Genomic DNA, 230686 nt, shown 5'->3' with positions numbered 1-230686 from the left:
GCACGGACTTCCGTACGACGACGGAGACCTCCTGGTGGGCGCCGCGGGAGTACGACGTGGTGAAGGCGGCCGGGGTGAAGTCGGCGGCGCTGAGGCCGACCGACGAGGTGGGCCGGTCGGGGTGGACGGCGGTCTCGGCGACGGAGAGCGCGAAGGGGATGTTCTTCTGGAACTCGTCCTGGATCAGCTTCTCGTCGTCCGGGAAGTTGAAGACGGACTGGCAGTCGGCGGCGTTCCAGGCGTCGTTCGGGTCGATGTTCGACGCGGTCTGGCAGGTCGACATCTCGGGGGTGAACATCGACATGCTGTTGACGTTCGACGCGTGGCCGTCCGCCTCGCCGTTGGTCGTGTACAGCTCCGAGGAGACCTGTGAGTGGTAGCCGGGGATCGCCGGGTTGTCCGGGGTGCCGGCGAGCGCCTTGTAGAGGACGTCGTCCGGGGTGGGGGTCGCGACCTGCCAGCCGACCCCGTAGAGGAGGAGTTCGGCGGCGGAGTGGTAGTTGATGCCGTAGGTGAAGCCGATCCGCTTCTCGAAGGCGTCGAGCGCGGCGGTCTCGGGCTCCGAGTTCGGGCTCGCGCCCCGGTAGGTCTCACTGGTGGGGTTGGGGGACGAACCCTCGTCGTCGTAGCCCCACTTGTAGGCGAAGTTGCGGTTGAGGTCGACGCCGTCGCCGGTGGAGATGGTGCCGTCGCCGTTGACGTCCCGCAGGTTCTTGCGCCACAGGCGCGTGTCGCTGTTCTGGAACGTGTAGTCGTAGCCGTCCGGGTTGGCCGACAGCACGAACCACAGCTCGGTGGAGTCGACGATCTTCTTGATGCGCTTGTCGGTCTTGTAGTTGTCCAGGTAGTAGTGCATCAGCCGGCGGGTCATCTCCGGCGTGATCCACTCGCGCGCGTGCTGGTTGGACACGTACAGCACGGAGGGCTTGGAGCCGTCCTTGGTCGTCTTCGCGCCCTTGGTCAGTTTGAGCGCGAGGATGTCCTGGCCGTCGACCGTCTTGCCGATGGACTCGACCTTGGTGAGACCGGGGTTCGCCTGCCCCGTCCTGACGATCTCCTCCTTGAGCCCGCCGCTTCCGCTGTACGGGCGGAACACGCCCTGCGCCGCGTCCTCGACGCGCGTCTCGGCCTTGGCCGTCAGGGTGTGCTCGGTGAGGCCGACGCCCTGCTTCTCCAGCTTCTGGGCCTGGCGGTCGGTGAGGTAGACCTCCACGGCGGTCCTGCCGGAGGCCGAGAACTGGTTGTCGCCGAGTTCGTGGGCGTCCTGTCCGGCCTTCAGGAGCAGGGGTATCTGCTGCTGGGTGACGTCGGCGTGGAAGACCTTGACCTCGTCCGGGTCGGACTTCGTGGAACTCCCGCCCTGCGCCTGGGCGATGGGTGCGATGCTCGCGCCTGCGATCAGGAGCGCGCCGACAGCGAGGATCGATCTCGCTCTGTGTCTCATGAAACCCCCTGGCAACTGTTCGCCACAGCAGCGAACAGTTGCCAGGCTCATGACACTTCATGATCGAGTCAAGGGCGCCTCAAGGGGAGATAAACGGGGCTCTCCTGTGTACGACCCCTTGGCCGTCGCCGACTTGATCGGCCGTCAGGGCCGAACGGGCGCCGACGTCGACATGGTGACGGCTCGTCAGTGGTCGGCCGGAGAGCCGTAGACGACGAAACGCCGGTGCGGACGCCCCGAATCGAGCGTCCGCACCGGCGTGTTGAGGGTCCGTCAGCACCCGGAGGGATCAGCCGACCATGTTGTCGGCCATCTCCTCGGTGATGCTCGACTCGGTGCCCGGGATGCCGAGGTCCTGGGCGCGCTTGTCGGCCATCGCCAGCAGTCGGCGGATACGGCCGGCCACCGCGTCCTTGGTGAGCGGCGGGTCGGCGAGGGCGCCCAGCTCCTCCAGGGAGGCCTGCTTGTGGTCCATGCGGAGCCGTCCGGCCGCCGCGAGGTGCTCGGGGACCTCGTCGGCGAGGATCTCCAGCGCGCGCTGGACCCGGGCGCCAGCGGCGACGGCCGCGCGGGCCGAGCGGCGGAGGTTGGCGTCGTCGAAGTTGGCGAGACGGTTCGCCGTGGCGCGCACCTCGCGGCGCATCCGGCGCTCCTCCCAGGCCAGCACCGACTCGTGCGCGCCGAGCCGGGTGAGCAGGGCGCCGATCGCGTCGCCGTCACGGACGACCACGCGGTCCACACCGCGCACCTCACGGGCCTTCGCCGCGATCGACAGCCGGCGGGCGGCACCGACCAGCGCGAGCGCCGCCTCGGGGCCCGGGCAGGTCACCTCCAGGGAGGAGGACCGGCCGGGCTCGGTCAGCGAGCCGTGCGCCAGGAACGCGCCTCTCCAGGCCGCCTCCGCGTCACAGGTGGCCCCGGAGACGACCTGCGGGGGCAGGCCCCGGATGGGGCGTCCGCGGCCGTCCACGAGCCCGGTCTGCCGGGCCAGCTGATCGCCGCCCGCCACCACCCGGACGACGTAACGCGAGCCGCGGCGCAGTCCGCCGGGCGCCATCACGATCAGCTCGGAACTGTGGCCGAAGATCTCCAGGATGTCCCGCTTGAGCCGGCGCGCCGCCATCGCGGTGTCCAGCTCCGCCTCGATCACGATGCGCCCGCTCACCAGGTGGAGGCCGCCGGCGAACCGCAGAATGGCGGAGACCTCCGCCTTCCTGCAGCAGGTCCGGGTGACGGGGAGCCGGGAGATCTCATCCTTCACCGCTGCCGTCATCGCCATGGGCCGATCCTTCCATGCATCCGAAAAATACGGTCGTACGCGGCGGCCAACAGCTCCGGGTCGTGCCTTGGAGTTCCGTCGGTCCGGGCCACCGGAGCCAGCTCGACCGCGGCGTCCAGCCGCTTGGCGGCTTCGGTGAGCGACGCGCGATCGGGCACGGCTGCCTCGTCGGCCAGCACCACGTCCAGGGCGAGTTTAGGGGCGTGTCGTCCCAAAACCTCCAAATGACGCTGCGGGGAGAAGCCATCGGTTTCTCCGGGCTGCGGCGCGAGGTTCAGGGAGAGTACCCGGCGCGCCTTCGTCTCGGTGAGCGCGTCGAGCAGTTCCGGCACCAGCAGATGCGGGATGACGGACGAGAACCAGGAGCCCGGGCCGAGCACCACCCAGTCCGCGTCGAGCACGGCGGCGACGGCCTCGGGCACGGCCGGCGGGTCGTGCGGCACGAGGTGCACGGACTGCACCTCGCCGGGCGTGAGCGCCACGGTCGCCTGTCCCCGGACGGTGTCCACGTCCTCGGGCCGCGCCGGATCGTGCCCCTTGACCAGGGCCTGCAGCTCCAGCGGTACGGCGGACATGGGCAGCACGCGCCCGTGCGCGCCGAGCAGCTTGCCGACCAGGTCGAGGGCCTGCACATGGTCGCCGAGCTGCTCCCACAGGGCGACGATCAGCAGATTGCCGACCGCGTGTTCGTGCAGGTCGCCCTTGGACTGGAAGCGGTGCTGGATGACGCGGGCCCAGGTCTGGCCCCAGTCGTCGTCGCCGCACAGCGCGGCCAGCGCCTTGCGGAGGTCCCCGGGGGGCAGTACGCCCAGTTCGTCGCGCAGGCGGCCGCTGGAGCCGCCGTCGTCGGCCACGGTGACGACGGCGGTGAGGTCGCCGGTGATCCGGCGCAGTGCGGTGAGCGAGGCGGACAGGCCCATGCCGCCGCCGAGGGCGACCACCTTGGGCTGGGTGCCGCGCCGGCGCGGTTTGCCGCCGCGGGCCTCCACGGGCCTGGTCGTCCGCCCTTCGGGCACCACGCGGCGCAGCCTGCCCAGCCGTGGGCTACGACCTGTCATTCCCGTCCCATGTCCCGGTGTACGACCACCGTCTCCACGCCCTCTGCCGCGAGCCGTGCGGCGAGCTTCTCCGCCGTGGCGACCGAGCGGTGCTTGCCGCCGGTGCAGCCGATCGCGATCGTCACGTACCGCTTGCCCTCGCGCCGGTAGCCGGCCGCGATGAGGCGGAGCAGCTCGGCGTAGCGGTCGAGGAACTCCTTGGCGCCCGGCTGGTTGAAGACGTACGCCGAGACCTCTTCGTTGAGGCCGTTGAAGGGGCGCAGCTCCGGGATCCAGTGCGGGTTGGGCAGGAAGCGCATGTCGGCGACGAGGTCCGCGTCGACCGGGAGGCCGTACTTGAAGCCGAAGGACATGACGGTGGCCCGCAGTTCGGGCTCCTCCTCGCCGGCGAACTGGGCGTCCATCTTGGCGCGCAGTTCGTGGACGTTGAGGCTGGAGGTGTCGATGACGAGGTCGGCGTCGCCGCGCAGCTCGCGCAGCAGCTCGCGCTCGGCGTCGATGCCGTCGACGATGCGGCCGTCGCCCTGGAGGGGGTGGGGACGGCGCACCGACTCGAAGCGGCGCACCAGGGCCTCGTCCGAGGACTCCAGGAAGACGATCCGCCGGGTGACGTGCTTGGACTCCAGGTCGGCGAGGGACTCGCGGAGGTTGTCGAAGAAGCGCCGTCCGCGCACGTCGACCACGACCGCGATGCGTGCCACGTTGCCCTGGGAGCGGGCGCCGAGCTCGACCATGGTGGGGATCAGGGCGGGCGGGAGGTTGTCGACGACGAACCAGCCGAGGTCCTCCAGGCACTTGGCGGCGGTGGAGCGCCCGGCCCCGGACATGCCGGAGATGATCACCAGCTCGGGGATGGCCGCCTCGGGCACCCCGGCCGTCGTGCTGTCCGTACTCACCTGTGCTCCGTCGTCCTGGACCGTCTCCTGGGAAGGCTGATCCTCGCCCGCTTCCTTGTGCGTCCGATCTCGGTCCGCTGTGGGCTGCTTCTCTTGTTCGGTCATGTCTCCTGCCCCCGTCGCTCGTCCGGGGCTCCCGCGGTCACGGGCTCCCCTGGGGCACCCGTCGTCGTCTCGGGTGTCCCGTCTTCCATGTCGTCCATGATCTCTCCGGTCGCCGTGTTCACGGCGGGTGCGGCCGGGGCCGCCTGGGCGAGGGCCGCGGCGATGGCCTCCGCGGTCTTGCGGCCTATGCCCGGAACCTCGCAGATCTGGTCGATTGTCGCGGATCGCAGCCTCTTCACCGAACCGAAGTGTTTGATCAGCGCCTGTTTGCGGGTCTCGCCGAGGCCGGGCACATCGTCCAGGGGACTCGCCCGGAACCGCTTGGCCCGCTTGGCGCGCTGGTAGGTGATCGCGAAGCGGTGGGCCTCGTCACGGACGCGCTGGAGGAGGTAGAGGCCCTCGCTGGTGCGGGGCAGCACCACGGGGTCGTCCTCGTCGGGCAGCCAGACCTCCTCCAGGCGCTTGGCGAGACCGCACACGGCGATGTCGTCGATGCCCAGCTCGTCCAGGGCCCGCTTGGCGGCGGCGACCTGCGGCTGGCCGCCGTCGACCACGACGAGCTGCGGCGGATAGGCGAACCGCTTGGGGCGGCCGTCGTCGTCCTTGAGGTCCGTCAGCTCCTCGCCGTCGGCCCACTCCCCCGTCTTCTCCTTCTCGGCGAGATAGCGCCGGAAGCGGCGGGTGATGACCTCGTGCATGGAGCGGACGTCGTCCTGGCCCTCGAAGCCCTTGATCTGGAAGCGGCGGTACTCGCTCTTGCGGGACAGCCCGTCCTCGAAGACGACCATCGACGCCACGACGTCGTCTCCCTGGAGGTGCGAGATGTCGTAACACTCGATCCGTAGGGGGGCGCTGTCCAGGTCGAGGGCCTCGGAGATCTCCTCCAGGGCGCGGGAGCGGGTGGTGAGGTCGGAGGCGCGCTTGGTCTTGTGGAGGATCAGCGACTGCTGGGCGTTGCGCGCGACGGTCTCCATGAGGGACTTCTTGTCGCCGCGCTGCGGGATGCGCAGCGACACGTTCGCCCCGCGCCGGTCCGTCAGCCACTGCTGGACCGGCTCCACCGGGTCGGGCAGGGCCGGGACGAGGACCTCCTTGGGGACGGAGTCCCCGGTCTCCTCGCCGTAGAGCTGCTGGAGGGCGTGTTCCACGAGGGCCGGGGTGGTGACGTCCTCGACCTTGTCGGTGACCCAGCCGCGCTGGCCGCGGACGCGTCCGCCGCGGACGTGGAAGATCTGGACGGCGGCCTCCAGCTCGTCCTCGGCGACCGCGATCAGGTCGGCGTCGGTCGCGTCGGCGAGGACGACCGCGCTCTTCTCCATGGCCTTCTTCAGGGCCTCGATGTCGTCACGCAGGCGGGCGGCCCGCTCGTACTCCATCTCCTCGGCCGCGTCCGTCATCTGCTTCTCCAGACGGCGGATGTACGTGCCGGTGCGGCCGGCCATGAAGTCACTGAACTCCTCGGCCAGTTCGCGGTGCTCCTCCTCGGAGACGCGGCCGACGCAGGGGGCGGAGCACTTGCCGATGTAGCCGAGCAGACAGGGGCGGCCGGTGCGCGCCGCGTTCTTGAAGACGCCCGCCGAGCAGGTGCGGACGGGGAACACGCGCAGCAGGAGGTCCACGGTGTCGCGGATCGCCCAGGCGTGTCCGTACGGCCCGAAGTAGCGGACGCCCTTCTTCTTGTGACCGCGCATCACCTGCACGCGCGGGTACTCCTCGTTCATCGTCACCGCGAGGTACGGGTAGCTCTTGTCGTCGCGGTACTTGACGTTGAACCGGGGGTCGTACTCCTTGATCCAGGAGTACTCCAGCTGGAGCGCCTCGACCTCTGTGGACACCACCGTCCACTCCACCGACGCGGCCGTGGTGACCATCGTGCGCGTGCGCGGGTGGAGTCCGGCCAGGTCCTGGAAGTAGTTCGCCAGGCGCTGGCGCAGGCTCTTCGCCTTTCCGACGTAGATCACCCGGCGGTGCTCGTCGCGGAATCTGTAGACCCCGGGCGAGTCCGGGATCTCTCCCGGCCTGGGGCGGTAGCTGGAGGGGTCGGCCATGTTTCACACCCTACTGGCGCGGGGTGACAGCGCGGCGGGGCTGTGGACAACGCCGGGCGCGCCGGGCGGATCTCCTCCGGAACTCCTACCGGGACTCGAGAAACGTGAGAACCGCCAGCACACGGCGGTGGTCGTCGGAGGCTTCCGGAAGGCGGAGCTTGCCCAGGATGCTGCGGACGTGCTTCTCGACGGTGCCCTCGGTGACCCACAGCCTGCGGCCGATACCGGCGTTCGAGCGGCCCTCCGCCATCAGCGCCAGGACCTCCCGCTCGCGGGTGCTGAGAAAGGACAGCGGGTCGTCGCGGCGCTGCGCCGAGAACAGCTCGTGCACCAGGGAGGGGTCGACGACCGAGCCGCCTTTGCGGATGCGGTCGAGGGCCTCGACGAACTCGTCGACGACCGTGATCCGGCTCTTGAGGAGATACCCGACCCTGTGCCCGCCGGCCAGCAGCTCCAGGGCCTCCTCGACCTCGACGAACGCCGACAGCACGAGGATGCCGGTGCCGGGGTGGCGCTCGCGGATCGTGCGGGCCGCCTTCAGGCCCTCGGTGGAGTGGTCGGGCGGCATCCTGATGTCGACGATCGCGAGGTCGGGCCGCTCGTTGTCGACCAGTTCCAGGAGGCCTACGGCGTCACCGGCCTGGCCCGCGACCTCGTAGCCCAGGCGTTCGCACAGGCTCGCGAGGCCCTCCCTGAGCAGGACGTCGTCGTCCGCGAGGACGACCCGTCCCTTCGCGGTCCGCCGCGCTGCGTCCATCGTCCCGGCTCCCCTTGCCCGACCAGTGCCGTGCGCCACGCACAGCCTGCCGGACCCGGTCGGGTACGGCTAGCCGGTAAGGGAGTTGGGGGCGGCGGCCCGTGTCCGCCCGTGGGAGTAAGGCGTCGGACGGTCACCCCTCCGTCCGGGGAAGTGGCAGTCGTACGACGAGAGTGGTGCCCTCCCCTGGTGGGCTGGTGACGCGCAGCCTGCCGCCGATCGCCTCGACGCGGTCGACGAGTCCGATGAGCCCGGAGCCGTGCCCTAGGTCGGCGCCGCCCACCCCGTCGTCGGCGATCGTCACCTCCAGAACGTCGCCGTCGACCCGCGCGGACACCTCCACGAAGCTCGCGCGCGCGTGCTTGGCGGCGTTGGTGAGGCACTCGGAGGTCACGTAGTAGACGGCGACCTCGATCCGCTCCGGGAGGCGTCCCGCGGGCAGCCGCAGGTCGAGTTCCACGGGCACGGCGGAGCGGCGGGCCAGGGCGCGCAGGGCCGGGCCGAGGCCGCCCTTGGAGAGGATCGCGGGATGGATGCCGCGCGCGATGTGCAGCAGGTCGGCGAAGGCGTCGTCGAGGCCCTTGGCGATGTGGTCCAGCTGCTCGGCGAGCTCCTCCGGCTGCTCGTCCAGCATCGACTGAGCCGTTCTGAGGTCGAGTTGGAGCGATACGAGCCGCTGCTGGACGCCGTCGTGGAGGTCGCGTTCGATACGGCGCCTGGAGGCGTCCCCCGCGGCGACCACGCGCGCGCGTGACGCGGTGAGCTGGTCGCGGCTGTCGGCGTTGGCGAGGGCGGTGGCGACGAGCTCGGTGAAGTCGGCGAGCCGGGACTCGGTGCCCGGGGGCAGCGGTTCGGGCCCGGCGGCGGCCGCTACGACGGCACCCCACAGCCGGTCGTCGACGACGATGGGGGCGCCCACCGAGCAGCCCACGCGCGCGAGACGACCAGTTCGCGCGACCTCCGCCGCGGCGACCGTGTCGGCCTCGGCGACGGGACTGCGGGCGGCGCCGAGGACGGTGGCGGCTCCGTCGGCGCCGTAGCGCAGGACGGCGGCGGAGCCGCTGCTCAGGACCTTGCCCACCTGGTCGGCGACCTCGGAGAACACCTCGTGGGGTGGCACCCCGCGCGCCACGAGGGTGGCGACGCGGCGCAGCGCGGTCTGTTCGCGGGCGGCGCGGCGGCTCTCGGTGACGTCGCGTGCGGCGGCGTAGATGAGGCCGTCCCCGGTGACCGGGCGGGCACTCCACTGGAGCCGGCGTTCGGTGCCGTCGGCCCGCAGGAAGCGGTTCTCGAACTCGGCCAGGGCGACGCCGCTCGCCAGCCGGTCGAGGACGGCACGCGTGCGTGCGCGGTCCTCCGGGTGCACGAACTCCAGCCAGGGGCGACCGAGCAGCGCCTCGGCGGAGTGGCCGAGGGTCCGCTCTAAGGCAGGGTTCACGCGCTTGAAGCGGCCGTCGAGGCCCGCGATGCACAGCAGGTCCAGGGAGAGGTGGAAGATGCTCGCCAGCTCCTGCTCGGCCTTGTCGCGCCGCCCCTGGGCCGCGGCGAAGGAGGCCATGGTGCCGTTCATGCCGCCGAGCAGCTGCGCCCAGGTCCCCTCGAACGCGGCGACGTCCGCGCGGTGGCCGAGCCGGTTGTCGTCGATCGACGTGTTCATGGTGTTGATCTCGCCCGCGAGCCGCTCGGTGGTGACCCGCAGTTCCCTGAACGTGTCGGCGACGGCGCCGAGTTCGTCCCGGCCCGCGTACCGGATGTCGTACGACAGGTCGCCCTCGGAGAGCGCGCGGGCGCCCGCGGAGACCTCGCTGAGCGGGCGGGTGATCGACAGGCGCAGGGTCAGGGCGAGGACGGTGACGGCGGCGAGGACGGCCAGCGACACGCTGAGGTCGCGTGCCTCACGCGCGCGTGCCGTGTCCAGGTCGCTCGCGGCGTCGCGGCCCAGCTCGGCGGCGGCCCGGTGCTGGATGCCGCGCAGGGCGTCGATGCGCCCGGTCGAGGCGGTCAGCCAACCGGCGTACGTGGGCCATGAGTTCTTCTCGGCATGCGGGTCGGCGAGGGTCTCGCGGGTGGTGCGGACGACGAGCCCGGGGTGCTGGAGCAGGGCTACGTAGAGCCTGCCCTTGAGACCGGCGGACGCGGTCCGGCCGAAGTCGTCCAGGAGGGCCTTCTCCAGGGCCGACCAGCGGTCCGTGGCGGTGGCGTGCGGGGCGTCGGGGGTGTCGAACAGCACGGCCAGTTCGGCGCGTTCGCGTTCGGCGGCCTCGATGGCGTTCAGGAGCGCGATGTGGGCGTCGGCGGCCTGCCCGGAGGTACGGGTGGGCCGGCCGGACTCCAGGGTGGCGGCCAGCTCCAGGAGGTCGCCCTCGATCGTGTCGTACTGGGCGTCGAGTTGGGACGCGGTGAGCGAGCCTGTCCCCAACTGGAGCCTCAGGGCGTGCAGTTGGCGGTCCCGCGCGTCGAGCCTGCCCGGTACGTCGGGTGGTCCGGTCCAGCCGGCGGCGGCCAGGAGGGCTGCGTCGAGCGCGCGGTCTGTGGCGTGCTCCGCGCCGAAGCGTTCCTTCAGGGTGGCCGGTACGGGCCGCAGCCCGGCCTTCACGGCGGCGATGCGTTCCTTGGCGATGGCGTCGGTCAACGCCGTTGTCCGGAACGACAGTTGGGTCGCCGTACGGAAGTCCCGCATCGTCTGCGCCTCGCGCCACTGGGTGACCGCGCCGAACACGGTGAACGCCAGCAGGCCGGTCACCGGAAGCAGCACCAGGAGCATCAGTTTGTGCCCGACGCGCAGCCGGGCGAGGAACGGCACGCGGAGGGCGGTGCCGGGCCGCACGGGCCGTTCGCACGGGTCCTGCGGGGCGGGGCGGCCGGAGCGCGGGCCGCGCGGCTCAGGGGGCGCGGTGGACGCGATGGGCGTGATGGGCGGGGCGGGGCCGGGCTCGGGGCGGAGCCCTGGAAGAACCCTACGGAGCGGGCCCGGGGACAGGGGGCGACGCACGGCGGGCTCTCAACGGCCTGGGGGCGGGGAATCTCGATGATGGTCGGTCACGTGCCCAGCCTGCCCTCAATCAGCCCTGATCGTCAGGGCGTTGGGGAGGACGGCCCTCGCGTCATCGGGCACACGCGCGTGGCACCCGATGCGCGGTGTGCCGGGCATCCGTTCCGGGGACGCGTGTGGCGCCTGTTTTCGCCATGTCCGTGGCAGGCGTTTTCGCCGTCCGCGCGGCACGCGCTTCGACGGCCGCACGGGACACGATTTGCCGGGCTCGCGGGATGCGTTTCGGCAGGGGCGCGGGACACGTCTCGCCAGGCTCGCGGGATGCGATCTGCCGGGCTCACGGCAACTTCTCACCAGGCGCACGGCACACGGCTCGCCCGCCTCCCGGTGTGCACCCTCACGGCGTGTCCGGCGGATACCCGTCATGCGCCGCGATGTCCTGGTCAATCTTCTTCGCGGCCTCGCCGAGGGTCGTCCTGACCGGTGCCCGGTTGAAGATGATCTTCGCGAAGGCCCGGGAGAAGGCGTCGGTGATCGCGGGGTAGGCAGGCGTCTGGGGCCTGGGGCGGGCCACTCCGTCGCGGAGCTGCTCGATGAAGAGATGCTCGGAGCCACCGGGCGCATACTGCGGCGAGAGCCTGATCGCGCTCTCCGTGGCCGGGATCGCGCCGTTGGCGACGGTCATGCGGTGCACCTGGGCGGGCTGGAGCAGGAAGGACAGGAAGCGCCACACGGCGTCACCGTCCGCGTTGCCGGCCGGGACGCCCCACTGGAAGGAGCCCATCCCGGTGACGGTCCCCTGGCCGAAGTCGGGCAGCGGGACGATGGCGACGTCCCCGGGGAAGGCCTTGTTGAATTCCGGATAGGTCCAGTGCCCGCACCAGGAGATCGCGCTGCGGCCGCTGACGAACGCCTTGTCGTCCTTGACCATGTCGATGAGCCCGACCTTGGCCCAGTTCTGCATGGCGGTGAGCGCCTTGACCGAACCGGGGCCGTTCACATAGCCGTCGGCGGTGCGGAAGTTCCTGGGCTCCACCAGGTCGCCGCCGGCCGACCACACGGCGGGCGCGAAGCCATAAGTGTTCCACTCCTGGCCCGGCTGCGAGTAGACGAGCCGCAGGTCGAGGGGCGCCTTGTAGCCCTGCTTGCGGAGTTTCCGCAGGATGCCGGTCATCTCGGCGGCCGTCCAGGCGTCCTTGGGGCCGGTCGGGACGCGGATCCCGGCCTTCCTCATGACGGACGTGCGGACGTACAGGCCCATGCCCGAGTCGAAGGTGCCGATGCCCCACAACCTGCCCGCATAGGTGCCCTGTTGACGGATCGTCGGCAACAGGTCGGCGCGGACGCTGGCGGGCACACAGGAGTCGATCGGCCGGAGCTTGCCCGACCAGGCGTAGCTGTAGAGGTTCGGGCCGTCGAAGTCGAGCAGGTCGGGCAGGTCGCGGCTGGCCGCCGCCGACAGGACCAGGGCGGTGTAGGCACGGTCCTCCGGGAGGGTGACCAGCTCGACCCGCACCTGCCTCTGCCGCCTGTTGAACTCCTTCACCTGGCTCCGCAGCGTGGTGAACTCGCCACTGGGGCCCGCGTGGTACCAGACCGTGATGTGCGCGACGCCGTGGATCTTCCCGTCGCACGTCGTGTCCTCCGGGGTCGCGCTCGCCCCCTTGGCGGCGCTCCCGGCGCCGTCGCACCCGGCCAGCAGCAGGGCCGCGCACACCGCCCACGGGAGCAGGGTCCTCCGTAGCCCGCGGACGCCGCCGGGCCACGCGCGCGTGGCGCTCGTCCCGCTCATGGCACACCCCCACTCGACCGGACCTCGTGGTCTCCCCAGGGCGCCGTCATGCTACCGCCCGTCGCGACCCCATCGCCGTGCGTGCATCTGAACCCGCTTCCACGGCAGGGGACTTCAGCACTTTCCGGCTAGCTGGAAGGCGCGAGCGGCCATCGGTCGGCAAGCTGAGGACATGTCGCTGCGCTGTCTCCTCGTCGATGACAGCGCCCGGTTCCTGGAGGCGGCTCGCGCCCTGCTGGAACGCGGCGGCGTGGAAGTCGTCGGTGTCGCCTCGACGGGCGCGGACGCCGTCTCCCAGGCCCGGGAGACGGCCCCCGACGTCGTCCTGGTCGATCTCGACCTCGACCTGGAGAACGGCTTCGACGTCGCGCACCGGCTCGTGGGCCACGTACCCGCAGTGATCCTCATCTCGACCCACTCCCGGGAGGACTTCCAGGAACTCATCGCCGACAGCCCCGCACACGGCTTCCTTCACAAGTCGGCCCTGTCCGCGCGGGCGATCAGAGACCTGCTGGGCGACACCGGGCCGACCGCGCGGAGTTGAGGGAGCCGACCGCGACCGGGCCAGATCACATATGCCTGATGGGCGACAGGTGTTGTCGGGACTTGGTCAACACGCTTCAATGCGGGGGAACTCGGGGCGTGAATGACGGCGTACGGATGTGAAGACCTTTCTCCGGTGCCGACGGGGGCCCCGAAGCAACCCGCGTGAACGGCCTGACCAGCCGTTGTGAACATTCACAGAAAGGGCCCCTGCATGCCGCACGCCACACAGCAGGCGGACGTCGCCACCGCGGAACTGGACTCGGCCCTGCGCGGCGGCCCCTTCCACGTCGCGCTGCGCGCCGCCATCGCCGCCCGGGGACTGCCCCTGCAGCGCGTCCAGCACCATCTGACGCGCTACGGGGTCAAGGTCGGCGTCACCAGCCTGAGTTACTGGCAGCAGGGCGCCCGCCGCCCGCAGCGCCCCGAGTCGCTGCGCGCCGTACGGGCGCTGGAGGAGATACTCCAGCTCCCCGAGGAGTCCCTGATCCGGCTGCTCGCCGAGGCCGAGGAACGCTCCGTCGCGCAGCGCCCCGCCGCCCGCTCGTACCGTTCCTTCGTCGAGGCCTCCGGCGTCCTGGAACAGCTGCTGGCCGACCTGGAGTCCTCGCTCGACAGCGGCCTGCACTCCCTCGGGCTGCACGAGCGCGTGCGCGTCGGACCGCACCGTGAGCTGGCGGGCCGCGAGTCCCACCACATCGTCCGCGCCCACCGGGACGGCATCGACCGGTACATGGCCGTCCACTACGGAGACCCCGGCTGCGCCCCCGACCGCATGACCGTGCACGCCCTGGAGAACTGCCGCACCGGCCGCGTCCGCCGCCACCACGAGACCGGCATGCTGGTCGCCGAAATCCTCTTCGGCACCCGCCTCCGCTCCGGAGATACGTTCCTCTTCCGCTACGGAGTCGAGGACGGCACCGCCGGCGTCTCCCGCGAGTATGTCCGTGACTTCGGGGTCGCGGGCGGCCAGTACGCCCTCCAGGTGCGCTTCGACGAGAACGCGCTCCCGGTGCGCTGCCACCGCTTCACCCAGCACTCGGCGGCGGCCCCGCGCAGTGGCCGCCAGGAGCTGCGCCTGACCGGAGGGCACCAGTCGGTGCATCTCGTCGAGCCGCGCATGCGGTCGGGGATCGTGGGGATCGGCTGGGACTGGGAGTGAGCGGGCGGGGCCGGTCGCCCCGGTGATCAGGCGGCCGGGCCCGCGACGATCTTCCCGTTCGCGGCCGTCACCTTCAGCTCCTGCAGGGGCTCGGTGGCCGGGGACTGCACCACCTTGCCGGTCAGCGCGTCGAACTGGCTGCCGTGGCACGGACAGATGAGGGTCGTGCCGTCGAGCTTGTTGATGGGGCACTGCGCGTGCGTGCAGGTCGTGCTGTACGCCTTGAGGGTGCCGTTCGCGGCCCGGCTGACCACCACGTTCTGATCCCGGTACAGCTTCGCGCTCCCCTTGGCCACCTCGCTCTCCGCACCCAGCTCCACGGGCGCGGTCGGCGTCGCGGCGGCCCCTGAGCCACCGCCCGAGCACGCGACGAGTCCGAGCCCGGCGACGGGCGTGAGGGCCGCGCCGCGCAGGACGGCACGACGGCTCGGGGCGGGGAGGGCGGGCATGGGGGTCTCCAGCTGTGGTTCGGGGCGCGTGGGCGGTGCGGGCCGCGCGGGCTGTCCCAGTCGGTCGGTCCACCCGGGCCGCTCGGTCCGTTCGGGCCGCTCGGGCTGTTCAAGAGGCGGTGCGCGACGGTGTGGGCGTCGGTGCACGGCGACGATACCCGTGGGGTTCCGTCCGCTTTGAGGGGGGGCTCATCGGACGGGTCTTCACGGCACGTAAACGTTTGCGCAAGCGTTTACGTCAGGCGCCGGATGAGATACCTTCCCGCCCAGAAGGCCCGCAGCGACTCAGGGAGGGGACCCGCGATGGCCACCATGGTCGACGTCGCACGGAGCGCCGGTGTATCCGTCGCGACCGTCTCGCACGTCCTGAACGACACCCGTCCGGTGCTGCCCGGCACCCGGGAGGCCGTGCTGACGGCGATCGAGGAACTGGGCTACACGCCCAACACCCTCGCCCGCTCCCTGGTGACGTCCCGCACCCGCTCGATCGGCCTGGCGGTGTCGGCGATCAGCAACCCGTACTTCACGGAGATCCTCCAGGGCGTCGAGGCCGGTGCCCTGGAGCACGGCTACAGCCTGCTCATCGCCGACCCGCACGACGACCCCGAGCACGAGCGCACCGTCGTCCAACTCCTGCACGAGCGCCGGGTGGACGGCATGATCGTCGCCCCGTCGGCGGCCCCGGACGCGCTGGTCGCCTACCTCGGCCGGCACTCCGTACCGACGGTGTTTCTCGACCGGCTGGTCGAGGTGCCGTCGGGCGACGCGGTCCCCTTCGACCAGGTGAGCGCGGAGAACATCGAGCCGACGGCCCGGCTCGTCACGCACCTCGCGGAGCTCGGCCACCGCCGCATCGGCCTGGTCGCGGGTCTGCCCGGGCTCAGCACGACCGGCGAGCGGATCGCCGGGTACCGGCACGGGCTGGCCGCCGCCGGACTCCCGTACGAGGAACGGCTGTTGGCGCACGGCGACTCCGAGTCGGCCGCCGCCGAGCGGGCCACCGGGGCGCTGCTGTCCCTGGCCGCCCCGCCCACGGCTCTGATCACCGCCAACAACGCGATGACCATCGGTGCCCTGCGTGCCCTGCGTGAGCGCGGCCTGTCGGTCCCCGGCGACCTCGCGCTGTGCTGTTTCGACGACTTCGCCTGGGCCGACCTCTTCGAGCCCCGGCTGACCGCGATCGCCCAGCCCAGCAAGGAGATCGGCGCCGAGGCCGTACGGCTCCTGCTGGACCGGCTCGCCTCGCCGGACCGGGCCGCCCGTGTCGTACGCCTGCCGTGCGCCTTCGTCCACCGCTCGTCCTGCGGCTGCCCGGACCGGCCGTCGTCCGATCGACCTGGCCAGACCGACACCTCCGACTAGCCGAGCCCCTTCCAAGCCGTCCGACCAGCCCGCGAAAGGAACCGCCCCGTGATCGTCGTAGCCGGTGAGGCCCTGATCGACCTGGTGCCGCAGGGCACGGGAGCCCTCGCCGCCCTGAAGCCGGCGCTCGGCGGCGGCCCGTACAACACCGCCGTCGCCCTGGGCCGCCTCGGCTCTCCCACGGCCTTCTGCTCGCGGGTCTCCCAGGACGCGTTCGGCGAGGCCCTTCTCGCCGGGCTGCGGCAGGCCGACGTGGACGTCCTGGACGTGCAGCGCGGAGCGGAGCCGACGACCCTCGCGGTCGCCACGCTCGACGCGCACGGCTCGGCCACGTACTCGTTCTACGTCGACGGCACCGCCGACCGGCTCTTCGCGGTGCCCGCGGCGCTGCCCGCCGGGACGGAGGCCGTGTCCTTCGGCACCTGCTCGCTCGTCCTGGAACCGGGGGCGACCGCCTACGAGGAGTTGATGCGGACCGCGTCCGGGCAGGGCGTGTTCACCCTGCTCGACCCCAACATCCGGACGGGCCTGATCCCCGACGCGGACGCCTACCGGGCGCGGTTCAGGAGCTGGCTGCCGTATGTGAACCTCCTCAAGCTGTCCGAGGAGGACGCGCTGTGGCTGGGCGGCACCCCGCGCGAGTGGCTGGACGCGGGTCCCTCGGCCGTCGTGATCACCCAGGGCGGCGACGGCCTCTCCGCGTTCACGAAGGACGGCACGGTCTATCCGGTGCCGGGCGAGAAGGTCGAGGTCGTGGACACGATCGGCGCCGGTGACACCGTCAACGCGGCGCTGCTGCACGGCCTGTCGACCCGGGACGCCCTGTCGCCGGAGGGGCTGGCCGGGCTGGGCCGCGACGGCTGGACCCGGCTGCTGAAGTTCGCGGCGCGGGCGGCGGCGATCACCTGCTCACGGGCGGGGGCGGAGCCGCCGTACGCCTCCGAACTGGGCGGTCTGTAGCGGCTGTTGAGCGACGGCAGGCTGTGCGTGCCACCAAGTGCGGCGCCCCGCGGGGAAGTTCCCGCGGGGCGCCGCATTCGTGTTGCTGCCGTATGCCGGTCAGACCGTGTTCCTGCTCAGTGAACGGTCAGGCCTTGCGGGCCCGAGTCGTCTTCTTCGCGGGCGCCGACTTCTTCGCCGGAGCGGCCTTCTTGGCGGGCGCTGCCTTCTTCGCCGCGACCGCCGCGGTCTTCTTGGCCGCCGTCTTGCGCGGGGCCTTCACCGGGGCGCCGTCGCTGATCCGGTCGGCGTCGAGGATCTCGCGGAGGAACTTGCCGGTGTGGCTGGTCGAGACCGCGGCCACCTCCTCCGGTGTGCCCTCGGCGATGACGAGACCGCCGCCCGCGCCACCCTCCGGACCCATGTCGACGACCCAGTCGGCAACCTTGATCACGTCGAGGTTGTGCTCGATGACGATGACCGTGTTGCCCTTGTCGACCAGGCCGCCGAGCACCGTGAGGAGCTTGCTGATGTCCTCGAAGTGCAGGCCGGTGGTCGGCTCGTCCAGGACGTAGACCGTACGGCCGGTGGAGCGGCGCTGGAGCTCGCTGGCGAGCTTGACGCGCTGGGCCTCACCGCCGGACAGGGTGGTCGCGGACTGGCCGAGCCGGACGTAGCCGAGGCCGACGTCCTTGAGGGTGTTGAGGTGGCGGGCGATCCCGGGTACCGCCTCGAAGAACTCCGTGGCCTCCTCGATCGGCATGTTCAGCACGTCGGCGATGGACTTGCCCTTGTAGTGGACGTCCAGCGTCTCCCGGTTGTACCGGGCGCCGTGGCAGACCTCGCACGGGACGTAGACGTCCGGCAGGAAGTTCATCTCGATCTTGATGGTGCCGTCGCCCGCGCAGTTCTCGCAGCGGCCGCCCTTGACGTTGAAGGAGAAGCGGCCGGGCAGATAGCCCCGCACCTTCGCCTCGGTCGTCTCGGCGAACAGCTTGCGGACGTGGTCGAAGACTCCGGTGTACGTCGCCGGGTTCGACCGCGGGGTGCGGCCGATGGGCGACTGGTCGACGTGCACGACCTTGTCGACCAGGTCGTCGCCGTCCACGCGCGTGTGGCGTCCCGGCACGTTCCTCGCGCCGTTCAGCTCGCGGGCCAGGTGCGTGTACAGGATGTCGTTGACCAGGGTCGACTTGCCGGAGCCGGAGACGCCGGTGACCGCGGTGAACACGCCCAGGGGGAACGAGACGTCGATGTCCTGGAGGTTGTTCTCCCGGGCGCCGTGCACCGTGAGCTGGCGCGAGAGGTCGCGCGGGCGCCGGATGTCGGGCAGCGGGATGGCCTTCTTGCCGGACAGGTACTGCCCGGTCATCGACTCGTCGTTGGCGAGCAGCTCCTTCAGGGAGCCGCTGTGCACGACCTTGCCGCCGTGCTCGCCCGCGCCGGGGCCGATGTCGACGATCCAGTCGGCGACCTTGATGGTGTCCTCGTCGTGCTCGACGACGATGAGCGTGTTGCCCATGTCACGGAGCCGGACCAGGGTCTCGATCAGCCGGTGGTTGTCGCGCTGGTGCAGGCCGATGGACGGCTCGTCCAGGACGTACAGGACGCCCACGAGGCCGGAGCCGATCTGCGTGGCCAGGCGGATGCGCTGGGCCTCGCCGCCGGAGAGGGTGCCGGCCGCGCGGTTCAGCGAGAGGTAGTCGAGGCCTACGTCGACCAGGAAGCGCAGCCTTTCGTTGCACTCCTTCAGGACGCGCTCGGCGATCTTCTTGTCGCGGGCGTCGAGCTTCATCCCGCCCAGGAACTCCGCGCAGTCGCTGATCGACATGCTGGAGATCTCTGCGATCGACTTGTCCATGATCGTGACCGCGAGGACGACGGGCTTCAGGCGCGTGCCGTGACACGTGGGGCAGGGCACCTCGCGCATGTAGCCCTCGAAGCGCTCGCGGCTGGCGTCGCTCTCCGCCTCGCCGTGCCGGCGCTTCACGAAGGGGACGGCGCCTTCGAAGGGCGTCGTGTAGACCCGCTCGCGGCCGTACCTGTTGCGGTACCGGACCTCGATCTGGGTCTTGTGGCCGTACAGCAGGGCCTTCTTGGCGCGCTGCGGGAGGCCCGCGAAGGGGATGTCGGTGCGGAAGCCCAGCGCGTCCGCGAGGGCGCCGATGAGACGGCCGAAGTAGTCCTTGGTGTGGCCGTGCGACCAGGGGTGGATGGCACCCTCGTCCAGGGACTTGTCCTCGTCCGGGACGATCAGCTCGGCGTCGACCTCCATGCGCGTGCCGATGCCGGAGCACTCGGGGCAGGCGCCGAACGGCGAGTTGAAGGAGAAGGAGCGGGGCTCCAGCTCCTCGAAGGACAGGTCGTCGTACGGGCAGTACAGGTGCTCCGAGTACATGCGCTCGCGCTCGGGGTCGTCCTCGGGGAGGTCGACGAAGTCGAGCACGACCATGCCGCCGGACAGCCCGAGGGCGGTCTCCACGGAGTCCGTGAGACGGCGCTTGGCGGAGTCCTTCACCGTGAGGCGGTCGATGACCACCTCGATGGTGTGCTTCTCCTGCTTCTTCAGGGTGGGCGGCTCGGAGAGCTGGATGATCTCGCCGTCCACGCGCGCGCGGCTGTAGCCCTTGGTCTGGAGGTCGGCGAACAGGTCGACGAACTCACCCTTGCGCTCGCGCACCAGCGGCGACAGGACCTGGAAGCGGCTGCCCTCGGGCAGCGCCAGGACCTTGTCGACGACGGCCTGCGGCGACTGGCGCGAGATGGGCCGGCCGCACTCGGGGCAGTGCGGCTTGCCGATGCGCGCGAAGAGCAGGCGCAGGTAGTCGTAGACCTCGGTGATGGTGCCGACCGTCGAGCGCGGGTTGCGCGAGGTCGACTTCTGGTCGATGGAGACGGCCGGGGACAGACCTTCGATGAAGTCGACGTCCGGCTTGTCCATCTGACCGAGGAACTGGCGGGCGTACGAGGAGAGCGATTCCACGTAGCGCCGCTGGCCCTCGGCGAAGATCGTGTCGAAGGCCAGGGAGGACTTGCCCGACCCGGACAGGCCCGTGAAAACGATGAGCGAGTCGCGTGGCAGGTCGAGCGAGACATTCTTCAGATTGTGCTCGCGCGCGCCACGGACGATGAGACGGTCGGCCACGCCGGTCCGCACCTTTCTTGAGAGAAGTGACAGGGGCGAGGCCCCCGTCGTTCTCAGACTAGGGGGAGCCACTGACAACGCCGGTCGGAATCCCGGCGGAGGCATAACAACCTCCGGCCTTCCAGCATGCCCGACGCCGGACCCGACGATATAGCACGTGCATTCGATTTACGGCACTGCTTCACCACCTTCACCCAAAGGTGTGGCGGGACTAGGGTCAGCAGCATGATTGATCACGCTCATGACCTGGCCTCTGTACGTGACGCGACCGACCGGGTGCTCAGCGCTGCCGCCGGACTGGACAACGTTTCTGTGGCCGAGCCGTCACGGCTTCCCGGCTGGAGCCGCGGCCACGTCCTCGCCCACCTCTCCCGGAACGCCGATGCTCTGGTGAACGTCCTGGAGGGGCGTCCCATGTACGCGGCGGCGAGCATCCGTGACGCCGACATCGACCGCGACGCCCCGCGGCCCCTCGACCTCCAGGTCGCCGACCTACGGGAGAGCGCGGCCCGTTTCCAGGCCGCGGGTGCGGCCCCGGCGGACTGGTCGCGCAGCGTGGAACTGCGCAACGGGGTCGTCGACTCGGCGTCCCGGATTCCGTTCCGCCGGTGGGCCGAGGTCGAGCTGCACCACGTGGACCTGGGGATCGGCTACGAGCTGGAGGACATCCCGGAGGAGTTCACCCGGCGGGAGATCGACTTCCTGACCGAGCGCTTCGACGGGCACCCCGACGTCCCCTCGGCCCACCTCACCGACGGCACGCACGCGTGGACGACGGGCCGCCCGTCCGACAAGCCCGATGTCACCGTCACCGGCCCCCTGGTCGACCTCCTCGGCTGGCTCTGCGGCCGCCGCGACGGCTCCGGCCTGACGGTCGACGGCGGCTCCTTGCCGGCCCTGCCCCCGCTATAGGGTGACGGCCATGACGTACAGCGGCGAGGTCACGGTCGGTGGACCGGCGGACGTGCACGAGCTCCCGGACCTGATGATCACGAAGATCGCGGTCGGGCCCATGAACAACAACGCCTACCTGCTGCGCTGCCGGGCCACCGACGAGCAGCTGCTGATCGACGCGGCCAACGACGCGGAGACCCTGCTCGGCACGATCGGCGAGGACGGCGTCGCGTCCGTCGTCACCACCCACCAGCACGGCGACCACTGGCAGGCGCTCGCCGAGGTCGTGACGGCCACGCGCGCGCGTACCTACGCGGGCCGCGCGGACGCCGAGGGCATCCCGGTGCCGACCGACGTCCTGGTCGACGACGGCGACACCATCCGGGTGGGCCAGGTCGAGCTGACCGCGCGTCACCTCGTGGGCCACACACCGGGTTCGATCGCCCTCGTCTACGACGACCCGCACGGCCACCCTCATGTGTTCACCGGGGACTGCCTGTTCCCGGGCGGCGTGGGCAACACCCGCAAGGACCCCGAGGCGTTCGCGAGCCTGATCCACGACGTCGAGACGAAGATCTTCGACGCGCTCCCGGACGAGACCTGGGTCTACCCAGGCCACGGCAACGACACGACCCTGGGCGCCGAGCGCCCGCACCTGCCGGAGTGGCACGCGCGCGGGTGGTGAGAATGCGGCACGCGCGCGCGTGGAGGGCTGGGTGAACGTCCGCCGCGCGTGCGGGTGTTGACCGTCCGGTGACGGGTGTGCGCCCCGCGTTGAACCCGCAGGCCGTGCTCCCGGAGTGAACCGTCCCACGCGCGCCCCGCACACCCTCCGCGCACGCGCCCCGTGTGAATCCTTCGCACGCGCCGGTGTCCCGCGTGCGCTCCCCTCGTACCTGGTTGCGCGGTCAACTGGAGAAAGCCCCGCTCAGGATGACGGCTCCTGCGCGGATGGGCCGCCGGTCCATCGATCCCCGCCCTGACCGGCGGCCCCGGCTCGCGCCCCGGCCGACGGCGTCGGATCCGCGCCGCACAGGTGCCGTTCACAAGAGTGCAACACGTGTTCCCACTATGCGGACAATCGGGGCTGTGACCTGGACAATCAGGACGTCCGACTGTCACTCTCCCGCCATGCACCTTGCCCCTCGCGTACTGCGCCGCGCGATATCCGCCGCGACCATAGCCCTGCTCGCCACCGCCGTCGGCTGTGCTCCGCAGCCGGAGGAGAAGGCCTCCGACCAGGCCTCGGGTTCGACCGGGACCACCTGCGCCAAGGGCAAGTTGGCCACCCAGACCTCCGGCAAGCTGACGATCGCGACGGACGAGCCGGCGTACGAGCCGTGGTTCGAGGACGACAAGCCCGCCAACGGCAAGGGCTTCGAGTCGGCGGTCGCCTACGCCGTGGCGAAGCAGCTCGGCTACGACAAGAGCGCCGTCGTCTGGCAGAGCGTCCCCTTCAACAAGGCCTTCGCGCCCGGCGTGAAGACCTTCGACTTCGACATCAACCAGGTGTCGATCAGCACCGAGCGCAAGAAAGCCGTCGACTTCTCGTCCGGCTACTACGACGTGCGCCAGGCCGTCATCGCGCTCAAGGGCAGCAAGGCCGCCAAGGCGACGGGCATCGCGGGCCTGAAGGGCCTCAAGCTGGGCGCCCAGGTCGGCACCACGAGCCTGAACTACATCAGCGACGTGGTGAAGCCGACGCAGCAGGAGGCCGCGTTCTCCAAGAACGACCAGGCCGTCTCCGCGCTCAAGAACGGCCAGGTGGACGCGATCGTCGTCGACCTGCCGACCGCCTTCTACATCACCTCGGCCGAGGTGACCAACGCCAAGATCGTCGGCCAGTTCGAGAACCAGGGCGGCACGCCCGAGCAGTTCGGGCTGGTCCTCGACAAGGGCAGCGACCTCACGTCGTGCGTGTCGTCGGCCGTGGACGCGCTCCGCAAGGACGGCACGCTGGCCGCGCTGGAGAAGCAGTGGCTCTCCGACGCCGTCGACGCCCCGGTCCTCAAGTGACCGTGGTGAAGGACGACTCCGGCCAGGAGGCCGTGGACGACAAGGGCGACATGCCCGGCGGGGGCGACCCGTACGTCCCCTCGCAGCGGCGTCTGGACCGCGAGCGGCACAAACGCGCGCGTGCCCGTCGCGCGACCGCGATCGCCGCGGTGTCGACCCTGGTCACGGCCGTCGTCCTCTATGTGGTCGTGGTCAGCGCGCCGGGCTGGGAGCGCACCAAGGAGACCTTCTTCGACGGGCACTACGCGCGCGAGGCGTTCCCCAAGGTCCTCGAAGGGCTCTGGCTGAACATCCGGCTGCTGCTGATCTGCGGCGCGCTGGTGCTCGTCCTGGGCATGCTGATCGCCATCGCGCGCACCCTGCGCGGCCCGGTGTTCTTCCCCCTGCGGGTGCTGGCCGCCGCGTACACGGACTTCTTCCGCGGGCTGCCGCTGATCATCAACCTGATGATCGTGGTCTTCGGAGTGCCCGCTCTGCGCCTCCAGGGCGTGACCGTCGACCCCGTGTGGCTGGGCGGTGCGGCGCTGACGCTGACGTACTCGGCATACGTGGCCGAGGTGTTCCGCGCCGGCATCGAGTCCGTGCACCCCTCGCAGCGCGCCGCGGCCCGCTCGCTGGGCCTGAGCAACCGGCAGGCGCTGCGGCACGTGGTGCTCCCCCAGGCCGTACGCCGGCAGGTGCCGCCCTTGTTGAACGATCTCGTGTCCCTCCAGAAGGACACCGGGCTCGTGTCGATCGGCGGCGCGATCGACGCCGTGCGGGCATCGGACATCATCGCGCAGCGCGCCCTGAACTACACGCCGTACATCGTCGCGGGGCTCGTCTTCGTGGCGCTGACCATCCCGATGACCCGCTTCACGGACTGGGTGACCGCGCGGATGGACAAGCAGCGCGCCCAGGGAGGCACGACATGAGCACCGACGAGACGTCGCCCGTGCTGCGCATGGAGTCCGTGCGCAAGACCTTCGGTACGTCGGTCGTCCTGCGGGACGTCGACCTGGAGGTCCCGCAGCACACGGTGACCGCGCTGATCGGCGCCTCCGGTTCCGGCAAGTCGACGCTGCTGCGGTGCGCGAACCTCTTGGAGGACATCGACGACGGCGCGATCTGGCTGGACGGCGAGGAGATCACCGACCCGCGCGTCGACCAGGACGCGATACGGCGCCGTATCGGCGTGGTGTTCCAGGCGTACAACCTGTTCCCGCACATGACCGTTCTGGAGAACATCACCCTCGCCCCGCGCCGGGTGCACGGCGTGTCCCGCGCGGAGGCCGAGGCACACGCGCGTGAGCTGCTGGAGCGGCTCGGGCTCGGGGACAAGGCGGGCGCCTACCCGGACCGGCTGAGCGGCGGCCAGCAGCAGCGGGTGGCGATCGTGCGTGCCCTGGCCGTCCGTCCCCGGCTGCTGCTCTTCGACGAGATCACCGCCGCGCTCGACCCCGAGCTGGTCGGTGAAGTGCTCGCCGTGGTGCGGGACTTGAAGGACGAGGGCATGACCATGGTGCTGGCCACGCACGAGATGGGCTTCGCCCGGGACGTCGCCGACCAGGTGTGCTTCCTGGACGGAGGCGTCGTCCTGGAGCGCGGCACGGCGCAGCAGATCTTCGGCGACCCGCAGCAGGAGCGCACGCAGCGCTTCCTGCGACGGATCGTGGAGGCGGGCCGCCTGTGACGGGCCCCTGGGTCCGGCCGCCGTCTGTAACAGGTGGTCTGTAAGAGGCGTGCGCCAGGAGGCCGGTGCTTACGCGTCGGCCTTCCCCGCGCCCACCAGCGCGGCGACCCGCTCCACACCGAACGCGTACCCCTGCACACCGCACCCCGCGATGACCCCGTCGGCCCGCAGCGAGACGTACGAGTGGTGCCGGAAGGCCTCGCGCTGGTGGATGTTGGAGATGTGGACCTCCACCACAGGCAGCCCGTCACAGGTGTTGAGGGCATCCAGGATCGCGACCGAGGTGTGCGAGTAGGCGGCCGGGTTGATCACGATGCCGCAGTGGTTGAGCCGTGCCTCGTGGATCCAGTCGACCAGTTCGCCCTCGTGGTTGGACTGCCGGAAGTCCACCGTCCCGCCGTACCCGGCCGCCGCCTTGACACACAGGGCCTCGACGTCGGCGAGCGTGTCGGAGCCGTAGATCTCCGGCTGGCGCTGGCCCAGGAGGTTCAGGTTGGGGCCGTTGAGGATCATGATCGGGGCGTTGGCCAGGGTGCGGGGCACGGTTCCTCCGGTCCGTTCGGACATGTCGTTCGAGGCGGGGCCGCCGGTCGACGGCCGCTGCTCGGACCCGGTCTATCACGCCGCCTCCGCACCACCGCGCGCCCCCGTAACCGTTGCTCACTGTGGGTAGTTGACGCGGCATGCACGATGTACGCACAGTAAGACCCCCGTCCATGCTGCGCCTCGCGGCCGCCTCACTGGCCGGCACGGCGATCGAGTTCTACGACTTCTTCGTCTACGGCACGGCGGCGGCCCTGGTCCTCGGTCCCCTGTTCTTCCCGACGTTCTCACCGGTCGCGGGGACGCTGGCCGCCTTCGGGACGTTCGGGGTGGGCTTCGTGGCGCGGCCGCTGGGCTCGATCCTGTTCGGGCACTTCGGGGACCGACGCGGACGGCGGCCGGTCCTCGTCGCGTCCCTCCTGCTGACCGGCGCCTCGACGGTCGCGGTCGGCTGCGTACCGTCGTACGGCTCGATCGGGGTGGCCGCTCCCGTACTGCTCCTGGTGCTGCGTTTTCTGCAGGGCCTCGGACTCGGCGGCGAGTGGGGCGGGGCGGTGCTGCTGACCGCCGAGCACGCGCCGGCCGGGCGGCGCGGACTGTGGTCGAGCTTTCCGCAGATCGGGCCCGCGGTGGGGTTCCTGCTGGCGAACGGCGTGATGCTCGCGCTGTCGGCGACCCTGACCGACGCGCAGTTCGCGCAGTGGGGCTGGCGGGTGCCGTTCTGGGTGGCCGGGGTGCTGGCCCTGGGCGGGCTGTGGCTGCGTTCGTCGCTCGTGGAGAGTCCCCGGTTCCTCGAACTCGACGACCACGCGCGTGTGCCGCTCGCCGAAGTGGTGCACGAACACTGGCGGCTGGTCCTGCTGACCGCCGGCGCGCTGTCGGTGGGGTACGCCGTGTTCTACACGGTGACGACCTGGTCCCTCGCCTACGGCACGGAGCGGCTCGGGGTGAGCCGTACCGTCATGCTGATCTGCATCATGGCCGCCGTGGTGGTGAAGGGTTCGCTGACCCCGCTGGTGGCACTGCTCAGCGACCGCTACGGGCGCCGTCCGCTGTGTCTGCTGGGGTGCACGGCCGCCGCGCTGTGGATGTTCCCGATGGTCGCGCTGCTCGCCACGGGTGCGCCGCTGCTGATGTTCGTCGGGTTCCTGGGGGCGCTGCTGGCGTTCGTGACGATGTTCGCCGTGGTCGGCGCGTACCTGCCGGAGCTGTACGAGCCGCGGGTGCGCTGCACGGGCGCCGCCGTGGGCTACAACCTCGGCGGAGTCCTCGGCGGCGCGCTCACCCCGATCGTGGCGACGGCCCTCGCCGAGCACGGCGGGCGCGTCCCCTGGGGCGTGGGCGCCTACCTGACCGGGATCGCGCTGTTCAGCCTGGGCTGCTTCGCACTCCTGCCGGAGACCCGGCTGGTGGGGGTGGTGGCGGAGCCGGTCGCCGGGTGAGGGTGGGTGCGACGGATGGGGGCCCGAGGACGGGGGCGTAAACGCTTGCGCGAGCGTTTACGTCGGCGGGCGGGACGCCGCGCACACGTACGCGATCGTTCGCGCATCCGTCCGGATCCCGCGCGCTACGGATTGATCGCCAGCTCCAAGTAGGCCGCGAACAGCACCAGATGGACGCCGCCCTGGAGCGGTGTCGCCCGTCCCGGCACCACTGTCAGCGAGCTGACCACGACCGTCAGGGCGAGCAGCACCATGTGCGTGGAGCCGAGGCCGAGGACGAGTGGCCCGGAGAGCCAGATGGAGGCCAGGGCGACGGCGGGGATGGTGAGGCCGATGCTGGCCATCGCCGAGCCGAGCGCGAGGTTGAGGCTGGTCTGCACCCGGTCGCGGCGCGCGGAGCGCAGGGCGGCGATGGTCTCGGGGAGCAGCACGAGCAGCGCGATGATCACGCCGACGACGGCGTGGTGCAGGCCGGCCGCCTCGACGCCGGACTCGATGGTCGGCGAGACACCCTTGGCCAGTCCGACCACGCCGATCAGGGCGAGGCCCAGCAGGCCCAGGCTGATCAGGGCGGTGCGGGCGGACGGGGCGTCCGCGTGGAGGTCCTTGGTGATCGTCTCGCCCTCGTGGGAGACGGGCAGGAAGTAGTCGCGGTGCCGCACGGTCTGGGTGGCCACGAAGAGGCCGTACAGGGCGAGTGAGGAGAGTGCGGCGAAGGTCAGCTGGGCGCCGGAGAACTCCGGCCCGGGCTTGCTGGTGGTGAAGGTCGGCAGGACCAGGCTGAGCGTGGCCAGGGTCGCCACGGTGGCAAGGGCGGCGCCGGTGCCCTCGGGGTTGAAGACCGCCGTGCCGTGGCGCAGCGAGGCGACGATGAGGACCAGGCCGACGATGCCGTTGCACGTGATCATGACGGCGGCGAAGACGGTGTCTCTGGCGAGGGTCGAGCTCTTGTCGCCGCCGTCGGCCATCAGGGTGACGATCAGGGCGACCTCGATGATCGTCACGGCGACGGCGAGGACCAGGGAGCCGAAGGGTTCGCCGACCCGGTGGGCGATCACCTCGGCGTGGTGCACCGCGGCGAGCACGGCACCGGCGAGGACCACGGTCACCAGGGCGACCACCACACCGGGCAGATCCTTCCGCCCCCAGGTGAAGACCAGGAGGACGGTTGCGAGCACCGGTACGACGGTCGTCCACTGGGTGGTGAGCGACCTGAGCCGAGTGATCATGAAGCGATCCTCGCAGAGGCGTTCAGCGCCCGCATTCCGGCGCTGCCGGGCTCGTCCCGCGTCACCTGGACGCGGGTCGCTGGTATCCGACGAAGCACCGGGAGCGGTGATCGGCGATTCATGGTGCGTGCTCCCGGTGCTCGTGTTCCGGCGACTTCTTACGTCGTCGTCCTGCGTCGGACGTGATCAGGATCAGGCGTCGATGCTGTCCTTCGGGGTGCCTTCGGCCTCGGTCCTGGCCGCCTCGGCCGCGGCCGTCTTCTTGTTGGCCATCAGGCTGGTGATCGTGGTGACGATCAGGACCCCGCAGATCACGCCCAGCGAGACCGGGATGCTGATCTCCGGGACATGGACGCCCGATTCGTGCAGGGCGTGCAGCACCAGCTTGACGCCGATGAAGCCGAGGATGACGGACAGGCCGTAGCTGAGGTGGACCAGCTTCTTGAGCAGGCCGCCGATGAGGAAGTACAGCTGGCGCAGACCCATCAGCGCGAAGGCGTTGGCCGTGAACACGATGTACGGGTCCTGGGTCAGGCCGAAGATCGCGGGGATGGAGTCGAGGGCGAACAGGACGTCCGTCGTACCGATGGCGAGCATCACGACCAGCATCGGGGTCATGACCCGCTTGCCGTTCTCCCGGATCCACAGCTTGGTGCCGTGGTAGCGGTCGGCCACGCCGAAGCGGCGCTCGGCCGCCTTGAGGAGCTTGTTCTCCTCGAACTCCTCGTCCTCCTCGTCGGCGCGGGCCTCCTGGATGAGCTTCCAGGCGGTCCAGATGAGGAAGGCGCCGAAGATGTAGAAGACCCAGGCGAAGCTGGCGAGGATGGCCGCGCCGGCCGCGATGAAGATGGCCCGCAGGACCAGGGCTATGAGGACACCGACGAGCAGCACGCGCTGCTGGTACTGCGAGGGCACGGCGAACTTCGCCATGATCAGGACGAAGACGAAGAGGTTGTCGACGCTCAGCGACTTCTCGGTGATGAAGCCCGCGAAGAACTCGCCGCCGGCCTGACCGCCCCCGAAGAGGAGCAGGCCGAGCCCGAAGAGTCCGGCGAGGGCGATCCAGACGATCGTCCAGATCCCGGCTTCCTTGATCGACACGTCGTGCGGCTTGCGCCCGATGAAGAAGTCGACCGCGATGAGGGCCGCCAGCCCCACGATGGTCAGGACCCACAGGGTCACGGAAACATCCACTACTGCTCCTCCGGCGGTATTAACGGCAAATGGTCAGCGTCGTCGCTACCGGAGGTCTCTTCCACCTTGGACGGGCGCCCAGGGCCGACGCCCCGGGATCTGGCCTGATCCGTATTGACGGGTACGCCGCAGCAGATAGGGAGTACTCCCCTCCGTACGAAGGACAGTACCCCAATCACCAAGAGATAGTAAAGCGATTGGCAAAAGAAAGATAAAAACAGCTGGTCAGGGGACTTTACCTATGCTTGGTACGAGCGGTCGCGACCGCTGTCAGCACCTGCCACAGCACCTGGCTGCCGGGCGGCACGACCGACGGCTCGTACGTCCAGGCGTGCCCGACCCAGGGGTCGGCGAGGTGGTCGTCGGGCAGCGGGGTGAGTCGCATCAGCGAACGCCAGAGGGGGTCGAGCAACGGGCCGTAGCCCGCCGCGTCCTCGCGGTCCGCGACCATCATCAGATGGACGCCGACGGCCGGGCCCTCGTCCGCGAGATAGCGGAGCTGGGTGACGGCGCGGTCGTCGAAGCCGTGCGGGAAGTCGTTGACGATCAGCAGCTGCTCGGCCGTGTCCAGACCGGGCGGCAGCGAGTCGGCGGCGCCGGCGCGCACCGCCATCTGCACCAGGTCCACCCGCTCGGTGAGCCGGGTCAGGACGTCCGTCACACCGGCGGCGCCCGCGGCGGGCGGCGCCGCGAGCACGCCCGTCTGCACCAGCGGGGCCAGCGCCTGCGCAGCCGAACCTGCCGGGTCGATGACGTGCACGGCGAACTCGCCCGTCGGGTAGACCGCGAGCAGCCGGGCCGCGTGCGCCACGGCCGTGTCCAGCGCGAGGCGCCGCAGCTCGTGGGAGTCGGCGAAGGAGCCGTCGAGCGACTCCCCGCTCCCGCTGTCGATCCACAGGCCGCGCTCCAGCGGCAGCCGGACCAGCATCGGGATGCGCAGCTCGGGGCTCTCCGGGAGGTGGAGATCGCCCAGGCGCAGGGCCATGGGTATCTCCATCGGGACGCGGTAGCCGTGCCAGACCGGGTTGTCCCAGCCGGCGAACGCGGGTGGGAGCGCGGGTTCGACCACGTCGGCCTCGGCGACCAGCTGGTCGAGGTCCCGGTCGAGGGCGGCTTGCGCCTGGTCGACGAGCTGGGCGTGCTTGGCCTGCGCCGCCTCGCGGGCCGCGTCGCCCTGGCCGCCCATCCGGCTGCGCGGGTCGGACAGGGCCTGGTCGAGCTCCTTCTCCATGCGCGAGTCCGCGAAGTCGACCGCGCTGCGGTACGCGGACATGGTGCGCGCCAGGTCCTCGAACATGCCCCACACCTGGTTGTAGAGCCGCTCCTCCATCGACCACCCCGTCGCGTCCCCGGCAACGGGCCGCGCCGGCTGCCCCGGCGCTCCCGGCGGCACGGCCGGTGCGGGCTGCGGCGGCGCCCCGGCCTGCCGCCGCGGATGGCTGTAGTCGATCGGCCCCCCGGCCGCGGAAGCCCCGGACTGGCCGGCAGCGGCATCCGCACCACCACCGGAATACCCGGCCTGCGGGGTGCCCTGAGCCCCATAAGGAGAACCCGACTGCGGTCCTACGGCGCCGGGGGCACCCTGTGTCGTGGCACCGCTCTCCTCGGGGCCGAGGGCCGGTGTGGCCGTCTGGCGGGTGCGGTCGGTGTCCGGGGTGCGGGGTGGAGGTGCTGCCACGGAGCGTGCGAGGCCCTGGGCCACCGCTTCGTTGATGCCGCCGGCCAGCTGGAGTGCCTGGGGCAGGCCCTGGTCGGTGAGGAGTTCGGCGAGGCCGCCCGCGTAGCCCTGGCCGACGGCGCGCACTTTCCAGGCGCCCTGTCTGCGGTACAGCTCCAGGGCCACGACCGCCGACTCGGCGTCCAGGCCGGTGATCGTGTAGCTGGCGACCTCGGTGCCGTCGAGGCCGGTGACCGCCACAAAAGGCGCGGCGACGGCGCCGAAGCGGGTGGGGCCTTCGCCGCCGAGGGGCAGGGCGAGGAGCACGCTGACACGGTGCACGGCCTCCGGCATGGCGCCGAGGTCCACCGCGAGGCGGTGGTCGGCGGCCGCCTGCTTGGAGACCTCGAGGCCGGGCAGGGTGGGTGTGCCCGGGTGGGCCACCCACTCGACGCCGTGGATCCTGCCGTGCTCGTCGCCGAGCGTGGCGGCGGCCACGACCGGCTTGCCGGCCGCGACCCGGATCTCCAGACGCACATGGGACAGCGGGTGGTTCTGCCCCCGCACCAGCTCGGCTGCCATCGCTCTCGTCCCCCTGCTCAGCCGTGTCGTGTCGTGTGCGCCGGGCCGTCCTACAGGTGCGGCAGGATCGCCGGCATCAGGTCCTGGAAGGTACGGCCGTTGGTCGGTGTGCCGAGGGCCGTCAGCGTCCAGCCCGAGCCGGTGCGGTGGACCTTGGCCATGATCTGGGCCGTGTACTGGCCGCCGCCCGCCAGGGTGTAGCGGGCCAGCTCCTGGCCGTTGGTCTCGTCGACCAGGCGGCAGAACGCGTTCTGCACCTCCTGGAAGGTCTGGCCCGTGAAGGAGTTCACGGTGAAGACGATCTGGTCGATGTGGACCGGCACGCGCGCGAGGTCGACGAGGATCGCCTCGTCGTCGCCGCCCTGGCCGACACCGCCGACGAGGTTGTCACCGGTGTGGCGCACGGAGCCGTCGTCGCTGACCAGGTGGCGGAAGAACACGACGTCGACGGGCTGCTTGTCCGCGAAGAGCACGGCGGACGCGTCGAGGTCGATCTCCCGGGTGCGCGAGCCGAACAGGCCGCGCCGGGGAGCCGCCTGCCAGCCGAGACCCATGCGCACCGCGGTCAGGCCGGACCCGTCGTTCTTCTGCAGACTGATGGCCTGACCCTTGGTCATGTTGACCGTCACGGCTGTTCCCCTCTCGAACTGTCCCCTGTTGCCGCGGAATCCGCGGATGCCCAGAACCCTACGCAGCGCCACTGACAGTGCCGAACCCCGCATCGGACTTTGTGTCGGTCTTGCAACACAGCGCGCATACCCCGAGGTCCGGCGGTCCAGCCGGGCCGGTCAGGCCAGGCCCGCCTCCTTCATCTGACGCAGTTCCTTCTTCATCTCGTGCACCTCGTCGCGCAGGCGGGCAGCGACCTCGAACTGCAGGTCGGCGGCGGCGGCGCGCATGCGGTCGGTCATCTCCTCGATCTGCTCGGCGAGTTCGGCCGCGGGTCGGTCGGTCGGGGCGCCGTCCTTGGCCTTGCCCTTGGCGGACTTGGCGTTCTTCGCGGCCTTGCCGAGGGCGGGCACGGGGGCCTTCGCGCCCTTGCCGTCCTTGGACTTGCGGTAGCCCGAGCCGAGCAGCTCCTCCGTGTCGACGTCCTCGCGGGCGATCTGCGCGACGATGTCATTGATCTTCTTACGGAGCGGCTGGGGGTCGATGCCGCGCTCCGTGTTGTACGCGACCTGCTTCTCGCGGCGGCGGTTGGTCTCCTCGATGGCCTTCTCCATGGCCGGGGTGATCCGGTCGGCGTACATGTGGACCTGTCCGGAGACGTTGCGCGCCGCGCGGCCGATGGTCTGGATCAGGGAGGTGCCGGAGCGCAGGAAGCCCTCCTTGTCGGCGTCCAGGATGGCGACCAGGGACACCTCGGGGAGGTCGAGGCCCTCGCGGAGGAGGTTGATGCCGACGAGGACGTCGAACTCGCCGGAGCGCAGCTCGCGCAGCAGCTCGATGCGGCGCAGGGTGTCGACGTCGCTGTGCAGATAGCGGACCTGGATGCCGAGCTCCAGGAAGTAATCCGTGAGGTCCTCGGCCATCTTCTTGGTGAGGGTGGTGACCAGGACCCGCTCGTCCTTCTCGGTGCGCTTGCGGATCTCGTGCACCAGGTCGTCGATCTGGCCCTCGGTGGGCTTGACGACGACCTCGGGGTCGATGAGGCCGGTGGGGCGGATGATCTGCTCCACGGCGCCGTCCGCGCGCGACAGCTCGTACTTCCCGGGGGTCGCCGACAGGTAGACGGTCTGACCGATGCGCTTCTGGAACTCCTCCCACTTCAGGGGGCGGTTGTCCAGGGCTGAGGGCAGCCGGAAGCCGTGGTCGACGAGGGTCCGCTTGCGGGAGGCGTCGCCCTCGTACATGGCGCCGATCTGCGGGACCGTGTTGTGCGACTCGTCGATGACGAGCAGGAAGTCTTCCGGGAAGTAGTCGATCAGGGTGTTCGGCGCGGAGCCGGGCTGGCGGCCGTCGAAGTGCATCGAGTAGTTCTCGACGCCGGAGCAGGAGCCGATCTGGCGGAGCATCTCCAGGTCGTAGGTGGTCCGCATGCGCAGGCGCTGGGCCTCCAGGAGCTTGCCCTGCTTCTCCATCTCGGCGAGCCGCTCGGCGAGTTCCTTCTCGATGTCGTTGACCGCCCGCTCCATGCGCTCGGGGCCGGCGATGTAGTGGGAGGCAGGGAAGACGTAGAGGTGCTCGTCCTCGCTGATGATCTCGCCGGTGAGCGGGTGGAGGGTGGAGAGGGCCTCGATCTCGTCGCCGAACATCTCGATGCGGACGGCGAGCTCCTCGTAGACCGGGAAGATCTCGATGGTGTCGCCGCGGACGCGGAAGGTGCCGCGGGTGAAGGCCAGGTCGTTGCGCGTGTACTGGATGTCGACGAAGCGGCGCAGCAGCTGGTCGCGGTCGATCTCGTCGCCGACCTTGAGGGGGACCATGCGGTCCACGTACTCCTGCGGAGTACCGAGGCCGTAGATGCAGGAGACCGAGGCGACCACGATGACGTCGCGGCGGGTGAGCAGCGAGTTGGTCGCGGAGTGGCGCAGGCGCTCCACCTCCTCGTTGATCGAGGAGTCCTTCTCGATGTAGGTGTCCGACTGCGGGACGTAGGCCTCGGGCTGGTAGTAGTCGTAGTACGAGACGAAGTACTCGACGGCGTTGTTCGGCAGGAGCTCGCGGAACTCGTTGGCCAGCTGGGCGGCCAGGGTCTTGTTCGGCGCCATCACCAGGGTGGGGCGCTGGAGCTTCTCGATCATCCACGCGGTGGTGGCGGACTTGCCGGTGCCGGTCGCGCCCAGGAGGACGACGTCCTTCTCACCTGCCTCGACGCGTCGGGCCAGCTCGGCGATGGCTGCCGGCTGGTCGCCGCTGGGCTGGTAGGGGCTGACGACCTCGAAGGGCGCCACCGTACGTTCGATGTGAGAAACGGGCCGCATGGAACCAACCGTACGACCCGCCACTGACAACCGGGTCGGATCAGCGGTTCTGCGGGGTCCGAGAGCGGCGGTGCGCGAGGTCGCGGCCGGCGCGGACGGGGGCGCGGCGGGGGTGCGGGACGAGGGCGCCGGCCGGGACGCCGGGCTTGTGCTCGACGGGGGTCCGGGCGGGCTTCCCCATGACCATCAGCGGGTCGAACATCACGACGACGCCGGCCAGCAGGAGGAAGGCGAGGGGGCCGATCATCATGGGCGCCAGCAGGGACGCGGCCGACACGCCGTCGGTGGTCGCGTCCGTGCCGTGGACGTGGACGGTGAGGGCGGCCATGCCCGTGTAGTGCATGCCGGTGACGGCGAGTCCCATGACGAGGCTCGCGCCCACGCTCCAGAGGAAGCCGCGGACCTGACCGGCCGCCCAGAGGGCGCTGATCGCCGCGACGACCGCAATGACGACGGAGACGGCGACCGTGAAGGTGTTGTATTCGAGCTTTCCGTTGAGGCGCATGCTCGCCATGCCCAGGTAGTGCATCGAGGCGATGCCCAGGCCGGTGAGGGTGCCGCCGGTGAACAGCGCGGTTCCCCTGGCTCCCTTGTAGCCGACGATGAAGATCCCGACGCCCACCATGAAGATGGCGACGGCGAGGCTCGCGAAGGTCATCGGTCGGTCGTAGTGGACCGGTGTCTGGCGGACGGAGAACCCGATCATCGCGACGAAGTGCATCGTCCATATGCCGGAACCGATGGCCACCGATCCGAGGGCGAGCCAGCCGGGGCGCCAGGACTGGGCGACGCGCATAGATCTGGTGGTGCAGCGCAGGCCGAGGGCGCCGCCGAGGCACGCCATGAGGTAGGCCACCAGCGGTGTGACGAGTCCGTAGCTGAATCCGTCGACCGTGCCCTGCATGCGCAGTTACCCTTCCGCCCTGTTCCGTCCCGGAATTCCTGAAACGCGCCCAGCCCCGGGACCGCGGGAACGGTCAGGGTCGACGCAGAGAGTATGACCCCCACCGGAATGGTCGAACGATTTTCCGGCAAACAAACACGGCCCTGCCCCAGTTGTGCGGCACCGGTGAGCGGACTTGGGCAACTCCATCCATTCTGTGTCCATCCTGTACCCCACGGGTAGTGACGTTCCGCTGTCATTCTTGAGCTGTATGTGATCGCTCGATGCGAGGAGTACGCATGCACCTGCGCGCAGTTGCCGCCTCGACCACCGCGCTCCTGGGGGCCGCCGCCCTTCTGCTCCCCTCCCCCGTCGCCCGGGCCGGTGACACGGCCCAGGGGCCCACCGTGGTCGCCCACCGGGGAGCGTCCTCCTATGCGCCCGAGAACACCCTGGCCTCCATCGACAAGGCGGCCGGGCTCGGCTTCCGGTGGGTGGAGAACGACGTCCAGCGCACCAAGGACGGCGAACTCGTCGTCATCCACGACGACAGCCTGAAGCGCACCACCGACGTCCAGAAGGTGTTCCCTCATCGGGCCCCCTGGAAGGTGAAGGACTTCACCGCCGCCGAGATCGCGCGCCTCGACGCGGGAAGCTGGTTCGGTCCCGCGTTCACAGGCACGCGCGTGCCCACCCTCACGCAGTACATGCGCGAGGTGGAGCACAACGACCAGAGCCTGCTCCTGGAGATCAAGAACCCTGAGCTGTACCCGGGCATCGAGCAGCAGACCCTCAAGCTCCTGGGCAACGAGGGGTGGCTGGACGAGAACCACCTGGACGACCGGCTGATCGTGCAGAGCTTCAGCGCGGACAGCATCCGCATCGTGCACGACCTGAAGCCCGCCATCAGGACCGCCTTCCTGGGCACCCCCGCCGTGTCGGCCCTGAACACGTACGCCGCCTACACCGACCTGATCAACCCGTCGTACGGATCGATCTCCCTGGGCTACGTCTCCGCCGTGCACGGGCACAATGGTCCGCATGGCCGTCCGATGGAGGTGTACGCCTGGACCGTCGACGACGCGCCCACGGCCTGGAAGGTCACCGGGTACGGCGTGGACGGGCTCATCACGAACAAGCCGGACGTGGTGCGGTCCGCGCTGTACGGGTTCTGAGGCCGCTCGCGGGGCGTTGTCAGTGCCGGGTCGTACGGTGAACGCATGGACAGCCATGGGCAGAACGAGCAGCGGGTCGTGTGGACCGTCGTCGGCACCGACATCGGTCCGCTGCTGCTCGCCGCGACACAGGACGGCCTGGTCAACGTCGTGTTCCACGCCACGGACGCGGTGCGCGACAAGACCCTCGACCGACTGGCGTCCCGGCTGGGCACCGAGCCGGTCGAGGCCCCCGACTCCCCGCTGTTGGCCGAGCCGATACGTCAGGTCGAGGCCTACTTCGCCGGCGACCGGCACGATTTCGACCTGCCGCTCGACTGGTCCCTGATCTCCGGCTTCAACCGGCAGGTGCTGCGCGAGCTGGCGTCCGGCGTGCGGTACGGCGCGGTCGTCGGGTACGGCGATCTGGCCGGGCGGGTCGGACAGCCGGGCGCGGCCCAGGCGGTCGGGGTGGCGATGGGGTCCAACCCGCTGCCGATCGTCGTGCCGTGCCACCGGGTCGTCGAGAGCGACGGCGGCATCGGCGGGTTCGGAGGCGGCCTGGAGACGAAGCGGAAACTGCTGGCGCTGGAGGGGGTGCTGCCCGAGCCGCTGTTCTGAGCGCTCGGGCGGGCAAGGGACCAGGGGGAGGTCACATTGGTGAGGACTGACTTCACGCGCGCGTGCGGGCTCGGCGGCCCCGGACGGACACCGTGACCGCGGTCGAGGGGCGGGGTGCGATGCCCGTCACCGCGGAGCGGCTGCCCGCGTTGCGGCGCCGGGTGTCCGGGGTGCTGATCACGACGCAGATCCTGGGCGGCCTCGGGGTCGCGACCGGGGTCGCGCTGTCCGCCGTACTGGCCAAGCAGGTCAGCGGGACCGAGTCGCTGTCCGGGCTGGCGCCCACGGCGACCGTGACGGGCACGGCGGTGCTGTCGATGCCGTTCGCGGCGCTGATGACGGCGCGTGGCCGGCGTCCAGGGCTGGTCCTCGGGTATCTCGTCGGGGCGCTGGGAGCCGGGATCGTGGTGCTCGCGGCGAGCATCGGGAGCTTTCCGCTGCTGCTGTGCGGCATGGCCGCCTTCGGGGCCGCCTCCTCGGCGAATCTGCAGTCCCGGTTCGCCGCCGCCGACCTGGCCGAGCCGGAGCAGCGGGCCCGGGCCATCTCCCATGTCGTGTGGGCGACGACCATAGGGGCGGTCCTCGGACCCAACATCGCCGCGCCCGCGGGCCGTAGCGTCGTCGAGCTCGGGATACCCGCGGCGGCCGGGCCCTTTCTGTGGGCGGGTGCGATCTTCCTGGTCGCCGCGGTCGTGGTCGCCGTGCTGCTGCGGCCCGATCCGTTGCTGACGGCGCGGGCGCTCGCGCCGGACGAGGACCGGTCGCCGGCCGCGCGGTCGTTGCGGGCCGGGTTCGCGGCGGTGATGACCTCGCCGCGGGCGCGGCTGGCGCTGGTGACGGTAGCCGTGTCGCACACGGCGATGGTGTCGGTGATGGCGATGACCCCGGTCGAGCTGGGGCACCACGGGGCAGGCATCGATCTGATCGGGCTGGTGATCAGCGGGCACATCGCGGGGATGTACGCGTTCTCGCCGCTGATGGGGAGACTCTCCGACCGGGTCGGGCGGCTGTCCGGGATAGGGCTCGCGGTGGGGCTGCTGGCCTGCGCCGCGTTCCTCGCCGGTACGGCGGGCGGGAGTCACGGGCGGATCGCCCTGGGCCTGTTCGTGCTGGGCCTGGGCTGGTCGGCGGGGCTCGTCTCCGGCTCCGCGCTGCTCACGGACTCGGTGCCGCAGCCCGCGCGTGCCGCCGCGCAGGGGCTGTCGGACCTCACGATGAACACCTCGGCGGGCATCGGCGGCGCGGTGGCCGGGCTGGTGGTCGCGGAGGCGAGCTACGGCTGGCTGAACCTCACGGCCGCCGGCCTGCTGATACCCCTGGCCGCGCTGGCCCTGTTCACCCGCTCCCGGAAGATCCCGGTTTCCGATGTCCCGCGAAGGGTGGCCGGGAGGCCGAGCCGGTAGCAGACTCCGCCGTGCGCGCGCACAGCCACTGGCATCCGGGGGATCGGAGCCGAAGGGACGGCGAACACGCATGAGTGGAAGCGGAAACAGGGCAGTCGCGTATCTCAAGCCGGGAGCGGTCGAGGTCAGGACCATCGACTACCCGACGCTTGAACTGCAGGACGGGCCGGGAGTCGCACCCGCCAACGTCGGCCGCAAGGCCCGGCATGGTGTGATCCTGAAGGTGCTCGCCAGCAACATCTGCGGCAGCGACCAGCACATGGTGCGCGGCCGGACGACCGCGCCCGAGGGACTGGTCCTCGGACACGAGATCACCGGAGAGGTCGTCGAACGGGGTCCGGACGTCGAGTTCGTCGACGTGGGCGACATCGTCTCCGTACCGTTCAACATCGCCTGCGGGCGGTGCCGCAACTGCAAGGAACGCAAGACGGGCATCTGCCTGAACGTCAACCCGGCCCGCCCCGGGGCGGCTTACGGCTATGTCGACATGGGCGGCTGGGTCGGCGGTCAGGCCGAGTACGCCATGGTCCCGTACGCGGACTTCAACCTGCTGAGGTTCCCGGACCGGGACGAGGCACGCGAGAAGCTCCTCGATCTGACGATGCTGTCGGACATCTTCCCGACCGGTTTCCACGGCGCGGTCACCGCGGGCGCCGGGGTCGGGTCCACGGTGTACGTCGCCGGGGCCGGTCCGGTCGGGCTGGCGGCGGCCGCGTCGGCGCAGCTCCTGGGCGCAGCGGTCGTCATCGTCGGCGACCTGAACGCCGAACGCCTCGGCCAGGCAAGGAGTTTCGGCTGCGAGACCGTCGACGTCTCACGCGGCGACATCGGGGAGCAGATCGCCGAGATCCTCGGCGAGCCCGAGGTGGACGCCGCGGTCGACGCGGTCGGCTTCGAGGCACGGGCGCACGGCCCGGACGCCCAGGAGGCGCCGGCGACGGTCCTCAACTCGCTGATGGGCATCACGCGCGCGGGCGGTGCCCTGGGCATCCCCGGGCTGTACGTCACCGCCGACCCCGGCGGGGTCGACGAGGACGCGAAGAGCGGCACCCTGAAGGTGCGGCTCGGCCTCGGGTGGGCCAAGAGTCACGCGTTCACGACTGGTCAGTGCCCGGTGATGACGTACCACCGGAGTCTGATGATGGCGATCCTGCACGAGCGCGTGCACATCGCCAAGGCCGTCAACGCGACACCGATCAGCCTGGAGGACGCGCCGCGCGGCTACGCCGAGTTCGACCAGGGCGCCAGCCGCAAGTACGTGCTCGATCCGCACGGCACGCTGTCGGGCGTGAGCCCGGTCTGACGCACGGAGAGCGGGGGCCACGCACGCGTGGCCCCCTTTTTCCACGTCGGGTGCCGGTGGTGTCTCCCACAGCCCACGGGGGTTTGACCGGGCGCCGCGCCCGCCAGGGATGAGGGAAGACCGAACGACAGGAGGCGCGTGGTGCTGGTGGTGTCCGAGGAAGTACGCGAGGCGATCGACGCGCGTCGACCCGTGGTGGCCCTGGAGTCGACGATCATCGCGCACGGGCTGCCGCGCCCGCGCAATCTGCGGGTGGCGCTCGAACTGGAGGACGCGGTACGGCAGGAGGGCGCCGTCCCCGCGACGATCGCCGTGCTGGACGGGCGGCCCCATGTCGGCCTGGACAAGGAGCAGTTGGAGCGGGTGGCCAACGAGGACGGCATCCGCAAGCTGGGCCACCGCGACCTGCCGCTCGCCGTGGCGGCCGGGGCCAGCGGGGCGACCACGGTGTCGGCCACGGCGCTGCTGGCGGCGCGGGCGGGCATCCGGGTGTTCGCGACCGGCGGCCTCGGCGGGGTGCACCGGGAGTGGACGGTGACGCAGGACGAGTCCGCCGACCTGGGCCTGCTGGCGTCCACCCGGATCACGGTCGTGTGCGCGGGCGTGAAGTCGATCCTCGACGTGCCGGCGACCCTGCAGCGCCTGGAGACGCTGGGCGTGGCGGTCGCCGGGTACGGCACGGACCGCTTCCCCGGTTTCTACCTCTCCGACTCCGGTTACCCGGTGGACTGGACCCTGGAGACCCCCGAGCAGGTCGCGGACGTGATGCGGGCCCAGGACGCGCTGGACGCCCCGGAGTCGACGCTGATCGTCGCCAACCCGGTGCCCGAGGACGAGCAGTTGGACCCCGCGCTGCACGCGCGTGTGCTCGCCGACGCGCTGCACGCGTGCGAGGCGGAGGGCATCACCGGCCAGGCGGTCACTCCGTTCCTGCTCGGCTACCTGGTGGAGCACACCGACGGTGCCTCCCTGTCCGCCAACCTGGCGGCCGTACGCGGCAACGTACGGCTGGCGGGGCGGATCGCGGCGGCCTGGGCCGAGGCGTGACGACGGGGCCGAACGGCGCCCTCCTGGTCGTGGGCGACGTCGTCACGGACGTCGTCGCCCGGCACCGGGGCCCGCTCGCCCCGGGCACCGACACCGCCGCCACGATCCGTACCGTGCCGGGCGGCGCGGGCGCCAACGTGGCCTGCTGGGCGGCTCATTGGGGCTGCGCGGACGTACGGCTGCTCGGCCGCGTGGGCGAGGACGCGGCGGCGTGGCACGAGCGGGAGCTGATCGCGTCCGGGGTACGGCCCCGTCTCGTCGTCGACCCGGAGGCGGCCACGGGGACGGTGATCTGCCTGGTCGACACGGGGGCGTCGGCCGAGCGGACGTTCCTCACCGACAGCGGCGCGTCCCTGCGGCTCGATCCCGGCGACTGGTCGGACACGCTGCTCGACGGCGTCGTACGGCTGCATCTGTCGGGGTATCTGCTGTTCTCGGAGCCGAGCCGGGCGCTGGTGGCGGCGGCGATGGAATCGGCACGCGCGCGTGGGGTGCCGGTGAGTCTGGATCCGGCGTCGGCGGGGTTCCTGACGGAGCTGGGTGTGGACCGTTTCCTCGCACTCGTCGAGGGGCTGGACGTCCTGCTCCCGAGCCGGGACGAGGCGTGTCTGCTGACGGGCCTGCCCGATCCGGTGGACGCGACGGCCAAGTTGAGCCGTCATGTCCCCCTGGTGGTCACCAAGCAGGGCGCGGAAGGAGCCCTCGTGGCCCACTCCGGCACGGTCCACGCACGCGTACCCGCCGAACCGGCCACACCCCGGGACACCACCGGCGCCGGGGACGCCTTCACGGGGGCGTTCCTCGCCATGCTGCTGACGGGCGCCGAACCGGAGGAGGCCGCACGGGAGGGGTGCCGGGCGGGAGCCCAGGCGGTGGAACGGGTGGGAGGCCGGCCGGGGGCGTAGGAGGGACAGGCTGCTGGTGCTTCGGGAGTGGACGGTGGCGCGGGACACCGGATCCGCAGCCCGCGCTCACCCTCACGGCAGCCGTCTCCCCACCCGGCGTCAACTCCCGCTCCCCGCCTACGCCTTCCGCCCCCACGCCGAGATCATCGGGGCCGTCGCGAGGTCCATCGAACCGGAGGCGACGTTGGCGAGGTGGCGGTCGATGTCCTCGTCCGTGGCCAGGCCCGCGGTGACGAGTTGGTCGCGGATCTGGCGGACCGTCGCGGACTCGAGCGCGGCGCAGGCCGGTGAGGTGACCGGGAAGTACGCGTCGGCCTCCACACGGCGCAGGCCGGCCTCGCGGAGCAGGCGTGGGAGCCGGCGGCCGTAGGAGAGGTCGGCGCCGCGGGCGGCGAGGAGTTCGCGGAAGCCGTGCCGGAGACGGTTCGCGAGTTGCTGCTCGGGGCCGTGTTCGTCGGGGCAGAGCAGGGGCTGGAGGGCGGGGTCTGCGTCCTCGATCAGGAGACGGCCGCCGGAGCGCAGGGACGCGATCATCGAGTGCAACGCCCGTTCCCGGTCCGGGACATGGACGAGTACAAGACGGGCGTGCACGAGGTCGAAGCCCTCCCCCGGCGGTTCCTCGACGCCGACGTCGTGGACGCGCACCTCGATCGGCGGGCGGGCGGCCGAGGCGACCTGGGAGGTGTCGATGTCGGTCGCGAGGACCTTCCCGGTCGGGCCGACCTTCTTGGCCAGCCAGGACACCACCGAGGTGCCGCCGACGCCGACCTCCCAGACGCGCCAGCCGGGTCCGACGCCGAACCCCTCCAGGTGCCGGAACGTGGTGGGGTCGAAGAGCGTGGCGAAGGCGTCGAAGCGCTGTCCCGCCTCGGACTGCCGGTTGTCGAGGAGATACCCGTCGGATCGCGTCATGCCGCGATCATCCCAGTTGCCCCGCTTGTCGGAAGGGGGCGACGCTCCGGTTGTCGGGAGGGGCGAACTCCGGTCGCGGCGGGGGCACGGCTCCGGTCCGCGGCCCCTTGCCACGACCGTGCACCGGTTCGTCCACGGCTCATCCACAGGCGGGAACAAAGCGGAGGATTCCGTTCCCACAGGCTTGCCCGCGGCTCACGCGGGCCTGGCAAACTGGCACGCCAAGGCGCAGAAATGCGATGCGAGGGGATCCACGCAAGGAGATCCGGATGTCCATGGCAGGGAATCTTCGGAAGGTCACGGGCCTGGGCAGGGTCGGGGGCCTCCGCAAGGTGGCACGGCTGGCCCGGCGGCACCCGCGGGTCGACCTGAGCCACCACGCCCGGTCACCGCTGGGCTCCTCGGTGGTGAAGTGCGTCACGTATCAGGAGGGCGTCCGCGTCCCCGTCGCCGGCGATCTGGTCGACACCGTCGAGCGGGTGCGCAAGAAGGAGGACGGCTTCGTCTGGCTCGGCCTGCACGAGCCGACGAACGAGGAGTTCGCGGGCATCGCCGAGCTCTTCGACCTGCACCCGCTGGCGGTCGAGGACGCGGTCGAGGCACATCAGCGCCCGAAGGTGGAGCGCTACGGCGAGACGCTGTTCGCGGTGTTCAAGACGGTCTGCTACGTCGAGCACGAGAAGCTGACGGCGACGAGCGAGGTGGTCGACACCGGCGAGATCATGGTGTTCATCGGCACCGACTTCGTCATCACCGTGCGGCACGGACGGCACGGCTCACTGGGGCCGCTGCGTGAGGAGTTGGAGTCGAACCCGGGGCAGCTCGCCAAGGGCCCGGCCGCGGTGCTGCACGCGATCGCGGACCATGTGGTCGACGACTATCTGAGCGTCACGGACTCGGTGCAGGCGGACATCGACCAGGTGGAGACCGACGTGTTCGCGGAGAACGGCGCGCGGACCGACCCGGGCCGTATCTACCAGCTCAAGCGTGAACTCCTGGAGCTGAAGCGGGCGGTCGTCCCGCTCGGCCGACCGCTGGAGGAGCTGGCGACCCGGCCGATGCGGGTCATCGGACCGGAGATACAGGCCTACTTCCGGGACGTCTCCGACCATCTGCTGCGCGCGAAGGAGCAGATCGCGTCCTTCGACGAACTGCTCAACTCGATCCTGCAGGCGCACCTCGCGCAGGTGACGGTCGCGCAGAACGAGGACATGCGGAAGATCACGGCCTGGGCCGCGGTGATCGCCGTGCCGACGATGGTGTGCGGTGTGTACGGCATGAACTTCGACCACATGCCGGAGCTGCACTGGCGGTTCGGCTACCCCCTGGTGATCGGCGTGATAACCGTGGCGTGTCTGGCGCTGTACCGGGGCTTCCGGCGCAACGGCTGGCTCTGAGCGGCAGCCGTTGGACCGGAGCCGTCCGATGGTTCAGCGCATGCCGCTGCGGGCGTAGACGCTCTCGACCCAGCCTGCGAGTTGTTCCTCCGTCAGATGCTGGGCGAGGTCGGCCTCGCTGATCATGCCGACGAGGCGTTTGTTGTCGATGACGGGGAGCCGGCGGATCTGGTGTCCCTGCATCTCCTGGAGCACCTCGCCGACATCGGCGCCGGCATCGATCCAGCGGGGGGTGCCCTGGGCCATCTCGCCGGCGGTGATCCTGGCCGGGTCATGGCCCATGGCCACACAGCCGACGACGATGTCCCGGTCGGTGAGGATGCCGCAGAGGCGTTCGTTCTCGTCGCTGATGGGCAGGGCTCCGACGCCCAGTTCGCGCATCAGCTGGGCGGCGCGGTCCAGGGTTTCATGGGCGGGGATCCACTGGGCGCCCCGGTGCATGATGTCTCCGGCGGTGGTCATGAAGTACCTCCCGGTGCCGGACGGCCGGCGCGGCACAGAACGTTCCGCTAGTCCCGGCGCCCTACATTCTCGCCGCGCGACGGGACGGACGCACCTGGACGGTCCCGACTTTCGGTGCGCGGGCGCACTCCGGACCACCACGGATCACCCTGTTCACCCTGTTCACCCGCGATGGACCCGCTGCGCGCCGGTTCACCCGCCCCACGCCGGATGACGGGGGTCGTCGGCGCGGACCAGGACGTCCGCCGTGCCGGCCGGGTCGGTCTCGTCCTCGTAGCGCTCGAAGGCGGGGAGGGTCCAGTGCTCGGGTTCGGGGGTGCGGCGGCGCAGGGCGCCGGGTGAGAGGAGGACGTGGACGCTCAGGTCGAAGGGGAACCAGTGTCGAAGGAGGAGGGGGCCGTGGAGCAACAGGACGGCACCGGGCGGGAGTTGGACGTAGGGGCTGCGGGTGGCGCGGTCGGCGACCGGGTCCCACAGGTCGGGCAGGACGCGGCCGTCGCCGTCCGGTTCGAGCGGGCCGAAGACCTCGCGCCACAGGGCGCCGGTGTCGAACCAGCCGTCGTAGTACGCCTCGACGTCCTGACGTCCGTACTCCAGGCGCAGCGAGGCCGGGCGCAGGAAGCCCTCGGTGCCGACGACGAGCGAGGGGCGGCCGCGGACGCGCAGCGCTTCCGCGACGCGTTCGGCGAGGTCGCCGGGGCGGGCCGCCGGGGCGCCGTCGAGGGCGACGCGCGGCCAGGGGCTGCAGTCGGCCGGCTTCAGGTCGAGCAGGCGCTCGGCGAGGAGGTCGCCGAGCCGGTCCCAGGTGATCGCTTCCAGTCGCACAGGGCCCATGATGCGTCAGGCCGCGATCAGGGTGCGTCGGGCCGGTGGTCGCGACGGGCCGCGAGGAGGTGTGGGAGGTGGGTCTCGCTCCAGGCGCGGGCCGCGTCGAGGAGCGGGACGAGGCTGCGGCCGAGCGGGGTGAGGGCGTACTCGACGCGCGGCGGGTTCTCGTCGTACGCGGTCCTGGTCAGCAGGCCGTCGCGCTGCATGGCGCGCAGGGTCTCGCTGAGGACCTTGGGGGTGACCGCCTTGAGGGGTGTGCGGAGTTCGGTGAAGCGGCGCGGGCCGCCTTCGAGGCAGCGGACGACCATGCCGGTCCACTTGTCGCCGACGCGGAAGGGCATCGCGGAGGAGGGGCAGACGGGGTCGAACATGTCGGGGTCGAGCGGGTCCCGGAGAGCGGGGTCAGGTGGTTCCTGCCGTGCGGCGTCCGTCGCGTCGGTCATGTGCCGAGGCTAGCGCCGGTTCCGTTGAAGTAACCGGGAGTCTGCTGCCTAACGTGCAGGTCGGGCGGCGAACAGCGCTGCCGGACAAGGGAGTTGAGCATGAGTCGGATCGTGGTCCTCGGGGCCGGCGGCCGAGCGGGGCGGGCCGTGACGGCGGAGGCGCTCGGGCGCGGGCACGGGGTGACCGCCGTGGTGCGGGACCCGGCGCGGTACCCGGACCTCGCGGCGCCGGGTGTCTCGGTCGTGCGGGGCGATGTGACCGATGCCGGTTCGGTGCGGGAGGCCGCGGGCGGGGCGGTCGCCGGCGTGCACGCGGTGTCGCCGTTCAGCGGGCCAGAGCAGGGGTTCGACGCGCTCGATCCCGAGTTCTTCGTCAAGGCGGCGGACGCGTTGCTGGCGGGGCTGGCCGGGGCGGGGGTGCGGCGGCTCGTCGCGGTCGGGCTGTTCGCGGACCTCCTCGGGGCGGACGGGCGGCCGGTGATGGACGATCCGTCGGCGTTCCCGCCGGAGATACGGCCGTTCGCGCTGGCCCACACGGCAGGGCTGCGGCGCCTGCGGGAGGCGGGCGGGAGTGAGGTGGACTGGGTGATGCTCACCCCTGGTGGCGGGCTGGACCAGGACGCCCCGCGCACCGGGCGCCACCGCCTCGGCGACGAGCGGGTGCCGGAGGGTGCGCCCGGGTTGTCGTACGCGGACTTGGCGGTGGCGGTGCTCGACGAGATCGAGACGCCGACCCGCCATCGGACGCGGGTGTCGGTGTTCGTGCCGCGTGACATACGGAGCGCGGAGGAAAGGGGGATGGAGGAGGGAGGGGCGGACGAAAGAGGGGCGGAGGAGGGATAGGAGAGAGGCGCACAGCGGAAGGGAATGCTTCTCGTATGGCTGGCACGGCACGCAGGGCTCGTTCGACACCGCTCGCGACTCCACCTCTGCCTCCACCTCTGCCTCCGCCTCCATCCCCGCCTCCGCCAACTCCCCATGGGCTTCTGGTGGTTCAGCCGCTGCGGAAGCGGCACTGTGCCGGGTGCCGACGGGGACCGTTGCCGTTGCTGGTCGTCGAGGGCGGTGTACCGCGGTGTCTCGACTGCGTGGATCTCGGGCATCTGGTGTTCCTGCCGCGCGGCGACACGGCGTTGACGCGCAGGGCGCGGGAGGAGAGCGCGCTGTCGGCGGTGGTGGTGCGGTTCGACCGGCGCCGGGGCCGGTACGAGCGGCAGGGCGTCCTCGTCGAGGAGTCCGGACTCGCCCGGGCCGAGGAGCGGTGCCTCGCGGATGCGGAGGCACGCCGGCGGCGCCGGGTGCGGGACGCGGGGCGGCGGGCGGCGGAGGACGTGCGGTTCGCGGAGGCGTTCGCGGCGCGGATACGGCAGCTTTTCCCCGGTTGCCCCGAGGACCGGGCCCGGGCAATCGCCGCGCATGCCTCGGTGCGGGGCAGCGGGCGGGTGGGGCGGAGTGCGGCGGGGCGAACCTTGTCCGAGGGTGCGGTGGTCTCGGCTGTGGTGGCATCCGTACGGCATGTGGACACGCCCTACGACCAGTTGCTGATGGATGGGGTGCCACGACATGAGGCGAGGCGGCGGATCACGGTGGGGGTGGAGGCCGTGTTGCGGAAGTGGCGGACGGACGGGGTCCAGGCCGACCCGGCGGCGGGAAGGGAAGTGGATGCCGGGTGAGAAGGAGACCGGTGAAGGCCCCGGCGTCCCGACACACCGCCCAACCTTCGTCCCGCCCGACCATCACGCCACCCAACATCCACACCACCCGACCACCACACCACCCTCCCCCCACCCCCAGGCCACCCCCTGGACGCTCGCGCATGCCCCGGCGATTCTCGGCCATGGTGGGTCGGCCGGGGGCGGTCTTGACTTGTCTCTGTGATGGGTGATGGGCAGGATCTCGGCTCTACGGGCGGGAGTTGATGTCGGCATGATCGGTGAGCCGTATGTGACGTTGACGGTTCTGGGGGTGCTCGCGACCGGGGTGATGGCCGGGGTGTTCTGTGCCTTCTCCGTGCTGGTCATGCGGGGGCTGGCCGGGCTGCCGCCCGCGCAGGGGGTCGCGGCGATGAACGCGATCAACACGGCGGCGATGACGCCCGCCTTCATGCTGCTGTTCGCGGGTTCCGCGGTGGTGTGCGCGGTGATCGCGGTGGTGACGTTCGTGCTGTGGCCGGATCAGGGGACCGTCGAACTGCTGCTGGGCAGCGCGCTGTATCTGTTCGGCGCGTTCGGGCTGACCCTCGTCGCGAACGTGCCCCGCAACGAGGCGCTGCTGAAGCTGGACCCGGGAACGCCGGAGGCCGCCGCGTACTGGCCGTCGTACATGCGCGAGTGGACGATGTGGAATCACGTCCGCGCGGTCGCCTCGGCCGCCGCCGCGCTGGTGTACATGCTGGCTCTCACCTGAGAGAAACCGCATGATCACCTGAGCGCGCGCTGGTGAGACCCCGCGGAAGCCCGGGAGAAAGCCGTCTCGCCCACTCTGCGCGCCCGGCCGATGGGCCTTATCGTGGCTGAAAGAGTGCCGCCCGATGACGCACGGCCTGTCGTACGCGGACGCGAGGAAGACGGCCATGGCCGATCCCAAGGGATTTATGACCACTCCGCGCGAGGAGTGGCCCCGCAGGCCCGTCGAGCAGCGGGTGCGGGACTGGGACGAGGTGTACGTCCCCGGCGCGCTGCTGCCGATCGTGACGAGGCAGGCGGACCGGTGCATGGACTGCGGTGTGCCGTTCTGCCACGACGCCTGCCCGCTCGGCAATCTGATCCCCGAGTGGAACGACCTCGTCTCGCGCGAGGACTGGCGCGCGGCGAGCGACCGGCTGCACGCGACGAACAACTTCCCCGAGTTCACCGGGCGGTTGTGTCCGGCACCGTGCGAGGCGGGGTGCGTGCTCGCCATCAACCAGCCCGCCGTCACCATCAAGAACGTCGAGGTGGCCATCGCGGATCGCGCGTGGACCGACGGTTTCGCGCCACCTCGGCCACCGGACCGGTTGTCCGGGCGGACGGTCGCGGTGATCGGTTCCGGGCCCACCGGGCTCGCCGCGGCACAGCAGTTGACGCGCGCCGGGCACACGGTCGCGGTGTACGAGCGGGACGACCGGCTCGGCGGCCTGATGCGGTACGGCATCCCCGCGTTCAAGATGGAGAAGCGGCATCTGGAGCGGCGGCTCGACCAGATGCGGGCCGAGGGCACCAAGTTCCGTACGTCGACGAGGGTCGGGCGGGACATCGGGGCGGCGGCACTGCGGGCGCGCTACGACGCGGTGGTGATCGCCACGGGTGCGACGGCGTGGCGTGAACTGGACGTGCCGGGGCGGGAGTTGACCGGTATCCACCAGGCGATGGAGTACCTGCCGCTGGCCAACCGGGTGTGCGAGGGCGACCTGGCGGCCTCTCCCCTGTCCGCCGCCGGGAAGCATGTCGTGATCGTGGGCGGCGGTGACACGGGGGCCGACTGCCTCGGCACGGCGGTGCGTGAAGGGGCCGCGTCCGTCACGCAGTTGGACATCTACGCCCAGCCGGACGCCGACCGCGACGAGGACGTGGAGCCCTGGCCGACGTACCCGAAGATCTACCGGCTGTCGGCCGCGCACGAGGAGGCGCGGGACCTGGAGACGGCGCCGTCGGCACACGCGGACGCACGGCTGTTCGCCGCGTCGACGCTGCGCTTCGAAGGGGACGAGGACGGGCACGTACGGTCCCTGCATCTGGTCGAAGTCGACGCACAGCGGCGCCCGTTGGACGGTTCCGGGCGCAGCCTCCCCGCCGATCTCGTGCTGCTCGCGCTCGGCTTCTCCGGGCCCGACCGGGAGGACGGGCTGATCGACCAGCTGGGGCTGGCGATGGCCCCGCGCGGCACGGTCACCCGGGACGCGGACTTCGCGACGAGTGCGCGCGGGGTGTTCGTCGCGGGGGACGCGGCGCGCGGGCAGTCGTTGATCGTGTGGGCGATCGCGGAGGGGCGGGCGGTGGCGGCGGCCGTCGACCGCTATCTGACCGGGAGTTCCCAACTCCCCGCGCCCATCGGGCCGTACGACCGCCCGATGACCGTGTGAGGAAGGCGCGGCGAGGTGTCGCTGCTGCCGGATGAGCAGGTGTACGTCCGTCCTCGCCCCTGCGGAGGAGGCGGGGCGTACTGCGCCGGTACGAGGCGCCGGGTGCGGTCTCCTTCCGGCTCACGAAATCCGTCGGCGACGGACCGGAAAGTGGCGTCCGACCGACCTGTGGGCCAACGGCGGTGGGACCATCGGGGTAGGAGGCGAGCCGTCGTCGGCCCGGAGTGGGGCCGGATGCGGCGCGCCCCCGTCCTTCGTTCCGCCGTCAGGCGCAGGGCCACCCCCGCGCGTCCCCCCTGTTGGCGGTCGGTCCTGGAGGGTGTCGATGACGACGCTCGACGAACGTCATGACGGGGACGCGCGGGAGACGGAGAGGGCGTACCGTCCGGCCGCCACCGTCCCCCTCGGTCAACTCACGCCGGAACAGGGCAGGTTCGCCGGTTCCAAGGCGGCGAACCTCGCCCGCGCGGCCCGCGCCGGACTGCCCGTGCTGCCCGGTTTCGTGATTCCCGAGGGCGCGAGCGAGGACACGGCCGGTCTACGACATGCCTGGCAGGACCTCTCCGACTCGGGCGCGCTGCCCCTCGTCGTACGGTCCTCCTCGCCGCAGGAGGACACCCAACAGTCGTCCCTAGCAGGGCAGTTCGCCTCCGTGCTCGATGTGCTCGGGTGGCCGGACTTCCGTACGGCGGTACGGACCGTGCGTGACTCGGCGCACCGGCCCGACGGGTCCGTCGCGCCGATGGCGGTGCTGGTGCAGCCGATGCTGAGGGCCCGGGTCGGCGGGGTGCTGTTCGGTGCCGACCCCGTCGAGGGGCGTGCCGACCGGATGCTGGTGAGTGCGGTGCGCGGCGGCCCGGACCGGCTGGTCAGCGGTGAACAGGCCGGTACCAACTACTGGTTGAACCGCCGGGGACGCCTGCTGCGCACCGAGCCGCCGACCGCCGAGGCACTGCTCACCCCCTCCGAACTACGACAGCTGGCCCGGCTCGCGCGCCGGGCACGGCAGGTGTTCGGAGGGCCGCAGGACATCGAGTTCGGGTTCACCGGGGGTGAAGTCGGGGGCGGGCGGCTGTGGTTGTTCCAGAGCCGTCCGATCACCGCGATGGCCGTGCGTCCGGCGCGGGGGGCGCGGCTGCTCGGTCCGGGTCCGGTCGCGGAGACCCTGCCGGACCAACTCCAGCCCCTGGAGGAGGACTTGTGGATCACGCCGATGGCCCGCGGGCTGACCGCCGCACTCGACATCGCGGGCAGTGCACCGCGCCGCCTGCTGCGGACAGTACCGGTGGTCACGACGGTCGGCGGCTGGGCCGCGGCCGACCTACGGCTGCTCGGGGCGGCCCCGCCGAGACACCGGTGGCCGGCCCTCCTCAACCCGGCACCAGGAGCGCGACGACTCGGCGCGGCCTGGCGGGTCGGCCGACTCACCGCTGCGCTACCGGGGTTGGCCGCGGACCTCGTGGCCGACGTCGACCGCGGCCTCGCCCAAGTCCCGGCCCCCGCCGAACTCCCCGGCCCCGACCTGGCCGCCCAAATCCGCTGGACCCGCGCCACCTTGGCCTCCCTGCATGCCCAAGAGGCCCTCGCGGGAGCCCTGTTGCACGTACCGCCCACCTCCCGCACGGCGGCGGGCGCGGCCCTCACCGCCCTCACGGAGACACGGGCCCTCGGCATCCCGGACGAGCAGGCGGCCGCCGTCGCGCCGACCGTGCTGGCTCTCACGGCGCCGAGTCTGCGGGGGCGGGGGCACCTGCCTCAGAAGCCGACACCGGGGTCCGCACTCACGCAGGAGAAGGTCCGCAACGGCCCCTTCCCGTCGCCGAACAACCCCTCGCCGAGCCCCACTTCGCTGAAGAACCCCTCGCCAACCCTCACCTCCCCGAGCCACCCCTCCCCCGCATTCACTCCCCGCACCCCCTCCCTCCCACCCCGGGAATCCCTCCGCCTCCGCATCCGCTGGGTCCAGGAGCTGCAGGTACGCCTCGTACGAGAGGCCGCGCGCCGACTCGGTCCGGACGGTGACCGCGTAGAGCTGCTGCGCTGGCCGGAGTTGGCCGCCGTGCTCGACGGCGGGCCGCTGCCGGCCGACCTCCCCGCCCGCGTGCCGCAGCCCGAGTCGCCACCCCTGCCGGACGCCTTCCGGCTCGCGGACGGCGCGGTGGTCGCGGAGCGCACCGACACCAGCACCGGCACCGGCACCAGCACCAGCACCGACAGCAAAGGACGCGGCAACGGCGTGTCCGGTGGTCGGGCCGTCGGGACCGTCTGGGACGGGACCGGGCCGCGCCCCTCCGACGCCGTGCTCGTCGTCCGTACCCTCGACCCCGCCCTCGCCCCGCACCTGCCCGGACTCGCCGCGCTGGTCGCCCAGACCGGCAGCCCGCTGTCCCATCTCGCCGTGCTGGCACGGGAGTTCGGGGTGCCTGCCGTGGTCGGCGCGGCGGACGCCGTACGGCGCTATCCGCCCGGGTCGCGGATCGCCGTCGACGGCGCCACCGGTGACGTACGGACGGGGGACGCGCGATGAGGCGGATCGCGTACGTCTTCGGGAGCCTGGCCGCCGCCGGCGCGGGGACCTACCTCCTCATCTACCTGTACCGCTGGCAGTGGCAGCGCGCCATCCTGTGCGGAATCCTGCTGCTGGTCGTCGAAGTCATGCTGCTCGGCATCGTGTTGCTCGCCCGGCTCACCCGGATCGAGGAGCGGGTGAAGGAAAGCGACGCCAGACAGCGGGAGTTGGCCTCACGTCAGGACGACGTGCTGGCCCGGCTGCGGCAGACGTCCGGTGAGCACGAGCGCGCGCGTTTCCGGTGGCTGGAGGACACCACCGACCGTACCTACGTCTTCGTGCCCGTCCTCATGGTCACCGGGGTGCTGCTGTCCGGGCTCGCCTGGGTGGTGCAGCGGGTCGCCGCCGCGACCGGGCGTCCGGCCGAACGGCGGCTCGCGGGACGCCTGGCCGTCCTCGGAGCACCCGAACCGGGCGCGGTGCTGGGCGAGTTGGAGGACCGGCCCGCATTGGCCCGGCACACCAGGGGCCGCGTCGCCCGCACGGCCGTCGTGAGTGTCGTCGGGGCCGCGCTGCTGGCCGCGCTCGTCGTCGGGCTCGCCGATCTCACACAGACCCGGGAGCAGAGCGCGAGCGGCTCGGAGGCGACCTCGGTGCTCGTCCAGGTCGATGTGCGGGGCGGGGACATGACCGCCGAACGGCAGGCCCTCGCCGCCCAGCAGGTCTGGGAACGCTGCCGGGACTCCACCTCCGTACCGCTGAACCAATCCGCGCTCGGCAGCCTCGGCGACGGCATGTTCGCCGGGGTCGTACGGCCCGCGCTCGCCGAGCACGACCGGATGCGGCTGCGCGGCTGTCTGGAGGACGCGGCCCTCGACCGCGCCCACCTCACGGTGATGGGCATGGGTGACACGGACGCGGACGACGACTGACCCGGACGCGCAATCCGGACGTACGATGCCAAGGCGCCCCCGTCCCCGAGCACCCCGGGCCGCCCATGGCAACCGTTCTCACGCCCTCGCCCCGACTCCCCCTGCCCAGACGCGCGATGAGGCTGCTCCTCGTCGTCGCCCTCGGCTATGTCGCCCTGTGGGCCACCGGCGCGCTCGGCGTCCTCGCGCTCTCGTACTGGGCGCGCGAGGAGACCCCGGCGCCGCCGGGGACCCGTACCGTGCAGGGCATCCATCACTTCCAACCCGTGGACACCGAGGGGCGGTTGTGGCGCGGGGCCGCTCCCTCCCCCGGTGGCTACCGGGAGTTGGCCCGCCTCGGCTTCACCACGGTCGTGGATCTGCGGGCGGAGGACCTGACACCGGCGCAGCTCGCCGGACCGCGCAGGGCCGGGCTGGACGTCGTACGACTGCCCATTCGGGACGGGCAGACGCCGACTGCCGTGCAGGTACAGCGGTTTCTGGAGGTCGTCGCGTCGGCCGCCGGGCCGGTGTTCGTGCACTGCGGTGCGGGGGTGGGCCGTACGGGGACGATGGCGGCGGCGTATCTCGTGCGGACCGGGGAGGCGTCGTCGGCTCGGGCGGTCCGGCGGAATCTCGCCGTCGGACCGCCGTCGATCGAGCAGATCTACTACGCGTTGAGCCTCGGCCCGGGCCCGGGCCGGCCGGAGCAGCCGCCGTTGCCGGTGGTCGCCGTCAGCCGGCTGGTGGACGCGCCACGACGCATGCTGTCGTGGTTCTGAGGCCCGGCACCTGAGGGGGTCAGGGCTTGCGGCCCACCGCCCCGTAGCCGGGAATCGTGCCGTCGTCCTGCCCCGGCACCACATCGCCCAGCTCGGGATGCCACCGGTCGACCACCGCCACGCCGGGCTCGACCAGGTCGAGGCCGTCGAAGAAGCGGGCGAAGCCGGTGCGGGAGCGGAGGGTCAGGGTGATGCCCGCCGCCGTGAGTTTCTCGACCGCCGCCGTCGACTCCTCCGGGGTGAAGTCGGCGGTGGCGTGGGTCATCATCAGGTAGCTGCCGCTGGGGAGTTGGGACAGCAGACCGTCGACCAGCTCGTGCGCGCCGTCCTCGTCGGGGACGAAGTGCAGCAGCGCGACGAGGGACAGGGCGACGGGCCGGGTGAGGTCGAGGACCGCCCGCGCGCCCTCGATGACGGCGTCGGGCTCGCGCACGTCGGCCCGCAGATACGTGGTCGCACCCTCGGGTGTGCCGCGCAGCAGGGCCGCGGAGTGGGCGAGCACGACCGGGTCGTTGTCGCAGTAGACGACCCGCGCTTCGGGCGCGATGCCCTGGGCGACCTGGTGCAGGTTCGGCTCGGTCGGGATGCCCGTGCCGATGTCCAGGAACTGCCGTATGCCGTTTTCGGTGAGCCAGCGGGTGGCCCGGTGCATGAACGCGCGGTTGACACGTGCCATGACCGGGACCCTCGGGTCGAGGGCGAGCATCTGGCGGCCCATCTCCGCGTCGACGGGGTAGTTGGCCCCGCCGCCGAGATACCAGTCGTACATCCGGGCGGGGTGGGGCCTGGTGGTGTCGATCTCGTCGGACTTGCCGGTGGGCCGCACGGTCATGGCGTGCTCCGTAAGCTCTTACTGCAACATGTGATCAAGTCAGTACCAAATTAAGGAGGTTCGGTAAGGAAAAAGCATTCAGCACAGGCCGGTCAGGAGAGCAGGAAATCCGCCTCGCCCGCTTTCGCCCCCTCGATGAAGGCCGTCATCTCGTCGGTCGTGTAGATCAGGGCCGGCCCGTCCGGGTCGGTGGACTGACGGACGGCGATCCGGCCGTCGGCGAGCTTCATCGCCTCCAGGCAGTTGCCGCCGTTGCCGCCGCTCCACGGCTTGTGCCAGCCTTCGCTTCCCAAGTCCCGCGCGGGCATTCCGTTGTAGACGCTCATACGCGGCTTGATGCGATCCATTCACAGCTCCTTGCGGAGATCCCTGAGGATCTCCTTCGTGCGATGTGCCGTAGCGGCCTGCGCCGCCATGCGGTCCATGACCTCGAGATGGGTCGCCACCTCTTCGCGCGCGTCCAGATAGACGGCGCCGGTCAGGTACTCGCTGTAGACCATGTCCGGCAGTTCTGACATGGCAAATCGGAACAGCACGAAGGGCCCGTACGTGCCTGGGTGCGGCCCCGAGGAGAACGGGGCGACCTGCAGGGTCACGTTGGGCAGCTTCGTGGCGTCGAGCAGTTTGTCGATCTGGGCTCGCATCACCTCCGGACCGCCGACCGGGCGGCGCAGGGCGGTCTCGTCCATGACGACCCAGAAGCGGGGCGCGTCGGGGCGGGTCAGCAGGTCCTGGCGCTGCATGCGCAGCGCGACATGGCGCTCGATGTCGTCGGGATCGGTCTGGCCGATGGCACCGGACTTCAGCACTCCGCGCGCGTACTCCTCGGTCTGCATCAGCCCGGGCACGAAGTGCGGTTCGTACGACCGGATGAGCGCGGCCGCGCCCTCCAGGCTGACGTGCATCGAGAACCAGCCGGGCAGGATGTCGTGGAAGCGCTGCCACCAGCCGGGCCGGTTGGCCTCCTCGGCGAGCTGGACGAAGGCCTCGGCCTCCTCGTCGGAGACGCCGTAGGACTTCAGGAGGAGCTGGAGGTAGGGGATCTTGAGAGAGACCTCCGCCATCTCCATGCGGCGGACCGTGGCGGGGGCGACACGGAGGACGCGGGCGGCCTCCTCGCGCTTGAGCCCCGCGCGTTCCCGCAGGTCCAGCAGGCGCCGGCCGAGGACGACCTGGCCGACCGTCGGTGCGGACCGCGGCTCGCTCACGCTCCACCTCCACGAATGAGTGACGAGTTACCGAGTGAGTGACGAGCCGAGTGCCGCGTCACGAGTGCCGAGTACTGCGCGATGAGTGCCAAGTGCTGCGTGATGGGTTGAGTACGGACAGCCATGCGTCCGTACAGCCCGGTGAAAGGGTTCTCCCGACCCGACGAACCGATCCCGGCCCGACGCGACGATTCTGGCGAACCGATCCCGGCGAACCGAATCCTGACAGCCCTGCGGCGCCATTCGAAGACTCATTCGAAGATCGGGACAGACCTTCGGAGATCCCAACTGGCGCCGCGCGACTTTCTGTTGCGAGCAGTGTGCCACGACCGTCCAGACCGTCATACGGCACTCTGCATTTTTCATAGTGACACTTGCCAAGTGTTCACGGCGGGGCGATAGTGGCAAGCGTGATTCCGTCCGCGCCCTTAGGAACAGACGCCGCCGCAGGCCGCCTCGGTCTCGGTGCCGCCGCGGGAGCCGTCCCTGGTGGGGCCGCTGCCGAGCGCCGGTTCCGGTTCGAGCTGGCCGCACATCCGGGTTCCCCGGCCCAGGCGAGACGCCTGACGCGGGCCCGGCTGTCCGGCTGGTCCGTGTGCGAGGACACCTGCGACACGGCGGTACTCGTCGTCTCCGAGCTGGTCACCAACGCGATCGTGCACACCGCGAGCAGCCACATAGTCTGCGAGCTGCACGATGGCGACGACCTGGTGCGGATAGCCGTCCGTGACGAGGGCTGTGCTCCCGGCGAGCCTCATCCGTCCCCGCAGCGGCCTGATGAGGAGCACGGGAGGGGACTGCTTCTCATAGACGGGCTGTGCCGGGCCTGGGGTGCCCAGGAACACGGACCCGGCCTGCTGGTCTGGGCCGACCTGCCGCGGCAGGCGGACCCGGCGGCGCACGGCCACCACCCGGCCTCCGGCCTCGACAGTTCCGTACCGCGCAACGACCTGGGTTGGGGCGCACGACCCAAGCCGGGTCCGTCAGGCGGTTCGGGCGACGAGGACGAGGAGACGGCACACTTCGGTGCCTTCGAGGATCTGGGCGTATTTCCGGGGCGGGGGCATGGGGGTGCCTCCGGCAGCGGGCATGGGGGTGCCGGCGAACTCGGAGACCTGGATCTCGACGGCTTCGGAGGCCGGGAACACGAAACCGGGGGCGGTCTCGGGAACGGGACCGCCCCTGGGGTTCGGGGCGGGTTCGAGGACGAGGACGTCCACGGGACGCGGGGCGACTTCGGAAGCCAGGATGTTCACGGAACCCGGGGCGGCCTCGGCAACGGGGACGTCACCGGGACGCGGGGCCAGGAGCCCTCAGGACGTTTCGGGGCGCTCGGCCTCGGCGCGGGCGCGGGCCTTGACATCGCTGTCGGCCACGAGGCCGTCGCGGGTCACTTCAGGGGCCTGGGTCACCAGGACGCCGGCGACCTGCCGGACTCGGCGGAGACCGGGGAGTCGGTTCCCTTCGGAGAGTCGGTTCCTCTCGGGGAGTCGGTTCCTCTCGGGGAGTCCGCGCCCTTCAAGAGTTCCCCGGCATTCAAGGACTCCCCGGTGTTCAGGGAAACCAGTGGATTCGGGGATTTCGGGACGGGAGTCGAATGGGTGTGAGCGGCGTGTCCGGTCCCGGCCAGGTGCTCAGTCTCGACACGCTGGTCCGTCTGGGGCGTGCACTGCACGGTCCGGAGGGCACACCCCGGAGACTCGCCGTCCCCGAGGGCATGACGGCCCCGCTGGGCTGCGACGCGGTGGCGGTACCGGCCCGTTTCGGCCCGCTGGTCCTGCCCCGCCTGCCGCGCGTCGGCTGTGTCTACGCCGACGAGACGCACTGGTGGTGGATCGTCCCGTCCGACTCGGACTACGCCCTGGACTGGCCCGCCCCGGCGCGCTACACCACCGGCGCGCTGGTCCCGGACTCCCCCCGCACCCCGGGCCTCATCCACCGACCTGACGGCAAACTGCCGTACACCCCACCCATCCCGCTGTACCTCGCGGTGTGCCGGGTCACGGGGGCCACACCGTCCTGGTCCCGTCCCATCAGCGCGTAGCCCTGCGGGGCTTGAGCGGGGGCGGGGTTCCTCCCAGGACACCGATTCCGGGCACCGGGCCGGGACCGTCACCAGCGGGTCAGCCGTGGGGGCACCCGCTCACACCAGTCCCGGCCCGGGTTGCCCATGGAACCCCGGCCAGGCGCCCGTCTTTCAGGGGCGCGGGGAACTGCGCGACCAGCCCCCACCGGGCCGCGGACGCACCACGGCCCGAACCCACACCCCGCACACCCGCAACGCCCCCACCGGGCCGCGGACACACCACGGCCCGAACCCACCCCGCACACCCGCGACGCCCCCGCGGCGTACGCCCGCGCACCCCCGCCCCCTCCCTCCCGCGCTCTCCCCCAGAACCACCCCGCCCCGCGATAGTGGCCGTTCGTCCACGATCGGGGGAGGTCGGCGGTGAGCAAGGGGGACTCGGAGTCGGGGGTGCCGTCCGCGTCGGAGCAGCTGCTCTTTGGTGGGCCCCTGCGGTACGACATGGGGTGGAACCAGCACAACGGCGCATTCCTGGAGCTGAGCTTCCGGTCGATGGTGACCCGGTTGCCGGCGATGCTGGGGTCGAGTTTCCGTCTGGCGTGGCAGGCCGATCCGAAGGCCGCACGGACCGTACTGGCCGCCGAGGTCGGCCGGGGCGCCACCCAGGCGGTGAGCCTGCTCGCGGTCAACAGCGTGCTGGCCCGCCTGATCACCGGCGGCGCCATCGACGAACGGCTCCGCGGAGCCGTACCCGCACTGGTCACGATGGCCGCCGTGATGCTCGTAGGCGCACTCCTGCGGGCCGCGTCGACCTACGCGACCGGCCGCCTGGAGCCGAAAGTCGAGCGTGTCGCCACCGAGCTGTATCTGGAGCGCGCGGCCTCCGTGGAGCTGTCCGCGATCGAGGACCACGCGTTTCACAAGCTGCTGGACACCGCGAGTTACGGCGCCTCCTCGGCCCGCCGCATGATCTCGCAGGCCACCAGCGTGATGAACGCGCTGATCTCCCTGATCACCGCGGCGGGCGTCCTGACCGTGCTGCACCCGGCCCTGCTCCCGCTGCTGGCGACGATGACCCTGCCCAGCGCGTGGGGCGCGCTGACGAACGCGCGCCGGCAGTACGAGTCGTTCCACACCTGGGTGCAGCACGCCCGCGCCGGTCATCTCCTCAGCGATCTGCTGACGGAACCGGAGGCGGCCCCGGAGATCCGCGTGCACGGCGTGGGCCCGTTCCTGCTGCACCACTTCCACGAGATGTCGGAGAGCGCGGAGGCGGAACAGGCCCGGCTGGCCCGCCTCGCGGCCCGCACCGGCCTGATCGCCGCGACCTGGACCGGCCTCGCGACGACGGCGACGTACGCGACCCTCGGCGGGCTGCTGCTGTCCGGCGCGATGGCGCTCTCCGTGGCGGGTACGGCGGTGATCGCGATCCGTACCGGTTCCGCGAGCCTCGACAACCTCGTCCTGGCGGTCAATCAGCTGCACCAGGAGGCCCTGTTCGTGGGCGACCTGCAGAAGCTGTACGGGGAGGCGGCCGAGCGGGCGATCCCGGTCGGCGGGGCCACGCTGCCGGAGGAGCCGCGGGAGATCCGCTTCGAGAACGTCACGTTCAGCTACCCGGGCGAGGCCACCCATCCCGCGCTCGACGACGTCACCCTCGCCCTCCCGCTGGGCCGGATCATCGCCCTGGTCGGCGAGAACGGCTCCGGCAAGACGACCCTGGTCAAGCTGCTGGCGGGGCTGTACCGCCCGGACCGGGGCCGCATCCTGTGGGACGGCGTCGACGCGGTGACCGCCGACCGGCGCCAACTCGCGGACCGGATCGCGATGGTGGCCCAGAACTTCAAGCGCTGGCCGTTCACCGCCCGCGTCAACGTGGCCGTCGGACGGTCCGCCGCGCCGCTCACCGACGAGCGGGTGACCGACGCGGTCGCCGAGGCCGGCGCGCAGGACGTGGTCGCGGATCTGCCGCGCGGTCTGGACACCCTGCTGGCCCGCAACTTCAGCGGCGGCCACGAGCTGTCCGGCGGCCAGTGGCAGCGGCTGGGCATCGCGCGGGCCGCCTACCGGAAGGGCCGCATCCTGATCGTGGACGAACCGACGGCGGCCCTCGACGCCCGGGCCGAGCTGGAGGTCTTCGAGAAGATCCGCGCGCTGGCCGGGACCGGCCAGACGGTCGTGCTGATCACGCACCGGCTGGCGTCCGTACGCCACGCGGATGTGGTGCATGTGCTCGATCAGGGGCGGCTGGTGGAGTCCGGGACGCCCGACGAACTGCTCGCGAGCGGCGGGCTGTACGCGGAGCTGTACGCGCTCCAGGCGGACCAGTTCACGGCGAAGCTGCCCGCCCCGAAGGCGGGCTGACCTCTCAGGCGGCGGCGTCCACGACGTCGCCGCTGCGCACGATCACCAGGAACGCGTCGGTCGCGATGTCCATGACGACCTCAGCCTGCAGGCCCTCCAGACGGCGCGCCTGCGCGAACTCCTCCGCCGGCCACGAGCCACGCGGCCCGCCGGCGGGAAAGCGCTCAAGCACCATTCGCCCGTTCACCTTGTACCTCCCTGTCGTGCTGAACTCGGAGCGCCTCATGACGTCTCGTGGAGGAGACCGTCGTGAAGCCTCACTGAGTTAAACGCCGACAGTACGGTGAACGGCTCGCGAAGTGACGGTACTGAGACATAGTCGACACCCGGTCGCGTACTTTCTCCGCACTTTCCGTATCAGTCCTGGTACTCGTCGTGATAAAGCACGCGTGCGCTGCCGGCGGGCGCCCCCAGCGCCGACGCGCGCCCCTTGGGCTCCTCCCACTCCTCCTGCCGCCCCAGCGCGGTCAGGTCGAGGAAGGTGGTGGTCGAGCCGAGGCCGTCGAGCCCGCGCTCAAAGGTCGAGTAGGTGTGGAACACCCGGTCGCGGTCGCGCAGGAAGCAGCTGACACCGGGCCGCTCGACGGGGTCCCCGTCCCCGACGAACGTGACCTCGAAGTCCCAGTTGAAGTCCCCGCCGTAGGACGAGTACCAGGGCAGCGTCCATCCCATCCGCGCCTTGAACGGCAGGATCTTCGTGTACGGCGCCCTCGACACGGCGGCGAACGTGGTGCCGCGTGCCTTCAGATGGGCCAGGTGTCCGATCTGGTCCAGGAACGCCGAGCAGCTGCGGCAGCCCGCGTCCCACTCGGGCGCGAACATGAAGTGGTAGACGACGAGTTGACCGCGTCCGTCGAAGAGGTCGAGCAGGGAGGCCTTCCCGTCGCCGCCCTCGAAGAGGTACTCCTTGTCGATCTCGACCATGGGCAGCCGGCGCCGCTCGGCGTTGAGGGCGTCACGCGCGCGTGTGGCCGCCTTCTCCTTGACCAGCAGTTCCTCGCGCGCCGCGCGCCACCGCGCACGCGAGACGATCTCCGGAAGCGACATGGGCCCTCCTGTGACAACGGTCCGTTGAGGGGTGGACCGGGGGGAGGACGGGAACTCATCGCTGCCACCGAAAAAACTTCGGAAGGACTTCTCCCCGCACGCCACGGACGTCCTCCCTGCTTCCTTCCGTTACTTCTTCCCGTACGACACCGGGAGCGCGGCGAGTCCCCGCGCGCGCAGCGAGGGCCGCCACCGCACCGCGTCCTCCGCGACGCCCAACTCCAGCCGCGGGTACCGCTCCAGCAGCGCGGCCAGCGCGATCTCCGTCTCGGCGCGGGCGAGCGGCGCGCCCAGGCAGTAGTGGATGCCGTGGCCGAGCGCGAGATGCCCGGAGGTGTCGCGGGCGAGGTCGAGCCGGTCGGGGTCGGGGAAGCGCTCCGGGTCGCGGTTGGCGGCGGACGCGGACACCCACACGGTCTCACCGGCCGGGATCGTGATCCCGCCGATGCTGACGTCCTCGACGGGGAAACGCCGGATGGCGAGCAGCGCGGGCCCTTCGTACCGCAGGAACTCCTCTACGGCGGCGGGGAGTTGGGCTGGGTCGGCGCGCAACGCGGCCAGCTGCTCCGGGTGTTGGAGCAGCGCGAGCACGGCGTTGCCGATGAGCTGGACGGTGTTCTCGTACCCGGCGAAGAGGATGAGGAAGGCGAGGGACATCAGTTCGTCCTCGCTGAGCCGGTCGCCCTCGTCGCGGACGGCGATCAGGTCGGAGAGGAGGTCGTCGCCGGGCTCTTCCCTTTTGTCGGCGAGGAGTCGGGTGAAGAAGCCGAGCATCGCGACGACGGCGTGCTTGCCGGCCTCGGGCGGTGTCCCGGGGGCGGGGGCGACGAGGGTGTCGGTCCACACCCGGAAGTCCCGCCGGTGCCGGTCGGGCACGCCGAGGAGGTCGCAGATGACGGTGATGGGGAGGGGCGCGGCGTAGGCGGCGATGAGGTCGGTGTCGCCCGAGTCGCCCATTGCGTCGAGGAGTTGGTCGGCGGTGCGCCGGATCGGCGTACGGAGCCGCTCCGTTCGGCGCGGGGTGAACGCGCGGCCGACCAGTCGGCGGATGCGGGTGTGGTCCGGCGGGTCCATGTTGAGGAGGTTCGCGTCGAGCGCGGGCGGCAGCGAGAACCCCTTGTACGTACCGGCCGTTGCATGCCGCTTGTCCAGCGAGAGACGGGGGTCGGCCAGCGCCGCCCGTACGTCGTCGTACCGGGTGACGAGCCAGGCGGGGGTGCCGTCGGGGCCGGCGATGCGGTGCACGGGGGCGCTGTCGCGCAGGCGCCGGTACACGTCGTACGGGTGGTCGAGAAGGCCGTCCGCGAGATCCATGGGCCAAGCCTAGAGGTGCGGCTCAGGTGTCGTATTCCTGGATCCGCCGGCCATGACTCCGGTCCACGAGGGCGGGCAGCCGGTCCTCCAACTCCCGTACGACGGCGGGTACATCGAGCGTGAGCAGCTCGCGGTCGCGCATGAGGACACGGCCGTCGACGATCGTGGTGCGGACGTCGGCGGAGCGGGCGCTGTGCACGAGGGTCGCGGCGAGGTCGTGCACGGGCCGGGTGTGCGGCCCGGTGAGGTCGACGAGGATGATGTCCGCCCGGCGGCCCGGTGCGATGGACCCGATCGAGTCGCCGAGTCCGACCGCCCGCGCGCTCTGGAGCGTTGCGTGGTGCAGGGCTTGACGGGACGTCAGCCAGCGTGGGTCGCCCTCGGTGGACTTCTGGATCAGCGAGGTGAGGGCCATCGACTCCCACACATCGAGGGAGTTGTTGGAGGCCGCGCCGTCCGTGGCGAGTCCGACCGGGATGCCGAGGGCGCGCAGGGCGCGGATCGGAGTGGTGTCGGGCCAGGCGAACTTGAGGTACCCCCGGGGCGCGGTGGCGACCGCCGTACGGCCGCTCGCGCGCTCCAGGACGGGGAGGTCGCGGTCGATGATGCCGGTGCCGTGGGCGATGAGCAGGTCGGTGGCCAACAGGCCCGCGCGGTCGAGGACTTCGATGGGGGTGAGGCCGTGGCGGGCGAGGCTGGTGTCGGTCTGGTCGCGATTCTCGGCGGCGTGGAGGTGGACGGGGAGGCCGTGTTCCAGGGCGAGTCGAGCGGTGGCGGCGAGGTCAACGTCGGTGACCGTGTAGGGGGCGTGCGGGGCGAGGGCGGTGGTGATGCGGCCGTCGGCGGTGCCCCGGTGCCGTAGCGCGAACTCCAGGGATTTCTGCCGGCCTTGAGGACCCTGGGAGGAGAAGTAGGCCTCGCCGAGGTGGGCGCGGATCCCGCACTCGGCGACGACCTCGGCGACCGTGTCCATGGAGAAGTAGTGGTCGGCGAAGCAGGTGACCCCGGCGCGGATCATCTCGGCGCAGGCGAGCCGTGCCCCCAACTCCACGTCCTTCTCGGTGAGGTTGGACTCGACGGGCCATACGACGTCGTTGAACCACTCCTCCGTGGGCAGGTCCTCGGCGAGCCCGCGCAGCGCGACCATCGGGGCGTGGGTGTGGCAGTTGACCAGCCCCGGCAGGGCGACCTGGCCGCGTGCGTCGATGTGTTCGAGGGCGGCGGGTCCGGTGGCCGCCACCTCCGCCGCACCGCCGACGGACTCGATCCGCCCGTCCCGTACGACGATCGCCGCGTCCGGTGCGAAGGCGATGCGCTCCTGGTCGTCGTGGACGAGGACGGTGCAGCCGGTGATGAGGAGATCGGCGGGAGAGTGGCTCACATTCCCAACGTACGACGCCGTCCTCGCCTCGTGTGAGCCGAACCGCGCATCCTGGCGTGGCGCTGTCGCGAACTGCCCCGGACCAGCACGCTTGCCTCACGACCACGGCTTCTGGCGCACGAACAGAGCGTCACGACCACGGCTTCTGGAAGGGGCCCCGCATGCTCCTCGGCACCTGGAATCTGGAGAACCTGTACCGCCCCGGCGGCCCGTCGGGCCCCAAGGACAAGGCCACCTACGAGACGAAGCTCGCCTCCCTCGCCGCCGTGATCACGGAACTCGACCCGGTGCTGCTCGGCGTCCAGGAGGTCGGCGACCCGGCGGCGCTCGACGACCTGGCCGGGCTGTTGGACGGCGAGTGGCACACCGCCCTGTCCACGCGTCCGGACGTCCGGGGCATCCGGGTCGGCTTCCTCAGCCGTACGGAACCGCGGGTCGTCGCCGACACGAACGCGTTCCCGGCGCAGCTGCGCCCGGTGCAGTCCGACGACGCGGGCGCCGAGGAACCGGGCACGGGCCGCGGCCTGTTGGCGGTGGAGGTGGAGACACCGGCCGGCCCGCTGACGGTGGCGGTGGCCCACCTGAAGTCGAAGCTGCTGACGTACCCGGGCGAGCGTTTCTTCCCGCACGACGAGGGCGAACGGGCCCGCTACGGCGCCTACGCCCTCTACCGCCGCGCCGCCGAGGCGGCGACCCTGCGCGCGCTGGCCGACGAACTGCTCGCCGGTGAGGGCCGTACCCGTGACGTGGCCGTCCTCGGCGACATGAACGACGAGGTGCAGGCCGCGACCACGCAGATCCTGCTCGGCCCGCCCGGTTCGGAGATCGGCACGTCCGGCTACGACCGCCCCGACCAGGGCGACGCGGTCCGCCTGTGGGACGTGGCCCCGCTGATCCCCGCCGACCAGCGCTACTCCCGGATCAACTCCGGGCGCCGCGAACTGATCGACCACATCCTGGCCAGCCATCACCTGGTCCACCGGGTGACGGCGGCGGGGACGGGCCTGCCGGGCGAGGGAGCGCCTCAACTGCCGTCCGTGGGACCGGATCCGGCGACGCGGCGGGAGGCGCCGGGGTCGGATCACGCGCCGGTGTGGGTGCGGGTGGAGTAGCCCGGTCGCAGGTCCAGGCACTGGCCGGGGCAGCCAGGTTGCCGACCCGGCCGCCCCGGGTTCCCAATTCCTATACGGCGACGGGAAGTTCGATCGCCCGGAGTCCGACCCGTCCCCTCCCCCGCTCGAACTCATCCAGCAGTTCGGTGAGTTGCTCGATGTGCCGGGACGTGAGCCGGCCCGTGTCGTCGAGGTGGACGGCGCAGGCGGTGGTCGTGTCGACGAGGCGTTCGAGGACGGCGGCGACCTCGTCCGTGCCCTCCGTGTGCCGGGCGAGGGCGGGGAGTTCGGCGGCGGAGACGGCGATGGCGCCGCGGGCCTCGGCGAGGGTGCGGTAGGCCTCGCGGCGCAGGGTCCAGCGCTCGGCGCGGTCGCCGGACTCGCTGAGGACGTGCACGAGGTAGGCGTGCGCGGCGACGCCCGCTGCTCCGAGCCGGGCGCGTACGCCTCCGCCGCGCTCCCCCGGCATCGGCAGATGCCCGACGATCAGCACGATCGCGCAGGCGAGCAGCGTCTCCCCGATCCGGCTGGCGGAGGCCTGCGGCTCCCCGCCCACCATCACCAGCGACAGCACGAGAACGGTGACGACGGCGGTCTGCGCGGCGAAGTGCCGGGTGGCGACGGGAATGAGCGCACCGCTGAGCGCCACCAGCGCGACGAGCCCCTCGGGCCGGGGCAGCACGGCGGCGAACCCGGCGAAGAGCAGCGCCCCCAGCACGGTCCCCGCCGCCCGGCACAGCACCCGCGAGGCGAGCGGCCCGAGGTCGGGCTTGACGAGGAAGACGGCGGTGGCGGGCAGCCAGTACCAGTGCTCGTGCTGGCCGTACCAGCGCGCCTGGTGCAGCGCCTGGGCGACGGCGACGCCGGCCCCGTAGCAGAGCGCGACCCGCAGCCCGTACTCCCGCCCGCCGGCCCCGAATGTCGTACGGAACAAGGAGGTCACGCTCCTTCGGCGTGCGTGCAGATCGCTCCCCTCCGCCTGGTCGAAGGCGTCGGCGGCGTGCAGCAGGGCGTCGTCGAGGGCGCGCAGCGCGGGGGCGGAACGGTTGGGCGCGGGCAGCGGCCCGGTGTGCGCGTTGTCGCGTACGGCGGCGGCGAGCCGGCGCGGCCCCTCACCGGCCCGCGCGGACACCGCCTCCTCGGCCCAGGCGAGCGCGGTCGCGGCCTCGGCCAGCGGCAGCGCTGCGGCGTACTGCCCGTGCAGCCGCCGCTCGGCCGCCGAACTGGCGTACCGCCGCAGCCGCGGCCCGGCGAGCGCGTCCTGCGCGTGATCGAGCGCGGCGGTGAGCGCGGCGCGCCGCCCGGTCGCCTCCGGCCCACCGGTGGCGTCGAGCAGCGCGGCGATCGCGTCGTAGACGGCGGCTACGGCGTGCCGCTCGCCGTCGAAGCGGTAGTCGCCGGCGATGGCGCCGGGCGTGGGCAGCGCGAGCCGCAGCAGGACGAGCCACGCGGCTCCGGCGAGGAAGGCGAGGGCCCGCTGCCACCCCGCTTCGGGCAGCGGCATCCCGGCGCCGATGGCGGAGGCGACGAGCAGTTGCGTACCGGCACCGGAGGCGACGGGCCCGATGGCACTGAACCCGCCGGCGACCAGCCCGATGCCGGTGAGGAGGAGGGTGAGCACGACGGCCCCCACATGTTCCCCGGCGTACGTCCCGACCAGCAGCCCCGCGGCTCCCGCGAGCGCGGGCCCACCGAGCCGCTTGACCGAGGCCCGCCGGCTGCCGGGCCGGTCGTTGATCCCGGCGAGCATCGCCCCGAGCGCGGCCAGCACTCCGAGGGACGTCCGCCCGGCCAGCACGGCGGCGAGAAGCAACGGCCCCGCGGCCAGCGCCCCCCGCGTGACCGCGCTCCACGGAACCGGGCCGCGCTGGGCACGCAGCGTGTGGGCGAGCCAGGGCGGAAGGGAGAACGCGACGGTACGACGGGACACAGGGCTCCTGTCTTGACGAGGGCGGGGTGTGCCTTCGGGCGACGGTGGCCGGGGCGGAGCGGAAGCCGGCGGCCGGGGTGGTGGCCGCGATCTCCACGGTAGTTCGCGACCTTGTGCGGAACGGGCCGGTCGTATTTCGAGGGTGTGAAGGTTGGCCGTAGAGGCGCTTTCTTTATGAACGCAACGCCGGGAAGGGCGTCGGTCCGACGAGACCGGCAGCTCCCCGGTCCCGAGGAGTGCCGGGAAATTCGGGTGCGGGCGCCGTCGTGCGTGTGGTCGGCTGACGCGCGCGCCATGCCGTCGAACACCGGCGGTCTACGCCGACCTTCGACCTCCGATGTCCGATCGACCCGATCCCTGGGAGAGCCCGTGCCCGAACGCGTCACCGTCCCCACCCTCTTCCCGCCGCCCACCTACTCCCACGCCACGGTCGTCGAGGCCGGTACGAAGCTCGCCTTTCTCGCCGGGGCGGTGCCGCTCGACGCCGAGGGGAAGGTGGTCGGGGCGGGGGACGCGGTGCGGCAGGCCGAGCAGGTGCTGGCGAATCTCGGGGAGCAACTGCGGGCGGTCGGAAGCGACTTGGGGCATGTCGTCGCGTCGGACGTGTACGTCGTCAGCAGTGAGCCCTCGGTGCTGGCCGCCGTGTGGGAGGTGGTCGAGGCGTCCGGGCTCAGCACCGGCCCGCATTCGTCCACGCTCATCGGCGTCGCCTGCCTCGGGTACACCGGGCAGCTCGTGGAGATCACGGTGACGGCCGTCGTACCGGACGAGGCCGTGTCCGGGGAGTCGGGCGAGGTGGTGCGGCCGTGAGCACCGACGCCGAGGCGGACGTCACGATCCGCCGGGCGACCGGGCCGGACGCACGGCCCGCCGCCGATGTGTGGCTGCGGTCGTTCGCCGCCGCGCTGCCGACCGTCGTCAGTCCGCGGTCCGACGACGACATCCGGGACTACTTCCGGGACGTCGTCGTGCCGTTGCGGGACATCTGGGTGGCCGACGCGGGGGACGGCGGCGGGATCGTGGGGCTGATGGTGGTCAACGGGGACGAGGTGTCGCAGCTGTACCTCGACCCGGACTGGCGGGGGCGCGGGCTCGGGGACCGGTTCGTCGAACTGGCCAAGGAGCGGAGTCCGGAGGGCCTGGAGCTGTGGACGTTCCAGGTGAACAAGCCCGCCCACCGGTTCTACGAGCGGCACGGCTTCGTCGCCGTCGAATTCACGGACGGCAGCACCAACGAGGAGCGGGAGCCGGACGTGCGGTACGTGTGGGAGCCCAAGTCGTAGGTCAGGGGCGGGCGTTGCGGGCCAGTTCGAGGGCGTACGACGGCCACCACTGGCCTGCGGCCGGGCCGCCGCGGCAGGTGCCGTCGGACTCGCCGGGGCGTTTGATCCACAGGTAGGCGTCGAGGAGCGGGTTGTCCGTGCGGGTCGTCGGCGGGGTGCCGAGGGCGCGGCCGGGTGGGTTGCACCAGCTGTCGGTGCCGGTGAGGGGGCCGTTGCCGTTGCGGCTGGTGTCGATGACGTAGTGCTTGCCGGCGAGGTCCTTGGAGAGGTGGTCGCCGTACGTCGAACTCGCCTGGTTCGTCTGGAAGTTGGAGACGTTCAGGGCGACGCCGTCGGCGCGGGCGACGCCGGACGCCTTGAGCGCGGCGACCAGTCGCCAGGCCTCGGGGATCCAGCTGGAGTTGCCCGCGTCGACGTAGACCCGGGTGTGCGGTTGGCGCTTGAGGCGGTCCACGGCGTGGGCGAGCAGGGCGTAGCGGTCGCTCGCCGTGACCCGGGTGCAGCCGGCGACCACCTGCGCCACGGCGTCCGGTTCGACGATCACGTACGCGCCCCGGTCGCCGAGCGCGGCCGCGAACTCGTCGATCCAGGCGCGGTAGGCGGCGTCGGTGGGGGCGCCGCCGAGCGAGTACTGGCCGCAGTCCCGGTTCGGGATGTAGTACGCCACGAGTACGGCGGTGCGGCCTGCGCGGGCGGCGGCGGTGGTGCGGGCGCGGACGGCCGGGCCGGGGTGGGGGCCGTTGAGCCACTCCGCCTGGGGGCGCGCGGCGATCCGGTCCATCAGCGTGGCGTCGGCGTTCCGCCCGGCCTCCCGCCACGCAGCGGCCTGCTGCGCGGCGCGGGAGTCCGGGGCGGTCCAGAAGGGGTCGTCCTGTGCGTCACGCGTCGCCCCGGCGCAGCAGAGTCCTGCGAGGAGCGCGACCAGAACAGCTCGGCGAACCGATGTCGACAAGGTGACTCCGTGACTTGGGGGCGTGTTCCTTCTCGGAGTGTGCGCGGCGGCCGGGGTTGGCTCGGTACGTGACTTGGCTGGGCGGGGGAAGATCACCCCGACGGGGGGTTGGGGGGCGGGGGGTGAGGAGTGACGGGCGCGCAATACGGCGGAGTTGCGGCGTCCCGGGGTGGTGTGTGACGCGGGCGAGATGGGGTTGCGACTGGGGTGCGGCGGGATGAGGTGAGGTGTGACGGGCGGTCGGGGGTGCCGGGTTCTGTCGTCTCGCGGGTGCCGCGCCGTCGTGGCTGGTCGCGCAGTTCCCCGCGCCCCTTAAGGCCGGACCAGCGAGGTAGCTTTTTAGGGGCGCGGGGAACTGCGCGACCAGCCCCCACGCACCCGCACTCCGAACTCAACCGAACACCCCCGAAAACCCACACCCACCCGCACCCCGAACCCACCCCCGACAACTCCGACCACCCTTCACACACCCGCACCCTGAAACCACCGCAGCAACCTCGCCCACCCCACACACGCGCACCCCGAACCCACCCCAGCAACCCGACCACCCCACACGCACCCGCACCCGAACCCACCCCGACAACTCCGACCACCCCCCACCCCCTCAACGCCCCCACCCCCTCCTCTTGACCACCGGCCTCGCGAAACTCCCCACCCGGCTGGTCGTCAGGCCGAGCCCCACCAGTGACTCCGCCAGCTTCACCCCCGCCCCCACCCCGTCCACGACGGGCAGCCCCAGCTTCTCCCCCACCACCCGCTGCAACCCCGTCATACCGGCGCACCCGAGGACCAACACCTCCGCCCCCGCCGCACACACCCGCTCCGCCGCCGCGAGAAACGCCGCCTCCGTGCGGACCTCGTCGCCGCTCAGATCGAGGACGCTGAGGCCCGTACCCACGACACCCGCGCAGTTGCGACCGACCCCGGCCAGCTCAAGGCTGTCCTCGATCTGGCCGCAGGACCGTTCGAGCGTGGTGACGACCCCGTACCGCCGCCCCAGCAGACACGCCAGGTGGGCCGCCGCCTCGGTGATGTCGACGACCGGTACGTCCACCAGCTCCCGGACGCCCTCCCGCCCGTGCTCCCCGAAGCCGGCCATGACGACGGCGTCGTAGGCCGGGCCGTCGTACGTGCGCAGCAGATCCATGACCGCCGCCGCGGAGAGGTAGCTGTCGAGCCACCCCTCCGCCGACTCGGGCCCCCACGCGGGGGTCAGCCCGGTCACGGTGGTGCCCGGGCCTGCTGCGGCCCGGGCACCTCGTACGATCTCCTCGGTCATCTCCTGCGTGGTGTTGCAGTTGGTGACGACGATGCGCACTCCGCTCAGACCTCCACCGGCTCGGGGACGGGCTGGGCCGACGCTCGCTCGGAGCGGCAGATCAGGACGTACAGGCCCGCGCCCAGCGCCGTACCGATGAACCACGAGTACGGGGCCACGTCACTGAACGTCTTCACCAGCGCCAGCACCGCCGCGACCCCCGCCGACGGCAGGAACGCCCACAGGGCCTTGGGGTTGACGCCCTTGCGGTAGTAGTAGCGGGAGCCGGGGGTCGCGTCGAACAGCTCCCGGACGTCGACCCGGCCGCGCTTGACCCAGTAGTAGTCGACCATGATCACGCCGAACAACGGGCCCAGGAAGGCACCGAGCCCGCCGAGGAAGTAGTTGACGACGGTGGGGTTGGAGAAGAGGTTCCACGGGGTGACCACCAGCGCGGCGACCGTGCTGATCACGCCGCCGATCCTGAACGTGATCTTCTGCGGCCAGACGTTGGCCAAGTCGTACGCCGGGGACACGAAGTTGGCGACGATGTTGACGCCCATGGTGGCGACGGCGAACGTGAAGGCGCCCAGCACCATCACCCAGGTGTTGCCGACCTTGGCCACCAACTCGGCCGGGTCGGTGATGGCTTGGCCCCAGACCTCCAGCGAACCGGCCGTCACGATCACCGAAACGACCACGAACGCCGTGGAGTTGATGGGCAGACCCCAGAAGTTGCCGCGGCGGACCGTCTTGTAGTCCGGCGCGAAGCGGGAGAAGTCGCAGAAGTTGAGCATCAGCGTGCCGTAGGTGGCGAGGATCAGCCCGATCGCGCCGAACCACTGCCGCCACTGCTCGCCGAACGAGACCGGGTGCGGGGTGGACGTGAGGGAGATCGACCAACCGGCCTTCGCCAGCACCCAGATGGCCAGCGCGATCATCACCAGCCAGATCGCGGGACCGCAGAAGTCCTGGAACTTCCTTACGGATTCCATGCCCTGACTGATGATCACCGCCTGGATCAGCCAGAGGGACACGAAGGAGACCCAGCCGAGGGCGTGAAGTCCCAGGAACGAGTGGTGAGTCCAGGACTCCAGGCCCGGCCACGCGGCCAGCAGCATCACGTTGACGGCGACGGACGCGAGGTAGGTCTGGATGCCGTACCACATGATGGCGATCACGGCCCGGATGAGGGCGGGGATGTTGGCACCCCAGACGCCGAAGCTGATGCGGCTGACGACCGGGAACGGCACGCCGTGCGCCTGCCCGATCCTCCCCATCCAGTTCATGCCGACGTAGATGAGCACGAAGCCGACGAGCAGGGAGGTGAAGACCTGCCAGACGTTCATGCCGAGGACCAACAGGCCCGCGGCGAACGTGTAGTTGCCGAGGTTGTGGACGTCGGACATCCACATGGCGAAGAGGTCGAAGACCTTCCAGTTCCGCTTGTCGGCGGGGGCGAGGTCTTCGTTGGTGAGCCGGGGATCGGGGACGAACGCTGGTGTGCCGGTGGCTTCGGCACGGTCGGCGAGGGACACGGGGCCTCCAGGGCGAGGGGACGGAAGGCAGCGACCGTTTGGTATACCAAACTGCGGTCATGGTCCCGCCGTCAAGCATTCCGACCGATGTCACGATTGTTAACGCTCGGTAAAAGACCCCCGGAGTCGGCGAAGATTGCTCCATGAGCTCCATGACGAAGATCGAACCCCTGGGCGCGGTGCGCGAGCGCGTCCTGGCGAACCTGCGCCAGGAGATCATCGCGGGCCGCCTCGGCCCCGGCGACCGGCTGGTCGAGCGCGAGCTCGCCGAGCGGTTCGGCGTCTCCCGGGTGCCGGTCCGCGAGGCGATCCGCGCACTGGTCGCCGAGGGCTTCGTCCACTTCGAGACCCCGCGCCGCGCGGTCGTACGCCCTCTCACCCCGAACGACGTGCAGGAACTCTTCGAACTGCGCGAGGCCCTCGAGGTCTACGCCGCCGGGCTCGCCGCGTCCCGCGCGACCCCGGAGGAACTGGCCGGGGTGGCGGAACTCCTCGACCGCGCCGCCGCCGCGACCGAGGCGGGCGACGCCGAGGTGATCACGGACATCAACAGCCGCCTGCACGACAGCATCGTCACGATGGCGGGCAACACGCTGCTGACCGCCGCCCTGGAACCCGTCGCGGGCCGACTGCGCTGGATGACCCGGCGGAACGAGGAGTGGCCCCAACTCCTCGTGGAACACCGCGAGTTGTACGAGGCGATCGCGTCCGGCGACCCGGACCGCGCCCGTGCGCACGCGCTGGCCCACGTACGGACCAACTACCGTTCCACGGTCCGGCATCTGTTCGGGGACGCGCAGCCGTAGGCAGCCAAGGGGAGTGAAATGGTCAGCAGACGTGGCCTGTTGGGCGGGGCCGCCGCCCTGGTGGGGGTCGGGACGGTGGCCGGCGCGGGGGCGGCCAGGGCGGACGAAGCGCTGGACACCCCGTTCACACCGGTCGGCACCCCGCATCTGGCCCAGGCCGAGCAACTGGTCGGCTATCAAAGGCTGTTGGCGGCCGGGTATCTGACGGACGGGCTGGTCGGGCACTGGGCGCTGGACGGCTCGGGCGCGGACCGCTCCGGCCGCGAGCACCCCGTCGTGCTCGGCTCCGGCGCGAGCTGGACGACGCTGCGCGCGGGCGGCGAGCTGAGCCTCGACGGGACGGCCGGGGCGTACGCGGCCACGGACTCCGTCCTCGACACCACCGCCCCCTTCACCGTCTCCGCGTGGGTGCGCCTGGCGTCCGACGCCGACCCGGGCACCATGTACACGGCGGTGAGCCAGGACGGCGCCACCACCAGCCGCTTCCTCCTCCAGTACGACAACACCGTCTCCACCTGGGCCTTCAAGGTCCGCAGCGAGGACCAGACGGCCAAGGTGTCCGCCGTCGCCACCTCACCGGCCGGTCTCGGCACCTGGACCCATCTGACCGGAGTCTGGGACGGCACCCAGATCCGGCTGTACGTCGACGGGCAGCTGCGGGGCAGCGCCGCGACCGCCCTGTCCTGGGCCGCGACCGGCGGCCTCTCCCTCGGCCGGGCCCGCTTCGACGGCGCACCCGTCAACCGCTTCAAAGGCGCGATCGATGACGTGCGGACCTACGCCCGCGCCCTGACCGCCGACGAGATCGCCCTGGTCAGCGGCCGTACGGCACGGCAGAACAACGTGTATCTGACCGGCTCGGCCGCCACCCTCACCTGGGGCACGCCCGACGACCCGGCGAGCTGGGTGGCCCGCGCCCGCTGCGCGTCCTTCGTCACCGGCGTCCTCAGGCACACCTACGGCTGGGCGGGCGACGACTACTTCCTCCAGCACTTCCAGGAGAAGGTCCCCGAGGCCGCCGACTACTGCGCCGCCTTCCTGAACGGCACCGCCGGCCCCCGCTTCCGGCGCGTCCGCAAGGTCGCCGACCTCCGGCCCGGCGACCTCGTCGCCGTCGACTACAGCGGCAGCGACCCCGACAACACCGGCCACATCGTCATGGTCCGCGAGGTCAAGGGCGTCTTCAGCGGCACCGCCGACTTCCCCGGCGAGACGCAGTACGCCGTCGAGATCGTCGACTGCACCTCCGACCCGCACGGCGTCTACGCCCTGACCAACTACCCCGCGTACCCCGACACCCGCATGATCAGCAATGTCCCCGGCGAGAGCCTCCAGGGCGTCGGCATCGGCCACATGATGTTCTACGCCTCCGACGCGACCGGCGAGTTCTCGCGGTACCGGTGGAGCGTCAACTCCGCGAAGAGCACCGGGACTTACGACGTGACGGCGCGGCCGGTGGCGGCGGCCCGGGTCTCCTGAGACGCCGGGCCGTGGTGGTCAGCGGCGGGCGTACCTGTCCGTCGCCGCCGCTACCGCCTCCGCGACACCGGGGGCGCTCGCGTTGTGCCCGGCCTCGTCCACGAGCACCAACTCGCTGCCGGGCCAGGCGTGATGGAGCCGCCAGACGACACCGGTCAGGTTGCCGAGGTCGAGGCTGCCCTGGACGAGGGTGCCGGGGATGCCCTTGAGGCGGTGCGCGTCCCGCAGGACGACACCCTCCTCATTGCCCTCCCCCAGGAGGTGGTCGTTGCCGAAGTAGTGCGTGACGGTCCGGGCGAAGCACATCCTGAACTCCGGTTCCTCGTACCGGGGTTCGGAGCGCGGCGGGGCCGGGACGATCGCCGTCTCCCAGTCGGTCCAGGCCCGCGCGGCCCGCTCCCGCACCGCCCGGTCGGGTGACTCGATGAGCCGGTTGTAGGCGGCGGCGAGGTTCCCTTCCCGTTCCGTGGGCGGGAGTTCGGCGACGAACGCCTCGAAAGCCTCCGGGAAGAGCTTCCCAAGTCCCCTGGTCAGCAAGGACACTTCGGGGTTCGACCCGGTGGCGACGCACGTCAGCACCAGCTCCGACACCGCGCCGCGATGCGTCTGCGCGTACCGCAGCCCGAGCACCGAGCCCCACGACGCGCCCCACACCAGCCACCGTTCGATCCCCAACTCCCGCCGCACCAGCTCGAGATCGGCGATGAGATGAGCCGTGGTGTTCACGCTCATGTCGGTGTCGTGGGCGCTCGCGTGCGGGGTGGACCGTCCGCACCCGCGCTGGTCGAGCAGCACGATCCGGTAGGCGGCGGGGTCGAAGTACCGCCGGGGGTACGGCGAACAGCCCGACCCCGGCCCGCCGTGCAGCACGACGGCGGCCTTGCCGTGCGGGTTCCCGCAGGTCTCCCAGTAGACGCGGTTCCCGTCCCCGACATCGAGCATGCCGTGGTCGTACGGTTCGATCTCCGGATACAGGCCCATCCGTCGACCCTAACCTCGCCACGGCCCCGGCGTCCCTGACCCGCTACGGCTCCGGCCTCGCTACGGCGTGGTCTCCAGCCCCGCCGCCCCGGCCGCCGTGCGCAGCACGTCCCGCAGCATCGCCGGGGTGAGTTTCCCGGTGAAGGTGTTGCGCTGGCTGACGTGGAAGCAGCCGAAGAGGTCGAGGCCGCCGAGGGAGACCCGGGCGCCGTGCCCGAACGCGGGCCGTGGGCGCGGGACCTGCCAGCCCGCCGCCGCGAACGCGGGCAGCGCGGCCTGCCAGCCGAAGGCGCCGAGCACGATCACGGACTTCAATGTCGGCCGCAGCAGGGTGAGTTCCTCGACGAGCCAGGACCGACAGGTGTCGCGCTCCTCCGGGGTGGGCTTGTTGGCGGGCGGGGCACAGCGCACCGGTGAGGTGATGCGGACGCCGTACAGCTCCAGGCCGTCGTCGGCGCTCACGGCGGTCGGCTGCGAGGCGAGCCCGACGTCGTAGAGGGCCTCGTACAGGACGTCACCGGAGCGGTCGCCGGTGAACATGCGGCCGGTGCGGTTGGCGCCGTGCGCGGCCGGGGCGAGGCCGATGATCAGGAGCGGCGCGTCGGCGGGGCCGAAGCCGGGGACCGGGCGGCCCCAGTAGGTCCAGTCGGCGAAGGCGGCCCGCTTGGTGCGGGCGACCTCCTCGCGCCAGGCGACCAGGCGGGGGCAGGCCCGGCAGCCGGTGATCCGCCGGTCGAGGTCGGACAGGTTCATGCCGCCACCGTATGCGTCCCCGCTCCGTCCCGGCTCAGGTGAAGACCGCGCCGAACGCCACGAACCCGCAGATCATCAGGAACAGCAGCGCCAGCAACGGCCAGACGAACCGCAGGTACTTGTCGTAGCCGACCTTCGCCAGCGCCACCCCGCCGATGGTGACGGCGGTCGTCGGCACCCACAGGTTCATCCAGCCGCTCGCGGCCTGCCAGGCGGTGACGACGACCGCGCGGGAGACCCCGGCGAAGTCGGCGAGCGGGGCGAGGATCGGCATGGCGAGGGTCGCGTGGCCGGAGGTGGAGGGGATCAGGAAGGCCAGCGGCAGGTTCACGACGAAGACGATGATCGCGAAGACACCGGACGAGGTGCCCTTCACGATGCCCTCGATGGAGTGCAGCACGGTGTCCGTGATCTTCGAGTTGTTCATGATGACGGTGACCCCGCGCGCCAGCACGATCACCAGCGCCGGCGAGATGAAGTCGGCGGCCCCCTGGATGATCATCGAGCTGAGCTTCTGCTCCCCCAGCCGCGCCACCAGCCCGATCAGCACGGCCGCGCACAGGAACAGCGCCGCCAGCTGCGGGAAGGACCAGCCGAGTTCGAAGCCGTACGGCTTGGCGTCCGCGTCGCCGGTGAGCGCGCTCGCCCAGGGCACCACCGAGAAGATCATGAAGGCGAAGACGAGGCCCATGGTGACCAGGACCGCCTTGTGCAGCCCGGTCAGTTCGGGTTCCTCGGCCTTCGAGGCGGCCTCCTGGTCCCGGTCGCCGGGCAGGAACCCGGTGAGCGACCGCTCGGGGTTGCGCTGCACCCGGCGCGCGTACCGGATGACGTACGCCACCGTCACCGCCGTCAGCACCACCCACATCACGAAGCGCAGCACGATGCCGTCGCCGAGCGAGATGTCCGCGGCGGAGGAGGCGACGCCGGTCGCGAAGGGGTTCACCGTCGAGCAGAGCACGCCGATCCCGGCGCCGAGGATGATGGTGCCGACGGCGACCATCCGGTCGTAGCCGAGTGCCAGCATCAGCGGCACGATCAGGCCGTAGAAACCGAGGGTCTCCTCGGCGAAGCCCTCGACCGTGCCGAGGACCGAGAAGACCACCATGATCCCGGCGATGAGCAGCGCGCCGCGCTCGCGCAGCCGGTGGGCGAGCCGGCCGATGCCCCGGTCGAGGGCGCCGGTCGCGAACACCACGGTGATGAACGCCCCGATGGCGAGCACGAACAGGAACACGCCCGCGCTGCCGTACAGTTCACCGGCCAGATCGGGGCCGACCTGGCCGGTCTTCTGGTCCTGGATGCCGTAGAGACCGTTGACGGGGGCGAGGAAGAGGTCGTTCAGCCGGTCGACGAAACTCTGGCCGGAGTCGACGCGGTGGTACGTCCCCTGGATCGGGGCGCCCGAGTCGTTCCGGTCGTAGAGCCCCGACGGGACCAGGAAGGCCAGCAGCCACACGGCGATCGTGACGATCGCGAGGACCGTCAGTGCGCTGGGGAAGGTGAACTTCGGCTTGTGCGGCGGCTGTTCGGTGGTCTGCGGGGTGTCGGTCGTGCTCATTGGGCCGTCGCCGTCCCGCCCCGGCTCCGGAAGTCGGCCGCGTACTCCTCGACGAACGCGCAGATCGCCACGGCCGTGTTCCGCAGCTCCGAGAACAGCACCCGCTCGTTCGGCGCGTGCAGATGGCACCCGCTGTCCCGCGCGCCGAACAACGCACCGACCTTCGCCGCCCTGTCCTCCACGTCCGACCCCTCGCTCCTACGACCGCCACGGCCCCGATGACTCCTGCGACCTCTACGACCTCGGAAGACAGCCTCTGCGGTAGGGCGAGGGGGTGCATCCGGGGTGACCCAGCGGGGTGCCGACCGCGAACCGCAGCGGGCCTTCACGGCCAGGTCGGGGGCCGAAATCCGCCGGAGCCCGCCGAAGGGAGGCACTAAAGTCGGGGCCATGGCTTCCGAGGGAATGGACGACACCGGCAAGGACGACGGAACCGGCACGTCCGCTGCCGCGCCCGGCACCCGGCCCGCCGCAGAGCCCGACAGCGACGCCGTGGCCGCCGCCAAGGCCGCCGGGCCCTCGAACGGCGGGAGCGTCCGCGTCGACAGCTGGATCTGGTCCGTCCGCCTGGTCAAGACCCGCTCCATGGGCGCCGCCGCCTGCAAGGGCGGCCACGTCCGTGTCAACGGCGAGCGCGTGAAGCCCGCCCACTCCGTCCACGTCGGCGACGAGGTACGCCTGCGCCACGAGGGCCACGAACGCGTCGTCATCGTCAAGCAGGTCATCCGCAAACGCGTCGGCGCCCCCGTCGCCGTCCAGTGCTATGTGGACAACTCCCCGCCGCCCCCGCCCCGCGAGGCCGTCGCCCCGGCCGGCATCCGCGACCGCGGCACCGGCCGCCCCACCAAACGCGACCGCCGCGACATGGAACGCCTGCGCGGCTTCCCCGGCGCCGAACCCGACACCGCTCCCGACCCTCACAAGGACCGCGACCGCGACCGGAACCGGGACACCCGCCGCGACTCACGCCGCAGCACCCACCGGGACACGCAACGGTGACATCCGGCCCGGACCCCTCGGCCCACCGGATGCCACCGCCGCCCTGCGCTCAGCTGTAGCTGTACGACACGGGGTCACGCCCGTCGTCGTACCACCCGCAGCAACTCCGCGTTCTGCCCCCGCCGGGCCCAGGCGATCAGGGCCAGCGGGATGATCAGGATCAGCGGTGTCGCCGCGTTCTCCCCGTGGAACGCGGTCATCTGGACGACGAACGCGCCGACCATCAGCGCGCTGAGCGCCGTCGCCGCCACCGACTGCAGCAGCGGGACCAACAGGGCGATCCCACCGGCCAGTTCGAGCGCGCCGATGGTGTACATCGCCCCGCTGCCCCAGCCGATCTTGTCGAAGGACTCCACGGCCGACGGGTGCGCGATGAGCTTGGGCAGCGCACTCGCGAAGGCGTAGAACAGCGCGAGCAGCACCTGAAGGGCACGCAGCGCGATCCGGGCACGGCGGCCACGCGTGGTCGCGGACTCGGCGACGACGGGGCGGGAGGTGGAAGCGGCGGAGGCTACGGAAGCGGCGGTCTCGGACATGGGGTTCTCCTGTGGGAAGCGGTGAGGACGCTGGCAAGCGGTCCGTGTTGCTGTCACAGGGATAGACCGACCCTCGCCCTCGAACTCATCGCTGCCGCACGGGATTTCCTCAACTACTCCGCCGCAGTCGCCGCCACCGGCACCGCCCGCACCCATATCCGGTCCGGTGTCAGATAGCTGTCCACTCTCAGCCCTGCCTCCGCCAGCGCCTCCTCGAACTGGTCCTGGGTCAACGGCCGGGCCAGGAACGTCTGGGTCCAGACCGCGTCCGGGAACACATACTCCGCGCGCACCGAATTGACCCCGTCCCCGACGGGCTCCGCCGACACCATCCGTACGGTGAAGCCGCTGGGGTCGACCCGCTCGCGCGGCAGGGCGGTGTGGTAGTTCTCGCCCTCCCGCTGGATCAACACGGTGCCGCCCGGGGCGACATGGCGTACACAGGTCCGCAGCAGCCCCCGCCGCACCTCGACGTCCCCGGCGTGCACCAGGAACGACGCGAGCATCACCACGTCGAACGTCTCGCCCAGGTCGAGGTCTTCGATCGGGCTGCATATCGTCCGCGCCCCCTGGACGCGCTCCAGCATCTCGGCGGACTCGTCGACCGCCGTGACCGTGAACCCGCGCTCCAGGAGGGGGTGGGTCATCCGGCCCACCCCGCTGCCCAGTTCGAGGATGTGCGCGCCCGCAGGCACGGCCGCGGCGATGATGTCCGGCTCCTGGCCGATCGGCAGCCGTGAGTACAGCTCGACCGCGCAGCCGTCCGGAGTGATCGCCCCGGGTCCTGTCCCCTCGTACCCCTCACGCATTTCGATTCGCATGCCCGTCCAACGGACCGCGTCCGCACGCCCGTTCCCGACTCGCACTGGTTCACTCGTACGAGTCAATTCCCGTTGGAGAGGCAACGGTTGGGGAGGTCGCCGTCAGACCGGAGGCTGCTGGAGCGGGAACCACCCGTGTCCGAGGTACCAGTGCCCGCCCGCCCGCAGATGGTCCCCGACGGCCCGCTCCACGGACGTGCGCCGGGGCAGGCTCTCCGCCGGCTGATCGGGGTGCCCGAACACGAACTGGACGGGCTCGGTGTCGGCAGGCTCCGCGTCCTCGCGGAGCAGCCGGAACCGGTCCTGGAAGCGGACGATGTTGGAGTCGGCGGACAGGTACTTCTTCAACTGCGGGTCGAGCAGCCAGGAGTGGCAGGTCGCGACCTCGTGGTGTTCCTCGGGGAAGTGCCGGGCGAAGAACGCGCGGGCCAGGTCCAGCGAGCGGTCGCACGCGGCCGGGGTGAGCGGCCCGGAGTAGTCGGGGATGTGCAGGTTCAGGGACGGCGTCTCCGGACCGGCGTCCAGCCCGGCCGCCGTGAGCGCCTGCGCGGTGCGCTCGCCGAGCCGCGCCCGCTCGAACTGCAGCCGCCCCAGCTGGTACAGCTCGCCGCGGAAGTGCGGGACGAGCCACTGCGGGAACGGCAGCCCTGGTTCGCCGTACCGTCTGCGGTGCACCGCGACGTTGCGTCCCAGGTCGGCGAGGGTGCGCCGGGAGACGTCTGTGGGGATGCCGCGTTCGCGGTGGTACGCGCGCGTGTAGGGCAGCGCGGCGGCGAACACGTACACGGGGAAGTAGCCGCCGATCTCGGGCGGCGCCTCGGGGAGGCGGGCCAGGAGCAGCTCGGTGAGCCGGTCCCAGTGACCGTGCTCCCCGATGTCCTTCACCAGCTCTCCGACGCACTCCTCCAGGAGTCGCGCCGCGTCGGTGTTCCGTGTCAACTCCCGGCGCAGTCGCACCAGTTCGTTGATGTCCTCATGGGGTACGGCGAGGTCGAGCAGGACCTCGGGCAGTTCGTCGGCGTCCGGCAGCACGGTGCGCTTTCCCCTCCCTGTGGAGAACGTCCGCCCCGAAGAGTACGTTGCAAGGAGGAGCAGTGATCCTGATGCGTACGGGCAGTGAGCCGACGACAGCGCGCAGTCCCCTGCGGGCGCGCTTCTGGCTGAGCGTGTGGGGGCTGGTCTGGACGGTCTTCGGCACGGCGGCGTTCGCGCTCGCCGGGCGCCCCGGGTGGGCGGCGGCCTGCGGGGTGCTGTGGCTGGTCGTCACGATCGACATGGCCATGATCCTCAGACACCTGCACCAGGGCCCGCACTACCAGCCGGGTCGCGACATCCCGCCGTACCGTCCCCCGGAGCACCGCCACCCCTGACCGTGCGTAAACGTTTGAACGCGCTCTACGGGTGAACGCGCGCTCTACGGGGACGCGCCTACGCGTCGAAGCGGGCCGCCTTCAGGTACTGCGGGTTGGGGTCGAGCGCTGCGGCCAGCCGGAAGTGGCGTTTGGCCTGGTCGGCTCGGCCCTGCCGCTCGTAGGTGCGGGCGAGTGCGAAGTGCGCGAAGGCGTTGTCCGGCTCGCGCTCCAGGACGATGGTGAACTCCAGCTCGGCGGGGCGCAGTTGCGCGGCCGCGAAGAAGGCACGCGCGCGCAGCAGCCGGGCCGCCGTGTTCTCCGGGTACGCGTCGATGACGCCGTCGAGCAGCTTCACCGCGCCCCGCGGGTCCCGCGCGGCGAGCAGTTGCTCGGCGGCGCGGAAGTCGATGACATGCGTCTCCGGAGTACGTCCGGTCGTTCCGCTGTTCTCGGGCACGGCAAAGTCCTTCCCTCACTCGGACGTTTCAACGCCCGCGGAAAGGGCCGCTATTCCTGGGGTGGCTGCTGGGGCGCGTGTGCCCTGCGCGCGAGTTCGGCCCATACGTCCTGGACGCGCCGCTCCAGCGCCTCCAGGGGTACGTCGTTGTCGATGACGATGTCCGCGATGGCGAGCCGCTTCTCGCGCGTCGCCTGGGCGGCCATCCGCGCGCGTGCGTCGTCCTCGGTCATCCCGCGCAGCCGGACCAGCCGGTCGAGCTGGGTCTCGGGGCTCGCGTCCACGACGATCACCAGGTCGTACAGCGCGGCCAGGGCGTTCTCGGCCAGGAGGGGAACGTCGTGGATCACCACGGAGTCGTCGGCCGCGGCCGTCTCGAGCTCCCGGGACCGCCGGCCGACCAGGGGGTGGACGATCTCGTTGAGGACGGCCAGCTTCTCGGGGTCGGCGAAGACGATGGAGCCCAGCTTGGGGCGGTCCAGGGAGCCGTCCGGGGCGAGCACGTCCTCCCCGAAGGCCTCGACGACGGCCGCCAGCCCCGGAGTTCCGGGCGCGACGACCTCGCGCGCGATGCGGTCGGCGTCGACGAGCACGCCCCCGTGGCTCACGAGCAGCCGTGACACTTCACTCTTACCGGCACCGATGCCCCCGGTGAGGCCGACCTTCAGCATGGACCGAAGCCTACGGCCTGTCACCGACAGGGCACCGGGTGACCGGTGGCCGCCGCCTAGCTGTCGCCCTCGCGCTCCGCCAGGAAGCGCTCGAATTCCTGCCCGATCTCGTCGGCCGAGGGGATCTCGACCGGCTCGGCGAGCATGTTGCCGCGGCTCTCGGCGCCCGCGGCGGCGTCGTACTGGTGCTCCAGGCCCTGGACGAGCGCCACGAGTTCCTCGTCGCCCTCCTGGATCTGGCGGTCGATCTCGGTCTGGGTGCGGTGGGCCTCCGTGCGCAGCGAGTGCGCGATGCCCGGGAGGACCAGTCCGGTGCCCGCCGTGATGGCCTCCAGGACGGTCAGGGCCGCGTCCGGGTAGGGCGAGCGGGCGATGTAGTGCGGGACGTGCGCGGCGACGCCCAGGACGTCGTGACCGGCCTCCATGAGGCGGTACTCGACGAGCGCCTCGGCGCTGCCGGGGACCTGCGCCTCGTCGAAGGGGCTGCGGTGCCCCGGGACGAGGTCGTTCCGGTTGCCGTGCGGTGTGACGCCGACGGGCCGGGTGTGCGGGACGCCCATGGGGATGCCGTGGAAGTTCACGGACAGGCGGACGCCGAGCCGCTCCACGATCTGCTGGACGGCCGCGGCGAAGCGCTCCCACTCCACGTCCGGCTCGGGGCCGGAGAGGAGCAGGAAGGGGGCGCCGGTGGCGTCCTGGACCAGTCGTACGTCGAGTGTGGGCTCCTCGTACTCGGTCCACCGGTCCCGCTTGAAGGTCAGCAGCGGGCGGCGGGCGCGGTAGTCGACGAGCCGGTCGTGGTCGAAACTGGCCACGAGCTGGTGGGGCAACGTGTCGAGCAGACGTTCGACGATCTGGTCGCCCGTCTCGCCCGCGTCGATGTATCCGTCGAAGTGGTAGAGCATGACAAGACCGGCCGACTCCTGTGCGAGCGCCATGTCGACGACTGCCAGGCCCTTCGGCTCCCATGCGTACAAACCCTGCGGATCAAGCACAGTGACCGCTCCTCCTCGTGTTCGTACTGCACAACGCCCTCCAGGGCATGGGCATTCCCGCCCATGCCTCTGATCAGGCACCTCTTACGGGCTTTTCATGCACCGCTCCCCCGAGTCACCGGGTGGGTGTCCACGTCACGAGGACAGCACGCGCGCGTGGAGTGCGGTCACAGCCTTGCGGGCGGAGGAGAACGCGCCGTGCTGCCAGGCGTCGGTGTAACTCAGCCAGTCGCCGGCGAAGTAGACACGTCCGGTGGGGTCGTTGAGCGGCTTGTAGCGGGCGTCGTCGGGGCCACCGGGGGTGTCGTGCCACGCGGCCTCCAGGTGGGGCGTCTGACGCCAGTGGTGGGAGAAGGACGAGGCCAGCTCGCTGCGGTACTTCTCGCCGTAGATCTTCACGCCCACGGCCACCGCCCGCTCCTCCCGCCCCTTGGGGGTGAGCTTCGCGTACGAGTCCGCGTCGTCGTCGTAGTTGTAGTACCCGATCAGGACGCCCCGCTCACCGTGGAAACCGTAAGAAGGGTGCCAGATGTGGGTGACGTCCTGGTCGGTCTCGGTGATGCCGCCGTAGATCCGGTGATCCAGTTCCCACCAGCGGGACGTGTACTCCAGGCCGATCTTCGCGGCGGACGAAGGGGGGATCGCCTCCAGTGCGGTCTGGACGCCGGTGCCGAGGTTGTGCGGGATCCTGGCGAGGATGTTGGGCGGCAGCGCGCCGACGCAGTAGTCGGCCTCGATCATCTTCGTGCGGCCGCCCTGGGAGTACGTGACCGAAACACCGCTCCCCTTGTCGGTGATGTTCGAGACGGCCGCCCCCGTCCGGATGCGGTGCGCGCCGATCGCCCGGGTGAGGGCCTTCGGTATCTGGTCCATGCCGCCGACCGGCTGGAACATCAACATGGCCTGGTCGAAGCCGAATTCGAAGGAGAAGTAGCGGCCGACCCCGCTGGCGAAGACCTCGGAGGCGCTGGGTACGTCCCCGAGCAGCACACCAGGAGTGCCCGCGGCGGCCGGAACGGTCGAGTACCCGCGGAAGTCGCCCCCTTGGTAGGTCATCTTGTCCCCGAGGTCTCCCCACCCCTTGAGGAACTCGACGAGCTTCTCCTGGTCGGTGGCCGTCAACTCCTTGTCCAGGGCGCCCTTGTCGGTGGCCTTGGCGAGCAACTCCGAGACGTAGCCGTAGACATCGGCCTTGGCGGTGCGGTAGCGCTCCGGCTTGGTCATGCCGGTGGACTCGTTGTAGATGTACGCGTCCGCGTTGACGTTGGTGAACACCTCGATGGGGACGCCCAGTTCACGGCAGTAGTCAAGCGTGACCATCCACTGCGGGATCCGCGCGGGGCCGCAGTTCATGTAGTGCCCGTCGGCGAAACGCGCGGTCTGCCGGTTGCCGTGGAGGTCGGTCGTCGTGTCACCGCCCCGGACGGTGAAGTTACGCCCACCGGTACGGTCCCTGGCCTCCAGGACCGTACAGTCGTAGCCGGCCTTGCCGAGTTCGTACGCCGTGGTCAGCCCGGCGATACCACCCCCGAGGACGACCACCTTGGCCGCGCCGCGCCCGGTGAGCGTGAAGTCGCTGCCACTCAGCGCCCGGAAGGGCTGCTCCCGCTGGGCCGCCTGCGCGGTGGGGGCGAGCCCGAGAGCCCCCATGGTCGCGAACATGGTCCCCGCGCCGCCGGTGAGACCCACGTTCCGCAGAAAAGCACGACGGCTCTGGTTGCTGCCCATGGTCCAGCTCCCCTTCCCGATCACGAATGACCGGGGAAGCGTCGCAACGACCAGTTACAGCACAGCAGTTACTGCCGTGTCCCGCACGTTTCTGCAAGCCCGAGGAAAAGCGCCCTTCAAGGGGCGCGGGGCTGTATCGATACACGGCTGAGGGGCCGCACCCCGGAAGGTACGGCCCCTCAGTCAAGAGCTACTGCTCAGTGATCAGCTCTGGCCGCCGGCCAGCTTCTCACGCAGGGCGGCAAGCGCCTCGTCGGACGCCAGCGCACCGGAGGTGTCCGCACCCTCGGAGGAGTACGAACCGCCGCCGCCACCAGCCGCGGCCGGAGCCGCACCCGGGGTGTCGACACCCTCGGCCGCAGCCTGGGCGTCGGCCTCGCGGGACTTGATGACCTGCGCCTGGTGCTGCTCGAACCGCTGCTGCGCCTCGGCGTACTGGTGCTCCCACGCCTCCCGCTGGGTCTCGTAGCCCTCGAGCCAGTCGTTGGTCTCGGGGTCGAAGCCCTCGGGGTAGATGTAGTTGCCCTGGTCGTCGTACGACGCGGCCATGCCGTAGAGCGTCGGGTCGAACTCGACCGAGGCCGGGTCGGCACCGAAGGACTCGTTGGCCTGCTTCAGGGACAGCGAGATCCGGCGACGCTCGAGGTCGATGTCGATGACCTTGACGAAGATCTCGTCGTTGACCTGGACGACCTGCTCCGGGATCTCCACGTGGCGCTCGGCCAGCTCGGAGATGTGCACCAGACCCTCGATGCCCTCGTCCACGCGGACGAACGCACCGAACGGAACCAGCTTCGTGACCTTTCCGGGCACGACCTGGCCGATCTGGTGGGTGCGGGCGAACTGCTGCCACGGGTCTTCCTGGGTCGCCTTCAGCGACAGGGAGACGCGCTCGCGGTCCATGTCCACGTCGAGGACCTCGACGGTGACTTCCTGGCCGACCTCGACAACCTCGGAGGGGTGGTCGATGTGCTTCCAGGACAGCTCGGAGACGTGGACCAGACCGTCGACGCCACCAAGGTCCACGAAGGCACCGAAGTTGACGATCGAGGAGACCACGCCGGAGCGGACCTGACCCTTCTGGAGGGTCGTGAGGAAGGTCTGGCGGACCTCGGACTGGGTCTGCTCCAGCCAGGCACGGCGGGACAGGACCACGTTGTTGCGGTTCTTGTCCAGCTCGATGATCTTGGCCTCGAGCTCCTTGCCCACGTAGGGCTGGAGGTCGCGGACACGACGCATCTCGACGAGAGAGGCCGGCAGGAAGCCACGGAGGCCGATGTCGAGGATGAGTCCACCCTTGACGACCTCGATGACGGTACCGGTGACGATCCCGTCCTCTTCCTTGATCTTCTCGATCGTGCCCCAGGCACGCTCGTACTGAGCGCGCTTCTTGGACAGGATGAGGCGGCCTTCCTTGTCCTCCTTCTGGAGGACCAGGGCCTCGATCTCATCGCCCACGGCGACGACCTCGTTCGGGTCGACGTCGTGCTTGATGGAGAGTTCGCGGCTCGGGATAACGCCTTCGGTCTTGTAACCGATGTCGAGCAGGACCTCGTCCCGGTCGACCTTCACGATGACGCCGTCGACGATGTCGCCGTCGTTGAAGTACTTGATCGTCTCGTCGATCGCGGCGAGGAAGGCTTCCTCGTTACCGATGTCGTTGACCGCTACCTGCGGGGTGGTGGCGGTGGTCTCGGTGCTGCTCGTCATGTGGGAAAGGGCTCCGGTACGGACATTGAAGTCGTAGGTACTGCTTACGCCGGGAGCCCGTTTCGCTTCGCTCTGTAGAAGGCCGGACAGCCAAAGAAGCACCGATCCGGAACACCAGGTGTCCGGTGGCGCCTCGAAAACCGAGGGGTCATACATACAGATGCGAGCGCAACCTGCTACGTCTGAGGTGCGCAGGCCCGCAGCGCAACTTGTAGCATACGGGGGCAGCCAGGCAGGGTCAATGCGCGAAGGCGCACACCCGGGGCGGATCGCCGCATACCCGGCACAAAACGTGTCCCGCGAGGCCACGCAGGCCTGAACCACCCCTTCAGTGACGCCGCCGGGGACAGCCGCACCGTAGAGGTGACGGAAGAGTACGACGAGGGAGCCGATCATCCAAGAGCCCGATGCGTTCGAACCGGAAGCCACCCGGCGTGACGCCGACGTCACCGAGAGTTCCCGGGCCAACCGGGGCTGGTGGGACCGGAACGCGGACGACTACCAGGTCGAACACGGCACGTTCCTGGGCGACGACCGCTTCGTGTGGGGCCCCGAGGGCCTCGACGAGGTGGAGGCCGAACTGCTCGGCCCGCCCGAGGAGCTGAAGGGGAAGGACGTCCTGGAGATCGGCGCCGGCGCGGCCCAGTGCTCGCGCTGGCTGACCGCCCAGGGTGCCCGCCCGGTGGCCCTCGACCTCTCCCACCGCCAGCTCCAGCACGCGCTGCGGATCGGCGGATCGTTCCCTCTGGTGTGCGCCGACGCGGGCGCGCTGCCTTTCGCGGACGAGTCCTTCGACCTTGCCTGCTCGGCCTACGGGGCGCTGCCGTTCGTCGCCGACCCGGTGCTGGTGCTGAGCGAGGTGCGCCGGGTGCTGCGCCCGGGCGGCCGGTTCGTCTTCTCGACCACTCACCCGCTCCGCTGGGCGTTCCCGGACGAGCCGGGCCCCGAGGGACTGACGGTCTCCGCCTCCTACTTCGACCGCACGCCGTACGTCGAGCAGGACGACGAGGGCCGCGCGGTCTACGTGGAGCACCACCGGACGATCGGCGACCGCGTCCGGGACATCGTCGCGGCGGACCTGCGTCTGGTGGACCTGGTCGAGCCGGAGTGGCCCTCCTGGAACACCGCCGAGTGGGGCGGCTGGTCTCCCCTGCGCGGCAACCTCATCCCGGGGACGGCGATCTTCGTCTGCGAACGCGCCCGCTAGCGCGGCCTGAGGAACTGACGGAACGCGGGCACGCGCGCGTAGAGGCCGATTCGCCGGGCGTACGACACTGGGGGCGTGATCCGCTACGACGCCCTCGACGCGCTGCCCGTCCGCAGTGCCCTGCCCGGACTCGACGCCGCCCTGGAAGCGGGCGGCGCAGCGGTGCTCGTCGCGCCGCCCGGCACCGGCAAGACGACGCTGGTGCCGCTCGCGCTGGCCGGGCTGCTCGGCGCGGGGAACGAGGGTCCCGCGCGGCGGGTGGTCGTCGCCGAGCCGCGGCGGATCGCGGCGCGGGCGGCGGCCCGGCGCATGGCGTGGCTGCTGGGCGAGAAGGTCGGCGAGAGCGTCGGCTACACCGTGCGCGGCGAGCGGGTCGTCGGGCGGCACGCACGCGTGGAGGTCGTCACGACCGGCGTGCTGCTCCAACGCCTCCAGCGGGACCAGGAGTTGGCCGGCGTCGACACCGTGATCCTGGACGAGTGCCACGAGCGGCACCTGGACGCGGACACGGTGGCCGCCTTCCTGGTCGACGTACGGGAGGCGCTGCGGCCCGAGTTGCGGCTGGTCGCGGCGTCCGCGACGACCGACGTGCAGGGCTGGGCCCGACTGTTGGGCGATGCTCCGGTGGTCGAGGCGGAGGGGGTCGCGTACCCGGTGGAGGTCGTCTGGACGCCTCCGGTACGTCCCGTACGGCCGCCCCACGGCATGCGCGTGGACCCGGCGCTGCTCACGCACGTGGCGTCGACGGTACGGCGGGCGCTGGGCGAGCGGGACGGGGACGTGCTGTGTTTCCTGCCCGGGGTCGGGGAGATCGCGCGCGTGGCGGGGCAGTTGGGCGACCTGGGCGGGACCGAGGTGCTCCAGGTGCACGGGCGGGCGCCTGCGGCCGTGCAGGACGCGGTGCTGTCCCCAGGAGCGCGGCGCCGGGTGGTGCTGGCGACGTCCGTCGCGGAGTCCTCGCTGACGGTTCCCGGCGTACGAGTGGTCGTCGACTCGGGGCTGGCGCGCGAGCCGCGGGTCGATCACGCGCGTGGGCTGAGCGCGCTCGCGACGGTACGGGCGTCGCAGGCTGCCGGGCGGCAGCGGGCGGGGCGGTCCGGGCGTGAGGCGCCGGGGGCGGTGTACCGGTGCTGGGCCGAGGCCGAGGATTCCCGTCTGCCGCGTTTTCCTGCGCCGGAGATCAAGGTGGCCGATCTGACGGCGTTCGCGCTTCAGGTGGCGTGCTGGGGGGATCCTGGGGCGTCCGGGTTGGCGTTGCTGGATGCGCCGTCCGCCGGGGCGATGGCGGCGGCTCGGGGTGTGTTGGCGGCGGTCGGTGCGGTCGACCCGGGTGGGCGTGCTACCGCTCGGGGTGTGCAGTTGGCTCGGCTGGGGCTGCATCCCAGGCTGGGGCGGGCCCTGCTGGACTCGGGTCCGGCCGGCGCCGAGGTTGTCGCGCTGCTCAGCGAGGAGGCTCCGCGGGACTACGGCGATGACCTCGCGTCCGTTTTGCGGCGTGCCCGGCGTGGGGGTGACGCCTATGCCGGGCGGTGGCGTGCGGAAGTTCGGCGGCTGCGGGCCGTGGGAGGGGAGATTTCCCACCCGCCCACCCGTGACCCCGTTCCGAAAAAGGTGAACGTCGAAAACAACGACGACTCCCTCGTCGGACTCGTCGCCGCCCTCGCCTACCCCGAACGTGTCGCCAAGGCCGACGCCGGTTCCTATCTCCTCGTCTCCGGCACCCGTGCCGAGGTCGGCGAGGGCAGTGCTCTCAGGGGTGCTCCCTGGATCGCGGTCGCCGTGGCCGACCGGCCGATCGGCAAGGGGCACGCGCGTGTGCAGCTCGGGGCCGTGGTCGACGAGGACGTCGCCCGGTTCGCGGCCGGGGCGCTGCTGAGCGAGGCGGACGAGGTGCACTGGGCCGGTGGGGACGTGGTGGCCCGGCGGGTCGAACGGCTAGGGGCCGTCGAGTTGGCGGTGCGGCCGCTGAAGGAAGCCGATCCCGTCGCCGTACGGGATGCGCTGGTCGAGGGGTTGCGGCAGGAGGGGTTCGGACTGTTGCGGTGGTCGGCGGATGCCCACGTGCTGCGGCAGCGGCTGGCGTTCCTGCGGCTGAGTGTCGGGGAGCCTTGGCCCGATGTGTCCGACGAGGCGTTGCACGCGCGGGTGGAGGAGTGGTTGGAGCCGGAGCTGGGGCGGGCGCGGCGGCGGAGTGATCTGGGACGGATCGACGCGGGGCAGGGGCTGCGGCGGCTGTTGCCGTGGGCCTCGGGGGACGCGGGGCGGTTGGACGAGCTGGCTCCTGAGCGGTTCGCCGTGCCGAGCGGGTCCAGGATCCGGATCGACTACGGGAACCCCGAACAGCCCGTGCTGGCCGTCAAGTTGCAGGAGATGTTCGGGCTTCACGAGTCGCCGAGCGTCGCCGGGGTGCCGGTGCTCGTGCATCTGCTGTCCCCCGCCGGGCGGCCCGCCGCCGTCACCGCCGATCTCGCGTCCTTCTGGAAGGACGGCTACAAGGGCGTGCGGGCCGAGTTGCGGGGGCGGTATCCGAAGCATCCGTGGCCCGAGGACCCGGCCGCGGCCGAGGCGACGCGGTTCACCAACGCACGGCTCAGGCGGTGACCGGTTCCGGTTCGTGGACGTCGGTGGGGGCGGGGTCCCCGGGGCGCCTGCTGCGGGCCTCCAGGTAGAGGGAGAGGGCCAGCAGGAGCAGGCCGAGGGTCAGGAAGCCCCAGGGGAGGTAGGAGACCATCAGCAGGACGAGGGTGCGGTTGGACTTCACCAGGGCGACAGTGTGCTTGATGTAGTCCTCGCGCATCTTCACGTCGCCGGCGAACGCCGTCACCTTCTCGCGCCCCCCTAGGAGGGTGCCGCCGCGCAGTTCCTCCTTGTGGAGCTCCTCGCCGTAGACCGGTGCCCCGGTGACGGGCTCGACCCAGAACTTGCGGACCGTGGTGTACCAGCGGGTGGTGCCCGTCTTGGCGACCGACTGCGGAGTGATGCCCTTCACGGGCATCGTCTTGGGGAAGGGGACCTTGGTCCAGGGGATGGTCTGCTCGAAGTAGTAGACCTTGACGCCGCGGAAGTTCTCGGTGCCCTTGTAGTGGATGGGGTTGGTGGTGCGGGTCTGCGCGTCGAAGTACTCGTAGTCCCGTTTCTGCGTCAGGAACGGCCACTTGAACTCGATGCCGTCCCGCTTCACCGGGTCGCCGTCGACCATCTCGCCGGTGGCGTGGACGGGGTCCTGGGAGTGCGCGTCGAAGATGTAGCGCTCGGGGATCGAGGAGACCATCTTGCCGTCGGGGCCCTGAACGTAGGACAGGCCGTCCCAGACGACGACGTCCCGGCCGGCCGTCCTGTCGATCTTCTTGGCGGCCTCCACGTCGCCCTTGAGGGTCTGCACGATGGTGACCTTGGGGACCGTCTTGGCCTGCATGGTGCCGTAGTCGAGGAGGGTGGCGTTCTTCGCCTCCAGGACCATGTCCTGGTACTGGTTCGCCGGGATCTTGGCCAGCCGCGGGAAGGCGTACCAGCGCAGCAGCGGGGACAGCGCGGTGAAGAACACGGCGAGGGCGAGCAGGATCAGGCTGGCCTTGCGGCGCATCTCGGCCTCCTTCCCTAGGAGTTGAACGCTGTGCCGAGGTGGACGTAAACGCTTGCGCAATCGTTTACGGGTGCGCGGGCACCGTCGTCAGCAGTGGTTTCGGGGAGGTCCTGCCCATCGGTGAGCCCATCGCGGTGATGGTCAGGACCAGCGCGAACGCGAGCACGAGTCCGGTCGCGGCGGCGATCAGGGCACGCATGCCGGCCTCCCGACAGACAGAAACTGATAGGTCGTCAGGTCGGGCACCGTAGCAACGCGGGCGCGAGATGAGAACACGTTGCACACACCCGAGGCACGGACACGACGAGGGCGCCCCGTCCGCCGTGGCGGAGGGGCGCCCCTGTGTCCTGCGTTCGTGTCCTGCGTTCGTGTCCTGCGGTCGTACGGCCGGGCTACGCGCTCGGTGAGGCGGACGTGCTGGCGTCGGCGCTCGGGCTGGGGCTCGGGCTGGCCGGGGCGGTGTCGGCAGCCGTCACGGTCAGTTCGACCGTGAGGGTCGCGCCGCCCGTGGTGGTGACGCGGAGCAGGAAGGTGCCGGTGGTGTCGTCCGCGTACAGCTTCGGCAGCTTCAGGAGGCCGTCGGCGTCCGTGGCCAGGCCCGTGAGGGTGCGCACGGTCTTGCCGTCCGCGTCCTTGAAGTAGGGGCCCTTGTCGTTCTCGGTGGCGTCGTCGGCGGCCTTGATGAGGGTTGCGGTGGCGGCGACCTTGTCGGCGACCGCGCCGTTCTCCGTGGCCTTCACCTCGACCTGGTCGGCGAACTCGCCGCCCGCCGTGCAGGTCAGCGCGGTGGTGCTGGTGCGGACGAGGGTGTCGGCGACGCGGGGCGTGACGCTGGCCGCGTAGTCGAGACCGGCGATCGTACGGCCGACGACGGTCGCGCGGACGGTGAAGTCACCGGTCGTCTCGCCGGCTTGGAGAGCCGGGGCCACGGCCACGCCGGAGGCATTGGTGGTGACCGAGGCGACCTTCTCGCCGCCGGTGAACGTGGCGTCCGTGGTCCCGACGATCGTGAACCGGATCCTGACCTTGGCGACGGTCTTGCCCGCCGAGGTCACGGCCTTGGTGCTGATCTTCTTGCCGAACTGCTCGCCCGCGACCGCCGTGAGCTTCGCCGTACCCGCGTCCGCGAGCTTGGCCACCGTGTCGGTGGGGGTCGGAGTCTGCGTCGGGGTGCCCGGCGTGGAAGGAGGCGTCGGGGTGCCCGGCTTGGACGGGGTCGTCGGGGTGCCCGGCTTGGACGGGGTCGACGGGGTGCCCGGCGTGGAGGGGGTCGACGACGAGGGCGGAGTCGTGGGAATGGACGGGGTGTTGTCGTCGCTGCGGCCCGAAGGCAGGCTGCCCGTGCCGTCCGGGACCGAGTGGGTGCCCTTGCGGTAGTACTCCAGCCACGACAGGACCGTGTTCAGGTAGTCCGTCGAGTTGTTGTAGCTGAGGATCGCGCTGCGCATGCCCGCGTCGGTCGACAGGTTCCAGTCGTTGCGGCACAGGTAGTGGCCGGCGGCGAGGGCGGCGTCGTAGATGTTGTTCGGGTCCTTGACCCCGTCGCCGTTGCCGTCGCGTCCCGCCCATGCCCAGGTGGACGGGATGAACTGCATGGGCCCGACGGCCTGGTCGTACGTGCTGTTGCCGTCGTACAGACCGTGGTCGGTGTCCTTGATGAGCGCGAAGCCGTTGCCGTCGAGGGCGGGGCCGAGGATCTTGGAGGTCGTGGTGCCGTTCGCGTCGACCTGACCGCCGCGGGCCTGGCCGGACTCCACCTTGCCGATGGCGGCGAGGAGTTGCCAGGGCAGGTTGCAGCCGGGCTTGGAGGAGGCGAGTTCGGTCTCGGCCTTCTTGTAGGCCTCGAGGATGGTCGCCGGGATGCCGGCCTCGGCCTCGCCCACCGAGACCGGGGTCCCTATGGACGGCGGCTGGCTGGCGCTCGGGCTCGGGAGGGGGCTGCTCAGGGGCGGGAGGTCCGTGTAGTACGGGGAGTCTCCGGTGGCGCTGTGGTCGGTGGTCCCGTCGGGCGTCGCCTGGTCGGTGGCGAGCGTTCTGTGGCCGCCGGTCACCGCCGGAGCCTGGGACGCGGACAGTGCCGCGACCGCCGCCGCGGCCACCGCTGTCGTCGCCGCACCCTTACGCAGCCGCCTGCCGAAATGCGCCGTCATGGAGTGAACCCCTCCCAGGGACGCCCGAGCGCCCGTCCTTGTCTGTTGCCTCTGCGCCTGTTGTGACGGTCGACCCGCCTCGCGGGTTGCCCTCGTGGTGCTTTTCGGATGGTGTGTACTTCTGTTCCGGTCCTTCCGTCCGCCCGCACCACCCCGCGCGGCGGCCCAGGCGACCCTACGACAACTTGCTTTGCACGGGCACCCGTTGGTGACCGTTATTCACCGCTTGGCCATATGCCGATGTCTCCTACGGGGAGCCCTGTTGCCGTTCACATTGAGTCATGCCGCCGCCGTACTGCCCGCCGTGCGCGGTGACGGAAGGGGGCGCGGCCGTCTCGTACCGGCGGTGCTGGTGGCGGGTTCCTTCGCCCCGGACATGACGTACTACGCGGCGAGCGCGGTACCGGGGGCGATGGAGTTCGGGGAGGTGACGCACTCCTTCCCCGGCGTCTTCACGGTCGACGTCGCCATCACCTGGACGACGGTCGCCCTCTGGCTCCTCCTGCGCGAACCCCTGGTGGCCCTGCTCCCCCGCACCCGCCAGCCCCGGCCGGCCACCCTGGTGCGCTGCGGCACGCCACGCGCGCGTGCGACCCCGTCGCTGGCGGTGCGGTGGTACGTCTCCGCGGTCCTCGGCGCCCTGACCCACGTCGTCTGGGACGCGTTCACCCACCACGACCGCTGGGGCGTACGGCTGTTCCCCACCCTGGACCGGGAATGGGCGGGCAGACCTCTCTACTCGTTCCTGCAGTACGGCACTTCGGCGATCGGCGCGCTGCTGATCACGGCGTTCGTGGTCCGTGCGCTACGACGGGTACCGGCCGCGGAACCCGTGGGCGTGCCCCTGCTGTCGGCACGCGACCGCTGGACAGCCGGCCTCTTCCTCACCGCCTGCGCCCTGACCGCAGCGACGGAACGCGCGTCGACCTGGTGGGCGTACTGGGGGTCCACGGCGACGCCCTGGGACCTGATCCCGACGGTGTGTTTTGGGGCGGGGGCGGGGTTGGTGCTGGGGGTGTTGCTGTATGCGGTCGGGGTTCGGGTGTGGCGGCCGGTGGGGGCGGGGGTGGCTGGCGGGTCGGAGGAGGTGGGCGCGGCGTCGGGGCGGGGGCGGGGGGCGCGGTGAAGGTGCGGGGGCGGGGGTCGGGGGCGCGGTGAAGGCTCGGGGGCGTCGAAGGCGGTGAGCGCGGGCGGTGAGGGGGCTGGTCGGCTTGCGTTGGGCGTGGGCGTGCGGAGGGGGCGGGGCGGTTCATGATGAGGGCGGGTGTGCGGTGCGGGTGAGCCGACTCGCGCTGGGCGTGGTCATGCCGTGGGGGCGGGGCGGGGTGGAGCGGGCTGGCTTGCGCGGTCGTTCGGTGCCGCCGGGCTGACTGCCGCTGGGCGTGGGCAGGCGGGCTAGCTGGCTCGCGGGGGGCGCGGTCATGCCGTGGGGGCGGGCTGGCCTCCGGTGAGCGTGGTCATGCCGTGGGGGCGGGCTGGCTTCCGGTGAACGCGGTTACGCGGAGCTGTCCGGTGGGGTCGCGATGAACACCGTCATGGTGTGCGCGGAGCGTGACCTTGGGAGCCGGGTGAGGACGAGGTCCAGGTAGCTGCGGCCCAGGTCGGCCCAGAGTCGCCAGACCGGGGTGCCGGTGGGGGTGATGGCGGGTCCCTGCGGATGTCTGGCTTGTTCTCGGGGGTCTACGGCCGTGTCGTCCCGGAACGTGAGCCGGCGCCGGAGGCCTGCGGCCGTGTGCTGGACGGCCATGGCCAGGTCGGCGGGGATGCGGGCGGTGCTTGCGCCGACCGAGAGGGCCGGGACCGGCGGGCGGGGCGCGCCCTGCGCCGCAGCGGCGTCCGCTGCCTGCGCCTGGGCCGTCCGGCGGTGGAGCGTGCGTATACCCATGCCCGCATCCTTACGGTCGCCGGGGGCGGGGGGCGCCTTCGCGGGGGCCACGCGGGTGACGGGCCCTCCGGGGGGTGGGGGCTGGGCGGGGTGAGGGCTGGGGGGCCTGCGGGCGGCGGGTGCGGGTGGACCGGGGGTTCGGGATCGCCGGGGACGGGGCGGGCTGCCGTTCCCTGCGGGCGGCTTGGACGTGAGGGGAGGGGTGATCGCGATATCCCGGGTGTGGGACACGAGCGCCGATCCCTGCGGGCGGCGCGGACAGCGAAGGCGGCATCCCGGGTGCGGGGCACGAGGGCGGCCCCCTGCAGACCACTCGGACCAGCGAGAGCGAACGCGGCATCCCGAGTGTGCGACGGGGGTGCCGATCCGCGCGGACGGCCCGGACCAGCGAGCGCGGGCACGACACTCTAGGCAGATGAACACGCAGGCAGGCCGCTCCTGGCCTGCCCTGCCCTGCCCGAGCCGAGACCAAGACCGGGTCCAGGTCCGGGGCTCAGCTCGGTGTGATTCGGGCGAGCGTTCCGATCTCCAGGGCCGTCCAGATCGCCCCGTCCGGTCCCAGGGTGATGCCGTGGGGCTCGGAGGACGGGGTGGGGAGGTCGTGTTCGTCGATCCGGCCGTCGGAGGTGATGCGGCCGACGCGGTTGGCTCCCCACTCGGTGAACCAGCAGTTTCCGTCGTCGTCGGCGGTGATGGCGTGGGGGCGTGACGCGCGGTCGGGCAGGGCGAACTCGTCGATCTTTCCGTCCGGCGTGATCCGGCCGATCCGGCCACCGCCGATCTCGACGAACCACAGGGCTCCGTCGGCGCCGGCGGTGATACCGACCGGGGCGCTGTCGGGTGAGGGAAGCGGATGGACGGTGACGTGGCCGTCCCGCGCGATGGCCCCGATCGCGTTCGCCTGGTTCATCGTGAACCACAGCCGGTCGTCAGGGCCGGCGGCGATGGCTGACGGGAAGGCGCCCGAGAGCGGGAGCGGGAACTCCGTGACGTCCCCCTCGGTGGTGATACGCCCGATGCTGTCGGAGTTCGCCTCGGTGAACCACAGCGCTCCGTCGGGACCGGCGGCGATGCCGAACGGCCCGGCGTCCGGCGTCGGCAGCGGGAACGAGGTGATGTTTCCGGTCGTGGTGATGCGGCCGATCCGGTGGCTGCGGAATTCCGTGAACCAGAGGGCGTCGTCGGGCCCTGTTGTGATGATCGACGGTCCGCTGGAGGCGGGGTCGACCTGGTAGGAGGTGACGTCGCCGTCCGGGGTGAGCCGACCGATCCGTCCGTCGTGGACCATGGTGAACCACAGCGCGCCGTCGGGGCCGCAGGTGATTCCGTAGGGGCCGGCGTCGCTGCCGGACACGCGGAATTCCGCAATCGGCGGGGTCGGACGGGGCGGCATGGGACGGCTCCTTCGTCAGTGGGCGGGGGGAGTTCAGCGCTTGCGGATGCTATCCAGAGCGCTCCGTGACCGCCTCCGGTTAATCCGCGTACGACAACTCCGCGGATGGCTGCGCAGGATCCACCCCGACCGGTAAGGCTGCCCACGGCGTTCGTGGAGCACAGCGGCCAAGGACGTACCCCGGACAGGCACGCAAGCCCGACCAGGGAGACCCCCCGAGACCTCGCCGACGGCCGAAGGCAGGCCCAGTCACCCGAGCCCACCTGCCGTACACCTCAGCCACCCCACCCCAGCCGAATCGCCCCGGCCCGTCCCGACAACGCCCCCCCCGCCAACTCCCCTCCGCCCAACCGCCGGAGGCTAGTGCGCGGCCGACTCCCAGTCCGCGCCCACGCCCACCGAGACGTCCAGCGGCGCCCGGAGCTGGACCGCGCCGGCCATCGCCTGGCGGACCAGCTTCTCCGTGGTCTCGCGCTCTCCGGGGGCGATCTCCAGGACGATTTCGTCGTGGACCTGGAGGAGCATGCGGGACTTGAGGTCGGCCTCGCGGAGGGCGGTGTCGACCTTGAGCATGGCCATCTTGACGATGTCCGCGGCGGTGCCCTGGATCGGCGCGTTCAACGCCATGCGCTCGGCGGCCTCGCGGCGCTGGCGGTTGTCGCTGTTGAGGTCGGGGAGGTAGCGGCGGCGGCCGAAGAGGGTCGCCGTGTAGCCCGTCGCCCTGGCCTCGTCGACCGCGCGGCGCAGATAGTCCCGTACGCCGCCGAAGCGCTCGAAGTACGTGTCCATCAGGACCCGCGCCTCGCCCGCGTCGATGTTCAGCTGCTGGGAGAGACCGAAGGCGGAGAGGCCGTAGGCGAGGCCGTACGACATCGCCTTGATCTTGCGGCGCATCTCCGCGTCGACCGCGGAACCGTCGACCGAGAACACCTGGGAGGCGACCGTGGTGTGCAGGTCCTCGCCGGAGGTGAATGCCTCCAACAGGCCCTCGTCCTCGGAGAGATGGGCCATCACGCGGAGTTCGATCTGGCTGTAGTCCGCGGTCATCAGGGACTCGTAGCCCTCGCCCACCACGAAGCCCCGGCGGATCGCCCGGCCCTCGTCCGTGCGGACCGGGATGTTCTGCAGGTTCGGGTCCGTCGACGACAGGCGGCCCGTCGCCGCGACCGTCTGGTTGAAGGTCGTGTGGATGCGGCCGTCCGTCGCGATCGTCTTGATCAGGCCCTCTACGGTGACGCGCAGCTTCGCCTGTTCGCGGTGGCGGAGCATGATGACCGGCAGTTCGTTCTCGGTCTGGTTGGCCAGCCAGGCCAGGGCGTCGGCGTCCGTGGTGTAGCCGGTCTTCGTCTTCTTGGTCTTCGGCAGGCCCAGTTCACCGAAGAGGACTTCCTGGAGCTGCTTGGGCGAGCCGAGGTTGAACTCGTGCCCCGCCGCCGCGTGCGCCTCCTTCACCGCCTGCTGCACGGCTCCGGCGAACATCTGCTCCATGGCCTCCAGGTGCGCCTTGTCGGCGGCGATGCCGGAGCGCTCCAGACGGGCCAGCAGGATCGAGGTGGGCAGCTCCATGTCGCGGAGCAGATCCGCCGCGCCGACTTCCTGGAGGCGCTCCCCGAAGGCCACCCCCAGGTCGAGGATCGCGCGGGCCTGGACCATCAGGGCGTCCGCCTCGGCGCCGTCGTCCGTGCCGAAGGCGAGCTGGCCGTCGGCCGCGGCGGCGGGGGCCAGTTCGCGGCCGAGGTACTCCAGGGACAGCGCGTCCAGGTCGAAGGAGCGGCGGCCGGGCTTGACCAGGTAGGCGGCGAGCGCGGTGTCCATGGTGATGCCGGCGATGGTCCAGCCGTGGTCGGCGAAGACCCGCATCGCGCCCTTGGCGTTGTGGAACACCTTGGGGCGGTCGGCGTCGGACAGCCAGGCCGCGAACGCGTTCTCGTCGCTCTCGTCCAGCTCCGACGGGTCGAACCAGGCGGCCGCTCCCCCGGCGGTGGCGAGCGCCACCTCGGTCACCGAGCCGGTGCCGAGCGCCCAGGTGTCGACGGTGGCGACGCCGAGCGTCTCGGTGCCGTAGTCGGCGAGCCAGCCGGTCAGTTCGCCGGTGCCCAGGACCGAGCCGTCGACGGCCACACCGCTCTCGGCGGGCGGGGTCGGCTCGGCCTCCTCGGCGCCCGGGTCGACGGCGAGCAGGCGCTCGCGCAGCGACGGGTTGCGGATCTCCAGGGTGTCGAGCACCATCGCGACGCCCGTGCGGTCGTACGGAGCGCGCTCCAGGTCGACGACCGTCTTGGGCAGCTCGACGTCCTTGACCATCTCGGTGAGCCGGCGGTTGAGCTTGACGGCGTCCAGGTGGTCGCGGAGGTTCTGCCCGGCCTTGCCCTTGACCTCGTCGGCGCGGTCGACCAGCTCGGCGAACGAACCGAACTGGTTGATCCACTTCGCGGCGGTCTTCTCGCCGACTCCGGGGATGCCGGGGAGGTTGTCGGACGGGTCGCCGCGCAGGGCCGCGAAGTCGGGGTACTGGGCGGGCGTCAACCCGTACTTCTCGACGACCTTCTCCGGAGTGAACCGGGTCAGCTCGGAGACGCCCTTCGTCGGGTAGAGCACGGTGGTGTGCTCGGACACGAGCTGGAAGGAGTCGCGGTCGCCGGTGACGATCAGCACGTCGAACCCCTCGGCCTCGGCCTGGGTGGCGAGCGTGGCGATGACGTCGTCGGCCTCGAAGCCGTCCACCGCGAAGCGGGAGACGTGCATCGCGTCGAGCAGCTCGCCGATCAGCTCGACCTGGCCCTTGAACTCGTCCGGGGTCTTGGAGCGGTTCGCCTTGTACTCCGTGAACTCCTCGGAGCGCCAGGTCTTGCGGGACACGTCGAAGGCCACCGCGAAGTGCGTGGGCGCCTCGTCACGCAGGGTGTTGGCCAGCATCGACGCGAAGCCGTAGATCGCGTTCGTCGGCTGGCCCGTCGCGGTCGTGAAGTTCTCCGCGGGCAGCGCGAAGAACGCGCGGTAGGCGAGCGAGTGCCCGTCCATCAGCATCAGCCGTGGACGGTCTCCGCCGGAGGTCTTGTCGGTCTTCTTCGATGCTGTCTCTGCCACGCCCCCGATCCTGCCACGCCCCACTGACAGTCGGGACGCACGGCCACCGCGGCGCAGGGACCGGAACAGTTCGGGGGAGGTACGAGAACGTCCCGGGACGGGGGCGGGAGCGGGAGGGCGCACGCGCCACGGACGTTGTCGGTGCCGCGTGCGAGGATCGTGTGTGTAGTGCACAGGTGCCAGCGAAGGAGGGGGCCCGCGATGGCCACGAAGCCGCCCAAGGGCGATCCGGTTCAGGACGCGCCGCAGGTCGCCGAGCCCAAGCACGCCGCGGCCGGGCTTCCGGCGATCGGGCACACGCTGCGCATCGCCCAGCAGCAGATGGGTGTGAAGCGCACCGCGTTGACGCTGCTGCGGGTCAATCAGAAGAACGGCTTCGACTGCCCGGGCTGCGCCTGGCCCGAGCCGGACCACCGGCACGCGGCGGAGTTCTGTGAGAACGGCGCGAAGGCGGTCGCCGAGGAGGCCACCCTGCGCCGGGTCACCCCCGAGTTCTTCGCCGCCCACCCGGTGGCAGACCTCGCGACCCGCAGCGGCTACTGGCTGGGCCAGCAGGGCCGTCTCACGCACCCCATGTATCTCCCCGAAGGAGCCGAGCACTACGAACCGGTCTCCTGGGAGCGTGCCTTCGACATCGTCGCCGAGGAGATCGCCGCCCTCGGCTCCCCGGACGAGGCGCTCTTCTACACGTCGGGCCGCACCAGCAACGAGGCGGCGTTCCTGTACCAGTTGTTCGCGCGGGAGCTGGGCACCAACAACCTGCCGGACTGCTCCAACATGTGCCACGAGTCGAGCGGTTCGGCGCTGAACGAGACGATCGGCATCGGCAAGGGCAGCGTCCTGTTGGAGGACCTCTACCAGGCCGACCTGATCGTCGTCGCCGGGCAGAACCCGGGGACCAACCACCCGCGCATGCTCTCCGCCCTGGAGAAGGCCAAGGCCAACGGCGCGAAGATCATCAGTGTGAACCCGCTGCCCGAGGCGGGCCTGGAGAAGTTCAAGAACCCGCAGACCCCCCAGGGCATGCTCAAGGGCGCCGCCCTCACCGACCTGTTCCTGCAGATCCGCATCGGCGGCGACCAGGCCCTCTTCCGCCTCCTGAACAAGCTCATCCTGGAGACGGAGGGCGCGGTCGACCAGGCCTTCGTCGACGAACACACCCACGGCTACGAGGAGTTCGCCGCCGCCGCGCGGGAGGCCGACTGGGACGAGACGCTCCTCGCCACCGGGCTGACCCGCCCGGAGATCGAGAAGGCCCTGGAGATGGTCCTCGCCTCCGAGCGCACCATCGTGTGCTGGGCGATGGGCCTCACCCAGCACAAGCACGCCGTGCCGACCATCCGCGAGGTCGTCAACTTCCTTCTGCTGCGCGGCAACATCGGCCGCCCCGGCGCGGGCGTGTGCCCGGTGCGCGGCCACAGCAACGTGCAGGGCGACCGCACCATGGGCATCTTCGAGCGCCCCGCACCCGCCTTCCTGGACGCCCTGGAGAAGGAGTTCGGCTTCGCCCCGCCGCGCGAGCACGGCTACGACGTCGTCGCCGCGATCCGCGCCCTGCGCGACGGGGACGCGAAGGTCTTCTTCGCGATGGGCGGCAACTTCGTGTCCGCCTCCCCCGACACCGAGGTCACCGAGGCGGCCATGCGGCGCGCCGCCCTCACCGTGCACGTGTCGACGAAGCTGAACCGCTCGCACGTCGTCACGGGCGCGCGTGCCCTGATCCTGCCCTGCCTGGGGCGCACCGAGCGCGATCTCCAGGGCGGCGGCGAGCAGTTCGTGACCGTGGAGGACTCCATGGGCATGGTGCACGCCTCACGCGGCCGCCTGGAGCCCGCCAGCGCCCACCTGCTGTCCGAGCCGGCCATCGTGTGCCGCCTCGCCCGCCGCGTCCTCGGCGTCGAATCCCGCACGCCCTGGGAGGAGTTCGAGAAGGACTACGGCACGGTCCGCGACCGCATCGCGCGCGTGATCCCCGGCTTCGAGGACTTCAACGCGCGCGTGGCTCACCCTGGCGGCTTCGCCCTCCCGCACGCACCGCGGGACGAACGCCGCTTCCCGACCGCCACCGGCAAGGCGAACTTCACCGCAGCTCCCGTGGAATACCCCGAACTCCCCGAAGGGCGCCTGCTGTTGCAGACCCTGCGCTCGCACGACCAGTACAACACCACGATCTACGGCCTCGACGACCGCTACCGGGGCATCAAGAACGGCCGCCGGGTCGTCATGGTCCACCCCGACGACGCCGCCCGGCTGGGCATCGCCGACGGGTCGTACGTCGACCTGGTCGGTGAGTGGAAGGACGGGGTGGAGCGGCGGGCGCCCGGTTTCCGGGTCGTGCACTATCCGACCGCGCGGGGCTGCGCCGCCGCGTACTACCCCGAGACCAACGTCCTGGTCCCCCTGGACGCCACCGCGGACACCAGCAACACCCCGGCCAGCAAGTCCGTCGTCGTACGTCTGGAACAATCGACCACCGACTGAGCGTTCGCTCAGCCGTCAGGTCCACCACGTCAGGCGCACGACGAACGGAGCCGGCCCCATGGGCGAGCAGCAGCAAGGGAAGTTCCCGCAGGACGTCATCGACGAGTACTCGGCCCTCGGGATCGACCTGGTCGCCCTGTTCTCGGCCGGCCACCTCGGCACGCGGATGGGCGTGGAGATCGTCGAGGCGTCCGCGGAGCGCGTCGTCGGCACGATGCCGGTGGAGGGCAACACCCAGCCGTACGGGCTGCTGCACGGGGGCGCGTCCGCGGTGCTGGCCGAGACCCTCGGCTCGCTGGGCTCCATGCTGCACGGCGGCAGCACGAAGATCGCCGTGGGCGTCGACCTCAACTGCACCCACCACCGCGGCGCCCGCTCCGGCCTGGTCACCGGCGTGGCCACCCCCGTGCACCGCGGCCGCTCGACGGCGACGTACGAGATCGTCATCACCGACGACACCGACCGCCGCGTCTGCACGGCCCGCCTGACCTGCCTCCTCCGCGACGTCAAGCCGGGCGACGGAATCCCGGCAACCCCGACGAGCTGACCCCCACAGCCCCCGCTCCCCGGCCGCACGCGCCCCACACTCCGGCGACGCGGCAGCCGGGGACGGCCGGCGCGGAAGCCGTCAACTCCGGCCCGCAACAAGGCAGTCCGGCGAGCGGACACCGCCCACCACTGAACACAGGCCCCCCAACCCCACCCAGGGGCGCGGGGAACTGCGCGACCAGCCCCCACCAACCCGCAGCTCACCCACGACCCGCACCCCCAGCCGCATAACCCCCACCCACCCCCAACCCCCCACCCCACACACCTTGTTGCCCCACCAGACCACCCCACCCCTCGGTCACCACACCCCCCAACCCCCCAACTCCCCCCAAAACACCCCGCGTCTTCCCCACCCCCGCCCGCTCCCCTACCGTTTCCCCATGAGGCTGACGGCAGGAACGGCATGAGCGGTATCGGGCCCGTCGAATCCGTCGACTCCACTGACGTGGACGGGAGTTACGAGGTCATCGGGGGCGACTCGCCCCGCCTCACGGACCGTTGGCACACCCTCCCCCAGCGCACGCGCCGCACGGCACTCGCGGTGATCGCGGCCGGCGCCGCCGCCGTCGGAGCCGTGCTCCTCCCACCGGTGCACGACGACCGGCGGAGCGACCCCACCCCGCCCGTGCCGTGGCCCGCGAACGTCACCGCGTGGCGCTACGTCGGCCTCGCCCAGACCACCGACACCCCCACCACGACCGGCTTCTTCCGCTTCGCGGTCACCGTGGACAGCGGGCCCTCCGTCGCGGTCCGCGTCATCGGCGCCGCCTTCGACGGACTCAGCGCCGAGGCCGTACCGGAACCGGACTTCACCGTCCACGCCGGATCGACCCACCGTGTCACGGTGGAGATTTCCGTTTCCGACTGTTCGGGACTGCCCCTGAATGCGGACCTCGCCTTTCTGGACGTAACGCTGCGTAACACGCGCGCAATACAACACCACAGTTTCATCTTCGGCAGCGCCTACTCCAACGACCTTTCCGAGCTTCTGCACAGGGCCTGCGGCACGACAAACGCCAGGCCAGGCCCACGGCCAAGCGGAAGTGCAGGTTCTCAAAATGTGGACCGCGGGTGAATTCCGCCAAACCGGCCGAGACCCACCCTCCACGAAGCCCGACAACCGGCACGTCATAACAAGAAAGTCACAAGCCAGCTCACGACGATGCCCCTGCCTACAGACCGGGCTTAGAGTCACGGCCAGTCACCGCTCCATCGGGAGTTGGGTACCAGCGCAGCACCTCGCCGCTCCGACAGGAGCGACTGTGCCTGCGGAAAGGACTGATTGTGCGACAGCGTTCCTTGGTGATACTTACCTCCGTTCTCACGACTGGAGCTCTGACCCTCACCGCGTGCGGCTCCCGGGACAGCGGCAGCAAGAGCGACAGCGGCTCGACCACCCTGACCATCGGTGTCGACGCCCCGCTGTCCGGTGAGAACTCCACCACCGGCCTCGGCATCCAGTACGGCGTCCAGATCGCCGTCGACGACGCCAACAAGAACAACTGGGTCCCCGGCGTCAAGTTCAAGGTCAAGGCCCTGGACGACAAGGCCCAGCCCGCCACCGGGCAGTCCAACGCCACCGCCTTCACCGGCCAGAGCGACGTCGTCGGCGCCGTCGGCCCGCTGAACTCCGGCGTCGCCCAGTCGATGCAGCAGGTGTTCGCCTCGGCCAACATGGTCGAGATCTCGCCGTCCAACACCAACCCGCAGCTGACCCAGGGCAAGGACTGGCAGACCACCAAGACGCGTCCGTACAAGACGTACTTCCGTACGGCCACCACGGACGCCCTCCAGGGTGCCTTCGCCGCCGACTACGCGTACAACGGCCTCAAGAAGAAGAAGGCCTTCGTCGTCGACGACAAGCAGACCTACGGCGCCGGTCTCGCCGGGATCTTCAACAGCTCCTTCAAGAAGCTCGGCGGCTCCATCGCGGGCACCGACCACGTCAACACCGGTGACACGGACTTCAGTTCGCTCGTCACGAAGATCAAGAACTCCGGCGCCGACCTGCTCTACTACGGCGGCCAGTACGACGAGTCGGAGAAGATCACCAAGCAGCTCAAGGGCGCCGGGGTCAAGATCCCGCTGTTCGGCGGTGACGGCATGTTCGCCACCACCTACATCCAGACCGCCGGCAAGGCCGCCGAGGGTGACCTCGCCACCTCCGTCGGTGTCCCCGCGGACACCCTGCCGGCCGCGAAGCAGTTCATCGCGACCTACAAGGCCAAGGGCTACAAGGGTGACTACGGCGCCTACGGCGCCTACGCCTACGACGCCGCCAGCGCCATCATCAAGGCCGTGAAGGCGGTCAAGGACGGCAACGGCGACAAGCTGCCCGCCAGCACCGACCTCCGCTCCAAGGTCGTCGACGCCGTCCAGAAGTCCGACTTCGAGGGCATCTCCGGCAAGGTCTCCTTCGACCAGTACGGCGACACCGAGAACAAGCAGCTCACCGTGTACCAGGTCACCAACGGCGCCTGGAAGGCCGTCAAGACCGGCACCTTCAACGGCAGCTGATCCACGGCACAGCGCCACGCATCACAGCAGCACCGCACCACCGCACCACGGGCCGCGCGGAAGGAGGATCCCGACCGCGCGGCCCGTTGTCACACCCCCACCCCCAGGCACGCGATCTGTGCACACGACCACCAGCGACATGGAGGCCATGCGGTGAACACCCTGCCGCAGCAGCTGGCCAACGGGCTGCTTCTAGGCTCGATGTACGGGCTGATCGCCATCGGCTACACGATGGTGTACGGCATCGTCCAGCTCATCAACTTCGCGCACGGCGAGATCTTCATGACCGGGGCCTTCGGCGCCCTCACGGTCTACGCCTACATCCTGCCCGACGGCACCTCGATGGTGGTCGCCGTACCACTCATGCTGATCGGCGGCGGAATCGTCTCCGTCCTCGTGGCGGTGGGGGCAGAACGATTCGCCTACCGCCCCCTGCGGCAAGCACCACGACTGGCGCCCCTCATCACCGCCATCGGCCTCTCCCTGTCCCTGCAGGAGCTCGTCCGGAACTTCTACCCGGGCGCCGACAAGGCCCGCTCCTTCCCCAGCCTCGACGCCAACCACGACATCGGCTCGGTCACCATCTCCGACGCCGACATCTTCCTGGTCCTCGCCGCCGTCATCTGCATGTCCGGCCTCGCCTGGTTCGTCCGCAAGAGCCGCACCGGCCGCGCCATGCAGGCCACCGCGCAGGACCCGGACACCGCCCAGCTCATGGGCATCGACACCAACCGCATCATCGTCATAGCCTTCGCGATCGGCGGTTTCTTCGCCGCGGTCGCCGCCGTCTCCTACGGCCTGAAGTACGGCAACATCGACTACCGCATGGGCTTCCTGATGGGCCTCAAGGCCTTCACCGCGGCCGTCATGGGCGGCATCGGCAACATCTACGGCGCCATGCTCGGCGGAGTCGTCCTCGGCGTCGCCGAGACCCTCGCGTCCGCCTACATCAGCCACATCCCCGGCATGCAGCAGCTCGGCGGCTCCAGCTGGGCCAACGTCTGGGCCTTCTGTCTCCTCATCCTCGTACTGCTGTTCAGGCCACAGGGTCTGCTCGGCGAACGCGTCGCGGACAGGGCGTGATCACATGACCGAGACGACCGAGACCCCCCAGACCCCCGAGACGCCGGCCACCGCGCCCGCGGCACAGCGCGGCATCATCCCGCTGCCCCTCGCCGCGGCCCGCGCCCTGCTGCTCGGCGGCGGCATCCTCACCGCCGCGTCCACGTTCCTGCGCTGGACCTGGACCTCCGACTTCCCCGGTGACCTCACGGTCAACGGCTACCCCGGCGGCCTGCAGATCCTGACCCTCGTCGCCGGCCTCATCACCGTGGTGTTCGCCCTCGCCACCTACGGCGTCCGAGGACTCGGCTGGCTCCTGCCCGCCCGCAACAACGCGCCCCTGGTCCTCACCGCCTTCGGCGCCTTCGCGGTCACCTGGTACACGGTCATCGCGATCGCGGCCGAACTCGGTGGCATCGTCAACTGGGAGCCCGGCACCTACATCGCCGCCGTGGCCTCCCTGCTCCCGGTGATCGGCGCCCTCGCCCTCCCGCAGGACGCCACCGACACCACCAAGGAAGCCCTCAAGGCGTCCATCGCCAAGGCCGAGCGGATCCCGGCACCGCAGGACACCGCCCCCTGGATCCAGCGACTCGTCATCACGATCGTCGCCGCCCTCGGCCTCACCGTCTTCGCGTACGGCATCGACGCCGAGGACGAGCTCTTCGTCGGCTTCCTCATCGTCGTCGTGTTCACCGCGTGGGCCCTGCACACCGCCGGTCTCTTCGACCGGTTCAGCCACCTCACGGCCAACAACCGCAGCTTCGCCCTCGCCATGGGCTTCGTCGCCGCGATCGGCTTCCCGTTCACGCAGACCAACGACCACTACGCCAACCTCGGCGTGAACATCCTGATCTTCGGCACCGTCGCCCTCGGCCTCAACATCGTCGTCGGCCTCGCCGGACTCCTCGACCTCGGCTACGTCGCCTTCCTCGGCGTCGGCGCCTACACGGCCGCCCTGGTCTCCGGCTCCGAGTTCTCCAAGTTCTCCGGCGTCCAGTTCCCCTTCTGGGCCGCCGCCCTCACCGGTGCCGCCGCGTCGCTGGTCTTCGGCGTCCTCATCGGCGCCCCCACCCTGCGCCTGCGCGGCGACTACCTCGCCATCGTGACGCTCGGCTTCGGAGAGATCTTCCGTATCGCCGTGAACAACATGGACGGCGTCTCGGGCCCGGACATCACCAACGGCCCGAACGGCATCCCGTCCATCCCCGACCTGTCGTTCTTCGGCTTCAACTTCGGGGACAGTCACGACATCGGCGGCTTCACCATCGGCCGTTTCGCCAACTACTACCTGCTGATGGTCCTGATCATGGCGCTCGTGGTCACGGTCTACCGCCGCGCCTCGGACTCCCGCATCGGCCGTTCCTGGATCGCCATCCGCGAGGACGAGACCGCCGCCACCGCCATGGGCATCAACGGCTTCCGCGTGAAGCTCATCGCGTTCGCCCTCGGCGCCACCCTCGCCGGTCTCGCGGGCACGGTCAGCGCCCACGTCACCTACAGCGTGGTGCCGAACCCGTACCAGTTCGCCGGAGCGGCCCCGCCCAACTCCGCGTTCCTCCTGGCCGCCGTCGTCCTCGGCGGCATGGGCACCGTCTCCGGACCGTTCCTCGGCGCCGCCCTGCTCTACCTGCTCCCGGAGAAGCTCGTCGCCCTCCAGGACAAGTCGCTCCTCGCCTTCGGTATCGCGCTCATCCTCCTGATGCGCTTCCGCCCCGAGGGCATCATCCCCAACCGCCGACGCCAGCTGGAGTTCCACGAGACCGGCCAGCTCGACGTACCGGAGACCACGACCCTGACCGACGAACCGGCCATCACCAAGGCAGGGGCGTAGAGAGCCATGACGACACCTGTACTCGAAGCCCGTGACGTCACCATGCGCTTCGGCGGCCTCACCGCCGTCCGTTCCGTCGACTTCACCGTCAACTCCGGCGAGATCGTGGGCCTCATCGGTCCCAACGGCGCCGGCAAGACCACCTTCTTCAACTGCCTGACCGGCCTCTACGTCCCCACCGAGGGCACCGTCTCCTACAAGGGCACGGTCCTTCCGCCCAAGCCCCACCTGGTGACCAAGGCCGGTATCGCCCGCACCTTCCAGAACATCCGTCTGTTCGCCAACATGACGGTCCTGGAGAACGTGCTCGTGGGCCGCCACACCCGCACCAAGGAAGGCCTCTGGTCGGCCCTCCTGCGCGGCCCCGGCTTCAAGAAGGCGGAGAAGGCCAGCGAAGAACGGGCCATGGAACTCCTGGAGTTCATCGGTCTCGCCCACAAGCGCGACCACCTGGCCCGCAACCTTCCCTACGGCGAGCAGCGCAAGCTGGAGATCGCGCGGGCGCTGGCGTCCGAGCCCGGCCTCCTCCTCCTGGACGAGCCGACGGCCGGCATGAACCCCCAGGAGACGCGCGCCACCGAGGAGTTGGTCTTCGCCATCCGTGACAAGGGCATCGCCGTCCTCGTCATCGAGCACGACATGCGCTTCATCTTCAACCTCTGCGACCGCGTCGCCGTCCTCGTCCAGGGCGAGAAACTCGTCGAGGGCACCTCCGACGTCGTCCAGGCCGACGAGCGCGTCGTCGCCGCCTACCTCGGCGAACCCTTCGAGGGCGGCCCCGACGAGGGCCCCGCCGACGAGACGGCACCGGCCGCGGGACCCACCGAAGCCGGGACCACCGAAGCCGGGACCACGGAAGCGGAGAGCACCACCAGCACCAAGGGAGAAGCCCAGTGACCGCACTGCTCGAGGTCGAGGACCTCAGGGTCTCCTACGGCAAGATCGAAGCCGTCAAGGGCATCTCCTTCAGCGTCGAGGCCGGCCAGGTCGTCACCCTCATCGGCACCAACGGCGCCGGCAAGACCACGACCCTGCGCACCCTCTCGGGGCTGCTGCAGCCCTCGGGCGGCAAGATCACGTTCGACGGCAAGCCGCTGAACAGCGTCCCCGCCCACAAGATCGTCGCCCTCGGTCTGGCCCACTCCCCCGAAGGCCGGCACATCTTCCCCCGCCTCACCATCGCGGAGAACCTCCAGCTCGGCGCCTTCCTCCGCAAGGACAGGGAAGGCATCGAGAAGGACATCCAGCGTGCCTACGACCTCTTCCCGATCCTGGGAGAGCGCCAGAAGCAGGCTGCGGGAACCCTCTCGGGCGGTGAGCAGCAGATGCTGGCGATGGGCCGCGCCCTGATGTCCCAGCCGAAGCTCCTGATGCTGGACGAGCCGTCCATGGGTCTCTCGCCGATCATGATGCAGAAGATCATGGCGACGATCGTGGAGCTCAAGGCGTCGGGCACGACGATCCTCCTGGTCGAGCAGAACGCCCAGGCAGCGCTCTCGCTCGCCGACCAGGGCCACGTCATGGAGGTCGGCAACATCGTCCTCTCCGGCACCGGCGAGGACCTCCTGCACGACGAGTCGGTCCGAAAGGCGTACCTCGGCGAGGACTGAGAAGTCGTCGCCGTCAGCCGCTTTCCTACGACGAGGCCCGCGCCCCCGGTTCCGGGGGCGCGGGCCTCGTCGTAGGTACCGTTCTCCGGGTCAGCCCTTCGCGGACTTCTTCTCGTCGGCGTCCTGGATGACCGCCTCGGCGACCTGCTGCATCGACATCCGACGGTCCATCGACGTCTTCTGGATCCACCGGAACGCGGCCGGCTCGGTCAGGCCGTACTCGGTCTGGAGGATGGACTTCGCCCGGTCGACCAGCTTGCGGGTCTCCAGGCGCAGCGTGAGGTCGGCGACCTCCTGCTCCAGCTGCTTCAGCTCCGTGAACCGTGAGACGGCCATCTCGATCGCCGGGACGACGTCGCTCTTGCTGAACGGCTTCACGAGGTACGCCATCGCACCGGCGTCCCGGGCCCGCTCGACGAGGTCGCGCTGCGAGAAGGCGGTGAGCATCAGCACGGGCGCGATGGACTCGGCGGCGATCTTCTCGGCGGCGGAGATGCCGTCCAGCTTGGGCATCTTCACGTCGAGGATCACGAGGTCGGGCTTGTGCTCACGGGCCAGTTCGACGGCCTGCTCACCGTCACCGGCCTCGCCGACGACGGTGTACCCCTCTTCTTCGAGCATCTCTTTGAGGTCGAGCCGAATCAGGGCCTCGTCCTCGGCGATGACGACACGGGTCGTCAGCGGAGGCACGTGCGACTTGTCGTCGTCGGGCGCGTCTACGGGCTGGGGCGACTCGGGGGCGGTCACGGGGGCTCCTCGTTCAGGGCACGGGGGTAGTGCTGACAAGAGCCTACCTAGCTGCGATAAGGTAGGGGCACAGCGGGACACCGCTGACCTTGGTTTCAAAGGGGCCCCGGTAGCCCAGCGGTAGAGGCAATGGATTCAAAACCCATCCAGCGTCGGTTCGAATCCGACTCGGGGTACTTTTCCTTCACATTGAAGGCAGTTATTTAGCGGAGGTCCACGTTCGCGTGGGCCTCCGCTTTTTGCTGTCTGTCATCGAGATCACTCCCGCGGACCTCAGCCCGGGATGGCGTTGTCGATGAGGACGGCGGCGATGGCGGCGGCGGTGGGGAACGCGTCGGCGTTGAGGACGCGGGTGCGGGCCGCGGCGCCGTCGAGGAGCAACGCGAGCTGCTCGCCGAGCTGTTCGGGGTCGTCGGCGCCGGCTTCGCGGGCGGTGTCGGCGAGCCGCACGGCGACCGCCTTCTTGTAGTCGCGCGCGTACCGCGACGCGGGGTGCTCGGGGTCGTGGAGCTCCACGGCGGCGGCGATGTACGGGCACAGCGGGGTGCCGGGGGCGATGTCGAAGGCGGCCAGGAGCCGTTCGCGGGGCGTGAGGTCGGGGCGGTCGAACACGCCGGACAGCACGGAGGGGTCGAACCGGCGCAGGTACTCCGCGACGAGTTCGTCCTTGCCGCCGAAGTGCTGGTAGGCCGTGCGCTTGGACACCTCGGCCGCCGCGCAGAGCTGGTCCATGCCGGTGCGGTTGATGCCCTGTTCGCGGAAGAGCCGCTGGGACGCGCCGAGGATGCGCTCGCGGGCACCCCGGCCGCGGCGACTGCCCGTGGGGCCCTTCTCCAACTCCGTCATGGGGCCATCGTACCCGAATCGGGTAACGACCGGTGTACATAGTTGCGCCCCAGCCGCCCGCCTCGTACGGTACGTACACAGGACGGTGTACTTAATGCCGTCGTCGCAGGTGCGTACGGCACCACCGAGGCAAGGGAACGACCATGGGAAAGCTCGACGGCAAGGTCGCGGTCATCACCGGCGGCACCACCGGAATGGCGCTGGCCGGCGCGAAGCGGTTCGTCGACGAGGGCGCGTACGTCTTCATCACCGGCCGCCGCCAGGACGCCCTGGACGAGGCAGTGAAGGAGATCGGCCGCAACGTCACCGGCGTCCAGGGCGACGCCGCCGATCTGGGCGACCTGGACCGCCTGTTCGACACCGTCAAGCGCGAGAAGGGGAGCCTCGACGTGCTGTGGGCCAGCGCCGGCGGGGGCGCGCCCGCACCGCTCGGCGAGATCACCGAGGAGCAGTTCGACACCTGGTTCGGGCTCAACGCGCGCGGCACCCTGTTCACCGTCCAGAAGGCCCTGCCGCTCCTCAACGACGGCGGCTCCATCCTGATGACCGGCTCGAACGCCTCCCTCGGCGCCTTCCCCGGCTGGAGCGTCTACGCCGGCAGCAAGGCCGTCCAGCAGGCCTGGGCCCGCGTCTGGCTCAACGAGCTCAAGGACCGCCGTATCCGCGTCAACGTCCTGACCCCCGGCCAGGTCGCCACCGCCAAGCAGGCGGAACTCTTCGACGAGGCCACCAAGCGCCAGTTCGAGTCCCTCATCCCCCGGGGCCGGATGGGCAGCCCCGACGAGATCGCCGGCGCGGCCCTCTTCCTCGCGTCCGACGAATCCAGCTACGTCAACGGCATGGAGCTCGTCGCCGACGGCGGCACCACCGCCATCTGAACCGGACGCCACACCCAACCAAAGGCGGGACATCTCATGAGCAGCATCAGCATCATCGGCACCGGCAACATGGCCCGCACCATCGGCGCACGGGCGCTGGCGGGCGGCAACACGGTCGAGGTCATGGGCCGCGACCAGTCCAAGGCCGCCGACCTGGCCAAGACTCTCGGCGACGGCGCGACGACGGGAGAGTGGGGCACCGCCCCGGCCGGGGACATCGTCATCGTGGCCCTGTTGTACGACGGTGTCGTGCCGGTCGTCGCCCAGTACGGGGACGCTCTCGCGGGCAAGGTCGTCGTCGACATCAGCAACCCCTTCAACTCCACGTTCGACGGGCTGGCCCACCGCGAGGAGACCTCCGTCGCGCAGGAGGTCGCCAAGGTGGCCCCGGCCGACGCCAGTGTGGTGAAGGCGTTCAACACCGTCTTCCGTCATGTCCTGGAGAAGGGGCGGCCCGACGTCTTCATCGCCGGCGACAGCGCGCAGGCCAAGGCGAGTGTGGGGACGTTCGTCGAGAGCCTGGGGCTGCGCCCGCTGGACGTCGGCGGCCTGAAAATGGCGCACTGGCTGGAAGGCGCGGGCGTGGTCACGGTGGGCCTCGCCAACAACGGGGTGGGCAACCTCGACTTCGCCCTCGGCATCACCGAACTGCCCGCCTGAAGCCCGAAGGGCATTTATCGGCGGTGCATGGGGGGTGCGATTCCCAGCCCGTCGCGAAGGCGAGGCAGTAGGTGAAGCAGTAGGCGAAAGCGCTCGGAGGATCGGCCTCCGCCGTATCAAAGGCGCGGGAATTCGTCCGCGCCCGCGATCTCCCTTTCGCCGCGACTCCCCTCGGCCATTCCGTATTCGCCGAGCCCGCTCGGCGGAAACCGAGTCAACTCCTCACCCAGGCCCGCGAAAAGCCGGCGTACGCGACGGATAATGCGCACGCCGGGGGCGATTCCGGCGTCCGGCGATGTGGGCGCAACCGGGCGCCGCCCGCCGCTACTTCGGGCTGTCGTCCTCGCCGACGTGGTGGACGCGGACGAGGTTCGTGGAACCGGCGACCCCGGGCGGGGAGCCCGCGGTGATGACGACGATGTCGCCCTTCTGGCAGCGGCCGTACTTGAGGAGGAGTTCGTCGACCTGGTCGACCATCGCGTCGGTGGAGTCGACGTGCGGGCCGAGGATGGTCTCCACGCCCCAGGTGAGGTTGAGCTGGGAGCGGGTGGCCGGGTCGGGGGTGAAGGCCATGACCGGGATGGGCGACCGGTAGCGGGAGAGGCGGCGGACCGTGTCGCCGGACTGGGTGAAGGCGACGAGGAACTTCGCGCCGAGGAAGTCGCCCATCTCGGCGGCAGCGCGGGCCACGGCGCCGCCCTGGGTGCGCGGCTTGTTGCGGTCCGTCAGCGGCGGGAGGCCCTTGGCGAGGATGTCCTCCTCGGCGGCCTCGATGATGCGCGCCATGGTGGTGACGGTGGCGATCGGGTACTTGCCGACGCTGGTCTCGCCCGAGAGCATCACCGCGTCCGTGCCGTCGATCACGGCGTTCGCCACGTCGCTCGCCTCCGCGCGCGTGGGGCGGGAGTTCTCGATCATCGAGTCGAGCATCTGCGTGGCGACGATGACCGGCTTGGCGTTGCGCTTGGCCAGTTTGACGGCGCGCTTCTGGACGATCGGGACCTGCTCCAGGGGCATTTCGACGCCGAGGTCGCCGCGGGCGACCATGATGCCGTCGAAGGCCGCGACGATGTCGTCGATGGCGTCGACCGCCTGGGGCTTCTCGACCTTGGCGATGACGGGGAGGCGGTGGCCCTCCTCGTCCATGATGCGGTGGACGTCGTCGATGTCCTTGCCGCTGCGCACGAAGGACAGCGCGATCACGTCGAAGCCGGTGCGCAGCGCCCAGCGGAGGTCGGCCTCGTCCTTGTCGGAGAGGGCCGGGACGGACACGGCGACCCCGGGGAGGTTCAGGCCCTTGTGGTCGGAGACCATGCCGCCTTCGACGACCTCGGTGTGCACGCGGGGGCCGTCGACGGAGGTGACTTCGAGGCACACCTTGCCGTCGTCGACGAGGACGCGCTCGCCCGGGGTCACGTCCGCGGCGAGGCCTGCGTAGGTCGTGCCGCAGGACTGACGGTCGCCTTCGGCGCCTTCCTCGACAGTGATGGTGAAGGTGTCCCCGCGTTCAAGGAGTACGGGTCCTTCGGTGAAGCGGCCGAGTCGGATCTTCGGGCCTTGAAGGTCGGCGAGCAGTCCGACGCTGCGGCCGGTCTCCTCGGCGGCCTTTCGCACGCGCTGGTAGCGCTCCTCGTGCTCGGCGTGGCTGCCGTGGCTGAGGTTGAAGCGGGCTACGTCCATTCCGGCCTCGACCAGGGCTTTGATCTGGTCGTACGAGTCGGTGGCGGGGCCCAATGTACAGACGATTTTTGCTCGGCGCATGCTTCGAGCCTAGGCCTTACCGACCGGTAGGGAATTGGCCGTGCATGACTACTCAACAACCTTTGGGTGAAGGGTTATTGACAAGGCTTGAATGTGCGGCGGGGTGCTCCAATGAGCGTTCGAATCACCGAATTGCGGATGCATGTCAAAGGCGCGGGGGTGCCATCGTGAAGCGTGCGTTGACCTGGGCGTAGATGTGCTGCCGCTGGGGTTCGAGGTCGAGGGGTGCGGCGGCCGTGTCCTCGCCTCCGCCGCCGGCGAAGGACATGGAGCGCATACGGGTCTGGGGGGCGCCGTAGGGCTGGGCGTTCTCGGCGCCGATGTCGGCGAGTTCGACGAGGGCGGCGAGGGTGGTGCCGAGGGCCTCGGCGTATTCGCGGGCGCGCTGGACGGCTTCGCGGACGGCCTGCTGGCGGGCCTGGCGGTGGACGGGCGAGTCCGGGCGCAGGGCCCACCAGGGGCCGTCGACGCGGGTGAGGTCGAGGTCGGCGAGGCGGGTGGTGAGTTCGCCGAGGGCGGTGAAGTCGACGAGTTCGGCGGTGATGTTGACCCGGCCGTGGTAGCGGTGGACGCGTTCGCCGCGGCCGTGCTTGGTGAGTTCGGGGGTGATGGAGAAGCCGCCGGTCTCCAGGCGTTCGACTGCCTCGCCGTAGCTTTTGACCAGGTCGAGGACGGTGGCGTTGCGGCGGGTGAGGTCGTCGAGGGCGGTGCGGCGGTCGGTGCCGCGGGCGGCGACGGTGATGCCGATGCGGGCGATCTCGGGGTCGACCTCGAGGCGGGCCTCGCCGCGGACGGCGATGCGCGGGGCGTCGGGAGTGCCGTAGGGGACGGGGGGTTGGGGGTCGTCCGGGGTGGGGGTGGTCATACGTCCCACTCTGTCAGGTGTGCCGCCTGGTGGTCATCAGATCGAAACCTGGGGGACCTGTCGCGTGCGGTAAGAAGCGAGTAAGAATCTACGCGCGTTGTTGACCGTTCCCCGAGGAGATCCAGAGATGCCCTTGAACCGCCGGAAGTTCCTGAAGAAGTCCGCCGTGACGGGTGCGGGGGTCGCGCTGGCCGGTGCGGCGGCGGCTCCGGCGCAGGCCGCGGAGAAGAAGAGGCCCGGCCGGCCCGCCAAGCGGTACGCGCTGACGGTCATGGGCACGACGGACCTGCACGGGCACGTCTTCAACTGGGACTACTTCAAGGACGCGGAGTACGCGGACGCGGCGGGCAACGCCATGGGTCTCGCGCGGGTGTCGACCCTCGTGAACAAGATCCGCCAGGAGAAGGGGCGGCGGAACACGCTGCTGCTGGACGCGGGCGACACGATCCAGGGCACCCCGCTGACCTACTACTTCGCGAAGGTCGACCCGATCACCGCCAAGCACGGTCCGGTGCACCCGATGGCGCAGGCGATGAACGCGATCGGGTACGACGCGGCGGCGCTGGGCAACCACGAGTTCAACTACGGCATCGAGACGCTGCGGAAGTTCGAGGACCAGTGCCACTTCCCGCTGCTCGGGGCGAACGCGCTGGACGCGAAGACGCAGAAGCCGGCGTTCCCGCCGTACTTCATCAAGAAGTTCCAGGTGCCGGGGGCGCCGCCGGTGAAGGTGGCGGTGCTCGGGCTGACGAACCCGGGTATCGCGATCTGGGACAAGGCTTATGTGCAGGGGAAGTTGACGTTCCCGGGCCTTGAGGAGCAGGCGGCGAAGTGGGTGCCGAAGCTGCGGTCGATGGGCGCGGACGTCGTCATCGTGTCGGCGCACTCCGGGTCGTCGGGGACGTCGTCCTACGGTGACCAGCTGCCGTACGTGGAGAACTCGGCGGCGCTCGTCGCGCAGCAGGTGCCGGGGATCGACGCGATCCTGGTGGGCCACGCGCACGTGGAGATCCCGGAGTTGAAGGTCACGAACAAGGCGACGGGCAAGACGGTCGTGCTGTCCGAACCGCTGTGCTACGCCGAGCGGTTGAGCGTGTTCGACTTCAACCTCGTCTTCGAGAAGGGGCGTTGGACCGTCGAATCGGTGGCGGCCTCGCTGCGGGACGCGAGGACGGTCGCGGACGACCCGAAGATCACGCGGCTGCTGAAGGACGAGCACGCGCTGGTCGTGGAGTACGTCAACCAGGTGGTCGGTACGGCGAAGGCGACGCTGACGACGGTCGACGCGCGGTACAAGGACGCCCCGATCATCGACCTCATCACCAAGGTCCAGGAGGACGTGGTGAAGGCCGCGTTGGTGGGCACGGCGTACGCGTCGCTGCCGGTGATCGCGCAGGCGTCGCCGTTCTCGCGGACCTCGGAGATCCCGGCGGGCGAGGTGACGATCCGGGATCTGTCGGGGCTGTACGTGTACGACAACACGCTGGTGGCCAAGCTGCTGACGGGTGCTCAGGTGCGGGCGTACCTGGAGTACTCGGCGGAGTACTTCGTCCAGACCGCCGCCGACGCGGCCGTCGACACGGAGAAGCTGACCAACGCGAACGGCCGTCCGGACTACAACTACGACTACGTGTCGGGGTTCTCGTACGACATCGACATCGCGCAGGCGGCGGGTTCGCGGATCAAGAACCTGACGTACGGCGGCGCCGCGCTGGACGACGCGCAGCAGTTCGTGCTGGCGGTGAACAACTACCGGGCGAACGGCGGCGGTGCGTTCCCGCATGTGGCCGCCGCGACCGAGGTGTGGTCGGAGTCGACGGAGATCCGGACGCGGATCGCGGAGTGGGTGACCGCGAAGGGTGTGCTGGACCCGGCCGACTTCGCCTCCGTGGACTGGAAGTTGACGCGGAACGGGACGCCCGTCTTCTAGTACACGGGATTCGAGCCCGCCGGGCTTCTCACCTGCCTTCGACGAGCGGGGTGAGGGTCCGGGCCTGCCGGGCCGGGGGGATCTGCGGCTGAGGGTCGAGCCCGAAGGTCGTGAACGCCGTCCGGCCCGGCAGGGAGTAAGGCTCCTTCCCCGTCAGGGAGTTGAGGATGGTCGCGCTGCGCCAGGCGGCGAGGCCGAGGTCGGGGGCGCCGACGCCGTGGGTGTGGACCTCGGCGTTCTGGACGTAGACCTGACAGCCGGAGCCGGTGACGCAGGGGTCCAGGACGAGCCTGAACTGCCCGTCGATGCGCGGGCGTTCGGCGCTGTCGCGGCGCAGGTAGGGGTCGAGTCCGGCGAGGATGCGGCCCAGCGGACGCTCGCGGTAGCCGGTGGCGAGGACGACGGCGTCGGTGGTGAGCCGGGAGCGGGTGTTCTGCTGGAGGTGTTCCAGGTGGAGCTCGACCTTGGTGGTCGCGATCCGGCCCGCGGTGCGGACGCGGACGCCCGGGGTGAGGACGGCATCGGGCCAACCGCCGTGCATCGTACGGCGGTAGAGCTCGTCGTGGATCGCGGCGATGGTGTCGGCGTCGATGCCCTTGTGGAGCTGCCACTGCGAGCCGACGAGACGGTCGCGGACCGGTTCGGCGAGGGCGTGGAAGTAGCGGGTGTAGTCGGGGGTGAAGTGCTCCAGGCCGAGCTTGGAGTACTCCATGGGCGCGAACGCCTCGCTGCGGCCGAGCCAGTGGAGCTTCTCGCGGCCCGCGGGGCGCGCGCGGAGCAGGTCGAGGAAGACCTCGGCGCCGGTCTGGCCCGAGCCGACGACGGTGATGTGCTCGGCGGCGAGCAGTGTGTCGCGGTGGGCGAGGTAGTCGGCGGCGTGGATGACGGGCACGCCGTGAGCCTCGACCAGGGGCTTGAGCGGGTCGGGCACGTAGGGGGCGGTGCCGACGCCGAGGACGATGTTCTTCGTGTACGTCCGCCCGAGGGCTTCCGCTTCCCCGTCACTGTCGAGCTGGGTGAAGTCGACCTCGAACAGCTCGCGTTCGGGGTTCCAGCGGACGGCGTCGACCTGGTGGCCGAAGTGGAGGCCGGGGAGGCTGTCGGCGACCCAGCGGCAGTAGGCGTCGTACTCGGCGCGCTGGATGTGGAAGCGCTCGGCGAAGTAGAAGGGGAAGAGCCGGTCGCGGTCCTTGAGGTAGTTGAGGAAGGACCAGGGGCTCGCGGGGTCGGCGAGGGTCACCAGGTCGGCCAGGAACGGGACTTGGACGGTGGCGCCGTCGATGAGCAGGCCCGCGTGCCAGTCGAAGCCCGGGCGCTGTTCGTAGAAGACGGTGTCGAGTTCGGTGAGCGGATGGGCGAGCGCGGCCAGCGAGAGGTTGAACGGCCCGATGCCGATGCCGACCAGGTCGCGGGGTGGATCGGGTTCGTGGCGTGGGGGGTTGGGGGTCTGGGGGTGACCCGTCGGGGGGTGGCTCATCGGGGGGTGTTTCCTTCCACCAGTTTCAGGAGGGCGGCCAGGTCGTCGGGCCGGATGTGGGGGTTGAGCAGGGTGGCCTTGAGCCAGAGCCGCCCGTCGAACGCGGCCCGGCCGAGGACGGCCCGTCCCTCGGTGAGGAGGTGACGTCGTACGGCGGCCACGGCGTCGTCCGATGCCCCGGCGGGCCGGAACAGGACGGTGCTGATGACGGGCGGGGCGTACAGCTCGAAGCCGGGGTGGTCACGGATCAGGGCGGCGAACTCCCGTGCGCGGGCGCAGACTTGGTCGACGAGGGCGCCGAGTCCGGTGCGGCCGAGGGTTTTCAGGGTGACGGCGATCTTGAGGACGTCGGGTCTGCGGGTGGTGCGCAGCGAGCGGCCGAGGAGGTCGGGCAGGCCCGCTTCGGTGTCGTCGTCGGCGTTGAGGTAGTCGGCGCGCTGGGTGAGGGCGGCGAGGTCGCGGGGGCGGCGGACGGCGAGGAGTCCTGCGGCGACGGGCTGCCAGCCGAGTTTGTGCAGGTCGAGGGTGACGGTGTGGGCGCGGTCGAGTCCGGCGAGGCGGTCGCGGTGCCGGTCGCTGAAGACGAGGCCTCCGCCGTAGGCCGCGTCGATGTGGAGGCGGGCGCCGTGGGCCGCGCACAGGCCGGCGATCTCGGGCAGCGGGTCGATGAGTCCGGCGTCGGTGGTGCCCGCGGTGGCGGCGACCAGGACGGAACCGCGCGCGCCGGGCAGGGCGGTGAGGGCCTCGTCGAGGGCGGCCGGGTCGAGGGTGCCGGTGGGGGCCGGGACGACGACCGGGTCGGGCAGGCCGAGCAGCCAGGCGGCGCGGGGCAGCGAGTGGTGGGCGTTGCTTCCGCAGACCAACTGCACGCTGCCGCCCTGGGCTTCACGGGCGAGCAGCAGGGCGAGCTGGTTGGCCTCGGTGCCGCCGGTGGTGACGAGGGCGTCGGCGAGACCGATCGCGTGGGCGAGGGTGCGGGTGACGAGGGCTTCGAGCGCGCTGGCGGCGGGGGCCTGGTCCCAGGAGTCGAGCGAGGGGTTGAGCGCGCTGACGGCGAGGTCGGCGGCGGCGCTGACGGCGAGCGGCGGGCAGTGCAGGTGTGCTGCGCACAGCGGATCGGCCGGGTCGGCGGCGCCCTCCGCGAGCGCGTGCACCAGGGTGCGCAGGGCGTCCGGGTCGCCCTCGTCGGGGAGCACGTCTCCTACGGCGTCCCGCATGCGGGCGGCGACCGCGTCGGGGCCGCCCGCGGGGAAGGGGCCGCCGCGGGCCCGGCGGCCGGTGTCGAGGGCGTCGAGGACGGTGTCGAGCAACGGCCGCAGGGCGTCGGGTCCTTCGGGACCTGAGGCTAGGGGTGCGCTGCTCATGCTGTCCTCCGGGGCGCGTGGCATGCGGGGTTCCAGCTTGGACCCGGATGAGTCGACGCGCCCGGGGAGAACAACGATCAGAACCCGAAAGGGTGTTGTTCAGTGCGGGTGAAGGGTGTTTTCGGTGCCCGGTGTCGGTGCGGCGGGCGTTGCTGGGGAGTGCGCCCCCAGCAACGCCCGTCGGCCCTGAAGGGGCCTCGTCCTCACACGCCGGACGGGCTGGTCCGTGCCCCCTTGTCGGATTGTGCCCCCCGTACCCGCAACGCCCGCTCCAGGTCGTCGAGTTGGTCGGCCAGCTTGCGGCGGAGGGACGGGATGAGGTCGGCGTCGCGGAGGCATTCCTCGCCGAGGCGGAGGGTTTCGGGGTCGACGGCGTGGGCGGGGAAGGCCCACCGGCCTGCCGCGTCGGCGATGGCGGGGCCCCGGCGGGTGGCGAGGGCCACCGCGTCCGGGTAGAAGCGGGGCACGTACTCCCGGACCAGATCGGCCTGTTCGGGCTGCCAGAAGCCCTGGGCGGTGGCGGTGAAGAGGTAGTTGGAGAGGTCGTCGCCGGTGAACATCGCCTCCCAGGCCGTGCGCTTGGCCTCGGGGTCGGGCAGGGCGGCACGGCAGCGGGCGGCGCCTTCCTGGCCGGTGGCGGACGGGTCGCGCTCCAGCTCGGCGGCGATCGCGGGCTCGTCGGTGGCGCCGAGGACGGCCAGCCGGGCCAGGACGCGCCAGCGGAGCTCCGGGTCCAGCTCGGGGCCGCCGGGGACGGTGCCCTCGGTGAGCCAGGCGGCGATGGTGTCCGGGTGTGCCGCGACGTCGATGAAGTGGCGTACGGCGATGAGGCGCAGGCCGGGGTTGGAGCCGTCCTCGGTGCGGCGGATGAGGTCGCGGCACAGCGCGGTGAGGGTGGATAGGGCGACCGGGCGGGCCTCGGGTGTGAGGTACCGGTCGGTGACCTGCGCGGAGGCGAAGGCCAGGACGCCCTGGACGAGGGCGAGGTCCGTCTCGTGCGGGAGGTGGGCGCGGGCGGCGTCCAGGTAGGCGGAGGCGGGAAGTTCACCGTCGCGGACGGCGTCACGCAGGGCGTTCCAGACGACGGCGCGGGTGAGGGGGTCGGGGAGACCGGAGAGGCTGGTGCGGACCGTTTCGAGGGACTCGGCGTCGAAGCGGATCTTGGCGTAGGTGAAGTCGCCGTCGTTGAGGAGGACGAGGGCGGGGCGCGGGCCCGGGGTGCTGGTGAGGTTGCCGCTGTGGGTGGCGGCGAGGTCCTTCTCGATGCGGCCGCGCAGGACCAGGCGGCTCGCGTCGTGCAGGTCGTGGTCGTAGACACCGATGGTGATGCGGTGCGGGCGGATACCGCCAGACGGTACGAGGGTGTTGAGGTGGGTGAGTCCGTCGCGGTCCTGGGAGGGGTCGCGCTTGAGCCAGACTCCGTGGCTGCCCTCGTGCTGGATCGAGTAGCTCCAGTGGCCGTCACCGGCGTCGACCTCGGGCGTGAGCTTGTCCACCCCCGTCGTCCGCAGCCACGCGTCCGCCCACGCGTGGACGTCGCGTTCGGTGCCGGAGGCGAGGGAGTCGATGAAGTCGGCGAGGGTGGCGTTGCCGAACTTGTGGCGGGCGAAGTGGGTGTTGATGCCGGCGAGGAAGTCCTTCTCGCCGAGCCAGGCCACCAACTGCCGTAGCGCGGAGGCGCCCTTGGCGTACGAGATGCCGTCGAAGTTGAGGAGGGCGGAGGCGGTGTCGTCGACGTTCTCCGGGGCCACGGGGTGGGTGGAGGGGCGCTGGTCGGCGTCGTAGCCCCAGGCCTTGCGGACGACGCCGAAGTCGGTCCAGGTGTCGGTGAAGCGGGTGGCCTCGGTGAGGGTCTGGTAGCCCATGTACTCGGCGAAGGACTCGTTCAGCCAGATGTCGTCCCACCACTGGAGGGTGACGAGGTCGCCGAACCACATGTGGGCCATCTCGTGGGCGATGACCATGCCGCGGGTCTGCCGCTCGGTGTCGGTGACGGCGGAGCGGTAGATGAACTCGTCGCGGAAGGTGACCAGGCCCGGGTTCTCCATGGCGCCCGCGTTGAACTCGGGGACGAAGGCCTGGTCGTAGGAGTCGAAGGGGTACGGCTCCTCGAACTTCTCGTGGTAGCGGTCGTAGCACTGGCGGGTGATGTCGAGGATCTCCTCGGCGTCCGCGTCGAGGTGCGGGGCCAGGGAGCGGCGGCAGTGGATGCCGAAGGGCAGGCCGCGGTGTTCGGTGCGGACGGAGTGCCAGGGGCCGGCGGCGACCGCGACGAGGTAGGTGGAGATGAGGGGGGTGGGGGCGGCCTGCCAGCGGCCTTCGCCGAGGTGTTCGGTGATGCCGTTGGCGAGGACGGTCCAGCCTTCGGGGGCCGTGACGGTCAGGTCGAAGACGGACTTGAGGTCGGGCTGGTCGAAGGCGGCGAAGACGCGCTGGACGTCCTCCATGAAGAGCTGGGTGTAGAGGTAGGTCTCGCCGTCGGTGGGGTCGGTGAAGCGGTGCATGCCCTCACCGGTGCGGGAGTAGCGCATGCTCGCGTCGACGCGCAGTTCGTGCTCGCCGGCCGTGAGGCCGGGCAGCGGGAGCCGGTTCTCGACGAGGTGCCCGGGGTCGAGGGGGCGGCCGTCGAGGGTGACGGAGCGCAGCTCGGCGGGCTTGAGCTCGACGAAGGTGTCCGCGTCGGCACGAGCCGTGAACGCGATGACGGTGCGGGAGTCGAAGGTGTCTTCGCCCGTCGTCAGATCGAGTTCGATCGTGTAGCGGTGGACGTCGAGGAGCCTGGCACGGGTCTGCGCTTCGTCGCGCGTCAGTACGGACATGCAGGACATGCTGCCTGATGGCACCGACATGGCACAGGGGTGGCTGGGGACAGGGCACCGGCGCGGCCCGGTAAGCGGCTTATGTCCGGTCCGGGGCCGGGGCGGGAGTGGCGTCCGCGGTGTTCTGGGCGTCGCGCTGGCAGGGCACGCGCGCGTCCGGGTGCGGCAGGGCCGGCCCGGGGTCGGGCGGGTCCTTGAGGAGGGCGCGGAGTTCGCGGACCTCCTGTTCGAGGGCCCGGTGGCGCTGGTGGGCGTCGTAGAGGTAGCGGACCTTGGTGCGCAGGGTCCAGGGGTCCACGGGCTTCATGACGAGGTCGGCGACGCCGAGGGTGAAGGCGGCGGCGGTCAGTTCGGGGTCGGTGCCGAAGCCGGTGAGCAGGAGGACGGGGATGTGCTGGGTCTGCTCCAGGCGCCGCAGGTAGCGGACGACGTCCAGGCCGCTGACGCCGGGCATGCGCACGTCGAGCAGGAGGAGACCGACCTGGCCGCGGAGCACCTGCTTGAGCGCCTCGTCGCCGCTGGTCGCGCGGGCGAGCCGGTAGCCCAGCGGGGCCAGCGCGCTCTCCAGGGCGTACAGCGTGTCCTCATGGTCGTCGACGATGAGGATCTTGGCATCCGACGGCATGGCCCGACGTCCCTCCCGCGTGGGACAACCAGCTTATGACGCAGGCACTGACAGGGCGTGCCCGTCAGTTGACATGGAGTGCACAAGGAGTGCACAGCGCAGCATGGCCCCGAACTCGCCCCGCTGTCACGCCCATTACAGGACCCGTGAGGTCAGTTCGCCGTCGGTGAACCGCCGTTCACGGCGTCCTCCGCGATGCGCTCGTGGTGGCGGATGACCTCGCCGATGATGAAATTGAGGAACTTCTCAGCGAACGCCGGGTCCAGCTTGGCGTTTTCCGCCAGGGTGCGCAGGCGCTCGATCTGGCGGGCCTCGCGGGCCGGGTCGGCGGGCGGCAGCCGGTGGGTGGCCTTGAGGATGCCGACCTGCTGGGTGGCCTTGAAGCGCTCGGCGAGCATGTGGACGACGGCCGCGTCGATGTTGTCGATGCTGTCGCGCAGCCGGCCGAGCTCCGCGCGCACGGCGGGGTCGACGTCACCGGTTCCGTTGGTGCTGGTGGTCATGGGCGACAACCCTACGTGGCGTACGGCCACTCGATCATCGGGACTATGTGGTGCGCGGCCACTCGATGATCGGCGGATCGGCCGGATCGGGCACCTGGTCGCTCCAGCCGCCGGGGACGGTGCGGCCCTGCTGGGCGCGGAAGAGGACCGGGGGCATGCCGACGCGGCGGGTGAACAGGCGGCTGAAATAGGCGGGATCGTCGTAGCCGACGCGGCGGGCGACGGCGGCGACGGGCAGTTCGGTGGCGGCCAGCAGCTCCTTGGCGCGGCCCAGGCGGATGCCGAGGACGTAGTCCTTGGGGCTGCATCCGGCGCCCTGGCGGACGGCGGCGCGCAGGGCGGCCGGGGTCATGCCGTGCCGGGCCGCGTGGTCGGCGACGGTCAGCGGGAGACAGGCGTCGCGGGCGAGGGCCTGGAGGACGGGGTCGCCGTCGGGCGCGAGGTCGGCGCGGGCGCGGCGCAGGGCGACCAGGAGTTCGTGGACGGCGGCCCCGGTCTCCACCTCCAGGAGGGGGTTGCCGCGCCGTGCGGCACGCGCCATGCGCCCGATCACCGCGCGGGGTCCTGCCGCGTCCGAGAGGGGCACCACGGGCCGCTCCGGCTCGATGTAGCCGAGTTCGGTGTACGTCGCCGTCGCGGGCCCGGTGAAGTCGACGAACCCCTCGTCCCAGCCGCCGCCGGGGTCGGGCGCGTAGTGGTGCGGCACTCCGGGGGTGAGCCACAGCAGCGCGGGCGCGGTCACGGTCGTACGGCGGCCGTCGGGGGCCAGGTACCAGCCGCCGCCCGCGCTGATCACGACGGCGACGTGGTGGTCGAGGGTGCGGGGGCCGACGGTGGGCAGGGCGCCGTACTGGAGGCCGACGCCGAGGCAGGCGAGGCCGAGGCGGTGGTGGGCGGGTGTGGGCGTGAAGAACCGCATCCAGGTGTGGTACGCCTGTGCCCCCTCTCCCACTGCCCGTGCTCCCTCGCTCACCGCCCGCGCCCTCTCGCCCACTGCCCGCGCCTTCTCACCCGCCGCTCGGTCCAAGTAGTGGTGATCTTTGTCCATGGACGTGATCGCCGCCAAGGGGCGAGAGTCGGGGCATGGGCGAGTTCACGGTGGGTGACAGGGACTTTCTGCTGGACGGGCGGCCGGTGCGGCTGCTGTCCGGGGCACTGCACTACTTCAGGGTGCACGAGGCGAGCTGGGGGCACCGGCTGGCGATGCTGCGGGCGATGGGCCTCAACTGCGTGGAGACGTACGTCCCGTGGAACCTGCACGAGCCGGCGCCGGGCGACTTCCGGGACGTCCAGGCGCTCGGCCGGTTCCTGGACGCGGCGCGGGAGGCGGGCCTGTGGGCGATCGTGCGCCCGGGGCCGTACATCTGCGCGGAGTGGGAGAACGGCGGGCTGCCGCACTGGCTGACCGGCGAACTCGGTGCACGCGCGCGTACCCGTGACGCACGCTTCCTGGGCCATCTGGAGCGCTGGTTCCGGCAGTTGCTGCCCGAGGTCGCCTCCCGTCAGCTCGACCGCGGCGGCCCGGTGATCATGGTGCAGATCGAGAACGAGTACGGCAGCTACGGCTCCGACGCGGTGTATCTGCGGCGTGTGGAGGAGCTGTTGCGGGACCAGGGGGTCACGGTCCCGCTGTTCACCTCGGACGGTCCCGAGGACTTCATGCTGAGCGGCGGCTCGGTCCCCGGTGTCCTCGCGACGGTCAATTTCGGGTCCCACGCGCGCGTGGCCTTCGAGACGCTGCGCGGGCACCAGCCCGAAGGGCCGCTGATGTGCATGGAGTTCTGGTGCGGCTGGTTCGACCACTGGGGCGGCGAACACGTCGTCCGAGACGCCGGGGACTCGGCGGACGCGCTGCGCGAGATCCTGGAGTGCGGTGCCTCGGTCAACCTCTACATGGCGCACGGCGGCACCAGCTTCGCCGGCTGGGCGGGCGCCAACCGGGGCGGCGGCGCCCTGCACGAGGGCCCGTTGGAGCCCGACGTGACGTCGTACGACTACGACGCGCCGATCGACGAGTACGGGCGCCCCACGGACAAGTTCTGGCGCTTCCGCGAGGTCCTCGCCGAGTACACGGACGGCCCGCTCCCCGAACTGCCTCCCGCACCGGCCGTGTTGGGCCACACGGCCGAGGTGCGCCTGTCCGGATGGGCACCCCTGGACGACGTCCTGGAGACGCTCGGCGGACCGGAGACGACGGGTCCCGTGCCGCCGACCTTCGAGGAACTGGACGTGGACCGGGGGATCGTCCGCTACGAAGTGACCGTTCCGGGACCACGCGCCCCGTACCCGCTCACCGCGCGGGGGCTGCGGGACCTCGCGGTGGTGTACGTCGACGGGGAGCGGGCCGGGGTCCTCACGGAGGGCGACGAGCAGCTCAAGGAGCCCGTCGCCGGGCACGCGCGGGTGCGGTTGTGGGTGGAGTCCCTGGGGAGGGTCAATTACGGGCCGCGGCTCGGGGAACCGAAGGGCATCACCGGGGGGCTGTTGCACGAACGGCAGTTCCTGCACGACGTACGCGCGCGTGGACTGCGGCTGGACACGCTGGACGCGCTGGACGACGTCGGGGCGGTCGCCCTGCGGGAGTTGCCCCCGGACGACTCCCCCGGGCTGTACCAGGGCACCGTCGAGGTGCACGGCACCGGGGACGCCGTGCTCGAACTGCCGGGCTGGACGCGGGGGTTCGTGTGGGTCAACGGGTTCAATCTGGGGCGGTACTGGTCGGCGGGGCCGCAGCGGCAGCTGTACGTCCCGGGCGCGGTGCTGCGGGAGGGCGTGAACGAGGTGTGGGTGCTGGAGCTCCAGGAGGCGCCGGTGCACTCGGAGTTCACGCTCGCGTTGCGGGGCTGCTGAGCTGTCCGAAGGAGCCTTTGACGGTTCATCGGGTGATGGGCCCGGACCCGATCTCGACCACGCGTGCCCAGTCGGGCGGGGTGTCCGGGACGTAGTCGGGGTCGTTCTCGGCGTACTCCCCGGTCCCGTGGCGGCGCGGGAAGAGGCCCACCACCGTCCGGCAGGGCGGCCGGGACTCCGGCCAGTCGGTCTGGCCGTCGGTGAGGACGACGACCGCGTCCGGCCGGGGCTGGGTGCGCAGCGCCTTGGCGAAGCCCGCGCGCAGGTCCGTGCCGCCGCCGCCCAGCAGCGGGATGTCCTCGGCGCGGCACAGCGTGTGCGCGATTCCCGCCGCCGCGTCGCAGGGCACCACGGTGACGAGGTCGCGGCGGCCGCCCACCGCCCGTGCGATCGCGGCGACTTCGAGGAGCGCGCTGCCCAGTTCGGCGTCGCTGACCGATCCGGAGGTGTCGATGACCACGCACACCCGGGGCGGTCTGCGGCGCAGGCTCGGCAGCACGACGCCGGGCAGTGACACCGAACGGCGCGAGGGCCTGCCGTAGACGTAGTCCTCGCCCGCACCCGGCGCGGAGACCGCCGAACGGACCGCCGCGCCGAGCAACTGCCGCCAGGGCTGCGGCGGATGGAACGCCTCCTCCGCCCACCGCCGCCATCCGCTGGGCGCGCTGCCGGGGCGGCCGGTGATGCCCTGCGCGACGCGGAAGCGGACGGCGTCGCGCTGCTGTTCGGTGAGGCCGTCGGCGCCGTCCGGGCCCAGGTCCCAGTCCCGGTCGAGTCCGTCGGCGCCGCTGCCGCAGTCCAGCCAGGCCAACTGCTGTGTGCGTGGGCCGAGTTGGAACCAGCGCAGGTAGTCCTCCATCAGGTTCCCCGCGGGCAGGCCCAGTGCCTCCGGCCGGATCGCGCCCGCCGGGGTGACCAGGCCGTCGCCGTACGCGTCGTCGTTGATCTCGAAGTCGGCGGCGATGTTCATCCGCAGCCGCTCCCCCGGGCCGGTCAGCCCCCGCTCACGGGCGACACGGTCGCTGCGCCCGTGATGGTCCCGCAGCAGATGCGACACCTCGTGGACCCACACCCCGGCCAGGTCCTCGACGGTCATCCGGTCCACGAAGCCCGGCGACACATAGCAACGCCAGTGCCGGTCGACAGCCATCGTCGGCACGTGCCGCGACTCGACCGTGTGCAGCGCGAAGAGGGCGGTGGCGAGGTAGGGGCGGACCCGGGCGGCGTACAGGCGGGCGGCGAAGAGCTTGTCGCGGTCGAGGGTGCGGGGTGAGGGCGCGGTGACTCGCGGGTTCGGGGTGTTCGGGGTGTTCACCTCCCCCGGCGTCCTCATCGGCCTCCCTTCCCGGTGACCGCCGCCGCGCGCGCCTCCGCCAGGTCCGCCCGCTGGGACAGGGAGATCACCCCGGCCAGCCGCTCGATGGACGCGGGGACGTTCCAGTCCTCGCGGCGGAGCGACGCGAGGGTGGTTGCCGGGACGACGACCAGGTCCGGGGCGCCGGTCTCCAGGGCTCGGACCAGGAGCGCCCAGGCCGCGTCCCAGCGGGCCCGGTCGGGGCGGTTGCGGACGGCGGCCACCACGCCGTCGAGCACGGCCTGGCGCAGGTCCCCGCGGTCGGGCAGCTCGCCGGCCGTCGGGTCGGCGAGGAAGATCTCCGGGTCGGGCAGGTCCATGCGGTCGACGCAGGCGAGCAGTTCGAGCCCGGGCCCGTCCCCCACCGTGCCCCTGACCAGCAGCGACAGCACCTCCCGTGAGGACCCGGCCGCCGTGGCGAACGCGATCAGGCTGATCGCCATCTCCCAGCTGCGGGGCGACGGCCAGGCACCACCGCGCCGCGTCTCGTTGCCGGGCAGCTGGTGGACGAGCTTGGGCCGGCCGGTGAGCAGCCCGCAGACCGCGCGGCGCGCGAAGTCCACGGCCTCGGGCAGTTTCTCCGGGTCGAGCCGCGGCAGGGTCGCGCGCGGCCAGGTGCCGGCGAGTCCGCGGACGACGACCTCGTGGTCGTGGGTCCACTGGAGGTGCACGAACCGGTTGGCCAGCGGCGGGCTCAGCTCCCAGCCGTCGGCCGCCGAGGACCGCGGGTTGGCGGCGGCCACGATCCGTACCCCGGGCGGCAGCCGCAGCGCGCCGATCCGCCGTTCCAGCACCAGCCGCAGCAACGCGGCCTGCACGGCGGGCGGCGCGGTGGACAGCTCGTCCAGGAACAACAGCCCCTTCCCCGCCCGCACGAGGCGTACGGCCCAGTCCGGCGGGGCCATCGGGACGCCCTGCTCGGCGGGGTCGTCGCCGATGACGGGCAGCCCGGAGAAGTCGGACGGTTCGTGCACGCTGGCGATCACCGTCGTCAGCGGCAGCTCCAGCGCGTCGGCGAGCTGCGTCAGCGCGGCGGTCTTCCCGATCCCGGGCTCGCCCCACAGCAGCACGGGCAGGTCGGCGGCCACGGACAGGGTCAGCGCCTCCAGCTGGATGTCTGGGCGCGGTTCGGTGGTGGTGTCGCGCAGGAGGGTCAACAGGTCCCCGGCGACGTCGAGTTGAGAGGGGGAGAGGGTGGGGTTGAGGGCGGCGTACAGCGTGCGTGTGGGCATGGCGGATCACCTTTGGGGTCGAGGCGGGACATGGGTGAGGGCGAGTTCAGCGGTCGGCTGCGGCGCCCGGTGCGGTCAGCGGGCGGTGGTGTGGCGCGGGCGCGAGGTGGGGCGGAGCCGTGGATGCGGACGCCCCGGGGCGAAGTGGCCGGTTCGCGGGCCGGGATCGGCCAGGCCCGCCCTGAACAGCCCGTAGGCGAGCCGCCGTTCGGCCGCCGCCCGCAGTTCGTCCCGCAACGCGCCACCGCGCAGCACGGCCTCGGGCCCGAGCAGCCCTTCCACGACGGCCAGCGCACCGGCGGTGTCGCCGTGGACGAGCCGTTCGCTGACGCCGGTGAGGCAGTCGGGGCGGCGATGGGCGGCGTCGATGGCCTGCAGACAGGGCAACGGCGTACCGGTCAGCGCGGCCAGCAGTTCCTCGCGCCCGACCTCGACCGGATCGTGGTCCAGGGGCGCCAGGACGCCGTCCACCAGACCGATCCGGTGCAGGGCGCCCCGGCATTCGACCAGGTGCGGCCGGACCGCCCCGTCCGGCGCCGGCGCGGAGTCCTCCGGCGGCGGACCGTCCGGTACGAGCGCGGCGGCGACCAGCGGATGCAGCCGGCCGGCGTCGAGCTCGCCGGTGCGGAGCAGCTCCAGGTCCGGCAGGACCCAGGTCGCCGCGTCGGGCAGGACGGGCAGCGCGGCGGCGCTGCCGTCCGTCGGCGCGGGCCCGATCCGCGGGGTGTCCCCGGCCGGATCCGGCGTCAGCGCGAGCCGGTGCCGGGAACCGAGCCGTACGACGACGGGGCCGGTCGGGCGCCCCTCCGCGCGGAGCAGGATCGCCGCCTCGGCCGCCCACCGGTCGACGGCGCAGGGGAGACCCTCCGGCACCTCCAACTGGTCCGGAATTTCCGGCCGTTCGGCCCCGGACCGGTCCCGCAGCTCACCGCTCCTCCCCGCGTCCCACAGATGCCGGTGCAGGTCGAGGCGGAACGAGCGGCTGGGCCGGGGATGGGGATGCCGGCGGGCGTCGGCGTCGCGGCGGGTGCCGTCCCACAGGGCGAGGCTGATGCGCTGGCCGCCGTCCGCCCAGGCCGGCGGTGTCCGGACCACGAGGTGCGGCGGGCCGGTGGCGTCGTCGCCGTAGCGGGCCAGTGCGATGGTCAGGCCCGGGCGCAGCAGGCCGTCCGGGGCGATTCTCGGGAGGTGCCAGCGGAGCAGGTCGGGGGCGAGGACGCGGAGGTCGGCGCGGACCCGGGCGGCGAGTTCCCGGCCGTGGGCGCGCGCCACGGATCGTAGGTCGAGATCGACGTCGACGCGGGCGGCGGCACAGGCGCCCGCCCAGTCACCGGCAGCACGGCGGGCCGTGGCCGTCTCGATCATGGAGGGCGGCACGGCGAACTCGCGCACGCGCGGCCAGAAGGAACGCGGGGAATCCTCGTTCGCGGGGTGAAGGTGCATCAGCACTCACCTTGCGCGGACGGGACCCCCATTCTGTGAACAGAGTGAGTGGTCATCGCGGGGAGCATAACCGCCCCGTCCGCGATCTGCCAGGGAAATACGGGGGCGTGGTTCGGCGGGCACCGGCATAGAGTGGATGCGGGTTCAGGGCGTCTCTGGGGGTTGTGGACGTGGCGGACGACGGACCGGTCGAGCACGGCTACCCGCACCTCGCCACGGTGCGGGACGCCATCACCGCGCTCTACAAACGGCTGTCCTACGACACCGTCCAGACGTTCGCGACCAGCGTGGCCCCGGTCGACGTGGCGTTCGCCGACACGGACGACCTGCACCTGGGCGCGCAGCGGGTGGCCCGCGAGATGGTCCGGCACTACCGGCTCCCCGACGCCCGGCCGATCATCAGCTTCCGCGAGATGACCCATGCGGCGAACGTCGAACTCACCGCGGGGCCCGAGTACTTCATCGAGTTGAACGACCGGTTCCGCACACACCGGCGGGACATCGGCGCGGCTCTCGCACACGAGGTCATGCACGTCTATCTGCACCGGCTCGACCTGTCCTTCCCCGGCACCCGCGAGAACGAGATCCTCACGGACACGGCGGCGACGTATCTCGGCGCGGGGTGGCTGCTGCTGGACGCCTACCGGGAGGACTCGGCGTCCTCGCAGAAACTCGGGTACCTCACCCCGGAGGAGTTCGGGTACGTCCTCGCCAAGCGGGCCCTGGTCTTCGGCGAGGACCCCTCCGTGTGGTTCACCAGCCCGCAGGCCTACACGGCGTACGTCAAGGGCATGGCGCAGGCCCGACGCGACGAACAGCAGCCTCCGCTGACGGCGGCGGGGTGGGCCGGGCGACGCCGGTACGCCCATGACCGGCGACACGGGCCGGGAGCGCAGCAGGGCGTGCCGTACGCCTTCAGCGGGGACGCGGCGGGCAGCCTGCGGGTGTCCTTCCCGTGCCCTACGTGTCATCAGCGGATCAGGGTGCCGGTGCGGGGGCGGGTCAGGGCGAGGTGCTCCCTGTGCCGGACGGTGCTGGAGTGCGACACGTAGGGTGCACCGGCCCCTGGGCCTGTACCCACCCACCGCCCGTCTCGGTCAGCTGGGAAGCGGACGTAAAACCTCTCCTCCTACGCCCCGTACACCGCCCCCGGCACCCCCGCCTCCGCCACCAGCTTCAGCACCGTCTCCCCCACTTCCCCCACACCCCACCGCGCCCCCTTGTCCACACCCGGCCCCGCCCGCCACCCCTCCATGACAGCGATCCGCCCGCCCTCGACCTCGAACACCCGCCCGGTGACCCCGGCCCCCTCCCCCGACCCCAGCCACACCACCAACGGCGAGACGTTCTCCGCCGCCATCACATCGAACCCGGAGCCCGGCGCGGCCATCGTCTCCGCGAAGGTGTGTTCCGTCATGCGGGTGCGGGCCGCGGGGGCGATCGCGTTGACCTGGACGCCGTAGCGGGCGAGTTCGGCCGCGGCGACCAGGGTCAGGGCGATGATTCCGGCCTTGGCGGCGCTGTAGTTGCCCTGGCCGACCGAGCCCAACAGGCCTGCCCCGCTACTGGTGTTGATGATGCGGGCGACCGGCGTGCGGCCCGCTTTCGTCTCCGCCCGCCAGTACGCGGCAGCGTGTTTCAGGGGCAGGAAGTGCCCCTTCAGATGGACCCGCGTCACCGCGTCCCAGTCGTCCTCGTCAAGGTTGACGAGCATCCGGTCGCGCAGGTAACCCGCGTTGTTCACCAGGGTGTCGAGCCGACCGTAGGTGTCCAGCGCGGTCGCGATCAGGGAGGCGGCACCGGCGGTCGTGGCGATGTCGCCGCCGTGGGCGACCGCCTCGCCGCCCGCCGCGCGGATCTCGGCGACGACCTGTGCGGCCGGGCTGTCGGGGTCGGGGGTGCCGTCGAGGCCGACGCCGAGGTCGTTGACGACGACCCGGGCGCCCTCGGCCGCGAAGGCGAGGGCGTGCGCGCGGCCGAGTCCGCGTCCCGCGCCGGTGACGACGACGACCCGCCCGTCGCAGATTCCGCTCATCCCGATCACCTTTCAACTCGCTCGTCCTTGTGGGCGGTTCCTCAACTCACGTGTCTTTGTTGGCGGTTGCCGCGTCCAGAAACGCCGGCCGCTCCCCGCCCCCGTGGACGAGGAGGCTCGCCCCGCTGATGTAGGCGGCCGCGCCGGAGGCCAGGAAGACCGCCGCCGCGCCGACGTCGGAGGGGTCGGCGAGGCGGCCGAGCGGGACCGTGCGGGAGACGGCGGCGATGGCGTCCTCACCGCCGTAGTGGAGGTGGGCCAGCTCGGTGCGGACCATGCCGACGACCAGCGTGTTGACGCGGATGTCCGGCGCCCACTCCACCGCCATCGAGCGCGCCAGGTTCTCCAGCCCGGCCTTGGCCGCCCCGTACGCCGCCGAACCGGGCGAGGGCCGGCCGCCGCTGACGCTGCCGATCATCACGACCGAACCCCTGGCCCGCTTGAGGTGTTCGTACGCGGCGAGGGAGGCGGTGAGCGGGGCGAGGAGGTTCAACTCGATGATCCGCGCGTGCCGTTCGGCCTCCGCGTCGACGAGGGGGCGGTACGGTGCGCCGCCCGCGTTGTTGACGAGCACGTCGAGCCGGGGCAGCGCGGCGAAGAACTCCCGTACGGCGTCCGGGTCGCGGAGGTCGAGCGGCCTGAACTCCGCTCCCTGGACCGGGACTTCGGGTGGTCTGCGGGCGCAGGTCAGCACCTCGGCTCCGGCCTCGGCGAAGGCCCGTGCGATGCCGGCTCCGACGCCCCGGGTGCCGCCGGTGACGAGGACGGTCCGGCCCTTCAAAGGGTGGACGGGCGAGTTGTCCACAGGGCCTCCCGCTCGGATTGTCCGGCTGCTAGCTTCGAAGCCTCGCACCTAACAAATGTTTGGTGGAAAGGTAGCTGATGCGTCCATGGGTGTCTCCACCTCGTCCCCGAAGTCGTCGAAAAAGGGCCCCGGAAAAAGCGGCATCGCCGTCGTCACGGTCGACTACCCGCCGGTGAACGCGCTGCCGGTGGAGGGCTGGTTCGCCCTGGCCGACGCCGTCCGGGCGGCGGGCCGCGATCCCGAGGTGCGCTGTGTGGTGCTGGCGGCGGAGGGGCGCGGGTTCAACGCGGGGGTGGACATCAAGGAGATACAGGCGCAGGGGCGTTCGGCCCTGGTCGGGGTGAACCGCGGCTGTTTCGAGGCGTTCGCGGCGGTGTACGAGTGCGAGGTGCCCGTGGTGGCGGCCGTGCAGGGCTTCTGCCTGGGCGGGGGCATCGGACTGGCGGGGAACGCGGACGCGATCGTGGCGAGCGAGGACGCCACCTTCGGCCTGCCCGAGCTGGACCGGGGCGCGCTGGGCGCCGCCACCCACCTGGCCCGGCTGGTCCCCCAGCACCTGATGCGCGCCCTGTACTACACCTCGCGCACGGCGACGGCCGCCGAGCTGCACGCGCACGGCTCGGTGTGGCGGGTCGTCCCGCGCGCCGAACTCCTGCCCTCCGCACTGGAGTTGGCGGGCGAGATAGCGGCCAAGGACGGCCAGCTGATCCGCCTCGCCAAGTCCGCGATCAACGGCATCGACCCCGTCGACGTCCGCCGCAGCTACCGCTTCGAACAGGGCTTCACCTTCGAGGCCGACGTCAGCGGGGTGGCCGACCGGGTCCGCGACACCTTCGGCACATCGGCGGGGAAGGGGGCGTAGGTGAGCGACAAGACGATGACGGCCGACGAGGTCGTCTCCCGGCTGCACAGCGGCATGACCCTCGGCATCGGCGGCTGGGGCTCCCGCCGCAAACCCATGGCCTTGGTGCGGGCGTTGCTCCGCTCCGACATCACCGACCTCACGGTCGTCTCCTACGGCGGCCCGGACGTCGGCATGCTCGCGGCGGCCGGCCGCATCCGCAGACTGGTGGCCGCGTTCGTCACCCTGGACTCGATCCCGCTCGAACCGCACTACCGCGCGGCCCGCGAGCGCGGGGCCTTCGAGCTGACGGAGATCGACGAGGCGATGTTCATGTGGGGGCTGCGCGCCGCCGCGAACCGGCTGCCGTTCCTGCCGGTGCGGGCGGGGATCGGCTCGGACGTGATGCGGGTCAACCCCGGTCTGCGGACGGTGCCTTCGCCGTACGAGGACGGGGAGACGTTCGTCGCGATGCCGGCCCTGCGGATGGACGCGGCCCTGGTGCACCTGGGCCGCGCCGACCGGCTGGGCAACGGACAGTACCTGGGCCCGGACCCGTACTTCGACGACCTGTTCTGCGAGGCGGCGGACTCCGCCTATCTCTCCTGCGAACGGATCGTGGACACGGCCGAGTTGACGAAGGAGGCACCGCCGCAGTCCCTGCTCGTGAAGCGGCTGAACGTGACGGGGGTCGTCGAGGCCCCCGGCGGCGCCCACTTCACGTCGTGCGCTCCCGACTACGGCAGGGACGAGGACTTCCAGCGGCTGTACGCGAGCACCCCGTGGGCGGAGTTCGCCGAGCGCTTCCTGGCCGGTGACGAACAGGTCTACGCGTCGGCGGTGCGCAACTGGCAGGAGGAGCAGGGGTGATGGGCGAACCGGGGACGGGCGTACGGCGTTCCGAGTACTGCGTGATCGCCTGCGCGGAGGCGTGGCGTGACGCCGGGGAGATCCTGGCCAGCCCGATGGGGTTCATCCCGTCGGTGGGCGCGCGGCTGGCCCGGCTGACCTTCTCGCCGGATCTGTTGCTGACGGACGGCGAGGCGACCATCGTCCGTCCGGACGGGACGCCGGAGGGCTGGTTGCCGTACCGGCAGCATCTGACGCTGGTGGCGAGCGGGCGGCGGCACGTGATGATGGGCGCGAGCCAGATCGACCGGTTCGGCAACCAGAACATCTCGTGCATCGGCGACTGGACGCGGCCGAAGCGGCAGTTGCTCGGGGTGCGCGGGGCGCCGATCAACACCCTGAACAATCCGACGAGTTACTGGGTGCCGAGGCACTCCCCCCGGGTGTTCGTGGAGAGGGTCGACATGGTGTGCGGGGTGGGCCACGACCGGGTCGCCGAGCACCCGGGGACGGCTCGTTTCCATCGCATCCCGCGGGTGGTGTCGGACCTCGGTGTGTTCGACTTCGCGACCCCCGACCGCTCGATGCGGCTGGCCTCGCTGCATCCGGGCGTCACGGTGGAGCAGGTGCGGGAGGCGACGGGGTTCGAGCTGGCCGTGTCGGACGAGGTCCCGTCGACGCGGGAACCGAGCCCGGAGGAGCTGCGGCTGATCCGTGAGGTGATCGACCCCGCCGACAGCCGTTCCAGGGAGGTGAGTTCGTGATGGAGACCGCGCTGACCCGGCTGGTCGGGGTCCGGCATCCGATCGTGCAGACCGGCATGGGGTGGGTGGCGGGACCGCGTCTGGTGTCGGCGACGGCGAACGCGGGCGCGTTGGGCATCCTCGCCTCCGCGACCATGACGACCGACCGGCTCCGGGACGCGATCCGCGAGGTCAGGTCCCGTACGCGGGAGCCGTTCGGGGTGAACCTGCGCGCGGACGCGACCGACGCCGGTGACCGGGTCCGGATCATGATCGAGGAGGGCGTGCGGGTCGCGTCCTTCGCCCTCGCCCCCTCGGCCGAGCTGATCGCCGAGCTGAAGGAGGCGGGTGTCGTCGTGATCCCGTCGATCGGGGCGCGGCGGCACGCGGAGAAGGTCGCGGCGTGGGGTGCGGACGCGGTGATCGTGCAGGGCGGGGAGGGTGGCGGGCACACCGGGGAGGTGGCGACGACGGTGCTGCTGCCGCAGGTCGTGGACGCGGTGGACATCCCCGTCGTGGCGGCGGGCGGCTTCTTCGACGGCCGGGGCCTGGTCGCGGCGCTGGCCTACGGCGCGGCGGGCGTCGCCATGGGCACCCGCTTCCTCCTCACCTCGGACTCGACGGTCCCCGACGCGGTGAAGGCGGCGTACCTGGCGGCGACGGTCAAGGACGTCACGGTCACCCGGGCGGTCGACGGCCTCCCCCACCGCATGCTCCGCACGGAACTGGTCGACACCCTGGAGAACTCCGGCCGCACGAGAACCCTGCTCCGGTCGGTGCACCGGGCAGCGGGCTTCCGCCGTCTGTCCGGGCTGAGCTGGCGGCGGATGATCCGCGACGGCCTCGCGATGAAGCACGGCAAGGAGCTGACCTGGAGCCAGGTGCTGCTGGCCGCGAACACGCCGATGCTGCTGAAGGCATCCATGGTGGACGGGCGCACGGATCTCGGGGTGATGGCGTCCGGCCAGGTCGCGGGGGTGATCGAGGATCTGCCGTCGTGCGCGGAGCTGGTGGCCCGGATGATGGATCAAGCAACGTCAATTGTGGGCGAGTTGGCGTCGGGTGGTGCTTCAATGCGCGCATGACACAGCTGATCAGAGAGCCCTGGGGGCTCAGTGTGTACGGGGCGGGCAGTGTGCGGGTCGAGCCGCAGCTGGTCCGGGTGAAACTGACGATCACCACCCTGGAGCCCTCGGCGGACCGGGCGTTCCAGGAGGCGGACGCCGCGGTGGTCCGGCTGCGCGAGGTGCTGCGCCAGCACGGCATACCCGACGGGTCTGTCTCGGGCTCCCGGCTCCGGCTCAACTCGGAGTACAGCGGGTACGGAGAGGACCGGAAGTTCCTCGGGTACCACTGCCAGGCCTCCTACGTGATCGAGACCGAATCGCTCGACGATCTGCGGCAGTTGATCGTGGACGCGGTCGACGCCGGGGCGCACCAGATCGACAGTGTCGAGTTCGACGTGCGCGACAAGCCCGCACTGCGGGACGAGGCGCGCCGCAAGGCGGTGGCGGCGGCCCGCCGCAAGGCCGAGGTGTACACGGACGCGACGGGCGTGCCGCTGGGTTCGGTGGTGCACATCCAGGACGTGGACCCGGAGTCGTCCGAGTTCTACCGGTCCCGCGGTCACGGGAGTGCGAGCGGGAGTTCCCAGGGCGATCTCGCGCCGGGCCTGGTGGAGGTGTCCGCGGCGGTGGTGCTGGGTTACTCGCTGGACGGCTGACGCGCTCCCGGGTCGCCCCGCCCCCGCTCAGAGCCGTTCGATGATCGTCACGTTGGCCTGGCCACCGCCCTCGCACATGGTCTGCAGGCCGAACCGGCCGTCGGTGCGCTCCAGTTCGTGGAGGAGGGTGGTCATGAGTCTGACGCCGGTCGCGCCGAGGGGGTGACCGAGGGCGATCGCGCCGCCGTTGACGTTGACCCTGTCCGGGTCGGCGCCGGTCTCCTTCAGCCAGGCGAGGACGACGGGCGCGAAGGCCTCGTTGATCTCGACGAGGTCGATGGCGTCGATGGTCAGGCCGGTCTTCTTCAGCGCGTGGGCGGTGGCCGGGATCGGCGCGGAGAGCATGCGGATGGGGTCCTCGCCGCGCACGGAGAGGTGGTGGACGCGGGCGCGGGGCGTCAACCCGTGTTCGCGGACGGCCCGTTCGGAGGCGAGCAGCATCGCCGCCGCGCCGTCGGAGACCTGGGAGGAGCAGGCGGCGGTGATGGTGCCGCCGTCGACGACCGGTTTCAGGCCCGCCATCTTCTCCAGTGACGTGTCCCGGCGCGGGCCCTCGTCGACGGCGACCGGGCCGTAGGGCACCGTCTCGCGTTCGAAGCGGCCCTCGTCGATGGCGCGCAGGGCGCGGCGGTGCGAGCGGAGCGCGAACTCCTCCTGGTCCTGGCGGCTGATCCCCCACTTCGCGGCGATCATCTCGGCGCCGGCGAACTGGTTGACGGGCTGTGTCCCGTACCGCGCGCGCCAGCCCTCGCTGCCGGTGAAGGGGCCGTCGGTGAGGCCGAGCGGTACGGCGGCCTGGCGGGAGGCGAAGGCGATGGGGATGAGGGACATGTTCTGGACGCCGCCCGCGACCACCAGGTCCTGTGTGCCGGACAGGACGCCCTGTGCCGCGAAGTGCACGGCCTGCTGGGAGGAGCCGCACTGCCGGTCCACCGTCACGCCCGGCACCTCCTCGGGCAGCCCGGCCGCCAGCCAGGCGGTCCGCGCGATGTCCCCGGCCTGCGGCCCCACCGCGTCCAGGCACCCGAGGATGACGTCCTCGACGGCGGCGGGATCGATCCCCGAGCGGGCGACCAGCTCCTTGAGGACATGCGCCCCGAGGTCGGCCGGATGCACCGCGCCCAGCCCTCCCCCGCGCCGCCCGACGGGCGTACGGACCGCTTCGACGATGTAGGCCTCGGCCATGTCGACTCCCCATGCAGAGCTGTGAGTTATGTGCGTACGGCGATCCCGTCCAGCACCATCGACAGGTACTGCCGGGCGATCTCCTCGGCGCTGTGCTGTCCGCCCGGCCGGTACCAGGACGCGGCGACCCACACCGTGTCCCGGACGAACCGGTAGGTGAGCCGGACGTCGAGGTCGGCGCGGAAGACCCGGGCGGCGACCCCGCGCTCCAGCGTGGACAGCCACGCCTTCTCGAACTTGCGCTGAGACTCGGCGAGGAACGCGAACCGCTCCTGCGCGACCAGCTGCTTGCTCTCCTTCTGGTAGATCGCGACGGCGGCGCGGTGCCGGTCGATCTCCCGGAACGACTCGGTGACCAGTGCTTCGAGTGTCTGGCGCGGCCCCAACTCGGCGTCCAGGACGGTGTCGTAGCCGCCCCACAGCTCGTCGAGGAAGGTCCGCAGGATCTCCTCCAGCATCGATTCCTTGGAGTCGAAGTGGTAGTAGAGGCTGCCCGCGAGCATGCCCGCGTGGTCGGCGATCTTCCGGACGGTGGTGGCGTTGTACCCCTGCTCGGCGAAGACCTCGGCCGCCGTGTCGAGGAGTTCACGGCGGCGGGCCGGGGCGGCGGTCACCGGGGGTTTCTTCTTGGTCGGCACGGCACCATTGTCGTGCCCCGGCACCGGGCGCCCGCTCGCGCCCTCGCGCCGCTAGGCATGCTGGCTGCTGACGGCCACGACCTCGCCGGTCATGTACGAGGAGTAGTCCGAGGCGAGGAACACGATCACGTTGGCGACCTCCCAGGGCTCCGCGTACCGCCCGAAGGCCTCGCGCGCGGTGAGCTCCGCGAGCAGCTGGGGCGTCGTCACCTTCACCAGGTGCGGGTGCATGGCGAGGCTCGGCGAGACCGCGTTGACCCGCACCCCGTACGCGGCGGCCTCGATCGCCGCGCACCGGGTCAGCGCCATCACGCCCGCCTTGGCCGCCGCGTAGTGCGCCTGCCCGGCCTGGGCGCGCCAGCCGACGACGGAGGCGTTGTTCACGATCACCCCGCCACCCGTCCCGCGCATCGCGCGCAGGGCCGCCCGGGTGCAGCGGAAGGTGCCGTTCAACGTCACGTCCAGGACCTTCGACCACTGCTCGTCGGTCATGTCGACGAGGTCCGAAGTCCCGCCCAGACCAGCGTTGTTGACGACGACGTCCAGCCGCCCGTGCGCCGCGACGGCCGCCTCGAACAGCGCCCCCACCTGCGCCTCGTCGGTGACGTCGCACGGCAGCGCGGCGACCGCCTCCGGCCCGAACTCCCGGGCCAGCTCGGCCTCGTACTCCTTCAGCCGGCGTGTGTGCGCGTCGCTGATCAGGACGCGCGCGCCCTCCTCCAGGAAGCGGCGTGCGGTGGCGCCGCCGATGCCCGCGCCGGCGGCGGCGGTGACGACGGCGGTGCGCCCCTTCAGCAGCCCGTGCCCGGGGACGTGTGCCGGACTCTCGACGCCTGTCATGGGCCCACGCTAACCTACCAAACACTTGTTAGGGAAGGACTGTTGAGGAGGGACGGCCGCATGGACCTCGACTTCACGTCCGCCGAGGAGGAGTTCCGCGCCGAGGCCCGCGCCTGGCTGCGCGCGCACGTGCCGGCCGCACCCCTGCCCTCCCTCGAGACGGAGGAGGGCTTCGCCGCGCACCGCGTCTGGGAGGCCCGACTCGCCGCGGACCGCTGGTCGGTGGTGTCCTGGCCCGAGGAGTACGGCGGCCGGGGCGTGGACATCGTGCGGTGGCTGGTCTTCGAGGAGGAGTACTACGCGGCGGGCGCCCCGGGCCGGGTCGGCCAGAACGGCATCAACCTGCTCGCCCCGACCCTCTTCGACCACGGCACGCACGAGCAGCGCGCGCGTGTGCTGCCCGCGATGGCGACCGGTGAAGTGGTGTGGGCGCAGGCGTGGTCGGAGCCGGAGGCGGGGTCCGACCTGGCCTCCCTCACCTCGCGCGCGGTGCGTACGGACGGCGGCTGGCTGCTGAGCGGGCAGAAGACGTGGTCGTCGCGGGCGGCCTTCGCGGACCGCGCGTTCGGCCTGTTCCGCGGCGAACCCGACACCCCGAAGCCCCATCAGGGCCTGACCTACCTGATGTTCGACCTGCGCGCACCCGGCGTCACGGTCCGTCCGATCGGCCGTCTCGACGGCAAGCCCGCCTTCGCGGAACTCTTCCTGGACGACGTCTTCGTTCCCGACGAGGACGTGATCGGGGAGCCCGGCCAGGGCTGGCGGGTCGCGATGTCGACCGCGGGCAACGAACGCGGGCTCACCCTCCGCTCCCCGGGCCGCTTCCTCGCCTCCGCCGACCGCCTCCTCGGCCTCTGGCGGGCGCGGGGCAGTTCACCGGAGCTGCGGGACCAGGTGGCCGACGCCGTGATCGGCGCCCGCGCCTACCAGCTCTTCACCTACGCCAACGCCTCCCGCTTCCTCGACGGCGGGTCCATCGGCCCGGAGTCCAGCCTGAACAAGGTCTTCTGGTCCGAGTACGACATCGCCCTGCACGAGACGGCCCTCGAACTGCTCGGCGAGGAGGGCGAGTTCGCGGACACCGACTGGGCCGAGGGGTATGTCTTCTCCCTCGCGGGTCCCCTTTACGCCGGGACGAACGAGATCCAGCGCGACATCATCGCCGAGCGCCTGCTCGGCCTGCCGAAGGGCCGCCGCTGATGCGCTTCCTCCTGGACCCCGAACAGCGGGCGTTCGCCGACTCGTTGGACGCGATGCTGACGGCGGCGGACACCCCGTCGGCCGTCCGGGCGTGGAGCCGCGGCGAGCACGGGAGCGGGCTGGCGTTGTGGCGCCGTGTCGCGGAGGCGGGGGTGTTCGCGCTGGCGGTGCCCGAGGCGTACGAGGGGTTCGGGCCCCGGCCGGTCGAACTCGCCGTGGCTTTTGTGGAGTTGGGGCGGCACGCGGTGCCGGGGCCGCTGGTGGAGACGGTCATGGCGGCCGCGCTGCTGGCCGAACCCGGCCCGGCCAAACGGCTGTTGCCCGCACTGACGGCGGGCGAGGCGGTGGCCACGGCGGCGCCCGCGGGGTCGTACGCACTGGACGGTGACGTGGCGACGATCCGCCTGGCCTGGGACGCCGACGGGCTGCGCGGCGCGCCCGGCCACGGTCCCGTACGCGCGTCGCTCGACCCGGCACGCCGGCTCACCCGGCTCCTCCCCGGTGGTGAACTCCTGACCCCGGAACCGCCGTTGGCCCACGCCCTCACCTGGGCGCGGCTGGCGACCGCCGCCCAGGCTCTCGGGGTGGGGCTGGCGTTGCTCGACAGGACCGTGGCCTATGTGAAGCAGCGGACCCAGTTCGGGGTGGCCGTGGGCTCCTTCCAGGCGGTCAAGCATCAACTGGCCGACACCAAGGTCGCGTTGGAGTTCGCGCGGCCGCTGCTCTTCGGGGCCGCGCTCGCCATGGACCCCGCCGACGTGGCCGCCGCGAAGGTCACCGCGTGCGAGGCGGCGTACCGGGCGGCCCGGACGGCGCTCCAGCTGCACGGGGCGATCGGCTACACCGCCGAGTACGACCTGTCGCTGTGGCTGACCAAGGCCCGTGCCCTGCGGTCGAGTTGGGGCAGCCCGGGCGAGTGCCGGGCCGCCGTGCTCGACGGGCTCAGTGGTGGTGGTCGCCGCTCGTGAGTTCCTTGTACTCCTCCGCCGTCGGCTTCGGGATGCGCGCCTCGGGTCCGAACATCGCCTTCGCGAGCCGGGCCCGCACCCGCTGACCGCCCTTGACCTGCCGCTGGACACCGTTCGCGTCGACGAGGGGACCGATCGCGTACGGCGGTTCCTGCTCGTGCTGGGTGAGCCTGAACCGCTCGTCCTGGGTGAGGGGGTCGTGCACCTCGACGTACTCGCCGTGCGGCAGCATCTTGATCAGGCCGGACTCGCGGCCGTGCAACACCTTGTCCCGGTCCCGGCGTTGGAGCCCGAGGCAGACGCGTTTGGTGACCAGGAACGCGAGGACGGGCATGACGAAGAAGGAGACCCGCACGAACCAGGTGATCGCGTTGATCGACAGGTTCAGGTGCGTGGCCACGACGTCGTTGCCGCCGCCGATCAGCAGCACCCCGTACAGACTCAGCCAGGCCACCCCGAGCCCGGTGCGCACGGGCATGTTGCGCGGCCGGTCCAGGATGTGGTGCTCGCGTTTGTCGCCGGTGATCCAGGCCTCGATGAACGGGTAGGCGCCGATGGCCGCGAGGATCAGCGGGAACAGCGTGAAGGGGATGAAGACGCCCAACTCCAGTGTGTGGCCCCAGGCGTTGATCTCCCATCCCGGCATCACCCGGATCAGCCCCTCGGAGAAGCCGAGGTACCAGTCGGGCTGCGCGCCGGTGGTCACCAGGTCAGGCCGGTACGGTCCGAAGGCCCACACGGGGTTGATGCTGGCGATCCCGCCCATCACCGCGAGGACGCCGAAGACGAGGAAGAACATGCCGCCCGCCTTGGCGGTGTAGACCGGCAGGAAGGGGCTGCCGACCACGCTCTTCTCGTTGCGTCCGGCGCCGGGGTACTGCGTGTGCTTGTGGTAGAAGACCAGGATCAGGTGCGCGACCACCAGGCCCAGCATGATCCCCGGCAGCAGCAGGACATGGATCGGGAAGAGCCGCGAGATGATGTCGTGCCCCGGGAACTCCCCGCCGAACAGGAACATCGACATGTACGTGCCGACGATCGGCACGGACAGCATCGCGCCGTCGGCGAAGCGGATGCCGGTGCCGGACAGCAGGTCGTCGGGGAGCGAGTAGCCGGTCAGTCCGGTGAGGATGCCGAGGAACAACAGGGTCCAGCCGAACACCCAGTTGACCTCGCGCGGCTTGCGGAACGCGCCGGTGAAGAACACCCGCATCATGTGGGTGAGCATCCCGGCGATGAACACCACGGCCGCCCAGTGGTGGATCTGCCGGATCAGCAGCCCGCCGCGCACGTCGAAGCTGATGTCGAGCGCCGACTCGTAGGCCCGGGTCATCGGGATGCCGTTCAACGGCGTGTATGACCCGTGGTAGATGACCTCGACGCCGCTCGGCTCGAAGAACAGGGTGAGATAGATGCCGGTGAGGATCAGGACGAGGAAGCTGTAGAGGCAGATCTCGCCCAGCATGAAGGACCAGTGGTCCGGGAAGACCTTGCGCATATTGGACTTGGCGATGGCGTACAGCCCGAGCCGTCCGTCCGCCCAGTCGGCGAGCTTCTCCCCTTTGCCGGGCTCGGGGCGCCGGCCGCCTGACTCAAGGCGCCGACTGCCGCTGTCCGCCGAGCCGTTGACCGGCCGCGTGGCATCCCCGGCACCGTTCGCCGATCCGTTCACCGATCCGTTCGCCGGTCGTGCGCCGTCCATGGGTGGGCCGCCCTCCCCGTCGGTTCACGGACAGCGTGCCACGGTGGACCGGCTAAGCCAACGGTGCGTCAGCAGGGAGATCCAGCCCGCCGATTCCGATCACCGCGCTCAGGCCGTGCGCGTGCAGCACCGCGGCCTCGCCGCCCAACTGGACGGCGTCATAAGGCCGGAGGGTCACTCCGGCCACCTCGGCGGTCCCGTCCAGCGCCACCACCAGCACGTCCGCGCCCAGCCGCAGCCGTCCCCGGACGACGGCCACCGTGGGCGCCGTAGGGCCGGCGCCCCTGCGCCACATCACGTTGAGGTTGACGACGGGGCCGTCCAGGAGCACGCAGTCGGTCGGTACGTCGCCTCGGAAATCCCGTGGTTCGTAACGGGTGTCGACCAGTCGCCGTTCGCCGTCCACGGTCAGGTCCATGCCGGCGCCCTCGACCACGGTGAGGGTCCGGTCGACGTCCGGAAAGGCCGAGAACGGACCGTCCGCCGCGACCTCGGCGAGGCTCACCCGCCACCCGAAGTCGGCCATGCCCGCGCCTTCGGGCCAGGCGGCGATCTCGCGCGTGACACCGCCACCGTTCTTCCAGGGCAAGGCGGTTCGCGCCGAAGCGGGCAGGACCCGGATCACTGGACGAACCCCCGCTCGCGCGCCGCCGCCAGCCACTGCGGGAACTCGCCCACGAGCCGGTCGTAGAGTTCCGCGTCGGTCAGCTTCAGCGGATCCGAACCGGCGTGGAAGAAGCCCGCGTTGTCGATCGGCCGCTTCTGCGGCACCGCCAACTCGTCGAGTCTGCGCAGGAATTCGAACTGCTTGCTCTTCCGGTCGCCGAACCCGACGAACTGCCAGAAGATCGGGAGCCTCGCCGCCTTGCACACATACCGTTCCGCGGCCAGCTTGTTGATGGGGCCGCCGTCGGTCTGGAAGACGACGAGGGCCGGGTCCGTGGCGCCGCTGTCGAGGTAGTGGTCTATGACGGCGTCCATGGCCAGGTGGTAGCTGGTCTTGCCCATGTGCCCGAGCCCGGCGACGATCCGCTCGATCCGGCCCTCGTGGTCGGCCAGCGCGATGTCGGTGACCGCGTCGACGTCCGTCGAGAAGAAGACGACCGGCACCGTCCCGTCGTCGTCGAGGTGCGCCGAGAGGCCCAACACCCGGTCCGCCAGGGCCTGCACGCTGCCGTCCCTGTAGTACGGCTTCATGGAACCCGAGTAGTCGACCACGAGATAGACGGCCGCCCGCTGCCCGTCCAGACCGTGTTTCCGGAGCGAGACCCCGGCGGTCTTGTACAGGCTGACCAGCGCGGGCGCGGTCTCCTCGACCTTGCTGAGCGAGATCGCGGGCACAGGGGCTCCCTTCGGACCGAGGCGAAAACTCCGAGATCGAAAAGGCCGAGATTACGCCACGCGCCCCCGGCAGGTTCAATGTCCCCCCAACCCCCGGAATAGGGACGTAACCGCACTTACGCTGGCCCCATGAAACGCGCCGGCGTCCTGATGCTCGCCGCCGTACCCGTCGCCATCGCCGCGACGGCCTACGGCATCTCGCCCTCCGCCCACGACGACCCGCGCCCCGCGCACCCGTCCGCGTCCGCCGCGACGCAGCGCAGAGCGCCGGAGGGCCTGGCCGCGCCGGCCATGAAGGACCTCGCCCAGGAGCTGGTGGCCAGCGCCGAGAACTCCACCCTCGACTGGCGCAGCGCGTACGGCTATGTGCAGGACATCGGCGACGGACAGGGCTACACCGCGGGCATCATCGGCTTCTGCACCGGCACCCACGACCTGCTCGTCCTGGTCGAGCACTACACCGCGGCCCACCCCGGCAACGGCCTCGCCCGCTACCTCCCCGCCCTGCGCAAGGTCGACGGCACGGCCTCGCACGAGGGCCTGGACCCCGGCTTCCCGGCCGCCTGGCGCGCCGAGGCGAAGGTCCCGGCCTTCCAGGCGGCGCAGGACGCGGAGCGCGACCGCATCTACTTCGACCCCGCCGTCAGCACGGCGCAGCGCGACGGCCTGGGCCCGCTGGGCCAGTTCATCTACTACGACGCGATCGTCTTCCACGGCCCGGGCACGGACGGCTTCTACGGCATCCGGGAGCGCGCGATGCGGCGGGTGAGGACGCCTGCCGAAGGGGGTTCCGAGAAGGCCTACTTGAGCGCCTTCCTCGACATCCGCCGGGCCACGATGCGCGCCAAGCACCCCGGCATCGACACCACCCGCATCGACACGGCCCAGCGCAAGTTCCTGGACGAGGGGAACCTGGAGCTGCGGACACCGCTGGTGTGGAAGGTGTACGGGGAGACGTACAAGGTGCCTTAGAGGAGCGGGAGCCGACCCCGGACGCGCCACGGCGCCTGCCGGTCCGGTCGGGGACTGGGCAAGCGCCGCGCTCTGTTCCGCACGCCATTGTGCGGGACGTTTTTGACGGGCCGTCAGGCCCGTGCACCGTCAGACCATCAAGGCCCGGTCCGTCGGCCGGATCGGCGCCGGCAGTTCGCTGGCGCCCGCCAGGAAACGGTCGACTCCGCGTGCCGCCGAGCGGCCCTCCGCGATCGCCCAGACGATGAGGGACTGGCCGCGGCCCGCGTCACCGGCGACGAAGACGCCGGGGACGTTGGTCTGGAAGTCGGCGTCACGGGCGATGTTGCCGCGCTCGTCGAGGTCCAGGGCGAACTGGTCGACGAGACCGTTCTCGCGGTCGGTGCCGGTGAACCCCATGGCCAGGGTGACCAGTTGGGCCGGGATCTTGCGCTCGGTGCCGGGCTTCTGGGTCAGCTTGCCGTCGACGAACTCGACCTCGACGAGGTGCAGCCACTGGACGTTGCCGTCCTCGTCGCCCTCGAAGTGGGTGGTGTTGACGGAGTAGACCCGCTCACCGCCCTCCTCGTGCGCGGAGGTCACCTTGTAGAGCATCGGGAAGGTCGGCCAGGGCTGCGCGACCGCGTTCCGCTCGTCGCCCGGGCGGGGCATGATCTCCAACTGCGTGACGGACGCGGCCCCTTGGCGGTGCGCCGTACCGACGCAGTCGGCGCCGGTGTCGCCGCCGCCGATGACGACGACGTGCTTGCCCTCGGCCGAGACCGGGGCGGTGACGTAGTCGCCTTCCTGGACCTTGTTCGACAGGGGCAGGTACTCCATCGCCTGGTAGACGCCGGTCAACTCCCGCCCGGGGACGGGGAGATCGCGGGCGGTGGTGGAGCCGGCGGCGATGACGACCGCGTCGTAGCGCTTGCGCAGGTCGGTGGCCTTGAGGTCGACGCCGATCTCGATGCCGGTGCGGAAGCGGGTGCCCTCCGCGCGCATCTGCTCGATACGGCGGTTGATGTGCCGCTTCTCCATCTTGAACTCGGGGATGCCGTACCGGAGAAGGCCCCCGATGCGGTCCGCGCGCTCGTAGACGGCGACGGTGTGGCCCGCCCGGGTGAGCTGCTGCGCGGCGGCGAGGCCCGCCGGGCCCGAGCCGATGACCGCGACGGTCTTGCCGGAGAGGCGCTCGGGGGCCTGCGGGGCGACGTCGCCCGTCTCCCACGCCTTGTCGATGATGGAGACCTCGACGTTCTTGATGGTGACCGGCGGCTGGTTGATGCCCAGCACACAGGCCGCCTCGCACGGCGCGGGGCACAACCGCCCGGTGAACTCGGGGAAGTTGTTGGTGGCGTGCAGACGCTCCGACGCAGCCGTCCAGTCCCCGCGGTAGGCGTAGTCGTTCCACTCGGGGATGAGGTTCCCCAGCGGACAGCCGTTGTGGCAGAACGGGATACCGCAGTCCATGCAGCGGCCGGCCTGCTTGCCGATGATCGGCAGCAGCGAACCGGGGACGTAGACCTCGTTCCAGTCCTTGAGACGGACGTCCACGGGGCGGGACTTGGCGACCTCGCGCCCGTGGTTCAGAAAGCCCTTCGGGTCAGCCATTGATCGCCGCCTCCATCATCTTCTCGGTGATCTCGGTCTCGGAGAGACCCGCTCGCTCGGCGGCGTCCTTGGCGGCGAGCACTGCCTTGTAGGCACTGGGGATGATCTTGCTGAAGCGCTCCACGGACACGGACCACTCGGCGAGCAGCTTCTCGGCGACCGTCGAGGCGGTCTCCTCGGCGTGTCGGCGCACCACGTCGTGCAGCCACTGCTTGTCGGTGTCGTCCAGCTCCTCGACGGCGCCCGCGTTCCCGACGTTCACGTTGTCGGGGTTCAGGTCGATGACGTAGGCGATGCCGCCGGACATGCCCGCCGCGAAGTTGCGGCCGGTCTCGCCCAGGACGACCGCCCGGCCGCCGGTCATGTACTCGCAGCCGTGGTCGCCCACGCCCTCGGAGACCACGGTGGCACCGGAGTTGCGGACACAGAACCGCTCGCCGGTACGCCCGCGCAGGAACAGCTCGCCGCCGGTCGCGCCGTAGGCGATGGTGTTGCCCGCGATGGTGGAGAACTCGGCGAGGTGGTCGGCGCCCCGGTCGGGGCGGACGATGACCCGGCCGCCCGAAAGGCCCTTGCCCACATAGTCGTTGGCGTCGCCCTCCAGGCGCAGCGTGACACCGCGCGGGAGGAAGGCGCCGAAGGACTGGCCGGCCGAGCCGGTGAAGGTGATGTCGATGGTGTCGTCGGGCAGACCCGCCCCGCCGAACTTCTTCGTCACCTCGTGGCCGAGCATGGTGCCGACCGTGCGGTTGATGTTGCGGATCGCGACCTGCGCGCGGACCGGCTGGGCGTCGGTGGCACTGGACGCGGCGAGCGCGTCGGCGGCGAGCTTGATCAGCTCGTTGTCGAGCGCCTTCTCCAGGCCGTGGTCCTGCTTGACGACCTGGTGGAGGGCGGCGCCGTCCGGGAGTTCGGGGACGTAGAAGAGGGGGGCGAGGTCGAGGCCCTGCGCCTTCCAGTGGTCCACGGCGCGCTCGACGTCGAGCGTGCCGGCCTTGCCGACGGCTTCCTCGATGGTGCGGAAGCCCAGCTCGGCGAGGATCTCGCGGACCTCTTCGGCGATGAACTGGAAGAAGTTCACGACGTATTCGGCCTTGCCCGCGAACCGGTCGCGCAGCACCGGGTTCTGGGTGGCGATGCCGACCGGGCAGGTGTCGAGGTGGCAGACGCGCATCATGACGCAGCCGGAGACGACGAGCGGCGCGGTCGCGAAACCGAACTCCTCGGCGCCGAGCAGCGCGGCGATGACGACGTCACGGCCGGTCTTCAGCTGGCCGTCGGTCTGGACGACGATCCGGTCCCGAAGTCCGTTGAGCAGCAAGGTCTGTTGGGTCTCGGCGAGGCCCAACTCCCAAGGTCCACCGGCGTGCTTCAGAGACGTGAGCGGAGAGGCGCCCGTGCCGCCGTCGTGGCCGGAGATGAGGACGACGTCCGCGTGCGCCTTGGAGACACCGGCGGCGACCGTGCCGACACCGACCTCGGAGACCAGCTTCACGTGGATCCGCGCCTGCGGGTTCGCGTTCTTCAGGTCGTGGATCAGCTGGGCGAGGTCCTCGATGGAGTAGATGTCGTGGTGCGGCGGCGGCGAGATGAGACCGACGCCGGGCGTCGAGTGACGCGTCTTGGCGACCCACGGGTAGACCTTGTGGCCGGGCAGCTGGCCGCCCTCGCCGGGCTTGGCGCCCTGGGCCATCTTGATCTGGATGTCGTCCGCGTTGACGAGGTACTCGGAGGTGACGCCGAAGCGGCCGGAGGCGACCTGCTTGATGGCGCTGCGCCGGGCCGGGTCGTAGAGCCGGTCCGCGTCCTCGCCGCCCTCGCCGGTGTTGGACTTGCCGCCCAGCTGGTTCATGGCGATGGCGAGCGTCTCGTGCGCCTCCAGGGAGATGGAGCCGTACGACATGGCGCCGGTGGAGAAGCGCTTGACGATCTCGGAGACGGGCTCGACCTCGTCGATGGAGATCGACGGGCGGTCCGACTTGAAGCCGAAGAGCCCGCGCAGGGTCATCAGCCGCTCGGACTGCTCGTTCACGCGGTCCGTGTACTTCTTGAAGATGTCGTAGCGGTTGGTCCGCGTCGAGTGCTGGAGGCGGAAGACCGTCTCCGGGTCGAACAGGTGCGGCTCGCCCTCGCGGCGCCACTGGTACTCGCCGCCTATGTCGAGGGCGCGGTGCGCGGGCGCGATGCCGCTCGCCGGGTACGCCTTCGCGTGGCGGGCGGCGACCTCCTTGGCGATGACGTCGATGCCGACGCCGCCGATCTTGGTGGCCGTACCGCTGAAGTAGGCGTTGACGAACCGCTCGTCCAGGCCGACCGCTTCGAAGACCTGGGCACCACGGTAGGAGGCGACCGTCGAGATGCCCATCTTGGACATGACCTTGAGGACGCCCTTGCCGAGCGCGTAGATCAGGTTGCGGATGGCCTGCTCGGCCTCGATGTCGGTGAGGAACGTGCCCGCGCGGACGAGGTCCTCGACGGACTCCATCGCCAGGTACGGGTTCACCGCGGCGGCGCCGAAGCCGATGAGCAGGGCGACGTGGTGGACCTCGCGGACGTCACCGGCCTCCACCAGCAGGCCCACCTGGGTGCGCTGCTTGGTGCGGATGAGGTGGTGGTGGACGGCGGCGGTGAGCAGCAGCGAGGGGATCGGCGCGTGCTCGGCGTCGGAGTGCCGGTCCGAGAGGACGATCAGGCGGGCGCCGTTCTCGATCGCGGCGTCGGCCTCGGTGCAGATCTCGGTGAGGCGGGCCGCGAGGGCGTCGCCGCCGCCGGAGACCCGGTACAGACCGGAGAGGGTCGCGGCCTTCATGCCGGGCATGTCACCGTCGGCGTTGATGTGGATGAGCTTGGCCAGCTCGTCGTTGTCGATCACCGGGAAGGGCAGGGTGACGCTACGACAGGAAGCGGCCGTCGGCTCCAGCAGGTTGCTCGCCGGGCCGAGCGAGGAACGCAGGCTGGTGACCAGCTCCTCGCGGATCGCGTCCAGCGGCGGGTTGGTGACCTGCGCGAACAGCTGGGTGAAGTAGTCGAAGAGCAGCCGGGGCCGGGCGGACAGCGCGGCGATCGGCGAGTCGGTGCCCATCGAACCGATCGGCTCCGCACCGGCCTTGGCCATCGGCGCGAGGATGACGCGCAGCTCCTCCTCGGTGTAGCCGAAGGTCTGCTGGCGGCGGGTGACCGAGGCGTGGGTGTGCACGATGTGCTCACGCTCGGGGAGGTCGGACAGCTCGATCTCACCGGCTTCGAGCCAGTCGCCGTACGGCTTCTCGGCGGCGAGGCCGGCCTTGATCTCGTCGTCCTCGATGATGCGGTGCTCGGCGGTGTCCACGAGGAACATGCGGCCGGGCTGGAGGCGGCCCTTGCGGACGACCTTCGCGGGGTCGATGTCGAGGACGCCGACCTCGGAGCCGAGGACGACGAGGCCCTCGTCGGTGACCCAGTAACGGCCGGGGCGCAGGCCGTTGCGGTCGAGGACCGCGCCGACCTGGGTGCCGTCGGTGAAGGTGACACAGGCCGGACCGTCCCACGGCTCCATCATCGTGGCGTGGAACTGGTAGAAGGCGCGGCGGGCCGGGTCCATGGAGTCGTGGTTCTCCCACGCCTCCGGGATCATCATCAGCACCGAGTGCGGCAGCGAACGCCCGCCCAGGTGCAGGAGTTCGAGCACCTCGTCGAAGGACGCGGAGTCGGAGGCGTCCGGCGTGCAGATCGGGAAGACGCGGTCGAGCTTGTCCTGGTCGCCGAAGAGGTCGGAGACGAGCTGGGACTCGCGGGCCGCCATCCAGTTGCGGTTGCCCTTGACCGTGTTGATCTCGCCGTTGTGCGCGACGAAGCGGTATGGGTGGGCGAGGGGCCACGACGGGAAGGTGTTCGTGGAGAACCGGGAGTGCACGAGCGAGATCGCGGAGGCGAAGCGCCGGTCGGACAGGTCCGGGAAGAAGGGCTCCAGCTGACCGGTGGTGAGCATGCCCTTGTAGACGATGGTCCGCGCGGAGAGCGACGGGAAGTAGACGCCGGCCTCGCGTTCGGCGCGCTTGCGCAGCGCGAACGCCTTGCGGTCGAGGTCGATGCCCTGGCTCTGCCCGTCGCTCACGAAGAGCTGACGGAAGAGGGGCATGGTCGAACGGGCCGTGGCGCCGAGGAGTTCGGGCGCGGTCGGCACCTCGCGCCATCCGAGAACCGTGAGGCCCTCCTCGGCGACGATCGTCTCGACCTGTGAGACGGTCGCATCCGCGCCGTCCACGGGCAGGAAGGCGATACCGACCGCGTAACCACCGGCGGCGGGCAGATCGAATCCGGCCACCTCCCGGAAGAAGGCGTCCGGCACCTGGGACAGGATGCCCGCGCCGTCGCCCGAGTCGGGCTCGGCACCGGTCGCACCGCGGTGCTCCAGGTTGCGCAGCACTGTGAGCGCCTGCTCGACCAGCGCGTGGCTCGCCTCGCCGGTGAGGGTGGCCACGAAGCCGACGCCACAGGCGTCGTGCTCGTTACGGGGGTCGTACATACCCTGCGCGGCAGGGCGAGCATCCATGAAGGACCAGTTCTGGCCATTCGCGGTGTGCTGGGACGGCTGGCGCGGCGTACGCATCGGCTCTCCCGTCGTCGTCGTGACATATGCGTGGTGCATAGGGACGACGCTGGCCCTCTGCGAAGTGAGTGCAAAATTTCGTGCAGGTTACATGATGGAGCGGTTCTCGGGAACCGGATACTGCGTTCCAACATGCGGACGCCGCAGGGTGGCGGCGCGGCACCGCACAGGCGGTGGAAGTTAAGGGGACCTAAGCGGACAGATCGATGTCCGTCGGTCCGGGGCAGAGGGAGCGTTGTCGCCCATCCCGCGGGTGTGCCACAGGCGTCATTGCCCACAGCGCTTACGGCTCATGCCCGGTGGTTAAGCGTTCGAAACCAGCGAGTAACGGCTACTTATGCGACCCAGCGCATAAGTGCGCGTCGAGCTATCCTACGACCGTTCCGAACAGGGTGCCCAGGGCGTACGTCACACCGGCCGCCGCACCGCCCAGCGTGAGCTGACGCAGCCCGCTGAACCACCAGGACCGCGCGGTCACCCGGGCCACCACGGCACCGCACCCGAAGAGTCCGACCAGCGCGAGCAGCAGCGCGGGCCACAGCGAGGTCGCCCCCAGCAGGAACGGCAGTACGGGAAGAAGCGCGCCGAGCGCGAAGGCCCCGAAGGAAGAGACGGCGGCGACAAGGGGAGAGGGCAGATCGCCGGGATCGATGCCCAGCTCTTCCCGGGCATGTATCTCGAGGGCCTGCTCGGGGTCACGGGACAACTGCTTCGCGACCTCACGGGCCAGCGCGGGCTCCACACCGCGGGACACATACAGAGAGGCGAGCTCCCCTTCCTCGTCCTCCGGGTGCTTGCGCAGCTCGCGGCGCTCGACGTCGAGCTCGGCCTCGACCAGCTCGCGCTGGGAGGCGACGGAGGTGTACTCGCCGGCCGCCATGGAGAAGGCACCGGCCGCGAGTCCGGCGAGCCCGGTGATGACGACGGTCTGGTGACTGACGGCGCCGCCGACGACACCGGTCATCAGGGCGAGGTTGGAGACGAGACCGTCCATCGCGCCGAACACCGCGGGGCGCAGCCAGCCGCCGTTCACATCACGGTGGGTGTGGTTGTCGCGGTGCGTCTCGTGGAGCGTCGCCTCGGTCTCGATGATGGCCATGCGGTGATCCCCCAGGAGGCTAAGGTAAGGCTAAGTTTGGATGAGTTCTACTCTTTGACAACACTCAACATAAGCCTTTCATTTCCCGCTCACCAGCAAGGAAAGGCTGGGCTAACCTGCGGCTTTACCCTCGAACGCTCATCCGTGACATAGCTTGATCAGATGTCGACCGGGTGATGCTGCGCTCCGTCAGGCTCTGCCGAAGGCCTCCCGTGGGAGACATCCGCAAAGGGTTCCGCGCCCTGAGGCGCCCTGAGGGAACCCCGTAGGAGAGGCCGCGTATGGCATCGATCGCCTGCATTCCCCCGGTCCCGGCGCCCAAGAACGCCACCGAACTCCGCGAGCGGGCGCGTGGCGCGCTGCTCGGCCTCGCGGTGGGAGACGCCCTCGGCGCACCGGCGGAGAACATGAAGCCCTCGGAAATCCGGGCCCGTTGGGGCCGCATCACGGGTTACGTCGCGGAGAACCCGGCGGGCACGGACGACACGGAGTACGCGATCTTCTCCGGCCTCCTCCTGGCCCGCCACGGCTCGGCCCTCACCCCGACCCATGTGGAGGCGGCCTGGCACGAGTGGATCGCGGACCGGGACGAGGGCCCGTTCCGGGGCGCGGGTTTCAGTGAACGCGGCACGTTGGAGAACCTCCGCAGAGGCCTGGCCGCCCCGATCTCGGCACAACACCGCCACGCCTGGAGCGACGGCCTGGCCATGCGGGCTGCCCCCTTCGGCGTCTTCGCGGCGGGCCGTCCCGCGGAGGCGGCCCGCCTGGTCGCGATCGACGGTTCGGTGAGCCACGACGGCGAGGGCATCTACGGCGGCCAGGCGGTGGCGGCGGGTGTCGCGGCGGCGATGGCGGGCGCCCCCACCATCGCGGTCGTCGCCTCCGCCCTCGCGGTCGTCCCGGACGACTCCTGGACCGCCCGCTCCCTCCGCCGCGCGGTGGCGGTGGCCCACCGAGGCGAACGCGCGGTCCGCTCCGCGGTCGTCATCGGCGGCTACCCGTGGACCGACCTGGCCCCCGAGGCCGTGGCGCTGGCCTTCGGCGCGTATGCCGCAGCGGACGGCGACTTCACGGAGTCAGTCCTCACGGCGGTGAACATGGGCCGCGACGCGGACACGACGGCGGCGGTGGCAGGCGCCCTGGCGGGCGCAACCCGGGGCGCGTCCTCAATCCCGCCCGACTGGGCAGCGGCAATCGGCCCGGCCCGGGGAAGCTGCCTACCGGCGATGGCCGGCCACCACGTGCTGGACATCGCGGAGTTGCTGGTTCCCGGGGAGGGCGGGAAGTGGGGGGCGGGCGGTGCGGCCCGAGGGGAGCAACGGGAGTATGTGCTGGCTGCGGATGAGGACGAGGTGCGGCTGTGAGGGAGCGGGAGAGCGGGGGTGACGTCTTGGGGCCGGTTGGGTACAGGGCTGAACTCGGGACGGCGGAAGGCGAGTTGGCCACGCAGGCGCCGCCCGCCCCCACCCCCCTCAACGAGCCGGCCGCCAACGGCGATTACGCCCCACAGGGGCCACCCGCACCACCCACCACCCATCTCCACCCGCCCGCCCCCGCCCCCCTCAACGAGTCGGCCGCCAACGGCGATCGCGCCCCACAGGGGCCACCCGCACCCGACGACGAAAGTGGTACGGGTGGTGCGGGTGGGAACAACGGAGACGATGGCGGAGCCGAGGCGAAGCGCGTCGAGGGGCTGCTGCTCGGGCTCGCCGCAGGAGATGCCGCCGGTTGGCCCGCCGCACGGCACCGCGCCGCTCGGATGCCGGAGTGGACCCGCCGCCTCACCCGCGAACTGGACACCTTCGCCGAGCAGAACGCGACCACCACCCTCCCCGTCCCCATCGCCCTGAACCAACCCCCCGAGCCCCTGCGCCTGGGCCCCTCCGACGACGCCGAATGGGCGGCCTTCGCCGCAGAAGCCGTACTGAAGGCAGGCGACGACACAGTCCTGGGCGACCTCAGCAGAGAACGCCGGACCCGCGCGGCCATCGACCTCACATGGAACGCCATCGCCAGCGAGGTCGCCGCCGCGGCGGACCGCGCCCCGGAGGTCGAATCCGCCGTACTCCCCCTCAGAGCCCGCATCTCGGTAAGGGCAGGCCTCGGCAACCTGGCCGCGGGCCTGCGCCCACCCGCGACAGGCCACGACAACCCCCACTACTTCGACGACGCGGCCTGCATCAGAGCCTGCGTCCTGGCGGTGGCGCACCCCGGCGACCCCCAACGCGCCGCCGCCCTCGCCGAGTTCGACGCCCACTACACCCAGGACGGCGACGGAGTCCACGGCGCGAGAGCGATGGCCGCGGCCCTCTCCCTCGCCCTGGTGGGCACGGCCGTGGACGACTGCGTGGCGGCGGCCCTCGCCGAACTCCCGGAGGCCACGGAAATCGGCCGCAACGCCCGCCACGCACTGAAGTTGGCCCAGGACAGCGACAGCGCGTTCGCCCTGATCCCCCTCCTGGAACACCAGATCGTCGACCACGTCTACAGCTACGGCATCGCGGCGGCCGAAACCGTCCCGGTGGCCCTGGCGTTGGCGACGGCCTCCCGGGGCCGTATCGCGGAGGCGGTCCCCGCCGCGGCCTGTCTCTCCCGCGTCGCCGACTCCGCCCCGGCCCTCGTGGGCGCTCTCACCGGAGCACTCAGCGGCGGCCGGGCGATCCCCGAAACCTGGCGGGACGCCTGCCGCACCCTCTCCGGCTGCGCCCTCCCCCGCCTCACCGGCACGGACCTCGTGGAACTCGCCGAACTCCTGGAAGCCACACAACCGGCCCCACCAGGAGGATGATTCGGTGCATGCCACCCAAAGAACCCAAAGGTCCTGAAGAACCAGAAAGCAGCCTTCAGGAGAGGATCACCGGCGCCCTGGTCGGCGCGGCGGTCGGCGACGCCCTCGGCGGTCCCGTCGAGGGCTACTCCCCCGACCAGATCCTCGAACGCCACTCCGGTCGCGTCCACGGCATCGTCGGCCCCTGGAACGGCGACGACTGGCGCACCGCCCGCCCGATCGCGCCATACCACAAGGGCGACGGCCACGTCACCGACGACACCTTGATGACCCACGCGCTGGTACGGGTCTACGCGACCGTCCGCGACCACCTGGACGCGTACTCCGTGGCCGACCACCTCGTCCCGGACCTCATGCAAACCCCGCGCTGGATCCCGGAGTTGGAGGCGGAGGCCATCCCGCTCCAGCGCGTCTTCCTCGCGGAGAAGTGGCTCGCGGCCCGCCTGCACTACGGCCATGTCGACCCCCGCGAGGCCGGCGTCGGCAACATCGTCAACTGCGGTGCCGCGATGTACATGGCACCGGTCGGCCTGGTCAACGCGGCCCATCCGGCGGGCGCTTACGCCGAGGCCCTCGACATCGCGGGCGCCCACCAGTCGTCGTACGGCCGTGAGGCAGCCGGTGTCTTCGCGGCGGCGGTGGCCGCGGCCTGCGTACCGGGCGCGACCCCCGACTCGGTCGTGGCCGCCTGCCTCGCCCTGGCGAAGGACGGGACCCGCACCGCCATCGAGAAGGTCTGCGAAGTGGCCGCCGGGTACTCGGACTTCGAGTCGGCGCTCGGCCCGCTGCGGGAGGCGATCGCGCCGTACGACACCGTCGGTCCCGACTACCGCGCGCCGTCCCTGGACGCCCGTCGCCCCTCCCGCACGAAGGCGATCGAGGAACTCCCGGTCGCGCTGGGCATGTTGGTGGTCTCGGGCGGCGACTTCCGGCACGCGGTGCTGGGTTCGGTGAACTACGGCCGGGACTGCGACTCGATCGCGACGATGGCCGGCGCGGTCGCGGGCGCCCTGGGTTCGACGGTCCCGCAGGACTGGTCGAAGACGGTCGCCGAGGCCAGCCGCCTGGACCTGTGGGAACCGGCGACGACGCTCACCGCCGTCACCCGCGAGGTGTTCGAGCGCGATGTCCTCCGACGCCGGGCCCACGAGGCGGCGTTCAGCGAGATCGGGGGGCTGCGGTGCTCCGACTGACCTGGGTCCAGCCGGAGGACCTGCTCGGCCACGAGCTGCGCCAGGCCGCCCAGGACGGCCGCGAACCGTCGGCCGTCGCGGCGCGCTGGCGGGCGGCGGGCGGCGCGGAGGCACCGGAACGGGCGGGCGCGTCCCCCGAACTCCCCACCCGCTATCTCCGGTTGCTCGCGGAGGACCTGCTGGACGAACTGGCCGACCTGCCCAGCGGATTGGCGGACCAGGAGCCCACCGACCTGGCACGCATCAAGGCCCTGTGCCCCAACTGGCCCGCCGCACAGGCCACTTCCCCACCCCGCCCGGCCCTCTTCGAGGCCGCCTGGCTGGGTCGCGCGGTCGGCTGCCTCCTCGGCAAACCCGTGGAGAAGATCACCCTCGACGGCATCCGCCGACTCGCCCGCGCCACCGGCAACTGGCCCCTCACCACGTACTTCACCGCCCGGGGCGTCCCCGCCGACCTCCTCGCCGCCCATCCCTGGAACCGCCGCTCCGCCCCCACCTCGCTGGCCGAGAACATCGACGGCATGCCCGAGGACGACGACCTCAACTACCCCCTGTTGAACCTCCTGTTGCTACAGCGCCACGGCAGGGACTTCACCACCGCCGACGTGGCGAAGCTCTGGCTCGACGAACTCCCCGCAGGCCGCACCTTCACCGCCGAACGCATCGCCTACCGCAACCTCCTCACCGGCCTCGAACCCCCGCGCACGGCCCGTCACCGCAACCCGTTCCGCGAGTGGATCGGCGCCCTGATCCGTGCCGACGTGCACGGCTGGACCAACCCCGGAAACCCGGGCGCCGCCGCCGAACAGGCCCACCGCGACGCCACGTTGACCCACACCGCGAACGGCGTCTACGCGGCGATGTTCACGGCCGCCGTCATCGCCACCGCGAACACCGGCACCCACGACATCCACACCTGCCTGCGCACCGGCCTGACGGTGATCCCGCCCAACTCCCGCCTGGCCAAGGCGATTCAGCACGCCCTCCAACTGGCCCGGAAACACCGGGACTTCGACGAGGTGGTGGACGAACTCCACGCCACCTACGGCCCGACCCACCACTGGGTCCACGCGATCCCCAACACCGCCCTGATCACCGCCGCCCTCACCCACGCGGACGGCGACTTCACCGGCTCCATCTGCCGTGCCGTGTCCGGGGGCTGGGACACCGACTCCAACGGCGCCACGGTCGGCGGCATCGCCGCCCTCGTCTCGGACACCGCGCTCCCCGACCGCTGGACGGCCCCGCTCAAGAACCGGCTCGCCACCTCCGTAGGCGACTTCAACGGCATCGGCTTCGACACCCTCGCCCGGCTCACCCACCAGGAGACCGCCCGCCCATGACCCACATCGCCGTGCTCGGCAGCACGAACATGGACCTCGTCGCCTACGTCGAGAAGGCCCCGCAACGCGGAGAGACCGTCACCGGACGGGAGTTCCGCACGATCCCCGGCGGCAAGGGCGCCAACCAGGCGATCGCCGCGGCCCACGCGGGCGCGACCGACGTCACGATCGTCGGCGCGGTCGGCAACGACGCCTACGGCGCCCAACTCCGCGCCACCTTCGAGCACTCCGGAGTGGACACCGACCATCTGCGCACCGTCGAGGGGCCGTCCGGCACCGCGCACATCGTCGTGGACGACGAGGGCGGCAACGCGATCGTCGTCATCCCCGCCGCCAACGGCACCGTCGACCACCTCGCCCCCGGCGACGAGGCGACGATCGCCACGGCCGACGCCCTGCTCCTCCAGCTGGAGATCCCGCTGGTCGCGGTCATCGCGGGCGCGGAGGCGGCCCGCCGCCACGGCGTCCGGACGATCCTCACCCCCGCCCCGGCCCAGCCCCTGCCGCCCCAACTCCTGGCCGCCGTCGACCTGTTGGTCCCCAATGAGCACGAGGCCACCGCCCTCACCGGCCGCACCGACCCGCGCGAGGCGGCGACGGCCCTGCTCGACCAGGTGCCCGAGGTGATCGTCACGCTGGGCGCGTCGGGCAGTCTGTACGCGGCCAGGGGCGCCGAGCCGTTTCTCGTTCCCGCGCCTCAGGTGACCGCCGTGGACTCGACGGGCGCGGGCGACACCTTCGTCGGGGCGCTCGCGGTGGCGCTCGCCGAGGGCCGTCCGATGCGGGACGCGCTGGCCTGGGCGGCAGCGGCGGCGGCCCTGTCGGTGCAGCGGCCCGGCGCGACGGCGTCGATGCCGTTCCGCGCGGAGATCGACAAGCAGTACGCCTCATGACCGAGCCGACCTCAACTCCCTTGTCGGGGCTGCGTGTTCTGGACCTCGCGACGCTCTTCGCCGGGCCTCTCGCCGCCACCATGCTCGGTGACTTCGGCGCCGAGGTCATCAAGGTCGAGCATCCCACCAAGCCGGATCCCTCCCGGGGCCACGGCCCCTCCAAGGACGGCATCGGCCTGTGGTGGAAGCTCCTCGGCCGGAACAAGCGCGCGATCACCCTCGACCTGTCGAAGCCGGGCGGGCGCGACACCCTGCTCCGGCTGGCCACGACCGCCGACGTGATCATCGAGAACTTCCGCCCCGGCACCCTGGAGAAGTGGGACCTCGGCTGGGCCGAACTCTCCGCCGCCAACCCGAAGTTGGTGCTCGCCCGGGTCACCGCCTTCGGTCAGTTCGGCCCCTACGCGCACCGCCCCGGCTTCGGCACCCTCGCCGAGGCGATGAGCGGTTTCGCCGCGATCACCGGCGAGCCGGACGCGCCTCCGACGCTCCCGCCCTTCGGCCTCGCCGACTCGATCGCGGGCCTGGCGACGGCATACGCGGTGATGACCGCTCTCGCCGCACGTGACCGCACCGGTGAGGGGCAGGTGGTGGACATGGCGATCATCGAACCGATCCTCACCGCGCTGGGCCCGCAGCCCCTCTGGTACGACCAGCTCGGTCACGTCCAGCCGCGCACCGGCAACCGCTCCCAGAACAACGCCCCACGCAACACCTACCGTACGGCGGACGGCGGTTGGGTCGCCGTCTCCACCTCGGCGCAGTCGATCGCCGAGCGCGTGATGCGCCTGGTCGGCCGCCCGGAACTGGTCGACGAACCCTGGTTCGCGACGGGCGCGGACCGGGCCCGGCACGCCGACGTCCTGGACGCGGCGGTCGGCGACTGGATCGCCCGACGCAGCCGCGCGGAGGTGCTGGCCGCGTTCGAGAAGGCGGAGGCGGCGGTCGCCCCGATCCAGGACGTCCGGGACGTCATGGAGGACCCGCAGTACCGGGCCCTCGACACGATCACCACGGTCGACGACCCCGAACTCGGCCCGCTCCGCATGCAGAACGTCCTCTTCCGCCTCTCCGCCACCCCCGGCGCGATCCGCTGGACCGGCCGCCCGCACGGCGCCGACACGGACACGGTCCTGGCCGAACTCGGCCTGACCGAGACCGAGTTGGCCACTCTCCGGCAGGCGGGCGCCCTGTGACCCCGCACCCCCTGACCTGGCTCTACGTCCCCGGCGACCGCCCGCCGGTCGTGGCCAAGGCGCTCGCGGCCGGCGCGGACGTGGTCGTCGTGGACCTGGAGGACGCGGTCGCCCCGGACCGCAAGGAGTACGCCCGCGCGGCCACGGCGGAGCTGCTCTCGGAGCCCCGGCCCGACGTCCACGTCCGCGTGAACGCCCTCGACACCCCCTGGGCCGCCGACGATCTCCGCACGCTCGCACCCCTGCCGGGCGTGTCCGGCCTGCGGCTCCCGAAGGTGACAGCGGCGGAGGACGTCGTAGCCGTGGCGGAGAAGGCCCGCGGCCTCCCGCTGTACGCCCTTCTGGAAACGGCCCTCGGTGTCGAGCGGGCCTTCGCGATCGCCGGCGCGCATCCCTCCGTGCACGGGATCGCGCTCGGGGAGGCGGATCTACGGGCCGACCTGGGGGTGCGGGAGGACGCGGGCCTGGACTGGCCGCGGTCCCGGGTGATCGTCGCGGCGCGGGCTGCGGGGCTGGCGCCGCCGCCGCAGTCGGTCCATCCGGACATCCGCGATCTGGACGCCCTGGCGGTCTCGTGCGCGCGCGGCCGTGCCCTGGGTTTCCTGGGCCGTGCGGCGATCCATCCGCGTCAACTCCCGGTCATCGAGAGGGCGTTCCTGCCGACCGAGCGGGAGATCGAGGAGGCCGAGACCATCGTCAAGGCGGCCATGGCGGAGGAGGGCGCGCAGGCGCTCGCCGACGGGCGGTTCATCGACGCGGCGGTGGTGGCTGCGGCCCAGCGGACCCTGTCGCTGGCCCGCCGCACCTGACACACGACGAGGGCGCCCCGTCTGACCCGGGGCGCCCTCGTCGTCGTAGAACCTGCTGTCAGCTCTTCTTCGCCGACTCCGGCTCGTCCTTCTTGACGTCCTCGGTCTCGGTGTCCGGGGCGTCTTCCTTGGCCTCGGGCTCCGGGGTGTCGGTGGCCGCGGTCTCCGAGGTGTCGGTCTTCGGCTCGGTGTCGGCGTCGGTTCCGTCGGCCGGGGTGTCCGTCTCGGGCTCGACGATCTCCTCGCGGCCGGGGCGCTTCTTCGCCGAGACGATCATGTAGACCACCGCGAGGACGAAGACGATCATCGCGGTCCAGTCGTTCAACCGCAGGCCCAGGAAGTGGTGGGCGTCGTCGACGCGCATGTACTCGATCCAGCCGCGGCCCACGCAGTAGGCGGCGACGTACAGCGCGAACGCCCGGCCGTGGCCCAGCTTGAAGCGGCGGTCGGCCCAGATCACGAGGAAGCCGACGCCCACGCACCACAGCGACTCGTACAGGAACGTCGGGTGGTAGTAGCCCGGCACGCGGCCGTCCGTCGAGGACGTGATGTGCAGCGCCCAGGGGAGGTGGGTCTCGCGGCCGTAGAGCTCCTGGTTGAACCAGTTGCCCCAGCGGCCGATGGCCTGGGCGAAGGCGATGCCGGGGGCCAGCGCGTCGGCCCAGGCGGGCAGCGGGATGCCACGGCGGCGGCAGCCGATCCACGCGCCCACCGCGCCGAGCGCGATCGCCCCCCAGATGCCGAGGCCGCCCTGCCACACCTTGAAGGCGTCCACCCAGTCGCGGCCCTCGCTGAAGTACAGCTCGTAGTCCGTGATCACGTGGTACAGGCGACCGCCGACGAGGCCGAACGGCACGGCCCAGACAGCGATGTCGGCCACCGTCCCGACCTTGCCGCCGCGGGCGACCCAGCGTTTGTTGCCGAGCCAGACGGCGACGAAGACGCCGATGATGATGCAGAACGCGTAGCCGCGCAGCGGAATGGGGCCGAGGTGGTAGACCCCGCGCGACGGGCTGGGAATGTAGGCAAGTTCCATGGCAGGGTCGACGCTACCGTGCCGGACCGTGACCACGGCAAGCGGCCCGGCTACGGCTCCATAACGGGCCGGTGTGAAAACCGGCCCGCCCGCTTACCCCTCGCTATCCCTTGTTGGCCGCCTGGACCAGCTGCTTCAGCTTCGCCGGGGTCATCGTCTGGTCCGCGTAGATGTTCTTGCCGTCGAAGAGGACGGTCGGGGTGCCGGTGAAACCGCCCGCCTGGAAGGCCGCGGCGGACTTCATGACCCAGCTGTCGTGCGCACCGCTGTTGACGCACTTCTGGAAGGCGGGCGTGTCGAGGCCGCTGACCTTGCCGGCCAGCTCGATCAGCTTGGCGTTGCTCGCGTAGGCGTCGTCCGTCTCCTTCGGCTGGTTCTCGTACAGCACGTCGTGGAAGTCGCGGAACTTTCCGGCGTCCTGGGCGCAGGCCGCCGCGTTCGCCGCGCGCTTGGAGCCGGTGCCGCCGAGGTTGCCGTCGATCAGCGTGACCAGGTGGTACTGCACCTTGAGCTGGCCGGAGTCGGTCAGCTCGTGGAGCGTCGGGCGGTACGCCGTCTCGAAGGCCTGGCAGGCCGGGCAGCGGAAGTCCTCCCACACCGTGAGCGTCGGCTTGGCGCTGTCCCTGCCCACCTGGATCGCCAGGCTGTCCTTGCCGGTCGCCCCGGAGGGCGCGACGACCGGGCCCGCCTTGCTGCTGCCGCTGTCCTTGCCGTGGTTCGCGGCGAGGACGCCGACCACCGTCGCAAGACCCAGCACGCAGACCACGCTCGCGGCCACGATCAGCGTGCGCCGCCGCCTCTCCGCGGCCTTCTGCTTCTCACGCTCGACCGCCAGCCGCTCGCGGGCGGTGCGCTTTCCGTCACGGTTCTTCTCGCTCACACCCCGCAGAACGAACCGGGGAGGCGCAGCGCGCCTCCCCGGTCCCAGGTCCACCCGTTCGAGTGACCACCTGTTCTGTTCCGTGCCGTACGACTCCTACGACTGTCCGCGCACGCCCTTCGCGAGGTCGCCCGCGAGCGCGCGGACCGCCTCGACGCCGGCCGCGTCGTCCGGCGCGTCCAGCATCCGCTTGACGAAGGCCGAGCCGACGATCACGCCATCCGCGAAGCGGGCCACCTCGGCGGCCTGCCGGGCGTCGGAGACACCGAGTCCGACGCACACGGGCGTGTCGGTGGTGGCCCGGGTGCGCTCGACGAGGTCCTGCGCCTGCGCGCCGACCGACTCACGGGTGCCGGTGACGCCCATCAGGGAGGCGGCGTAGACGAAGCCGGTGCCGACCTTGGTGATCTCGGCGAGGCGGGCGTCCTTGCTGCTGGGCGCGACGACGAAGACCGTGGCGAGCCCGTGCTTCTCCGCGTGCTCCCTCCACAGGCCCGCCTCCTGGACGGGCAGGTCGGGCAGGATGCACCCGGCGCCGCCCGCCTCGGCCAGCTCGGCGGTGAAGCGCTCGACGCCGTAGCGATCGATGGGGTTCCAGTACGTCATGACGAGCACGGGCTTGCCGGTCGCCGTGTGGGCCTCGCGGACCGTGCGCATGACGTCGGCGATCTTGACGCCGCCGCGCAGGGCGATGTCGTCGGCGGTCTGGATGACGGGGCCGTCGAGGACGGGGTCGCTGTGCGGCAGACCCACCTCGACGATGTCGGCGCCGCCGTCGAAGGCCGCCTTGATCGCCGCGATGCCGCCGTCCACGGTCGGGAACCCCGCCGGGAGGTAGGCGATGAGCGCGGCGCGCCCCTCGTCCTTGGCGGCGGCGAGGGTGTCGCTCAACAGCCGGATGTTGCCGCTCACTTGGCGTCCCCCTCGATCTCGGCGGTGTCGGCCGCGTCGGCGGCGACCTCGGCGTCGGTGTCGTACAGGCCGAAGTAGCGCGCGGCCGTGTCCATGTCCTTGTCGCCGCGCCCGGACAGGTTGACGACGATCAGCCCGTCCTTGCCCAGCTCCTTGCCGACCTCCAGCGCACCCGCCAGGGCGTGGGCGCTCTCGATCGCGGGGATGATGCCCTCCGTGCGCGAGAGCAGGCGCAGGGCCTGCATGGCCGCGTCGTCGGTGACCGCGCGGTACTCGCCGCGGCCGCTGTCCTTGAGGTAGGAGTGCTCGGGGCCGATGCCCGGGTAGTCCAGACCGGCCGAGATCGAGTACGGCTCGGTGATCTGGCCCTCCTCGTCCTGGAGGACGTAGGACCGCGAACCGTGCAGGATGCCGGGCTCGCCCGCGGTCAGCGTGGCCGCGTGCTCGCCGGTCTCGACGCCGTGCCCGGCGGGCTCGCAGCCGATGAGGCGTACGTCCGTGTCGGGGATGAAGGCGTGGAAGAGGCCGATGGCGTTCGAGCCGCCGCCGACGCAGGCGATCGCCGCGTCGGGGAGGCGTCCTGCGCGCTCCAGGATCTGGCGGCGGGCCTCGACGCCGATCACGCGGTGGAAGTCGCGGACCATGGCCGGGAAGGGGTGCGGTCCCGCGACCGTGCCGAAGAGGTAGTGCGTGCGGTCGACGTTGGCGACCCAGTCGCGGAACGCCTCGTTGATCGCGTCCTTCAGGGTGCGGCTGCCGGACTTCACGGCGATGACCTCGGCGCCGAGCATGCGCATCCGGGCCACGTTCAGCGCCTGGCGCTGGGTGTCGATCTCGCCCATGTAGATGGTGCATTCGAGGCCGAACAGGGCGCAGGCGGTGGCGGTCGCGACGCCGTGCTGGCCGGCGCCGGTCTCCGCGATGACCCGGGTCTTGCCCATGCGCTTGGTGAGCAGGGCCTGGCCGAGGACGTTGTTGATCTTGTGGGAGCCGGTGTGGTTCAGGTCCTCGCGCTTGAGGAAGATCCGCGCGCCGCCCGCGTGTTCCGCGAAGCGGGGCACCTGCGTGAACGCGCTCGGCCTGCCGGTGTAGTTGACGAGGAGGTCGTCGAGCTCACGGGCGAACTCCGGGTCGTGCTTGGCCTTCTCGTACTCCACGGCGACCTCGTCCACGGCGGCGACGAGTGCCTCCGGGATGAACTTGCCGCCGAACGCGCCGAAGTAGCCCTCGGCGCTGGGGATTTGGCCGTCGGGGTCTGGGATGAAGAACTCGCTGGGCATGCGGAAACCTCACGGTGAGTGTTTGTTGAGACACTAAGCGCCGTGGGGGCGGGGGTTGTTCAGCTGGCTGCGGGACCGTCGTGGCTGGTCGCGCAGTTCCCCGCGCCCCTGAAAACTTGCCATCGACGCCCGTTGACCTGCCCAGGTTCGTCACCGATGACGTAGCGCACCCTGCGGCCGTGCACCCGGCGGGCCGGGGCGCGGCAACCCCTCGGACGGCAGCCGCGCGCCAGGCGGGCGTGCCGGTCCATGGGGGTCAGGGTGAGTGTCATCGGGGGAAGCCTAGCGGGTGATCAGCTGCGGCCGTGTCGCAGTGCCGGGTGCTCGCCCGCTGCCACCAGGTCCGAGACCGCCGACTTGGGGTCGCGGCCGGTGACCAGGGACTCGCCCACCAGGACCGCGTCGGCGCCCGCGTTGGCGTAGGCGATGAGGTCGTGGGGGCCGCGGACGCCGGACTCGGCGATCTTCACGATGTGGGCCGGGATCTCGGGGGCGACGCGCTCGAAGGTGCCGCGATCGACCTCGAGGGTCTTGAGGTTGCGGGCGTTGACGCCGATGATCTTCGCGCCGGCGTCGACCGCGCGGTCCACCTCGTCCTCGTCGTGGACCTCGACGATCGGCGTGAGGCCGATCGACTCGGCGCGCTCGATGAGGGACTCCAGGGCCGGCTGGTCCAGGGCCGCGACGATCAGCAGGGCGAGGTCGGCGCCGTAGGCACGGGCCTCCCAGAGCTGGTACGACGTGACGATGAAGTCCTTGCGGAGGACCGGGATGTCCACCCGCGCGCGGACGGCCTCCAGGTCGGCCAGCGAACCGCCGAAGCGGCGCTGTTCGGTGAGGACGGAGATGACGGCGGCGCCGCCCGCCTCGTAGTCCGCGGCGAGGCCCGCCGGGTCGGCGATCGCGGCCAGGGCGCCCTTGGAGGGGCTGGAACGCTTGACCTCGCAGATGACCTTGACGCCGTCACCGCGCAGCGCGGCGACCCCGTCCTTGGCCGCGGGAGCCTTCGCCGCACGCTCCTTGAGCTCGTCGAGGCTGACGCGCGCCTGCCGTTCCGCCAGGTCGGCACGGACTCCGTCGATGATCTCGTCGAGCACACTCACGCGAGCGGCCCCCTTCCGGACGGTGGAAAAGCAATGGTCACATCTGACCTCGATGGTATCCGGAGGAAGGCGTAGGCCTCGCATCCGGTTGACGCCGGTCCCACTACCTGGACATGCGCCGGTTGATCAAGGATGTAGCCAGCCACCGAACGGCAGGTTCCGGACAACCGTGAAGACCAGCACCAACGCGCCCAGACTCCACAGCTGGACCCGGCCGAGTTCGATCCGGGCGGGCCTGCCGCGGGCCGCACGGACCACCCAGACGGTCCACACGACCATGAAGGCCAGATAGCCCACCACGGCGATCGCGTTGTCCTGGAGCGCCGCCAGGAAGTCCCCGTGGATGAACTCGTGCGCGCTGCGCAGACCGCCGCAGCCGGGGCAGTACAGGCCGGTGAGGCGGTACAGGGGGCAGACGGGGTAGTGGCCCGGGTGATTCGGGTCGACGGCGCCCACGTAGGCGAAGGCTCCGGCGACGGCCGCGAGGACGCCTGCGGGCACGGCCACGCGGTTCAGCACGGACGCGGTACCGGGGGTGGCGCCGGGGGCGCGCGACTTCGGCATGCTCTGGCTGTCGGCGTTCACGTCTCGCATTGTGCCCCCTGGTCCTCGCGTGCGGCACGCGCGCGTGAGGGGCGGTTCCCGGTGCTCCCGGGACCGCCCCTCCACGGAGTCGGCTGACAGCTGCGGCTCAGCTGTCGGCGTGTGCCGTCTTGCCGAGCAGTTCGGTCAGGTCCTGGGGACGGTCCTTGGGCATGCCCATTCCCATCGCGCTCATGACCCAGCCGACGATGCCACCGACGACCACGATCCCCATGCCCGCCCAGAAGCCGGCCGGCTGTGCCATCACCATGAAGGCGCCCGCGACGCAGAAGCCGATGAATGCGATCGTTGTACCGGTCCAGGCGGCCAAAGTGTGACCGTGGCTGTTGCCCGCCATGACGTGCTCCTCGTTGCTGTGTACGTGTGTGAGCAGACGCTCACGCTTCATTGTTCCGCACGCGAGCAGAACCGATGCTCCGGGGTGGCTCCGTGTCTGCTCGGGTTCGAGAGCGCCCCGTCAGGGGCGCGGGGAACCGCGCGACCAGCAACGACACCGCCGCACCCGGCAAACGGCCCGACCCATCGCCCGCTCTCCCGGCGGAGCGCCTACGCCCCCGTGGGGTCCTCACCCCGGTCCAGGGCCTTCCAGATGTCCTCAGGGCGATCGGGGTCCACGACAGGCGCCCGCCGGGGCCGAGGCGCCCCATTGCGTTCGTAGCGCCCCGACATCGCGGGCCAACGACGCCCGTAGACCAGGGCCAGCAGACCGGCCAGCAGGATCAGCCCACCCCCGACCGCGGCCACGTACGGCCAGGCCGTGTGGTCGAAGGCGTGGACGACCGACGACGTGTCGCCGGAGGCCTGCGCGGCCTTGTCATCGAGCGCGGAGCTGTCGGTCGCACCGAGAAGCGCCGCGGCGACGATGCCCGCGCCGGAGAGCGCGAGGAGGGCGGACACGGCGAAGCGGCCGGTTTTACGGACGGCGAAGACGGCGACGAGCGCGGCGAGGCCCACTATGGCGAGCGCCGCGGGCACGCCCGTGACGTCGCTGCCCTTGGCGGACAGCGGGAACGCGTCGCCGGCCACCGTCGCGGTCCCCATCGACCAGCGCTGACGGGTGGCCAGCAGGGCCACGGCCGCGCCGAGCGCACCGCTGAGCAGGGCCACGGCGAGGCTTCGGCGGCCGGCGCGCGCGGGGCCTTCGCCTTCGGAACGGGGGTGAGGAACAGCAGCAGTCACGGAGTCCACTATCGCTCCAACCCCGGGCGAACCGTCACCCGGGGTTCATATGACCCTCGTCCTATTGCCCGAGCCGGTTCGCCGTGTGCACGGCGCGCAGGACCGCCGCCGCCTTGTTCCGGCACTCCTGGTCCTCCAGTTCGGGGTCCGAGTCGGCGACGATGCCGGCGCCCGCCTGGACGTAGGCGGTGCCGCCCCGGAGGAGGGCCGTACGGATGGCGATGGCGGTGTCGGAGTCGCCCGCGAAGTCGAGGTAGCCGACGCAGCCGCCGTACAACCCCCTTCTGGACGGCTCGAGTTCGTCGATGATCTGCATCGCGCGGGGCTTCGGCGCGCCGGAGAGGGTGCCGGCCGGGAAGCAGGCCGTGAGGACGTCGAAGGCGGTACGGCCGGGGGCCACGCGACCGGTGACCGTCGAGACGATGTGCATCACGTGGGAGTAGCGCTCGACGGACATGAAGTCGACGACCTCGACCGAGCCGGGTTCGCAGACGCGTCCCAAATCGTTACGTCCGAGGTCGACCAGCATGAGGTGTTCGGCGCGCTCCTTGGGGTCGGCGAGGAGCTCGTCGGCGAGGGCCTGGTCCTCCTGCGGGGTCGCGCCGCGGTGCCGGGTCCCGGCGATGGGGTGGACCATCGCGCGGCCGTCCTCGACCTTGACGAGGGCCTCGGGGGACGAACCCACCACGTCGAAGCCGTCGAAGCGGAACAGGTACATGTACGGCGAGGGGTTGGTCGCCCGGAGCACGCGGTAGACGTCCAACGCGCTTGCCGTGCACGGGGTTTCGAAGCGCTGCGAGGGGACGACCTGGAAGGCCTCGCCCGCGCGGATGCGCTCCTTGATGTCCTCGACGGCGACCTTGAAGTCGGGGCCGCCCCACAGCGCGGTGTACTCGGGCAGCTCGGAGGGCGGGAGCTGGGCGGGCGGCTGGGCCACCGCGCGGGAGAGGTCCGCCTCCATGGTGTCGAGGCGGGCGATCGCGTCCGCGTAGGCCTCGTCGACGCCGGTGTCGAGGTCGTTGTGGTTGATCGCGTTGGCGATCAGCAGGACCGAGCCCTCCCAGTGGTCCATCACGGCCAGGTCGCTGGTGAGGAGCATCGTCAGCTCGGGGAGCCTGAGGTCGTCGCGCTCGCCGGGGCCGATCTTCTCCAGGCGGCGGACGATGTCGTAGCCGAGATAGCCGACCATGCCGCCGGTGAAGGGCGGCAGGTCCTCCTGGTGGGGGGTGTGCAGGGTCTCGATGGTGGCGCGCAGGGCGGCGAGCGGGTCGCCGTCCACCGGGACGCCGACGGGCGGGGTGCCGAGCCAGTGGGCCTCGCCGTCGCGGGAGGTGAGGGTGGCGGCGCTGCGGACGCCCACGAAGGAGTACCGGGACCAGGAGCGGCCGTTCTCCGCGGACTCCAGGAGGAAGGTGCCGGGGCGCTCCGCGGCCAGTTTGCGGTAGAGCGCGACCGGGGTGTCGCCGTCGGCGAGGAGCTTGCGGGTGACCGGAATGACGCGACGGTCGGTGGCCAGCTTGCGGAACGTCTCGAGGTCCATGGCGGCTGACCTTACTGATCCGAGGCGGGGGCGCCGGAGACGCCGCCGTCCGTGGGGAGAGCGTCCTTGAGGAGCACGTCGGCGTCGAAGCAGGTGCGGTCACCGGTGTGGCAGGCGGCGCCGACCTGGTCGACCTTCACGAGGACCGTGTCGCCGTCGCAGTCCAGCGCGACCGACCTGACGTGCTGGACGTGGCCCGAGGTGTCGCCCTTCACCCAGTACTCCTGGCGGCTGCGGGACCAGTACGTGCAGCGGCCCGTCGTGAGGGTGCGGTGCAGTGCCTCGTCGTCCATCCAGCCGAGCATGAGCACCTCACCGGTGTCGTACTGCTGGGCGATCGCGGGGACGAGCCCGTCGGCGCCGCGCTTGAGGCGGGCGGCGATCTCGGGGTCGAGGCTGCTGGGAGGGGACATGCTGGTCATGGGTGCCATTGTGCCGCGCCCGACTGACAGTCACGGCCGGGCGTCCACTGTGCGGACCCTCCACGCGGTCGTAGGCTGACGGTATGTCGACCTTCGCGAAGCGTGAACGACTTCTGCTCGCCGATCTCCTGGAGACCGCGGGCCCCGACGCCCCGACCCTCTGCGAGGGGTGGCAGACCCGTGACCTCGCCGCGCACGTGGTGGTGCGCGAGCGCCGTGCCGATGCCGCGGGCGGCATCATGATCAAGCAGCTCGCGCCGCGGCTCGAGCGGGTGATGACGGAGTTCACGGCGAAGCCGTACGAGGAGCTGATCCAGCTGATCCGTACGGGCCCGCCGCGTTTCTCGCCGTTCCAGCTGAAGCAGCTCGACGAGGCGTCCAACACGGTCGAGTTCTACGTCCACACGGAGGACGTACGACGGGCTCAGGAGGGGTGGACCCCGCGCGAGCTGGACCCGGTGTTCCAGGACGCGCTGTGGTCGCGCCTGGAGCGCATGGCCCGGCTGATGGGCCGTACCGCGCCGACCGGGCTGGTGCTGCGCCGCCCGGACGGCCAGACCGCGGTCGCCCACAAGGGGGCGCCGGTCGTGACGGTGACCGGCGAGCCCTCGGAGCTGCTGATGTTCGCCCACGGCCGGCAGAGCGTGGCCAAGGTCGAGCTGGACGGCGACGAGAACGCGATCGCCAAGGTCCAGGCGACCAAGCAGCTGGGGATCTGACCCTCACCCGCAGGGCGGGCCCGTCGTCGACTGGGCGGGTCAGCCGGGGAGTTCGGCGCGCCGCAGGTCCCGCACGCACAGTGCCACGACCCCGCCCAGCCCGCAGACCGCCGCGCTGCCGACGAACACCGGGCCGGTGCCCCACGCCCCGATCGCGGCGGCCGACAGCGGCATGCTGAGCGGGGCGAAGCCGAGGCTGACCAGGCTGGAGACGGCGGTGACCCGGCCGAGGTAGGCGGGGTCGGCCTGGGTCTGCAGCAGGGCGCCGCACAGGGCCCCGCTGAGCCCGGCCAGCAGCCCCACGAGCAGGGCGACACCGACGGCCGCGAGGACCCCGGGGACGAAGGCCAGGGCGCCGATCGCGACGGACCCGGCGAGGATCGCCCACCCGGCGACATGCCCGGCGTGCGGCAGCCGCCCCCGCACGGTCAGCAGCAGGGCCGCGGCACCGGCGCCGACACCGAAGCCGGAGAGCACCCATCCCATGCCGGAGGCGCCCCAGCCGCGTTCGTCGGCGAGCAGGGTCAGTCCCACGTTGAGCGGGCCCACGAAGCCGAGGTCGCCGAGGGCGATGGCCAGCATCAGGGGGGCGAGGACCCGGTGGGCGCGGATGTAGCGGAGGCCTGCTTGGAGGTCTCCCAGGGGGGTGGTCGCGCGGGCGGGGGCCTTGTCGGCGGCGGTCTCGGTGGCGCCGCTCGCTTCGGAGTCGAGGGCACCCAGCACAGCCGCGCCGGGCGCCGCGCCACGACCGCCCGCGCCCTTACCCGCGTCACCCGCATCGACGCCGCTGGCACCCAACTCGGCCTTGTCGTCGACGGCCGGCTCCCGCATCCGCACCGAGATCAGCAGCGGCACCGACACCGCGATCAGGAGCCCGGCGAGGCCGAACGCCGCCGCCGCGCCGCCGAGCGCGACGGCGAGGCCGCCGAGCGGGCCGCCGACGACGTTGGCGAAGCGGATCGCGAGTCCCCGCATGCCCTGCACGCGCGCGAGTTGGTCCCGGGTCGTCACGCGCGCGGGGAGGGCGCCCACGGCCGGCATGAACACGGCGTCGACCGTCCCGAACACCACCGCGAGCAACGCCAGCGGCCACAGCCCCGGGCTGGTCAGGAAGAGCAGCGCGGCCACCGACAGCCCCGCCGCGCAGCGCACCAGGTCACTGCCGATGACGACCCTGCGCGGCCCGAACCGGTCGGCGATCACTCCCCCGCCCAGCATCAGCAGGGCGCGCGGCACGGCACTCACCGCCATCACGGCACCGGCCTGCGCGGGGGAGCCCTGCTGCACCGCAGCCCAGGACAGGGCGATGTAGTACACGCTGTCGCCGACCATCGAGGACGCGTAGGCGGCGAGCCAGCGCAGGACGTTGGGGTCGCGGTGGGCGGGTTTTCCGATGGCCGTGCCGGGGGCTATGAGCGTGCTGGTCATGGGAGTTCGTCCTCTCCGGGGCTCAGACGCGGAAGGGGAAGCCGTACACGTGGACGGCGACGTTCTCGCGGCCCTGGGTGTCGCCCGCCGCCTCGGCGGCTCTCCCCCTGGCCTGGTACTTGTGGATCAGGGTGTCCAACTCGACCTGGAGTTCCGCGAGTTCGGACGCGTTCAGGCGCGGGAGGTACTCGCTCTCGAAGCTCGCCGAGTGCCACTCGTCGTTCCAGGAGTCGGACTCGTCGAGGTGGCGCCGGTAGAGGTCGACGCGCTGATCCAGCAGGATCCGGGTGAGGGCGCCCTGCGCGGCGAGCTTCTCGGGCGCGTCCTTGACGTCCTCGTGGCGCACGGTCAGGCTCTCCGAGGCCGGCCGCCACCAGCGCTCCCGGCCGTCCTCCCCCTGCGGCTCGGCCTCTTCGATGAGGCCGTGCTCGGCGAGCTTGCGCAGGTGGTAACTGACCAGCGACACGGCCTCGCCGACCTGGTCGGCCAGCTGCGACGCGGTCGCGGCACGGGCCACGTACAGCGCCCGGTACAGCTTGACGCGCAGCGGGTGCGCGAACGCCTTGAGCGTCCCCAGGTCGGTGATGGCACGGGTCTCATTCGAGCTCATGCCTCTCACCGTAGATGCGAAAGGAAAGTTGCGCAACTTTCCTTTCGCATCTCGGCAGAAGTAAGCCCCGGCCGCGCAGAAGTAAGCCCCGGCCGCCAGGCAGCCGGGGCTTACAGCACCTCTAAGGAGTCACCGGACGGGGTGACCGGCCTCCTTCAGCGCCTGCTTCACTTCCCCGATCCGCAGGTCGCCGAAGTGGAAGACCGAGGCCGCCAGCACGGCGTCCGCGCCCGCCGCCACCGCGGGCGGGAAGTCCGCGAGCCTGCCCGCGCCCCCTGAAGCGATCACCGGGACGGTCACGTGCTTGCGGACCGCCGCGATCATCTCCAGGTCGTAGCCGTCCTTCGTGCCGTCCGCGTCCATCGAGTTGAGCAGGATCTCCCCCGCCCCCAACTCGGCCGCCCGGTGCGCCCATTCGACCGCGTCGATGCCGGTGCCCGTGCGGCCGCCGTGGGTGGTGACCTCGAAGGAGCCCTCGGGGGTCCGGCGCGCGTCCACCGACAGCACCAGCACCTGCCGCCCGAACCGCTCCGCGATCTCCCGGATCAGCTCGGGCCGGGTGATCGCCGCCGTGTTGACGCCGACCTTGTCCGCGCCCGCCCGCAGCAGCTTGTCCACGTCATCGGCCGTGCGGACGCCGCCGCCGACCGTGAGCGGGATGAAGACCTGCTCGGCGGTGCGGCGGACCACGTCGTACGTCGTCTCGCGGTTGCCGGAGGACGCGGTGATGTCCAGGAAGGTCAACTCGTCGGCGCCCTCGGCGTCGTAGACCTTGGCCATCTCGACGGGGTCGCCCGCGTCGCGCAGGTTCTGGAAGTTGACGCCCTTGACGACCCGGCCGTTGTCCACGTCCAGGCAGGGGATCACTCGTACGGCCAGGGTCATGCGGACCCCTCGCCTTCGTCCCCGGAGCGGTACGCCTCCACCTCGACCTCGACGACCAGGCTCGGGTCGACGAAGCCGGACACGATGATCATCGAGGCGGCGGGGCGGATCGCGTCGAACAGCTCCTTGTGTGCGCGGCCCACGTCCTCCACATCCCGGGCGTGGGTGATGTACATACGGGTGCGCACCACATCGGCGCGCCCCAGGCCCAGTTGGTCCAGCGCGGCGAACGCGACGTTGAACGCGTTGACCGTCTGCTCGTAGGGACCGCCGCCCGCGATCTCGCCGTCCACTATCGACGTGCACCCGGAGACCAGCACCAGGCCGTTGGGCAGCTCCACCGCGCGGGAGTAGCCGAAGGCGTCCTCCCAGGGGGCGCCGGTCGACACGCGTCGTAGCTCGGTCACCGGGCCACCGCCTCCAAGGCCTCTTCCAGGGTGAACGCCTTCGCGTACAGGGCCTTCCCGACGATGGAGCCCTCGACACCGAGCGGGACCAGCTCGGAGATGGCGCGGAGGTCGTCCAGGGAGGACACCCCGCCGGAGGCCACGACCGGGCGGTCGGTCGCCGCGCAGACGTTGCGCAGCAGCTCCAGGTTGGGGCCCTGGAGGGTGCCGTCCTTGGCGATGTCGGTGACCACGTACCGGGCGCAGCCCTCGGAGTTGAGGCGGTCCAGCGTCTCGTAGAGGTCGCCGCCGTCGCGGGTCCAGCCGCGCCCGCGCAGGGTCGTGCCGCGTACGTCGAGGCCGACCGCGATCTTGTCGCCGTGCTCGGCGATGACCTTGGCGACCCACTCGGGGGTCTCCAGCGCGGCGGTGCCGAGGTTCACCCGGGTGCAGCCGGTGGCCAGGGCGGCGGCGAGGGTGTCGTCGTCGCGGATGCCGCCGGACAGCTCGACCTTGATGTCCATGGCGCCGGCGACCTCGGCGATGAGCTTGCGGTTGTCGCCGGTGCCGAACGCGGCGTCCAGGTCGACGAGGTGCAGCCACTCGGCGCCGGAGCTCTGCCAGGCGAGGGCGGCCTCCAGGGGGGAGCCGTAGGAGGTCTCGGTCCCGGACTCGCCGTGGACGAGGCGGACGGCCTGGCCGTCGCGGACGTCGACGGCGGGGAGGAGTTCGAGCTTCGAAGGCATCAGAGGGTTCCGATCCAGTTGTTCAGCAGCTGCGCTCCGGCGTCGCCGGACTTCTCGGGGTGGAACTGCGTGGCCCACAGGGCGCCGTTCTCCACGGCGGCCACGAAGGGCTTGCCGTGCGTCGACCAGGTCACCAGGGGGGCGCGCATCGCCGGGTTCACGACCTCGAGGGTCCAGTCGTGGACGGCGTAGGAGTGCACGAAGTAGAAGCGCGCGTCCGCGTCGAGGCCCGCGAAGAGCTGGGAGCCCGCCGGGGTGTCGACGGTGTTCCAGCCCATGTGGGGCACGATCTCGGCCTGGAGGGGTTCGACGGAGCCGGGCCACTCGTCCAGGCCCTCGGTCTCGACGCCGTGCTCGATGCCGCGCGCGAAGAGGATCTGCATGCCGACGCAGATGCCCATCACGGGGCGCCCGCCGGCCAGCCGGCGTCCGACGATCCAGTCGCCGCGCGCCTCCTTCAGGCCCTGCATGCAGGCGGCGAAGGCGCCGACGCCGGGCACCAGGAGGCCGTCCGCGTTCATGGCCTTGTCGTAGTCACGCGTTATCTCGACCTCGGCACCCGCGCGCGCGAGGGCCCGCTCGGCGGAGCGGACGTTCCCGAAGCCGTAGTCGAAGACGACGACCTTCTTCGCCGGGCTCAACTCCACACCGCCAACCGCATGACCCCCGCGACCAGACACATCGCCGCGCCGATGGAGACCAGCACGATGAGGCTCGCCGGCATCTTCTGCTTGACGAACGAGTAGACCCCGCCGAGGAGGAAGAGTCCGACGACGATCAGAAGGCTGGAGAGGCCGGTCACAGCGCGCCCTTCGTGGAGGGGAGGATGCCGGCCGCGCGCGGGTCGCGCTCGGAGGCGTAGCGCAGCGCGCGGGCGAGCGCCTTGAACTGGCACTCCACGATGTGGTGTGCGTTGCGCCCGTAGGGCACGTGCACGTGCAGGGCGATCTGGGCCTGGGCGACGAAGGACTCCAGGATGTGCCGGGTCATCGTGGTGTCGTACTCGCCGATCATCGGCGCCATGTTCTCGGGCTCGGTGTGCACGAGGTAGGGGCGGCCGGACAGGTCGACGGTGACCTGGGCGAGGGACTCGTCCAGCGGGACCGTGCAGTTGCCGAAGCGGTAGATCCCGACCTTGTCGCCGAGCGCCTGCTTGAAGGCGGCGCCGAGCGCGAGGGCGGTGTCCTCGATGGTGTGGTGGGAGTCGATGTGCAGATCGCCCTCGGTCTTCACGGTGAGGTCGAACAGACCGTGCCGGCCGAGCTGGTCGAGCATGTGGTCGTAGAAACCGACCCCGGTCGACACGTCGACCTTGCCGTGCCCGTCGAGATCGATCTCGACGAGGACCGACGTCTCCTTGGTCGCCCGCTCCACCCGTCCTACGCGGTTCATGTGCTCTGCTCCTTCATCAACTCACGGACCGCGTCGAGGAACGCGTCGTTCTCTTCGGGGGTTCCGGCGGAGACCCGCAGCCACCCCGGGATGCCGTTGTCCCGGACCAGGACGCCCCGGTCGAGGATTGTCTGCCAGGCGGTGTGCGAGTCCGCGAACCGCCCGAACTGCACGAAGTTCGCGTCGGACTCGACGACTTCGCAGCCGAGGGCACGCAACTCCCGTACCAGCCGGTCCCGTTCATCCTTCAGCTGCTCCACGTACCCGAGCAGCGTGTCGGTGTGCTCCAGCGCGGCCAGCGCGGTCGCCTGGGTGACGGCCGACAAGTGGTAGGGCAGCCGTACGAGTTGGACGGCGTCGACGACCGCCGGGTGCGCGGCGAGATAGCCGAGGCGGAGCCCGGCCGCCCCGAACGCCTTCGACATCGTGCGCGAGACGACGAGATTCGGCCGACCTTCGAGCAGCGGCAGCAGCGAGTCGCCGTGGCTGAACTCGATGTACGCCTCGTCGACGATCACCATCGACGGCTTGGCCGCCTGGGCCGCCTCGTACAGCGCGAGGACCGTCTCGGGCGGAACGGCGTTGCCCGTGGGGTTGTTGGGGGTCGTGACGAACACGACGTCGGGCCGGTTCTCCGCGATCCAGCGTTCGGCGGCGGCGAGATCGATCGAGAAGTCCTCGTTGCGCGGCCCGGAGATCCAGCCCGTCCCCGTGCCGCGCGCGATGAGCGCGTGCATCGAGTACGACGGCTCGAAGCCGATCGCGGTACGGCCGGGCCCGCCGAAGGTCTGCAGCAGCTGCTGGATGACCTCGTTGGAGCCGTTGGCCGCCCACACGTTCTCGACGCCGACCCGGTGACTCCCGGTCTTGGTCAGGTAGTTGGCCAGCTCGGTGCGCAGTTCGACCGCGTCCCGGTCGGGGTAGCGGTTGAGGTCGCGGGCGGCGTCACGGACCCGCTCGGCGATCCGCTCGACCAGTGCCTCGGGCAGCGGGTAGGGGTTCTCGTTGGTGTTCAGCCGTACGGGGACGTCCAACTGGGGCGCGCCGTAAGGGGACTTGCCGCGCAGCTCGTCCCGTACGGGAAGGTCGTCGATTCCGAAGCTCACTTGCCGGGCACCTTCCAGCCGAACCTGGCCTTGACCGCCGCGCCGTGCGCGGGCAGGTCCTCCGCCTCCGCCAGCGTGACCACGTGATGCGCCACGTCCGCCAGCGCGTCCTTCGTGTAGTCGACGATGTGGATGCCGCGCAGGAAGGACTGCACGGAGAGCCCGGAGGAGTGGCAGGCGCAACCCCCGGTCGGCAGCACGTGGTTGGAGCCGGCCGCGTAGTCGCCCAGCGAGACGGGCGCCCAGGGTCCGACGAAGATCGCACCCGCGTTCCGCACCCGGTCGGCGACCGCGGCGGCGTCGGCGGTCTGGATCTCCAGGTGCTCGGCGCCGTACGCGTCGACGACCCGCAGGCCCTCGTCGACGCCGTCGACCAGGACGATCGCGGACTGCCGGCCGGCCAGCGCCGGGGCGATCCGGTCCTCGATGTGCTTGGTGGCCGCGACCTGCGGTTCGAGTTCCTTCTCGACCGCGTCCGCGAGAGCCACGGAGTCCGTGACCAGGACGGCGGCGGCGAGCGGGTCGTGCTCGGCCTGGCTGATCAGGTCGGCGGCGACGTGCACCGGGTCGGCGGTGTCGTCGGCGAGGACCGCGATCTCGGTGGGCCCGGCCTCGGTGTCGATGCCGATCTTGCCGGTGAAGTAGCGCTTGGCGGCGGCGACCCAGATGTTGCCGGGCCCGGTGACCATGTTCGCGGGCGGGCAGGACTCGGTGCCGTGGGCGAACATCGCGACGGCCTGGGCACCGCCGACGGCATAGACCTCGTCGACGCCGAGCAGGGCGCAGGCGGCGAGGATCGTCGGGTGCGGGAGCCCGTCGAACTCGACCTGCGGCGGCGAGGCGAGCGCGACGGACTGGACCCCGGCCTCTTGGGCGGGCACCACGTTCATGATCACGGACGACGGGTACACGGACCGGCCACCCGGGGCGTACAGCCCCACCCGGTCCACCGGCACCCACTTCTCGGTGACCGTGCCGCCGGGCACGACCTCGGTGGTGTGGGTCGTACGGCGCTGCTCGCGGTGGACGAGCCGGGCGCGCCGGATGGACTCCTCCAGGGCCGCGCGGACCTCCGGGTCGAGCCGCTCCAGCGCGTCACCGAGGGCCTGGACCGGGACCCGTACCTGCTCCAGGCGTACGCCGTCGAACTTCTCGGCGAAGTCGATCAGCGCCGCGTCGCCCCGATGATGCACGGCCTCGCAGATCGGACGCACCTTCTCCAGGGCGGCCGAGACGTCGAAGTCGGCTCGGGGCAGCAGGTCGCGCAGGGCGGGTCCCTCGGGGAGGGCGTCGCCGCGCAGATCGATTCGGGAGATCACGCTCCAATTCTCTCAGACGGCAAACGAGGGCTGCTCACGCATATCAATGGCTGATACAGAACGTGGCCGGAACCCGGAAGATCCCCTTCACGTCTAGTGTTCCGGGCGTCACGGAGCGGGCATGAACAGCTGTGCGATACCCGTGAGTAGTTGAGAGGGATGGAAGAGCAGTGACCGAGGGTGCCGGCATCCGCGCGGGGGATCTGCCGGACGATCTGACCGCCGCCGAGGCCGGCATGTGGCAGGCCTTCCGCAATGGCAGCGTGTACGACCTGAGCAGCGGCGACACGGTCGTCGACGATCCGCACGGCGGGCACCCGTGGGGCCCGGAGCGGACCGTACGGGCCCGCATCGTGTGCTGGCTGCTCCTGGACGGCCCGCCCCCGCTGTCGGGCCGCGTGGCCTCACTGAAGCTCACCGGAGTGCAGATCAGCGGCGTCCTGGACCTCGCGGGCGGCACGGTCGCGCCGTACGTCGAGCTGAAGGGCTGCCGTTTCGAGCGCGAGGTGCTGCTCCCGGAGGCGCGCTTCCAGACCCTGCGGCTGGTGGACTGCTCGGTGCCGCGCCTGGAGGCGGCCCGGGTGCACACGGAGGGTGACCTGCATCTGCCGCGCTGCCGCTTCCACAACGGGGTACGGCTGACCGACGCGCACATCGGCACCGATCTGCTGCTGAACCAGGCGATCGTCTACCGGGACCGCAGCGGGCGTTCGATCGCCGCCGACGGCATGACCGTAGGACAGGATCTGCAGGCCGAACTCCTCGAATCGCACGGTGAGTTGAGCCTGCGCAGCGCCAAGGTGGGTGTCTCGCTGAGCCTGCGCGGCGCCCGGCTGGCCAACCCGTACACCCGACTCGCCCTGAACGCGCCCCAGTTGACCGTGGGCCGCACCCTGTACCTGACCCCGGCCGGTGTCGGCGGTCCCTGGCTGAGCGGAACAACTCCCGCGCGCGGGACCCGCATTCAGCGTTTCGCGTGCCAGGGCGGGGTGCGGCTGGACGACGGGCGGTTCGGGGACGCGGTGGACCTGGAGCGGGCCCGGTTCACCTTCACGGACGACCAGGAGCTGTCCCTGCTCCGCATCCAGACGCCCGAACTGCGCTTCCTCGGGGAGCGGCCGCAGCGCGGCAAGGTGGTGCTGTCGGGGGCGCGGATCGTCAACCTCATCGACCGGGCGAGCAGTTGGCCGGGCCCGGGCAACCTGCACACGGGCGGCTTCGCGTACGAGAACCTCGTACCGCAGGGCCCGTTCCCGCTGGACGCCCGCCTCGACTGGGTGGCGGCGGCGACCCCGGAGTACAACCCGGAGCCGTACGAGCGCCTCGCGACCGTGCTGCGGAACGCCGGGGAGGACGAGGACGCGCGCGAGGTGCTGCTCGCCAAGCAGCGCAGGCGCCGGGAGAGTCTGCCGGTCGCGGCCAAGGTGTGGGGGGTCGTGCAGGACTGGACGGTCGCCTACGGGTACCGGCCGGGCCGGGCCGCCGTGTGGATGGCGGTGCTGTGGGCGGCGAGTTCGCTGGCCTTCGCGCACGCCGACCACGCGCCGGTGAACGCGAACGGGCATCCGCCGTGGAGCCCCGCGCTGTTCGCGCTGGACCTGCTGCTGCCGGTGATCGACCTGGGGCAGGCGGGCCAGTGGCAGCTGCACGGCGGCTGGCAGTGGCTGTCGGTGGCGCTGATCCTGGTGGGGTGGATCCTGGCCACGACGGTCGCCGCGGGCGCCACACGGCTGCTCAGACGCGGCTAGGCGGCCCTCCCGAGCCCGCGCGCACAGCGCTCGAACAGTTGAGCAACAGTCACCTTTTGCCTGCCCTTGACCGTAGTGCGTACAACTTTCAGCGGGGTGGCCAATCGGTCTGGCGCACTCCGGATCCGCGGACTTTCAATGGTCGACACCATGGCTCTGCTGCGCGCGTTCATCCGCACCGCCCGGATGGCAAGGAACACCTCGCGGCTCGCCGCCGGACTGCCGGCCGACGACGAGGTCCTCCTCGACGCGCCCGACGACCGGCTCGGCCCCGCGTTGGTCGGGGCGGGCCGCGGCGAGTACGGCCCGGCGGCCGGGCTGCTGGCCGCGACCCGTGCCGCCGCCGGCTGGGAGGACCGCGACCGCTACACGCGCCGGCTCGCCGCGTTCGCCCGCTCCCGCCCCGAGTGGCTCGCGGACTGGCGCGCCGCCGCCCCGCACGACCCGGACGCCCTGCTGGTCGAGGCGCAGCTCGCGGTGGACCGCTGCTGGGAGTCGCCGGCCCGCGCCGAGCTGCTGCGCGAACTGAGCCCGCTGATCACGGCCGCGGCCGGGGCCGAGCCGCGCGACCCGGTGCCGTGGCGGATCGCCCTGGACCACGCGCGGGGCACGCACGCCGGGCACACCGAGTTCGAACGCCTGTGGGGCGAGGCGGTCCGCCGCTCCCCGCACCACTACGGCTGCCATGTGGCCGCCCTCCAGTACCTCTCGGCGGCCTGCTGCGCACAGTGGGGCGACACACCCCACACCGCCCGCTGCTCCCACCGCGAGTGCCTCGACTTCGCCGAACCGGCCGCGCAGGACGCCCTGCCGGGCTCGCTCGTCCAGGCCCTCCCGGTCCGCGCGGCCTTCGCGTGCCTGACGGACGGCTGCGCTCCCACGGTCCCGCGCGCCCGCCTGGACGCGGCGGCCGACCTCGCCATCGCGCTCTCGGCCACGTACGCGGCGGCCGACCCGTGGCCCGCCGAGGTCCGCAACCTCCTCGCCTACGTCCTGATCCGGCTCGAACGCTGGACGGACGCGCTGGACCAGCTCCGCCTCATAGGCCCGTACGCCACGTCGTTCCCCTGGGACCGGCTCTCGGACGACCCGCTGGGCCAGTTCCTCGAAGTCCGGGACGGCGTACGGATCGCGGTGGCTTCGGACATCCCCCTCGGAGGCCCGATTCCGCCCGCTCTGCAGGCGATTCCGACCCAGCCGTGGGCGTTCGAGGACGCCCCCGGGTATCCACGGAGTGAGCACGGCGGTCGTGCGCGCTCCGGCGACCATTAGGCTTTTGCGCCGTGACCACCGTCCGGCTGCCGCTCTTCCCCCTGAACTCCGTTCTGTTCCCGGGGCTCGTGCTTCCTCTGAACATTTTCGAGGAGCGCTATCGCGCCATGATGCGCGATCTGCTCAAGACCCCTGAGGAGGAATCGCGCCGATTCGCCGTCGTGGCCATCCGCGACGGCCACGAGGTGGCGTCCACCGCCCCGGGCATGCCCGACCAGACGGCCGTGCCCGAACGCGGGCCCGCGGCCGGCTTCGGCCCCGACCCGCTCAAGTCCTTCCACTCGGTGGGCTGCGTCGCCGACGCGGCCACGATCCGGGAGCGTGCCGACGGCAGCTTCGAGGTGCTGGCGACGGGCACGACCCGGATGCGGCTGCTCTCCGTCGACGCCTCGGGCCCGTTCCTCACGGCCGAGCTGGAGGAGCTGTCCGAGGAGAAGGGCGACGAAGCAGGTGCTCTCGCTGAAGGCGTGCTACGCGCGTTCCGTCAGTACCAGAAGCGCCTGGCGGGCGCCCGCGAACGCACCCTGTCGACGGGCGAGGCCGAACTCCCGGACGAACCGGCTGTCGTCTCCTACCTCGTCGCAGCGGCGATGATGCTCGACACGGCGACCAAACAACGCCTCCTCCAGGCCCCCGACACCGCCTCCCGCCTGCGCGACGAACTGAAACTCCTTCGCTCCGAGACGGCCATCATCCGTAATCTGCCGTCCCTACCGGCAGCGGACCTGACCCGAGGCCCGACAAGCCTGAACTGACGCGGGAGTCCCCTGATGGCCAAGAAGCAGAAACAGCAGCAGTCGGGTGGCACCCCGGCGACGGTCGCCCTGACGACCGCGGGGGTGCCGTACGAACTCCACGCCTACGACCACGACCCCGCCCACCCCTCCTACGGCGAGGAGGCGGCCGAGGCGATGGGCGTCTCCCCCGACCGGGTCTTCAAGACCCTGGTGGCGGACGTCGACGGCACCCTCACGGTCGCCGTGGTCCCGGTGGCGGGCCAGCTGGACCTGAAGGCCCTGGCGTCGGCGGTGGGCGGCAAACGCGCCACGATGGCCGACCCGGCCCTCGCCGAACGCACCACCGGCTACGTCCGCGGCGGCATCTCCCCCCTGGGCCAGCGCAAAAAACTCCTCACGGTCCTGGACGACTCCGCCACCACCCACGCCACGATCTGCGTCTCGGCCGGCCGCCGCGGCCTGGAGGTGGAACTCTCCCCCAAGGACCTCACCAGCCTCACGCAGGCGGTACTGGCGCCCATCGGCCGTGCGTGACCCCTCGACGCGACCCCTGTCCTCGGTTAAGCACAGAGGACATGTCGAAGAAAACGCGGAAACGAAAGTGGCGCACCCGAAAACACCACGCCAACCACGGCCGCAGGCCGGCGTGACCACCTGAACTTCTAGCACCGGCGGCGCTTCTCAGCCCGTCCGGCGTGTGAGGACGAGGCCGTTCAGGCCGAAAGCGGGGGTCTGGGGGCGGCAGCCCCCAGGGACGGGACGGGTAGGGGCGGCGGGGGCGAAAAAAGCCTCGCCGCACCCACCACAGCCCTTAGGCCGTCGGAGCCCCGTACCCATCCTTGGGAACAGGCCCCTGCTGCAGATACACCGGCTCAGGATCCCGAGGCCCGAACAACGCCGTAAGCCCCAGATGAACGACGAGCGCAGCCACCGGCCAAGCCAGCAACGCCCCCTTCGCCCCCATCTTCAGCGGCGCGGAGAACGTAACCCCCTTACCCACAGCCTTGGCATGCGCGAGCACGTCCTTCGTGGGCCCGAACCACACCCCCAGCCGCCACGCGATGAACGACGCGAGCAACCCACCCACAGCCAGTGCGGCGACGAGCGGCACTCCCCCACGCCGCCGCAGCAGAAACACGACGAGCGCGCTGACGACCCCGAAGGCGACGGCGAGGAGAGTGAACGTTCCGTCCACCCCCACGGCCTGCTCCCCCTCGGAATCCTTGAGGTAGACGACCCAGCTCTTGTCGACGACGTCCCCGACCAGCGGCACATGCGGCGCCAGCCACCACCACAGCACCCCGAGGAGCACCCCACCGACCGCCGAGGTGACGGTGACGACGACGGCCTCGATCACTTCGGCCTTCCAGCCGGGCCCGTCCTGATCGGACTGGCCGGCGGACGAGTCCTGCGGGCCGTGCGCGGGATGTCCGGCACCCGGGTCACCCGGGTTGCCGGGGTCACCCGGGTTGCCGGAGTCACCCGGCGGCTGCCACGGCTCGTGCGAGGACTGGTCACGCGGCGGCGGAGGCGGAGTCAGCGGTGCGGTCACGATGCCATCGTGCCAGGCCCGGCTGTGCGGCGCGTCACCGGACGGCGGCCCGACGGTACGCCCAGGTCGCCACGGCCAGCGAAACGACCCCGACCCCGGCGCATACGGCGAGGTCACCGAGGACGAGCGCCCAGTCCGGATGCGCCCCGAACGTCTGCGCGAACGCCTCCACGCCGTACGTCGAGGGCACCAGATCCCGCAGGAACCGCACCGCCTCGGGCATCCGGTCAGCGGGCAGCACACCCAGCAACAGGGCGGCGGACATCCCCAACTGCCCGAGCAGCGTGGCGAGTTCGGGCCGAGGCGCGAGCAGCCCCAGGGCCGCCCCGAGCCCGGCGAGCGCGGCCCCGGCGAGCGGGATCACCGCCGCCAGGATCCAGATGTTCCCCATCGGCAGCCCGAACAGCACGCACCCGAAGACGGCGGTGAGCGCGGTCCCGGGCACGGTGAAGGAGGCGTACGCCCCCGCCGCGCCGAGCACCACGGCCGCGGGCGGCACCGGCAGGGTGGCGTAGTGGTCGAGCCCGCCGCTGCCGCGCAGCTGCCCGAAGTACTGGGCGAGGAGGTTGAGCCCGACGTAGGCGACGACGAGCACGGACGAGCCGGCGACCACGAACTGGGCGTCGTGGCTGCCGCCGTCGACGACCCCGCGCATCATGATCAGGATGCCGACCGACTGGAAGGTCGCCACGAACAGCAGCGGGATCCGCGCGACCCGCGCCCGGGACAGCTGTGCCCGGTACACGGCGGCCATGGACGGCCACAGCCTGGCCTTCGGCCCCAGCTCGGCCGCGCCCGAGGCGGTGGCCTCCGGCACGGCCAGGGGACCGCTCGGCAGAACATCGGCGGATACGACACTCACGTCGCGCTGCTCCTCTCGACGCCGGAAGTCGTCCTGTCCCCTACGGATACAACGACATTCGCCCTGTCCCATACGGATACGACGGCTCGTGCACTCATGCCTTCACCAGCCCCTTCGCGTTGCCGCCCAGTGCCAGATACACGTCCTCCAGGCTGGGCGTGGCCAGGGTGAAGTCGTCCAGGGCGGCGAACGCGGCCCCGCCGGTCACCGTGGCGACCGCGACCCGGGCCTCCTCGGGCGCCAGCCGGAGCGTCCAGCGGCGGCCCGACTCGACGGCGCGGTCCCGCAGCGCGGCGACCTCCGGGACGTCCAGCGGGGGCTTCTCCCGCCACACCAGCTCGACCCGCACCTCGCCCGCGACCTGTTCCTTGAGCCCGGCGGGGGTGTCGCAGGCGATGACCTTGCCCTGGTCGAGGACGGCGACCCGGTCGAGGACGGTCTCGGCCTCGATGACGTTGTGGGTGACGAGCAGCACGGTGGACCCGCGCTCGGCCCGGCGCCGGTCGACGGCGGACCACACGGCCCTGCGCGCCACCGGGTCCATCCCCGTGGTCGGCTCGTCCAGCACCAGCAGCGGCCGCTCCCCGACCAGCGCGGCGGCCACACACGCCAGCCGCCGCTGCCCACCGGACAGCTTCTTCAGCGGCCGCCCGGCGATGGCCGTGAGCCCCAGTTCGTCGAGTACGGCGTCCCGCTCGGCGCGCGCTTCGCGCAGGTCGAGGCCGCGCAGCCGGGCGGTGGTCTCGGCGGCGAGCGACACGGTGAGTTCGTCGAGGGCGGTGGACTCCTGGCCGAGGTAGGCGAGGATCCGCGCGGCCCGCTCGGGGTGGCGCACGATGTCGTGGCCGAGGATTTCGACGCTGCCGGCGTCGGGCCGCATGAGCCCGGTCAGCTGGCGTACGAGGGTGGACTTGCCGGCGCCGTTCGGCCCGAGCAGTCCGAAGATCTCGCCGCGGCGGATATCGAGGGTGACGTCGTCGGTGGCCCGCACCTCGGGGGTGCCGGGCGCGCCGCGCCGGCCGCGTACCGGCGGATAGGTCTTGCTGAGCCCGCGCACCGCGCACACGACATCGTCACCGTGTCGACATGCCTGTCCCGCGCGCGTACTCACAAGGGACGAGCCTACGGGGTCCGGAGCCCCTGCCCGCTCGCGGGTCGGTCGAGAACCGCAAATACCCCGGTAAAGAGCGTCAATCCCCCGCGGGGGCGTGCTCGGCCGCCGTCCGTACGTCGATCTCGCGCCAGAACCCGGCCCGGATCGCGTACCGGTCGTGCTCGTCGATCTGGTCGTCCTTGTGCGCGAGAAGGCCGAACCGGGCGGCGTAGCGCAGCAGTTCGCCGTCGATGCGGTGCGGGACGCGGGGGTACATCCCGGACAGTTTCTGCAGGTGGGTGCCGTGGTCGCCGAGGCGGCCCATCCAGCGGCGGGCGAAGACCTGGCCCACTTCGTAGGGGTCGCCGCCGACCGTGGTGATGTCCTCCTCGCGGTCGGCCCAGCGCTGCTCGGCGGTGGTCAGCTGGGCCAGCGTCGGCATGGAGGCGACCTCGGGCGGCTCGGCGGCGCCGCCCGGGCGGTCGACCCACCCCTTGTCGGAGGACCAGCGCAGGGTGGCGCTGGCGGGCTGCTGCGCGGGAGCCGCGGCACCGGGGGCCTTCAGGCTCGCCAGGTCCTTGGGGGTGGGCACGCCCTTGGGCGCGGGCACCCGCTCCTGCGTGCCGTTCTCCGAGCCGGCCTCCGCGGTCGTGTGCTCGCTCTCCTCGGCCGGCCGCTCGCGCGCGGCCGGCGCGGACTCGGGCAGCGGTGCGGACAGGATCGCGGCGATCTCCGGCCGCGGCACGGGCGGCGGCGCGCACACCCCGCCGAGATCCTTCGCCCGTACGGCCTTGGTGATCCAGGTCCGGTCCAGCACCCGCCGCTCGTCGGCCTCGGCGACCAGGTCCTCGGACTGGTTGTAGTCCCCGTCGGCGGCCTGCACGGCCCACAGGTGTACGGCGACGCCGTGCTCCTTGGCGGCCATCATGCCCGGCAGCAGATCGCCGTCGCCGGTGACGAGCACGACGTCGGAGCAGGCGCGGTTGCGGGCCAGCTCGGTCAGCTCGGCGTGCATGGCGGCGTCGACGCCCTTTTGCGCCCAGCGGCCGTCGCTGCGGGTCAGGGCGCCGAGGCGGACGGTGACGCGGGGCATCACGCGCAGCCTGCGGTGCTCGGGCTGGGGGACGCGGTCGGGGGCGCCGTCGAACCAGTAGATGCGCAGCAGGGGTCGTTCGGTGTCGGACTCGGCGCGCTCGCGCAGGCCCTGGATGAGGGCGGCGTGATCGACGGTGATCCTGGAGCGCGAGGGCTCTCCGGCGAGGAGACTGGCCGCCGCCCCCAGCAGATACCCGGCGTCCACCAGGACGATGCAGCGGTCCACGCGACTCACCCTCTTCCCGGTCGGTTTCCTTCGGGCTTCCTTCGAGTCTGCCCGACCGCACAGGGGTTAACGGCCCGAACTCGATCTTCGGCGTGGCGTTTGCGGACTCGACTCCTCTACCAACCCTGTCACAGACCGTAATTATCCGAAATGCGATCTCTATCAGCCTATGTGAATCTGATCCCGATCCTGGCCCCGAGATCCCTTCAGGAGGTAGATCACCATGGCCAAGAACAGGAAGAACAACCGCGATCAGCAGAAGTCCTCGGCCCCCGACCGCGCTGCGGAGCAGTCCGGGTCGACATCGGCACAGGACCAGGCCGAGCAGCGCATATCCCAGGCGACTCCGGGCGACATGGCCCGCAAGAGCCGCGAGAAGCGCTTCGGCCACAACTGATCTCTGTTTTCAAGGCTGTTGAGATCCAGACATACACCGAGGGGCGCATCCGTCGACGGATGCGCCCCTCGGTCGTGTCCCTCTCTCAGCCGGCCAGGCAGGCCGGGCCGAGCAGCACCTTCAGGTCGCCGAACAGGGCCGGGTCCGGCTTGACCCGGTGCCGGTCCAGGCGCAGGACGGTGGTCTTGGTCGGGCCCTGGAGCTTGATGCGGACCTCGCTGTCGCCCCGGTGGTGGCTGAGGATCTCCCCGAGCCTGCTGACCATGGGCGGCGTGACCCTGGTCGCCGGGATCGTGAGGATCACGGGCGCGTTGGTGCCCGCGTTCGACAGGTCCGGGACCATCAGCTCCATCGCGACCAGGCGCGGCACGTCCTCGCGCTTGTCGAGGCGGCCCTTGACGAACACGATGGCGTCCTCGACGAGTTGGGTCGACACCAGCTGGTAGGTCGCCGGGAAGAACATGCACTCGATGGAGCCGGCGAGGTCCTCGACGGTGGCGATCGCCCAGGCGTTGCCCTGCTTGGTCATCTTGCGCTGGAGGCCCGAGATGATGCCGCCGATGGTGACGACCGCGCCGTCCGAGTGCTCACCTCCGGTGAGCTGGGCGATGCCCGCGTCGGCCTTGTCGGAGAGCACGTGCTCCAGGCCGAAGAGCGGGTGGTCGGAGACGTAGAGACCGAGCATCTCCCGCTCCTGCGCGAGGAGATACGTCTTCTCCCACTCGTCGGTGGTGAACTCCACGTCGAGTCCGAAGCCGGGCTCGCTGGTGTCCTCCTCGCCCATCCCCCCGAAGAGGTCGAACTGTCCCTCGGCCTCCTTGCGCTTGACCGCCACCACGTTGTCGATCATCGGCTCGAAGTGCGCGGTGAGGCCCTTGCGGGTGTGGCCCAGGGTGTCGAACGCCCCGGCCTTGATGAGGGATTCGGTGGTCCGCTTGTTGCAGGCGGCGGCCTCGACCTTGTCCAGGTAGTCGGGGAACGAGCCGTACTTCCCCTTCGCCTTGCGGGACCTGATGATCGAGTCGACCACGTTCGTGCCGACGTTGCGCACGGCCTCCAGGCCGAAGAGGATCACGTCGTCGCCCTGGGCGGCGAAGTTGTGCACCGACTCGTTGACGTTCGGCGGGAGCACCTTGATCTTCATGCGGCGGCACTCGTTGAGGTAGATCGCGGACTTGTCCTTGTCGTCCTTGACCGAGGTGAGCAGCGCCGCCATGTACTCGGCCGGGTAGTTGGCCTTCAGGTAGGCGGTCCAGTACGAGACCAGGCCGTACGCGGCGGAGTGCGCCTTGTTGAACGCGTAGCCGGCGAAGGGGACCAGGACGTCCCACAGGGCCTGGATCGCCTCGTCGCTGTAGCCCTTGTCCTGGGCGCCCTTCTGGAAGAGGACGAAGTTCTTCGCCAGCTCGTCGGGCTTCTTCTTGCCCATCACGCGGCGCAGGATGTCGGCCTCGCCGAGCGAGTACCCGGCGACGATCTGCGCGGCCTTCTGCACCTGCTCCTGGTACACGATCAGGCCGTAGGTCACCGCGAGGACCTCCTCGAGGGGCTCCTCCAGCTCCTTGTGGATCGGCGTGATCTCCTGGCGGCCGTTCTTGCGCTCCGCGTAGTTGATGTGCGAGTTCATGCCCATCGGACCCGGGCGGTACAGGGCCGAGACGGCGGAGATGTCCTCGAAGTTGTCGGGCTGCATCTGGCGCAGCAGGGAGCGCATCGGGCCGCCGTCGAACTGGAAGACGCCCAATGTGTCGCCGCGGCAGAGCAGTTCGAAGGTCTTGGGGTCGTCGAGCGGGAGGGCGAGCATCTCCAGGTCGATGCCCTTGTTGGACTTCACCATCTTGATGGCGTCGTCCATGATCGTGAGGTTGCGCAGGCCCAGGAAGTCCATCTTCAGCAGGCCGAGCGACTCGCACTGCGGGTAGTCCCACTGCGTGATGGTCACGCCGTCCGTGTGGCGGACCCACACCGGTGCGTGGTCGACGATGGGCTCGCTGGACATGATGACGCCGGCCGCGTGCACGCCCATCTGCCGGACCAGGCCCTCGACGCCCTTGGCGGTGTCGATGACCTTCTTGACGTCCGGTTCATTCTCGTACATCCCGCGGATCTCGCCCGCCTCGCCGTAGCGGGGGTGCTTGGGGTCGGTGATGCCGGAGAGGTCGATGCCCTTGCCGAGGACGTCGGCGGGCATCGCCTTGGTGAGCCGGTCGCCCATCGCGTACGGGTAGCCCAGCACGCGCGCGGAGTCCTTGATGGCGTTCTTGGCCTTGATCTTGCCGTAGGTGCCGATCATGGCGACCTTGTCGGCGCCGTACTTCTCCGTCACGTACCGGATCACCTCGACGCGCCGGCGCTCGTCGAAGTCGATGTCGACATCGGGCATGGAGACGCGCTCGGGGTTGAGGAACCGCTCGAAGATCAGGCCGTGCGGGATGGGGTCGAGGTCGGTGATGCCCATGGCGTACGCGACGATCGAACCGGCCGCGGAACCACGGCCGGGGCCCACCGCGATGCCGTTGTTCTTCGCCCACATGATGAAGTCGGCGACGACGAGGAAGTAGCCCGGGAACCCCATCTGGATGATGACGTCCATCTCGTAGTCCGCCTGCTTCTGGCGGTCGTCCGGGATGCCGCCCGGGAAGCGGCGCTCCATGCCGCGCCGGACCTCCTCCTTGAACCAGGTGACCTCGGTGAAGCCGTCCGGGATGTCGAACTTCGGCATGAGGTTCTTGGCCTCGAACATGCCGGAGGTGTCGATCTGTTCGGCGACCAGGAGGGTGTTGCGGCAGCCCTCCTGCCAGGCGTCGGAGGAGTCCACGGCGTACATCTCGTCGGTGGACTTCAGGTAGTAGCCGGTGCCGTCGAAGCGGAAGCGGTCCGGGTCGGAGAGGTTCTTGCCGGTCTGGATGCAGAGCAGGGCGTCGTGCGCGACGGACTCGTGGGCGTACGTGTAGTGCGAGTCGTTCGTCACCAGGGGCGGGATGCCGAGCTTCTTGCCGATGTCCAACAGGCCGTCACGGACCCGGTGTTCGATCTCGATGCCGTGGTCCATCAGCTCCAGGAAGTAGCGGTCCTTGCCGAAGATGTCCTGGTACTCGGCCGCCGCCTTCAGGGCCTCGTCGTACTGGCCGAGGCGCAGCCGGGTCTGGAGCTCGCCGGAGGGGCAGCCGGTGGAGGCGATGAGCCCCTCGGACCACTGGGAGATGGTCTCCTTGTCCATGCGCGGCCACTTCTGGAGCCAGCCCTCGGCGTACGCGTCCGAGGACAGCTTGAAGAGGTTGTGCAGGCCCGTCTTGTTCGCCGCCCAGATCGTCTTGTGGGTGTAACCACCGGAACCGGAGACGTCGTCGCGCTTCTGGTGCGGCTGGCCCCACTGGATCTTCCGCTTGTTGCGCCGCGACTCGGGGGCGACGTACGCCTCGATGCCGATGATCGGGGTGACGCCCGCCTTCTTCGCCGTGTGGAAGAAGTCGTAGGCCCCGTGCAGGTTGCCGTGGTCGGACATCGCGATATGGGTCATGCCCATCTCGTTGCACGCGTCGAACATGTCCTTGAGCCGCGCGGCACCGTCCAGGAGCGAGTACTGGGTGTGGACATGCAGGTGCGTGAACGGCGGCTTTGACACGGCTTGGCCTCCAGGGGAAACGATCGACAAAGTGCGGCGGACGGTCTGGGGGGACGAGACCGAATCCTATGCCTGACCACTGACACACGGCGGGCACTCCCACGTACCTTCGAGCGTTGGAAGGTGACGACAGACCCGTCACATGTCACGCACCACCCGTACCAGGAGGCACAGAGCGATGTCGGTTCCGCAGCTCAACGACGAGCACCGCGGCGAGGAGATCCTTGCCGTCTTCGACACCGCCTTCGGCGAGCTCCTGGCCGCCGACCCGGCCGCGTTCCGCGTGAAGTTCCGGAAGATGGCAGCCTCGGCCTTCGCGTTCTACCGGGGCACCGCGGCGCTCTTCTACCACGACCTCGACGCGGAGAAGCGGGGCGGCCCGTACCTGGACGACCGCACCTCGCGCGTGTGGATCCACGGCGACCTGCACGCCGAGAACTTCGGCACGTACATGGACTCGAACGGCCGCCTGGTCTTCAACGTGAACGACTTCGACGAGGCCTACGTCGGCCCCTTCACCTGGGACCTCAAGCGCTTCGCCGCCTCCGTGGCGCTCATCGGGTACGCGAAGGCGCTCAGTGACGAGCAGATCACCGAGCTGGTGCGGGTCTACGCGGGCGCGTACCGCGAGCGGATCCACGCGCTGGCGACCGGCGCGAAGAGCGACGAGGTGCCGCCGTTCACCCTGGACACGGCCGACGGCCCGCTCCTGGGAGCGCTGCGCACGGCCCGCTCGCTGACCCGCTTCGAGCTGCTGGACTCGATGACCGAGATCCGTGACTTCGAGCGCCGCTTCGCGCCGGGCGGCGGCTCCATCGAGCTGGACGCGGCCACCCGGTACAAGGTCCTCGCGGCCTTCGACGGCTACCTGGAGACGCTCCCCGAGTCCTCCCTCGACCGCCCGGACTCGTACCGCGTGAAGGACGTCGTCGGCCGCCGGGGCATCGGCATCGGCTCGGCCGGCCTGCCGTCGTACAACATCCTTCTGGAGGGCAACAGCGACGCCCTGGAGAACGATGTGGTGATCTACATCAAGCAGGCCCAGACGCCGGCCGTCTCGCGGCACATCACGGACGCGGCGATCCGGGACTACTTCCAGCACGAGGGCCACCGCACGGTGATCTCGCAGCGCGCCCTCCAGGCGCACGCGGACCCGTGGCTGGGCTGGACCGAGCTGGGCGGGACCGGGCAGCTGGTCGCCGAGGTGTCGCCGTACGCGGTGGACCTGGACTGGAGCGACATCGACGACCCGGAGGAGATCGCCGCCGTCGTCGCGGACCTCGGGCGGGCCACGGCGACGATGCACGCGGCGGCCGACGACCAGTCCGGCGAGTCCCTGGTGCCGTTCTCCACGGAGCGCGCCATCGACGCGGCCATCGCGGCCGACGAGGACGGCTTCGCGGGCGTGCTCGTCGACTTCGCGCACAGCTACGGCGCACGCGCGCGTGCCGACCACCAGACCTTCGTCGACCTGTTCCGCAACGGCCGGATTCCGGGTCTGTAACCATCCGTACGCTCACAGGAACCCTTTAGCGGTGCCTTACCGGAGCACGTGACAGACTCTCCTCCGCTATGGACATATCCGGGATCCAGCTCAGGGCCGTACGCGCGGCGCTGTTCACGGCACTGGTCGTGACGCTCAGCACCGCGTCGCACGTGCTGCTGTCCCGGGTCCCCCTGCCGCTCGGCACGGTGGCGGCGATCGCCGCCACCGTGTTCGTCATCGCGTACGCACTGGCGGGCCGCGAGCGCGGCTTCGGCCGGATCGCCGCCCTCCTGATCCCCCTGGAGCTGGCCGCCGACACGGTCTTCACCACCGGCCAGCACGCCTGCTACGGCAGGGCGGGCGGCCCGGTCGCCGGACCGCTGCGCGCGGTCGGCCTGGACGTGCTGTGCAGCGGCGGCGGCGTGGGCACCTCGCTGGCCCGGGTGACCGGCGATCCCCATCAGGCGGCGGCGCTGCTCGCGCACACCGACACCACCGCGGCCTGGCTGCTGCTCGGCGCGCACATCGGTGTCGGGCTGCTGGCCGCCGCCTATCTGCGCCGCGGCGAGCGCGCGATCTCCGAACTCCTGCGCGCGGCCACCGCGGTGGGCTTCCGCCCGCTGCTGCTGGCCGTCGCCGCGGTGACGGGCCGCCGCACCGCGCCGGTCCGCCGGCTGCCGCGTGCCGCGCACCGCACGGCCACCGCCCGTGAACGGCTGCTGGTGCACTCCCTGGGACGGCGTGGACCGCCGTGCTCGGTTCTCCTCGCGGTCTGAAACGCCCCAGGTACCTGAGCACACCCAAGTCCCCCACACGTATTCCGCGTACGACGTGTACGCGTCCCATATGGAGATCACCAACATGAGCAAGCGGAACAGCGCAGCGGCGAAGACGGCGGCCCGTGAGCGGCTGCGCGCCGAGCGCGAGCGCCAGGCCAAGCGCGCGAAGGTCAAGCGGCAACTCATCGTCGCCGGTTCGGTCGTCGCCGTCCTCGCGATAGCGGGCGGCATAGGCTACGCCGTCGTCCAGAACAACAAGCCCAGTTACTGGGAGGGCCTGAAGGACGCCAAGGTCACCGCCCCGGCGAACACCACGGGCACCAAGGGCACGACGGTGATCATCGGCAAGGCGAGCGCGAAGAAGACGCTCAAGGAGTACGAGGACCCGCGCTGCCCGGTCTGCGCCCAGTTCGAGCAGACCGTCGGCTCGACCGTCGTGAAGGACGTCGACGACGGCAAGTACAAGATCCAGTACGTCGGCGGCACGTTCATCGACAACCACGACAACGGCGTGGGCTCCAAGAACGCGCTGAGCGCCCTGGGTGCCGCGCTGAACGTCAGCCCCACCGCGTTCCTGGAGTACAAGTCCGCGCTGTACTCGACGAAGTACCACCCGGAGGAGACGACCGACAAGTTCAAGGACGACAGCTACCTGATCAAGGTCGCGAACACGGTCTCCGCGCTGAAGAACAACACGGCGTTCCAGACCGCCGTCAAGAAGGGCACCTACGACGCCTGGGCGATGGCCATGTCGAAGACCTTCGACAACAACAAGGACGGCGTGACGGGCACCCCGAGCTTCGTCATGAACGGCAAGATGCTCACCGCCGACTCCTCGGGCAACCCGCCCATGTCGGTGGCGGACTTCACCCGGGTCGTGGACGCGGCGCTCAAGGGCTGAGTCGACGGGCGGTGGAAGAGCGGGCGAACTTTTACGAGTTCGCCCGCTCTCGTTGATACCGGTCAGTAACCTGTTCGCTCGTGACCAGTCGATACAGAGCAACCGAGGGTGTCAACCCGCCCTCCCCGCGCCGCCGTACGGTCGTCAAGGCCGCGGCCGCCACCGCCGTTCTGGCCGGCCCGCTCGTCGCCGCGCTGCCCGCGGGGGCCGCCACCGAGACGCCCGCCTTCCTGCACGGTGTCGCCTCCGGGGACCCGCTCCCGGACGGGATCCTGCTGTGGACCCGGGTGACGCCCACCGCCGAGGCGGTCCCGGGTTCGGGGCTCGGCCCGGACACCGAGGTGAGCTGGACCGTCGCCAGGGACAAGGCGTTCACCACCGTCGTCTCCCGGGGCTCCCTCACCGCGAGCGCCGCCTCCGACCACACCGTCAAGGCCGACATCCGCGGCCTGGAAACGGCCACCGACTACTGGTTCCGCTTCTCGGCCGGCGGGACCGACTCCCCCGCGGCGCGCACCCGCACCGCGCCGGCGGCGGACGCGAACGTGACCGGCCTCCGCTTCGGCGTCGTCACCTGCGCCAACTGGGAGGCGGGCTACTTCTCGTCGTACCGCCATCTCGCGGCCCGCAGCGACCTCGACGCGTGGCTGCATCTCGGGGACTACATCTACGAGTACAAGTCCGGCGAGTACGGGACGCGCGGCACGGTCGTACGGCCGCACGCGCCCCTGAACGAGATCATCACGCTCGCCGACTACCGCACCCGGCACGGCAAGTACAAGACCGACCCCGACCTCCAGGCGCTGCACCTGAAGGCGCCGGTCATCGCGATCTGGGACGACCACGAGTTCGCGGACAACGCCTGGTCGGGCGGCGCGGTCAACCACACCGAGGGCGCCGAGGGCACCTGGACGGCCCGTCAGGCCGCCGCGAAACAGGCGTACTTCGAGTGGATGCCGGTCCGCCCCGCCATCGCGGGCACCACCTACCGCCGCCTCCGCTTCGGCAAGCTGGCCGACCTCTCGCTGCTCGACCTGCGCTCCTTCCGTTCGCAGCAGGCGAGTTCGGGCAGCGGTTCGGTCGACGACCCGGACCGTACGATCACGGGCCGCGCCCAACTCGACTGGCTGAAGGCCGGGTTGAAGGCGTCGGACACCAAGTGGCGGCTGGTCGGCAACTCGGTGATGATCGCGCCGTTCGTCATCGGCTCGCTCACCGCCGACCTGCTCAAACCGCTCGCCAAGCTGCTGGACCTGCCGCAGGACGGCATAGGCATCAACACCGACCAGTGGGACGGCTACACCGACGACCGCCGTGAACTCCTCGCCCATCTGCGCTCGAACGCGATCGGCAACACGGTCTTCCTCACCGGCGACATCCACATGTCCTGGGCCAACGACGTACCGGTGGACGCCGGCACGTACCCGCTGTCGCCGTCCGCGGCCACGGAGTTCGTGATCACGTCGGTGACCTCCGACAACCTCGACGACCTCGTGAAGGTCCCCGAGGGCACGGTCTCCGCGCTCGCCGCCCCGCTCATCCAGGTCGCCAACCGGCACGTCCACTGGGTCGACACCGACCGCCACGGCTACGGCGTGCTCGACATCACGGCCGACCGCGCGCAGATGGACTACTACGTCCTGTCCGACCGCACCTCGCCGACCGCGACCTCGTCCTGGGAGCGCTCGTACCGCACCCGCAGCGGCACGCAGAAGGTGGAACGGACCTACGACCCGGTGTAGTTACAGCGTCTCGAGGAAGCCGAGCGCCACCCGCCAGGTGGCCTCGGCGGCCTCCTCGTCGTAGTCCGGAAGGCCGGGGTCGGTGTACAGGTGACCGGCTCCGGCGTACCGGTAGATCTCGACGTCGGCGCCCGCCCTGCCCATCTGGAGGTACCAGGAGCTGAGCCAGTCGTCGGTCTCGAACTGGTCCGGCTCGGCGACATGCAGCTGCACCGGCAGACCGTCGACGGAGGCGTTGGCCGCGATGTCCGAGGTGCCGTGCAGGAGGAGCAGCCCGCGGGCCTTCTCGTCGCCGAGGGCGAGGGTCTGCGCGACGGAGGCGCCGAGCGAGAACCCGGCGTAGACGAGCCCGCGCTCCGAATAGGGGGCGGCGGCCAGCACGGCCCGCTTCAGCAGCTCGTCCTTGCCGATCCCGTCGTTGAAGGCCATGCCCTCCTCGACCGTCTCGAACGTGCGCCCCTCGAAGAGGTCCGGCGTCCACACCTCGTGGCCCGCCGCGCGCAGCCGCTCGGCGGCCTCGCGCACGGCCGGCCGGGGACCGTACGTCGAGTGGAAGAGCATGATGTTCATGAAGCCATCGTGCCAGTACGGTCGGACACATGGAGAACGTACTGCGCCCGCTGATCGTCATAGGCGGCTCCGTCGTCCTCACGCTGCTCATCGGCTGGGTCACCGACCTACTGCTGCGGAAGGCGGACGCCCGGCACGACGACACCACGCTGTGGGGACTGCTGCGCCGGGGCCGCGTGCCCTACCACATGGTGCTCTGCGCGGCCTTCCTCAGAGCCTCCTACGACCAGGCACAACTGCTGGAGGAACACCGGGTCGGCATCGGCCAGACCCTCACCCTGGTGCTGATCGGCGCCACCGCGTGGCTGATGATCCGGGTCGCCGCGGCGATTGTGGAGTCGTCGTACGCCCGCTACGCCCGCGCCTCGCGCGACGCGGCCCGGGTCCGCCGGGTCCGCACCCAGGTGACATTGATCACGCGGGTGGTGGCCGCGATCGTCGGTGTGGTGGCGGTCGCCGCGATGCTGCTGACGTTCCCGGCGATGCGCGCGGCCGGTGCGTCACTGCTGGCCTCGGCGGGTGTCCTCGGCATCGTCGCCGGTGTGGCCGCCCAGTCGACACTGGCCAACCTCTTCGCGGGGCTGCAGATCGCCTTCGGCGACATGGTGCGCATCGGCGACACGGTGGTGGTGGACGGCGAATGGGGCACGATCGAGGAGATCACCCTCACCTTCCTCACGGTACGGACCTGGGACGAACGCCGGATCACCATGCCGGTGTCGTACTTCACGTCCAAGCCGTTCGAGAACTGGTCCCGCGGCACCCCGCAGATGACCGGCATCGTCTACTTCCAGGTCGACCACTCGGCCCCGGTCGACGCGATGCGCGAACAACTCCGCGAGATCCTCCGCGCCTGCCCCGCCTGGGACGGCCGCAGCTACGGCCTCGTCGTCACCGACACCACCCCCAACACCATGGAGGTGCGCGCCCTCGTCACGGCGAAGGACGCGGACGACATCTGGACGGTCCGCGTCACCGTCCGCGAACAGATGATCCGCTGGCTGTACGTGGAACACCCCTACGCTCTCCCCCGCGTCAACACCGCGGACGCGGCCCCGATCCCCGCGGACGACCCGTCTCCGAACGGGACGGGTCGTGGTCGGGCGCTGCATGAGCCTCCGGCGGGAAATGCCCGGGGGTGAGGGAGCCTCAGTGAGGGGGCGTCGGCTATCCAGGTCAACGCCCCCGCTCAGCCCCGCCGTTGACCTGGATCACCTGTGAGGTCACATGGCCGGCGGCCGGTGAGGCCAGCCAGTGCAGGGTCGCGGCGACGTCCCCGGGCGTACCGGCGCGCCCGGTGGACGTGTCGTTGATGAGCCGTTCGCGCCGGGCCGGGTCGATCTGTGGGCCGAAGAACTCGGTGTCCTCGATGTACCCGGGCGCGACGACGTTCACGGTGATGCCGCGATGCCCGAGATCCCGGGCCAGATCGTGGGCGTACGGATGCAGCGCGGCCTTGGCCCCGCCGTACGCCCCGCTCCCCGACCCCCGGTAGGCGGCGATGGAGCTCACGAACAGCACCCGCCCGCCGGGTTCCGCGAGCCGCGTCCGCAGCGCCTCGGTGAGCAGCGCGGCGCTCAGGGTGTTGATCCGGAAGTTGACCGTCCAGTCGTGCGCGACCCGGTCCAGCGGATCGCTGCTCTCGCTCGCCGGCTCCAGCGCCCCCGTACCGCCCGCGCCGTGCACCAGCACGTCCACGGTCCCGAACTCCTCGGCGACGAACCGCGCGACCCCGCGCACGACTTCGGGCTCGCTCAGGTCCCCGGCGTACGTCAACGCCCCCGGCACCGCCGCCTTCTCCAACACCTCGCGCCGCCGCCCGAGCAGCAACACCCGATCCCCGTCGGCCGCGAAGGCATGCGCCGCGGCCAGCCCGATTCCCGTACCGCCACCACTGATCACCACGTTGCGAACCATGGCGCGAGCCTACAAAGAGGGGGACGGCACGACGACCCGATTCGACCGATGGCCGCCGACGGCACGACCCCTACGGAAGCGGGTCACCCCTCCATCGCCCGTGAACGGGCGGTACGCGGGCGGGAGACTCACCTCAGACTGCGGACGTCGAGATGCCGCAGCACCCGGTCCACGATCTCCGGGTCCGCCCCCGGCTCACTCCGCGCCGCCAGCACCTCGTGCCGGGCCGCGCTCATCATCTCCCCCTGGATCCGCCGCATCCGCTTCACCCGCTTCACCCGCTTCTCGTAGGCCTCGCGCCGCTCCCCGTCCCCCACCTCGGGAGAGATCCGCACCCCGATGTCGAACGCCCGCCGCAACAACTGCTCGGACACCTCCTCCGGCAGCTCCTCGACGTCCTCGATCTCCCGCAGCCGCCGCTTCGCGGCCTTCGCCGCCCGCACCGCCAGCTCCTTCTCGAACGCCTTCTCGCTGTCGGTGTCGGCCCGCACCCCGAGCCGCTTCACGAGCCATGGCAGGGTGAGCCCCTGCAGCACCAGCGTCGCCATGATCACGCCGAACGCGATGAACACGATCTCGTCCCGGTCGGGGAACGCCGACCCGTCGTCCATGGTCAGCGGAATCGCCAGCGCCAGGGCGACGGACGCCACCCCGCGCATCCCGGCCCACCACATGATCACGGTCTCCCGCCAGGACGTCGGGATCTCCTCGTCGTAGTCCCGTTTGGCGTGCAGCCGTTTCGTCAGCCAGGTCGCCGGCAGCAGCCACGCCAGTCGTACGACGACCACGACCCCGACGATCGCGGCGGCCCAGCCGAGCATCTCGCCCCAGCGCCCGGACGCCGTACGGATCGCGTTGTGCAGTTCGAGCCCGATGAGCCCGAACGCGACCCCGGTGACCAGCGTGTCCACGACATCCCACACGGTCGCCCCGGCGAGCCGGGTCAGGACGTCGTCGGCACCCAGGGAGTACTCGGCGAGGAACAGCGCGGTGGTGAGCACGGCGAGCACTCCGGAGCCGTGCAGCTCGTCGGCCAGGACGTACGACGCGTACGGCACCAGCAGCGTCAGCCCGATCTGCAGGGTGGCGTCGTCGAGGGCCGACATCAGCTTGTTCGTGGCCCAGCCCAGGGCCACGCCGACCGCGACGGCGACGACGGCGGACAGCACGAAGTCGAGCCCGGCCCGCCAGAAGTCGAAGCTCCCGCTGACGGCGGCGGCGATCGCGACGTGGTAGAGCACGATGGCCGTGACGTCGTTGAACAGGCCCTCGCCCTCCAGGATCGACACCAGCCGGCGCGGCAGCCCGAGCTGCCCGGCGACGGCGGTCGCGGCGACCGGGTCGGGCGGCGCCACCAGCGCGCCGAGCGCCACGGCGGCCGCTATCGGCAGCCCGGGCACGATCGCGCTCGCGACGGCGGCCACGGCGAGGGTGGTGACGAACACCAGGGCCACGGCCAGCAGGAAGATGGGCCGGATGTTCGCGGTGAACTGCCGCCAGGACGTGCGCCGTACGGCCGCGTAGAGCAGCGGTGGCAGCAGCAGGGGCAGGATCAGCTCGGGCGGGACGTTCACGTTCGGCACGAAGTCGGCCACCGCGAGGACTATCCCGAGGAGCGTCATGAGCACCGGCGCCGGCAGACCGAACCGGTCCCCCAGCGGGACGCTCACCACGGCCCCGAGCAACAGGACGAAGAGGAGGGCCAATTGATCCACGGTCAGGGCTCCGGCGGGATCTCGACGTTCAACTAGCGGACGCCCAAGCCTGCCACGCCGCCCACCCGACCAGCACTTTCGACGCCCGCCGGTTACCGAGCCCCTTGCCTGCCGCGTGGACGGCCCTGGTCACGCGCCCGGTGTCAGCGCCCGCCGCATCGCCCGGTGCGGAATGCCGGCGTCCGGGAACTCCGGTCCGTACGCCTCGTAGCCGAGCCGCTCGTAGAACCCCAGGGCATGCGTCTGCGCGTGCAGATCCACGGCGGCGAGCCCACGCGCGCGTGCCGCGTCCTCGATGGCCCGCACCAGCGCGACCCCGACCCCGAGTCCCCGCGCCTCCTTGCTCACGGCCAGCCGCCCCAGGGACCCCACGGTCGGGTCCCCGCCGGTCTTCGCCGCAGCGGCCTCGCCGAACAGCAACCGCCCGGTCCCGAGCGGCGTCCCGTCCTCCCGCACGGCGATGACATGCGTCGCCACGGCGTCGTAGTCGTCGTACTCGATCTCCTGGGCCACGCCCTGCTCGACGACGAAGACCTCCTTGCGCACCGCGAAGCAGGCCTCACGGTCGGCCGGGTCCTCGGCGACACGCACCGCGTACGGCATCGGACTCATGCGTACGTCTCCTCGCGCACCAGGTCCAGGGCCTGCTGGAGGTCGTCCGGGTAGCCGCTCTCGAACTCGACCCACTGGCCGTCGGCCGGGTGCTCGAAGCCGAGCCGCACGGCGTGCAGCCACTGGCGGGTCAGGCGCAGCCGCTTGGCGAGCGTCGGGTCGGCGCCGTAGGTCAGGTCGCCCACGCACGGGTGGCGGTGGGCCGCCATGTGCACGCGGATCTGGTGGGTGCGGCCGGTCTCCAGCTTCACGTCGAGCAGGGAGGCCGCGCGGAACGCCTCGATGAGGTCGTAGTGCGTGACCGACGGCTTGCCCTCGGCGGTGACCGCCCACTTGTAGTCGTGGTTCGGGTGGCGGCCGATGGGGGCGTCGATGGTGCCGCTGGTCGGGTCGGGGTGGCCCTGGACCAGCGTGTGGTAGCGCTTGTCGACCGTGCGCTCCTTGAACTGGCGCTTCAAGGAGGTGTACGCCCGCTCCGACTTGGCGACGACCATCAGGCCGGAGGTGCCGACGTCGAGGCGGTGCACGATGCCCTGGCGCTCGGCGGCACCGGACGTCGAGATGCGGTATCCGGCGGCGGCGAGCCCGCCGATGACGGTGGTCCCGGTCCAGCCGGGGCTGGGGTGGGCGGCGACGCCGACCGGCTTCACGATCACGATCACGTCATCGTCGTCGTAGACGATCTCCATGCCCTCGACCGGCTCGGCGACGATCTGCACGGGCGCGGGCGCCTGCGGCATCTCGACCTCGAGCCAGGCCCCGCCGTGCACACGCTCGGACTTCCCGACCACCGAGCCGTCGACCGTGACCTTCCCCGCCGCGGCCAGCTCGGCGGCCTTCGTACGGGAGAAGCCGAACATGCGGGAGATGGCGGCGTCGACACGCTCGCCCTCCAGGCCGTCGGGCACGGGCAGGTTTCGGATCTCGGGAACTGTGCTCACCCGGTCGAGTATGCCGGACGGGTCCGACACCGCCTTACCGAAGCCCGTGCTGCGGCCCGGACAGCGGCCTGTGCGGTCAGTCCTTGTGGACGGTGCCGTCCGGGTCCAGGCCGCGGAAGGAGAGCAGCACGATCAGGATGCCGCCGCACACGATCGCCGAGTCGGCGAGGTTGAAGACGGCGAACCCCTTGGGCGCGATGAAGTCGACGACCTCGCCCTGGAAGATGCCGGGCGAGCGGAAGATCCGGTCGGTGAGGTTGCCGAGCGCACCGCCCAGCAGCAGGCCGAGCGCGATGGCCCACGGCAGGCTGTAGAGCTTGCGGGCCAGCCGGGCGATGACCACGATCACGGCGGCCGCGATCATCGTGAAGATGACCGTGAAGGCCGCGCCGAACCCGAAGGCGGCACCCGGGTTGCGGATCGCGTGGAACTCCAGCCAGTCCCCGAAGACCTCGATCGGCGCGTGGTGCTCCAGCTTGGCGACCACGAGCAGCTTGCTGACCAGGTCGAGGGTGTACGCGAATGCCGCCACCGCGAACAGCACGGCGATCCGGCGCCTGCCCCTGGGGGGCGACGCGGCGCCACCCTGCTCCGGCTCGGCCCCCGCCGCCTCTGGGGTATCCGGCGTACCGATGATGCGCTCCGCCTCTGCCACGTGAGTCCCTCAGCCTAGGTACCTAACTCAGGATGAGGGTACGGCACACCTGTCGGGGGCTTCAGTACCGGCGTTCCTGCTTCTGCTTGCACTCGACGCACAGGGTGGCCCGGGGGAAGGCCTGCATACGGGCCTTGCCGATCGGGTTGCCGCAGTTCTCGCACAGGCCGTAGGTGCCGGCGTCCAGCTTCCCCAGGGCGCGCTCGGTCTGGATCAGCATCTCGCGCGCGTTGGCGGCCAGCGCCATCTCGCTCTCGCGCGTGATGTTCTTGGTGCCGGTGTCGGCGTCGTCGTCGCCCGCGCCGTCCCCGGAGTCCCGCATCAGACCGGCGAGGGCCTGCTCGGTGGACGTGATCTCCTCGCTCAGCCGCGCGGCCTCGGACTGCAGCTCGGTACGGGCCTCCTCGACCTCCTCCGGTGTCCAGGGGTCCTCTCCGGGGCGCACCGCGAGCTCACCGGGCACCACCGCGACCCGCGCCTTCGGAACGGCCCTCTTCGCCGCCGTGGCCGTGCCAGGAGTCTTCTTCGCAACCACCGTCGTGGCTCCCGTCTGCTCCGCGGCCTGCGCCGCGCCCGCCTTCGCCTTCTTGGCCGCGCTCTTCTTCGTGCCGGTCGTGCTCTTCTTCGTGCCGGCGGTGGTCCTGGTCGCCGTGGTGCGTTCGGTGCCTGCGGTGCTTCTGGTGTCCGCGGTGCTGTTCGCACCGGTGGCGCTCGTCACGCCTGTGGCGCTATTCGTGCCCGCCGTGCTCTTCGTGGAACCGTTCTTCGCGCCGGTGGTGCTCTCCGTAGGGGCGCTCTTCGCCGACGTGCTCTCCGGGGCGACGGTTTTCTTCACGGCTGTTTTCTTCACGGCCGCTTTCTTGCCGACGGTCTTCTTGGTGACCGCCTTCTTCACGGCCGTCTTCTTGGTCTCCGTGGCCTTGGGAGCGGCAGCCACCTTCGTAGCCGCCGTCTTCGTAGCCGACGTCCCCGTCTTCGTCTCCGTAGCCGTCGCCTTCTTCGTAGCCGTGGATTTCGCCGCGCTCTTCCCGACCGCCGCCCCCTGCGCGGCTCCCGGTCTCTCGGTCCCTTCCCCGGTCGCCCTCTTCGAAGAAGCCGCCTTCGTAGCGACCGCCTTCTTCGCCGCGGTCTTCTTCGTTGCGGTCTTCTTCGCCACCATGGCCGCGGCCCCTTCTCACATTTTGTGATCGCGCACGCGAATCGTGCTGGGACGATAAATCGACTTGAGTCCCGCGGCAACGGGGCACGCCGCCGGATTCGTCCACCCCCCTGGCCTCGCGCGACGAGCCTGCATGCGTTGTGCCCAGCTCCCCGCCGGGTAATCCGCCGAGTCCGACACCCCGAACGTCGAACGCGTGTTCAGCGCCATTCGAGTCAGGCGACGGGCCTTCAAGCGTTCCGCCGGGGCCCTCGCAAAACCGGTCGGCCGCTGTCGGTGCGGCCCCGTACACTGGGCGCAGCGAGAAGCGTGGATGGGGACGAGTAGCGGCGTACGCAGCCCAGAGCGACCCGGGGACGGTGGAAGCCCGGGGGCCAGCGCGACGTGAAGATCACCCCGGAGCCGCCGGAAGAAAGCCGCAGCCTCCCAGCAGCGGCCGGTAGACCCGGTATCGCGACCCCAATGAGGGGGCTCACTGGTGCGCTGGACGCACCGGGGAGCCAAGGAGGGTGGTACCGCGGGAGCGCGCCGCACACGGCGTACGGAAAGTCGTAGCTCTCGTCCCTCCGGACGGAAGGCAGAAAGTCCGCCGGAGGAAGCTCGCTGATGACAACGCCGACGTACCGCCAGGTGCCCGCCCAGGTCGACCTGCCCGCGCTCGAGCACGCCGTGCTCGACTTCTGGCGCGAGCAGAAGATCTTCGCCAAGACCCTGGACCAGTCCGAGGGGCGCCCCGAGTGGGTGTTCTACGAGGGCCCGCCCACGGCCAACGGCATGCCGGGCGCCCACCACATCGAGGCGCGCGTCTTCAAGGACGTCTTCCCCCGCTTCCGGACCATGCGCGGCTACCACGTGGGCCGCAAGGCCGGCTGGGACTGCCACGGTCTCCCGGTGGAGCTGGCGGTCGAGAAGGAGCTGGGCTTCACCGACAAGCAGGACATCGAGGCGTACGGCATCGCCGAGTTCAACGACAGGTGCCGCGACTCCGTGACCCGGCACACCGACGCCTTCACCGAGCTGACGACCCGCATGGGTTACTGGGTCGACCTCGACGACGCGTACCGCACGATGGACCCCGAGTACATCGAGTCGGTCTGGTGGTCGCTCAAGGAGATCTTCAACAAGGGCCTGCTGGTCCAGGACTACCGCGTCGCCCCCTGGTGCCCCCGCGACCAGACGGGCCTCTCGGACCACGAGCTGGCTCAGGGCTACGAGACGGTCGTCGACCCCTCCGTCTACGTCCGTTTCCCGCTCACCTCCGGTCCGCTGGCCGGCCGTGCCGCACTCCTGGTCTGGACGACGACCCCCTGGACGCTGGTGTCCAACACGGCCGTCGCCGCCCACCCCGAGGTCACCTACGTCGTCGCGACGAACGGCGAGGAGCAGCTCGTCGTCGCCGAGCCGCTGCTCACCAAGGCCCTCGGTGAGGGCTGGGAGACCACCGGTGAGTCCTTCACCGGCGCCGAGATGGAGCGCTGGACGTATCAACGTCCGTTCGAGCTCGTGGAGTTCCCGGAGCCCGCCCACTACGTGGTGAACGCGGAGTACGTGACGACCGAGGACGGTACGGGTCTGGTCCACCAGTCCCCCGCCTTCGGCGAGGACGACCTCAAGGTCTGCCGCGCGTACGGCCTCCCGGTGGTCAACCCGGTCCGCCCGAACGGCACCTTCGAGGAGAGCGTCCCCCTCGTGGGCGGTGTCTTCTTCAAGAAGGCCGACGAAAAGCTCACCGAGGACCTCAAGGAACGCGGCCTGCTCTTCAAGCACGTGCCGTACGAGCACAGTTACCCGCACTGCTGGCGCTGCCACACCGCGCTCCTGTACTACGCGCAGCCCTCCTGGTACATCCGCACCACGGCCGTCAAGGACCGCCTCCTCGAGGAGAACGAGAACACCAACTGGTTCCCGGACACGGTCAAGCACGGCCGGTACGGCGACTGGCTGAACAACAACATCGACTGGGCGCTGTCCCGCAGCCGCTACTGGGGCACCCCGCTCCCGATCTGGCGCTGCGAGGACAACCACCTCACCGTGGTGGGCTCCCGCGCGGAACTGACCGAGCTGACGGGCACCGACCAGTCAGAACTCGACCCGCACCGCCCGTTCATCGACGCGGTCACCTTCGCCTGCCCCGAGTGCGGGGAAACGGCCACGCGCGTGCCCGAGGTCATCGACGCCTGGTACGACTCGGGCTCGATGCCGTTCGCGCAGTGGGGATACCCGTACAAGAACAAGGAGTTGTTCGAGAGCCGCTACCCGGCGCAGTTCATCTCCGAGGCGATCGACCAGACCCGCGGCTGGTTCTACACGCTGATGGCGATCGGCACCCTGGTCTTCGACAAGTCGTCGTACGAGAACGTCGTGTGCCTCGGCCACATCCTCGCCGAGGACGGCCGCAAGATGTCCAAGCACCTGGGCAACATCCTGCAGCCGATCCCGCTGATGGACCAGCACGGGGCGGACGCGGTGCGGTGGTTCATGGCCGCGGGCGGCTCCCCCTGGGCGGCACGCCGCGTGGGTCACGGCACGATCCAGGAGGTCGTCCGCAAGACCCTCCTGACGTACTGGAACACGGTCGCCTTCCAGGCCCTGTACGCCCGCACGTCCGACTGGGCGCCCAGCGCGGCGGACCCGGCCCCGGCCGACCGCCCGGTCCTGGACCGCTGGCTGCTGTCCGAACTCCACGCCCTCACCGACCAGGTGACACAGGCTCTGGAGTCCTACGACACCCAGCGCGCCGGCAAGCTCCTGTCGGCGTTCGTCGACGACCTGTCGAACTGGTACGTCCGCCGCTCCCGCCGCCGCTTCTGGCAGGGCGACAAGGCGGCGCTGCGCACCCTGCACGAGGTCGTCCAGACGGTCACCCAGCTGATGGCCCCGCTGACCCCGTTCATCACCGAGCGGGTCTGGCAGGACCTCGTCGTCCCGGTGACCCCGGACGCCCCCGAGTCGGTCCACCTCTCCTCGTGGCCGGAGGCGGACCTCTCCGTCATCGACCCCGAGCTGTCGAAGCAGATGGTCCTCGTCCGGCGCCTGGTGGAGCTGGGCCGGGCCACGCGCGCGGAGTCGGGCGTCAAGACGCGTCAGCCGCTGTCCCGCGCGCTGATCGCGGCCACGGGCTTCGGCACCCTGGACCCGGAGCTGCACGCGCAGATCACGGAGGAGCTGAACGTCGAGGGCCTGGCCTCGCTGAGCGAGGTCGGCGGCTCGCTGGTCGACACCACGGCGAAGGCCAACTTCCGCGCCCTGGGCAAGCGGTTCGGCAAGCGCGTCCAGGACGTCGCGAAGGCGGTGTCGAACGCGGACGCGGCTGCGCTGTCCCTGGCGCTGCGCGAGGGCACGGCGACCGTCGAGGTGGACGGCGAGACCATCACGCTGGCTCCGGATGAGGTGATCATCACAGAGACCCCGCGCGAGGGCTGGTCCGTGGCCTCCGACTCGGGTGCGACGGTCGCCCTCGACCTGGAGATCACCGAGGAGCTGCGGCAGGCGGGCCTGGCCCGTGACGCGATCCGGCTGATCCAGGAGTCCCGCAAGAACAGCGGCCTGGACGTCGCCGACCGGATCGCCCTGCGCTGGACGTCCACCGACCCGGCGGTCATCGCGGCGCTGTCCGAGCACGCGTCCCTGATCGCCGACGAGGTTCTCGCCACGGACTTCGCCCAGGGCGAGGCGGACGACAGCTACGGCCCGGCGTTCACGGACGAGGGGTTGTCGCTGGTGTTCCGCCTGCACAAGGCGTAGGCACCACCGGTACGGCAAAGGGCCCGGCCTCCTTCGTGGAGGCCGGGCCCTTTGCTCACGTCCACCGGCGGCTGCCTCACGTGAGCCAACGGTCAACTCACGCGAACCAGCACTCAACTCGCGTAAAAAGGGCGGGGCCCCGGATCGAAATCCGGGGCCCCGCCCTGAACGCTGCCGACGCCAAAGGCGTACTAAAGGCCGGTCAGTTGTCGTCCTCGTCGATCAGGAACCCGCGCATCGGCGAGGGAGCCTGGCCCATCGGCGACGGGCCCTGCGGCCGGACCGGAGCCATCGGCTGGGTCATGGCCGGGGACATCTGCTGCTGGCCGCCGTAGGACGGACCGGCGGGCGGCGGGCCGCCCATGCCCTGGTTGCCGCCGCCGTACGACGGGGCGCTCGCGCCGGCCGGGGCCATGGAAGGCGCCGGGGACGGCGGAAGCGACGCGGTCGCCGGAGTGCGCGGCGGGGCCAGCGAGTCGTCGGCCTGGGTCTCCAACTGACGCAGCTGGGACTCGAGGTAGGACTTCAGACGCGTGCGGTACTCGCGCTCGAAGCCGCGCAGGTCCTCGACCTTGCGCTCCAGCGTGGCGCGGGCGGACTCCAGGGAGCCCATCGCGACGCGGTGCTTCTCCTGCGCGTCCCGCTCCAGGGCGTCGGCCTTGGCACGGGCGTCACGCTCGAGACCCTCGGCGCGCGAACGGGCCTCACCGACAATCTTGTTGGCCTCGGAACGGGCCTCGGCGATCGCCTGGTCGGCGGTCTGCTGAGCCAGCGAGAGGACACGGGCGGCACTGTCGCCACCGGGGCCCTGCTGCGGCATGCCGCCACCCATAGGACCGCCCATGGGGCCGCCCATCTGCTGCTGCATCTGGGGCTGACCCTGCATCGGGCCCTGGCCCATCTGCTGCATCTGACCCTGCATCGGGCCGCCCTGGCCCATCGGACCCTGACCCATGGGGCCCTGGCCCATCGGACCCTGACCCTGCGGGCCGCCCTGGCCACCGGGGCCGGCGGGCAGCTGCGGGGCACCGCTCGGCAGCTGGGGCGGGCCGCCCATGGGGCCGCCCATCTGCTGCTGCGGCGGGCCCGATATGCCGGCGGGCACCGGGGCGCCCGGACCGCGCATGCCTTGCGGGGGCATGCCCTGCTGGGGCATCCCCTGCTGCTGCATGCCGCCTTGCTGCATGCCGCCCTGCTGCTGGTCCTGTTCGGGGGGCTTGCGCATGTTCTGTTGGTTCTGCGCGGCCGCGCGCGTGGCGGCGGCCAGCTTGGCGCGCAGATCCTCGTTCTCCCGCAACAGGCGGGTCAGTTCGGCTTCGACCTCGTCGAGGAAGGCATCGACCTCGTCCTCGTCATAGCCTTCTCGGAGGCGGACGGTCGTGAACTGCTTGTTCCGCACGTCCTCGGGGGTCAACGGCATCTCTTCACCTCAACGTAGTCATCGGCAGTCGGCAAGACCGTATCGTCCACTGTCACCTCGCGAGATTGCCCACGATAGAGATCAAGATGTAGACGATGATCATCAGGACGAAGAAGGACAGGTCGAGCGCCACGCCCCCGAGACGCAACGGCGGGATGAACCGCCGTAGAAGCTTCAACGGTGGATCGGTGACAGTGTAGGCGGCCTCCAGAACGACCACCATCGCCTTGCCGGGTTGCCATGAGCGGGCGAACTGGAAGACGTAGTCCATGACCAACCGGAAGATGAGCACGATGAGGAACACCATCAGCGCGACGTAGATCACCTGCGCGAACACGCTCATGGCCTGTCTTTCCCTCTCCCCTGTTCCGTGCTTCCTAGCGGCTGTCTGTCTCAGCTCTGATTGAAGAACCCGCCCTCTGCGATGCGGGCCTTGTCCTCCGCCGTGACATCGACGTTAGCAGGCGACAACAGGAACACCTTCTGCGTCACCCGCTCGATGCTGCCGTGAAGACCAAACACCAAACCGGCCGCAAAGTCGACAAGTCGCTTCGCGTCTGTGTCATCCATCTCAGTCAGATTCATGATCACCGGAGTGCCTTCACGGAAGTGTTCCCCGATGGTACGGGCCTCGTTGTAGGTCCGGGGGTGAAGTGTGGTGATCCGGTAAGGCTCTCGTTCCGACACGACCTTGGGCATGATCACCGGTGCGTTCTTCTCCAGGGACTGGCGTTCTTGTGTGATGGATGCCACGGGCGCGATACGCGCCGGACGTCCTGATTCCGTACCCAGGGAAGCGGAATGGGACACCGGGTCACGAGGCGCCGGAGGCTGCACCACTCGTACCGGTTCGTCCCTTTGGGACTGATGCGGGCTGTGTGACTGGTGTGACGGCTCATGCCGTCGACGGTCCCGCTCGGGCTCCGGGTCCAGTTCGGGTTCGAAGTCGTCATCGGGGTCGAAACCCCGGCCGTCGTACCCATCGTCCTCCACGAGGCCGAGGTAGACCGCCATCTTGCGCATCGCGCCGGCCATGCTCTGAGTCCTCCGCTCTGTGGTGGATCGGCTGACGACTGCCAAGTGCCCGCGATCCACGAGGTCGTTACGCCCGCCTTCGGCGGCATTGACCATATTTTCTGCTGTGGTCCGACTTCCTGGCGACGTTACCCGAGCCTGGGGCGCACGCCGAGTACCGCAGTGCCGACGCGCACATGTGTCGCTCCGGCTGCCACGGCCTGTTCGAGGTCCGCACTCATCCCTGCAGACACCATGTTCGCAGCCGGATGGGCTCGGCGCAGGTCAGTCGACAAATCCATCAACCGCCCGAACGCCTCCAGTTGGCGTCCGGCGTACTCCCCGGTGAGCGGAGCGACGGTCATCAACCCGTCGAGCCGCAACCCCGGCGCCGCCGCGACGAGATCGGCCAACTCCCCGATGCCGCCCGGCGCCACGCCACCCCGCTCGCCCCGCCCGCTCACTCCGGCGTCGAGCGCGACCTGGATGAGACAGCCCAGTTGGCGTCCGGTCCGCTCGGCCTCCTTCGACAGCGCGGTGACGAGCCGGGCCCGGTCGACCGACTGCACGACATCGGCGTAACCGACCACGGATCGCACCTTGTTGGTCTGCAACTGACCGACGAAGTGCCAACTCAGCGCCAGATCCGCACATTCGGCGGCCTTCGGGGCGGCGTCCTGGCCCCGGTTCTCGGCGACATGACGCACACCGAGTTCGGCCAGCATCCGCACATCGCTCGCCGGATAGGTCTTCGTGACCACGATCAGGGTCACTTCTTCACGCTTGCGCCCGGCCGCCGCACAGGCGGCGGTGATGCGCTCCTCGACTTTCGCCAGATTTGCGGCGAGTTCGTCCCTACGGTCCGTCATGTCCCGTCAGTCCAGCCAGACATAGCTCGCCAGCCGCCCGGTGGTCCGGTCGCGGCGGTACGAGAAGTGGTCGTCCGATTCACGGGTGCACACCGGCGACTGCTCCCGGTCGCGCACCCCGAGCCGGTCGAGCTGCGCGAGTGCGCCGGCGGTCACGTCGACCGCGGGAGTGCCCCAACTCGTCTCGGCGTGCGCCGCCGGTTCCACCGCGGCGACGTCGGCGCGCATCTCGGCGGGCACTTCGTAGCACCGGCCGCAGACGGCGGGTCCGGTGCGGGCGACGATCCGGGCGGGATCGGCGCCGAGTTCGACCATGGCCCGTACGGCGGCGGGGACGACCCCGGCGACCATGCCCGGGCGTCCGGCGTGGGCCGCGCCCGCGATCCCGGCGACCGGGTCGGCGAGCAGGACCGGAGTGCAGTCGGCGGTCAGCACGGCGAGGGCGAGACCGCGCCGGGCGGTGACGAGCGCGTCGACGGAGGGGATGTCCGAGTCGCCCCAGGGTTCCTCGACGACCGCTACGTCGGCCCCGTGCACCTGGTTCATCCAGACCACCAGGCCGGGGTCCAACCCCATTGACTTGGCGGCCAGTTCGCGATTGGTACGCACGGCGTCGGGGTCGTCGCCGACCGCGCCGCCGAGATTGAGCTCCTCGTACGGAACGGCGCTCACCCCGCCCCACCTGTCGGTGAAGGCGAAGTGCGCGCCGCTCACGGTGTCGAACTGTCCTATCACTTCAGGAAGTCCGGTACGTCCAGCTCCTCGGCAGCACTGTCCGAGTAGGTCCGCGACGGCGGGACCGGCGGGGCGACCGGGAGGTCGGCGACCGGCTCCGGAGTCGGCTCCGGCTCCTCCTTGGGCTTGACGCTGCCGAGCGAGCCGAAGGACGGACGGCTCTCCTGCCGTACCGGGGTCGGCTCGTCGCGGCGGGCCGAGGACGAACTCGTGCCCGTCTCGCGGCGGGTCGGCGGCTGGCCGCCGTCGAAGCCGGCCGCGATGACCGTGACCCGGACCTCGTCACCGAGGGCGTCGTCGATGACGGCGCCGAAGATGATGTTGGCCTCGGGGTGGGCGGCCTCGCTGACCAGCTGGGCCGCTTCGTTGATCTCGAACAGGCCGAGGTCGGAGCCGCCGGAGATGGAGAGCAGGACGCCGCGGGCGCCGTCGATGGAGGCTTCGAGGAGCGGCGAGGAGATCGCCATCTCGGCCGCCGCCACCGCGCGGTCGTCGCCGCGGGCCGAGCCGATGCCCATGAGGGCCGAACCGGCCTCGGACATCACGGACTTGACGTCCGCGAAGTCGAGGTTGATCAGGCCGGGCGTGGTGATGAGATCGGTGATGCCCTGCACACCGGAGAGCAGGACCTGGTCCGCCGACTTGAAGGCGTCGAGGACCGAGACCTGGCGGTCCGAGATGGACAGCAGCCGGTCGTTCGGGATGACGATGAGGGTGTCGACCTCTTCGCGGAGCTCGGCGATGCCGTCCTCCGCCTGGTTCGCCCGGCGCCGTCCCTCGAAGGTGAACGGGCGGGTGACCACGCCGATCGTGAGGGCGCCGAGGGAGCGCGCGATGTTGGCGACGACGGGGGCGCCGCCGGTGCCGGTGCCGCCACCCTCGCCGGCCGTCACGAAGACCATGTCGGCCCCCTTGAGGACCTCCTCGATCTCCTCACGGTGATCCTCGGCGGCCTTGCGGCCGACGGCCGGGTTGGCGCCGGCGCCGAGTCCGCGGGTGAGTTCGCGGCCGACGTCGAGTTTGACGTCAGCGTCGCTCATCAACAGCGCCTGCGCGTCGGTGTTGATGGCGATGAACTCGACGCCCTTGAGACCGACCTCGATCATCCGGTTGATGGCATTGACACCACCGCCGCCGACACCGATGACTTTGATGACTGCGAGGTAGTTCTGCGGTGCTGCCACGTCGAAGGCCTCTCGCCTCGAGTTACGTGTCGTCGATCGCGGTGTTCCGCGACCCGACGACGGATGCCGAATGGGACGGTCCGTAGCGCCGACCCGAACCCTAACGTTGAAGTTTAGGGTTACCAGTGTGTCCGTTCCTTGAAGTCTTCTGAACAGGACACTAAGTCGACAAGTGGCGCACGTTCAACGAACACGCCGAACCTCCCGTTTTTCTTTTCACCCTATGTGATCAGCCGTAGCGCTGCCCAACCAGGGTGCTGGCCTGCGCGAATGTGCGTCAACTCCCGGCTGACGCAGGGGCGGTGGGAACGCTGACGTCGAAGTGCCGGGCGCCGGAAGCTGCTTTCATGAGAGCGGTGAGCGTACGCGCCTTCGCGGCGCCCTTGTCACCGCTTCCCCAAGAGACGGTCCGGCCGCCGGTCAACTCCAGCGAGATGTCGTCGTAGGAACGGACCTTGACGACCTGTGTGGTGCGGGCGACCGCGGCCGGAATGTCACCCGCGACGCGGACCGCCTCGCGGATGAGCCGGGTCTCGCCGAAGCGGCGCAGGCCGGCCGCGGACGAACCCGATTGCGAGAGCGCCAATTCGAGGGTGGGGATGGACTTCGGCGGTGTGGAAACAGTGGCGAATCGCACGCCCTGGTCGTCCACTTCGACGAAGTTTCCGCCCTTTTTCTCGACCAGGACCGGGACGCGTTCGGTCACTTTCAGCCCGATTCCGTGAGGCCAGGAACGGACTACGTCAACCGCGTCAATTCGGGGCAATTTACTGCGGAGTCGGGCTTCGATCGCATCCGTGTCGACAGAGATGAGCGGTCCGCCGACCGGAACGTCGGCGGCTTCGCGCACCTGTTCCGGCGTCAGGACCTCGGTCCCGGAGACCGACACCTTCTCGACCCGCAGCCACTGCGAGCCGTAGAGCAGCCAGACCGTGAGGGCGCCCAACACGACTGCGGCGAGGGCAAGTACGACAATCAGACGAAGACGCCTTCGTCCCAGGCGCCGGACAAGGGGCGGGCCGGACAACTCCTGTTGGCGTTCACCGCGCTCGGCGGTGCTCGGTCCGGCCACGCTCCCCTGCCTCTCTCACATAGGACTAACGGTGCCGCGAGGCGATCGCCTCGTACACCATGCCGACGAGCAGGTCGTCGGCGTCGCGGCGGCCGAACTCGCTTGCCGCGCGCGACATCTCGTACAGCCGGTGCGGGTCGGCGAGCACGGGCAGGACGTTGCCCTGGACCCACTCGGGCGTCAGTTCCGCGTCGTCGACCAGGAGTCCGCCGCCGGCCTTGACCACCGGCTGGGCGTTCAGCCGCTGTTCGCCGTTGCCGATGGGCAGCGGGACGTAGGCGGCCGGGAGTCCGACGGCGGAGAGTTCGGCGACGGTCATCGCGCCCGCGCGGCAGAGCATCATGTCGGCCGCGGCGTACGCGAGGTCCATCCGGTCCACGTACGGTACCGGGATGTAGGGGGGCATCCCCGGCATCTGGTGCACCTGCGGCAGTTCGTTCTTCGGGCCGACCGCGTGCAGGATCTGGATTCCGGCCTGTTGGAGGTACGGCGCGACCCGCTCGACCACCTCGTTGAGGTGCCGGGCGCCCTGCGAGCCGCCGGAGACCAGCAGCGTCGGCAGGTTCGGGTCGAGGCCGAACGCGGCCCGGGCCTCGGGCCGTACGGCCGCGCGGTCCAGGGTGGCGATCGTGCGGCGCAGCGGGATGCCGATGTAGCGGGCGTCCCGCAGCTTGCTGTCCGGGGTCGAGACGGCGACCCGGGCCGCGTAGCGCGAGCCGATCTTGTTGGCCAACCCGGGCCTGGCGTTGGCCTCGTGGATCACGATCGGCACCCCGAGGCGCTTGGCCGCGAGATAGCCGGGCAGTGCCACATAGCCGCCGAAGCCCACGACGCAGTCCGCCTTGGTGCGCTCCAGGATCTGCTCGGCGGCCTTGATCGTGCCGCGCAGCCGGCCCGGCACGGTGATCAGTTCCGGGGTGGGCTTGCGCGGCAGCGGTACGGCGGGGATCAGCGCGAGTTCGTAGCCCCGTTCGGGTACGAGACGGGTCTCAAGGCCGCGCTCCGTGCCCAGGGCCGTGATCCCCACGGTGGGGTCCTGCCTGCGCAGGGCATCCGCGAGGGCGAGCGCCGGCTCGATGTGGCCGGCGGTCCCCCCACCGGCGAGTACGACATGCACCGAAATTCACCGCTCTCCGGACGAACGCGCCGCCGAGGCACGCCGTCTCATCGTGTTCCATCTCCGGGGCCGTTGGCCGGAACCGGTACCCCTGGCCCCCCGCTTTCTACCAAAGCGGGGTTGCCGCATCGCAAGCGCCGCCCGCGCAGCGGGGTCGTCGCGCGCGAAGGCGATCAGCAACCCGATGGCGAACATGGTCGGCAGCAGGGCGGAACCCCCGTAGGAGAACAGCGGGAGCGGGACGCCGGCGATCGGCAGCAGGCCGAGCACCGCACCGATGTTGATCACCGCCTGAGCGGTGATCCAGGTGGTCACGCCTCCCGCGGCATACCTCACGAAGGGGTCCTCCGTGCGTCCGGCCACGCGGATACCCGCATAGCCTAGAGCCGCGAAGAGGGCGAGCACCGACAGTGTGCCCGCCAGACCCAGTTCCTCACCGGTGACGGCGAAGATGAAGTCGGTGTGGGCCTCGGGGAGTTGACCCCATTTCTCCACACTCGCCCCGAGCCCGGAGCCGAAGATCCCGCCGGACGCGAGCGCGTAGATCCCGTGCACGGCCTGCCAGCAGTCGGCGACCCCGGTCTTCGGCTCGGTGGCGCCGATGCAGGCGAGCCGGGCCATGCGGTTGGGGCTGGTCTTGATGAGGATCACACCGATCGCGGCCGCGATCGACAGCACACCGACGAAGAGCCGGGTCGGTGCGCCGGCCAGCCAGAGCAGGCCGAACAGGATCGCGGTGAGGATGATCGCGGTGCCCATGTCGCCGCCGAGCATGATCAGTCCGAGCAGCATGAACGCGACCGGCACCAGCGGCACCAGCATGTGCTTCCACTGGGACAGCATCGCCTTGTCCTGCTTGCGGGCGAGCAGGTCGGCACCCCACAGCACGAGGGCCAGCTTGCCGAACTCGCTGGGCTGGATCTGGAAGGAGCCGCCGAGCGAGATCCAGTTCCGGTTGCCGTTGACCGACATCCCTATCCCCGGCAGCTGCACCAGCGCCATCATGAAGACGGCGCCCGCGAGGATCGGATAGGCCAGCGCCCGGTGCAGCTTGACCGGCATCCGCGAGGCGGCCAGCGCCAGGACCCCGCCGATACAGGCCGCGAGGAACTGCTTGCGGAAGAAGTACGAGCCGGGCAGGGAGAGTTGGAGCGCCGTGATCTGGGAGGCCGAGTAGACCATCACCAGACCGAGCACGGTGATCAACACGCTGCCGCCGGCGATCAGGTAGTAGGCGGTCAGCGGCCGGTCCCAGGCCCGGCGGGCGTTGGCGTAGAGCCGTCGTACGGGGTTGTCGCGTACGGTCCTGGCGGCGGCGGGACGTCTGGGGGGCCGCTGCTGCACGGGCGGCCGGCCGGTACGGCTACTGGGCATCAGCGCCTCCGCTTGCGTCGGTCAGGCGCCGAGTCCGCGAACCGCCTGGGCGAACGCGTCACCGCGCTTGGTGTAGTTGGCGAACATGTCCATGGAGGCGCAGGCCGGGGCCAGAAGCACCGTGTCGCCGGCGGCGGCGAGTCGCTGTGCCTCCTGGACAGCCGCGAGCATCGCCCCAGTGTCGGTCCGGTCGAGGTCGACGACGGGTACTTCCGGCGCGTGTCGCGCGAGGGCTTCGCGGATCAGCGCGCGATCGGCGCCGATGAGCACGACGCCCCGGAGGTGCTTGGCCGACTTGGCGACCAACTCGTCGAAGGTGGCACCCTTGGCGAGTCCGCCGGCGATCCACACGATCGACTCGTAGGCCGCCAACGAGGCTTCCGCCGCATGGGTGTTGGTGGCCTTGGAGTCGTCGATGTACGCGACGCCGTCCACATCGGCCACGTGCGCGATGCGGTGCGCGTCGGGCGTGAAGGCCCGCAGCCCGTCCCGTACGGCCTTGGCGGGCACCCCGAAGGCGCGCGCGAGGGCGGCTGCGGCAAGGGCGTTGGCGATGTTGTGCGGGGCCGGCGGGTTGACGTCCGCGACCTCGGCGAGTTCCTGCGCGTTCTTCTGCCGGTCCTCGACGAACGCACGGTCCACCAGGATGCCGTCCACGACGCCGAGTTGGGAGGGCGCGGGGCTTCCGAGGGTGAACCCGATCGCCCGGCAGCCCTCTTCGACGTCGGCCTCGCGGACGAGGTCCTCGGTGGCCTTGTCGGCGACGTTGTAGACGCAGGCGACCTGATTGCCTTCGTAGATACGGCCCTTGTCGGCGGCGTACGCCTCCATGGAGCCGTGCCAGTCGAGGTGATCGGGCGCCAGGTTCAGGACGGCGGCCGAGTGGGCGCGCAGCGAGGGCGCCCAGTGGAGCTGGTAGCTCGACAGTTCGACGGCGAGGACGTCGTACTCCTCGTCCCCGAGGACGGCGTCCAGGACCGAGACGCCGATGTTGCCGACGGCCGCCGTGCGCAGGCCGCCCGCCTTCAGGATGGAGGCGAGCATCTGGACGGTGGTGGTCTTGCCGTTGGTGCCGGTGACGGCCAGCCAGGGGGCCGCCCCGGGGCCGCGCAGGCGCCAGGCCAGCTCCACGTCCCCCCAGACCGGAACGCCCGCCTCACGGGCCGCCGTGAACAGCTGCTTGCCGGGCTGCCAGCCGGGGGTGGTGACGATCAGTTCGGTGCCGTCGGGCAGGGTCGCTCCGTCGCCGAGGCGCACGGTGATGCCGAGCGCCTCCAGCTCCGCGGCCTGGGCCCTGGAGCGCTCGTCGGCGCCGTCGTTGACGACCGTGACGAGCGCGCCGAGGCCGTGCAGGACCTTGGCGGCCGGGATCCCGGAGACCCCGAGTCCGGCGACGGTGACGTGCTTGCCCTCGAAGGAGAGCCCCTGCCCATAGGTCACTTTTCCGCTGCCCATCCCGCGTAGAAGAGGCCCAGGCCGACGATCACGCAGATGCCCTGGATGATCCAGAAGCGGACCACCACGAGCACTTCGGACCAGCCCTTGAGTTCGAAGTGGTGCTGGAGCGGGGCCATTCGGAAGACCCGCTTGCCGGTGAGCTTGAACGAGCCGACCTGGATGACCACCGACATCGTGATGAGGACGAAGAGACCACCCATGATGGCGACCAGCAGCTCGGTGCGGGAGAGGATCGCCAGACCCGTCAGCACACCGCCGAGGGCCAGCGAACCGGTGTCCCCCATGAAGATCTTGGCCGGCGAGGTGTTCCACCACAGGAAGCCCAGGCAGGCGCCCATCAGCGCGGAGGCGATGACCGCGAGGTCGAGCGGATCGCGCACCTCGTAGCAGGCGTTCGGGTTGGTCAGGGTCGTCGCGTTGGCGCAGGACTCCTGGAACTGCCAGACCCCGATGAAGGTGTAGGCGCCGAAGACCAGCACGGAGGCGCCGGTGGCGAGGCCGTCCAGACCGTCCGTCAGGTTCACGCCGTTCGACATCGCGAGGATCATGAACAGCGCCCAGATCACGAACAGGATCGGGCCGATCTTCCAGCCGAAGTCCGTGATGAACGACAGCTTCGTCGAGGCCGGGGTGTTGCCGCGGGCGTCCTGGAACTGCAGGGCGAGCACCGCGAAGCTGATGCCGACGATCAGCTGGCCGGCCATCTTCGCCTTGGCCCGCAGGCCGAGCGAACGGCGCTTGACGATCTTGATGTAGTCGTCCAGGAAGCCGACCAGGCCCATGCCCACCATCAGACCGAGCACGAGCAGACCCGAATAGGTCGGCGTGTAGCCGGTGATGACCTTGGACAGGAAGTAGGCGGCGACCGTCGCGAAGATGAACGCGATACCGCCCATCGTCGGCGTACCGCGCTTGCTGGCGTGCTCGCGCGGGCCGTCGTCACGGATGTACTGGCCGTAGCCCTTGCGGGCCAGCAGCTTGATCAGCAGCGGGGTGCCCACCAGGGTCAGGAACAGGCCGATGACTCCTGAGAACAGGATCTGCTTCATCATCGGGCGGCAACCTCACCCTCGGCACCGGTCTCGATGAGCGCCTGCGCCACGCTCTCGAGCCCGACCGACCGGGACGCCTTCACGAGAACGACGTCTCCCGGGCGCAACTCGCTGCGCAACAGGTCGACCGCCGCCTGTGCGTCGGACACGTGCACCGACTCCTCACCCCACGAACCCTCGTTATATGCGCCCAGTTGCAGCCAGGACGCTTCCCTGCCCCCGACCGCGACGAGCTTGCCGACATTGAGCCGGACGGCCAGCCGTCCGACCGCGTCGTGCTCGGCGAGCGCCTCGTCCCCGAGCTCGGCCATCTTGCCGAGCACCGCCCACGTCCTGCGTCCCTTGCCCATGGCCGCGAGCGCGCGCAAAGCGGCTCGCATGGACTCGGGGTTCGCGTTGTAGGCGTCGTTGACGATGGTCACGCCGTCCGGTCGCTCGGTGACCTCCATCCGCCAGCGGGAGAGGGAGCCCGCCTCGGAGAGCGCGGTGGCGATCTCGTCTGCGGACATGCCCAGCTCATGGGCGACGGCGGCCGCGGCGAGCGCGTTCGACACGTGGTGCTCACCGTACAGGCGCATGGTCACTTCGCTGCACCCGGAGGGTGTGTGAAGGCTGAAGGCGGGCTGTCCGCTGTCCGTGAGTCTCACGTTCTCGGCCCGAACGTCCGCTTCGCCGGACTCTCCGAAAAGGATCACCTTCGCCTTCGTACGGGACGCCATGGCCCGTACGAGCGGATCGTCCGCGTTGAGGATCGCGGCGCCGCCGTCTTCAGCCGAAGGGAGCGCTTCTACGAGTTCGCCCTTTGCCTGCGCGATCTGCTCGCGGCCGCCGAACTCGCCGATGTGGGCGGTGCCGACGTTGAGGACGAGGCCGATCTTCGGGGGCGTCAGATCCGTGAGATAGCGGATGTGACCGATGCCGCGGGCGCCCATCTCCAGGACGAGGAATCTCGTCTCGGCGGTGGCGCTCAGCGCGGTCAGCGGCAGCCCGATCTCGTTGTTGAACGATCCCGGCGTGAACACCGTGGGCGCCTTGCGCGAGAGCACCTGCGCGATGAGGTCCTTGGTGCTGGTCTTGCCCGCCGACCCGGTGAGGGCCACGAGCGTGGTGCCGAGCCGTCGTACGACATGGCGGGCGAGGGCGCCCAGGGCGCTCTGGACGTCGTCCACGACGATCGCGGGGACGCCGACCGGGCGGGACGCCAACAGGGCCACCGCGCCCGCCTGTACGACCGCTTCCGCGTAGTCGTGGCCGTCGACGCGCTCGCCGACGAAGGCGACGAAGAGGCTGCCTGGTTGCACTTCCCTGGAGTCGCGGACCACCGGGCCGGTGACCTGGACGGACGGATCCGGTATGTCGTGCGTCTGCCCGCCGACGACTTCTGCGATCTCGGCGAGGGAGAGGGCGATCACAAGTTCATCCCTGGGTCTTCTGGATAGCTTCGCGAAGCACCTGGCGGTCGTCGAAGGGACGGACCACTCCGGCGATGTCCTGGCCCTGCTCGTGGCCCTTGCCCGCGACCAGCACGGTGTCGCCCGGCTGTGCGCGGGCGACGGCGGCGGCGATGGCGGCGGCCCGGTCCTCGAAGACCTGGACCTCGCCGCGCTCGTGCGCGGGCACCGAGGCGGCGCCCTGGAGCATCGTCGCCAGGATCGCGAGGGGGTCCTCGGAGCGGGGGTTGTCCGATGTCAGTACGGCGGTGTCGGCGAGCCGGGCCACCGCGGCGCCCATCGGCTCGCGCTTGGTCCTGTCGCGGTCCCCGCCGCAGCCGAGCACGACGTGCACCTTGCCCTCGGTGACCTTGCGCAGCGCGCGGAGAACCGATTCGACGGCGTCCGTCTTGTGGGCGTAGTCGACGACCGCGAGATACGGCTGCCCGGCGTCCACGCGCTCCAGCCGTCCCGGCACGCCCGGTACCGCGGCGATGCCGTCGGCGGCGAGCTGCGGGTCGAGGCCCGCGGTGGCGAGGGCGGCGATCGCGGCGAGGGTGTTGGCCACGTTGAAGGAGCCGGCGAGCGGCGAACGGGCCGTGATCAGTTCGCCCTTGGGGCCGACCGCGGTGAACGTCGAGTCCATCGGGCCGACTTCGACGTCCTCGGCGCGCCAGTCGGCGTCCGGGTGGCCCTCGGCGGAGTAGGTGGTCACGGGGACCGTGGCCTCGGCGGCGAGCCTGCGGCCGTACTCGTCGTCGAGGTTGACCACTGCCTGGCGGCTGCGCAGCGGGGTGAACAGCTGCGCCTTGGCCTGGAAGTAGTCCTCCATGCCCGAGTGGAACTCCATGTGTTCCGGGCTGAGGTTGGTGAAGACGGCGATGTCGAAGACGCACGCGTCGACCCGGCCGAGGACCAGCGCGTGGCTGGAGACCTCCATCGCGACCGCGTCGACCCCGCGCTCCAGCATGACCGCGAACAGGGCCTGGAGATCGGTGGCTTCGGGGGTGGTGCGCTCCGACTTGATGCGCTCGTCGCCGATGCGCGTCTCGACCGTGCCGATCAGACCGGTGGACCGGACGGTTTTCAGGCCGCCCTCCACGAGGTACGCCGTCGTGGTCTTGCCGGAGGTGCCGGTGATCCCGATCTGGAGCAGATCGCGGCCGGGGTGGCCGTAGATCGTGGCCGCCAGCTCGCCCATCTGCCCGCGCGGATCCTCTACGACCAGGACGGGCAGGCCTGTTGCGGCCGCGCGGTCGGCGCCGGCCGGGTCCGTCAGGACGGCGACGGCACCGAGGCCGGCCGCCTGGGTGACGAAGTCGGCGCCGTGCAGGCGGGCGCCGGGCAGCGCGGCGTACAGGTCGCCGGGGCGGACGGCGCGCGAGTCATGGGTGATGCCCGTGACCTCGGCGCTCGTCGTCGGCGCGGCGGCGCCCAGTTCGTCGGCGAGTTCCGCGAGGGATGTGGCGGAGAGCTGCGCCGGCCTGGGCGGCCCCGGGTATGTCACGGATACGCCCTTCTGGGGGGTTTGGGACTGATCGGCGGGTGGCACGGCGGTGAGCGTACCGGGCACACCGGCCCCGGAGCGAAGTGAGGGGCGGGGCTCGCCCTGGTTCCCGGACTGGGAGGTGATCATGGTCACGGATCGGTTCCTGGCTGTTGCGCTGATCAGGGCGTGAAGGTCACGGGCAGATTCGCGGCCTTGGCCCCGGTGGGCGGGACCTGGAGGGACTTGAGGGCGAACTCCATCACCTGCTTGTAGATCGGTCCGCAGATCTGACCGCCGAAGTAGCTTCCGCTGGTGGCGTTCTGGATCGCGCAGTAGACGGTGATGCGGGGGTTGTCGGCGGGCGCGAACCCGGCGAACGACGAGGTGTAGCCCTTGTACTTGCCGGTGGCCGGATCCACGCGGTTGGCGGTGCCGGTCTTGCCCGCCACCCGGTACCCCGGAATGGCGGCCTTACCGCCCGTGCCCTGCTCGTCGTCCACCACGGACTCCAGCATCTGGGCGAGGGTCTTCGCCGTCTTCGCACTGATGACCCGGGTCTTCTTGGGCGTCGCCGCGGGCGTGAAGCGGCCGTCGGGCCCCTTCGTGCCGCGCACCAGGGTGGGCTCGATCCGGACCCCGCCGTTGGCGACCGTCGAGTACACGGAGGCCGCCTGGAGGGCGTTGAGGGACATGCCCTGGCCGAAAGGAATCGTGTACTGCTGCGAGGTCGACCACTTGGAGGCGGGCGCGAGGATGCCCTTGGTCTCGCCGGGGAAGTTCAGCCCGCTGTAGCTGCCGATGCCGAACTTGCGCAGATACGAGTAGAGGACCTCGTTGGCCTGCGGCTGTGTCTTGCCGAGCTGGCCGGCCGCCTCGATGGTGCCGATGTTGCTGGACTTGGCCAGCACGCCGTTGAGGGTCAGGTTCCAGGTCGCGTGGTCCACGTCGTCCTGGAAGAGCCGGTCGCCCCGGTGCAGCCGGTTCGGCACGACGACATGCGTCAGCGGGGTGGCCGCGTTCTCCTGGAGCACGGCGGCCATCGTCATGACCTTGGCGGTGGAGCCGGGCTCGTAGGCGTCCTGGAGGGCCGCGTTGCCCAGGGAGGCCGCGTTGGCCTGCGCGAGGTCGTTCGGGTCGAAGCCGGGCGCGTTGGCCATGGCGAGGATCTCGCCGGTGCGGGTGTCCTGCACTATCACGTACCCGCGGTCCGCCTTGGACTTCTTCACCTGCTCGGTGATGGCGTTCTGCGCGGCCCACTGGATGTCGCGGTCGATCGTCAGCTCGACGTCGGAACCCGGCACCGCCGGCGTCTCCGTGGAGCCCGCGGTCGGCACCTGGACGCCGCCGGACTGGGCGTAGCGGACCTTGCCGTCCTTGCCCGTGAGGTCCTTGTTCAGCTGCTGCTCGACCCCGCCGCCGCCCTTGCCGTCGGCGTTGACCCAGCCCAGTATCCCGGCGGCGAGATCGCCGTTCGGGTACACACGCTTGGTGGTGGGGACGGCGAGCACACCGGCGATGACATTGACCGTGGTCGGGTCGGTCGAGGACTTGGTGGTGAGCGCGCTCTTCAGGTCCTTGATCTGCTTCCAGACCTGCGGGGTCTGCCGGTTGGCGAGCACCACGTAGCGCAGGTTCTTGTTCGCGGGCCTGAGCTTCTTGACGAGGGAGGCCTGGTCCACGCCGAGGATCGGGGCGAGGAGGGCGGCGGCCTGCTCGGGCCCGTCGTCGATCTTCAGCTGCTTGCGGGTGAACAGCGTCGGGTCCGCGGTGATCGTGTACGCGTCGACGCTGGTCGCGAGCGCGACCCCGGAGCGGTCGGTGATCTCGCCGCGCTCGGCGGCCAGGACGTAGTCGACGTACCGGTTCTGCGCGGCCTTCGCGGCGTACGCGCTCGCGTCGACCGCCTGCACCTGCAACAGCCGTACGACAAAGGCGATCAGGACGAGGGTCAGCGCCAGGCTGATCATGCGCAGCCGGGGGCGGGGGCTGCCGAGCCGGAGGGAGCGCGGGCCCCCGGGGCGGCCGGAGGAGTGCGCCGAGGGCGGGGGCGCTGCCGGGCGGCGGGCCGGACGGGCGCCGGGGCCCGGGCGGCGCCGGGGGGTGCCGCCCCCTTCCGGCCGTTCGGGCCTGGCCGGTCCTGGCACTCGGCGGCGCGGCGGTTCCCTGTCGGACACTTCCGTCACCTGCCGGGAGTCGTGGTCGGAGTCGGGGAAGGCGGTACTGCGGTGGGCGTCGCCGTCACGGCCGGCACCGGAGCCTGGGCCGGGCTCGCGGCCGGGGTCGACATCGGCGCCGGGGCCTGCGGACGGCTCGGGCTCGGGCTCGGGCTGCTCACCAGGGCCTCGGGGGCGAGGACCACCGGTGCGTTCGCCGCGGTCCGGGCGGCGGCCTGCTGGGGGACGCCCTTCACGGAGCCGTTCGGGTCGAGGAAGGCGGGGTCCCCGCCGGGCACCATGCCGAGCTCGTGGGCGCGGCGCTGGAGGGCGTCGGGGGCGGAGTAGGCGTCCACGTCCCGCTGGAGGGCCTGCTCCTCGTCGGTGAGGCTCTTGGTCTGCTTCTGGAGGTCGTCCAGCTTGAACTGTCCTTCGCTGAGCGCGGAGTTCAGCACGAGCAGTCCGATCAGGCCGCCGCCGAGAAGGAGCACGACCAGGAGGACGAACGGGGTGCGGGCCGCCTGGATCCCGCCGGTCTGCGCCGGGCCGGTCGGGAAGAGCCGCGCGAGTCGGGCGGCCCTGCCTCTCAGTTCAGGTTTCCTGCTCACTCACGCCCCCGAGTTGGAAGGTCGGACCCACCCGCTGCTCGCGGCGGGCGCGCCCCCTGCCGGACGCCCTGCCTCACCCCGTGCTCAATCAACGACGTCCTCCCTGATGCGCTGAGCCCCCCGCAGCCGCGCGGGTGCCGCCCGCCGGTTCTCGGCGACCTCTTCCTCGGTGGGAAGTTCGGCACCGCGCGTCAGGAGCTTGAGCCGGGGCTGGTACTGCTCGGGCACGACGGGCAGCCCGGGAGGCGCGGTGTTGGCGGCACCGGCCGCGAACACCTGCTTGACCAGGCGGTCTTCGAGCGAGTGGTACGACAGGACGGCGATCCGGCCGCCCACGGCAAGGGACTTCACCGCCGCGGGGATCGCGCTCTCCAGGACGGACAGCTCGCCGTTGACCTCGATGCGCAGCGCCTGGAAGGTGCGCTTGGCCGGGTTGCCGCCGGTGCGCTTGGCGGCCTGCGGCAGCCAGTCACGGATCAGCTCGACGAGCCGCGCGCTGTTGCTGAACGGCTCCTTGGCGCGCTCCCGGACGACCGCGGACACGATCCGCTTGGCCTGCTTCTCCTCGCCGTACGCCCGCAGGATGCGGACGAGTTCACCGGGCGCGTAGGTGTTGAGGACCTCGGCGGCGCTGATGCCGGTCGTCTGGTCCATACGCATGTCGAGCGGCGCATCCTGGGCGTAGGCGAAGCCGCGGTCGGCCTCGTCGAGCTGCATGGAGGAGACGCCGAGGTCGAACAGGACGCCCTCAACGCGCGGGATGTCCAGGCGCTCCAGCACGTCGGGCAGTTCGTCGTAGACGGCGTGCACGAGGGTGGCGCGGTCGCCGAAGGGGGCGAGGCGCTCCCCGGAGAGGCGCAGCGCCTCCTTGTCGCGGTCGAGGGCCACGAGCCGCGCCTCGGGGAACCGGGTCAGCAGGGCCTCGCTGTGCCCGCCGAGGCCGAGGGTGCAGTCGACGACCACCGCGCCCGGCCGCTCCAGTGCGGGCGCCAGCATGTCCAGGCACCGCTGGAGCATCACCGGGACGTGTCGACTGTTGCTCAAGGGGCCCTCTCAGGTCCGGCGGGCCGTACGCACCGCCGGGTCCCCACCCGCTGACGAAAGGGAAGCCTGCCGGCGCCGAAGGCGTCAGCCGACCGGAAGCGGGAGGAGGCCGAGCCGTACGTACGCGCCGCGCACGTGGGGAGAATCCGGAAGGTCGCCGGGGTCTCCGGGAAAAGTCCAGCAGGGAGAGCCTCGTCTCCCGCTCCGCGCAACTTTAGTCCACCCTGTCCCGCGGTCAATCAACCGGCCTGCGCGTCGCGGACCGGGCTGCGTGCGAAGCGGCAAAACGGGAAGAATCACCCGGACGGGTGCACCCCCGCCACCCGTGTGGGTTACCTCACAAGAGGACGCGATGACGCTCTTTTTCCCGCCCCGCACCGCGACCGAACCGCCGGTGACCAGTACCGTCATGGGTATGACGACCTCCGCATCCGTACCCACAGAGTCCGAAGGCGCCATAACCGACGGCGGGACCGTGACGGACCGCCTCGTCGAGGCCAACGGACAGTACGCCGCCGCGTTCACCGATCCGGGGATGGACGCCCGACCCGTGCTCCAGGTGGCCGTGGTGGCCTGCATGGACGCCCGACTCGACCTGCACTCGGCGCTCGGCCTGCAACTGGGCGACTGCCACACGATCCGTAACGCGGGCGGGGTCGTCACCGACGACGTCATCCGCTCCCTCACCATCAGCCAGCGGGCGCTCGGCACCCGCAGCGTCGTGCTCATCCACCACACCGGCTGCGGCCTGGAGTCCCTCACCGAGGAGTTCCGGCACGACCTGGAGATGGAGGTCGGCCAGCGCCCCAACTGGGCGGTGGAGGCCTTCCGCGACGTCGACCAGGACGTACGGCAGTCCATGCAGCGTGTGCGCACCTCGCCGTTCCTGCTGCACACTGATGATGTGCGCGGCTTCGTCTTCGACGTGAAGTCGGGTCTGCTGCGCGAGATCGACCCCGCCTGACGCACCCGCCCGCCCCGAAAACACACGCCTCGGACCGCCCAGAAGGTCATAAGACCCGACAAAGCGAAGGCAGTTGTCCACAGGCGAGTGACACGAACCGGTAACGGCAACAAGAATGCGGGTGTGGCGTCGCGCGGAACTTTTCCCGCGCGGTGTCCGTGTTTCGGGGTGGGCCGGTCCGCATCACAGGCGTCGGCCCATGGAAAGAACGGGCCGAGGAGGGCCGGGTGACGACCTATGACGATCGAGCGAGCCTTACAGATCTGACCGCCACTGTGGAGCGAGTCCGCAGTTCGGTGGAAGGAGTGATCGAGGGCAAGCCCGAGGTCGTACGGCTTTCGCTGACCGTGCTGCTCGCCGAGGGACATCTTCTGATCGAGGACGTCCCGGGTGTGGGCAAGACAATGCTGGCCAAGGCGCTGGCGCGGTCGATCGACTGTTCGGTGCGGCGAATCCAGTTCACGCCCGACCTGCTGCCCTCGGACATCACCGGTGTGTCCATCTGGGACCAGCAGCAGCGGGACTTCGAATTCAAACCGGGCGCGATCTTCGCCCAGATCGTGATCGGCGACGAGATCAACCGCGCCTCGCCGAAGACCCAGTCCGCGCTCCTGGAGTCCATGGAGGAGCGCCAGGTCACCATCGACGGCCAGACCTACGAACTGCCCAGCCCCTTCATGGTGGTCGCCACGCAGAACCCGGTCGAGATGGAGGGCACCTATCCCCTGCCCGAGGCCCAGCGCGACCGCTTCATGGCGCGGGTCTCCATCGGCTATCCCAGCGCGGAGGCCGAGCTGCAGATGCTCGACATCCACGGCGGGGTCAGCCCGCTGGACGACCTCCAGCCCGTGGCGCACGCGCACGACATCGTCAAGCTGGTCGAGGCGGTCCGCGGCGTCCACGTCGCCGACCCGGTCCGCAGGTACGCGGTGGAGCTGGTCGGCGCCACCCGCAACCACCCGGACCTCAGACTCGGCGCCTCACCGCGCGCGACGCTGCACCTGCTGCGCGCGGCGAAGGCCTCCGCCGCCCTGAGCGGCCGTGAGTACGCGCTGCCGGACGACATCCAGGCCCTCGCGGTCGCGGTCCTGGCCCACCGCCTGCTGCCCACCGCCCAGGCCCAGTTGAACCGTCGTACGGCGGAGCAGGTCGTCCAGGAGATCCTCCAGCGCACCCCCGTGCCCGCGGCACCGGCCCCGCAGAGCGGCCTGGGCCTCGGGGGGTACGGCCAGCAGCCACCCCGGAGGCTGTGATGACCACCGGGGAGGCGGAGACCGACCGGGACGAGAAGGGCGGTGTCCGTACGGCCCTGGCCGGGCTGACCACCCGCGGACGCTCGTTCCTGGCCGCCGGTATCGCCGCCGCGGTCTGCGCGTACGTCCTGGGGCAGAGCGATCTGCTCCGGGTCGGGATGCTGCTCGCGGTGCTGCCGCTGGTCTGCGCGACCGTGCTCTACCGCACCCGCTACCGGGTGGCCGGCAGCCGCCGGCTCTCCCCCGCGCGCGTGCCCGCCGGCTCCGAGGCCCGCGTCCATCTGCGCATGGACAACGTCTCCCGGCTGCCCACGGGCCTGCTGATGCTCCAGGACCGGGTGCCGTACGTGCTCGGACCGCGCCCCCGGTTCGTCCTGGACCGGGTCGAGGCGGGCGGCCGGCGCGAGGTGTCCTACCGGGTCCGCTCCGACCTGCGCGGGCGCTACCCCCTGGGCCCGCTCCAGCTCCGCCTGACGGACCCCTTCGGGATGTGCGAACTGACCCGCTCCTTCTCGACCTTCGACACCCTGACGGTCATCCCGCGCGTGGAGGCCCTCCCCCCGGTCCGCCTCAGCGGCGAGGCCAAGGGCTACGGCGACGGCCGCAACCGCTCGCTGGCCCTGGCGGGCGAGGACGACGTGATCCCGCGCGGGTACCGCTACGGCGACGACCTGCGCCGCGTGCACTGGCGCTCCACCGCCCGCTACGGCGAGCTGATGGTCCGCCGCGAGGAACAGCCCCAGCGCGCCCGCTGCACGGTCCTGCTGGACACCCGGGGCATCGCCTACGCGGGCCAGGGCCCGGACTCGGCCTTCGAGTGGGCCGTCTCCGGCGCCGCCTCCGTCCTGGTGCACATGCTGGAACGGGGCTTCTCCGTAAGGCTGTTGAGCGACACGGGCAACTCGGTGCCCGGCCAGGACGCCGACGGGTTCGCGGGCGCGAGCCAGGAGTCGGCGGACGCGGCCGGACTGATGATGGACACCCTCGCGGTGATCGACCACTCGGACGGCTCGGGCCTGTCCCGGGCCTACGACGTCCTGCGCGGCGGGAACGAAGGACTGCTGGTGGCCTTCTTCGGCGACCTCGACGAGGAACAGGCGGCCGTGGTCGCCCGGATGCGCCAGCGCAGCGGAGGCGCCCTCGCCTTCGTGCTGGACAACGACGGCTGGGTCCGCGAGTCGA

The 230686-nt window shown here is 71.0% G+C and carries 203 protein-coding genes, 1 tRNA gene and 1 pseudogene (2 of these 205 cut by a window edge); 82 read left to right on the top strand and 123 right to left on the bottom strand.

Annotation, left to right across the window (positions count from 1 at the left end; genetic code table 11):
• From OHT77_RS33485 to OHT77_RS33450, 8 genes are all read right to left on the bottom strand, one after another.
• Positions 1–1444 carry the beginning of a M14 family metallopeptidase gene (locus tag OHT77_RS33485; protein ID WP_328832160.1) on the bottom strand. It extends 1514 nt beyond the left edge of the window, so only the first 1444 of its 2958 coding nucleotides appear in the window; the start codon lies at positions 1442–1444; the stop codon falls past the left edge of the window.
• 289 nt (positions 1445–1733) lie between these two features.
• Positions 1734–2723 (bottom strand): DNA-binding protein WhiA, encoded by a 990-nt coding sequence (whiA, locus tag OHT77_RS33480; protein ID WP_019067568.1) that lies wholly within the window; start codon positions 2721–2723, stop codon positions 1734–1736.
• Positions 2714–3781 carry a gluconeogenesis factor YvcK family protein gene (locus OHT77_RS33475; protein WP_328832159.1) on the bottom strand — a complete coding sequence of 356 codons (1068 nt, stop codon included), beginning with the start codon at positions 3779–3781 and terminating at the stop codon, positions 2714–2716. Before OHT77_RS33475 ends, whiA begins: the two co-directional genes overlap by 10 nt.
• Complete coding sequence (gene rapZ / locus OHT77_RS33470; protein WP_328832158.1) at positions 3778–4782, bottom strand: RNase adapter RapZ; 1005 nt, start codon at positions 4780–4782, stop codon at positions 3778–3780. Before rapZ ends, OHT77_RS33475 begins: the two co-directional genes overlap by 4 nt.
• Positions 4779–6830: an excinuclease ABC subunit UvrC gene (gene uvrC, locus OHT77_RS33465; RefSeq protein WP_328832157.1), complete on the bottom strand. Its 2052-nt coding sequence runs from the start codon at positions 6828–6830 to the stop codon at positions 4779–4781. Before uvrC ends, rapZ begins: the two co-directional genes overlap by 4 nt.
• Before the next feature lie 85 nt (positions 6831–6915).
• Positions 6916–7587, bottom strand: a complete 672-nt coding sequence (locus tag OHT77_RS33460) for a response regulator transcription factor (RefSeq protein ID WP_328832156.1) — start codon at positions 7585–7587, stop codon at positions 6916–6918.
• A 133-nt stretch (positions 7588–7720) separates the two neighbouring features.
• A complete protein-coding gene (locus OHT77_RS33455) occupies positions 7721–10351 on the bottom strand; it encodes a PAS domain S-box protein (protein WP_328834422.1) in 2631 nt (876 codons plus the stop codon).
• 625 nt (positions 10352–10976) lie between these two features.
• Positions 10977–12371, bottom strand: coding sequence for an ABC transporter substrate-binding protein (locus tag OHT77_RS33450; protein ID WP_328832155.1), 1395 nt, complete (start codon positions 12369–12371; stop codon positions 10977–10979).
• Between the two features lie 172 nt (positions 12372–12543).
• Here OHT77_RS33450 and OHT77_RS33445 point away from each other — a divergent pair, with 172 nt between their 5' ends.
• Both OHT77_RS33445 and OHT77_RS33440 read left to right on the top strand, forming a co-directional pair.
• Positions 12544–12915, top strand: a complete 372-nt coding sequence (locus OHT77_RS33445; protein ID WP_328832154.1) for a response regulator — start codon at positions 12544–12546, stop codon at positions 12913–12915.
• A 213-nt stretch (positions 12916–13128) separates the two neighbouring features.
• On the top strand, positions 13129–14076 hold the full coding sequence (locus tag OHT77_RS33440; protein WP_328832153.1) for a hypothetical protein: 948 nt from the start codon (positions 13129–13131) through the stop codon (positions 14074–14076).
• A 26-nt stretch (positions 14077–14102) separates the two neighbouring features.
• On the opposite strand, the gene OHT77_RS33435 is transcribed toward OHT77_RS33440, so the two are convergent.
• Positions 14103–14525 (bottom strand): Rieske (2Fe-2S) protein, encoded by a 423-nt coding sequence (locus OHT77_RS33435; RefSeq protein WP_328832152.1) that lies wholly within the window; start codon positions 14523–14525, stop codon positions 14103–14105.
• 303 nt (positions 14526–14828) lie between these two features.
• Between OHT77_RS33435 and OHT77_RS33430 the strand changes: the two genes are divergently transcribed.
• Complete coding sequence (locus OHT77_RS33430) at positions 14829–15887, top strand: LacI family DNA-binding transcriptional regulator (RefSeq protein WP_328832151.1); 1059 nt, start codon at positions 14829–14831, stop codon at positions 15885–15887.
• 48 nt (positions 15888–15935) lie between these two features.
• Complete coding sequence (locus OHT77_RS33425) at positions 15936–16847, top strand: carbohydrate kinase family protein (RefSeq protein WP_328832150.1); 912 nt, start codon at positions 15936–15938, stop codon at positions 16845–16847.
• A gap of 127 nt (positions 16848–16974) precedes the next feature.
• Here the strand turns inward: OHT77_RS33425 and uvrA are convergent, their stop codons facing one another.
• Positions 16975–19971, bottom strand: a complete 2997-nt coding sequence (uvrA, locus tag OHT77_RS33420; protein WP_328832149.1) for an excinuclease ABC subunit UvrA — start codon at positions 19969–19971, stop codon at positions 16975–16977.
• Positions 19972–20196: 225 nt separating this feature from the next.
• On the opposite strand from uvrA, the gene OHT77_RS33415 reads away from it, so the two are divergent.
• The 5 genes from OHT77_RS33415 to OHT77_RS33395 all read left to right on the top strand — a co-directional run bounded on the left by OHT77_RS33415 (position 20197) and on the right by OHT77_RS33395 (position 24553).
• The gene (locus tag OHT77_RS33415) at positions 20197–20883 is read left to right on the top strand and encodes a maleylpyruvate isomerase family mycothiol-dependent enzyme (RefSeq protein ID WP_328832148.1); all 687 of its coding nucleotides are present in this window, start codon (positions 20197–20199) and stop codon (positions 20881–20883) included.
• A gap of 10 nt (positions 20884–20893) precedes the next feature.
• On the top strand, positions 20894–21550 hold the full coding sequence (locus OHT77_RS33410) for an MBL fold metallo-hydrolase (RefSeq protein WP_328832147.1): 657 nt from the start codon (positions 20894–20896) through the stop codon (positions 21548–21550).
• A gap of 446 nt (positions 21551–21996) precedes the next feature.
• Positions 21997–22881 (top strand): ABC transporter substrate-binding protein, encoded by an 885-nt coding sequence (locus tag OHT77_RS33405; protein ID WP_328832146.1) that lies wholly within the window; start codon positions 21997–21999, stop codon positions 22879–22881.
• Positions 22878–23795 (top strand): amino acid ABC transporter permease, encoded by a 918-nt coding sequence (locus tag OHT77_RS33400; RefSeq protein ID WP_328832145.1) that lies wholly within the window; start codon positions 22878–22880, stop codon positions 23793–23795. The genes OHT77_RS33405 and OHT77_RS33400 overlap by 4 nt, the downstream gene beginning before the upstream one ends.
• Positions 23792–24553, top strand: a complete 762-nt coding sequence (locus OHT77_RS33395; protein WP_328832144.1) for an amino acid ABC transporter ATP-binding protein — start codon at positions 23792–23794, stop codon at positions 24551–24553. The genes OHT77_RS33400 and OHT77_RS33395 overlap by 4 nt, the downstream gene beginning before the upstream one ends.
• A 69-nt stretch (positions 24554–24622) precedes the next feature.
• Here OHT77_RS33395 and aroQ read toward each other — a convergent pair whose 3' ends face one another.
• Positions 24623–25096: a type II 3-dehydroquinate dehydratase gene (aroQ, locus tag OHT77_RS33390; RefSeq protein WP_328832143.1), complete on the bottom strand. Its 474-nt coding sequence runs from the start codon at positions 25094–25096 to the stop codon at positions 24623–24625.
• 173 nt (positions 25097–25269) lie between these two features.
• On the opposite strand from aroQ, the gene OHT77_RS33385 reads away from it, so the two are divergent.
• The gene (locus tag OHT77_RS33385) at positions 25270–26538 is read left to right on the top strand and encodes an MFS transporter (protein ID WP_328832142.1); all 1269 of its coding nucleotides are present in this window, start codon (positions 25270–25272) and stop codon (positions 26536–26538) included.
• A gap of 125 nt (positions 26539–26663) precedes the next feature.
• On the opposite strand, the gene OHT77_RS33380 is transcribed toward OHT77_RS33385, so the two are convergent.
• From OHT77_RS33380 to OHT77_RS33355, 6 genes are all read right to left on the bottom strand, one after another.
• Positions 26664–27767: a calcium:proton antiporter gene (locus OHT77_RS33380; protein ID WP_328832141.1), complete on the bottom strand. Its 1104-nt coding sequence runs from the start codon at positions 27765–27767 to the stop codon at positions 26664–26666.
• A 192-nt stretch (positions 27768–27959) separates the two neighbouring features.
• Entirely contained in the window at positions 27960–28961 is a 1002-nt protein-coding gene (locus OHT77_RS33375; RefSeq protein WP_266767560.1) for a TerC/Alx family metal homeostasis membrane protein, read from the bottom strand.
• A gap of 235 nt (positions 28962–29196) precedes the next feature.
• The gene (locus OHT77_RS33370) at positions 29197–31200 is read right to left on the bottom strand and encodes a TerD family protein (RefSeq protein WP_328832140.1); all 2004 of its coding nucleotides are present in this window, start codon (positions 31198–31200) and stop codon (positions 29197–29199) included.
• A gap of 50 nt (positions 31201–31250) precedes the next feature.
• Positions 31251–31829: a TerD family protein gene (locus OHT77_RS33365; RefSeq protein ID WP_033283094.1), complete on the bottom strand. Its 579-nt coding sequence runs from the start codon at positions 31827–31829 to the stop codon at positions 31251–31253.
• 159 nt (positions 31830–31988) lie between these two features.
• Complete coding sequence (uvrB, locus tag OHT77_RS33360) at positions 31989–34124, bottom strand: excinuclease ABC subunit UvrB (RefSeq protein WP_328832139.1); 2136 nt, start codon at positions 34122–34124, stop codon at positions 31989–31991.
• A gap of 40 nt (positions 34125–34164) precedes the next feature.
• Positions 34165–35028: an MHYT domain-containing protein gene (locus OHT77_RS33355; RefSeq protein WP_328832138.1), complete on the bottom strand. Its 864-nt coding sequence runs from the start codon at positions 35026–35028 to the stop codon at positions 34165–34167.
• 278 nt (positions 35029–35306) lie between these two features.
• Here OHT77_RS33355 and OHT77_RS33350 point away from each other — a divergent pair, with 278 nt between their 5' ends.
• The 6 genes from OHT77_RS33350 (at position 35307) to OHT77_RS33325 (ending at position 41440) form a co-directional block, all read left to right on the top strand.
• Positions 35307–36182 (top strand): glycerophosphodiester phosphodiesterase, encoded by an 876-nt coding sequence (locus tag OHT77_RS33350; RefSeq protein WP_328832137.1) that lies wholly within the window; start codon positions 35307–35309, stop codon positions 36180–36182.
• A 45-nt stretch (positions 36183–36227) separates the two neighbouring features.
• On the top strand, positions 36228–36782 hold the full coding sequence (locus OHT77_RS33345) for a methylated-DNA--[protein]-cysteine S-methyltransferase (protein WP_328832136.1): 555 nt from the start codon (positions 36228–36230) through the stop codon (positions 36780–36782).
• A 119-nt stretch (positions 36783–36901) separates the two neighbouring features.
• Positions 36902–38185, top strand: a complete 1284-nt coding sequence (locus OHT77_RS33340) for an MFS transporter (RefSeq protein WP_328832135.1) — start codon at positions 36902–36904, stop codon at positions 38183–38185.
• A 70-nt stretch (positions 38186–38255) separates the two neighbouring features.
• Positions 38256–39488, top strand: a complete 1233-nt coding sequence (gene fdhA, locus OHT77_RS33335) for a formaldehyde dehydrogenase, glutathione-independent (RefSeq protein WP_328832134.1) — start codon at positions 38256–38258, stop codon at positions 39486–39488.
• Between the two features lie 138 nt (positions 39489–39626).
• Positions 39627–40535: a pseudouridine-5'-phosphate glycosidase gene (locus OHT77_RS33330; protein ID WP_328832133.1), complete on the top strand. Its 909-nt coding sequence runs from the start codon at positions 39627–39629 to the stop codon at positions 40533–40535.
• On the top strand, positions 40532–41440 hold the full coding sequence (locus OHT77_RS33325; RefSeq protein WP_328832132.1) for a carbohydrate kinase family protein: 909 nt from the start codon (positions 40532–40534) through the stop codon (positions 41438–41440). The genes OHT77_RS33330 and OHT77_RS33325 overlap by 4 nt, the downstream gene beginning before the upstream one ends.
• Positions 41441–41557: 117 nt before the next feature.
• Here OHT77_RS33325 and OHT77_RS33320 read toward each other — a convergent pair whose 3' ends face one another.
• Positions 41558–42352, bottom strand: coding sequence for a methyltransferase domain-containing protein (locus tag OHT77_RS33320; protein ID WP_328832130.1), 795 nt, complete (start codon positions 42350–42352; stop codon positions 41558–41560).
• 269 nt (positions 42353–42621) lie between these two features.
• Between OHT77_RS33320 and corA the strand changes: the two genes are divergently transcribed.
• Positions 42622–43749: a magnesium/cobalt transporter CorA gene (corA, locus tag OHT77_RS33315; RefSeq protein WP_328832129.1), complete on the top strand. Its 1128-nt coding sequence runs from the start codon at positions 42622–42624 to the stop codon at positions 43747–43749.
• Positions 43750–43782: 33 nt separating this feature from the next.
• On the opposite strand, the gene OHT77_RS33310 is transcribed toward corA, so the two are convergent.
• The 3 genes from OHT77_RS33310 to OHT77_RS33300 form a co-directional block, all read right to left on the bottom strand.
• Positions 43783–44211 (bottom strand): CBS domain-containing protein, encoded by a 429-nt coding sequence (locus tag OHT77_RS33310; protein WP_266767579.1) that lies wholly within the window; start codon positions 44209–44211, stop codon positions 43783–43785.
• A gap of 192 nt (positions 44212–44403) precedes the next feature.
• Positions 44404–45045, bottom strand: coding sequence for a uridine kinase (locus tag OHT77_RS33305; protein WP_328832128.1), 642 nt, complete (start codon positions 45043–45045; stop codon positions 44404–44406).
• Positions 45046–45062: 17 nt separating this feature from the next.
• The gene (locus tag OHT77_RS33300) at positions 45063–45482 is read right to left on the bottom strand and encodes a winged helix-turn-helix transcriptional regulator (protein ID WP_328832127.1); all 420 of its coding nucleotides are present in this window, start codon (positions 45480–45482) and stop codon (positions 45063–45065) included.
• Positions 45483–45581: 99 nt separating this feature from the next.
• Here OHT77_RS33300 and OHT77_RS33295 point away from each other — a divergent pair, with 99 nt between their 5' ends.
• The 7 genes from OHT77_RS33295 to OHT77_RS33265 all read left to right on the top strand — a co-directional run bounded on the left by OHT77_RS33295 (position 45582) and on the right by OHT77_RS33265 (position 53744).
• Positions 45582–46325 (top strand): NAD(P)-dependent oxidoreductase, encoded by a 744-nt coding sequence (locus tag OHT77_RS33295; protein WP_328832125.1) that lies wholly within the window; start codon positions 45582–45584, stop codon positions 46323–46325.
• Between the two features lie 35 nt (positions 46326–46360).
• Positions 46361–47155, top strand: coding sequence for a DUF2293 domain-containing protein (locus OHT77_RS33290; RefSeq protein ID WP_443048166.1), 795 nt, complete (start codon positions 46361–46363; stop codon positions 47153–47155).
• Between the two features lie 253 nt (positions 47156–47408).
• A complete protein-coding gene (locus tag OHT77_RS33285; RefSeq protein WP_328832123.1) occupies positions 47409–47888 on the top strand; it encodes an anthrone oxygenase family protein in 480 nt (159 codons plus the stop codon).
• A gap of 166 nt (positions 47889–48054) precedes the next feature.
• On the top strand, positions 48055–49542 hold the full coding sequence (locus OHT77_RS33280) for a glutamate synthase subunit beta (RefSeq protein WP_328834420.1): 1488 nt from the start codon (positions 48055–48057) through the stop codon (positions 49540–49542).
• Between the two features lie 325 nt (positions 49543–49867).
• A complete protein-coding gene (locus tag OHT77_RS33275) occupies positions 49868–52069 on the top strand; it encodes a PEP/pyruvate-binding domain-containing protein (RefSeq protein WP_328832122.1) in 2202 nt (733 codons plus the stop codon).
• On the top strand, positions 52066–52983 hold the full coding sequence (locus tag OHT77_RS33270; RefSeq protein ID WP_328832121.1) for a hypothetical protein: 918 nt from the start codon (positions 52066–52068) through the stop codon (positions 52981–52983). Before OHT77_RS33275 ends, OHT77_RS33270 begins: the two co-directional genes overlap by 4 nt.
• A gap of 65 nt (positions 52984–53048) precedes the next feature.
• Entirely contained in the window at positions 53049–53744 is a 696-nt protein-coding gene (locus OHT77_RS33265; RefSeq protein WP_328832120.1) for a protein-tyrosine phosphatase family protein, read from the top strand.
• 19 nt (positions 53745–53763) lie between these two features.
• Here the strand turns inward: OHT77_RS33265 and OHT77_RS33260 are convergent, their stop codons facing one another.
• The 3 genes from OHT77_RS33260 to OHT77_RS33250 all read right to left on the bottom strand — a co-directional run bounded on the left by OHT77_RS33260 (position 53764) and on the right by OHT77_RS33250 (position 55784).
• Positions 53764–54576 (bottom strand): SAM-dependent methyltransferase, encoded by an 813-nt coding sequence (locus OHT77_RS33260; protein WP_328832119.1) that lies wholly within the window; start codon positions 54574–54576, stop codon positions 53764–53766.
• 92 nt (positions 54577–54668) lie between these two features.
• The gene (locus OHT77_RS33255) at positions 54669–54923 is read right to left on the bottom strand and encodes a DUF397 domain-containing protein (RefSeq protein ID WP_019060458.1); all 255 of its coding nucleotides are present in this window, start codon (positions 54921–54923) and stop codon (positions 54669–54671) included.
• Positions 54924–55784, bottom strand: coding sequence for a helix-turn-helix domain-containing protein (locus tag OHT77_RS33250; RefSeq protein ID WP_266767600.1), 861 nt, complete (start codon positions 55782–55784; stop codon positions 54924–54926).
• Between the two features lie 401 nt (positions 55785–56185).
• Here OHT77_RS33250 and OHT77_RS33245 point away from each other — a divergent pair.
• From OHT77_RS33245 to OHT77_RS33235, 3 genes and pseudogenes are all read left to right on the top strand, one after another.
• Positions 56186–56794: pseudogene (locus tag OHT77_RS33245) on the top strand (ATP-binding protein); the annotation flags it as partial.
• Between the two features lie 587 nt (positions 56795–57381).
• Positions 57382–57828 (top strand): hypothetical protein, encoded by a 447-nt coding sequence (locus OHT77_RS33240; protein ID WP_328832118.1) that lies wholly within the window; start codon positions 57382–57384, stop codon positions 57826–57828.
• 483 nt (positions 57829–58311) lie between these two features.
• A complete protein-coding gene (locus tag OHT77_RS33235) occupies positions 58312–60174 on the top strand; it encodes an ABC transporter ATP-binding protein (protein ID WP_328834419.1) in 1863 nt (620 codons plus the stop codon).
• Positions 60175–60178: 4 nt separating this feature from the next.
• Here the strand turns inward: OHT77_RS33235 and OHT77_RS33230 are convergent, their stop codons facing one another.
• The 4 genes from OHT77_RS33230 to OHT77_RS33215 all read right to left on the bottom strand — a co-directional run bounded on the left by OHT77_RS33230 (position 60179) and on the right by OHT77_RS33215 (position 63916).
• Positions 60179–60361, bottom strand: a complete 183-nt coding sequence (locus OHT77_RS33230; protein ID WP_266767603.1) for a hypothetical protein — start codon at positions 60359–60361, stop codon at positions 60179–60181.
• Positions 60362–60531: 170 nt separating this feature from the next.
• The gene (locus OHT77_RS33225; protein WP_328832117.1) at positions 60532–61221 is read right to left on the bottom strand and encodes a DUF899 domain-containing protein; all 690 of its coding nucleotides are present in this window, start codon (positions 61219–61221) and stop codon (positions 60532–60534) included.
• A 129-nt stretch (positions 61222–61350) separates the two neighbouring features.
• On the bottom strand, positions 61351–62535 hold the full coding sequence (locus OHT77_RS33220) for a cytochrome P450 family protein (protein WP_328832116.1): 1185 nt from the start codon (positions 62533–62535) through the stop codon (positions 61351–61353).
• Between the two features lie 22 nt (positions 62536–62557).
• Positions 62558–63916: an amidohydrolase gene (locus OHT77_RS33215; protein ID WP_328832115.1), complete on the bottom strand. Its 1359-nt coding sequence runs from the start codon at positions 63914–63916 to the stop codon at positions 62558–62560.
• A gap of 161 nt (positions 63917–64077) precedes the next feature.
• On the opposite strand from OHT77_RS33215, the gene OHT77_RS33210 reads away from it, so the two are divergent.
• A complete protein-coding gene (locus OHT77_RS33210) occupies positions 64078–65028 on the top strand; it encodes an endonuclease/exonuclease/phosphatase family protein (RefSeq protein ID WP_328832113.1) in 951 nt (316 codons plus the stop codon).
• A 70-nt stretch (positions 65029–65098) separates the two neighbouring features.
• On the opposite strand, the gene OHT77_RS33205 is transcribed toward OHT77_RS33210, so the two are convergent.
• Entirely contained in the window at positions 65099–66958 is a 1860-nt protein-coding gene (locus OHT77_RS33205; protein ID WP_328832112.1) for an FUSC family protein, read from the bottom strand.
• A gap of 369 nt (positions 66959–67327) precedes the next feature.
• On the opposite strand from OHT77_RS33205, the gene OHT77_RS33200 reads away from it, so the two are divergent.
• Positions 67328–67768: a RidA family protein gene (locus OHT77_RS33200; RefSeq protein ID WP_328832111.1), complete on the top strand. Its 441-nt coding sequence runs from the start codon at positions 67328–67330 to the stop codon at positions 67766–67768.
• The gene (locus OHT77_RS33195; protein ID WP_328832110.1) at positions 67765–68241 is read left to right on the top strand and encodes a GNAT family N-acetyltransferase; all 477 of its coding nucleotides are present in this window, start codon (positions 67765–67767) and stop codon (positions 68239–68241) included. The genes OHT77_RS33200 and OHT77_RS33195 overlap by 4 nt, the downstream gene beginning before the upstream one ends.
• A gap of 1 nt (position 68242) precedes the next feature.
• Here the strand turns inward: OHT77_RS33195 and OHT77_RS33190 are convergent, their stop codons facing one another.
• The 3 genes from OHT77_RS33190 to OHT77_RS33180 all read right to left on the bottom strand — a co-directional run bounded on the left by OHT77_RS33190 (position 68243) and on the right by OHT77_RS33180 (position 71989).
• Entirely contained in the window at positions 68243–69193 is a 951-nt protein-coding gene (locus tag OHT77_RS33190; RefSeq protein ID WP_328832109.1) for a glycoside hydrolase family 6 protein, read from the bottom strand.
• Between the two features lie 604 nt (positions 69194–69797).
• Positions 69798–70511: an aspartate/glutamate racemase family protein gene (locus tag OHT77_RS33185; protein WP_328832108.1), complete on the bottom strand. Its 714-nt coding sequence runs from the start codon at positions 70509–70511 to the stop codon at positions 69798–69800.
• A 5-nt stretch (positions 70512–70516) separates the two neighbouring features.
• On the bottom strand, positions 70517–71989 hold the full coding sequence (locus tag OHT77_RS33180; protein ID WP_328832107.1) for an NCS1 family nucleobase:cation symporter-1: 1473 nt from the start codon (positions 71987–71989) through the stop codon (positions 70517–70519).
• A gap of 143 nt (positions 71990–72132) precedes the next feature.
• Between OHT77_RS33180 and OHT77_RS33175 the strand changes: the two genes are divergently transcribed.
• Positions 72133–72795, top strand: a complete 663-nt coding sequence (locus OHT77_RS33175) for a GntR family transcriptional regulator (RefSeq protein ID WP_328832106.1) — start codon at positions 72133–72135, stop codon at positions 72793–72795.
• An 18-nt stretch (positions 72796–72813) separates the two neighbouring features.
• Entirely contained in the window at positions 72814–74274 is a 1461-nt protein-coding gene (locus tag OHT77_RS33170; protein ID WP_328832105.1) for a LamG domain-containing protein, read from the top strand.
• A gap of 18 nt (positions 74275–74292) precedes the next feature.
• Here OHT77_RS33170 and pip read toward each other — a convergent pair whose 3' ends face one another.
• Genes pip through OHT77_RS33150 form a run of 4 tightly spaced genes read right to left on the bottom strand, consistent with a single transcriptional unit; the run spans position 74293 to position 77751 of the window.
• Positions 74293–75255 (bottom strand): prolyl aminopeptidase, encoded by a 963-nt coding sequence (pip, locus tag OHT77_RS33165; RefSeq protein WP_328832104.1) that lies wholly within the window; start codon positions 75253–75255, stop codon positions 74293–74295.
• 60 nt (positions 75256–75315) lie between these two features.
• On the bottom strand, positions 75316–76008 hold the full coding sequence (locus OHT77_RS33160; RefSeq protein WP_328832103.1) for a uracil-DNA glycosylase: 693 nt from the start codon (positions 76006–76008) through the stop codon (positions 75316–75318).
• Positions 76009–76042: 34 nt separating this feature from the next.
• Complete coding sequence (locus OHT77_RS33155; protein ID WP_328832101.1) at positions 76043–77569, bottom strand: YfcC family protein; 1527 nt, start codon at positions 77567–77569, stop codon at positions 76043–76045.
• The gene (locus OHT77_RS33150) at positions 77566–77751 is read right to left on the bottom strand and encodes a hypothetical protein (protein WP_328832100.1); all 186 of its coding nucleotides are present in this window, start codon (positions 77749–77751) and stop codon (positions 77566–77568) included. Before OHT77_RS33150 ends, OHT77_RS33155 begins: the two co-directional genes overlap by 4 nt.
• 208 nt (positions 77752–77959) lie before the next feature.
• On the opposite strand from OHT77_RS33150, the gene OHT77_RS33145 reads away from it, so the two are divergent.
• Entirely contained in the window at positions 77960–78568 is a 609-nt protein-coding gene (locus tag OHT77_RS33145) for an RNA-binding S4 domain-containing protein (protein ID WP_328832099.1), read from the top strand.
• A 74-nt stretch (positions 78569–78642) separates the two neighbouring features.
• Here OHT77_RS33145 and OHT77_RS33140 read toward each other — a convergent pair whose 3' ends face one another.
• The 3 genes from OHT77_RS33140 to OHT77_RS33130 form a co-directional block, all read right to left on the bottom strand.
• Positions 78643–79104, bottom strand: a complete 462-nt coding sequence (locus OHT77_RS33140) for a DoxX family protein (RefSeq protein WP_328832098.1) — start codon at positions 79102–79104, stop codon at positions 78643–78645.
• 113 nt (positions 79105–79217) lie between these two features.
• On the bottom strand, positions 79218–79925 hold the full coding sequence (locus tag OHT77_RS33135; RefSeq protein ID WP_328832097.1) for a class I SAM-dependent methyltransferase: 708 nt from the start codon (positions 79923–79925) through the stop codon (positions 79218–79220).
• 102 nt (positions 79926–80027) lie between these two features.
• Entirely contained in the window at positions 80028–80957 is a 930-nt protein-coding gene (locus tag OHT77_RS33130; protein WP_328832096.1) for an acyltransferase domain-containing protein, read from the bottom strand.
• A gap of 71 nt (positions 80958–81028) precedes the next feature.
• Here OHT77_RS33130 and OHT77_RS33125 point away from each other — a divergent pair, with 71 nt between their 5' ends.
• Complete coding sequence (locus OHT77_RS33125) at positions 81029–81295, top strand: DUF6343 family protein (protein WP_328832094.1); 267 nt, start codon at positions 81029–81031, stop codon at positions 81293–81295.
• 58 nt (positions 81296–81353) lie between these two features.
• Here the strand turns inward: OHT77_RS33125 and OHT77_RS33120 are convergent, their stop codons facing one another.
• From OHT77_RS33120 to rpsA, 5 genes are all read right to left on the bottom strand, one after another.
• A complete protein-coding gene (locus OHT77_RS33120) occupies positions 81354–81734 on the bottom strand; it encodes a tetratricopeptide repeat protein (RefSeq protein ID WP_266767634.1) in 381 nt (126 codons plus the stop codon).
• A gap of 50 nt (positions 81735–81784) precedes the next feature.
• Entirely contained in the window at positions 81785–82405 is a 621-nt protein-coding gene (gene coaE, locus OHT77_RS33115; RefSeq protein WP_328832093.1) for a dephospho-CoA kinase, read from the bottom strand.
• Positions 82406–82461: 56 nt separating this feature from the next.
• On the bottom strand, positions 82462–83400 hold the full coding sequence (locus OHT77_RS33110; protein WP_019065292.1) for a PAC2 family protein: 939 nt from the start codon (positions 83398–83400) through the stop codon (positions 82462–82464).
• A 135-nt stretch (positions 83401–83535) separates the two neighbouring features.
• Positions 83536–85062: a flavin monoamine oxidase family protein gene (locus OHT77_RS33105; RefSeq protein WP_328834418.1), complete on the bottom strand. Its 1527-nt coding sequence runs from the start codon at positions 85060–85062 to the stop codon at positions 83536–83538.
• 270 nt (positions 85063–85332) lie between these two features.
• Entirely contained in the window at positions 85333–86838 is a 1506-nt protein-coding gene (rpsA, locus tag OHT77_RS33100; protein WP_328832092.1) for a 30S ribosomal protein S1, read from the bottom strand.
• 391 nt (positions 86839–87229) lie between these two features.
• Between rpsA and OHT77_RS33095 the strand changes: the two genes are divergently transcribed.
• Both OHT77_RS33095 and hrpB read left to right on the top strand, forming a co-directional pair.
• Positions 87230–88045 (top strand): class I SAM-dependent methyltransferase, encoded by an 816-nt coding sequence (locus tag OHT77_RS33095; RefSeq protein WP_328834417.1) that lies wholly within the window; start codon positions 87230–87232, stop codon positions 88043–88045.
• A gap of 75 nt (positions 88046–88120) precedes the next feature.
• A complete protein-coding gene (hrpB, locus tag OHT77_RS33090) occupies positions 88121–90646 on the top strand; it encodes an ATP-dependent helicase HrpB (protein ID WP_328832091.1) in 2526 nt (841 codons plus the stop codon).
• Here hrpB and OHT77_RS33085 read toward each other — a convergent pair.
• The 3 genes from OHT77_RS33085 to OHT77_RS33075 form a co-directional block, all read right to left on the bottom strand.
• A complete protein-coding gene (locus OHT77_RS33085) occupies positions 90636–91628 on the bottom strand; it encodes a DUF3068 domain-containing protein (protein ID WP_328832090.1) in 993 nt (330 codons plus the stop codon). The two genes, hrpB and OHT77_RS33085, sit on opposite strands and share 11 nt — an antisense overlap.
• Before the next feature lie 64 nt (positions 91629–91692).
• Positions 91693–91827: an SPW_0924 family protein gene (locus OHT77_RS33080; protein WP_266767643.1), complete on the bottom strand. Its 135-nt coding sequence runs from the start codon at positions 91825–91827 to the stop codon at positions 91693–91695.
• Positions 91828–92020: 193 nt separating this feature from the next.
• Positions 92021–93778: a lytic transglycosylase domain-containing protein gene (locus tag OHT77_RS33075; RefSeq protein WP_328832089.1), complete on the bottom strand. Its 1758-nt coding sequence runs from the start codon at positions 93776–93778 to the stop codon at positions 92021–92023.
• A gap of 262 nt (positions 93779–94040) precedes the next feature.
• Here OHT77_RS33075 and OHT77_RS33070 point away from each other — a divergent pair, with 262 nt between their 5' ends.
• On the top strand, positions 94041–94904 hold the full coding sequence (locus OHT77_RS33070) for a DUF4184 family protein (protein ID WP_328832087.1): 864 nt from the start codon (positions 94041–94043) through the stop codon (positions 94902–94904).
• Between the two features lie 369 nt (positions 94905–95273).
• Here the strand turns inward: OHT77_RS33070 and OHT77_RS33065 are convergent, their stop codons facing one another.
• The 3 genes from OHT77_RS33065 to polA form a co-directional block, all read right to left on the bottom strand.
• A complete protein-coding gene (locus OHT77_RS33065; RefSeq protein WP_266767646.1) occupies positions 95274–95663 on the bottom strand; it encodes a hypothetical protein in 390 nt (129 codons plus the stop codon).
• A 493-nt stretch (positions 95664–96156) separates the two neighbouring features.
• Positions 96157–97056 carry a Vgb family protein gene (locus OHT77_RS33060; RefSeq protein WP_328832086.1) on the bottom strand — a complete coding sequence of 300 codons (900 nt, stop codon included), beginning with the start codon at positions 97054–97056 and terminating at the stop codon, positions 96157–96159.
• A 360-nt stretch (positions 97057–97416) separates the two neighbouring features.
• The gene (polA, locus tag OHT77_RS33055) at positions 97417–100143 is read right to left on the bottom strand and encodes a DNA polymerase I (protein WP_328832084.1); all 2727 of its coding nucleotides are present in this window, start codon (positions 100141–100143) and stop codon (positions 97417–97419) included.
• A 201-nt stretch (positions 100144–100344) separates the two neighbouring features.
• On the opposite strand from polA, the gene OHT77_RS33050 reads away from it, so the two are divergent.
• From OHT77_RS33050 to OHT77_RS33015, 8 genes are all read left to right on the top strand, one after another.
• The gene (locus OHT77_RS33050) at positions 100345–102624 is read left to right on the top strand and encodes an FdhF/YdeP family oxidoreductase (RefSeq protein WP_328832083.1); all 2280 of its coding nucleotides are present in this window, start codon (positions 100345–100347) and stop codon (positions 102622–102624) included.
• A gap of 58 nt (positions 102625–102682) precedes the next feature.
• Positions 102683–103171 carry a PaaI family thioesterase gene (locus OHT77_RS33045; protein WP_266767650.1) on the top strand — a complete coding sequence of 163 codons (489 nt, stop codon included), beginning with the start codon at positions 102683–102685 and terminating at the stop codon, positions 103169–103171.
• Between the two features lie 405 nt (positions 103172–103576).
• Positions 103577–104248 carry a hypothetical protein gene (locus OHT77_RS33040; protein WP_328832081.1) on the top strand — a complete coding sequence of 224 codons (672 nt, stop codon included), beginning with the start codon at positions 103577–103579 and terminating at the stop codon, positions 104246–104248.
• 224 nt (positions 104249–104472) lie between these two features.
• Positions 104473–105690 (top strand): branched-chain amino acid ABC transporter substrate-binding protein, encoded by a 1218-nt coding sequence (locus tag OHT77_RS33035; protein WP_328832080.1) that lies wholly within the window; start codon positions 104473–104475, stop codon positions 105688–105690.
• Between the two features lie 153 nt (positions 105691–105843).
• On the top strand, positions 105844–106773 hold the full coding sequence (locus OHT77_RS33030) for a branched-chain amino acid ABC transporter permease (RefSeq protein WP_328832079.1): 930 nt from the start codon (positions 105844–105846) through the stop codon (positions 106771–106773).
• Between the two features lie 4 nt (positions 106774–106777).
• Positions 106778–108586 (top strand): branched-chain amino acid ABC transporter permease, encoded by a 1809-nt coding sequence (locus tag OHT77_RS33025; RefSeq protein ID WP_328832078.1) that lies wholly within the window; start codon positions 106778–106780, stop codon positions 108584–108586.
• Positions 108587–108592: 6 nt separating this feature from the next.
• The gene (locus tag OHT77_RS33020; RefSeq protein WP_328832076.1) at positions 108593–109483 is read left to right on the top strand and encodes an ABC transporter ATP-binding protein; all 891 of its coding nucleotides are present in this window, start codon (positions 108593–108595) and stop codon (positions 109481–109483) included.
• Positions 109480–110196, top strand: a complete 717-nt coding sequence (locus tag OHT77_RS33015; protein WP_328832075.1) for an ABC transporter ATP-binding protein — start codon at positions 109480–109482, stop codon at positions 110194–110196. The genes OHT77_RS33020 and OHT77_RS33015 overlap by 4 nt, the downstream gene beginning before the upstream one ends.
• Positions 110197–110286: 90 nt before the next feature.
• Here the strand turns inward: OHT77_RS33015 and OHT77_RS33010 are convergent, their stop codons facing one another.
• On the bottom strand, positions 110287–110943 hold the full coding sequence (locus OHT77_RS33010) for an ANTAR domain-containing response regulator (protein ID WP_266767657.1): 657 nt from the start codon (positions 110941–110943) through the stop codon (positions 110287–110289).
• A 103-nt stretch (positions 110944–111046) separates the two neighbouring features.
• Here OHT77_RS33010 and OHT77_RS33005 point away from each other — a divergent pair.
• Positions 111047–111119, top strand: a tRNA-Leu gene (locus tag OHT77_RS33005).
• A 97-nt stretch (positions 111120–111216) separates the two neighbouring features.
• Here OHT77_RS33005 and OHT77_RS33000 read toward each other — a convergent pair.
• On the bottom strand, positions 111217–111789 hold the full coding sequence (locus tag OHT77_RS33000; RefSeq protein WP_328832074.1) for a TetR/AcrR family transcriptional regulator: 573 nt from the start codon (positions 111787–111789) through the stop codon (positions 111217–111219).
• Between the two features lie 143 nt (positions 111790–111932).
• Here OHT77_RS33000 and OHT77_RS32995 point away from each other — a divergent pair, with 143 nt between their 5' ends.
• Together OHT77_RS32995 and OHT77_RS32990 are read left to right on the top strand one after the other, a co-directional pair.
• The gene (locus OHT77_RS32995; RefSeq protein WP_328832073.1) at positions 111933–112667 is read left to right on the top strand and encodes an SDR family NAD(P)-dependent oxidoreductase; all 735 of its coding nucleotides are present in this window, start codon (positions 111933–111935) and stop codon (positions 112665–112667) included.
• A gap of 36 nt (positions 112668–112703) precedes the next feature.
• Entirely contained in the window at positions 112704–113327 is a 624-nt protein-coding gene (locus OHT77_RS32990; RefSeq protein WP_328832072.1) for an NADPH-dependent F420 reductase, read from the top strand.
• A 324-nt stretch (positions 113328–113651) separates the two neighbouring features.
• Here OHT77_RS32990 and pyk read toward each other — a convergent pair whose 3' ends face one another.
• Together pyk and OHT77_RS32980 are read right to left on the bottom strand one after the other, a co-directional pair.
• Positions 113652–115088: a pyruvate kinase gene (gene pyk, locus OHT77_RS32985; RefSeq protein ID WP_328832071.1), complete on the bottom strand. Its 1437-nt coding sequence runs from the start codon at positions 115086–115088 to the stop codon at positions 113652–113654.
• A 145-nt stretch (positions 115089–115233) separates the two neighbouring features.
• Positions 115234–115953 carry an SIMPL domain-containing protein gene (locus OHT77_RS32980; protein ID WP_328832070.1) on the bottom strand — a complete coding sequence of 240 codons (720 nt, stop codon included), beginning with the start codon at positions 115951–115953 and terminating at the stop codon, positions 115234–115236.
• A 127-nt stretch (positions 115954–116080) separates the two neighbouring features.
• On the opposite strand from OHT77_RS32980, the gene OHT77_RS32975 reads away from it, so the two are divergent.
• Positions 116081–117883: a bifunctional metallophosphatase/5'-nucleotidase gene (locus OHT77_RS32975; RefSeq protein ID WP_328832069.1), complete on the top strand. Its 1803-nt coding sequence runs from the start codon at positions 116081–116083 to the stop codon at positions 117881–117883.
• Between the two features lie 28 nt (positions 117884–117911).
• On the opposite strand, the gene OHT77_RS32970 is transcribed toward OHT77_RS32975, so the two are convergent.
• The 6 genes from OHT77_RS32970 to OHT77_RS32945 all read right to left on the bottom strand — a co-directional run bounded on the left by OHT77_RS32970 (position 117912) and on the right by OHT77_RS32945 (position 125590).
• Positions 117912–119360, bottom strand: a complete 1449-nt coding sequence (locus OHT77_RS32970; RefSeq protein WP_328832068.1) for a lysine N(6)-hydroxylase/L-ornithine N(5)-oxygenase family protein — start codon at positions 119358–119360, stop codon at positions 117912–117914.
• Positions 119357–120724, bottom strand: coding sequence for a pyridoxal phosphate-dependent decarboxylase family protein (locus OHT77_RS32965; protein WP_328832067.1), 1368 nt, complete (start codon positions 120722–120724; stop codon positions 119357–119359). Before OHT77_RS32965 ends, OHT77_RS32970 begins: the two co-directional genes overlap by 4 nt.
• Before the next feature lie 203 nt (positions 120725–120927).
• The gene (gene pepN, locus OHT77_RS32960; protein ID WP_328834416.1) at positions 120928–123552 is read right to left on the bottom strand and encodes an aminopeptidase N; all 2625 of its coding nucleotides are present in this window, start codon (positions 123550–123552) and stop codon (positions 120928–120930) included.
• Positions 123553–123622: 70 nt separating this feature from the next.
• A complete protein-coding gene (locus OHT77_RS32955; protein WP_328832065.1) occupies positions 123623–124168 on the bottom strand; it encodes a response regulator in 546 nt (181 codons plus the stop codon).
• A gap of 152 nt (positions 124169–124320) precedes the next feature.
• Positions 124321–124671 (bottom strand): chorismate mutase, encoded by a 351-nt coding sequence (locus OHT77_RS32950; protein WP_328832064.1) that lies wholly within the window; start codon positions 124669–124671, stop codon positions 124321–124323.
• A 43-nt stretch (positions 124672–124714) separates the two neighbouring features.
• Complete coding sequence (locus OHT77_RS32945; protein WP_328834415.1) at positions 124715–125590, bottom strand: helix-turn-helix domain-containing protein; 876 nt, start codon at positions 125588–125590, stop codon at positions 124715–124717.
• 164 nt (positions 125591–125754) lie between these two features.
• Between OHT77_RS32945 and OHT77_RS32940 the strand changes: the two genes are divergently transcribed.
• On the top strand, positions 125755–127521 hold the full coding sequence (locus OHT77_RS32940; protein WP_328832062.1) for a glycoside hydrolase family 35 protein: 1767 nt from the start codon (positions 125755–125757) through the stop codon (positions 127519–127521).
• Between the two features lie 25 nt (positions 127522–127546).
• Here the strand turns inward: OHT77_RS32940 and OHT77_RS32935 are convergent, their stop codons facing one another.
• The 3 genes from OHT77_RS32935 to OHT77_RS32925 all read right to left on the bottom strand — a co-directional run bounded on the left by OHT77_RS32935 (position 127547) and on the right by OHT77_RS32925 (position 131550).
• On the bottom strand, positions 127547–128854 hold the full coding sequence (locus OHT77_RS32935; protein ID WP_328832061.1) for a vWA domain-containing protein: 1308 nt from the start codon (positions 128852–128854) through the stop codon (positions 127547–127549).
• Entirely contained in the window at positions 128851–130107 is a 1257-nt protein-coding gene (locus OHT77_RS32930) for an AAA family ATPase (RefSeq protein ID WP_328832060.1), read from the bottom strand. The genes OHT77_RS32935 and OHT77_RS32930 overlap by 4 nt, the downstream gene beginning before the upstream one ends.
• Positions 130108–130182: 75 nt before the next feature.
• On the bottom strand, positions 130183–131550 hold the full coding sequence (locus OHT77_RS32925; protein ID WP_328832059.1) for a hypothetical protein: 1368 nt from the start codon (positions 131548–131550) through the stop codon (positions 130183–130185).
• A gap of 170 nt (positions 131551–131720) precedes the next feature.
• Here OHT77_RS32925 and OHT77_RS32920 point away from each other — a divergent pair, with 170 nt between their 5' ends.
• Positions 131721–132602, top strand: coding sequence for a hypothetical protein (locus tag OHT77_RS32920; protein WP_328832058.1), 882 nt, complete (start codon positions 131721–131723; stop codon positions 132600–132602).
• 77 nt (positions 132603–132679) lie between these two features.
• Here the strand turns inward: OHT77_RS32920 and OHT77_RS32915 are convergent, their stop codons facing one another.
• Both OHT77_RS32915 and OHT77_RS32910 read right to left on the bottom strand, forming a co-directional pair.
• A complete protein-coding gene (locus OHT77_RS32915; protein WP_328832057.1) occupies positions 132680–133585 on the bottom strand; it encodes an SDR family oxidoreductase in 906 nt (301 codons plus the stop codon).
• 46 nt (positions 133586–133631) lie between these two features.
• Complete coding sequence (locus OHT77_RS32910; RefSeq protein ID WP_328832056.1) at positions 133632–134390, bottom strand: SDR family oxidoreductase; 759 nt, start codon at positions 134388–134390, stop codon at positions 133632–133634.
• An 85-nt stretch (positions 134391–134475) separates the two neighbouring features.
• Here OHT77_RS32910 and OHT77_RS32905 point away from each other — a divergent pair, with 85 nt between their 5' ends.
• From OHT77_RS32905 to OHT77_RS32885, 5 genes are read left to right on the top strand one after another with little or no spacing between them, the layout of a single operon-like run.
• The gene (locus OHT77_RS32905; RefSeq protein WP_328832054.1) at positions 134476–135252 is read left to right on the top strand and encodes an enoyl-CoA hydratase family protein; all 777 of its coding nucleotides are present in this window, start codon (positions 134476–134478) and stop codon (positions 135250–135252) included.
• On the top strand, positions 135253–136101 hold the full coding sequence (locus OHT77_RS32900; protein ID WP_328832053.1) for a CoA transferase subunit A: 849 nt from the start codon (positions 135253–135255) through the stop codon (positions 136099–136101).
• A complete protein-coding gene (locus OHT77_RS32895) occupies positions 136101–136844 on the top strand; it encodes a CoA-transferase subunit beta (RefSeq protein WP_328832052.1) in 744 nt (247 codons plus the stop codon). The genes OHT77_RS32900 and OHT77_RS32895 overlap by 1 nt, the downstream gene beginning before the upstream one ends.
• A complete protein-coding gene (locus tag OHT77_RS32890) occupies positions 136844–137908 on the top strand; it encodes an NAD(P)H-dependent flavin oxidoreductase (protein WP_328832051.1) in 1065 nt (354 codons plus the stop codon). Before OHT77_RS32895 ends, OHT77_RS32890 begins: the two co-directional genes overlap by 1 nt.
• On the top strand, positions 137905–138546 hold the full coding sequence (locus OHT77_RS32885) for an SIMPL domain-containing protein (protein WP_328832050.1): 642 nt from the start codon (positions 137905–137907) through the stop codon (positions 138544–138546). The genes OHT77_RS32890 and OHT77_RS32885 overlap by 4 nt, the downstream gene beginning before the upstream one ends.
• Positions 138547–138573: 27 nt before the next feature.
• Here the strand turns inward: OHT77_RS32885 and OHT77_RS32880 are convergent, their stop codons facing one another.
• Genes OHT77_RS32880 through OHT77_RS32870 form a run of 3 tightly spaced genes read right to left on the bottom strand, consistent with a single transcriptional unit; the run spans position 138574 to position 141209 of the window.
• A complete protein-coding gene (locus tag OHT77_RS32880) occupies positions 138574–139731 on the bottom strand; it encodes an acetyl-CoA C-acetyltransferase (RefSeq protein WP_328832048.1) in 1158 nt (385 codons plus the stop codon).
• Positions 139732–139757: 26 nt separating this feature from the next.
• Entirely contained in the window at positions 139758–140369 is a 612-nt protein-coding gene (locus tag OHT77_RS32875) for a TetR/AcrR family transcriptional regulator (protein ID WP_328832047.1), read from the bottom strand.
• A 51-nt stretch (positions 140370–140420) separates the two neighbouring features.
• Positions 140421–141209: an SDR family oxidoreductase gene (locus OHT77_RS32870; protein ID WP_328832046.1), complete on the bottom strand. Its 789-nt coding sequence runs from the start codon at positions 141207–141209 to the stop codon at positions 140421–140423.
• Between the two features lie 60 nt (positions 141210–141269).
• On the opposite strand from OHT77_RS32870, the gene OHT77_RS32865 reads away from it, so the two are divergent.
• A complete protein-coding gene (locus tag OHT77_RS32865) occupies positions 141270–142409 on the top strand; it encodes an acyl-CoA dehydrogenase family protein (protein WP_328832045.1) in 1140 nt (379 codons plus the stop codon).
• On the top strand, positions 142409–143377 hold the full coding sequence (locus tag OHT77_RS32860; protein WP_328832044.1) for an acyl-CoA dehydrogenase family protein: 969 nt from the start codon (positions 142409–142411) through the stop codon (positions 143375–143377). The genes OHT77_RS32865 and OHT77_RS32860 overlap by 1 nt, the downstream gene beginning before the upstream one ends.
• Here the strand turns inward: OHT77_RS32860 and qcrB are convergent.
• The 3 genes from qcrB to OHT77_RS32845 are packed head-to-tail and all read right to left on the bottom strand — an operon-like array spanning position 143352 to position 146420.
• Positions 143352–145079 (bottom strand): cytochrome bc1 complex cytochrome b subunit, encoded by a 1728-nt coding sequence (qcrB, locus tag OHT77_RS32855; protein WP_328832043.1) that lies wholly within the window; start codon positions 145077–145079, stop codon positions 143352–143354. The genes OHT77_RS32860 and qcrB overlap by 26 nt on opposite strands.
• A gap of 52 nt (positions 145080–145131) precedes the next feature.
• On the bottom strand, positions 145132–145704 hold the full coding sequence (locus OHT77_RS32850) for a HutD/Ves family protein (RefSeq protein WP_328832042.1): 573 nt from the start codon (positions 145702–145704) through the stop codon (positions 145132–145134).
• The gene (locus tag OHT77_RS32845; RefSeq protein ID WP_328832041.1) at positions 145701–146420 is read right to left on the bottom strand and encodes a vWA domain-containing protein; all 720 of its coding nucleotides are present in this window, start codon (positions 146418–146420) and stop codon (positions 145701–145703) included. The genes OHT77_RS32850 and OHT77_RS32845 overlap by 4 nt, the downstream gene beginning before the upstream one ends.
• A 129-nt stretch (positions 146421–146549) precedes the next feature.
• On the opposite strand from OHT77_RS32845, the gene OHT77_RS32840 reads away from it, so the two are divergent.
• Entirely contained in the window at positions 146550–147392 is an 843-nt protein-coding gene (locus OHT77_RS32840) for a chitosanase (protein WP_328832040.1), read from the top strand.
• A gap of 129 nt (positions 147393–147521) precedes the next feature.
• Here the strand turns inward: OHT77_RS32840 and OHT77_RS32835 are convergent, their stop codons facing one another.
• The 3 genes from OHT77_RS32835 to OHT77_RS32825 all read right to left on the bottom strand — a co-directional run bounded on the left by OHT77_RS32835 (position 147522) and on the right by OHT77_RS32825 (position 154672).
• Positions 147522–148985, bottom strand: a complete 1464-nt coding sequence (locus OHT77_RS32835) for a glutamate synthase subunit beta (protein WP_328832038.1) — start codon at positions 148983–148985, stop codon at positions 147522–147524.
• The gene (gene gltB, locus OHT77_RS32830) at positions 148978–153573 is read right to left on the bottom strand and encodes a glutamate synthase large subunit (protein WP_328834414.1); all 4596 of its coding nucleotides are present in this window, start codon (positions 153571–153573) and stop codon (positions 148978–148980) included. Before gltB ends, OHT77_RS32835 begins: the two co-directional genes overlap by 8 nt.
• A 367-nt stretch (positions 153574–153940) precedes the next feature.
• Positions 153941–154672 carry a VIT1/CCC1 transporter family protein gene (locus tag OHT77_RS32825; protein ID WP_328832036.1) on the bottom strand — a complete coding sequence of 244 codons (732 nt, stop codon included), beginning with the start codon at positions 154670–154672 and terminating at the stop codon, positions 153941–153943.
• Positions 154673–154953: 281 nt separating this feature from the next.
• Here OHT77_RS32825 and OHT77_RS32820 point away from each other — a divergent pair, with 281 nt between their 5' ends.
• The 7 genes from OHT77_RS32820 (at position 154954) to OHT77_RS32790 (ending at position 162894) form a co-directional block, all read left to right on the top strand.
• Positions 154954–156036: an ADP-ribosylglycohydrolase family protein gene (locus OHT77_RS32820; protein ID WP_328832035.1), complete on the top strand. Its 1083-nt coding sequence runs from the start codon at positions 154954–154956 to the stop codon at positions 156034–156036.
• Between the two features lie 74 nt (positions 156037–156110).
• Complete coding sequence (locus tag OHT77_RS32815; RefSeq protein WP_328832034.1) at positions 156111–157460, top strand: ADP-ribosylglycohydrolase family protein; 1350 nt, start codon at positions 156111–156113, stop codon at positions 157458–157460.
• Positions 157461–157468: 8 nt separating this feature from the next.
• Positions 157469–158653 (top strand): ADP-ribosylglycohydrolase family protein, encoded by a 1185-nt coding sequence (locus OHT77_RS32810; protein ID WP_328832032.1) that lies wholly within the window; start codon positions 157469–157471, stop codon positions 158651–158653.
• Entirely contained in the window at positions 158641–159996 is a 1356-nt protein-coding gene (locus OHT77_RS32805; protein ID WP_328832031.1) for an ADP-ribosylglycohydrolase family protein, read from the top strand. The genes OHT77_RS32810 and OHT77_RS32805 overlap by 13 nt, the downstream gene beginning before the upstream one ends.
• A complete protein-coding gene (rbsK, locus tag OHT77_RS32800; RefSeq protein ID WP_328832030.1) occupies positions 159993–160889 on the top strand; it encodes a ribokinase in 897 nt (298 codons plus the stop codon). Before OHT77_RS32805 ends, rbsK begins: the two co-directional genes overlap by 4 nt.
• Positions 160886–162085, top strand: a complete 1200-nt coding sequence (locus OHT77_RS32795; RefSeq protein WP_328832029.1) for a CaiB/BaiF CoA transferase family protein — start codon at positions 160886–160888, stop codon at positions 162083–162085. Before rbsK ends, OHT77_RS32795 begins: the two co-directional genes overlap by 4 nt.
• A complete protein-coding gene (locus tag OHT77_RS32790; protein WP_328832028.1) occupies positions 162082–162894 on the top strand; it encodes an HpcH/HpaI aldolase/citrate lyase family protein in 813 nt (270 codons plus the stop codon). The genes OHT77_RS32795 and OHT77_RS32790 overlap by 4 nt, the downstream gene beginning before the upstream one ends.
• 58 nt (positions 162895–162952) lie before the next feature.
• Here the strand turns inward: OHT77_RS32790 and lgt are convergent, their stop codons facing one another.
• From lgt to hisI, 11 genes are all read right to left on the bottom strand, one after another.
• The gene (gene lgt / locus OHT77_RS32785) at positions 162953–163930 is read right to left on the bottom strand and encodes a prolipoprotein diacylglyceryl transferase (protein ID WP_328832027.1); all 978 of its coding nucleotides are present in this window, start codon (positions 163928–163930) and stop codon (positions 162953–162955) included.
• A gap of 103 nt (positions 163931–164033) precedes the next feature.
• Positions 164034–164810 (bottom strand): DsbA family protein, encoded by a 777-nt coding sequence (locus OHT77_RS32780; RefSeq protein ID WP_328832026.1) that lies wholly within the window; start codon positions 164808–164810, stop codon positions 164034–164036.
• A gap of 96 nt (positions 164811–164906) precedes the next feature.
• Positions 164907–165722: a tryptophan synthase subunit alpha gene (gene trpA / locus OHT77_RS32775; RefSeq protein WP_328832025.1), complete on the bottom strand. Its 816-nt coding sequence runs from the start codon at positions 165720–165722 to the stop codon at positions 164907–164909.
• Positions 165719–167002: a tryptophan synthase subunit beta gene (trpB, locus tag OHT77_RS32770; protein WP_328832024.1), complete on the bottom strand. Its 1284-nt coding sequence runs from the start codon at positions 167000–167002 to the stop codon at positions 165719–165721. The genes trpA and trpB overlap by 4 nt, the downstream gene beginning before the upstream one ends.
• A gap of 59 nt (positions 167003–167061) precedes the next feature.
• Positions 167062–167274: a tryptophan biosynthesis modulator TrpM gene (trpM, locus tag OHT77_RS45080; protein ID WP_401320279.1), complete on the bottom strand. Its 213-nt coding sequence runs from the start codon at positions 167272–167274 to the stop codon at positions 167062–167064.
• A gap of 21 nt (positions 167275–167295) precedes the next feature.
• Positions 167296–168105: an indole-3-glycerol phosphate synthase TrpC gene (gene trpC, locus OHT77_RS32765; RefSeq protein ID WP_019062275.1), complete on the bottom strand. Its 810-nt coding sequence runs from the start codon at positions 168103–168105 to the stop codon at positions 167296–167298.
• A gap of 126 nt (positions 168106–168231) precedes the next feature.
• A complete protein-coding gene (locus OHT77_RS32760) occupies positions 168232–168699 on the bottom strand; it encodes a DUF2752 domain-containing protein (protein WP_328832023.1) in 468 nt (155 codons plus the stop codon).
• Between the two features lie 97 nt (positions 168700–168796).
• Complete coding sequence (locus OHT77_RS32755) at positions 168797–169045, bottom strand: HGxxPAAW family protein (protein WP_266767720.1); 249 nt, start codon at positions 169043–169045, stop codon at positions 168797–168799.
• 209 nt (positions 169046–169254) lie between these two features.
• On the bottom strand, positions 169255–169896 hold the full coding sequence (locus OHT77_RS32750) for a TIGR02234 family membrane protein (protein WP_328832022.1): 642 nt from the start codon (positions 169894–169896) through the stop codon (positions 169255–169257).
• A gap of 52 nt (positions 169897–169948) precedes the next feature.
• Positions 169949–171427: an anthranilate synthase component I gene (locus tag OHT77_RS32745; RefSeq protein WP_328832021.1), complete on the bottom strand. Its 1479-nt coding sequence runs from the start codon at positions 171425–171427 to the stop codon at positions 169949–169951.
• 11 nt (positions 171428–171438) lie between these two features.
• Entirely contained in the window at positions 171439–171849 is a 411-nt protein-coding gene (hisI, locus tag OHT77_RS32740; RefSeq protein ID WP_328832020.1) for a phosphoribosyl-AMP cyclohydrolase, read from the bottom strand.
• An 83-nt stretch (positions 171850–171932) separates the two neighbouring features.
• Between hisI and OHT77_RS32735 the strand changes: the two genes are divergently transcribed.
• Entirely contained in the window at positions 171933–172568 is a 636-nt protein-coding gene (locus OHT77_RS32735; protein ID WP_328832019.1) for a TIGR03085 family metal-binding protein, read from the top strand.
• 39 nt (positions 172569–172607) lie between these two features.
• Here the strand turns inward: OHT77_RS32735 and OHT77_RS32730 are convergent, their stop codons facing one another.
• The 10 genes from OHT77_RS32730 to hisD form a co-directional block, all read right to left on the bottom strand.
• The gene (locus OHT77_RS32730; protein ID WP_328832018.1) at positions 172608–173996 is read right to left on the bottom strand and encodes an MFS transporter; all 1389 of its coding nucleotides are present in this window, start codon (positions 173994–173996) and stop codon (positions 172608–172610) included.
• A gap of 22 nt (positions 173997–174018) precedes the next feature.
• Positions 174019–174606 (bottom strand): ArsR/SmtB family transcription factor, encoded by a 588-nt coding sequence (locus OHT77_RS32725; RefSeq protein WP_328832016.1) that lies wholly within the window; start codon positions 174604–174606, stop codon positions 174019–174021.
• 129 nt (positions 174607–174735) lie between these two features.
• Entirely contained in the window at positions 174736–175491 is a 756-nt protein-coding gene (hisF, locus tag OHT77_RS32720) for an imidazole glycerol phosphate synthase subunit HisF (protein ID WP_328832015.1), read from the bottom strand.
• Positions 175488–175898 (bottom strand): RidA family protein, encoded by a 411-nt coding sequence (locus tag OHT77_RS32715; RefSeq protein ID WP_328832014.1) that lies wholly within the window; start codon positions 175896–175898, stop codon positions 175488–175490. Before OHT77_RS32715 ends, hisF begins: the two co-directional genes overlap by 4 nt.
• Positions 175895–176623 carry a bifunctional 1-(5-phosphoribosyl)-5-((5-phosphoribosylamino)methylideneamino)imidazole-4-carboxamide isomerase/phosphoribosylanthranilate isomerase PriA gene (priA, locus tag OHT77_RS32710; RefSeq protein WP_328683917.1) on the bottom strand — a complete coding sequence of 243 codons (729 nt, stop codon included), beginning with the start codon at positions 176621–176623 and terminating at the stop codon, positions 175895–175897. Before priA ends, OHT77_RS32715 begins: the two co-directional genes overlap by 4 nt.
• Positions 176623–177270 carry an imidazole glycerol phosphate synthase subunit HisH gene (hisH, locus tag OHT77_RS32705; RefSeq protein WP_328832013.1) on the bottom strand — a complete coding sequence of 216 codons (648 nt, stop codon included), beginning with the start codon at positions 177268–177270 and terminating at the stop codon, positions 176623–176625. Before hisH ends, priA begins: the two co-directional genes overlap by 1 nt.
• Positions 177261–177425, bottom strand: a complete 165-nt coding sequence (locus tag OHT77_RS32700; protein ID WP_019062288.1) for a hypothetical protein — start codon at positions 177423–177425, stop codon at positions 177261–177263. Before OHT77_RS32700 ends, hisH begins: the two co-directional genes overlap by 10 nt.
• Positions 177422–178015 carry an imidazoleglycerol-phosphate dehydratase HisB gene (hisB, locus tag OHT77_RS32695; protein ID WP_019062289.1) on the bottom strand — a complete coding sequence of 198 codons (594 nt, stop codon included), beginning with the start codon at positions 178013–178015 and terminating at the stop codon, positions 177422–177424. The genes OHT77_RS32700 and hisB overlap by 4 nt, the downstream gene beginning before the upstream one ends.
• Positions 178012–179121, bottom strand: a complete 1110-nt coding sequence (locus OHT77_RS32690; protein WP_328832011.1) for a histidinol-phosphate transaminase — start codon at positions 179119–179121, stop codon at positions 178012–178014. The genes hisB and OHT77_RS32690 overlap by 4 nt, the downstream gene beginning before the upstream one ends.
• Positions 179118–180440 carry a histidinol dehydrogenase gene (gene hisD / locus OHT77_RS32685; protein ID WP_328832009.1) on the bottom strand — a complete coding sequence of 441 codons (1323 nt, stop codon included), beginning with the start codon at positions 180438–180440 and terminating at the stop codon, positions 179118–179120. The genes OHT77_RS32690 and hisD overlap by 4 nt, the downstream gene beginning before the upstream one ends.
• Positions 180441–180610: 170 nt before the next feature.
• On the opposite strand from hisD, the gene OHT77_RS32680 reads away from it, so the two are divergent.
• The 4 genes from OHT77_RS32680 to ybaK all read left to right on the top strand — a co-directional run bounded on the left by OHT77_RS32680 (position 180611) and on the right by ybaK (position 184731).
• Positions 180611–182188, top strand: coding sequence for an oxidoreductase (locus OHT77_RS32680; protein ID WP_328832007.1), 1578 nt, complete (start codon positions 180611–180613; stop codon positions 182186–182188).
• 150 nt (positions 182189–182338) lie between these two features.
• Positions 182339–183460, top strand: coding sequence for a hypothetical protein (locus OHT77_RS32675; RefSeq protein WP_328832006.1), 1122 nt, complete (start codon positions 182339–182341; stop codon positions 183458–183460).
• 11 nt (positions 183461–183471) lie between these two features.
• Positions 183472–184215 carry an LON peptidase substrate-binding domain-containing protein gene (locus OHT77_RS32670; protein ID WP_328832005.1) on the top strand — a complete coding sequence of 248 codons (744 nt, stop codon included), beginning with the start codon at positions 183472–183474 and terminating at the stop codon, positions 184213–184215.
• A 15-nt stretch (positions 184216–184230) separates the two neighbouring features.
• The gene (gene ybaK, locus OHT77_RS32665; protein WP_328832004.1) at positions 184231–184731 is read left to right on the top strand and encodes a Cys-tRNA(Pro) deacylase; all 501 of its coding nucleotides are present in this window, start codon (positions 184231–184233) and stop codon (positions 184729–184731) included.
• Between the two features lie 277 nt (positions 184732–185008).
• On the opposite strand, the gene OHT77_RS32660 is transcribed toward ybaK, so the two are convergent.
• The 4 genes from OHT77_RS32660 to OHT77_RS32645 all read right to left on the bottom strand — a co-directional run bounded on the left by OHT77_RS32660 (position 185009) and on the right by OHT77_RS32645 (position 189025).
• On the bottom strand, positions 185009–185749 hold the full coding sequence (locus OHT77_RS32660) for a DUF2567 domain-containing protein (RefSeq protein ID WP_328832003.1): 741 nt from the start codon (positions 185747–185749) through the stop codon (positions 185009–185011).
• Positions 185750–185783: 34 nt separating this feature from the next.
• Positions 185784–186611 (bottom strand): ABC transporter permease, encoded by an 828-nt coding sequence (locus OHT77_RS32655; RefSeq protein ID WP_266767751.1) that lies wholly within the window; start codon positions 186609–186611, stop codon positions 185784–185786.
• Between the two features lie 94 nt (positions 186612–186705).
• Positions 186706–187677: an ABC transporter ATP-binding protein gene (locus OHT77_RS32650; protein ID WP_328832002.1), complete on the bottom strand. Its 972-nt coding sequence runs from the start codon at positions 187675–187677 to the stop codon at positions 186706–186708.
• 124 nt (positions 187678–187801) lie between these two features.
• The gene (locus tag OHT77_RS32645; protein WP_328832000.1) at positions 187802–189025 is read right to left on the bottom strand and encodes an NYN domain-containing protein; all 1224 of its coding nucleotides are present in this window, start codon (positions 189023–189025) and stop codon (positions 187802–187804) included.
• A 223-nt stretch (positions 189026–189248) separates the two neighbouring features.
• Between OHT77_RS32645 and OHT77_RS32640 the strand changes: the two genes are divergently transcribed.
• Positions 189249–189422, top strand: coding sequence for a hypothetical protein (locus tag OHT77_RS32640; protein ID WP_328831999.1), 174 nt, complete (start codon positions 189249–189251; stop codon positions 189420–189422).
• An 85-nt stretch (positions 189423–189507) separates the two neighbouring features.
• Here OHT77_RS32640 and dnaE read toward each other — a convergent pair whose 3' ends face one another.
• A complete protein-coding gene (gene dnaE, locus OHT77_RS32635; protein WP_328831997.1) occupies positions 189508–193047 on the bottom strand; it encodes a DNA polymerase III subunit alpha in 3540 nt (1179 codons plus the stop codon).
• A gap of 178 nt (positions 193048–193225) precedes the next feature.
• Between dnaE and OHT77_RS32630 the strand changes: the two genes are divergently transcribed.
• From OHT77_RS32630 to OHT77_RS32615, 4 genes are all read left to right on the top strand, one after another.
• Positions 193226–194551 (top strand): DUF2252 domain-containing protein, encoded by a 1326-nt coding sequence (locus OHT77_RS32630; RefSeq protein WP_328831995.1) that lies wholly within the window; start codon positions 193226–193228, stop codon positions 194549–194551.
• A 68-nt stretch (positions 194552–194619) separates the two neighbouring features.
• Complete coding sequence (locus OHT77_RS32625; RefSeq protein WP_328831994.1) at positions 194620–195309, top strand: hypothetical protein; 690 nt, start codon at positions 194620–194622, stop codon at positions 195307–195309.
• 85 nt (positions 195310–195394) lie between these two features.
• Positions 195395–196213, top strand: a complete 819-nt coding sequence (locus OHT77_RS32620) for a DsbA family protein (RefSeq protein ID WP_328831993.1) — start codon at positions 195395–195397, stop codon at positions 196211–196213.
• Between the two features lie 80 nt (positions 196214–196293).
• Positions 196294–197955 (top strand): alkaline phosphatase D family protein, encoded by a 1662-nt coding sequence (locus OHT77_RS32615; protein ID WP_328831992.1) that lies wholly within the window; start codon positions 196294–196296, stop codon positions 197953–197955.
• Here OHT77_RS32615 and OHT77_RS32610 read toward each other — a convergent pair whose 3' ends face one another.
• On the bottom strand, positions 197956–198525 hold the full coding sequence (locus OHT77_RS32610) for a dienelactone hydrolase family protein (RefSeq protein WP_328831991.1): 570 nt from the start codon (positions 198523–198525) through the stop codon (positions 197956–197958).
• 29 nt (positions 198526–198554) lie between these two features.
• Here OHT77_RS32610 and OHT77_RS32605 point away from each other — a divergent pair, with 29 nt between their 5' ends.
• Positions 198555–199667, top strand: coding sequence for a mechanosensitive ion channel family protein (locus tag OHT77_RS32605; protein ID WP_328831990.1), 1113 nt, complete (start codon positions 198555–198557; stop codon positions 199665–199667).
• Between the two features lie 34 nt (positions 199668–199701).
• Here the strand turns inward: OHT77_RS32605 and OHT77_RS32600 are convergent, their stop codons facing one another.
• The 6 genes from OHT77_RS32600 to OHT77_RS32575 all read right to left on the bottom strand — a co-directional run bounded on the left by OHT77_RS32600 (position 199702) and on the right by OHT77_RS32575 (position 205083).
• Entirely contained in the window at positions 199702–200442 is a 741-nt protein-coding gene (locus OHT77_RS32600) for an SDR family NAD(P)-dependent oxidoreductase (protein WP_328831989.1), read from the bottom strand.
• Positions 200443–200570: 128 nt separating this feature from the next.
• Positions 200571–202157 (bottom strand): Na+/H+ antiporter, encoded by a 1587-nt coding sequence (locus OHT77_RS32595; RefSeq protein ID WP_266767768.1) that lies wholly within the window; start codon positions 202155–202157, stop codon positions 200571–200573.
• Positions 202158–202286: 129 nt separating this feature from the next.
• Entirely contained in the window at positions 202287–202769 is a 483-nt protein-coding gene (locus tag OHT77_RS32590; protein ID WP_328831988.1) for a GNAT family N-acetyltransferase, read from the bottom strand.
• Positions 202766–203710, bottom strand: coding sequence for an RluA family pseudouridine synthase (locus OHT77_RS32585; RefSeq protein WP_033284519.1), 945 nt, complete (start codon positions 203708–203710; stop codon positions 202766–202768). The genes OHT77_RS32590 and OHT77_RS32585 overlap by 4 nt, the downstream gene beginning before the upstream one ends.
• 76 nt (positions 203711–203786) lie before the next feature.
• The gene (lspA, locus tag OHT77_RS32580; protein WP_328831986.1) at positions 203787–204365 is read right to left on the bottom strand and encodes a signal peptidase II; all 579 of its coding nucleotides are present in this window, start codon (positions 204363–204365) and stop codon (positions 203787–203789) included.
• A gap of 61 nt (positions 204366–204426) precedes the next feature.
• Positions 204427–205083: a TraR/DksA family transcriptional regulator gene (locus tag OHT77_RS32575; protein WP_328831985.1), complete on the bottom strand. Its 657-nt coding sequence runs from the start codon at positions 205081–205083 to the stop codon at positions 204427–204429.
• On the opposite strand from OHT77_RS32575, the gene OHT77_RS32570 reads away from it, so the two are divergent.
• Positions 205070–205552: a hypothetical protein gene (locus OHT77_RS32570; protein ID WP_328831984.1), complete on the top strand. Its 483-nt coding sequence runs from the start codon at positions 205070–205072 to the stop codon at positions 205550–205552. The genes OHT77_RS32575 and OHT77_RS32570 overlap by 14 nt on opposite strands.
• A gap of 578 nt (positions 205553–206130) precedes the next feature.
• Positions 206131–209268, top strand: a complete 3138-nt coding sequence (gene ileS, locus OHT77_RS32565; RefSeq protein WP_328831982.1) for an isoleucine--tRNA ligase — start codon at positions 206131–206133, stop codon at positions 209266–209268.
• Positions 209269–209470: 202 nt separating this feature from the next.
• Here ileS and OHT77_RS32560 read toward each other — a convergent pair whose 3' ends face one another.
• The 16 genes from OHT77_RS32560 to rsmH all read right to left on the bottom strand — a co-directional run bounded on the left by OHT77_RS32560 (position 209471) and on the right by rsmH (position 227287).
• Positions 209471–210688 carry a DivIVA domain-containing protein gene (locus OHT77_RS32560; protein WP_328831981.1) on the bottom strand — a complete coding sequence of 406 codons (1218 nt, stop codon included), beginning with the start codon at positions 210686–210688 and terminating at the stop codon, positions 209471–209473.
• 52 nt (positions 210689–210740) lie between these two features.
• Positions 210741–211031 (bottom strand): YggT family protein, encoded by a 291-nt coding sequence (locus OHT77_RS32555; RefSeq protein ID WP_266767777.1) that lies wholly within the window; start codon positions 211029–211031, stop codon positions 210741–210743.
• Between the two features lie 50 nt (positions 211032–211081).
• Complete coding sequence (locus OHT77_RS32550; protein ID WP_266767779.1) at positions 211082–211723, bottom strand: cell division protein SepF; 642 nt, start codon at positions 211721–211723, stop codon at positions 211082–211084.
• A 128-nt stretch (positions 211724–211851) separates the two neighbouring features.
• Complete coding sequence (locus OHT77_RS32545) at positions 211852–212571, bottom strand: YggS family pyridoxal phosphate-dependent enzyme (protein WP_328831980.1); 720 nt, start codon at positions 212569–212571, stop codon at positions 211852–211854.
• Between the two features lie 6 nt (positions 212572–212577).
• Positions 212578–213306, bottom strand: coding sequence for a peptidoglycan editing factor PgeF (gene pgeF / locus OHT77_RS32540; protein ID WP_328831978.1), 729 nt, complete (start codon positions 213304–213306; stop codon positions 212578–212580).
• Positions 213303–214490 (bottom strand): cell division protein FtsZ, encoded by a 1188-nt coding sequence (ftsZ, locus tag OHT77_RS32535; RefSeq protein WP_328831977.1) that lies wholly within the window; start codon positions 214488–214490, stop codon positions 213303–213305. Before ftsZ ends, pgeF begins: the two co-directional genes overlap by 4 nt.
• A 277-nt stretch (positions 214491–214767) precedes the next feature.
• Entirely contained in the window at positions 214768–215562 is a 795-nt protein-coding gene (locus OHT77_RS32530) for a cell division protein FtsQ/DivIB (RefSeq protein ID WP_328831976.1), read from the bottom strand.
• Between the two features lie 25 nt (positions 215563–215587).
• Positions 215588–216679 (bottom strand): undecaprenyldiphospho-muramoylpentapeptide beta-N-acetylglucosaminyltransferase, encoded by a 1092-nt coding sequence (murG, locus tag OHT77_RS32525; protein WP_033284460.1) that lies wholly within the window; start codon positions 216677–216679, stop codon positions 215588–215590.
• Between the two features lie 6 nt (positions 216680–216685).
• The gene (gene ftsW / locus OHT77_RS32520) at positions 216686–218053 is read right to left on the bottom strand and encodes a putative lipid II flippase FtsW (RefSeq protein ID WP_328831975.1); all 1368 of its coding nucleotides are present in this window, start codon (positions 218051–218053) and stop codon (positions 216686–216688) included.
• Positions 218054–218074: 21 nt separating this feature from the next.
• Entirely contained in the window at positions 218075–219508 is a 1434-nt protein-coding gene (murD, locus tag OHT77_RS32515; RefSeq protein WP_328831974.1) for a UDP-N-acetylmuramoyl-L-alanine--D-glutamate ligase, read from the bottom strand.
• The gene (gene mraY, locus OHT77_RS32510; protein ID WP_262059888.1) at positions 219490–220563 is read right to left on the bottom strand and encodes a phospho-N-acetylmuramoyl-pentapeptide-transferase; all 1074 of its coding nucleotides are present in this window, start codon (positions 220561–220563) and stop codon (positions 219490–219492) included. The genes murD and mraY overlap by 19 nt, the downstream gene beginning before the upstream one ends.
• On the bottom strand, positions 220560–221975 hold the full coding sequence (locus OHT77_RS32505; protein WP_328831972.1) for a UDP-N-acetylmuramoyl-tripeptide--D-alanyl-D-alanine ligase: 1416 nt from the start codon (positions 221973–221975) through the stop codon (positions 220560–220562). The genes mraY and OHT77_RS32505 overlap by 4 nt, the downstream gene beginning before the upstream one ends.
• A 4-nt stretch (positions 221976–221979) precedes the next feature.
• On the bottom strand, positions 221980–223500 hold the full coding sequence (locus OHT77_RS32500; RefSeq protein ID WP_328831971.1) for a UDP-N-acetylmuramoyl-L-alanyl-D-glutamate--2,6-diaminopimelate ligase: 1521 nt from the start codon (positions 223498–223500) through the stop codon (positions 221980–221982).
• Positions 223501–223661: 161 nt separating this feature from the next.
• On the bottom strand, positions 223662–225656 hold the full coding sequence (locus tag OHT77_RS32495) for a peptidoglycan D,D-transpeptidase FtsI family protein (RefSeq protein ID WP_328831970.1): 1995 nt from the start codon (positions 225654–225656) through the stop codon (positions 223662–223664).
• 5 nt (positions 225657–225661) lie between these two features.
• On the bottom strand, positions 225662–226243 hold the full coding sequence (locus OHT77_RS32490; protein WP_328831969.1) for a septum formation initiator family protein: 582 nt from the start codon (positions 226241–226243) through the stop codon (positions 225662–225664).
• Between the two features lie 84 nt (positions 226244–226327).
• Complete coding sequence (gene rsmH, locus OHT77_RS32485; protein WP_328831968.1) at positions 226328–227287, bottom strand: 16S rRNA (cytosine(1402)-N(4))-methyltransferase RsmH; 960 nt, start codon at positions 227285–227287, stop codon at positions 226328–226330.
• 415 nt (positions 227288–227702) lie between these two features.
• Here rsmH and OHT77_RS32480 point away from each other — a divergent pair, with 415 nt between their 5' ends.
• From OHT77_RS32480 to OHT77_RS32470, 3 genes are all read left to right on the top strand, one after another.
• Positions 227703–228251: a beta-class carbonic anhydrase gene (locus OHT77_RS32480; protein WP_266767794.1), complete on the top strand. Its 549-nt coding sequence runs from the start codon at positions 227703–227705 to the stop codon at positions 228249–228251.
• Positions 228252–228478: 227 nt separating this feature from the next.
• The gene (locus OHT77_RS32475) at positions 228479–229504 is read left to right on the top strand and encodes an AAA family ATPase (RefSeq protein ID WP_328831967.1); all 1026 of its coding nucleotides are present in this window, start codon (positions 228479–228481) and stop codon (positions 229502–229504) included.
• Positions 229504–230686, top strand: the 5' portion of a protein-coding gene (locus tag OHT77_RS32470) for a DUF58 domain-containing protein (RefSeq protein WP_328831965.1). The gene runs 173 nt beyond the window's last position; 1183 of the gene's 1356 nt are visible here — the first part of the coding sequence; it begins with the start codon at positions 229504–229506; the stop codon falls past the right edge of the window. The genes OHT77_RS32475 and OHT77_RS32470 overlap by 1 nt, the downstream gene beginning before the upstream one ends.

The sequence above is a fragment of the Streptomyces sp. NBC_00252 genome, assembly GCF_036187565.1.
Classification (GTDB): domain Bacteria; phylum Actinomycetota; class Actinomycetes; order Streptomycetales; family Streptomycetaceae; genus Streptomyces.
The sequence above is the reverse complement of the archived record's forward strand: the minus strand, read 5'-3'. Positions and strand labels throughout refer to the sequence as shown.

Excerpts from the sequence above, each read along its gene's own strand:
- whiA (WP_019067568.1), bottom strand. The coding sequence starts at position 2,723 with ATGGCGATGACGGCAGCGGTGAAGGATGAGATCTCCCGGCTCCCCGTC.
- OHT77_RS33475 (WP_328832159.1), bottom strand. The coding sequence starts at position 3,781 with ATGACAGGTCGTAGCCCACGGCTGGGCAGGCTGCGCCGCGTGGTGCCC.
- rapZ (WP_328832158.1), bottom strand. The coding sequence starts at position 4,782 with ATGACCGAACAAGAGAAGCAGCCCACAGCGGACCGAGATCGGACGCAC.
- uvrC (WP_328832157.1), bottom strand. The coding sequence starts at position 6,830 with ATGGCCGACCCCTCCAGCTACCGCCCCAGGCCGGGAGAGATCCCGGAC.
- OHT77_RS33460 (WP_328832156.1), bottom strand. The coding sequence starts at position 7,587 with ATGGACGCAGCGCGGCGGACCGCGAAGGGACGGGTCGTCCTCGCGGAC.
- OHT77_RS33455 (WP_328834422.1), bottom strand. The coding sequence starts at position 10,351 with ATGCTCCTGGTGCTGCTTCCGGTGACCGGCCTGCTGGCGTTCACCGTG.
- OHT77_RS33450 (WP_328832155.1), bottom strand. The coding sequence starts at position 12,371 with ATGAGCGGGACGAGCGCCACGCGCGCGTGGCCCGGCGGCGTCCGCGGG.
- OHT77_RS33445 (WP_328832154.1), top strand. The coding sequence starts at position 12,544 with ATGTCGCTGCGCTGTCTCCTCGTCGATGACAGCGCCCGGTTCCTGGAG.
- OHT77_RS33440 (WP_328832153.1), top strand. The coding sequence starts at position 13,129 with ATGCCGCACGCCACACAGCAGGCGGACGTCGCCACCGCGGAACTGGAC.
- OHT77_RS33435 (WP_328832152.1), bottom strand. The coding sequence starts at position 14,525 with ATGCCCGCCCTCCCCGCCCCGAGCCGTCGTGCCGTCCTGCGCGGCGCG.
- OHT77_RS33430 (WP_328832151.1), top strand. The coding sequence starts at position 14,829 with ATGGCCACCATGGTCGACGTCGCACGGAGCGCCGGTGTATCCGTCGCG.
- OHT77_RS33415 (WP_328832148.1), top strand. The coding sequence starts at position 20,197 with ATGATTGATCACGCTCATGACCTGGCCTCTGTACGTGACGCGACCGAC.
- OHT77_RS33410 (WP_328832147.1), top strand. The coding sequence starts at position 20,894 with ATGACGTACAGCGGCGAGGTCACGGTCGGTGGACCGGCGGACGTGCAC.
- OHT77_RS33405 (WP_328832146.1), top strand. The coding sequence starts at position 21,997 with ATGCACCTTGCCCCTCGCGTACTGCGCCGCGCGATATCCGCCGCGACC.
- OHT77_RS33395 (WP_328832144.1), top strand. The coding sequence starts at position 23,792 with ATGAGCACCGACGAGACGTCGCCCGTGCTGCGCATGGAGTCCGTGCGC.
- OHT77_RS33385 (WP_328832142.1), top strand. The coding sequence starts at position 25,270 with ATGCTGCGCCTCGCGGCCGCCTCACTGGCCGGCACGGCGATCGAGTTC.
- OHT77_RS33380 (WP_328832141.1), bottom strand. The coding sequence starts at position 27,767 with ATGATCACTCGGCTCAGGTCGCTCACCACCCAGTGGACGACCGTCGTA.
- OHT77_RS33370 (WP_328832140.1), bottom strand. The coding sequence starts at position 31,200 with ATGGCAGCCGAGCTGGTGCGGGGGCAGAACCACCCGCTGTCCCATGTG.
- uvrB (WP_328832139.1), bottom strand. The coding sequence starts at position 34,124 with ATGCGGCCCGTTTCTCACATCGAACGTACGGTGGCGCCCTTCGAGGTC.
- OHT77_RS33355 (WP_328832138.1), bottom strand. The coding sequence starts at position 35,028 with ATGCAGGGCACGGTCGACGGATTCAGCTACGGACTCGTCACACCGCTG.
- OHT77_RS33350 (WP_328832137.1), top strand. The coding sequence starts at position 35,307 with ATGCACCTGCGCGCAGTTGCCGCCTCGACCACCGCGCTCCTGGGGGCC.
- OHT77_RS33345 (WP_328832136.1), top strand. The coding sequence starts at position 36,228 with ATGGACAGCCATGGGCAGAACGAGCAGCGGGTCGTGTGGACCGTCGTC.
- OHT77_RS33340 (WP_328832135.1), top strand. The coding sequence starts at position 36,902 with ATGCCCGTCACCGCGGAGCGGCTGCCCGCGTTGCGGCGCCGGGTGTCC.
- fdhA (WP_328832134.1), top strand. The coding sequence starts at position 38,256 with ATGAGTGGAAGCGGAAACAGGGCAGTCGCGTATCTCAAGCCGGGAGCG.
- OHT77_RS33320 (WP_328832130.1), bottom strand. The coding sequence starts at position 42,352 with ATGACGCGATCCGACGGGTATCTCCTCGACAACCGGCAGTCCGAGGCG.
- corA (WP_328832129.1), top strand. The coding sequence starts at position 42,622 with ATGTCCATGGCAGGGAATCTTCGGAAGGTCACGGGCCTGGGCAGGGTC.
- OHT77_RS33310 (WP_266767579.1), bottom strand. The coding sequence starts at position 44,211 with ATGACCACCGCCGGAGACATCATGCACCGGGGCGCCCAGTGGATCCCC.
- OHT77_RS33305 (WP_328832128.1), bottom strand. The coding sequence starts at position 45,045 with ATGGGCCCTGTGCGACTGGAAGCGATCACCTGGGACCGGCTCGGCGAC.
- OHT77_RS33300 (WP_328832127.1), bottom strand. The coding sequence starts at position 45,482 with ATGACCGACGCGACGGACGCCGCACGGCAGGAACCACCTGACCCCGCT.
- OHT77_RS33295 (WP_328832125.1), top strand. The coding sequence starts at position 45,582 with ATGAGTCGGATCGTGGTCCTCGGGGCCGGCGGCCGAGCGGGGCGGGCC.
- OHT77_RS33290 (WP_443048166.1), top strand. The coding sequence starts at position 46,361 with ATGGCTGGCACGGCACGCAGGGCTCGTTCGACACCGCTCGCGACTCCA.
- OHT77_RS33285 (WP_328832123.1), top strand. The coding sequence starts at position 47,409 with ATGATCGGTGAGCCGTATGTGACGTTGACGGTTCTGGGGGTGCTCGCG.
- OHT77_RS33280 (WP_328834420.1), top strand. The coding sequence starts at position 48,055 with ATGGCCGATCCCAAGGGATTTATGACCACTCCGCGCGAGGAGTGGCCC.
- OHT77_RS33275 (WP_328832122.1), top strand. The coding sequence starts at position 49,868 with ATGACGACGCTCGACGAACGTCATGACGGGGACGCGCGGGAGACGGAG.
- OHT77_RS33270 (WP_328832121.1), top strand. The coding sequence starts at position 52,066 with ATGAGGCGGATCGCGTACGTCTTCGGGAGCCTGGCCGCCGCCGGCGCG.
- OHT77_RS33265 (WP_328832120.1), top strand. The coding sequence starts at position 53,049 with ATGGCAACCGTTCTCACGCCCTCGCCCCGACTCCCCCTGCCCAGACGC.
- OHT77_RS33260 (WP_328832119.1), bottom strand. The coding sequence starts at position 54,576 with ATGACCGTGCGGCCCACCGGCAAGTCCGACGAGATCGACACCACCAGG.
- OHT77_RS33255 (WP_019060458.1), bottom strand. The coding sequence starts at position 54,923 with ATGGATCGCATCAAGCCGCGTATGAGCGTCTACAACGGAATGCCCGCG.
- OHT77_RS33240 (WP_328832118.1), top strand. The coding sequence starts at position 57,382 with ATGGGTGTGAGCGGCGTGTCCGGTCCCGGCCAGGTGCTCAGTCTCGAC.
- OHT77_RS33235 (WP_328834419.1), top strand. The coding sequence starts at position 58,312 with ATGGGGTGGAACCAGCACAACGGCGCATTCCTGGAGCTGAGCTTCCGG.
- OHT77_RS33225 (WP_328832117.1), bottom strand. The coding sequence starts at position 61,221 with ATGTCGCTTCCGGAGATCGTCTCGCGTGCGCGGTGGCGCGCGGCGCGC.
- OHT77_RS33220 (WP_328832116.1), bottom strand. The coding sequence starts at position 62,535 with ATGGATCTCGCGGACGGCCTTCTCGACCACCCGTACGACGTGTACCGG.
- OHT77_RS33210 (WP_328832113.1), top strand. The coding sequence starts at position 64,078 with ATGCTCCTCGGCACCTGGAATCTGGAGAACCTGTACCGCCCCGGCGGC.
- OHT77_RS33175 (WP_328832106.1), top strand. The coding sequence starts at position 72,133 with ATGAGCTCCATGACGAAGATCGAACCCCTGGGCGCGGTGCGCGAGCGC.
- OHT77_RS33170 (WP_328832105.1), top strand. The coding sequence starts at position 72,814 with ATGGTCAGCAGACGTGGCCTGTTGGGCGGGGCCGCCGCCCTGGTGGGG.
- pip (WP_328832104.1), bottom strand. The coding sequence starts at position 75,255 with ATGGGCCTGTATCCGGAGATCGAACCGTACGACCACGGCATGCTCGAT.
- OHT77_RS33160 (WP_328832103.1), bottom strand. The coding sequence starts at position 76,008 with ATGAACCTGTCCGACCTCGACCGGCGGATCACCGGCTGCCGGGCCTGC.
- OHT77_RS33155 (WP_328832101.1), bottom strand. The coding sequence starts at position 77,569 with ATGAGCACGACCGACACCCCGCAGACCACCGAACAGCCGCCGCACAAG.
- OHT77_RS33145 (WP_328832099.1), top strand. The coding sequence starts at position 77,960 with ATGGCTTCCGAGGGAATGGACGACACCGGCAAGGACGACGGAACCGGC.
- OHT77_RS33140 (WP_328832098.1), bottom strand. The coding sequence starts at position 79,104 with ATGTCCGAGACCGCCGCTTCCGTAGCCTCCGCCGCTTCCACCTCCCGC.
- OHT77_RS33135 (WP_328832097.1), bottom strand. The coding sequence starts at position 79,925 with ATGCGAATCGAAATGCGTGAGGGGTACGAGGGGACAGGACCCGGGGCG.
- OHT77_RS33125 (WP_328832094.1), top strand. The coding sequence starts at position 81,029 with ATGCGTACGGGCAGTGAGCCGACGACAGCGCGCAGTCCCCTGCGGGCG.
- coaE (WP_328832093.1), bottom strand. The coding sequence starts at position 82,405 with ATGCTGAAGGTCGGCCTCACCGGGGGCATCGGTGCCGGTAAGAGTGAA.
- OHT77_RS33105 (WP_328834418.1), bottom strand. The coding sequence starts at position 85,062 with ATGTTCGCGACCATGGGGGCTCTCGGGCTCGCCCCCACCGCGCAGGCG.
- rpsA (WP_328832092.1), bottom strand. The coding sequence starts at position 86,838 with ATGACGAGCAGCACCGAGACCACCGCCACCACCCCGCAGGTAGCGGTC.
- OHT77_RS33085 (WP_328832090.1), bottom strand. The coding sequence starts at position 91,628 with ATGCGCCGCAAGGCCAGCCTGATCCTGCTCGCCCTCGCCGTGTTCTTC.
- OHT77_RS33080 (WP_266767643.1), bottom strand. The coding sequence starts at position 91,827 with ATGCGTGCCCTGATCGCCGCCGCGACCGGACTCGTGCTCGCGTTCGCG.
- OHT77_RS33075 (WP_328832089.1), bottom strand. The coding sequence starts at position 93,778 with ATGACGGCGCATTTCGGCAGGCGGCTGCGTAAGGGTGCGGCGACGACA.
- OHT77_RS33065 (WP_266767646.1), bottom strand. The coding sequence starts at position 95,663 with ATGGGTATACGCACGCTCCACCGCCGGACGGCCCAGGCGCAGGCAGCG.
- OHT77_RS33060 (WP_328832086.1), bottom strand. The coding sequence starts at position 97,056 with ATGCCGCCCCGTCCGACCCCGCCGATTGCGGAATTCCGCGTGTCCGGC.
- OHT77_RS33050 (WP_328832083.1), top strand. The coding sequence starts at position 100,345 with ATGGCCACGAAGCCGCCCAAGGGCGATCCGGTTCAGGACGCGCCGCAG.
- OHT77_RS33045 (WP_266767650.1), top strand. The coding sequence starts at position 102,683 with ATGGGCGAGCAGCAGCAAGGGAAGTTCCCGCAGGACGTCATCGACGAG.
- OHT77_RS33040 (WP_328832081.1), top strand. The coding sequence starts at position 103,577 with ATGAGCGGTATCGGGCCCGTCGAATCCGTCGACTCCACTGACGTGGAC.
- OHT77_RS33025 (WP_328832078.1), top strand. The coding sequence starts at position 106,778 with ATGACCGAGACGACCGAGACCCCCCAGACCCCCGAGACGCCGGCCACC.
- OHT77_RS33020 (WP_328832076.1), top strand. The coding sequence starts at position 108,593 with ATGACGACACCTGTACTCGAAGCCCGTGACGTCACCATGCGCTTCGGC.
- OHT77_RS33000 (WP_328832074.1), bottom strand. The coding sequence starts at position 111,789 with ATGACGGAGTTGGAGAAGGGCCCCACGGGCAGTCGCCGCGGCCGGGGT.
- OHT77_RS32995 (WP_328832073.1), top strand. The coding sequence starts at position 111,933 with ATGGGAAAGCTCGACGGCAAGGTCGCGGTCATCACCGGCGGCACCACC.
- OHT77_RS32990 (WP_328832072.1), top strand. The coding sequence starts at position 112,704 with ATGAGCAGCATCAGCATCATCGGCACCGGCAACATGGCCCGCACCATC.
- pyk (WP_328832071.1), bottom strand. The coding sequence starts at position 115,088 with ATGCGCCGAGCAAAAATCGTCTGTACATTGGGCCCCGCCACCGACTCG.
- OHT77_RS32980 (WP_328832070.1), bottom strand. The coding sequence starts at position 115,953 with ATGACCACCCCCACCCCGGACGACCCCCAACCCCCCGTCCCCTACGGC.
- OHT77_RS32975 (WP_328832069.1), top strand. The coding sequence starts at position 116,081 with ATGCCCTTGAACCGCCGGAAGTTCCTGAAGAAGTCCGCCGTGACGGGT.
- OHT77_RS32970 (WP_328832068.1), bottom strand. The coding sequence starts at position 119,360 with ATGAGCCACCCCCCGACGGGTCACCCCCAGACCCCCAACCCCCCACGC.
- OHT77_RS32965 (WP_328832067.1), bottom strand. The coding sequence starts at position 120,724 with ATGAGCAGCGCACCCCTAGCCTCAGGTCCCGAAGGACCCGACGCCCTG.
- pepN (WP_328834416.1), bottom strand. The coding sequence starts at position 123,552 with ATGTCCTGCATGTCCGTACTGACGCGCGACGAAGCGCAGACCCGTGCC.
- OHT77_RS32955 (WP_328832065.1), bottom strand. The coding sequence starts at position 124,168 with ATGCCGTCGGATGCCAAGATCCTCATCGTCGACGACCATGAGGACACG.
- OHT77_RS32950 (WP_328832064.1), bottom strand. The coding sequence starts at position 124,671 with ATGACCACCAGCACCAACGGAACCGGTGACGTCGACCCCGCCGTGCGC.
- OHT77_RS32945 (WP_328834415.1), bottom strand. The coding sequence starts at position 125,590 with ATGCGGTTCTTCACGCCCACACCCGCCCACCACCGCCTCGGCCTCGCC.
- OHT77_RS32940 (WP_328832062.1), top strand. The coding sequence starts at position 125,755 with ATGGGCGAGTTCACGGTGGGTGACAGGGACTTTCTGCTGGACGGGCGG.
- OHT77_RS32935 (WP_328832061.1), bottom strand. The coding sequence starts at position 128,854 with ATGAGGACGCCGGGGGAGGTGAACACCCCGAACACCCCGAACCCGCGA.
- OHT77_RS32930 (WP_328832060.1), bottom strand. The coding sequence starts at position 130,107 with ATGCCCACACGCACGCTGTACGCCGCCCTCAACCCCACCCTCTCCCCC.
- OHT77_RS32925 (WP_328832059.1), bottom strand. The coding sequence starts at position 131,550 with ATGCACCTTCACCCCGCGAACGAGGATTCCCCGCGTTCCTTCTGGCCG.
- OHT77_RS32915 (WP_328832057.1), bottom strand. The coding sequence starts at position 133,585 with ATGAGCGGAATCTGCGACGGGCGGGTCGTCGTCGTCACCGGCGCGGGA.
- OHT77_RS32905 (WP_328832054.1), top strand. The coding sequence starts at position 134,476 with ATGGGTGTCTCCACCTCGTCCCCGAAGTCGTCGAAAAAGGGCCCCGGA.
- OHT77_RS32895 (WP_328832052.1), top strand. The coding sequence starts at position 136,101 with ATGGGCGAACCGGGGACGGGCGTACGGCGTTCCGAGTACTGCGTGATC.
- OHT77_RS32890 (WP_328832051.1), top strand. The coding sequence starts at position 136,844 with ATGGAGACCGCGCTGACCCGGCTGGTCGGGGTCCGGCATCCGATCGTG.
- OHT77_RS32885 (WP_328832050.1), top strand. The coding sequence starts at position 137,905 with ATGACACAGCTGATCAGAGAGCCCTGGGGGCTCAGTGTGTACGGGGCG.
- OHT77_RS32880 (WP_328832048.1), bottom strand. The coding sequence starts at position 139,731 with ATGGCCGAGGCCTACATCGTCGAAGCGGTCCGTACGCCCGTCGGGCGG.
- OHT77_RS32870 (WP_328832046.1), bottom strand. The coding sequence starts at position 141,209 with ATGACAGGCGTCGAGAGTCCGGCACACGTCCCCGGGCACGGGCTGCTG.
- OHT77_RS32865 (WP_328832045.1), top strand. The coding sequence starts at position 141,270 with ATGGACCTCGACTTCACGTCCGCCGAGGAGGAGTTCCGCGCCGAGGCC.
- OHT77_RS32860 (WP_328832044.1), top strand. The coding sequence starts at position 142,409 with ATGCGCTTCCTCCTGGACCCCGAACAGCGGGCGTTCGCCGACTCGTTG.
- qcrB (WP_328832043.1), bottom strand. The coding sequence starts at position 145,079 with ATGGACGGCGCACGACCGGCGAACGGATCGGTGAACGGATCGGCGAAC.
- OHT77_RS32840 (WP_328832040.1), top strand. The coding sequence starts at position 146,550 with ATGAAACGCGCCGGCGTCCTGATGCTCGCCGCCGTACCCGTCGCCATC.
- OHT77_RS32835 (WP_328832038.1), bottom strand. The coding sequence starts at position 148,985 with ATGGCTGACCCGAAGGGCTTTCTGAACCACGGGCGCGAGGTCGCCAAG.
- gltB (WP_328834414.1), bottom strand. The coding sequence starts at position 153,573 with ATGCGTACGCCGCGCCAGCCGTCCCAGCACACCGCGAATGGCCAGAAC.
- OHT77_RS32825 (WP_328832036.1), bottom strand. The coding sequence starts at position 154,672 with ATGGCCATCATCGAGACCGAGGCGACGCTCCACGAGACGCACCGCGAC.
- OHT77_RS32820 (WP_328832035.1), top strand. The coding sequence starts at position 154,954 with ATGGCATCGATCGCCTGCATTCCCCCGGTCCCGGCGCCCAAGAACGCC.
- OHT77_RS32810 (WP_328832032.1), top strand. The coding sequence starts at position 157,469 with ATGCCACCCAAAGAACCCAAAGGTCCTGAAGAACCAGAAAGCAGCCTT.
- rbsK (WP_328832030.1), top strand. The coding sequence starts at position 159,993 with ATGACCCACATCGCCGTGCTCGGCAGCACGAACATGGACCTCGTCGCC.
- OHT77_RS32795 (WP_328832029.1), top strand. The coding sequence starts at position 160,886 with ATGACCGAGCCGACCTCAACTCCCTTGTCGGGGCTGCGTGTTCTGGAC.
- lgt (WP_328832027.1), bottom strand. The coding sequence starts at position 163,930 with ATGGAACTTGCCTACATTCCCAGCCCGTCGCGCGGGGTCTACCACCTC.
- trpB (WP_328832024.1), bottom strand. The coding sequence starts at position 167,002 with ATGCCCAGCGAGTTCTTCATCCCAGACCCCGACGGCCAAATCCCCAGC.
- trpM (WP_401320279.1), bottom strand. The coding sequence starts at position 167,274 with ATGACACTCACCCTGACCCCCATGGACCGGCACGCCCGCCTGGCGCGC.
- OHT77_RS32760 (WP_328832023.1), bottom strand. The coding sequence starts at position 168,699 with ATGCGAGACGTGAACGCCGACAGCCAGAGCATGCCGAAGTCGCGCGCC.
- OHT77_RS32755 (WP_266767720.1), bottom strand. The coding sequence starts at position 169,045 with ATGGCGGGCAACAGCCACGGTCACACTTTGGCCGCCTGGACCGGTACA.
- OHT77_RS32745 (WP_328832021.1), bottom strand. The coding sequence starts at position 171,427 with ATGGACCTCGAGACGTTCCGCAAGCTGGCCACCGACCGTCGCGTCATT.
- hisI (WP_328832020.1), bottom strand. The coding sequence starts at position 171,849 with ATGACCAGCATGTCCCCTCCCAGCAGCCTCGACCCCGAGATCGCCGCC.
- OHT77_RS32735 (WP_328832019.1), top strand. The coding sequence starts at position 171,933 with ATGTCGACCTTCGCGAAGCGTGAACGACTTCTGCTCGCCGATCTCCTG.
- OHT77_RS32730 (WP_328832018.1), bottom strand. The coding sequence starts at position 173,996 with ATGACCAGCACGCTCATAGCCCCCGGCACGGCCATCGGAAAACCCGCC.
- OHT77_RS32725 (WP_328832016.1), bottom strand. The coding sequence starts at position 174,606 with ATGAGCTCGAATGAGACCCGTGCCATCACCGACCTGGGGACGCTCAAG.
- hisF (WP_328832015.1), bottom strand. The coding sequence starts at position 175,491 with ATGACCCTGGCCGTACGAGTGATCCCCTGCCTGGACGTGGACAACGGC.
- priA (WP_328683917.1), bottom strand. The coding sequence starts at position 176,623 with ATGCCTTCGAAGCTCGAACTCCTCCCCGCCGTCGACGTCCGCGACGGC.
- hisB (WP_019062289.1), bottom strand. The coding sequence starts at position 178,015 with ATGAACCGCGTAGGACGGGTGGAGCGGGCGACCAAGGAGACGTCGGTC.
- OHT77_RS32675 (WP_328832006.1), top strand. The coding sequence starts at position 182,339 with ATGGCTCTGCTGCGCGCGTTCATCCGCACCGCCCGGATGGCAAGGAAC.
- ybaK (WP_328832004.1), top strand. The coding sequence starts at position 184,231 with ATGGCCAAGAAGCAGAAACAGCAGCAGTCGGGTGGCACCCCGGCGACG.
- OHT77_RS32640 (WP_328831999.1), top strand. The coding sequence starts at position 189,249 with ATGGCCAAGAACAGGAAGAACAACCGCGATCAGCAGAAGTCCTCGGCC.
- OHT77_RS32630 (WP_328831995.1), top strand. The coding sequence starts at position 193,226 with ATGTCGGTTCCGCAGCTCAACGACGAGCACCGCGGCGAGGAGATCCTT.
- OHT77_RS32625 (WP_328831994.1), top strand. The coding sequence starts at position 194,620 with ATGGACATATCCGGGATCCAGCTCAGGGCCGTACGCGCGGCGCTGTTC.
- OHT77_RS32620 (WP_328831993.1), top strand. The coding sequence starts at position 195,395 with ATGAGCAAGCGGAACAGCGCAGCGGCGAAGACGGCGGCCCGTGAGCGG.
- OHT77_RS32610 (WP_328831991.1), bottom strand. The coding sequence starts at position 198,525 with ATGAACATCATGCTCTTCCACTCGACGTACGGTCCCCGGCCGGCCGTG.
- OHT77_RS32605 (WP_328831990.1), top strand. The coding sequence starts at position 198,555 with ATGGAGAACGTACTGCGCCCGCTGATCGTCATAGGCGGCTCCGTCGTC.
- OHT77_RS32600 (WP_328831989.1), bottom strand. The coding sequence starts at position 200,442 with ATGGTTCGCAACGTGGTGATCAGTGGTGGCGGTACGGGAATCGGGCTG.
- OHT77_RS32590 (WP_328831988.1), bottom strand. The coding sequence starts at position 202,769 with ATGAGTCCGATGCCGTACGCGGTGCGTGTCGCCGAGGACCCGGCCGAC.
- ileS (WP_328831982.1), top strand. The coding sequence starts at position 206,131 with ATGACAACGCCGACGTACCGCCAGGTGCCCGCCCAGGTCGACCTGCCC.
- OHT77_RS32560 (WP_328831981.1), bottom strand. The coding sequence starts at position 210,688 with ATGCCGTTGACCCCCGAGGACGTGCGGAACAAGCAGTTCACGACCGTC.
- OHT77_RS32555 (WP_266767777.1), bottom strand. The coding sequence starts at position 211,031 with ATGAGCGTGTTCGCGCAGGTGATCTACGTCGCGCTGATGGTGTTCCTC.
- OHT77_RS32550 (WP_266767779.1), bottom strand. The coding sequence starts at position 211,723 with ATGGCCGGCGCGATGCGCAAGATGGCGGTCTACCTCGGCCTCGTGGAG.
- OHT77_RS32545 (WP_328831980.1), bottom strand. The coding sequence starts at position 212,571 with ATGACGGACCGTAGGGACGAACTCGCCGCAAATCTGGCGAAAGTCGAG.
- ftsW (WP_328831975.1), bottom strand. The coding sequence starts at position 218,053 with ATGCCCAGTAGCCGTACCGGCCGGCCGCCCGTGCAGCAGCGGCCCCCC.
- murD (WP_328831974.1), bottom strand. The coding sequence starts at position 219,508 with ATGGGCAGCGGAAAAGTGACCTATGGGCAGGGGCTCTCCTTCGAGGGC.
- mraY (WP_262059888.1), bottom strand. The coding sequence starts at position 220,563 with ATGATGAAGCAGATCCTGTTCTCAGGAGTCATCGGCCTGTTCCTGACC.
- OHT77_RS32480 (WP_266767794.1), top strand. The coding sequence starts at position 227,703 with ATGACGACCTCCGCATCCGTACCCACAGAGTCCGAAGGCGCCATAACC.